This is a genomic window from Dactylosporangium darangshiense, from assembly GCF_039537565.1.
Classification (GTDB): Bacteria; Actinomycetota; Actinomycetes; order Mycobacteriales; family Micromonosporaceae; genus Dactylosporangium; species Dactylosporangium darangshiense.
The window spans coordinates 1-227,030 of record NZ_BAABAT010000011.1; the positions used below are offsets into that span (position 1 = coordinate 1).

The following is a 227,030-nucleotide window of genomic DNA, read 5'->3' on the forward strand; positions in this document are numbered from 1 at the left end:
CATCTGGCGCTGCTGGCAAGACAACGTCCCCTACAACCCAGCCGCCCACGGCGCCCTCCAAACCCTCCTCAACCAAGACCAACCAACGGCCGCCCGACCCAGGGGTTGACACAGGGCAACTCAAGCCTGCCCCGATCTTGCCGAACGCCGAGTGCAACAGTGCCATGGCTGCTGCTGCTGTACTTTGCTGCTGTACGGGGCTTGGAACGTCGAAGCCGGCGCCCGGGGCACCGGCTCTGACCTTGGAACACTGTGGGCCGGAGGCATCACCATGCGAACCCGGCGCACGTCGTGGTCGGTGATCCCCTACCGGTACTTCTGTCCAGGTCACGTGCTGGTCTTGATGCCCGATGACCCAGAAACCGCGTGCTGTAGGAGCGGCCGTCGCGCGATTCGGCCAGCGCGGCCGGTCTGCTCGTCAGGCCGGTGGTCACCGGCGCTTCGGCCCGGGCGGGATCGTCGCGGCCGGCACCCACGCCGAATTCCCGCGCTAGGAAGGTCGTTACGCAGATTTCTGGGCGTTTGCCGGTCTCGTCCGGCGGGGCACACGGCGGGCGACACTGGTGGTAGAACACATTCATGATCTCCGACTTCGCCCGTGGTGTAGCCCGCGGGGCGTTGACAATGGCGTTGACGGCCGGCGCGGTCGTCGGCGCCGCGTCCGCGGCCCAGGCCGCGGATGCCACGGCCGGCAAGCTGTCGATCTCCGCTCTGTCGTTCGCGCAGCCGACCGTGAACTCCACCGCCGGAGCCGTCGCCGACGACCTGACCTTCACCGTCAAGAACCAGAACCGGCACGCGACGACGGTCGTAGGGCACGTGACCATCCGCATGCACGATGTCGCCCAGAATGCGTACATCGGGCACGAGCAGGTGGTCCAGTTCTCCTACGGCAACACCTGCTGCGGCCCGGTCCAGTACGTCTCCGGCACCCCGCAGGAGTCCACCTACACCTACACGTTCGTGGTGCCGCAGTATGCCAGCTCCTCCGCGGTGACCTGGGACGTCACGAAGATCACGCTGGACGACGGCATCGGCGACACAGCCACGTTCGGTGCGGCCAAGCTGCAGCCCTTCGGCGCCTCGATCGCGACGACCGCCCTGCCGGACACGAGCGGCCCGTCCCTGCAGTCGGTCTCGCTCTACCAGAACGGCGCCCCGATGCGGCCCTTCGTCTACGTGGGTGCGGGCAGCGCCGACGTGGTGTACAGCTTCGACGTCCAGGACTGGCAGTCGGGCTTCTGGAAGGGCACGATCAAGCTCGCCGGGCCCGCCGGTCAGAGCGTCACCACCCAGTTCGAATACACGACAAGCGACTGGAGCACGGGCGCCTCCTGCGGCATTTTCAGCGGCGGCAGCACCCCGTACCAGTTCGAATGCGGCATCGTCTCGACGCTGCCGGCCGGCGCGGCCGCGGGCAACTGGCGGGTCGCGCAGATCACCCTGTTCAGCAACTCGGGCGCACAGTCGACCTACAAGAACCCGCAGTCCCAGTCGGTCACGGTGACGTCGGACACAGCGCTCAGCGCGAGCGGCTTCAGCGTCAGCCCCAACCCGGTCGACAACTGGCGCAACGACGTCACGACCAACCTGACCTTTACGGTCACCGGGGCGACGAAGGGCATCTCCGCGGTATACGTCGACACCGACAACGGGTGCCCCCAGTGGGGCAATGCCTCGGTCGCACCCGACGGCACCGTCTCCGTGCCGCTGCGGATGTACACCTCCAGCGACGGCTGCACCATCACCGGCATCGCCATCGTGGACGGGGCGGCGAACGCGGCGGTCTACGGCAGCCGCTACCTCAACGCGCCGGACCCGGGCCTGAGCATCTCCCGGATTCCGGACACGACCCCGCCGCACGCGACCAGCGCCACGCTCAGCCAGACCTCGGTCCCGTTCAGCCAGCTGAGCTCGACTTATGTGCAGCTGACCATTCACGCCGACATCCTGACCGCCCCGATCAACGGGGTCGGCTACTACATGTACGACGCGAACGGCAACGTCGTCAGCCAGGCCTTCGGCGGCACCGGTCAGCTCGCCGACGGCAGCGTCACCATCTCGCTGTGGCTGCCCTACTGGCAGCTCACCCCGGGCGTCTACACCATCGGCTTCGACCTCACCGACGCCGGCGGCCTGCGCAGCTTCTACGGCGAGATCGGCGACCCCCGCAGCCAGCCCGTCCCGGGCGGCCCCCTGGTGTTCACCATCACCGACGACTCCGCCGCCGCCTGACCCGACCGACGAGCCCGGCCGCGTCCCTCTGCGGGACGCGGCCGGTCCCGTTTCACGGCCGAACCCGCCGGACCGCGAGAGCAGCCGGGCGGGCACGCGCCGCCATCGACGGCCAGGGCGAACTCGCCGCCGTCGCGACTCAGATCGCCAACGCCGAGGCGGCGATCAGCATGCACCACACCGCGTTCGAGCACTGCGCTTGCCGAGAATGTCATCCGGGCAGGTCAGGCGGCATGTTCGTATTCGTGGAGGATGCCGCCGAGGTGATCGCGTCTTCGTATGTTGAGGCGGGCGAGCTGCTCCGGATCGGCGATCGGTGCGGGCAAGGGGTGCAGCGGGCGGACGTTGGCGATGCCCTGGTGTGGCCTGTGTTCGTTGTAGAAGCGTTCGTACTCGTGCAGGGCGTGCAGCAGGTGCCGCTGGTTCCAGATCAAACTTCGGTCCAGCAACTCACGACGGCAGGTCTGTACCCAGCGTTCCATGATCGCGTTCATGCGCGGCATCCGGACGCCGCTGAGCACGACGTCGATGCCCGCGTCCTTCAGGATGGCGTCGAACAACGCAGGGAACTTGCTGTCCCGGTCGCGGATCAGGTACCTGGCCCGGCAACCGGCGTCTTCGAGGTCCATGACGAGGTTTTTCACCGCTTGCGTCACCCACGTGGCGGTCGGGTGCGCGGTCGCGCCCAGGACCCGGACCCGGCGGTTGGCGTGCTCGATCACCGCGAACACGTACAACCGCGTTCCGGTCAGGGTGACGGTCTCGAAGAAGTCGCAGGCCAGCAGGGCATCGGCCTGCGAGCGCAGGAAGTCGGCCCAGGTGCTGCGGGAGCGCTCGGGCGCCGGGTCGATCCCGGCCTCTCGCAAGATCTCCCACATGGTCGACGCGGCCACCGTGATGCCAAGAACGAGCAGTTCGCCATGCATGCGGCGATATCCCCAGTCGGGATTCTCCCGCGCCAGCCGCAGCACCAGGGCACGAATCGAGTGCACGGTCCGCGGCCGGCCCGGGCGCTTGGATCGGGACCGGGCCGCGTGGCGGCGTGCGATCAGGTCCCGGTGCCAGCGCAGGACGGTGTCCGGGCGCACTAGCAGCCGCAACCGACGCAGCACATCGAGCGGGAGCCGGTGCAGCAGCGCCGCCAGGAATGCCCGATCGCTCGGGTCGAACCGGGGCCTGTCGTTGCCGAGTTGCCGCTCCAACACGGTGATCTGATGGCGCAGGGCAAGGACTTCCACATCCTTGTCTCGGTCGCTCATTGGCAGTAGGCGCAGCATGGCGAACGCGTTCGTCACGGCCAGATAGGCCAGTCGCAGCAGCACGGTCGATCATCATGCCGCGGCGATCGCCAGCCGCTTGAGCGGCCGACTCGAGCGACCGCTGCCGACAGCCAGGACCTCCCGTGCGCCTGCTCCTGCCAGGGCGGATGGGGTTTTCGGTAAGGGCAACGCCAAACGCGCCAGCCTCTACCGTGCCGGCCTCGTCCTGATCGCCGCCATCATGTGGCTCCCATGATCGACAGGACGCGCCCTAGGCTGGCGGACTGCGGCCTCGGGGCTGCTGGCAGGTCTTCTTCTTCAAGCCGCGATCAGCAGCGTCGCGAAGCTCCAGCGGCGCAAGGGCGAGGCGATACCGATGGGGCCTGTACTTGTCGCCGGCTGGCTCGTTGCGGTCATGTTCGCCGCATGACACGAACGACGCCCCGCGTCGGTCTTGCTCGGGTCAGGGCTTCTGATCAACTTGGGTCGCATGGCATCCGACCTTCGGCTAGTGGCGACCCCGGTCGGATATTGCCAATTCGCGTAAGGACCTCGTCCGTCGGCTGAGGAGTATTGAGGATCCGTTCTACCTCGGCGATCACCTCCCGCCACACGGCGTGCGACTCGTATACAACTACGGGCACATCCTCGAACCCGGTCACGACGAGCATGCCAGTACCGGTTCCGGCGTTGTAGACCTCCCCGAGAACAACCTCGCGCTCAGTCTTGCCGGGTATCTCAGTTGTGGAACGCCGGAAGTCCTCGTACCGCCCTTGGTAGAGGTCACCCATCCGCTGAGCTCGGGCCAGGAAATCGCGAACTGACTCCTCATCGTTGCCCAGTTCGCGGTACACAATGGCGGCGGTAAGCGCGATCTGACAGCAGATCGCGTAGGCGGTGTTGACCCGGGACCTGTGCGTCATCCGATAGAAGCGGGCCCGCCAGGTGTCGACCATCGTGATCCGAGCGTAGGCGGTGTACGCCTCCTCCAGCGCGTGCCGGGCGGTCTCAAGCTTAGCCCGAGTCGCTTCACCGTCCCGTGTCCTCGCCTCCCGCAGAGCGCGGGCCGCCGTCGCCGAGTGATTGTCACCGATCGCCACGAGCGCCTCGTTGAGGCGGGCATCACCGAGGACCTCGATGATCCTCTTTGTGCCTGTGACACCCTGAACGGCCTGCTTGAGCACCAGCCACTGCACAGCCATAGTTCATCATGACCGAACAACACAACCAACAACAATGTGAACCGCGATGTTTCGTCCATTATGTGGGGACAGGGCCGCGCGGATCCGGAGGACCACGGATCCGCATGATCAGGTGCGCGCTCATGCTTGATCCGCATACTGCGACAATCGCTGAGTGAACAGCGGTGATCACGGTTCACCCGGCGATCGGTTGGCGCGGGCGGGTGGCGTGTTCGAGGACGACGCGCTCATCGACCAGTTGAATCGGGCGCTGTGGAGCATGTGGTCACGTCTGGAGCGGCTTCCCCGGAGTGACGTGTTCTGGTCCCACACCAACCATCGCACGACGTGGTGCAAGGTCGAGGACTTCGCCCGCAGATGCGTGGACCGGAATCCGTCGGACGAGACGGCCAGGTGGGCTCTGGTTGGGCTGTCGATGCACGCCGGCTCGTTCGGCGGGCTGCAGCTCTTCGCCGAGGACGCCGCGGCGCGTGACGAGGCAGTGCACGACCTGATTGCGGTGGCAGAGTGGGTGTGGCTGGAGGTCGGTGTCGACCCGGGAACATGTCTCGAACAGGCGCTCCTGCGGGTCGGTCCGCCGGCGCTACGGTTGTTGACGCAGTCCGTCGGGCGGGCCGCGATCGCCGCCTCTGGCTTTCTCGCCGGGAAGTCGTTCGCTGAGGCGATCGGCCGCCGCCAGTGGGACCTGTTCGTGCATGCCTTGGTGGTACCGACGCCGGAACAGCGTGCTTCGTCGGTCGTGAGTGAGGCGTTGCTCGTGGCTGGAGAGCAACGGCTTGCCGCTGCGCGGGAGTGCCTGAACTACGACGCTTCGGCCGTCGTCGACCTGTTGGATGCAGCGCAGTGGTGGGCCGCGAACCGTGGCACCGACGTCATGTGCCGACTTCGTGAACTGCTTGAAGTCGTATCCCGAGACTCGCTTGAACGGCTCGTCGGTGATCAAGGCGACGAGGTGTCCGCACCATTGCGAACCGCTCTCCTGGTCCTTGATGGCCATGGACTTCCGTTGCGTCGAGAGCTGTAAGGACGACCGACTGTCCAACCGCACGCCCGTATTGCCGACGTCCACCGCAAGCGAGGCGATGATGTGCGATGCGGGTGGTGGGTTGGGTGCCGTGACGTGGCTGTAGGTTCGTGGTCGTGTTCGTGGTCGACGCGCTGCAGTTCGCCACGCTGTTCCATCCCTGCGGTCGGGCTGTCGATACTCCTGGACACCTGGTGGCGCTGGCCGACGGCGGAGCGGAGAGTAGGCGCGAGGCGCTGCGGCACCTGCGGGGCGAGGTGCTGCACCAAGGGACACCGTTGACGGCGACGCCACCAGCTGCCGTCGCGGTGGCGGCGCTGATCGGCGATCCGCGGCTGGCCGGTGCCGCCAATGCCGACCTGCGGGCCGGCCTGCTGAGCTTTCTGGCTGCCGTGGCCGAAGCCGGTCGCTCGTACACCGACGCGGAACTTGACGACTTGGCCGTTTCGGCCGGCTTCGAGGTGGACGCCGCGCTGGCCACGGTGTTGGAGTCCAGCGGCGACTATGCGGAGGTGTACGCCGGCGTGCCGTTGGCCAACGCGCTGTTCCGGCGGGCGGTGCTGGGTTGCCGCGAGGTCGTTCCGGTTCTGCTCGCCGCGGCTGCGGCGGCGCTGTCCGATCCGGCATCGTCGGTGCGCGCGGCGGCGGCGCATGCGGTAGGCGCCTGCTGCGTGGGAGCACGCCCAACTCCTCGCTGGTAGGGTGCCGGAACTCGAGGGTTCGTTCTGAGCAGGGACTTTTGTCTCGCGGCGATGATCAGCGACGTGATCGACGAGAAGGTGTTCAACAGTTGCTGCCGCGCGATGCCGAGTAGTTGCAGTAGCTGCTCCCGTACCGGCGAGTAGGTGGAGTCGGCCTCGCCGTCACATTTCGGATTCGAGTCCGTGCTGGCTCGTCGGAGGGCGGGAGTACGTGGGCGGAGGGGGAGCAGATTGGGAGCAGCGGGTCGCTCCCAACGGCGCTGAACCGCAGTCAGCATGGCCGAGCTGCTCGGATCGTCTCATCGTGACCTGCGGTGCTTGGTGTTCGTGCTGGTCACGGGCGCGCGGACCGTTCGTTGACACGGAAGAGGTCACTGGTTCAAACCCAGTATCGCCCACCACAGCTCAAGGGCCGTTTCCGCCAGTCGGAAACGGCCCTTGATCCGTTCAGGGGGTCTACGGCAGCGGCGACCCCTCGCTGCTTCCGGCTGGGACGGTGCCGCCGGACGACGGCCCCCTCCCAACTCGTTGACGGCTTTCCGAGCCGATCGCGGGTCATGGATAGGCTCGCTGCTATGCATCGCAGTCGACTCGTTGGAATCCTCATCGACACGCCTGCCTCGCAGGTCGGCGCGGAAGTGGACTTCTGGTCCGCGGCGCTGGGTGTCCCGACCTATCCCGCACCGGGCGAGGAGCAGTTCACCGTCCTTATCGACGCTGTCCCCAACCTCTTCACCGTCATCCAGGCGGTCGACGATGCGCCTCGCTATCACGTCGACATCGAGACCGATGACTTGGAGGCGGAGGTTGCCCGCCTGACGGCACTGGGCGCGGAGCAGGTGACCCGCTGGAAAGACGCCTTCACGATGCGCACACCAGGTGGCCACCTGCTCTGTGTCGTGCCCGTGCACAGCGATCCGGAGACGTTTGCCAGCTCGGCTCGAACCTGGCCATGACGCTGCGCGCGTCCTTGGGCGGTGCGGCGTCGGCCGCACCGCCCAAAGGGGGTCACCGAGGCGAACAGCCACGTACGTCAGCGAATACTTGCGAACCTAGAACCCTTACCCAGCAACAGGTTTCGGCAGGTCCGGCCCGGACATCATGGCATTGACACGGAAGAGGTCACTGGTTCAAACCCAGTATCGCCCACCACCGAGGGTGGAGCCTGCTCAAGAGGCTCCGCCCCTTTTCCGCGTTCTCGGTGGTGGATGTTCCTGCACGCCTCGCTCGCGGCGGGGGGCTGCGCCACCCGCGCCCCCGATGCCTCGCTTCGCATCGGGCGCGTAGGAGCCGCGGCGTGCGGGGTGGCGTCGACAGCGCCCGCCCGTGCGGCAGCGTCGCGGAGGTTATCGAGACGGCCGATGCGACGGACGGAAGGACGGTGCCGGTCCGGGGCAACCTTCCGCAGCCGGAAGAGCACCTCGTTGCCGACGTCGGCGTAATCTCGGCTGAAATCCGCGCCGCTCAACACTGAACGAGATCATCACCGACGCATGGAGTGCGTGGGCGTAGGTGTCCCTGCTGTCCCCGGTGTCCCTCAACCGCCATTGAACTGCACGTGTGCTGGGACACCTTGATCACGTTTGTCCTCAAACGCTCGATGATCAAGAAGCGGCTGGAACAGAGGGGGATCGGCCGCTCTGTTCCAGCCTGCTTGCACGCTCTGGTATGTGTTCGGGCGGCCTTGGTGGCATGGGGGTTGTGATGGTGGACGGCGCGGCTTCGGTGTTTGAGCGTGAGTTGTTGTTGGCGGTTTTGGTGGGGTGGTCGGAGGTGCCGGCTGGTGGGGTGCGGCGGTTGGTGGGGTTGGCTGCGGCGGCAGGCCGGTTGGGGGAGCTGGTCGCGGCTCCGGGGTTGTTGTCCGGTGTGGAGCCCGCGGTGTTGCTGTTTGCGTTGCACAGCGCTGGTGAGCAGGGTCGGGTGTGGGCGGCGGTGCTGTCAGCTGCGGGGCTGCCAGCTGCGTGGGTGACGGTTGCGGGCCAGGGTGATCGGTTGCGGATGGCGATGTCGGGGTTCGCGGCGGTTGGTGCTGGGGGACGGGTGGCCGGTTGGGGCGGCGGGTCGGTGGTGGAGCCGGTATGGAGCACCGCGCCGCCGGCATTGGGCACGCCGCTGACCGGCACAAGCCAAGTTCGAGCGGTGGCGGCGGTACCGTTGCCGGACGGGTCGACGCTGCTGGCCTCCGGCAGCGACAACGGCACGGTGCGGTTGTGGGACCCCATCACCGGTGAGCCGGCCGGTGCGCCGCTGACCGTCCACACCGACGAGGTCCGGGCGGTGGCGGCGGTGCTGCTGCCGGGTGGGCGGACACTGCTGGCTTCCGGCGGCAACGACGGCACGGTGCGGTTGTGGGACCCCATCACCGGTGAGCCGGTAGGCAAACCGCTGACCGGCCACACCAACGGGGTCCAGGCGTTGACGGCGGTGCCACTGCCGGGCGGATCGACGCTGCTGGCCTCCGGCAACTTCAACGGCACGGTGCGGTTGTGGGACCCGACCACCGGTGAGCCGGTAGGTAAGCCGCTGACCGGCCACACCCGCTGGGTCCAGGCAGTGGCGGCGGTGCCGTTGCCGGATGGGCGGACGCTGCTGGCCTCCGGCAGCTTCGACGGCACGGTGCGGTTGTGGGACCCCACGACGGGTGAGCGGGTGGGCCACTTTGAGACGCCAGAAATGGTGCATGCGATATCGCTGCTACCAGATGGCCAACTCGCCGTAGGCTACGGCAACCACGTCGCCGTCACGCGCCTCAACGCTGATCTTCCAAAAAGACACGCGACAAGCCGATCGGCCGGGGCAGAACGCTAGGCCGGCCGCTCCTGCGGAAGCTTGCCTTGCTCCCACAGGCGATCCAGCGTCTTCAGCATCTTTTCCATGTTCGCGTCGAGCGCCAGAAGATCCTGCGGATCCATCGACGCAAGCGGATCATTGAGAACCTTACGGCCCCGTGGCGGGCCGGAAGAACCACTGAACGCGTGGCAGACCGGGCACCAGAGGTACGTGATGAACCGATCTCCGTTCACGCTGTGGTACATGTGGTAGTAGACCCGCATACCGACATGGCCACAGGACGGGCAGACCCGCTGGGCATGCGGGAGCTCCCATTGAGCAGCCAGCCGCTGAGCCTCCTCGGCGGTGAAATTCTTCGCCATCCGCGGTCCTCCCTTCCGATGTCGCATTCTGATCGTCAGCTCAGATGAAATCACGGAACCGGTGCCCGTATCGCGCCCACATCCGGTCCGCGTACGCGTCGCCAAGGAAAACCGCGCGAGCCAGAGCTGACCGCGCAGTGGGTTAATTTTCCGAGACTGCGGGCTGCTCAAAGTTCCCGGAGCGTTAGCACCCCTCTGTTCCAGCCCTTCGGGGGGTCACGGGGGTGAACATCGGCGTACGGCCATGAACGCTGGCGGACCTACAACCCGTACGGCGCAATAGGTTTCAGCACGTGGGGCGCGACCGGCACGGCGTTGACACGGAAGAGGTCACTGGTTCAAACCCAGTTTGTGCGGCTTGAGCGCATGCGACTGGGTTTGGGTCCGGTCTCAGCGAAGAGCCGCGACGATTGGATGGCACATGCGCGGCCGACTCGACCGAGTTGCTCCAGGTGTGCGAAGACGCTGGCTCCGACCAGCGCTCATGACTCCGGCCAAGCCCGGTTTACGGTGACGCCGTTCGGCTCGGTGAGCGGGAGCTCCGCTCTCAGGGTGGTCCCCGCGCCGCGCGGGCTGGTGAGGAAGATCTGGCCGCTGAGAGCCTCGACGCGATCTCCGAGGCCGACCAGACCGGTACCGCGGGCGTAGCCGGCGCCGCCGACGCCGTCGTCGCGCACCGAGATGCGCAGGACGTCGTCGGCGGTCTCGACGGTGACGGTGACCGTCGAGGCGCGCGCATGCTTGGCCGCGTTCGTCAGCGCCTCGGAGACGACGTAGTACGCGGTGACCTCGACCCGCTCGGGCAGCCGCCCTTCGGTGCGCACCTGGAGGTCGACAGGGATCGGCGAGCGGCGGGCGAGCGTCCGCAACGCGGGGGCGAGACCGGCCTGGGCCAGGATCGCGGGATGGATGCCGCGGGCAAGCTCGCGCAGCTCATCCAGCGCACTGGTCAGCCCGACGGCAACGCGGTCGAGTTCGGCTGCGAGGTCGTCGAGCTCTGGCGGCACCGTGGCCTGCGCCCCGCGCAGCTGCAGCGCCAGCGAGACCAGTCGTTGCTGGGCGCCGTCGTGCAGATCACGCTCGATCCGCCGGCGCGTCTCGTCCGCGGTGGAGACGACTCGTGCGCGCGCCTCGGTCAGCTCGGTATGCGCCTGGGCGTTCGCAATCACGATCGCGATCAGCTCCGCAAGGTCTGTCATCCGCTGCTCGGCGCCTGGAGGAAGCGGTCCGCCCCGAGACGCGACACCGATCGCGCCCCAGCGACGGCCCTCGACGACGATCGGCGCACTGACCGCGGAGCGGACTCCCCCCGCCCGGAGGTCCTCGGGCAGGCTCGGCGACGTCGGATCGTCCGCATCGAGCCGGGCGGCGCGGCCCGTTTCCCGAACCAAGGCGAGGGCCAAGTTGGGGTCCAGCTTGACGGCCGGTCCCGATCCGTCGCGCGCCAACCAGCCGCGGCCGGCCAGGAATGTCGCCTCTCCATCCGGCTCGAACCGCACGATCCCCGAGTAATCGGCGTTGAACAGCGCGCCGACCTCCTCGGCCACCGCGGCGAACACGAGCGACGGCTTGACCCCGCGGATGACCAGCATCGCCAACTGCCGCAACGCGGCCTGCTCGTCGCCGATCCGACGCAACTCCTCGCGAGCTTTCGCGTTCGCGATGTTCGCCCGTCGACCTGCGGCTCGGTAGCCTCGTCGCGAGACGCCGGTTCCCCTCAGTGCGCCCACCCGTACGACGCTATCTCGACGACCCGCTAGAGGCCCTCGTCACGCAGGGACCGGCGCGCGCCGCTCGCCTGACCCGTACGAGAGGAGGGTCGTGGGCAGCACGACGGTCTCAATCGGCCGGTCCCGATCCGCGAGCCGGGCCAGGGCCAGCCGGCCCGCCTGCCGCCCCATCTCCTCGGGATCGTCGGCCACGACCGTCACGCCGAGCACTCTGGCCCATTCGACGTTGTCGAAGCCGATGACGGCCGGTAGCGGGTCCGGGGCGCGGTGGACCAGTTCCTCGACGACGCCGAGCAGCGCCCTGTTGTTGCCCGCGAAGAAGGCCGTCGGTGGGTCCTGGGTGTCGAGGAGCTCGGCTGCGCGCGCCCGGGCGGCGGCCACGTCGTGCGCGCCGGTACGCAGCCACCGACGCCAGTCCGTCACCCCGGCCGCCTCGAGTGCGCCGGCCATTCCGGCGAGGCGGTCGCGGTGCGTCGGCAGCCAGTCGTAGTCACCGATGAAGGCGATGCGTCGGTGCCCCGCGGAGAGCAGGTGCACAGCGGCGGCACGTCCGCCACCGACATTGTCGAACACCACGGCGTCGGCATCGAGTTGCTGCGCCGGGCGGTCGACGAAGATCACCGGCATGCCGCGATCCTGGAGCTCCCGGTAGACCGTGTGGTCAGGCATCGCCGACGCGACGATCAGCGCCTTCGTCTGGCGGTCCGCGAGATTGCGCGCCAGCGACCACTCGACCTCGGGCGACTCGTTAGAGTTGGCCACCGTGAGCAGCAGGTTGCCGGTGCGCAGCTCGTCTTCGAGACCCTTCGCCAGGGCGGGGTAGAACGGGTTGGCCAGGTCGCTGGTGATCAGACCGACGGCGTCGAACAACTGCCCGCGGGCCAGCAGGCTCGCCGCGGCGTTGCGCTGGTAGCCGAGCAGCTGGGCCGCGGCGAATACCCGCTCGCGCTTGGCAGCGCTGACGTAGGGCTCACCTCCCAACACCCGGGAGGCGGTCTTCAGACTGACCCCCGCGAGCTCAGCGACGTGCGCGAGCGTCGGGCGTCGGGTCGCGTCCGCCCGTCCAGCAGGTTGGTTCGTCACACCACTCATTGTCCTCAGACGGGCCCACTACATGGGCGAGCGCCGGCGCTGCTCAGCCAGGCGCTCTGGGCACCGAGCCGGCAAGGGTGCCTGTTGATCAGGGGGAGGCGAGTTCCGGCATAGGCGTTTGTCACTCAAACACAACCCATGCCATGAACTCCGCTTGGCCGATCAGATTGCCATAACCCGTACGGTGACGGAAGCCGCCGGTCGGGTTCGTGTCGGCTCGTCCCGTTCGAGATGGCCGGGGAGGCCCTGCTGTGACCCGCCGCGTCCAGTGGCGGGTACGGGCTCCTGCCGGCCGGGGTGGTGGGCCCCGGCCGAGCCGACTCCCAGCGCGTTTTGCGAGCTCTGACGTCGTGCGGACGGCCACCGGGACGTTCTACCCCTTGACGGCATAGGCGCGGCCTGCAAAGCTTCCAAGCCATATGACAGCGCTGTCATGAGTAAGAAGACAGTCCTCAAGATGTGCGTGCGCCTCAGGGCGGGTCGGGCCGACCGGCCGTGTGCGACCCAGTCGCCTCCGACCAGGCCCAGTCCCTGGTCAACGCGGCCAACCAGATGGGTTCCTTCCCCCGGTGGATGGTCGCCAACAGTTCGACCAACCAGATGAACGGGGACAGCGTCGCACCCCTGCTGGCGTTCACATGGCAGTTCGGCGCACGCGACTGGGATGTCAACCGCGCGATCGACATCATGCTCGAGAACACGATCGGCAGTACGGCCGGCAAGTTCACCGGTGGCACCAACACCGGCGCCGGCGGCACCAACGGAATGACCAACACCCGCTGGCCCATCATGGAGCGGCCCGGGGCCGACTACTACAACGAGTACGGTTACGCCCCGCAGCTGCGGCCTTTCCAGGCGGACCACATGGTCACGGGCGCGTCGTACACGCTCGAGTACGCGATCGCCGACTTCTCCCTCGCCACGCTCGCCGACGCCAAGGGGCGCAACGGCACCGCCAAGCAGTTCTACGAGCGGGCCCAGTGGTGGCAGAACCTGTGGAACCCGACGGCGGACGGCATCCAGCCGCGCGACGTCAACGGGCGCTACCCCGAGTCCGACCCGCGCCAGCAGTACCCGGCCTCGTTCGGTTACCGCGGCAACGTCTACGACCTCGGCCAGCAGGGCTTCGAGGAGGGCAACGCCGAGCAGTACCTGTGGATGGTGCCGCACAACCTCGCCGGCCTGATCACCGCCATGGGCGGTAAGGAGGCCGCGACCCAGCGGCTCGATACGTTCCTGTCGACCGGCCTGGTGCGCGGTGCCAGCGCCAACGTGCCCTACATGAACCTCGACAACGAGCCGAACTTCGGCGTGCCGTGGGTCTACAACTACCTGGGCCGTCCGGACCGGACGTCCGAAGTGGTCGATCAGATCACCGGGACCCTGCTCGGCTACCAGCCGGCGGGCTCCGAGCCCGGCAACGACGATCTCGGTGCCCTCGCCAACCTCTACGTCTGGGCGGCGCTGGGTATGTACCCCGAGAGCTCCGGCGCGTCGGCCGTGACCTTCAACACCCCGATTTTCGACAAGTCGGTCGTCACGCTCGGCAACGGTCGCACGCTGACCATCAACGCCCCCGGCGCCCAGTCGGGCAAGCGGTACATCAACAACGTTGAAGATCAACGGTGCAACGTCGAGCAAGTCCTGGTTCGACTGGAAGACCGTGGCCAAGGACACCACGATCGACTTCACCGTCGGGTCCACGCCCAACGGGTGGGGCACCGGCAACTCCGACCTCCCGCCGTCGCGGCAGGACGGATCCAAGCCCGTCGCGCTCAACGTCAGCACCGTCGGCTCGCCGACGTTCGGTGCCGTAGAGCTCCAGCCCGGCGCATCGGGCAGCGCCCAGGTCGACGTTCAGCGCATCGCCTCGAAGGCCCAGGCGTTCCACGTCGCCGTCACCACCTCGAATCCGGGCATCGCCGTCGCGTCGGTTCCCACCCAGCACTTCGACGCCCAGGGCCGCGCCCGCGTGCCGCTGTCCTTCACGGTCGCTCCCTACGTGGCCTCGGGCTACTACCAGGCGACCGTGACCGTCACCTCGAACGGATCGTCGACCTCTGAGAAGGCCATTCTCCGGGTCACCAAGCCAGGGACGCTCGAGGCCGGCAAGACGGTCACGGGCACCGCCCTCTACGACGCCCTCAAGGGCTCGTTCGACGGCGGCAGCGGCATCACCTGGTCCGGTAGCAACGGCACCAACATGGGGAACAACACCACCACCAACACCTACGACCGCCAGCAGCTCGCCGCCGTGGGTCTCGCCCCCGGCGCGGTCAAGCACTTCACCGCCAGTGGTGTGCCCCTGACCGTCGTGTGGCCGAACGCGCCCGTCGGGTACGCCGAGGCCTACCAGCCGGCCGCGAACCAGACCATCCAGCTCGAGCGTCCCACCTCGACGTTCTCGCTCGTCGGCGCGGCCTACACCGGGAACACGACCGTCCAGGCGACGCTGCAGATCACGGACGGCACCAATGTCGCCGAGGCCACCTACCCCGTGGCCTTCTCGAACTGGGTCCTGCCGTCGACGACCGGCGACGTTCGCGACGGGACGCTGCAGCCGCAGTACGACAACAGCGTCGTCGCGTGGATGCCGCACCGCCTCGCCCCCGAGACGGCCAACGACGCGGGCGCGTACCTCTTCGCAACCAAGCCGTACGTCGCTCCGGCGGGCTGGAAGGTCACCTCGATCACGTTCCCGACGGACGGCACCGGCCAGCGGATCTTCGCGGTCGCGGGCGACGCCCCGGCCGTGCAGCTGGCGGCCAACGAGGCCAACGCCGGTGACGTGGTCGCCGTGACCGGGTCCGGCTTCGCCCCCGGCGAGCCGGTGACCGTCTCGCTCGACAAGGCGAACGTCGTGCTCGTGGCGAATGCGTCCGGCGCCATCTCGGGCAACATCACGGTTCCTCGGTCGCTGCGTTCGGGGACCTATCAGGTGTCGGCTTCGGTGGCTTCACTGCCGGATGGGGCTGTTCAGTCCCCGGCTCTCGTCGTGCGCAAGTAGGCAAGGCGTATGACGACCAGAAGGGGTGGACGCGTGGTCAGCTGCCTGGTGATCCCGAGGGTCCCCGGAAGCTGATCGGATAGCCGCCCCGGCGGGGTGGTTCGTCCTACGGGACGAGCCACCCCGAGACGGCACGCTGCGACAGCGTCGAAACGCGCGGAAAGCACTGCCAGCGCCTTTGTAGTCCTCCCAGCTTGACCACGAAGCGGCTCGTGATGGCGATCGCCAGGACTGTCCTGAGCGTCCTGGTGAGGGCCAGGTCGACCGAATCCGAACACCGCCCGGCATGCATAGCGGCGGGTCGCGCGGGTATCTGCGCGAGCGCCGAGGCCGGGAGCACATGCGAGGGGGACGGCGATGGGGGAACCGGGGCGGGCGGCGACACCGCAGGCGGTGCTCAGCCCGCTGACGCGGGCCGCCCTGTTCCTGGTGGCCGACGATCGACCCCGGCGGCGAGCCGGCCGTGCGGGCGCTGCTGCCCGACCTCGCGGGCCTGCAGCGCGCGTTCGGCTTCCGGGCGCCGCAGGGCCGGCTGAGCTGCGTCACCGGGATCGGGTCACACGCGTGGGACCGGCTGTTCGCCGGCCCGCGCCCGGCGCAGCTCCACCCGTTCCGTGAGCTGTCCGGCCCCGTCCATCGGGCCGTGGCGACGCCGGGTGACCTGCTGTTTCACGTGCGGGCGCAGCGGCCGGACCTGTGCTTCGCGCTCGCCGCGGCGATCATGGACCGGCTCCGGGGCGCGGTGACGGTCCGCGACGAGGTGCACGGGTTCAAGTACTTCGACGTGCGCGACCTGCTGGGCTTCGTCGACGGCACCGAGAACCCCACGGGCGCCGACGCCAACGCCGCCGTGCTGATCGGCGACGAGGACGAGCCGTTCGCCGGCGGCAGCTACGTCATCGTGCAGAAGTACCTGCACGACCTTCGTGCCTGGAACGCCCTGACCGTCGAGGCACAGGAACGGGTGATCGGCCGGGAGAAACTCTCCGACATCGAACTGGACGACGCGGTCAAGCCCGCCGACTCGCACGTCGCCCTGACCACAATCACCGAGGCCGACGGTACGCAGCGGCAGATCCTGCGCGACAACATGCCCTTCGGCACGGTGGGCGGTGAGGAGTTCGGCACCTACTTCATCGGCTACGCCAGCACACCCGAGGTGACGGAGCTGATGCTGGAGCGCATGTTCCTCGGCGCCCCACCGGCCCGCCACGACCGCATCCTGGACTTCTCCACCGCCGTCACCGGCACGCTGTTCTTCGTCCCGGGCGCCGACTTCCTCGACGACCCGCCCAAACCACCCGGCCCGTCCGATGCGCACGGGAACATCGCCGGCGGCGGGCCGTCCGGGCCGGACACCACGCTCGGGATCGGCGACCTGAGAGGGAGCGAGCACTGATGGACAACCTGCACCGGGAACTGGCGCCCTTCTCCGCCGCGGCGTGGGCCGACCTGGAGGACGAGGCACGGCGCACGTTCCGCCGGCACATCGGCGGCCGCCGTGTCGTCGACGTCGTCGGGCCGGGCGGCTCTGGGACGTCGGCGGTGGGCCTCGGCCACCTGCGCGACATCGAACCGCAGGCCGAGGGCGTCCGCGCCCGGCTGCGCACCGCGCAGCCCATCGTCGAGCTGCGGGTGCCGTTCACGGTCGAGCGGCAACAGGTCGACGACGTGGAACGCGGCGCCAAGGACGCCGACTGGCAGCCCGTGAAGGACGCGGCCCGGGGGCTCGCCCTCGCCGAGGACCGCGCCGTCTTCGACGGCTACCCGGCGGCCGGCATCGCCGGGCTGCGGGCAAGCGCCTCCAACGGGCCGATCCCGCTGCCGGAGCAGGTGCGCAACTACCCGGACGCGGTGAGCCAGGCGCTGACCACGTTGCGGCTTGCCGGCGTCAACGGCCCCTACACCCTCGCACTCGGCGCCGAGGCCTACACCGCTGTCAACGAGACCGCCGATCACGGCTACCCGGTCCGCGACCACCTCACGGCCCTGCTCGACGGCGAACCGGTCTGGACACCCGGCATCGACGGCGCGTTCCTGCTCTCCACCCGCGGCGGCGACTTCGAGCTGCACCTGGGCCAGGACGTGTCGATCGGCTACAGCGCGCACGACGCGACGAGCGTGCAGCTGTACTTCCAGGAGACGATGACGTTCCTGGTGTACACCACCGAGGCCGCGGTAGTCCTGCCCGCCCCGGCCGCGGGTTGACACGGAAGAGGTCACTGGTTCAAATCCGGTATGGCCCACCACTGAGGGGGCTTCGGCCCCGGCGCCCGGGGTGGACTATTCGGCGAGGATCTCGTTGATCACGCGCTGGGTGGCGGCGGCTCGTTCTGGATTGGTGTCGATGGTTTCGGCCAGGACGAGTAGTGCCTTCCACAAGGCCCAGCCGCGGGCTCGTGCCCAGGTGGCTTCGTCATGGTCTACGGAGTCGCGGAAGGCCTGTCGGCTGGCGCCGGTGAACATTGTCCATGCGATCACCAGGTCGCAGGCCGGGTCGCCGATGCCCGAGGTGCCGAAATCCAGGACCGCCGTGAGCTGTCCGTCCGCGACCAACAGGTTGCCCGAGGCGATGTCGCCGTGAAACCACACGGGCGCGCCGTACCACTCGGCGTTCAGGGCGGCGTCCCAGATGGCCGTGGACCGTGGCACGTCCACGCGGTCGGCCAGCGCGGTCAGGCACCGGCGTGTCTCCTGGTCGTAGTGGGCCGGCGACGTCCCGCGGTAGAAACTGTGTTCACCGGCGGGCGGGGCGCCTGCCGTGTCGCACTGCTGGAGGGCGCGGATGAAGCCGGCCACCGAGACCGCGAACTGTGACATGTCGTCGATGCGGCCCCGATCGGCCGTCTCGCCGTGCAACCAGCCGCGCACGGACCACGGGAAGGGGTATCCCTCGCCCGGCGCGCCCATGCCCAGAATCGGCGGCACCGCGACCGGCAGCGCCGGCGCCAGCCGCGGCAGCCATTCGTTCTCCTTGGCCACGGCGGGGACATAACCGGCGGCCGTGGGCAGGCGCACGGTCATGTCCTCGCCCAGTCGGTACGTCCGGTTGTCCCAGCCGTCGATCTCCACCGGGGTCACGGGCAGGCCGCTCCACTGCGGGAACTGCGTGGCGATCAGGCGGCGCACCAGCATGGCGTCGATGCCTGCACGGCCGTCGGCGGGGGGTTCAGCCATTCCGCGATCATGGCTTCCGGGCAGCGCTCACGCCACGGATTAACGCAGCGTCCAGGAATTCCCGGTACTCCCAGAGAGGGCTGACGATGCATGATGAGCCGTCCGTTGCGGGCGAGCTGCGCGAGATGGGCGAACGCCTGTGCGCGGTGGCGACCGGCGGCGAGGCCGAGATCCACGGCGCGCTCGGCATCCCGGCGGACCCACCGCCGTTGGGCGCGAGCGAATGCCTGGTCACGGCCGGCGAGCTCTCGCGCGCGAGCGTCGAGCTGCGGTTCCCGGCCGGCGCGCTGACCCGGAGCGAGCTCGACGAGACGTTCGGAGCGGCAGATGTGCTGCCACGCACCGGCGCGTTCGCGTCGCACACGCTCGGTTACCAGCTGCGGGTCTCCGGCGCGCCGGCTCGCATCAGCCTGTACGCGCGCTTCGCGGCGACGCCCGAGCCCGAAACCAGCGTGAACAGCGTGCTGTTGCGGATCGATCCGGCGTGAGTGGCTGACCGGGCGAGCCTGCCTCCGGGCGGATCGACAGGCGGCGGGATAGCGTCGGCGGTACCCGACGAAGCGGTACCCAACGAACAGGAGGTGGCGATGGCCTGGAGAGCGGCTCGCTCCCTGCTCGTCCTCCACCAGCAGTTGCAGGCCGGGGCGCCGCGGGCGCGGCCGCCGGCTACCGGGGTGGACGAGTGGGGGCTGATCGGGGACGCGGCGCACGATCCGACGTCCGACCATACCCCGCACGACTTCCCGGGCTGGGGCCGCGACATCGTGACCGCTGCCGACTTCCCGAACCGGCCCGACCTGGGGCTCGACGCGCATCGGGTGCTCGATGACATCAGGCGCTCGCGGGACGGGCGGGTGAAGTACGGGATCTCCAACGGGCAGATGTTCTCGAGCTACGGGGTGCGTGGGTACGACGCGTGGACGTGGCGGCCGTACAGCCCCAAGAACGGTGACAAGCACTTCACCCACGGCCACCTCTCCGTGGTCGGGGACGCGCGGGCGGACGGCACGCAACCCTGGCAGACGATCGGGGCGGGAGTCGTCGCCGACGAGGAGGAGGACGAGATGGGCGCTTCGTTCGGACCGATCAACATCGAGCTCGAGGGGTTCACCTCGCTCACCATCCCGCCCGTGAACGGTGGCGCTGCGGACCCGCGGCCGGCCTGGCTCAACTTCTGCAACGACACCGGGTCTCAGATCTATGGGCTGCGGATCTGGTACACGCGCGGCGACGGGAGCTGGTCGCCGCTGCCGTTCACCGATGCCAACGGGCTCATCGCGATCCGGTCGGGGCAGCGGGTGACGATCGGGCTGCCCGATGGGACCGGTGGGCTGTCGATCTCGCGCAAGGCGATCGACGCCGACGGGCGGGTCGTCGACCCGACGGACGAGCTCAAGGCCTATGGCGGGCATCTCACCTGCGCGATCGAGCGGGGTCCGGTCTCCCGGTAGGCGAAACGGGCGGCAGAATTGATCCGGTGAACTTCCGGTCGATCTACGCACACGGTTTCGCCCGCGTCGCCGCCTGCACCGGGCGGACCGCCATCGCCGATCCGCCCGCCAACGCCGCCGCGATCCTTGCGCAGGCGCGCGAGTGCTCGGCGGACGGGGTGGCGTTGGCGATCTTCCCGGAGCTGGGCCTCACCGGGTACAGCATCGAGGATCTCCTGTTGCAGGACCCGGTCCTGGACGGCGTCGAGGACGCGCTCGGCACCCTCGTCGCCGGGTCGGCGGACCTGCTGACCGCGATTGTCGTCGGCGCGCCGCTGCGCCACCGCGGGCGGGTGTACAACTGCGCGGTCGTGGTGCACCGCGGGCGCATCCTCGGCGTCGCTCCCAAGTCCTACCTGCCCAACTATCGCGAGTTCTACGAGGCCCGCCAGCTCACCGCGGGTGACGACGTGCGCGGGCAGACGATCTCGGTGAACGACGACGAGGTGCCGTTCGGGACCGACCTGCTGTTCGCGGCCGAGGACCTGCCGGGGTTCGTGCTGCATGTCGAGGTCTGCGAGGACATGTGGGTGCCGGTGCCGCCGAGCGCGGAGGCGGCGCTGGCGGGGGCGACGGTGCTGGCCAACCTGTCGGGCAGCCCGATCACCGTCGGGCGGGCGGAGGACCGGCGGCTGCTGTGCCGCTCGGCGTCGTCGCGCTGCCTGGCCGCCTACGTGTACGCCGCCGCGGGGATCGGGGAGTCCACGACCGACCTGTCGTGGGACGGGCAGACGATGATCTACGAGAACGGCTCGCTGCTGGCGGAGACCGAGCGGTTCCCCGACGGCGAGCGGCGCTCGGTGGCCGACGTCGACCTGGACCTGCTGCGCCAGGAGCGGCAGCGGATGGGCACGTTCGAGGACAACCGGCGCACCCACGCGGAGCGGACCGACGGCTTCCGGACGGTGCCGTTCACGCTCGGGGCGCCCGACGGGGACCTGGGGCTGCGGCGGACCGTGGAGCGGTTCCCGTTCGTGCCCGCCGACGTGCAGCGGCTCGAGCTGGACTGCTACGAGGCGTACAACATCCAGGTCGCCGGGCTGCGCCAGCGCCTCGCCGCGATCGGAGAGCCGAAGGTGGTCATCGGCGTCTCCGGCGGGCTCGACTCCACCCAGGCGCTCATCGTGGCCGCGCGCGCGATGGACCGGGCCGGCCGGCCGCGCTCCGACATCCTGGCCTACACGATGCCGGGGTTTGCCACGTCCAGCGGTACCAAGGACAACGCCCATGCCCTGATGCGCGCCCTGGGCGTGAGCGTGCACGAGCTGGACATCACCCCGACCGCGCGGCTCATGCTGGCCGAGCTGGACCACCCGTTCGCCAAGGGCGAGCCGGTCTACGACGTGACGTTCGAGAATGTGCAGGCCGGGCTGCGCTACGACTACCTGTTCCGCATCGCCAACTACCGCGGCGGGATCGTGCTGGGCACCGGCGACCTCTCCGAGCTGGCGCTGGGCTGGTCCACGTACGGCGTCGGCGACCACATGAGCCACTACAACGTCAACGGCGGCGTGCCCAAGACGCTGATCCAGCACCTGATCCGCTGGGTCGCCGGCACCGGCGAGTTCTCCGACGAGGTCGGCAAGATCCTCTATGCGATCCTCGACCAGGAGATCAGCCCGGAGCTGGTGCCCGGCGAGGAGCTGCAGTCGTCGGAGTCGAAGGTCGGGCCGTACGCGCTGCAGGACTTCACGCTGTTCCACGTGCTGCGCTTCGGCATGCGCCCCTCGAAGATCGCGTTCCTGGCCTGGCACGCGTGGCGCGACGCCGAAGCGGGTGCGTGGCCGGCGAACTTCCCCGAGTCCAAGCGCGTCGCCTACGACCTTGCGCAGATCCGGCACTGGCTCGAGGTCTTCTGCCGCCGCTTCTTCGGGTTCGCGCAGTTCAAGCGCTCGGCCCTGCCCAACAGCCCGAAGGTCTCGGCCGGCGGCTCGCTCTCGCCGCGCGGCGACTGGCGCGCCCCGTCGGACGGCAACGCCAACGCGTGGCTGCGCGACCTCGAGCGGTGGGACCTGTCGTGAACTGCCTGTCCTGCACCAACAACGAGCTGATCGACGAGTTGCCGCCCCGGGAGCTCGTCGGGGCGGACGAGCTCTGGCGCGCCTCGCACGCCTACGACACGGCGCTGCCGGGCTGGCTGATCCTCGTGCCGCGCCGGCACGTCACCGCGATCCACGACCTGACCGACGAGGAGGCGGCGGCGCTCGGCTCGTGGCAGGTCCGGCTCTCCCGCGCGCTGCGCGAGGTGACCGGATGCGCGAAGACCTACATCGTGCAGTTCGCCGAGCAGGAGGGCTTCGCGCATGTGCATTTCCATGTGGTACCGCGGATGCCCGATCAGCCGGACGACCTGCGCAGCTATCGGATCTTCGGCCTGCTGGGCGCGCCGCCCGAGCGCGCGGTGAGCGAGGCGGACCGCGACGCCCTCGCCTTGGCGCTGCGGGAGCGGCTGGGCTGAGGGCGCGCGGTCCGCGGTCCGGTCAGAGGCCGGCGAGGGCGACTGTGGCGTCGCCGCGGCCGTAGGCCAGGGCCGTGCCGTCCGGCGAGAACGCGATCGGCAGGCGCACCGTCGGCCCCCAGCCGGTCTCGCGGTCGAAGGTCGCCCGCAGCGCGCCGGTCGCGGCGTCCCACACGCGGATCGTGTGCGTGAAGCCGGACGACGTGGCGAGCGTCGTGCCGCCGGGCGCGAACGCCACGCCCTGCACGAACGCGTCCGCGTCGCTTCGCGGACCTACGATGAGCGCGTGACCGGGTTCGTCGGGCGGGAACGGGAGCGGGCGCTGCTGACCGAGCGCCTGCGCGGTGCCCGCGACGGCGCGGGCCGGGTCGTGCTCATCGGCGGCGAGCCCGGCGTCGGCAAGACGCGCCTGGCGCAGGAGGCGGCCGGCGTCGCGACCGGCCTCGGCATGTTCTGCGCGGCCGGGCGGGCCGCGGACGACGACGGCAGCCCGCCGCTGCACGCGGTGCGGCAGGTGCTGCAGGCGATCGGGGCGGCCGGCGAGATCGACGCGGGCGGCCGCGCGCCCGACGAGCCGTTCCGGCGCAACGCCGCCGTCGTCGAGGCGATCGCGGCGGCCGGCGCGGCCCGGGGCGGGCTGTTCGTGCTCCTCGACGACGTGCAGTGGGCCGACCCGGGATCGCTGCGGCTGCTGGTGCACCTGGCGCGCAACATCGCCCGGGAGCCGGTGGCGGTCGTGGCCACCTACCGCGACAGCGAGCCGGCGCCGGCGCTGCGCGACGCCTTGGCCGCGCTCGCCCGCGAGCCGATCGTGGACCGGATCGCGCTGGAGGGGCTCAGCGAGGACGAGGTCGGCGTCCAGCTCAACGCCGTCGCCGGGTTCGCCGTGCCGGCCTGCGTGGCCGCCGCGGTGCACCGGCGTACCCGAGGCAACCCGTTCTTCGTCGGCGAGCTCGGCGCGCAGCTGGCCCGGCGGGAGGTCACCGACGCCGACGGGTTGCCGGCCGGTGTCCGCGACGCCGTCCGCGCCCGGCTCAACCGGCTCGGCGGCGACGCCCGCGCGGTCGCACACGCGGCCGCGGTCGTCGGCGCGGCCGCCGAGCCCGCGCTGCTGGCCGCCGTGACCGGACTGCCGCTGGCGGGCGTGCTCGCCGCCGTCGACGAGGCGCGGGCCGCGCGCATCCTCGACGGGCGGGGGTTCACGCACGACCTGATCCGGGAGGCGGCCGCGGCCGAGGTACCGACGACGCAGCGGCTGTCGCTGCACGCCGCCGCGGCCGAGACCCTCCTGCCGGGTGGCGACGCCGCCCGGATCGCGCACCACCTGCTGGAGTCCCTGCCGCTGGGCGACGCCGCGAGCGCCGCGGCCTGGGCGCGGCGGGCCGGCGACCTTGCCGTCGAAAAACACATCTGGGAAGAGGCGGCGCAGTGGTACGGCCGCGCCGCCGACGCCGGCATCCCCGAACGCGTCGACGTGCTGCTCGCCCGGGCCCGCGCGCAGATGCGCGCCTACGACATCGACGGCGCGCGCACGTCGCTGCTGGCCGCGGCGGACCTGGCCCGGGCCGAGGGCAACGGGGAGGCCCTGGCCGAGGCGGTGCTCGTCATGGAGGGCGTCTCGGACTTCCTGTGGGACCCGATCGGGCACTCCCTGACCAACGAAGCCCTGGCCGCGCTGCCCGACGGCGACAGCGGGCTGCGGGCCCGGCTGCTGGCCGGCCTGGTCGTCATGGACGTGTGGCGGGTGCCGGGCGACGCCGGCCGGCGCAGCCTCGACGCGCTGGGGATGGCCGAGCGGGTCGGCGACCGGCGCGCCCTCGTCGAGGCGCTGCGGGCCCGGCAGTTCGCCTGCAGCGGCCCCGACGGCGCCGAGGAGCGGCTCGCACTCGGCGACCGGCTGCTGGCCATGGGCGCCGCCGACGACGACGCCGCGATGTGGGGCCGGCTGTGGCGCTTCGACGCGTTCGCCCAGATGGGCCAGATGCACGCGGTGGCCGGCGAGGCGGCCGCCCTCGCGGCGCTGGCGGAGCAGACGCGCAGCCCGCTGTGCCGGTGGCACACGCTGCGCTGCCGTGCGGCGATCGCACACGCCCGCGGCCGCTACCGGGAGGCAATCGCCCTGGGAGAGGAGGCGATCGAGCTCAATCGCCGCTCCGGGCACGTGGGGTCGATGCTGCCCTCGGTCGGGTTCCTCATGGGCGTGCAGGCCACGATCGGCGACTTCGAGCGCGAGCCGGAGCAGATCGTGTTGCAGTACCTGCACGAAGCGCCCTCCTGGGGCATGCGCGGCATGCTGGCCAACTGGCTGCTGAGCGCCGGCCGGGAGCAGGAGGCCCGCGACTGGTACACCGGCCTGCCCGACGTCGAGCAGGTCCCCGCCTTCGTCCGGCTGCCCGCCGCGTCCGGCCTGATCGGCCTGGCCGTGGCCTTCGGCGACACCGAGCGGATCGAGCGGCTCTACGACGCGATGCTGCCCCACGCCGACCGGTTCGTCTGCGGCGGCGCCGGCGTCGTCGTGATCGAAGGCCCGACCCGGCTCCCGCTCGGCATCGGCGCGAGCGCCCTGGGCCGCCACGCGGAGGCCGAGGCGCACCTGCGGGCCGCCATCGCCGAGGCCGAGCGGGCCGGCATGCCCGGTGCCGCCGCGACCGCCCGCTACCGGCTCGCCCACGCCCTGCTCGCCGCGGGCGGCGGCGAGGCCGAGGCGGCCGTGCTGGCCCGGGCGGCCGAGAGCGCCGCCGGCGCGCTCGGGATGCGCCCGCTCGAGGCCGCGGCCGCGAGCCTGGTCGCCGAACGGCCCCGCAGCGCCCTGACCCGGCGCGAGGAGGAGATCGCGGGCCTGGTCGCGCAGGGCCTGACCAGCCGCGCGATCGCCGCGCGCCTGCACCTGTCCGAGCGGACCGTGGAGACCCACGTCCAGCACATCCTGACCAAGCTCGGGCTGGCCAACCGGACGCAGCTCGCGACCTGGTTCACCGGATTACGTACCGCAGATGCGTAGTTCCGCGGAGGCGTGAGCGCCCGTCCCGGCGCGATGGTGACGGCATGAAGGTTCTCACAGCGGCACGCATGTTCAACGGCACGACGACCGCCGATCCCGTGATCGTCATCGACGGCGAGCGCATCGCCGCGGTCGGCGGGCCGATCCCGCCGGGCGCCGAGGTCGTCGACCTGGGCGACGCCACCCTGCTGCCGGGCCTGGTCGACGCGCACGTCCACCTCGCCTTCGACGCTTCCGTCGACCCGGTCGCGTCCCTCGCCCGTCGCGACGCCGCCGAGACCTTCGCCGCCATGTGCGCCGCGGGCCGGCGGGCGGTGCTCGGCGGCGTCACCACCGTGCGGGACCTGGGCGACGTCGGCTACCTCGGCCTGGGCGTGCGCGACGCGGCCCGCAACGACCCGACGTTGCCGCACATCGTGGCGGCCGGGGTGCCGGTGACCACGCCGGGCGGGCACTGCCACTTCCTCGGCGAGGGGGTCGGCGGCGTCGCCGGGCTGCGCGCCGCCGTCCGCGCCCGCCACGAGCGCGGCGTCGACGTGATCAAGGTGATGGCCAGCGGCGGCAACATGACGCCGGGCAGCCGGCCGGAGCTGCCGCAGTACACCTTGGAGGAGCTTCGCGCCCTCGTCGAGGAGGCGCACGGGCTGGGCCTGCCGGTGGCCGCGCACGCGCACGGCACACAGGCGGTGCTCGACGTGGTCGCGGCCGGCGTCGACAGCATCGAGCACGCGTCGTTCATGACCGCGGACTCCGTCGACGACATCCCCGGCGGGTTCCTGGACGACGTCGTGGCCCGCGGCATCGTCCTGAGCCTCACCCTCGGCATGCGCCCGGGCCCGGGCCTCGCGCCGCCGCCACCGCAGATGCTGTCCCGGCTGCCGCGGCTGATCGCCAACGCCGCCCGGATGGCGGCCTCGGGCGCCGCGATCGTGGTCGGCTCCGACGCCGGCATTGCCCCGATCAAGCCGCACGACGTGCTGCGCGACTCGCCCGCCCACCTCGCCCAGATCGGGCTCACCCCGGCCGAGGCGCTGCGGGCGATCACGTCGCGGGCCGCGGCCGCGATCGGGCTGGGCGGGCGCAAGGGGTGCCTCGCGCCGGGCTACGACGCGGACGTGCTCGTCGTGGACGGCGACCCGCTGACCGACCCGGGCGCGCTCGGGCGCGTCCTGGCGGTCTACGTGCGCGGCTCGGAGGTCGCGGGTGCGGCCTTGAACTCGTCACGCAGCACCGAGTAGAGGTGGATTGAGCGCCACCGGCCCTCGCGGAACTGGGCCGCGCGGATCGTGCCCTCGTGTGTGAACCCGGCCCGCTCCAGGGCGCGGCGCTCGGCCACGTTCTCCACGTCCGTGTACGCCTCGATGCGCTCCACCGGCGTCGTGTCGAACAGGTAGGCGGCGAGCAGCTGCTGCGCGGCCGCGCCGTGGCCCTGGCCGCGGTGCTCCGGCAGCAGCGCGATGCCGATGTTCCAGCAGCTCCAGGTGGGCATGCCGTAGGCGACCCGGCACCAGCTGACGGTGCCGATGGCCCCCTGCGGCAGGTGCACGACGAGGCAGCCGCCGTCGGGGCCGAGCAGCCGGTTCTCCTCGAAGCGGCGGCGGGTCGCGGCGATGTCGCGGTAGCCGGACCAGTTGAACAGGCCGCCGGCCTCGGGCTCGTCGGCCTGCCGTTCGAGCACCCAGAGATCCGCGGCGGTGACCGGCCGCAGGACCGGCGTCGGTTGCGTCACCGCCGCAGAGTACCCGGACCGCTACACCGCATGCGCGTTCTTGGTTCGCCGTTTGCCCGATGTGTCGATTACCCGTCGCCGACCGGGCCGAACCCGCGCCCATCGACCATGATGGGCGCGGGCAGAGGTTGGAGAACGGCAATGTCGTCCGCTTCCGGCGCTCCGGAGTGCGTCGAGACTGACTTCGAAGGTGACAACGACCTGGTCGCGGGCGTGCGAGCGCTGCACGCCGACGGCGACCTGAGCACCGCCCGGCGGTGCTTCGACGCCGCCTACGCGCGGGCCGAGGCCGGCGGGGACGCGCCCGCCATGGCCGAGGCCGCCCTGGGCTTCGCGGGCGTCTGGGTGCACGAGCACCGCACGGGTTCGGCCGCTGCCGTGCTCGAGCAGCGGCTGGGCCGGCTGCTGGGCCTGCTGGGCCGCACCGAACCGGACGGCGCGCTCGCCGTGCGCATCCGGGCCCGGCTGGGCGCCGAGCGCGACTACCGCGACGGGCGGGCCGACGCCGTGCTGGCCGCGCTGGAGGAGGCGCGGGCGAGCGGCGACCCGGTGGCGCACGCCGAGGCGCTGAGCCTGGCGCACCACTGCCTGCTCGGCCCCGAGCAGCGGCTCCTGCGCCGGGAGATCGCCGTCGAGCTGCTCGCCGTGAGCTCCCGCACCGGTCGCCGCGGCGACATGGTCATGGGCCTGCTGTGGTGGGCCGTCGACCTGCTCCTCGACGGCGACCGGCACGCCGAGCGGCGCCTCGCGGAGCTGCGCGGCCTGCTGGAGCGCCGCGACCACCTCGCGGCCGGGTACGTCGCCGACGCGATCGACGTCATGCGCGAGATCCGGGCCGGGCGCTTCGCCGAGGCCGAGCGGCGGGCGGGGGAGTGCTTCGAGCGCGGGCGCCGGGCCGGCGACGCCGACGCCGAGGGGTGGTACGGGGCGCACCTGGTGACCATCCGCTGGTACCAGGGGCGCCTGCAGGAGCTGCGGCCGATGCTGGACCGGCTCGTGCACGCGCCGACGCTCTCGGCGGTCGACAACGCGTACTTCGCCGTCCACGCCGTCGCCGCGGCCGAGGCCGGCGACCTGCGCACCGCCGCCGGCGCCCTGGCCCGGCTGCGCGGCCCGTCGCTCAAGGAGCTGCCGCACTCGGGCAGCTGGCTGGTGACCATGCACGGCATCGTCGAGGCCGCCCGGCTGCTCGGCGACGCGGACCTCGCCGCCGAGGCCTACGAGCTGCTGCTGCCGCACGCCGAGCTGCCCGCCATGGTCAGCCTCGGCGTCGCGTGCTTCGGCTCCGTGCACCACGCGCTCGGCGTCGCCGCGCACGCGTCGGGCCGGCGCGACCTCGCCGCCGAGCACCTCACGCGGGCCGTCGAGCACAACCGGGCGCTCGGGCACTGGCCGGCCGCCGAGGAGTCCCGCCGCGCGCTGGAGCGCATCGCCCCGCCGCAGCCGGAGCGGGCCAGCTGCGTGCGGGAGCGCCAGCACTGGCGCCTCGGGTGGGGCGAGCGCTCGGTGCTCATCGAGAACAGCGTCGGGATGCTGCATCTGGCGGTACTGCTGGCCAACTCCGGCACCGAGATCCCCGCCGTCGAGCTGGCGATGGGCGTCACGGGGCTGGCGCAGGCGGCGGGCGCCCGCTCGGCGCCGCAGGCGGTCCTCGACCAGGAGGCGATGCGGCGCTACCGCCACCGCGTCGCCGAGCTGCGCCGCGAGATGGAGTCCACCTCCGACGGCCGCCGCGCCGCCGCCGCGCGCCGCGAGTCGGAGGCGCTCATGGCGGAGCTGGCCGGCAGCGTCGGCATCGGCGGGCGCAGCCGCCGGTTCGTCGACAACGCCGAGCGGGCCCGGGTCGCGGTCGGCAAGGCGATCCGGCGCGCGATCGCCCGCGTCGAGGAGGCCGACGCCCAGCTGGGCCGGCACCTGCGCGAGACCGTGCACACGGGGCGGCAGTGCTCCTACCGCCCCGTGTGATCAGGGCTTCCAGGGCAGCGCGTCGCCGAAGCGGACGAGCTCGCCGTAGTGCTCCGCCCGGACCTCGCCCAGCGCGAGGTCCAGCAGGGCCCCGGCGGCCTCGTCCGGCGAGGGCGCGCCGCTGACGTCCCACCACAGCCCCGACGTCGGGGTGTTGATCATGCCGGGGCAGGCGGCCGCGATGAGGATGCCCCGGCGCCGGTCATCGTCGCGGCGCTCGGCGGCCAGTGCGCGTACCGCGGCGACCTGGGCGATCTTCGAGGGAATGTTCACGAAGCCGGGCCACGCGCCGGCCCTGGCCCGGCCGTCCCGCACCTCGTCGCGCCAGCGGGCCACCGCCGCGTCAACGGCGTCGAGGCCGCCCACGGCGTCGAAGCGCGGGTGCAGCACCGGCGCCAGGTGGTGCAGGGTGCCGAAGCTGCTCGCGACCACGATCAGCCGGCCCCCGTCGGGCAGCCGGGGCGCGAACGCGCGCAGCAGCCGGGTCGTGCCGAAGTTGTTGACCTCGGCGTACTCGTCGATGATCGCGGCCGGGTCGTCGCCCGGCCCGACGCGCATGACGGCGTTGCCGAACACGATGTCGACGGCGCCGAGCTTCTCGGCGAGGCGCTCGGCGGCGCCGGGGTCGGCGACGTCGAACACCTCGCCGCGGACCTGCGCGGGCGCCGGCGGCAGGCCCGCGACGGCGGCGGCGACCCGGTCCGGGTTGCGGCCGGTGAGGTACACGGTGTCCTGTGGGCCGAGCCGCCGGGCCAGGCCCGCGACGAGCGCGAGCCCGAGCCCCTGGTTGGCCCCGGTGACGAGAGCGATGGTCATGGACCCAGCGTGTCCCGGCCGCGGCCATGCGGCCAACGAGAGATGCGCACGTCTGGTATGCGTAGTCGGCATGGCCTTCGCCGACGCCTCGCTCACCGCACTGCGGGTCTTCCGGGAGGTGGCCGCCCGCGGCACGCTCACGGCGGCCGCCGCCGCGCTCGGGTACACCCAGTCCGCCGCCTCGCGCCAGATCGCCGCGCTGGAGCGGGCGGCCGGCGCCCGGCTGCTGGAGCGCCGCCACGACGGCGTGCACCTGACCGCCGCCGGCCGCATCGTCCTGCGCCGCGCCGCCGCCATGCTCGACGAGGCCGACGCCGCCGCGCGCGAGCTCGCCGGACGGGCGGGCGAGGGCGGCACGGTGCGGCTGGGCTGGTTCGCGAGCGCGGGAGGCGCCCTGCTCCCGCGGGCGCTGACCCTCCTGCGCGAGACACACCCGGAGATCACGGTGCTCACCCGGGAGGCCACGACGCCGTCGCTCGTGCGCGCGCTGCGAGCCGGCACGGTCGACGTGGCGCTGCTGTCCTCGGCGCCGCCGTTCCGCCCGCCGGACGCCGAGGACCCGCCGCTCGCACTGGAGATCCTCACCGAGCGCCCGCTGCGGGTGGCCGTGCCCGCCGCGCACCCGCTCGCCGCGCGCGACTTCGTCGACGTGGCGGACCTGCGCGGCCAGGCCTGGATCGCCGGGCAGTCCACCGGGGACGAGCAGCTCATGGGGGTCTGGCCCGGGCTGGGCGAGCGGCCGTTCGTCGCGCACACCGCCCGCGACTGGCTGGCGAAGCTGCACCTCGTCGCGGCCGGGCTGGGCATGACGACGATCCCGCCTTCGCTGGCCTCGGCGGCCCCGCCCGGCGTGCGGCTGCTGGAGGTGCGGGGCGGCCCGCTCGAACTGCGCCGGCTCCTCCTCGCTCGCCTGAGCGAGCCGTCGCCCGCCGCGGCACACCTGATCGTGGCCCTGCGGGCCGCGGTGTCCGCCTTGGGCGGTTTTCCTTAGGTTGTCCATCGGTCGGACGATGCGCTCGATGTGCGAGTTCGTGCGGGGCTCGACCCGGTCGCGCGGGTCCCGCCGACACCGGTAATCTCAGCGGTTTGAGGGAGCATGCAGCGGCCATGGCCGACCATCGACGCTCGGCGGCCCGGCGCGGCGCCGAGGTCGACGGCGTGCGCCGCCGCCTCAACTTCCGGCCCCGCGTCTCGACCGGCATCGTGGTCGCCTCCCTGCTCGCCCAGCCGGTCGGTGTCTGATGGCGATCAGAGTTCGCCCGGTTGCGGGTGGCGTTGCGAGGTGCTTTCGTGATCGGCTTGGCGGCGTTGCCGTTTTGACGGCGATGTGGGTCTGACGGCGGTGGAGGTTTTGATGGCGAACATCCGCGCGGGCGCGGCGACCGATGTCGGCAAGGTCCGGCGCCGTAACGAGGACAGCGCGCTCGCCGGCCGGGGCGTCTTCGCCGTCGCCGACGGCATGGGCGGCCACGCCGCGGGCGACGTCGCCAGCCGCATCGCCGTCGAGGCGCTGCATCGCCTCGACGAGTCGTCCGGCGCCACCGGCGTCGGCCCGCTCGACGTGCGCGACGTGATCGTGCAGGCCAACGCCGACATTCTCGCCGCGGCCGCCGCCGACCCGGCGCAGGGCGGCATGGGCACCACCGCCGCCGGCCTGTGCCTGGGCATCGTGGACGGCGACGAGTGCTGGATCGTGTTCAACGTCGGGGACTCGCGCGTGTACCGCTTCGCCGGTGGCGCGCTCGAGCAGCTGACCGTGGACCACGTCGCGCCCGAGGCGGTCACCATGCGCCGGGGCGTGATCACCCGCGCGCTGGGCACCGACCCCGGCCCCCGCCCCGACCTGTGGGTGCGCACCGCGGTGGCCGGCGAGCGGTACCTCGTCTGCTCCGACGGCCTCCCGCTCGAGGTCACCGACGAGGAGGTCACAGCCGTGCTGGCCGCCTGCGAGGACCCGGCCCAGGCGGCGGAGGAGCTGGTCCGCCGGGCGGTGCTGGCCGGCGGCCGCGACAACGTGACCGTCGTCGTGGTGGACCACCTGGCCTAACCCGCCGGCCAGCGCATGACGGTGCCGGTGGCGGGATGCACCTCCTCGTCCTCGCCGATGCGCACGACCAGCACGGGAACGCCGTCGGCCAGCCCCAGCTCGTCGCGCTCCCACGGCGTCGGCATGCGGGCCCGCACCACACCGTGCGGCGGCACGTCCACGACCGTGTCCGCCGTGGCGGCCGCTCTCGGCGCATCGCCCACCCTGACGATGTTGTCGCGCCCCAGGACGAGCAGCCCTTCGCGGCGCAGCAGCTTGAGCGCCTTGAGGGTGGTGTCGCGCCCCGTGTCGTACTCGTGCGCGAGCCGATCGGCGCTGGGCACCGCGTCACCGGGCGGCATCTCTCCGGCGGCGATCCGCTCGCGCAGCGCGTCGGCGACCTCGTGGTAGCGGGCCATCCGGTCAATGTAGCCAAGTGGCCACACGGACGCTAGGGGCAAGAGCGCGTCAGGCGGTCGGCGTCGGTGTCCGCCGGTACGCCAGGACGCCGACGACCAGGCCGGTCAGGCCCAGGACCAGGCCGGCGATGCCCAGGCCGATCGCGGTGCCGTCGTTCGAGGAGCCCGACGAGTCGGCCGTGGCCGTCGGGCCGGCGGCCGCGGACGCCGCCGCGGTGGTATCGGCCTTCTTCGTCAGCTTCAGGACCGGGGCGGGGTGCTCGGCCTCGGCGCCGGCCGCCGGCTCGTCGATCCAGCGGACGATCTCGCCGCTGGAGTACGTCTGCAGCGCCTTGAAGACGATCTGGTCGGTCTGGGGCAGCGGGCCCAGCGAGACGTCGAACTCCTGGAACTGGTGCGGCTTGATCGCGGCGTTCGGGTCCGTCGCGGTCCAGGTGATCTTCGAGACGGCCTCGGTGAGCTCGTCGCCGTCGTTGGTCTTGATCGGGGTGGCGAGCTTCGACGTCTCCGTCGTGGCCGTCCAGCCCTGCACCGGCTTGATCGAGACCGACGGGATCGGCTTGTCGGTCGGGATCGCGACCTCGAGCTTCGTGGTGCTGGCGTCGTCGCGCTCGGTCGGGACGCGGAAGGTGACCTTCGTGTAGCCGCCCTGCACCGCGGTGTTGGGGTTCACGGTGACGTGCGCGGAGGCCATTGCGGGGAAGAGCAGCGCCGCGGTGACGGCCGCGGCGGTGGCCACTGCTCCGCGGACCACGTGGGTCAGGCGCATGACGGGAGTTCCTCTCGGGGTGCCAGGGATGTGTCGCGCGGATAGTCGCCACACATCCCCGCAAAGTTCCCGAAATCCTCCCCGCCGCGGCTACAGGTCGCCCGGATCGGCGTACGCCGTCCCGATGGCCGTCAGGGCGAAGAGCGCGACCGCCAGGACGTGCACCGCGGTGCACCACAGGCAGATGGCGTCCAGCGTGAACAGCTCGGAGAACACCAGGTAGAAGACGAAGAGCACGCCGATCGCGGCCATGGCCAGGCGGCCGTAGCGGATCGCCGGATGTTTGTTGCGCCACAGGATCGGCAGCGACGCGACGAGCATGACCACGAAGTACACCGGGCCGAGCATCGCCACCGGGATGCCCAGCACCGCCGACTGCTCCGACGTGGTGACCTTCAGGCAGTTCAGCGCGCCGGTTTCGGGGCAGGCGAGCGTGGTGGAGGCGGTGAAGTGCTCGATCGTGAGGTACACCGAGACGCCCAGGCCGAGCACCGAGAGCACGAGCGAGGTGAGCGGCACCCACGGCTGGACCAGGCTGCGGTCGAGCTCGACGTCACTGGCCGACATTGGTGAACTCCCCCTGGAAGGCCTTCACGGCGGTGCTGGAACACACGTCGGCGGGCTGCGCGCCGGTCATCCTGCAGATCAGCGCGGTGAGCGCGTTCGCGTTGCCGTTGATGGCGCGGCCGAGCTGGCTGTTCGGGTCCTTGATCGCGGCGACCACCTCGGCATGGGTGTGCGACGCGAGCAGCTCGGGGCTGTAGGTCGCGCCGGCCAGCACGGCCTTGTTGGCGAAGTCCATGAAGGGGATCGAGCCGGCCGACTCCTGCGGGACGTACGGCGGCGCATTGTATTTCTGCAGTATCTGCGCCTGCGCGTCGGTGAGCTTGTCCAGCGGCTGGTACTGGCCGTTCTTGCGCACGTTCGTGGTCGTCTCCACGCCCTGGAAGGCGATGTACTGGCTGGTGTACGACGAGCCGTGGAACGACAGGGTCGGCGTGTTCGGGTAGGTGTCGTCGGCCGCGGACGTGGTCAGGCCGAGGTTGGTGAAGGTGCCGAAGCGCGACAGCGCGACGACCACCGGCCAGCGCTGTGCGGCGCAGAACGGGCAGTACTCGGCGCCGACGTACAGGATCAAGGGCTTGCCGCCGTCGGTGAGCGCGGCCTGGCCGGTGATCGGCGACGGCAGCACCTGTGCGCCGCCCTTGCCGACGGCGTCCAGCGTGGCCGCCGGCACCGTGGTGACGCCCTGGATGATCTCGGCCGCCGCGGCACCGGTGGGCAGCGCGCTGGGTGCCTTGGCACCGCCGCCGGCGCCGCTGCCGAGCTTGACCACGATCATCACGGCGAAGACCAGGAGCACCGCGCCGATCGCGGAGTACGCGACCCGTAAACGCCCGCGCCGGGCCGTCGCCCGCTCCTGGATCAGTTTCATCCGTCGCGCGTATTCACGCGAGTCGCGTTGCCGTTTGGACACGCGCGCCACCCTCCGGTCGGCTTGTCGGCTACCTCCATTAGTCGCACATATTCCTGCAGAGGTTCCCGGAACGGCGAAGGATCTTGCGGCGTGTCGGGCGCCGGGGCAGAGTCGGGGCGAAACATCGTCGTGCACGGATGCGAAGGGGCGATTCGAACACAATGCAGAGACGACACCTGCTCGCGGCCGCCGGCGGCGCGGTCGCCGGCGCCGCCGGGCTCGCCGGCTCGGCCTCGGCGGGCTCCGCCGGCGGCGACGCGCTGCGCCCGGGCAAGACCCGCCTGATCAGCCTTTCCCACGTCAACGACCCCGCCAAGACCAACATCTATCCCGGCGATCCCGAGTTCACCCTCGAGACCATCGCCACGATCGAGAACGAGGGGTACTACCTGCAGTACGTTCGGGAGGGCGAGGCGACCGGCACGCACTGGGGCGCGCCGGGGCACTTCAACGCCGGCGAGCCGCTCGCCGACGATCTCGACCCGAACGACCTGTTCCTGCCCGCGGTGAAGATCGACGTGCGGGACAAGTGCGCGCGCAACGCCGACTACGCGCTGACCGTGGACGACGTCAAGCAGTGGGAGCGCCGGCACGGCCGCATCCCCGACGAGTCCATGATCATCATGTGGACCGGCTGGGAGTACAAGTGGGGGACGCCGGCCTTCCCCAACCTCGACGCCGATGGCGTGCTGCACCAGCCCGGGTTCGCGCCCGAGACGGTGCAGTGGTTCATCGACACCGGCCGGATCGGCCGCAACGGCGGCACCGGCATCGACACGTTCGGGCCCGACCTCGGGACGGACCCGGAGTTCCTCGCGTCGCTGCTGGTGTACCAGCGGCACCGCGTCAGCCTGGAGATCCTCGCCGGGCTGGCTCAGATGCCCACGACCGGCGCCTCGGTGCTGTGCGGCGGGTTCATCAACTACAAGGGGTCCGGATCGACGGCCCTCATCTACGGGGTGATTCCGCCCGGCGTGCATGTGTGAATGAACACGGGCCGGTGCCTCCGGGTGCCGGCCCGATTGACGTAAGGACCGGCCGACTCCTAGTGTCTGACGTGTGACGGTGTGAGGGAAGCTGGTGCAAATCCGGCACGGTCGCGCCACTGTGAGCCGCCTCGGCGGCGAGTCAGGGTACTCCTCCGTTACGCAGCCCCATCCATACGAGGGACGCACGATCCCTGAAGGAGGCAATCGATGAGCTCCATCTCTGGCGCCGAGTCGCCCCAGGCCGCGACCACCCCGCTGGTCCTGCCGATCTCCCGTTCGCTGTTCTGGCTCGGCGGCACCGCGCTGCTCGCCCTGCTGGTGTACTACTTCATCGGCATCGACCAGGGCGCCGTGTCGATCTTCGGCAGCGACGCGCACGTGCACGAGTTCGTGCACGACGGCCGGCATTTCCTCGGCTTCCCCTGCCACTGAGCCGAAGCCGACACCACAATGGAAAAGCGACTCATCCTGCGCGGCCTGCTGGCCGGCGCAGTCGGGGGCGTGCTCGCGTTCGTCTTCGCCCGGATTCTCGCCGAGCCCCTGATTCAGCAGGCCATCGACTACGAGGACGGCCGTTCGCACGCCCTCGGCGAGGGCCACGAGCACGAGGTGTTCAGCCGCGCCATCCAGGAGAACGTCGGCATCGGCGCGGCCCTGATCCTCTTCGGCGTCGCGATGGGCGCGCTCTACGCCGTCGCCTACGCGATCTGCGTCGGCCGGGTCGGGCGCGTCAAGGCCCGCCCGCTCGCCCTGCTGCTGGCCGCGGCGGCGTTCACCGGGTTCTTCCTCGTGCCGTTCCTGAAGTACCCCACGAACCCGCCCGCGGTCGGCAACGGGGAGACGATCGGGCTGCGCAGCTCGCTGTACCTCATCCTGACCGGCGCCTCCGTGGTGCTCATGATCCTGGCGACCTGGCTCGGCCGCCGGCTGCAGCCGCGCTTCGGCACGTGGAACGCCGCGCTGCTCGCGGTCGGCGCCTACGTGCTCGCGATCGCGGTCCTGTTCGCGCTGCTGCCCAACCTGGGCGACCTGGCGGCCAACAAGGAGCTGCACCAGTCGACCGAGACGCCGAAGCCGCTGACGGACGCCGACGGGAAGATCCTCTTCCCCGGATTCCCGGCCGACCTGCTGTACCAGTTCCGGCTCTACGCGGTCGGCGCCCAGCTGCTGCTGTGGGGCGCGATCGGCCTGGTCTTCGGTCCCTTGGCCGAGCGCCTGCTCGAGGCCCCGCGGGTCGCCGAGCGCCCGGCGGTCCCGGTCAGGGCTTCCTGAGCACGCAGTCGCCGCAGGTGCCCCCACCCGGGATGCGGTAGTAGAGGCAGCAGTTGCGCCGGCGCAGCGAGCGCCGGCCGACGATCGCCGTGCCGGCCAGTGGCGGCCTGTCCAGCAGGCCCGCCACGGCCGGCCAGGCGCCCTCGCCGAGCTGCCCGGCCGCCCCGCCCAGCGCGGAGGCGACGTTGCCCCACAGCACGTGCGGCGACAGGCGGAACCGCGCCCGGAACACCTCCAGCAGCGGCGCCACCAGCCCCAGCACGGCCACGTCGAAGAGGTCGCCGGCCGGCCGCGCGCCGACCGGCGACACGGCCATGGGCAGCGGCCCGCCGGGCACCGGCCTCCACCACAGGTCGCCCGGCCCGGCCGCGCGCACCTCGCCGCGCAGGGCGTCCGCGAGCGGCGGGGAGAGCAGCCGCGAGGCGTAGCCGAGGAAGAGCACCGACGCGACCACGCGCTCCGGCACCGCGGCCTCGTCGAGCCCGAACATCGCCACGAGCCCCTGCCGCGACACCGCGACCCGCTCCGCCACCACGTCCGCCTCGAGCAGCTGCGCGAACGGCCGCCACCCGGCGCCTTCGGTGAAGGGTTCCCAGACGAAGTACGGGTTCACGCCGGAAGCCTATCGGGGCCGCAGTTGCGGCAAATGTCACAGCACGAGCGGGGAGTGGTTGAACCCTGAACGGTCTCGTGGTGTAGACCGGTGGGAAGGCCGTCGAGAGGGGCTGTGCGTGACGCGCGACGAGGAGCTCATGACCGCGCTGTACACCGAGCATTACGGTGTGTTGCTCGCCTTCGTCTCGCGGTACGAGCGGGACCGCCACCGCGCCGAGGACCTCGTGCAGGACACGCTTCTGCGCGCGTGGCGGCACATCGAGCGCATCGACGTCACCCGGGACACGACCCGGGCCTACCTGCTGACCATCGCCCGCAACGTGGTCAGCAACGCGTGGCGGGCCGAGCAGCGCCGCCCCAAGCTGGTCTCCGACCCCGACGCGGTGGCGGCCGTCGCCGACTCCGACAACGTCGACGAGATGGTCGAGGGCTGGCTCATCCGGGCCGCGCTCGACCGGCTCTCGGCCGAGCATCGCGAGGTGATCCGGTCCGTCTACTACGACGGGCGCACCGTGGCCGACACCGCGCGCCGGCTTTCGGTACCGGAGGGTACCGTCAAGTCGCGCGCGTACTACGCGGTGCGCGCGCTGCGTGCGGTGTTCGAGGAGATGGGAGTCTTACGGTGACCGCCGGGCACGACGCGGCTCGCCGGCTGCTCGGGGCCTACGTCCTGGGCGGGCTCGACGACGCCGACCAGACGACCGTCGACGCGCACCTGAGCGGGTGCGCCGAGTGCCGTGCCGAGGTCGGGCGCCTCGCCGCGGTGCCGGAGCTGCTGCAACGCCTGTCGTCCGACGCCGCCGCGCCGCTGGAGCCGCCCTCGCGCGCCGGCCTGGACGCGTTCCTGCGCCGGGCCCGCCCGCGCCGGCTGCCGGTCGTGGTGCTGGCCGCCGCCTGCGTGGTGCTGGCGATCCTCACCGGCGTGCTGGCGCTGCGCCCGCCGCGCTCGGTCGCGCCCGGCCAGGCGCAGGCCCAGCCGTCGGCGACCGCCTCGGCCGGAACCATCGTGCAGTTCGTCGCGGCCGAGGGCAGCGACCTGACCGGGCGCGCCACGCTGACGCCGCGGCAGTGGGGCGTCTCGGTGGCTCTGGAGCTGGCCGGACTGCCCGGCGAGGGGCCGTTCGTGATGCGCGTGCTGGGCCGCAGCGGCCAGACCGAGCAGGCGGCCTGCTGGGGGCGCACGAGCACGGCACAGGCGCGGGTGACCGGCGCGAGCTCCATTCAGCTCGCCAACGTCGACTCGATCCAGGTCGCCGATTACGACGGCAACCTGCTCGGATCAGCGCATATCGGATAGTTCCGAATTCCCCGGCGTCGCGCGAGTCGTAGCGCCTTTCCGACAGCGCGCGGGGCAACCACCGGACTCATTCGATCTCCGGCCGCGGTTAGCGTCCTCGCGAGGCTCGCCGTCGGTAAGGAGAGGACAGGGCAGTGACCGGTTTCCGCCATGACCTGGCGCAGCTGTTGAAGGCCAGGTTCCCGGTCCTGTACGTGGAGTCCTACGAGGAGCACCGCGTCCTGGCGGAGCTCGCCGCCGTCGCCTCCGACGCCGCCATGGTGCGCACGCCCCGTCCGGTGTGGACGTGGTCGGCCACGACCGGCCTCCTGCAGCCCGACGGGATCGCCCAGCAGTACACCACCGAGCCCGACAACGCCCTCGAGGCAGTGCTGCGCATCCAGCAGCCGGGCCTGTTCGTGTTCCGGGACCTGCACAACTCGCTCGGCGGGGACGTGCCGGTGCTGCCCACCGTCGTGCGGCGGCTGCGCGACATCGCGGCCGCGTTCAAGGCCGGCGCCGCGCCCCGCACGCTCGTCATCGTCGCGCCCGTGCTGCGCATCCCGCCGGACCTCGAGAAGGACGTGACGATCGTCGACTTCCCGCTGCCGACCGAGGGCGAGATCCGCGGCGTGCTGGAGGCGATGATCGCGGGCAACGCCGCCGGCGGGCGGATCCGCATCGAGCTCGACCCGATCGGCCGCGAGAAGTTCGCCAAGGCCGCGGCGGGGCTGACGCTGAGCGAGGCGGAGAACGCCTTCGCCCGGGCGATGGTCAACGACGGCGTGCTCGACCTGCGCGACCTCGGCGTCGTGCACGAGGAGAAGCGGCAGGCGGTGCGCAAGTCCGGCGTGCTCGAGTACGTCGACGCCGACGTGCGCCTGGAGCAGGTCGGCGGGCTGGAGAACCTCAAGCGGTGGCTCGCCAAGCGGGACAACTCGTGGCTGGCCGCGGCCGCGGAGTACGGGCTGCCGGCGCCCAAGGGCGTGCTCATCACCGGCGTGCCGGGCTGCGGCAAGTCGCTGACCGCCAAGGCCGTCGCCGCCGCCTGGGGGCTGCCCCTGCTGCGGCTGGACATCGGGCGGGTCTTCTCCGGGCTGATCGGCTCCAGCGAGCAGAACATGCGCGCCGCGCTGCGCACCGCCGAGGCCAACGCCCCGTGCGTGCTGTGGGTCGACGAGATCGAGAAGGGCTTCTCCAGCTCCGGGAGCCTCGACGGGGGTACCACGAACCGGGTCTTCGGCACGTTCCTGACCTGGATGCAGGAGAAGACCGGCGCGGTCTTCGTCATCGCGACCGCCAACGACATCGAGCGGCTGCCGCCGGAGCTGCTGCGCAAGGGCCGCTTCGACGAGATCTTCTTCGTCGACCTGCCCAGCCGGGCCGAGCGGGCCTCGATCTGGGGCGTGCACCTGCGCCGGCGGCTCGAGCGGCCCGCGGTACAGGGGCAGCTGCTGCTCGACGAGGGCCTGCTGCGCGAGCTGTGCACGCTGTCCACGGGGTACAGCGGCGCCGAGATCGAGCAGGCCGTCGTCGCCGCGCTGTTCGACGCGTTCTCCGAGCGCCGCCCGCTGCGCCGCGACGACCTGCTGCGCTCGGTCGGCGGGATGGTGCCGCTGAGCGTCACGCAGGCCGAGAAGCTCGACGCGGTCCGGCAGTGGGCCAGGACCCGCGCGGTCGCGGCGACGGCGGCCGAGGACTGGGACACGGGCGAGGACCCGCCGACGGCGCCGATGCCGATGATCGGTGTAACGCCGTTGAGTCAGCCCGGCCGGACGATCGAGGTCTGACGATGAGCGTCGCATTGTTGCTGGTACCGCTGGCCATCGCCGCCGCCGCGGCGCACGCCAAGCTGACGGAGAAGGACTCGGCGGCCACGGTCTGCCGCGTACAGACCCGGATGCGCGACGCCGATCTGCTCGCCGCCGCCCTGCGCGAGACCCGCGCGGAGGTGACGCGCGCGGGCGCGGACCTCGTGGCCGACTGGGCGGGCGTGCGGGCCCGCTTCGGCCGCGACGCGCAGCAGATCTGGTCCGCGCACTTCACGGGGGCGGTCGACGAGCCCCGGGCGATCGACATCGTCCGGGCCGTCGACGCCGCCTACGGCCGGCAGGTCCAGCGGGCGGTGCTGGACCGCCTGACCCAGCGCGCGCCCGCCGCCGGCCTGCGCCTGGAGTCCCGCTCGGTCACGCCGGACCAGGCCGTGCGGCTCGTCTTCGCGGTGGAGCGGGCATGAAGCGCATCGTGGTCACCGTCGCCGCCGACGGCACCGTGAACGCCGAGACGCTCGGCATCACGGGCTCGAAGTGCCTCGACTACGTCGCGCTGCTCGAGGACCTCCTCGCCGCGCAGACGGTGCACAGCCAGTACACCGCGGACTACGCCGCCGTCGAGAACCGGGTCGCCGGCCGGAACAGGCAGGAGCAGCGCGATGAAGCCTGACGAGCCGAGCTTCGGCTGGAAGCTGCTCAACAGCTGGTGGGTGCTGCTCACGGTGCTCGGCCTGGGCTGCCTCAGCGGGGCCGGCTTCCTCTACGCCGGCTTCCGCGCGAAGCGGCCGGCCTGGTGGGGCGCCGGCATCGCGTACTTCGTGCTGTCCTGGGCGGGCGTGGCCGGCATCGCCTACTACCCCCACAACTCGACGGGCCTGCACAACGTCGGCATGGCCTACTACGCCGTGTGGTTCGCCAGTATCGTGCACGCGCTGATCATCAACCCCACGTACCTGCGCCGGCTGGCCGCCCAGCGGCCCGCGCCTGCGGTTCTGGCGCCGCCGCCGGTGTTCCGGCAGGCGGTGGACGTCAACAGCGCTACTGCCCAGCAGCTCTGCGCCTACATCGATCCGGCGCGGGCAGAGCGGGTGGTCGCCGACCGGGAGGCGCGCGGCGGGTTCCAGAACGTGGAGGAGTTCGCGGCCGCGGCAGGGTTGATGCCGCACGAGTTCGCCCGGATTCGCGCCTTGCTGACGTGCACACCGCGTCCGCGTGCGCCGCAGCCCGGGGGCGGGCGTGTTCTCGACTTCTGATCCGGCCGCCGTCCGCGTCGGGCGGTTCGTCGAGCGGACCGTCGCCGAAGGGCCGGGCGAGCGGACGGCGATCTGGGTCCAGGGCTGCTCGATCCGCTGCGAGGGCTGCTTCAACCCGCACCTGTGGGCGTTCCGCGGCGGCACCGTGGTGCCGACCGCAGCGGTGATCGCCCGGGTGCTTGCCGCCGGCACCGAGGGGCTGACCCTGCTCGGCGGCGAGCCGTTCGACCACGCCGCGCCGCTCGCGGCGGTCGCCCGGGCCGCGGGCGGCGCCGGGATGTCGGTGATGACCTTCTCCGGGTACACCACGGCGCAGCTCAACCGGGCCGTGCACGCCGGGCGCGCCGACGTGGCCGCGCTGCTGGACGCCACCGACCTGCTCGTCGCCGGGCCCTTCGTGGCCGCGCTCGTCGACCGCGACCGCCCGTGGGTCGGCTCCACCAACCAGGAGCTCGTCCAGCGCGGCGGCCGCTTCCCGGGCCTGCTCGCCGCGGCGGCGAGGACCCCGGACCGGCTGGAGGTCACGGTCGCCGCCGACGGCGTGCTGTCGGTGAACGGCTGGGCCGACGACGAGACCCTGGACGCGCTGCTGCACGACCTGGGGCGGCTACCGAACCAGCAGTACCACGAGCGTGCGCGGGCCATGGACGCCCTCGACGCGGTTCAGCTCGATGTCGCTGGTCGCCGAGGGGCCGCTGATCAGCGTGAGCGGGCGGGTCGGCTCGAGCCGGGCCAGCAGTTCGGGGACCCCCGGCACGACCTGGTCGGCGCGGACCACGCAGTAGTGCCGGTCGGGCACTAGCGTGATCGCCCGCCGGCCCTGGTCCGGCGAGCCGTCCAGCGCGATCGTGCCGGTCTCGGCGACCGCCGCGGCGCAGCACGTGACCACCCCGGCGAAGCCGTCCAGGGCGGGCGCGTCGAGGGTGCCGTCGTCGACGGTCGCGCCGGGCACCTCGAACGGCAGCCCCGGCGGCACGACCAGCGGGCCGACGCCGTCGAGGACCTTCGCCAGGTCGGCGGCCAGGCCCTCGGCGGTGGTGTGCACGACGGTCGCCTTGTAGTCCTCGAGCCGGTCGGTCAGCAGCGCGAGGTCGCCCTGCTGCTGCGGATCGGCGCGGCGGTACTCCCGGGGCACCTCCGGAACCGCGGGCGATCCGCCGAGCGCCGAGCGGATGCGGGCCAGGACCTCGTCACGGGCGGTCATGTCCGGTTTCGCCACCAATCGCGGAACGTCTGAGCCGGTGGGCGGGGCAGGTCGCGGCTGGCCGTCCAGCCGCGCAGCAGCCTGGTGCGGCGGCTCACCAGCCGGCCGAGGCCCAGGAGCCGCTCGGCGCCGCGGAACCGCCCGGGCCGCGACATCACCCACGACATGGCGGCCATCGAGATCGCCTCGGGCGAGGGGCCCTTCTTCTCCTCGACCCTGCGGGCCCGCAGGTGGACGAGCATGGAGGGGATGTCGATGCGCACCGGGCAGGCGTCGAAGCACGCGCCGCACAGGCTGGAGGCGTAGGGGAGCGAGGCATTGTCCTTTATGCCGGTCAGCTGCGGGCTGAGCACCGCGCCGATCGGGCCCGGGTAGACCGACCCGTAGGCGTGGCCGCCGGTGCGCTCGTAGACCGGGCAGACGTTGAGGCACGCGCTGCAGCGGATGCAGTGCAGCGCGGAGCGCCCGGCCTCGTCGGCCAGCACCGCCGTGCGCCCGTTGTCCAGCAGGACCAGGTGGAACTCCTGGGGGCCGTCGCCGGGCGTGACGCCGGTCCACAGCGACGTGTAGGGGTTCATCCGCTCGCCGGTGGAGGAGCGCGGCAGCAGCTGCAGGAACACCTCCAGGTCGGTCCACGCCGGCACGACCTTCTCGATGCCCATGACGGTGATCAGCGTCCGCGGCAGGGTCAGGCACATGCGCCCGTTGCCCTCGGACTCGACCACGGCCAGCGTGCCGGTCTCGGCCACCGCGAAGTTGGCGCCGGAGACGGCCACCTTCGCCGAGAGGAACTTGCGCCGCAGGTGCTCGCGGGCGGCCATGGCCAGCTGACGCGGCTCGTCGGTGAGGTCGGCCGGCACGGAGGGCATCTCGCGCAGGAAGATGTCGCGGATCTCGGTGCGGTTGCGGTGGATCGCGGGCACGAGGATGTGCGAGGGCTTGTCGTGGCCGAGCTGGACGATGAGCTCGGCGAGGTCGGTCTCCCAGGCGGCGATGCCCTCGGCCTCGAGGGCCTCGTTGAGCCCGATCTCCTGCGTCGCCATCGACTTGACCTTGACGACCTCGTCGGCGCCGGCTTTCTTCACCAGGTCGGCAACGATGCGGTTGGCCTCGTTGGCGTCGCGCGCCCAGTGCACCGTCCCGCCGCGCTCGGTGACCCGCTCCTCGAGCTGGGTGAGCAGCTCGGGCAGGCGCGCCATGGTCGAGGCCTTCAGCGCCTCGCCGGCGAGCCGCAGCTGCTCCCAGTCGGGCACCTCACCGACGACCGCGGCCCGCTTGGCCCGGATCGTCCGGGTCGCATGGCCGAGGTTGCGCCGCAGCTGCTCGTTGGCCAAAGCCGTGCGGGCCGCCTTGGGGAAGCTCTCGTCGCCGCGCAGCTGCCCGACCCCGCGCGGGGCCACCACCGGCATCCCCAGGAATGTGCTGCTCATGCCCGCACCTCCGCTTCGCTCCGGCGCCCGCATGAGTTGAAGAGTCCATGATGAGCAGCCACTCCGCTTCGCTCCGTACTGCTCATGTCGCCGCCAGAATCTGCGCGAGGTGTACGGGCTTCGTGTCGACCGACAGGCGGGACAACCCGCCGCCCATGTGCATCAGGCAGGACGAGTCGCCGGCGCAGACCGCGTCGGCCGACGTCGACAGCACGTTGCGCAGCTTGTCGGCGAGCATCGCGGCCGACGTGTCGGCGTTCTTGAGCGCGAACGTGCCGCCGAAGCCGCAGCACTGCTCGGCGTCGGGCAGCTCGACCAGGTCGATGCCGCGCACCGCGCGCAGCAGCTGCAGCGGCCGGTCGCCGACGCGCAGCATGCGCAGCGAGTGGCAGGTCGGGTGGTAGGTGACCCGGTGCGGGTAGTGCGCGCCGACGTCGGTCACGCCGAGCACGTCGACCAGGAACTCCGACAGCTCGTAGGTGCGCTTGGCCACCTCGCCGGCCCGCGCCGCGAGCTGGCCCTTGCCGGCCCGCTCGGCGACGGCCGCGTGCTGGTGGCGCACCGATCCGACGCAGGAGCCCGACGGCGCCACGATCGCGTCATAGGGCTCGAACGTGCGCATGTGGTGCTCGACGAGCTTCAGGGCCTGTCTCTGGTACCCCGTGTTGACATGCATCTGCCCGCAACACGTCTGTGCCTCTGGGAACACCACCTCGTGTCCCAGCCGCTCCAGCAGTGTCACGGTGGCCTTGCCGACGTCGGGGAACATCGCATCGGCGAGGCACGTGACGAACAACGCGACGCGCATCGGTCACCGCCAGCTCTTTCAGCCTGTCCGTCGCCCGGCGGCCCGTCGGCCGCGTGGGCGGCCGCTGGACTCGCGGACGATCAGCTCGGGTTGGAAGACGACGTGCCGATGTTCGTGCCGGCCGTCGTCCTCGATCTCTTCGAGCAGCAGGGCTGCCGCCGTGCGGCCGAGCTGTTCGCGGGGTTGACGCACGGAGGATAGCGGTACCGCGGCGGCCGCGGCGAACTCGATGTCGTCGTATCCCACGATCGCCACATCCTGGGGCACCCGGACGCCACGCTGGGTCATCTCCTGCAGCACGCCCAGTGCGAGCAGGTCGTTCGCGCAGAACACGGCGGTCGGCCGCTCCTCGGCCGGCTGTGCGGCGATCCGCGTGGCCGCCGCCCGCCCGGAGGCCACCGTGAGGTTCGGGGTGGCCACCACCGACAGCTCGGCCCGCCCGTCGACCGCCGCGGCGATACCGGCGTGCCGGTCGTGCACCTGGGCGATCGACATCGGCCCGCCGACGAACGCGATGTGCCGGTGCCCCTGCTCGACGAGGTGCTCGCCGGCCAGGCGCCCGCCGAGCACGTCGTCGACGGCGACCGAGCACCGGCTGTGCCGCCCCGAGCCGCGGTCGACCAGCACCACCGGCGTGCCGCGCTGGATGAGCTGCTCCAGCCGGGAGTGCGGCGACTCGTCCACCGGCGTGATGAGCACGCCGCGCACCCGCTGCTCCTCCAGCAGCTCCAGGTGGCGCTGCTCCCGGCCGGCGTCCTCGCCGCTGTTGCACACCACGACCATCACGCCGTGCTCCTCGGCGGCGGCCTCCGCGCCCCGGACCACGTCGGTGAAGAACGGGTTGGTGACGTCGAGGACCACCAGCGCGATCTGCCGGCTCTGCCCGGCCCGCAGCTGCCGAGCCGAGTCGTTGCGCACGTAGCCGAGCTCGGCGATGGCGTCGAGCACGCGCTGGCGGGTGGTCATGGCGACGAGCTCGGGGCGGTTGAGGACGTTGCTCACGGTACCGATGGAGACGCCGGCCCGTCGTGCGACCTCTTTGATGCCGGTTGTGGTGGACATCGATCTCCTGAAACGTGTCAAGCCTGAAGTCGCGGCGGCGCGCCGCAACCGGTGTATCAAATCGGTAACGCGATCGAAACCCTTGACGCGATCTCGGCTTTGCTTCTAACGTCACTTTAACCACGCGATGAAACGTTTCACAAGGAGGGCCGCGGGTGCTCGTTCTGGAGGGCGTCAGCAAGTCGTTCGGCGCCGTCGCCGCGCTGCGCGACGTGCGCCTGGAGCTGCGCGCCGGCGAGGCACACGCGCTCGTCGGCGAGAACGGCGCCGGCAAGTCCACGCTGGTGAAGATCCTCGCCGGCGCGCACGCGCCGGACGCCGGCACGATCACCATGAACGGTGAGCCGCTGGTGCTGCACAACCCGGCCGACGCCCGGGCGGCCGGCATCGCGGTCATCTACCAGGAGCCGACGCTCTTCCCCGACCTGTCCGTCGCCGAGAACATCTTCATGGGCCGCCAGCCGCTGCGCGGGATGCGCCGCATCGACGCCGGTGAGATGCGCCGCCGGGCGGCGGAGCTCTTCGACCGTCTCGGCGTGCAGCTGGACCCCGACCGGCCGGCGCGCGGGCTGTCCATCGCCGACCAGCAGCTCGTCGAGATCGCCAAGGCATTGTCGTTCGACGCCCGGGTGCTCGTCATGGACGAGCCGACCGCCGCGCTGTCCGGCGTCGAGGTCGAGCGCCTCTTCGCCGTCGCCCGCTCCCTGCGCGACGCCGGCGCCGCGGTGCTGTTCATCTCGCACCGCTTCGACGAGGTCTTCGCGCTGTGCGAGCGCATCACCGTCATGCGCGACGGGCAGTGGGTCTCCACCGACGCCGCCGCCGACCTCACCGTCGCCGACGTCGTGCGCCGCATGGTCGGTCGGGAGGTCGGCACGCTCTTCCCGAAGGAGGAGGCGGCGATCGGCGACGCCCGGCTCGAGGTGCGCGGCCTGACCCGGCAGGGGTACTTCACCGACGTCAGCTTCACCGTCCACAGTGGAGAGATCGTGGCCCTGGCCGGCCTCGTCGGCGCCGGGCGCTCCGAGGTCATCCGGGCCGTGTTCGGCGTCGACCGCTACGACTCCGGCGAGGTCCTCGTCGACGGCAGGCCGCTGCACCGCGGCAGCGCCTCGGCCGCGATCGGCGCCGGCCTCGCCCTCGTGCCCGAGGACCGCCGCCAGCAGGGCCTGATCATGGAGCTGTCCGTCGAGCGCAACGCCACCCTGCCGCGGCGCTGGTCGCTTTCCAGCCTCGGGCTGCTCTTCGGCGGCTCCGAGCGCCGCGCCGCCCGCGACTGGTCGCAGCGCCTGCAGGTCAAGGCGGCCCGGCTCGGCGACCCGGTCTCCACGCTCTCCGGCGGCAACCAGCAGAAGGTCGTCCTCGCCAAGTGGCTGGCCACCCAGCCGCGGGTGCTCATCGTCGACGAGCCGACCCGCGGCATCGACGTGGGCACCAAGGCCGAGGTGCACCGGCTGCTGAGCACGCTCGCCGGCGAGGGCGTCGCGGTGCTCATGGTCTCCAGCGAGCTGCCCGAGGTGCTCGGCATGGCCGACCGGGTGCTCGTGATGCACGAAGGGCGGCTCGCCGCCGACATTCCCCGCCACCAAGCCGACGAGGAGTCCGTGATGCTGGCCGCCACCGGGCAGGGCGATCGATGACCGCCGTCGACACCGCGGCACCGCCGCGCACGGCCCGCGCCACCCGGCTCACCCACCGGGTGTTCCTGGTCCGCGAGCTGGGCATCGTCGCCGCCCTGGTGCTGCTCATCGGCGCGACCGCGATCAGCAACCACCGGTTCCTGTCCGCGCAGAGCGTCAAGGACCTGCTGCTCGGCGCGACGATCCTCGCGATCCTGGCCACTGGCCAGGCGATCGTCGTCATCACGCGCAACGTCGACCTGTCGGTCGGCTCGGTGCTCGGCCTGTCGGCGTTCGCGACGGGCACGCTCTTCCTCGACCACCCCGGCATCCCGATCCCGGTGGTGCTGGTGGCGGGCGCGGCGCTCGGCGCGGTGTGCGGCGCGGTCAACGGCGCCCTCATCGCCGCCGCCCGGGTGCCGGCGCTCGTCGTCACGCTCGGCACGCTGTACGTCTTCCGCGGCATCGACTACCGGTGGGCCACCGGCAAGCAGATCAACGCCGCCGACATCCCGCGGTCGTTCCTGCACATGGGCACCAACACCGTGCTGGGTGTGCCCATCCTGACGCTCTTCGCCCTCGTCGTCGTGCTCTGCGCCGGCTTCTACCTGCGCTCCTACCGCAGCGGCCGCGAGCTCTACGCCATCGGCTCCGACCCGGCCGCCGCGCGGCTGTCCGGCATCGCGGTCGGCCGCCGGGTGTTCTTCGCCTTCGTCACCTGCGGCGCGCTCGCCGGGCTGGCCGGCGTGCTCTACGTCGCCCGCTTCGGCACGCTGGACGCCAACGCCGGCCTCGGCCAGGAGCTCAACGTCGTCGCCGCGGTCGTCGTCGGCGGCGTGGCCATCTTCGGCGGCAGCGGCTCCGTCTACGGCGCGGCGCTGGGCGCGATGCTGCTCACCACCATCGGCAGCGCCCTGCCGGTGCTCGGCGTCACCCCGTTCTGGCAGCGCGCCGCCGTCGGTGCGCTGATCCTGGCGGCGATCGGCCTGGACCGCGCGCTGTCGGTGCGAGTCACGAAGAGCCTGCAACGAGGGGTACACCAGTGAACATCCTGCGGAAACTGGGCTCCTGGGACGTCGTCGTCCTCGTCGCCCTCGCCCTGGTCGTGATCGTCGGCGAGGCCACGATCAAGGGCGTCGGCACCCCGGTGTTCTGGCGCTTCGTGACGCTCGAGGTCATCCCGATCGCCATCATCGCGCTGCCCCTGACCCTGATCGTCATCACCGGCGAGATCGACCTGTCCGTCGCCAGCGTCATGGGGCTGACGTGCTCGGTCATGGGCTCCCTCTGGGCGCACGGCGTGACGTCGCTGCCGCTGCTGATCGCGCTGTGCCTGCTGCTCGGCGCCGTGCTGGGCGCGTTCAACGGCCTGTTCGTCACCGTCTTCGGCCTGCCCTCGCTCGCCGTGACGATCGGGACCCTGGCGCTGTACCGCGGCCTGGCCTACGTCGTTCTCGGCGACAAGGCGGTCTCCAACTACCCGGTCTCGTGGACCAGCAACGCGATCAGCCCGATTCCGGGCCTGACCATCCCGTGGTTCGTCATCATCGTCGGCGTCCTCGCGGTGCTCTTCGCCGTGGTCCTGCACGCCACGCCGATCGGCCGCGGCCTCTACGCCATGGGCAACAACGCCGAGGCGGCCCGCTTCGCCGGCGTCGCCGTCGCCCGCACCAAGTTCTGGCTGTTCGTCGCCACCGGCACCATGTCCTCGCTCGCGGGGGTGTTCTGGACCTTCCGCTTCGCCAGCGCCCGCGCGGACAACGCCAACGGCCTTGAGCTCGCCGTCGTCGCGGCCGTGCTCCTCGGCGGCGTCTCCATCTTCGGCGGCCGCGGCGGCCTGCTCGGCGTCATCGGCGCGGTCGTGCTGCTCAGCACGCTGCGCAACGCGCTGCAGCTGGCATCCGTGCCGCCGAACACCCTCACCATCGTCACCGGAACGCTGCTCATCGCCTCGGTCGTCGGACCGAACGTCGTCGGCATGGCGCGGGAACGCCTGCGTCGCCGGCGGCCGGCTTAACGGTTCACCCCCAACACCCCTTTCCCGTTGCACCCCACTGAAAGGATTCAACCGATGAGAGCCAAGGTCATCGCGGCCGCGATCGCCACCGCGCTCGCGTTCTCCATGGCGGCCTGCGCCGAGGACACCAACACACCGTCCTCCGACACCAGCGCAGGCGCGGGCGGCAGCGGCACCATCAAGAGCGGCCTGAAGGTCGCCTTCCTGCCCAAGCAGGTCAACAACCCGTACTTCGACACCTCCGACAACAAGGGCGGCAAGGTCGCCGTCGAGGAGTTCAAGGGGGTGTACAGCGAGACCGGCCCGTCCGAGACGAGCCCGTCGGCGCAGGTCAGCTACATCAACACGCTCTCGCAGCAGGGCACCAACGTCATCGCCGTGTCCGCCAACGACAAGGACGCCATCTGCGGCGCCCTCAACGAGGCCCGCCAGGCCGGCGCGAAGGTCGTCACCTACGACTCCGACACCAAGCCCGAGTGCCGCGACCTGTTCATCAACCAGGCCACCTCGGAGGGCATCGCCAAGGTCCAGATCAAGCTCATCTCCGACGCGATCGGCCCCGACGGCGGCGAGATCGCGATCCTCTCGGCCACGGCGAACGCCACGAACCAGAACGCCTGGATCGAGATGATGAAGACGGAGCTGGCCAAGCCCGAGTACAGCAAGCTCAAGCTCGTCGACACCGTCTACGGCGACGACGACGACCAGAAGTCGTTCCAGGAGGCGCAGGGCCTGCTGGCCAAGCACCCCAACCTCAAGGGCATCATCTCGCCGACCACGGTCGGCATCGCCGCGGCCGGCCGCTACCTGTCGGGCTCGAGCTACAAGAGCAAGGTCCAGCTGACGGGCCTGGGCACCCCGAACCAGATGAAGGCGTACGTCAAGGACGGCACCGTCAAGGCCTTCGCGCTGTGGAACCCGGCCGACCTGGGCTACCTGGCCGCCTACGCGGGCGCGGCGCTGGCCTCGGGGATCATCAAGGGCAAGGAAGGCGACAAGTTCACCGCCGGCAAGCTCGGCGAGTTCACGGTCGGCAAGGACGGCACGGTCCTGCTCGGCGACCCGTACACCTTCAAGGCCGACAACATCGACCAGTTCAACTTCTAGTCCGGTGGCGCGGGCTTCGGCGGGTCCGGCGCTCCACGGCGGACCCGTCGAAGGCCCCTCGGTGAGCCTTTCGATGGCCGGGCGCTGGCGGTTTCTCGATAAGTCGGGCGCTGGCGCGCCACGACTTATCGGACATATCACGATAAGGAGGTATGGCATGCGCCGAGTCTGCTTCACGCTGCAGGTCAAGCCGGACATGCTCGAGGAGTACCGGCGCCGCCATGCCCAGGTCTGGCCGGACATGCTCGTCGCGCTGCGCGACGCCGGCTGGCACGAGTACCAACTCTTCCTTCGCGATGACGGCCTGCTCGTCGGCACGCTCCTCACCGAGGACCTCGCCGCCGCGCAGGCCGCCATGGACGCCACCGAGGTGTCGGCGCGCTGGGAGGCGCAGATGGCGGAGTTCTTCATCCACGGGCGGCATCTGGTCGTCCTCGACGAGGTGTTCAACCTGGAGCACCAGCTTGGAGCATTGCAATGACTGAGCTCGCCCCGGAGACGCGGGCGCGTGTCGCGGCGCGGCTGCGCGACCAGCGGATCGAGACGGCGTCCTGGGCGTACGGCAACTCGGGCACGCGGTTCAAGGTGTTCCCGCAGGAGGGCGTGCCCCGGGATCCGTACGAGAAGCTCGCCGACGCCGCCGTCGTGCACCGCTACACAGGCGTGGCGCCCACCGTGGCGCTGCACATCCCCTGGGACCTCGTCGAGGACTACGCCGACCTGGCCCGCCACGCGACCGAGCTGGGCGTCCGGGTCGGCACCATCAACTCCAACGTGTTCCAGGACAACGACTACAAGCTCGGCAGCGTCACCAACCCCGACGCCGGCGTGCGGCGCAAGGCGATCGGGCACCTGCTCGAGTGCATCGACGTGATGGACCGCACCGGGTCGCGGGACCTGAAGCTGTGGTTCTCCGACGGCACCAACTACCCCGGGCAGGACGACGTGCGCACGCGCCAGGACCGCCTGGCCGTGGCCCTGGCCGAGACCTACGCGCGGCTCGGGGACGAGCAGCGGATGCTACTGGAGTACAAGCTGTTCGAGCCCGCGTTCTACATGACGGACGTGCCGGACTGGGGTACCGCATACGCCCATTGCATCGCCCTCGGCGAGCGCGCCCAGGTGGTCATCGACACCGGCCACCACGCGCCCGGCACCAACATCGAGTTCATCGTGGCGGTGCTGCTGCGGGCCGGCAAGCTCGGCGGCTTCGACTTCAACTCCCGCTTCTACGCCGACGACGACCTCATGGTCGGCGCCGCCGACCCGTTCCAGCTCTTCCGCATCCTGCACGAGATCGTCCTCGCGGACGCCCTGTCCGGGCGGGGGATCGCGTTCATGTTGGACCAGTGCCACAACATCGAACCGAAGATCCAGGCGGTGATCCGCTCCGTGCTCAACGTGCAGGAGGCGACGGCCAAGGCGCTGCTCGTCGACCACGCCGCGCTCAAGGCGGCGCAGGACGACGGCGACGTGCTCGGCGCCAACGAGGTACTCATGGACGCCTACCACACCGACGTGCGCCCGCTGCTTCGCTCGGTGCGCGAGGACATGGGCCTCGACCCGGATCCCATCGGGGCGTACAAGCGCTCGGGCTACCTCGAGAAGGTCCGCGCCGAGCGGGTCGGCGGCACGCAGGCGGGCTGGGGCGCATGATCGAGGACCTGGTCGCGCGCTCCAACCGCCTCGGCTCGGACCCGCGCAACACCAACTACGCCGGCGGCAACACCTCGGCGAAGGGCACCGCGGTCGACCCCGTCACCGGCGGCGACGTCGGCCTCGTCTGGGTCAAGGGCTCCGGCGGCGATCTCGGCACCCTCACCCCGTCGGGCCTCGCCGTGCTACGGCTGGACCGGCTGCGGGCGCTCGTCGACGTGTACCCGGGCGTCGAGCGCGAGGACGAGATGGTCGCCGCGTTCGACTACTGCCTGCACGGCCGCGGCGGCGCGGCACCGTCGATCGACACCGCCATGCACGGGCTCGTCGAGGCCCCGCACGTCGACCACCTGCACCCCGACGCCGGGATCGCGCTGGCCACCGCCGCGGACGGGCCCGCGCTGACGAAGGAGTGCTTCGGCGACCGGGTGCTGTGGGTGCCCTGGCGCCGCCCCGGTTTCCAGCTCGGTCTGGACATCGCGGCGGTACAGCGGGCAAACCCCCAGGCCATCGGCGTGATCCTCGGCGGTCATGGCATCACGGCATGGGGCTCCACCTCCGACGAGTGCGAACGGAACTCGCTCGAGATCATCGCCACCGCCACCGCCTTTCTCTCCTCGCGTGGTCGTCCGGACCCGTTCGGGCCGGTGCTGCACGAGCCGCTCCCGGACCGCAGGGCGCGTGCGGCGGAGCTGATGCCGCTGCTGCGCGGCCTCGCCTCGACCGACCGGGCGCAGGTCGGCCACTACACCGATACGGACGTCGTGCTGGACTTCGTGGGGAGCCAGCGAATGTCCGAACTGGCCGCGTTGGGCACGTCGTGCCCCGATCATTTCCTGCGTACCAAGGTGCGTCCGATGGTACTGGACCCGGGCGGCGGGACCGAGGAACGCATTCGCGAGTTGCACGCGCAGTACCGGGAAGACTACGCGGCGTACTATGCCCGGCACGCCACCGCGGACTCGCCGCCGATGCGCGGCGCGGACCCGGCGATCGTGCTCGTCCCCGGCGTCGGCATGTTCTCCTTCGGCGCGAACAAGCAGACCGCCCGGGTCGCGGGCGAGTTCTACGTCAACGCGATCAACGTGATGCGCGGCGCCGAGTCGGTGTCCACGTATGCGCCGATCGACGAGGCGGAGAAGTTCCGCATCGAGTACTGGGCGCTCGAAGAGGCCAAGCTGCAGCGCATGCCCAAGCCCAAGCCCCTCGCGACGCGGATCGCGCTGGTCACCGGCGGCGGGTCGGGCATCGGGCGGGCCATCGCGCTGCGGCTTGCCGCCGAGGGCGCCTGCGTGGTCGTGGCCGACCGCGACGGTGACGCGGCTGCGAAGGTCGCCGGCGAGATCGGCGGTGCGGATGTCGCGGTACCGGTGACCGCCGACGTCACCGACGAGGAGGCGGTGCGGGCCGCGATCGACGCCGCGGTGCTCGCCTTCGGCGGGGTCGATCTCGTCGTGAACAACGCCGGCCTGTCGGTGTCGAAGCCGCTGCTGGAGACGACGGTCGCGGACTGGGACCTGCAGCACGACGTCATGGCCCGCGGCTCGTTCCTCGTCGCCCGCGAGGCCGCCCGCGCCATGATCCGCCAGGGGATGGGCGGCGACATCGTGTACATCGCGAGCAAGAACGCGGTGTTCGCCGGGCCGAACAACGTCGCGTACGGCGCAACCAAGGCCGACCAGGCGCACCAGGTGCGGCTGCTCGCCGCCGAGCTGGGCGAGCACGGCATCCGCGTCAACGGCGTCAACCCCGACGGCGTCGTGCGCGGCTCGGGCATCTTCGCCTCGGGCTGGGGCGCCCAGCGCGCCGCCGTCTACGGGGTGCCGGAGTCCGAGCTCGGCGCGTTCTACGCCCAGCGCACGCTGCTCAAGCGTGAGGTACTGCCGGAGCACGTGGCCAACGCGGTGTTCGCGCTCGCGGGCGGCGACCTGTCGCACACCACCGGCCTGCACGTCCCCGTCGACGCAGGCGTCGCGGCGGCGTTCCTGCGATGAGAATCGCGGCCGTCGACCTGGGCGCCTCGAGCGGGCGGGTGATCGTCGCCGACGTCTCGTCCGGGGTGATCACCTTCTCGGAGGTGGCCCGCTTCCCGAACGAGCCGGTGCGTGTCGGCGGCACGTTGCACTGGGACGTCCTGGCCCTGTACCGGGGGGTGCTGGACGGACTGGCGGCGGCCGGTCCCGTCGACTCGGTCGGCATCGACTCGTGGGCCGTCGACTACGGCCTGCTCGACGCGGACGGGGTGTTGCTCGGCAACCCGGTGCACTATCGCGACTCGCGCACGGACGGCGTCAGCGACCGATTTTCCGGGCATTCCGTTTTTTCCGGGTATTCCGTCTATGAGGCCTCGGGGATCGCGCTGCAGCCCTTCAACACGATCTTCCAGCTGGTCGCGGCGGCGGGCTCGGCGCAGCTCGCCGCGGCCCGGTCGCTGCTGCTGATTCCCGATCTGATCTCGTACTGGCTCACCGGCGTCGCCGGGACGGAGGTCACGAACGCCTCGACCACCGGCCTGCTCGCGGCCGGCGGGAAGTCCTGGTCGCCGCAGATGCTGTCGCTGGCCGGCGTGCCGGAGTCGCTCTTCCCGCCGCTGCGCGCCCCCGGCTCGCCGGCCGGCGTCATCGCCCCGGCGGCCGGCGCGGCCGCCGGCACCCCCGTCACCGTCGTCGCGTCGCACGACACCGCGTCGGCGGTGGCCGGGGTGCCCGGCGCCGGGAACTTCGCCTACATCTCGTGCGGGACGTGGTCGCTGGTCGGCGTCGAGCTGCCCGCGCCGGTGGTGTCCGTCGAGTCGTACGAGGCCGGGTTCACCAACGAGATCGGCGTCGACGGGACGGTGCGGTACCTGCGCAACGTCATGGGCCTGTGGCTGCTGCAGGAGTGCCAGCGCTCGTGGGGCCTGCCGCTCGAGCCGCTGCTGGCCGGGGCGGCGTCGGCGCCCGCCGGCCGGAGCGTCATCGACGCCACGGACCCCGTCTTCCTCGCGCCGGGGGACATGCCCGCACGGATCGAGGCGGCGTGCCGGTCCGCCGGCCAGCCGGTCCCGTCGACGCCGGTGGAGATGACGCGGTGCATCCTGGACTCGCTCGCGCTGGCGTACCGGCGGGCGATCGACGACGCTCGGCGGCTGGCCGGGGTGAGCGTCGACGTGGTGCACATCGTCGGCGGCGGCGCGCAGAATGAGCTGCTGTGCCAGCTCACCGCGGACGCCTGCGGCCTGCCGGTGCTGGCCGGGCCGGTCGAGGCGGGCGCGCTGGGCAACATCCTGATCCAGGCTCGGGCGTTGGGCCTGGTCGACCCCGATTTGTCCTCGATGCGGGCCTTGCTGCGGGAGACGCAGCGTTTGGTGTTGTACGAGCCGCGCGCCTGACCGCTTTTTGTCGCACCCCTGCGGTACGGTACCCCCATGGTTAGAACTGATGTTCTAGATCATGGTTTCGTCTTCTTCGGTTGTTGTTCTTTTCATGGATGCCGCGGCGCGGGCCTGGAAGGCAAGGCGGTCGTCGGCGCCGCCGGCGATGGCGGTCAGGATGTCGTCGAGTCGCATGTAGACGGCCCAGACCGCCTCGCCGGTGGCGGCGGCGATGATCTCCGCGACCTTCTGCTCCAGGCCGGCCTCGCGCCGCCCCTTCCACACCTTGTCGGCGAGCGTGACGAGCAGCTCGTCGATCGTGGCGTCGTCCCGCTCCCACCGCCCGTGCAGCGCGGCGAAGCGGGCGAGCCGCGCCTCGACGCCGCGGGAGCGCAGGAGCGCCTCGCCGGCCGGCTCGTGCTCTGCGCCGGCCCCGGTCAGCTCACCGGGGAAGAGGACCTTGCCGATGTCGTGCGTGGCCGCCCCGAAGAGCACGGCAGCGCGATCCACGTCGACGGCTTCCCCGAGCCGGTCGAGGAGCTCTACGGCGACGTGGTGCACGGCCCGCAGATGGGCACCGAGCCGCGGCGGCGCCCCAAGATCCCGCAGCAGCGCAACGACGTCACTCGGCAGCGGCCGTAGCCCGGGCTCGCTGAACGCTCTCTCCAGCGCGGGGTCGCTGTCCGCTCCACGCCTTGGTCGCCTTGGGCCCACGCCGCTCTCGCTCCTGACGTCCTCGCCGGCCGCGTCACTGTCCGCGGCGTTCTCGCTTGAGATGTCCTCGCCGGTTGCGTTCCTGTTCGCGCCGTTCTCGTTCGCGCCGTTCTCGTTCGCGGCGTTCTTGTTTGTGGTGGTCTCGTGGGTTGTGTCGTTGTTCGCAGCGTTTTCGGTTTCGCTGCTTTGGTTGGCGGTGTTCATGGGGTGAGGTCGCTTGCCGTGATGTAGCCGGCGCTGCGGACGAGGTCCGGCGCCACGTGGAAGCGGCCGCGGAACACGGACGGTGCGCCGGGGGAGTCCGCGAGCCGCTTGGGCTCGATCCGCGCCTCGAACTCGCCGGCCTCCGGGTCGATCGTCAGCCTGGCGTCGAGGAAGTCGAGCCAGGTCCCGACGATCGGCGACCACAGCTTGTAGACGACCTCCTTGGCGGAGAAGTGCACCGCCGGCCACCAGTCCTCGTCACGCCGTTGTTCGAACCAGGCGATCTCCTCCGGCAGGCAGATCATGCGATGCAGGTTGGCCGGCAGCACGGTACGCCGCTCGGCGTCGATCCCCACCGCCCGCACGTCGGACCGGCGCGCCACGGCCGCCGCGCAGTAGCCGGCCGTGTGCGTGATGCTGCCGGTCGTACCGTGGGGCCAGACCGGCGCCCGGTTCCCGCCGGTCGGCACCGCCCGCCCACGGACCCCGAGCCGTTCGAGCGCACGCCGGGCGCAGGTTCGCCCCGCCGTGTACTCCCGCCGCCGGCTCTCCACGGTCCGATCGGTGAGCGCCACCGCCTCTTCGGGCAGGAGCGCCGCGGTGTAGTCGTCGTGCGCGGCAACCTCCACCGCCACCCATTTCGGCAACAGGTCATCCACGCTCGCGACTGTATCCGCTCCGCGCCGCCGCCCACCGTCTCGCCGATCGCGTCTCGATGGGGCCTTGGCTCGGGCCTCGATACGGCCCGTGCATCGCCGCTCGCTGGCCGGGTTCGTGTCGACGCGGCCCTCGGTTCGGCTCTTGTACGTCGTCCGCCCGCGCGCCGGTTCCGGCCGTTGTGTGCTGCGTGTCCGCCCTGGTCAGTCGCGCGCCGGTTGCGGTCGTTGTGCGGCTGCGTCTCGGCCTTGGTCAGTCGCGCGCCGGTTGCGTCGTTGTGTGGCTGCGTGTCTGCGTGTCTGCGCTGGTCAGTCGCGCGCCGGTCTCGTTCGCGGCAGGAACAGGCCTCCGAGCACGGCGCCGGCGAGGGCGGTCAGCACGACGACGCCGCTCCAGAGCTCCAGCGACCACGCGATCCCGAGCGAGAGCTCGACCCCGATGAGGTGCGTCGGCCAGATCAGCAGCGGCACGAGGACCCCGGCGGCGAGCGGTACCAGGTCGCCGCGCCGCGCCGCCACCGCCTGCACCGCGAGGTCCGCGATCACGGCTCCGGCGAGCGGCCAGAGCTGCGCCGGCAGGTTCTCGAAGTCCCCGAACACGCCGTTGGGCACCGAGGCGGCCGCGACCACGAGCGTGATCAGCCCGAGCGGCATTCGTCCGAGCCGCGTCCAGACGAGGAGGACCGCGGCGAGGATCAGCACCGTGTACGTCATGTAGTCCGCCACCCCGAGCACCTCCCGGTCGCCGTTGGCGCTCATCGCGGCCGGCGCATCGGTGAACGGTGAGAGGTAGTCGAGGAAGAACGCCGCCACCCCCGTCGCGGTGGTGGCGCTGATGAGCACCGGTACGTCCGGGCCCGATGCCCACGCGAGCGCACCGCCCGTCGCCGGCGTCGCGATCTCCCCGTCGCGTTCGTCGTCGCCCGCGGCCGCCGGCTTTCCGCCGTTCGCCGCGAGGTTGCGCTTGGCCGCGGCGGCGCGGATCGGGGTCGCGATCATGAGAGTGCCGGCGGTCAGCAGCAGCAGGTGCGGCGGGCTGAGCAGCGCCTCCAGGTCCACCTCGATCCCGAACACGATGTGCCACGTCATGTCGAACGCCCCACCGGCGGCGAAGAGCACCGCCCCGAGCAACCCCAGCCCGTAGCCGGCGGGCACCCAGTCGCGCACGGGGCCTTCGGGCCGCCCTCGCCACAGCCTTGCCGGCACGAGGCTGATCGCCAGCGCGGCGTACCCGCTGTACAACACCCCGTGCCAGGGCGTGAAGAACGTCTCGAGCGTGGGCACGTGCGAGTGCGCCCACCCGTCCATGAACAGCCCGCCGGCCAGCCACACGGTGGCTAGAGCCACAACAAGATCACGCCGTCCGGACGAAACCGCCCGGCGATCCCTGGACCGCTGCACAAGGGTGCTCGCCATCCATCGATCCTGACGCATCAGCCCGCCGAGCACAGCCCCCTCGCAGCCAGTCCTCCCGGCGCCGCCGCCCGACCTCCGCTGCCCGGGTCGACGGTCGGGGGTCAGCCGTCGAGGCGGCGGAGCAGGTGTGTGCGGGCCTCGGCGTCCATGGGGCCGTTGCGGGCGGCCAGGTGCGCGGCGAGATCGTGGCGGTGCTCGGAGGTGCGGTTGCCGCCGTACTTGAACTTGCCCGCGACCGCGGTGATTGTCAGCTCGATGCCGCGGATGCCGGGCAGCTGGCGGTCGTCGAGGGCGACCGGCTCGCGGTCCGTCGTGGGCTGGAACTGGGCCAGCTGGCGGTTGAGGATCGCGGTTTTCTCGGCCGGGTCGTCGACGATCCGCACGTCGCACGAGAGTTGGACCGAGGCGTAGTAGGAGGTCGGCACGCCGACGCGGGGGTCGGTGCCGGGCTTGGCGTTCCAGTCCGACGGTACGAAGACGTAGTCGCCGATCACCGTGAGCAGTGCGCGCGAGTGCTCCTCCAACGCTGCCCACGCCGGGTTGGGGCGGGCCAGGTGCAGCCATACGCGGGCGTCGCCGTCGAACGAGAAGTGGGTCGGGACCACCACGGGCAGGTCGCGCGCCCGGCCGGGGGCGATGAGCTGGCCGAAGTCGTGGCCGGAGAGCCAGTTCCGCCACTCGGACTCGTCGATGGGTGCGTCCCACGGGTGTACCAGCACGTGCCCCAGGGTGCGGCACATGGTGTACCGAATGAAAGGACCAATCTAGGTCGGGAGGCTTGCGCCCTGGGCCCGCAGGACTCGCTGGACGTGTGCGGCGGGGACCTCGCGCGGCGCCTTGCCGATCCGCGCCGCCAGTGCGGCGCAGACTCCGGCCGCCTGGCCGGTCGCCACGGAGATGGGCATGATGCGGTACGAGCTGTGGGCCACATGGTCGCCCGAGATGCACCGGCCCGCCACCAGCAGGCCGTCGACATCGCGGGGGAGCAGCGTGCGCAGCGGGATGTCGTAGGAGCTGCCCTGCGGCAACCGGCGCAGGATCGTGCCGGGGCCGTTCGGGTTGTGGATGTCGACCGGGTAGGCGCCGCGGGCGATCACGTCGTCGAAGGAGCGGGCGCTCAGCACGTCCTCGCCCGTCAGCTGATAGTCGCCGAGCACGCGGCGCGTCTCGCGGACGCCGACCTGCACGCCGCTCTGGATCACGTAGGACTCGGCGAAGCCCGGCACCCGGTCGTGCAGGAACCGCGAGATCTGCTCCAGCTGGCGGTGCGTGGCCAGCTCCGCCCGGGTCAGGTCCCACACGCTGATGCCGAGGCCGCCGATGCGCGTCGAGTTGACCGAGACCTCGTCGTGGTGGGGCGTTGCGAAGAACAGGATGTCCTCGCGCGGCAGGTCGAGCTCGCCCGCGTCGCGCGCCTGGCGGATGAGGTCCCACAGTCCGTGTACTCCTTTCCACTGGTCGGGGTGGTCGTGGACATAGTCGAGGAAGCCCTGCCGATCGACGTTGCCGACGCGGAACATCAGCGTTATCGGCTGGGTCAGGCCGTCGCCGGGGCGGCCGACCTCGTAGGGCGCGCCGGCCGCCGCCGCGAGATCGCCATCGCCTGTGCAGTCGACGACGACGTCGGCGTCCAGCACGACGGGGCCGGACTTGGTCTCGAACACACAACGCGACCCGCCCTCGGGCAGCGGCATGAGATCCGAGGCGAAGGCGTGCAGCAGGAGGCGAACACCGCAGCCGGAAAGCATGTCGTAGGTGACGAGCTTGAACAGCTCAGGATCGAATGGCACCGTGTAACCGGTGCTCGGGTCCGGCGGGGTGGCGCCCCCGGAGCGGACCAGGCGATCGAGCAGGGTCCATAGTACACCGGCGACGACCGGCTCGCCTTCCCCGTGATCGGTCGGCAACAGTCGGTTGTCGTCGCCGCCCACGGCCTGCTTGATCTCGTTGTGGAAACTCATCAGCGGCATCACGAGCGCGGCCGTTGCGTTGCCGCCGAGGAACCCGTACCGCTCGACGAGCACCACCTCGGCGCCCGCTGCCGCCGCCCCCATCGCTGCGCCGAAGCCGGCCGGGCCGCCGCCGACCACCAGGACCTCGGTGCGCCCGCCGTGCGTCGCCGAACGCGGCGGCAGCTGAACGGCCGGCAGCCCGATCGGCCGCTCCAGCGCCGTCATGCGCTGACCACCGGCTGCCGCTCGGGCAGCGGTGCGATGCGATCCAGCTGGGCGCTCAGGCGGCGGCCAGTCTCGGTGGCGCGCTGGCGCATCCCGGCGACGCGCGCGGCGACCTCCTCCTGCCGCTGCGGCCGTTCGTCCCACAGCCGGTCGACCTGCGCGATCAGCGGCCCGGCCGCCTCCCGGACCACTCCGAGCGGCACGGGCGCGCCGATGCGCTGCGCGAAGTCGAAGACCTTGCCCGCGTATGGCAGTGCCAGCAGGGGTACACCTGACAGGGCCGCGAAAATCAGGAAGTGCAGTCGCATGCCGACCGCGAGGTCCAGGTGGCGCATCAGATCGAGGATCTGTCCCGGCCGGTACTGCCCGTGCAGGACACGGCACTGCTCGGCGGCCGTCATGCGCGAGAGCACGGCGTGCGAGTGGCGGATGTCGGAGCGCTCCATCGGCACGAACAGCACCGACGCGTCGAGCCGGTGCACGACGAAGTCCGCGACGTGTGCGAGCAGCTGGTGGTACTCGTCGGCGGCGAGGTGCTGCGCGGCGCGGCCGGGCTCGCGCACGCTCATGCCGACCACGCGGCGCCCGGGCGGCAGCGAGTCATGCAGCACGCCGGCGTCGAACTCCTCCGGCTGCAGCAGCAGGGCGGGGTCCGCGGTCACGGTAACCTGCGCGGTAACGCCGGCCTCCTCGAGCGCGACCTTCGACTCGTCGTCGCGGACCGTCACCTCCGTCGCCGCGCCGAGCACGTCGCGCGCCATCGCGCAGTCGAGGTCCTCGGTGAGCGGGCCGGCGCCGATCGCGTACGTGAACACGGGCACGCGCTGCTCCTGTGCCGTGCGGACCACACGCAGGTAGCGGCGGGCCTCGGTGTCGTACAGGATCCCGCCGCCGCCGACGACGAGCAGGTCGAGGCGGGACAGGACGTCCGCGGTACGGTCGCGGCTGACGCCCTCCCAGGGTGCCACCGTCACGCCCGGGTGCTCCTTCGCGGTGTGCTCCAGATCGCGGGACAGGACCAGCACCTCGGCGTCCGGGCGTCGCGCTCGCAGGTCGGACAGGATGCTGGCGAGGATCGCTTCGTCGCCGAGGTTGTAGCCGCCGTAGGAACCGAGGACGCCCACCCTGGGGCCGTGTTCGGACATCACGCGCCTCCCGATCGCCGGAGGCCCCGAGATACCCACGGGAGAAGTTGTCACACCCGACCCTTATGGTGGATTTCGTGATCCACCTTCCGGCTGTACCGCGGGGGCCGCTGCGAGCCATCAGCTCCCGCCTCGGCCTTGCCGTGGCGCTGATCGTCGTGATCGTGTTCGTCATCTACATCGATCGCAATGGCTACCGCGACGTCAACAACGACGGCCTGTCGCTGCTCGACTGCTTCTATTACGCGGTCGTGACGCTGTCGACCACGGGCTACGGCGACATCACTCCGGTGTCGGAGTCGGCCCGGCTGATCAACATCGTGGTCATCACTCCGGCCCGGGTGCTGTTCCTGATCATTCTGGTCGGCACCACCCTCGAAGTCCTGACCGATCAGTACCGCACCAACCTCAGGTTGCAGGGGTGGAGGAAGCGCGTGAAGAACCACGTCATCGTCTGCGGCTACGGCACGAAGGGCCGTGCAGCCGTCAGCACCCTGCTGGAGAACGGATTCGACAAGTCGCACGTGGTGGTCGTGGAGAGCGACCGCACCGCGCTGCGCCAGGCCACATCCGACGGCCTGGTCGCCGTCGAGGGCTCGGCCACCCGGTCGGGCGTGCTGATGGAGGCGCGGGTCCAGGAGGCCAAGGCCGTCATCATCGCCACCGACAGCGACGACGCGTCGGTGCTGGTCACCCTCACCGTCCGCCAGCTCACCGCCGGCAAGGTGTCGATCATCGCGGCGGCCCGCGAGGCCGAGAATGCGCCGCTGCTGCGCCAGTCCGGCGCGCACCACGTCATCGTCTCCTCGGCCACCGCCGGGCGCCTGCTGGGCCTGTCGACGACCGCACCGCCGCTGATCGAGGTCGTCGAGGACCTGCTCACGCCGGGCCAGGGCATGGCGCTCGCGATGCGCTCGGCCCGCCGCGACGAGGTCGGCTCCTCGCCGCGCGAGCTCAACGAGCTCGTCATCGCGCTGTTCCGGCGCGGCAAGGTGCTCTCCCTCGCCGACCCCGAGGGCACCAACATCCAGACCGGCGACATGATCGTCTATGTCCGCGACGACCGTCCGGAGTCGATCCCCGCCATGCCGTAGGGTGCGACGCGTGGCGGCGCGCATCGGCACCTTCATCGCGACCGTCGTGCTTCTGCTGCTGGTGGCCACCCCGGCGCAGGCGCACGGCGGTGCATCGGTGACCATCCACTCCGACGGCCACGGCTCCGTCTGGATCACCGCTCAGTGGCAGGACGGCCACCCCATCAACGAGCCGACCACGGTCACCATGACCGCGACCACCTCCGCCGGCGCCTCGGCTGCCCCGGCGGTACTGCGCCAGACCGGCGACGAGCGCGGCACCCAGACGTACAGCGGCACCCTCGACCCCGGCTCGTGGCGCGTGGCGATCGACCTGGGCGCGCCGGTCAACGGCCACTGCCAGGCCCTGATCCAGGTCGCGCCGTCCTCCGCGACGCCGCAGCCGACGGAGGTGGCCTGCCTGATCCCCGCGACCGCGCCGTCGGTCGCCGCCGAACTCCCGGTGTCGACCTCCGGCAGCCTGACGCCGCTGTGGATCACGCTGGCCGCCCTGGCCGTCGCGGGCGCGGCGGTCGTCGCGTTCCTGGCCCGCCGCCGATCCTGACTTCGCCGTACCGCCCACTGCGGTCCCGGTTTTTGTCGTACTCCTGTTCTAAGTTGTCGGTATGGATGGCGTACTGACAGCGATCGACCCGGCGGAATGGCGCAGCCGACTGGACTCGATGCTCGACGAGCGCCGTCGCCGGCAGGCCCGGCGGGCAGCGACGAGGACCGACTTCGCGGCGGCTCGCAGGCTGGGTCTCGAGCGGCGCCAGGCGGAACGCCTGGCCCGGTTGGACCGCGAGGCTCGCACGGCCGAGGTGACCGCACATTGGGCGGAGCAGGACGCCCGCGCCGCTCGACGGCGCGCCGCCTCCTCGCCGCCTCCACCCGTTCCGAGCCGCCTTGCCCCCGCTCGCACCGCGGGGCCCGTTGGTCCCGCTCGTGCTCCCACTCCGGCCCCGGCTCGTGCTTCGGCCTCGGCTCCTGCTCGTGCGTCGGCCTCCGGTTCGGCTCGTGCTCCAGCTCCCGATCCGGCTTCCGCTCCCGCTCCCGCTCGGGTGCCTGCTTCTGTTCCGCCGCCGAGTGCCGCTTCCGTTCCGCTCGGGTCGGATTCGCAGGTGCACACGCCGGAGGTCGTGCCCGCTGCGTCCGTTCGTCCTGCCGCTGCCCGTCGTGGTGTTAACCGGGCCAGCGCGGCTACTCCTGCCGCGTCGGCAGCGGCCGCTTCGTCCGCTGCGGCCTCGGCAGGACTCGCCGCCGCCCGTCCTGCACGTGTTCCTTCTGTTCCTGTACCTTTCGCGCCGCGCTCGCGGCTGTCGGGTCGTGGGTCGGACGACGTTGGCGGGGCGCAGGTGGCTAGGTGCCGATCTGGTGCACGGGCCGGAGGGCGTTCTCCTCCCGAGCGGGCGGCGTATGTCGTCACCCGAGTGCCCGCGGTGTTCGTCGCGCGGGGCGGGTTGTCGGTTCCCGGCCGGGTACGCGGTGGGGGTTACACCCTGGTGAGGCGAAGGGAGGATTGTCAGGACGGGGCGCTAGGCTCGCTGCCGTGACTGGTGAGGCCGACGGCGAGGTGGATGCGGCAACCGCGGCGCTGCTGGCCGCGCGGACGGGCGACGAGCGCTCCGCTGCCGCGTTCGTGCGGGCCACGCAGGCGGAGGTCTGGCGGTTCGTTGCGGCGCTGGTGGGCGTGGCGCACGCCGACGACGTGACCCAGGACACGTACTTGCGGGCCTTCCGGGCGCTGCCCGAGTTCGCGGGGCGGTCGTCGGCGCGGACGTGGGTGCTGGCCATCGCGCGGCGGGCGTGTGCCGACCAGGTCCGGGCGGCGGTGCGCGCGCGGCGGCTGGAGGCGCGGGTCGTGGCCGAGCCCACGGTGCTGGCGGAAGGCGACCACGCCGGGCTGCACGCCACGAATGCCCTCGTTGCCGCCCTGCCCGCCGAGCGACGGGTCGCGTTCGTCCTGACGCAGGTGCTCGGCGTCTCGTACGCGGAGGCCGCCGAGATCGAGGACGTCCCGGTCGGCACGATTCGCTCCCGTGTGGCGCGGGCGCGTGCGGACCTTGTTGCCGCGATTGCGGCCGCTCGGGCCGGATGAGCCTGCGCCGCGCGTGCGAGTTCACCATGGCGAGGCCGCTGAGGTCTGCCGCGAAGCGCCGTTTGCCTGCCGGGCTGTGTTACGAGGGCCGTTCGCCTGCCGGGCCGTGTTACGAGGGCCGTTTGCCTGCCGGGCTGGTTACGAGGGCCGTTCGCCTGCCGGGCTCTGTTACGAGGGCCGTTCGCCTGCCGCGTGTCGCCATGAGGGACGTTCGGCCGGTGAGTGCGTTGTCTGGCGAGTTTCGCTGCGGGGAACGTTCGTGCTCTCAGGCTCGCGTCCGAGCGGTGCTGGGGGCAGGCGTTGCTGGGCGCGTTTGTGTCGCTGGGGGTGCGGTGAAGGTGGACCTCGCAGACGACCTGCGCGCCCTCGCCGCTGGGGGCCGGCACATGGTCGGGGTGGCGTGCGTTGGCGGGTGCGCGAACGGGGTGGCTGGCGTGTGTGTGGGGAGGCGTCTTGAGCGAGTGGCGTGACCTAGGGGCCGTTGGGCGGGTGCTCCTTGCCGGGCTCGTCGGAGGGATCCTCGCGCTGCTGTACGGGCAGCCGGCCTCGGCGCACGGGGCCGATGCGCCGGTTGCCGTTGGGTACGTGGTGCGGGTTGAGTCCGTGTCTGTGCCTGGGGTTCAAGTCCGGGCCGTTGAAGGTGGGGCGCGGCTCGAGCTCGTCAATCGGTCCGGGCGCGAAGTTGTCGTGCTCGGGCTGCAAGGGGAGGAGTTTCTCCGGGTCACCAGCCGTGGGGTTGAGGAGAATCGCAAGGCGCCCACCTGGTTTGCCAGTCGGTCGATCAGTGGGAGCGGAGCCGGCGGGGACGCTGCGGCGCCGGCCGAGTGGCATCGGGTCGCCGATGAGCCTCGGGTGCGGTGGCATGACGAGAGGGCGCGGGAACTGCCGGCCCGGAGTTGGAGTGTGCCGCTGCTGGTTGATGGGCGGGAAGCGGGGATTGTGCGCGGTACCGTCGCCGCGGCCCCTGCGCCGCAGACCGGGTGGTGGTGGGCCGGAGGGGTGCTGGGGGCCGTTGTCGTCGGGCTGTTGTGGCGGTGGCGGGGCGCGCTCGCGGTGGTTGCCGTAGCGGCGGGTGGCGTCGTGGCGGTCTGGGTTGTGCAGTCCGCAGGGCTGGCCGCCTCGCCAGCCGAGGGGGTTGGGGTGCAGGTGCTGGCGCGGCTGTGGCCGTTGTTGACCGGGGTGGGAGTTGCTGCCGCGGGGGTTGTGGTGGCGTTTCGGAAAGTGGACGTACTGCTGGGGATCCTCGGGGCCTGCCTTGCGGTGATGGTGGGGGTGGGGGATTCCGCCGTGTTCCGGTACGGGACCCTCGCCGGGCCCGAGTGGGGGAGGTGGGCGGTGGCGGTGGCGCTGGCCGCCGGCATCGGGCTCACCGTTGCGGGGGGAGTGCGGTGGTACCAGGCGACCGGGACCGCCGAAAGCGCCCAGAACCACGAAGCCGCCGAGAGCGACGTGGCAACCAACGCCTAACAGCACCGCCGAAAGCGCCGAGAGCGACGTGGCAACCAACGCCTAACAGCACCGCCGAAAGCGCCGAGAGCGATGCGGCAGCCAACACCTAACAGCACACGAGGCGGGCGTAAAGTAAACAAGAATCAACGAGTTCTTTCACGAACGACCGTTTTTCTGCATAATCGGGCTTCGATGTTCCCCGCCAGGAGCAAAGGAGTTGGGTTGTGGATCGTAGGTCGTTCGTTGCGCGTGGGGCCGTAGTTACCGGAGGGGCCCTTGCGCTCAGTACTGGCGTTGCGGGGACTGCCGCCGCGGCCGTGCGTACCGCCAAGACCGTCACCGCCGCAGCGCGTGGCGGGCAGTACACGCCCAACCTTGCGCCGCTCAAGGTCACGCCGTTTCTGAAGCTTCCGCCGGGGGCCGTGCAGCCGCGGGGGTGGATCCGCAACCAGCTCAACATCGAGGCCGACGGGCTGTGCGGGCGCATGACCGAGGTGTCCGACTACCTCGTGTACAACAACTGCGGCTGGGTCGACAAGACCAAAGGGGCGTGGGAGGAGCTGCCCTACTGGCTGCGCGGGTTCGGGGACCTCGGCTACGTCACCGGGAACACGCGCATCCTGACGCTCGCCAAACAATGGATCGACGGGATCATCGCCAACCAGGCCGCCGACGGGTTCTTCGGGCCCAACAGCCTGCGCACGAGCCTGGAGAACGGGCCCGACTTCTGGCCGCACATGCCGCTGCTGGACGCGCTGCGTTCGTACGCGGAGTACAGCGGAGACGCGCGCATCGTGCCGTTCATGCGCAAGTACTTCCAGTTCCAGAACGCGCAGCCGGCCGCGGTGTTCAACCGGAGCTGGGCGGCCCTGCGGTGGGGCGACAACATCGACAGCGTCTACTGGCTGTACAACCGCACGGGGGAGAGCTGGCTGCTCGACCTGGTGCGCAAGATCCACGCCGGGTCGGCCGACTACACCAACGGCATCCCGAACTGGCACAACGTCAACCTGGCGCAGGGCTTCCGGGAGCCGGCGCAGTACGGGCTGCTCGACCTCGACCCGAAGTTCCCGCAGGCGACCTACAACGACTACAACACCGTCATGGCGATGTTCGGCAACTTCCCCGGCGGCGGGTTCGCCGGCGACGAGAACTGCCGCACCGGGTACACCGACCCCCGCCAAGGCTTCGAGACCTGCGGCATCGTCGAGTTCATGCACTCGCACCAGATGCTGGCCCGCATGACCGGCGACTCGGTGTGGCTGGACCGCTGCGAGGACCTCGCGTTCAACTCGCTGCCCGCCGCGCTCGACCCCGCGCAGCAGGGCATCCACTACATCACGTGCGCCAACAGCATCGGGCTGACCAACGCCACGCTCTCGCAGGGGCAGTTCCAGAACGGGTTCCCGATGCTCGCCTACATGCTGGGCATCCACAACTATCGCTGCTGCCCGCACAACTACGGCATGGGCTGGCCGTACTTCGCCCAGGAGCTGTGGTTCGGCACGTGGGACAACGGGCTGTGCGCGGCGATGTACGGCGCCTCGCAGGTGACCGCCAAAGTCGGGGCGAGCGGCACCACCGTCACCATCGCCGAGGACACCGACTACCCGTTCAGCGACACGATCACGCTGACGCTGAGCACTCCGGGTGCCGTTTCCTTCCCGCTGTACCTCAGGATCCCCGGCTGGTCCAACGGCGCACAGGTGCGGGTCAACGGCGCGCTGGTCACCGGCACGCTGCAGTCCGGCTCGTTCGTCATCCTCGACCAGACCTTCAACAACGGCGACAAGGTCACGGTGACGCTGCCGATGCGCACCACCGTGCGGACCTGGGCGAAGAACGGCAACGCGATCAGCGTCGACAACGGGCCGCTGAGCTTCTCCCTGTCGATCGCCGAGCGCTGGTCGCGCATCGGCGGCACGGACGCGTGGCCGACCAACGAGGTGTTCGCCGACTCGCCGTGGAACTACGGGCTGCTGCTCGACCCGAACAACCCGAGCGCCACGGTCACCCGCAAGCCGGGGCCGCTCGCCGCCAACCCGTTCACCCGCGACGGCGCGCCGGTCTCGCTCTCGGTCACCGGCCGGAAGATCCCGAACTGGCAGGCCGACGCCGAGGGGATCGTGCGCACGCTGCAGCAGAGCCCGGCCCGCTCGACCCAGCCGAACGAGTCGCTGACACTGCTGCCGATGGGCGCGCAGCGGGTGCGGATCACCACGTTCCCGCGCGTCAGCGACGGCGCCGACGCCGTCGAGTGGTCGATCCCGGCCACCGCGTCGGCGTCGTGGTGCTGGGGCGGCGACAGCGTCGGCGCGATCAACGACGGCAAGGTGCCCGGCAGTTCCGGCGACCAGAGCATCCCGCGGCTGACCTGGTGGGACCACCTCGGCACCAGCGAATGGGCGCAGCTGAGCTACGCCACGCCGATCAACACCGGCGCGGTGTCGGTGTACTGGTTCGACGACACCGGCGCCGGGCAGTGCCGGGTGCCGCAGTCATGGCAGCTGCAGTACCTCAACGCCGCCGGCCAGTGGACCGCGGTGAGCGGCGCGTCGGCGTACGGCACGGCGCTGAACACCTTCAACCGCGTCACGTTCAACGCCGTCACGACGTCGGCGCTGCGCGTGGTCGTCCAGCTCAAGGCCGGCGTCTCCGGCGGCATCCTGGAGTGGCGGGTCGAGGGCACCACGGCGCCGATCTCCTGGCGGCGCGTCCAGAACAAGAACAGCCTCAAGGTGCTCGGCGTGTCGGGCATGTCGACGGCGAACAGCGCCAACGTCGTGCAGTTCGACGACAACGGCACGGCCGATCACAACTGGCGCCTGATCGACGCGGGCTCCGGGTGGTACAAGATCCAGAACCAGAACAGCGGCAAGCTCCTCGCCGTGCAGAACATGTCGCAGGCCGACGGCGCCCTCGTGCAGCAGTTCGAGGACAACGGCAGCGCCGATCATCTCTGGCGGCTCGTCGACAACGGCGACGGGTGGTACCGCGTCCAGGTCCAGCACAGCATGAAGGTGCTCGGGGTGTCGGGCATGTCGACGGCCAACAGCGCGCAGGTCGTGCAGTTCACCGACAACGGCACCGCCGACCACCTCTGGCGCCTGCTTTAGCCCCGTCGGTACCGCGGACGCGGCATCAGCCGGGTGGTGGGCAGGCCGGGAGCCGGCAGCGGCTCCTCACCACCCGGCACGATGCCGAAGCGGTCCGTGCCATCCCCTTTTGGCCGAGCCATCCAGTCCTCGCGCGCCTCGACGATCTCCTCGTGCGAGCGGGCGACGAAGTTCCACCACATGACGAGATCCTCGGTGAATGGCACCCCGCCGAGCAGGAACAGCCGCGAGCGCTCGTCGGTCTCCAGGCGCAGCCGGTCGCGCTCCTCCCCGAGGTACAGCAGCGAGCCCGGCGACACGTCGACCCCCTCGACGCGGGCCGTGCCCTCGGTGACCACGACGGCGTGCTCGAAGTCGGGCCGCACGGCCAGCTCGGTGCGCGCCCCCGCGTCCAGCGCGACGTCCGCGCCGAGCAGCTCGCTGTGCACGGTGGCCGGCGAGACGGCCCCTTCGAGCGCACCCACCGCAACTGTCACATGAAATGATTTATCCGAAATGACCGGCAAATCGGACAAGTGCTGGAAAGCCGGCGGCATCCCCCGAACGGCATCCGGCAGGGCGACCCACAGCTGCAGGCCGTGCAGCAGCGGAGGCTTGGACGTGGGCGAGTTCTCCGAATGCGCGATACCGCGACCCGAGGTCATGATGTTCAGCTGGCCCGGGTAGATGACCTGGTCGGAGCCGACGCTGTCGCGATGCCGGACCTCGCCGCCGAGCAGCCAGCTCACCGTCTGCAGCCCGATGTGCGGATGCGGCGGCACCCGCATTCCGGGCTTGCCGGTCACGTCCTCGGGCCCGAAGTGGTCGAGGAAGCACCAGGCCCCGACGGTGCGCCGGGTCTTGTTCGGCAGGCTGCGGCGGACCACCGTGTATCGGCCGAGAGGCACGTCGCGCCCCTCGAGCAGGTCGAGCTCGTCCGGCCGGCGTCCCAGGATGCTCACCGCACCGATTCTGACACCGCGCCCGCGGATCGCCCAGGCTGGAGTAACTTTCAGGCGATGACCGTGCCGGCCGCGGCGATGGCGGCCCCACGGGCGCCGGCCATGTCGCGCTCCGGGACGAGGGCGAACCGCGCCACCTTCACCTGCTCCTCGCGCAGCAGGGTGTGCACGCGGACCCGCTCCAGGAACCAGTCCCGGAAGTGCGGCGCCGCCTCGACCACGCCGCCGCCGACGAAGTAGCAGTCCGGGTCGGTGAAGTTGGCCGAGATGGTGAACAGCCGGCCGAGGCCCATCGCCTGCTGCTCGAAGATGTGCAGCGCCAGCTCGTCGTTCTGCTCGGCGAACGAGCGCACCTGCTTGGCCGCGGCCCTCAGCGACTCGGCCTTGTGCAACGGGTGGTCCGGGAAGCGCGTCAGCCAGTAGGGCAGCAGGTTGCGCACGATCCCGGTCAGCGACGACACGCTCTCCACGTCGCCGAGGAACCCGCACCCGCAGCTGGGCAGCGGCTGGCCCTCCTCGAGCAGCCCGTGCATCGGGATGTGCACATGGCCGAGCTCGCCGGCCATGCCGGCCGCGCCGCGGATCACCTTGCCCTGCTCGATGACGCCGCCGCCGAGCCCGGTGCCGACGATCGCGGAGACCGAGGACTTCTCGTGCGCCTCGGCGCCGAAGTACACGTGGTGTGCGTAGAGCGCGGCCGCGTTGCCGTCGTTGTTGTACACGACCGGCAGCCCGAGGCGCGCCTCGAGCGCGCCGCGGAAGTCGAAGCCCCACCAGGCCGGCTGCGAGAAGTTCGTCGCGCCCTTGGAGGAGATCACCCCGTCGGCGCTGGCCGGGCCGGGCGTGTCGAGCCCGACCGCGACGACCCGGGAGTGGTCGACCTTGGTGACCGCCAGGATGTTCTCGAACGCCCCGGCGAGGGACTCGACGGCCGCCTCGGGGCCGTCGAGCACCCGGCTGGGCACCTCCACGAGCCCGTCCACCAGGAACGTGCCCTCGTGATCGAGCACCGTGGCGTTGTTCGCGGTGCCGCCGTTGTCGAGCCCGACAACGACCCAGTCCTTTACGTTCACCATCGTCCGACTCCCTGAGTACATCAGCGCGGCATGCACGCTACCGCATTTCCATTTGACCTCAACTGCGCTTGAGGTCGCAGAGTTGGTAGCCATGAGAGCTGCCGCGTTCGCCGAGCCGGGCCCGCCCGACGTCCTCACCCTGCACGAGCTGCCCGAACCGCAGGCCGGGCCCGGCCAGGTGCGGGTGCGGGTCCGCACGGCCGGTGTCCAGCCCTTCGATGCCGGGTTGCGGCGGGGATGGGTCCCGCCCTATGCGGCCGTGACCCTGCCGCAGATCCCCGGCAACGAGTTCGCCGGCGTGGTCGACCAGGGCACGCCCGAGGTGCCGGTCGGCACCGAGGTGCTGGGTTTCAGCGTGTTCAACGCCTACGCGGAGTACATCGTCGTCCCGGCCGACCAGGTCACCCCGAAGCCGCCGGAGGTGCCCTGGGAGGTCGCCGGGGGCTTCACCGCCGGCTGGCAGACCGCCCGCCTGGCGCTGTCGGCGATCGGCGTCGGCCCCGGCGACACCGTGCTCATCAACGCCGCCGCGGGCGCGACCGGCACCGCCGGCGTCCAGCTCGCCGGGCTCCTGGGTGCATCGGTCATCGGTACCGCGAGCGAAGCCAACCAGGACTATGTGCGCTCGCTCGGCGCGATTCCCGTGGTGTACGGCGAGGGCCTGGCCGGCCGCGTGCGAGCCCTCGCGCCGCAGGGCATCACCGCCGCCATCGACGGCGCCGGGGGCGACGCCCTGGCCGCCTCGCTCGAGCTGGTCGAGGACCGCAAGCGCATTATCACGCTCGTCGCGCACGACCGCATCGAGGAGCTGGGGCTCGGCAGCATCCAGGGCCGGCGCAGCGCCGAGGCCCTGGCCGAGCTCATCGGGCTCTACGCGGCCGGGCGCACCTCGTGGCACGTGCGGCGCGTGTACCCGCTCGCCGAGGCCGCCGAGGCCCACCGCGAGATCGAGACGGGACATGGGCGGGGGAAGATCGTCCTGAACGTCGACTGACCCGCTGGACCAGATCCTTTAATGTGCGGGCATGCGCCTCGGGGTCGACTTCGGCACCTCCACCACGGTCGCGATGCTGCAGCGCGCGGACGGCTCCGTGACGCCGCTGCTGTTCGACGCGTCGCCGCTGCTGCCGTCGGGGGTGTTCGCCGGGCCGGACGCGCTGCTGACCGGCGCCGACGCGGACCGGGCGGCGGTGGCGCATCCGGCCCGCTACGAGCCCAACCCGAAGCGGCGCATCGACGACGGCACCGCCTGGCTCGACGAGCGGGAGCTGCCGATCGCCGAGCTCGTCGCGGCGGTGCTGACCCGCGTCGCCGAGGAGGCCCGGCGGGTGGCCGGCCGGGTGCCCGACACGCTCGTGCTGACCCACCCGGCGACGTGGAGCCGGCCGCGCCTGGCGGTGCTGGCCGACGCCGCTCGCCGCATCGGCTTCGGCGCCGTCGACTTCGTCGCCGAGCCGGTCGCGGCGGCTGCGTACTTCGCCACCGTGCTCGGCCGGGAGCTGCCGCCCGGGCGCTGCCTCGTCGTCTACGACCTCGGCGCCGGCACGTTCGACGTCACCGTGGTGCGCCGGTCCGAGGCCGGCGGGGCGGGCGGGTTCGAGGTCGTGGCCGCCGACGGGCTCGCCGACGTCGGCGGGCTCGACCTCGACGCCGCCGTGGTCCAGCACGCCCGCTCGCTGACCGCCGACGGTGCGGCTGCGGAGGCCTGGGGCAGGCTCGACTGGCCCGAGACCCCGGCCGACCAGCGGGCCCGCCGGGTCCTGTGGCAGGGCGCCCGCGCGGCCAAGGAGCAACTGTCCCGGCACGTCGCCGCGGACCTGCACGTGCCGCTGGCCGAGGCCGAGCTGCACATGACCCGCGAGGAGTTCGAGAAGGCGGCCCGGCCGCACCTGGACCGCACCGTCGCGCTCACGGTCGGCATCCTGCGCGCGTCCGGGGTGCCCGGCGAGCGCATCGGCGGCGTGTTCCTCGTCGGCGGCTCCAGCCGCGTCCCGCTCGCGGCGACGCTGCTGCACCGGACCCTGCGCATCGCGCCCACCACGATCGACCAGCCCGAGCTGGTGGTGGCAATGGGAAGCCTCTACACCGGGTCCGCCCCGTCATCGCCGCCGATTGTGGAGACCCCTCCGCCGCCGCGGGTGGTGGCGCGGGCGGCGGTGCCGGCCGCGCCCGAGCCGGTCACCCTGGCCGGGGTCGCGCTGAACGACCCCGTCGCCGTCCGGGCGCTGCGGGTGCTGTCCTGCTACGGCCTCGCCCCGCTGCCCGTCGACGTGCTGGCACCGCTCGCGCCGGCCGCCGCCGTCGACGCCGCCGTGCGCCTGCTGGTCTCCAACGGCCTGGTCACCCGCGCCCTCGACACGGTGATCATCCGCCCGCCGGTGCGGGCCTCGATCATGGAGCAGCTCTCATCCGGCACCGCGCAGGCCGGCCTCGCCGACGTCCTGCGCACCGCCACCGGCCTGCTGCGGCGGGCCGCGCCGCCGGGCGAGCCGCGGCGGGTCGTCTCCGGCTGGCCGCGGTGGGCGGCGCTGCGCCCGCACATCACCGCCCTGGCCGCCGTCTGCCCCGACGCGGTCGGCGGCGCCGACCTGGCCTGGCTGCTCGACCAGGCCGGGCAGTACGAGATGGTCCACGGCCGTAACCGGCAGGCGCTCGCCGACCACCGGCGGGCCCTGGAGGTCACCGAGGCGGTGCTCGGCCCCGACCACGCGGACGCGGCGCCCCGGGCCGACCACCTCGCCGGCGCGATGCGGGCGGTCGGGCAGTACGCCGAGGTCGAGGCCCTGAGCCGGCGGGCCCTGTCGATCTCGGAGGCGACGCTGGGCCCGGCACACGCCGAGACCGCGCGCCGGATGGCCGGCGTGGCCCTGGCGCTGCGGACACTGGGCCGCGCGGCCGAGGCCGAGCCGCTGCAGCGGCGGGCGCTGGCCATCTCCGAGGCGGCGCTGGGCCCCCACGATCCCGACGTCGCCAACCGGCTGGTGGGCCTGGCGTTCACCCTGCGCCTGCTGGGCCGCGAGGCGGAGGCCGAGCCGATCGCCCGCCGTGCGCTCGCCATCGACGAGGCAGCGCTCGGCCCCGACCACCAAGGCGTGGCGGAGGATCTGGGCACGCTCGCCGACATCCTGCGCGGGCTCAACCGGCCCACGGAGGCGGAGCCGCTGATCCGGCGTGCGCTGGCGATCGACGAGGCGGTCTTCGGCAACGAGGACCACCAGCTGTCGTTCCGCTACGGCGGCCTGGCCGCGACGGTGTGGCAGCGGGGCCGGCCGGAGGACGCCGAGCCGCTGTACCGCCGGGCGATCGAGCTCGCCGATTCGGCAGTCGGCGCACCGGGCCCCGACATCGGCGCCTGGCTGGCCAGCCTCGCCCAGCTGCTGACGGTGCTCGGCCGGCCGGCGGAGGCCGAGCCGTTCGCGCGGCGGGCGCTGGCGTTCGAGGAGAAGCTGCGCGGCGACCCCGACCACCCCGACGTGGGCGACCGGCTCGCCGCCCTCGCCGACACGCTGCGGGGGCTGGGGCGCGACCGGGAGGCGCTGCCGCTCTTCCAGCGGGCGCTGGCCATCACCGAGCGGTCGTACCGCAAGGACCACCCGGACCTCGCGGCCCGGCTCGCCGGGCTCGCCGGCGCGCTGCGGGCGGTGGACCTGCCCGAGGCCGCCGAGCCGCTGTTCGCCCGGGCCGCGGCCGTCGCCGAGCGGGCGTTCGGCGCGGAGCACGCCGACGTCGGCGTCTGGCTGAGCGAGCAGGCCGGGTGCCTGCGCGAGCTCGGCCGGGCCGCCGAGGCGGAGCCGGTGCACCGGCGGGCCCTGGCGATCTTCGAGGGCGCGCTCGGCCGCGACCACCCCGACACCGCCGCCCACCTGCACAACCTTGCGGTCACGCTGCGCGTGCTCGGGCAGCACAGGGAGGCCGGGGAGCTGCAGCGCCGCGCGCTGGCGATCGCCGTGTCCGGGCTCGGGTTCGACCACCCCACCACGAACATGATCCGCGAGGGTCTCGCGGAGCACTCGAACTAGCCGGTCAGGCGCCGTTCTGCAGGTAGGCGAGCACCGCCAGGACGCGGCGGTTGTCGTCGTCGGAGACGGGGAGGTTCAGCTTGCCGAAGATGCTCGCGATGTGCTTGCCGACCGCGCTCTCGCTGAGGTACAGCTGCTTGCCGATCGCCGCGTTGGAGCGCCCCTCGGCCATCAGGGTGAGCACCTCGCGCTCGCGCGGCGTCAGGGTGCCCGACGAGGGGGTCGGGCGGGCGACCAGCTTCGCGATCACCGAGGGGTCCATGACGGTGCCGCCAGAGGCCACCCGGCGTACCGCATCGATGAACTGGTCGGCGTTGAACACACGGTCCTTGAGCAGGTAACCGACCGCGCCGGTGCCGTCGGCCAGCAGCTCCCGGGCGTAGAGCTGCTCCACGTGCTGCGAGAGCACCAGCACCGGCAGGCCCGGCACCTCGCGGCGGGCGGCGAGCGCGGCCTGCAGGCCCTCGTCGGTGAAGCTCGGCGGCAGCCGCACGTCGACCACGGCCACGTCGGGGCGGTGCTCGAGCAGGGCCGCGAGCAGCGTCGGGCCGGTGTCGACGGCCGCCACGATCTCGAAGCCGTGGCTCTGCAGCAGCAGGACCAGGCCGTCCCTCAGGAGGTAGAGGTCTTCGGCGAGGACAACGCGCACGGCAGCTCCAGCGTCGCGACGGTCGGGCCGCCCGCGGGGCTGTGCAGGGCGAGCGTTCCGTCGAAGGTACCCAACCGCCGCTCGATGCCGCGCAGGCCCGTGCCCCGCGACGGGTCGGCGCCGCCCTCGCCGTCGTCGGTGACCGTGATGCGCAGCAGGGCGTCGCGGTGGCGGATGTCGACGGTGACGTGCTCGGCGCCGCCGTGCCGCACGGCGTTGGCGAGCAGTTCGCTGACCGCGAAGTACGCCGCCGACTCGACCGGCGCGGCCAGCCGCCCCGCCAGCCGGCCGTGGACGGTGACCTCGGCCGAGGTGTCCAGTGCGAGCGCGCGGACCGCATCGGGCAGGCCGCGCTCGGACAGCACCGGCGGGAGAATGCCGCGGACCAGGTCGCGCAGCTCGGACAGGGCCGTCTGCGACGTCTCCCGCGCCTGCGCCACCAGCCTGCGGGCGGCCTCCGGGTCGGTGTCCATGAGTCGCTCGATCGCGCCGAGGGTCAGCCCGACCGAGATGAGCCGCGCCTGCGCGCCGTCGTGCAGGTCCCGCTCGATGCGGCGCACCTCGGCGGCCTGCGCGTCCACGGCGTCGGCGCGGGTCTGCGTGAGCCGCTCGACCCGCCGGCGCAGCTGCTCCTTCGCCGTCGGGCGCAGCAGCAGCGCGGACCAGCGCGACACCGGCGGCAGCACCTTCGGCGGCAGCCAGAAGCCCACCGCCACGAGCAGCACGCCGGCGACGAGCCCGGCGAGCCGGTTGCCGGCCACCGCGCCGTACCAGGTGTCCCAGTCGGCCCCGAACGCCTGCGTCCAGATCCACGGCAGCACCAGGCCGAAGGCGCCGTACACCGCGGCCACCACCGGCACGCCGGCCAGCACGCCGGTGACGAACGGGTCGGCGCCCAGCCACAACAGGTCGCGCCACGTCGCCGGGTCGTGCCACACCCAGACCCAGCGGGCGTTGAAGTCCGCCCAGGTCTCGGTCTTGTACAGCGAGTTGCGCACCCGGTAGAGCCCGTCGCCGCGCAGCTGCGGGCGCACCATCGGCTGGTAGGGCCGCTCGATGCGCTCGCCGCCGCCCCACCCGCTGACCTGCCGGCGCAGGTTGGCGAGCCACCGGTAGTGCGTGATCCCGGTCGGGATCAGGAACACGATGCCCAGCCCGAAGCCGAGCAGGAAGCACGCGAGCGTCACCGCGAGCAGCGCCACCTGCACCGCGGCGCTCAGCAGCAGGGCGGCGCATTGGGCCCAGGCCAGCAGCACCGCGTCGGTGCGCCGCCGGCGCTCCTTCGCGCCCGGGCGCGGCCGCCACATCCAGGCGCTCCAGGCCGCCACGGCCCGCACGGCCAGCGGCGCGACCGGCAGCCCGATCGGCACGACGAGCAGCACCACGAGCGGGAACCACAGCTGCCAGGCCATGTCCCGGTGGGTCGCCGGGTCGTCGGCCGCCCACTGCACGCGCTGGAAGTACGCCGGGAACCGGGGCCCGTGGTACAGCTGGCTGTCGTGGCGGTAGAAGCCCTCCTCGTCCGGCTGCGGCGGGCCGGGCTCGGGCCGGTAGGAGACCGAGAGGTCGCGCCCGAGCCACCGGCCGAACAGCGCCCGGCAGTAGGCCGTCAGCGGACGCACCCACAGCAGGCCGAAGACCATGCCGCCGGCGGCGAGCATCAGCACCGTGACCAGGAACGCGCAGAAGACGAGCACGGCCAGGCCGAGCAGCTGGGCGCTGCGGGCGAGCCCCCTCAGGTACGTCATGCCACCCAGCCTCGCTTCCCCCGCCCGTGCAAACATCGGCCCTGGCTACCGGCCGCGGGTGTAGCTAGCCCCACCCCCGCACGGCGTCCAGCGTCATTCTGCCGTGCGCCGCGGATCGGCAGAGTTCTCGGCATGACAGTCATCGAAGTCCAGCGGCTGGAGAAGCGCTACGGCGACCGCGTCGCGGTGCGGGACGTGTCCTTCACGGTGGAGCGCGGCGAGATCTTCGGCATCATCGGGCGCAACGGCGCCGGCAAGACCACGACCGTCGAGATCGTCGAAGGGCTGCGCAAGGCCGACGGCGGCGTCGTGCGGGTGCTCGGGACGGACCCGGGCGACCCGGCGGTGCGCCAGCGCCTCGGCGTGCAGCTGCAGGAGTCGCAGCTGCCGGACCGCATCCGGGTCGACGAGGCCATGGAGCTGTTCGCCTCCTTCTACGAGCGGCCCGCCGACACCGCGGCGCTGCTGGCGCAGCTGGGGCTGGCCGAGCACGCGAAGCAGCAGTACAAGCGGCTCTCCGGCGGCCAGAAGCAGCGCCTGTCGATCGCGCTGTCGCTGGTCGGCTCGCCCGAGATCGCGGTGCTCGACGAGCTGACCACCGGCCTGGACCCGCAGGCCCGCCGGGAGACCTGGGAGCTCATCTCCGACATCCGCGACCGCGGCGTGACCGTGCTGCTCGTCACACACTTCATGGACGAGGCCGAGCGGCTGTGCGACCGGATCGCGGTCATCGACGCCGGCCGCACGGTCGCCATCGACACCCCGGCCGGGCTGATCCGGCGGGTGGCGTCCGGCCTGACGGTGACGTTCCGGCCCTCCGCAGAACTGCCCGCCGACGCCCTCGCCGGTGTTCCGGGTGTCGCGACGGTCGACGTGCAGGGCGGCGAGTTCACCATCACCGGCACCGGCAACCTCGCCCATGAGATCTCCTCCGCGCTGGCCGCGCGGTCCGTCGTCCCGCTGAACCTCAACATCGTCCAGGCCGACCTCGAGTCCGCGTTCGTCGCGTTGACCGGTAAGGAGAACTGAGATGCGCGCCCTGACCCGTCTCACCGCCATCGAGACCAGGCTCATGCTCCGCGAGGTGGGTGGCCCGATGTTCACGGTCCTGCTGCCGGTCGCCCTGCTGGTCGCCTTCGGCCTGCCCGGCAGCGTGCACAAGGCCGACCCGGCCCTCGGCGGGCACCGCGGCATCGACACCTACATCCCGTCGATGTCCGTCATGGTGTCGATGGCGATGGTGGCGTTCTTCATGCTGCCGGTCGTGCTGTCCAACTACCGGGAGCGGGGCGTGCTGCGCCGCTTCGCCACCACCCCGGTGAAGCCGGTCGCCATGCTCGGCGCCCAGCTGGTCATGAACGCCGGCGTCGTGCTCTTCTCGACGCTGCTCACGATCGTCATCGGCGTCGCCGCGCTGGGCATGCACATGCCCAACCTGCTGCTGGTGGTGCCCACGTTCCTGCTGGGGCTGCTGGGGCTGTTCCCGATCGGCCTGCTCGTCGCCGCGGTGGCCGGCACGACGAAGGCGGCGAGCGGCTACGCCCTGGCGATGTGGTTCCCGTCGGCGTTTTTCGCCGGGCTGTACGTGCCGGTGGAGTACATGCCGCGCGTCCTGCGCCGCATCGGCGACTTCACCCCGCTGGGCGCCTTCCGCCAGGCGATCCAGGCCGCCTGGACGGGGCAGGCGCCGCACCCGGTGCACCTGCTGGTGCTGGGCGCGAGCTTCCTCGTCGCGGGCGGCCTGGCGGTCCGCTATTACAAGGCGGCCTAGATTCCAGGGCGGCCTTGGATTCCAGGGCGGGCTAGAACTGCGACGCGAAGTTCTCCGCGGTCATCGGGGTCGAGAACATGGGGAAGTCGTACTTCAACGCGTTCTCGTGCTCCTCCTGCGAGGTGGCCGCGACGCAGTCCTGCAGGGTGATCACCTGGTAGCCGTGCTCGTAGCCGGTGCGCATCGTCGACTCGACACAGCAGTTGGTCAGGAAGCCGCCGATGGCGATGGTGGTGATGCCCTTGCTGCGCAGGATGAAGTCGAGGTTGGTGCTGGCGAAGGTGTCCAGCCCGCGCTTGCCCTCAACCACGATGTCACCGGCTTGGGGCGACAGATCGTCGACGATCTGGGCGCCCCACTCGCCTTTCACGAACGCGTTGCCGTCCACGACGCCCTTGAGGATGCCGTAGGGGTGCGAGGTGATTTCGTTGTATCCGGGCGCGAAGGTGATCGGCGCGTGGATGATCGTCACCCCGGCGGCGCGCGCGGCGGCGACGAGCCGGCGGGTGTTGGCCATCATGTCGGTCTTCTCCATGACGCCCTGCACGGCGCCGTGGAACGCGCCTCCTTCGGAGACGAAGTCGTTCTGGTACTCGATGAGGACGATGGCGGTCTTCGCGGGATCGATGGGCATCGGACCTCCTCCGACGACGGAGTCGTGACGCTGCTCACCCTACGCCCGACCACTAGGCTGAGCCCCGTGGAACTTCTGCATTCGGGCAAGGTCCGGGACGTCTACGCCGACGGCGACGATCTCATCCTGGTCGCCTCCGACCGCATCTCCGTCTACGACGTGGTCCTGCCGACGCCGATCCCGGACAAGGGCGCCGTGCTCACCCGGCTCTCGCTGTGGTGGTTCGAGCAGCTCGCCGACATCGTGCCCAACCACGTGATCTCGGCGACGGACGTGCCCGCGCAGTTCGCCGGGCGGGCCATCCGGTGCCGGCGGCTGGAGATGCTGCCGGTCGAGTGCATCGCGCGCGGCTATCTCGCCGGGCTCGGGCTCGCGGAGTACAACTCCCGCGGAGAAGTCTCCGGAGTGCCGCTGCCGGCCGGGCTGGTCGAGGGCTCGCGCCTGCCGGAGCCGGTCTTCACCCCGACGACCAAGGCGCCCGTCGGCGAGCACGACGAGTTCGTGACGCTGGACGAGGTGCGCGGCCAGATCGGCAAGGACCTCGCGGACGAGCTGCGCGAGCTCACCCTGCGGGTGTACTCCCGCGGCGCCGCCCTGGCCGCCGAGCGCGGGATCGTGGTCGCCGACACGAAGCTGGAGTTCGGCCGCACGCCGGACGGCACCGTGGTGCTGGCCGACGAGGTGCTCACCCCGGACTCGTCCCGCTTCTGGCCGCTGGACCAGTGGGAGCCGGGCCGCACCCAGTTCTCCTTCGACAAGCAGCTCGTGCGCGACTGGTCGCTGGCCAGCGGCTGGGACAAGACCGCGCCCGGGCCCGAGGTTCCCGACGACGTCGTCGCTCTGACCCGGGCCCGTTACGTCGAGGTGTACGAGCGGCTGACCGGAACTTCCTGGTAGCAACTCTCCTGGTAGCTCAGCCGAGCGGCGGTTCGTCGCCGCGCGTGTGCTCGGTTTCCTGGTGGCTCAGCCGAGCGGCGGTTCGTCGCCGCGCGTGTGCTCGGCGAGGAAGCGCTCGAGCTCGGCGCCGATCTCGTCCGCGGTCGGCAGCGGTGCGGGCGAGTCGGCCAGTAGGTTGTTGTTGCCGGCGCGGCCGCGGGTGAAGGCGTCGTACTGCTCCTCGAGCGCCCGCACCAGCGAGGCGGCCTCGTCCGCCTGCGCGATCTGCACGTCGATCTCGGCGCGCACCGTGTCGGCCGCGGCGTGCAGCTCGTCCAGCGGCACGCGCAGGCCGGTCGCGTCGGCCAGGCACGCCAGCAGCTTCTCCGCCGCCGCCGGGAACTCGGCCTGCGCCACGTAGTGCGGCACGTGCACCGCGAAGCCGAACGCATCGCGGTCCTGCTGGCCGATGCGGTACTCCAGCAGGTTGCCGACGCTGCCGGGGACCTGGACGCGCTGCAGCCACGGCTCGAAGCCGGCGATGAGGTCGCGGCTGGTGCCGTGCGCGGTCACCCCCGTCGGCCGGGTGTGCGGCACGGCCATCGGGATCGCGGTGAGCCCGACGGTGGCGCGCACGTCGAAGCGCTCGATGAGCTCGAGGACCGCGGCGGTGAAGCGCTCCCACTGCAGGTCCGGCTCGGGCCCGTCGAGGAGCAGGAACTCGGTGCCGGTGGCGTCGCGCAGCGCGCGCAGCAGCAGCTGCGGCTGCTCGTAGTGCTCCCAGTGGTCCTCGACGAACAGCATCGCCGGGCGCCGGCTGCGGTAGTCGTAGATCTGGTCGATGTCGAACGTCGCGATCGTGCGCGGCGAGCCGACGGCGAGCAGGTGCTCGCGGGCGAGGCGGCTGGCGTTACCGGCGTCGACGAAGCCCGCCAGCGCGTGCACGAGCACCGGCCGGTCCACCGCCGGCACGTCGTCCGTGAGCTCGTAAAGTTCGCTGGGGTTCAGCACCGCAACGGGTCCTTCCTCTGTTTAGTCCTGCAACCCTTCGGTACGTCCGATCATTCCATCCGAGGCCGACCAGGGGTTCGTGAGGATTGCGTAGACCAACTCGTCAACGGCGGGCGTCAGCGAGGTGAACGACGGCCCGGCGCCGGTGTACGGGTCGGAGACCTGCAACATCATCTCGTGCACGCCGCCGACCAGCGCGATCGCGAGCAGCGGCGACAGCGGCGGGATGGCCGGATCGGCCGCGCGCGCCTCCTCCACCACCTCGACGAGCGCGTCGGCGAAGCGGCGCTGCGTCTGCTGGCGCAGCCGGAACGCCTTCGGCCCGGCCGCCTGGATCTCCACGAGCAGCGTGCGGGTCACCGCGGGCATGCTCTCCAGGGCGTTGAGGTAGGCGGTGACCCCGTTGTTGATCATTTCCTTCCACGGCCGGCCGCCCCCGCCGGCGGCGCTGCGCACCACCGCCAGCAACTGCTCGCAGCCCTGTGCGTACAGGGCCATGAGGCAGGCCTCCTTGTCCGCGAAGTGCTCGTAGAACGTGCGCTTGGACACCCGCGCGTGCATGACGATGTCGGCGATCGTGGTTGCCGCATAGCCTTTGCCGGCGATCGCCTCGGCCAGCCCGCCCGTGAGGTCCTGCCGCAGCTCCTCGGCGGTCCTGGTGCTCGTCATGCGGTTGCCTCGACCTTTCGCGACAATGTCTCCGGGTGTTAGTTTGCCTGGTACTGAACGGTACCGCCGATGGGAGGAGCTCGGTGAAGCGCAGCTTGTCCGGCCAGGTGGTGCTCGTCACGGGTGCGGCACGCGGCATCGGCGAACAGACCGCCCGTCAGGCCGCCGCCCGCGGTGCGCGGCTCGCCCTGGTCGGCCTGGAGCCCGACCGCCTGCGCGGCCTCGCCGGCGAGATCGGCGCCGTGTGGTTCGCCGCCGACGTGACCGACCAGGCCAGTATGGCGGCCGCAGTCGAGGGCGCGGTGGCGCACTACGGCCGCATCGATGCCGTCGTGGCCAACGCGGGCGTCGCCAGCCGCGGCACGATGGCCACCGGCGACGTCGAGGCACTGGTGCGCACGGTCGAGGTGAACCTCGTCGGCGTCATGCGCACCGCCGCCGCGTGCCTGCCGCACCTCATCGCCGCCCGCGGGTACCTGCTCATCGTCGCGTCGGCCGCCTCCTTCGCGGCGCTGCCGGGCATGGCGCCGTACTGCGCCTCGAAGGCCGGCGTCGAGCACTTCGGCAACGCCGTGCGCCTGGAGGTCGCGCACCACGGCGTCGCCGTCGGCACCGCGCACCCCTCGTGGATCGACACCGACCTGGTCCGCGACGCGCAGGACGACCTGCCCGCCTTCAAGGACTCGCTGCGCCGCCTGCCGCCCCCGCTGGGCTCGACGACCTCGGTCGAGCGCTGCGCGGCGGCCGTCGTCGACGCCCTGGAGCGCCGCCGCCGCAAGGTCTTCGTGCCGCGCGGCGTGATGCTCGTGTACTGGCTGAGGACGTTCCTCAACAGCCGCCTGGCCGAAAAGGTCGTCGAGTCGCAGGCCCGCCGCAGCGTGCCGCTCATGGAGGAGCAGGTGCGCTCCCTCGGCCGCGGCTTCGGTGCGAACACCGCGCCGCCGCTGCCCCGCCCGGCCGACGCGCCCTCGCCCGGGTTCATCGCCGACCGCTACCACCGATGAGCGCCGGGGTGCGGCAGACTACTGGGGTGCCGACGGATGCGCCTCGCTCGCCGATCTGGGCGCGCCCCGAGCCGAGCTCGCGGGCGCCCCGGTTCAGCCGCGAGCGCATCGCGGCCGCGGCGCTGGAGATCGCCGACGCGGAAGGCATCGAGGCCGTCTCCATGCGCAACGTCGCCGCGCGGCTCGGCGCCGGGACGATGACGCTGTACAACTACGTCGAGACCAAGGACGAGCTGTTCGCCCTCATGGATGACGCACTCATGGCCGAGGCCGTCGTCCCCGACGGCGAGCTGCCCGCCGACTGGCGCGAGGCGACGGCGACCATCGCCCGGCGGACCTGGGCGGTGCTGGCCCGCCACCCGTGGGCGATCACCCTGCGGCAGGGACCGGCGCTCGGCCCGAATGCGATGTACCACTTCGAACAGAGCCTGGCTGCGCTCTCCGACACCGGCCTGGGCCTCGCCGCCCGCTTCGACGTGCTCGCGACCGTCGACGCCTACGTCTTCGGCAGCGCCCTGAAGGCGGCCGAGATGCGCGGCAGCGCCGAGACCCACCGCGCCGACGTCGAGGCGATCATCGCCTACGGCATGCAGCAGCTGGCCACCGGCCGCTTCCCGCACACCTCGGCCCTGCTGGGCGGCCGCGACCCGCGCGACGCCGACGTCGGCGGCCCGCCGACCGACCCGGCCGGCATCGAGGCCCAGTTCGAGCGCGGCCTGCAGGCGGTCCTCGACGGCGTGGCCGGCTGGATCTGAATCACGCCTGGCGCGACTCGTGGACGAGGATCGCCACCTGCACACGGTTGGTACACCCGAGCTTGGCCAAGATCCGCGAGACGTAGGTCTTCACCGTGGCCACGCTCATGTGTACCGCCGCGCTGATCTCGGCGTTGGAGCGCCCCTCGGCGACGGCGTCGGCGACGTCGCGCTCCCGCGGGGTCAGCGTCGCGAGCGCGCGCCGGGCCGCCTCACCGCGGTCCTCGCCCGCGACGTGCGAGATGAGCTGGCGCACCACCGACGGCGAGAGCGTCTGCTCGCCGGTTGCGACACGGCGTACCGCATCCAGGATCGCCAGCGGCGGCGTGTCCTTCAGCAGAAACCCGTGCGCGCCGAGGCGCAGCGCCCGCAGCACGTGCTCGTCGGTGTCGAACGTCGTGAGCACGATCACCCGCGCGTTGTCCGGCTGCAGCTGCTCGAGCGCGGCCAGCCCGTCCATCCGCGGCATGCGGATGTCCATGAGCACCACGTCGGGCCGCTCGGCCCGCACCACGCGCACCGCCTGCGCGCCGTCGGCCGCCTCGCCCACGACCTCGATGCCGGGATCGCCGCCGAGCACCATGCTCAGCCCCGACCGCACCAGCGCGTCGTCGTCGGCGACGACCACGCGGATCACCGTTCCCACGCTCGTCTTGTCGCTGTTCTTGTCACCGTTCCCACGGCAGCCAGGCCTCCAGGTCGAACGTCGGTCTGTCGGGGCCCCGTCGCGGGCCGTGCCGCATTCTTCCGCCGGCCAGCGCCACCCGTTCGGCGAGGCCGACCAGCCCCGAGCGCGAGCCCGGCAGCCCCGGCGGCACCGGCCCGGACGGCAGCGGGTTGCGCAGCCGCACGTAGAGCCGGTCGGGCTCGGCCGCACTGCGTTCCATCAGCACGGACACCTCCTCGCCGGGCGCGTGCTTGCGCGCGTTGGTGAGCCCCTCCTGCACCAGCCGGAACGCCGTGCGGTTCACCGCCGGCGCCAGCGCCGCCGGGTCGGCGACCCGGTTGTCCAGCTCCACCGCCATGCCCGCACCGCGCGCCTCCCCGACGAGTTCGTCGAGGTCGGCCAGGTCCTGCCGGGGGCGCAGGTCGTCGTCCGCGCTCGTGCGCAGCACCCCCAGGATCTCGCGCAGCTCCTCCATGGCCTGGTGCGCGCTGGCCCGGATCGTCGCGCCCGCCTCGGCCACCTGCGCGCGGCTGAGGTCCCCGCGGATCTCCAGTGCCCCCGCGTGCAGGCTGATCAGCGAGATCCGATGGGCGAGCACGTCGTGCATCTCCCGGGCGATCCGCTCGCGCTCCAGCCCGCGCAGCGTCTCCGCGCGCTGCTCCGCCTCCGCCTCGGCCCGGCTGGCCCGCTCCCGCAGCGTCGCGATCAGCTCCCGCCTGGTGCGCACCGCGCTGCCCCACGCCACCACGATCGCGATGATCGCCAGCCCGACCCCGTTGGCGCCGACGGCCTGCAGGTCGGGGTCCGGGTACCGGATGCTGAGCGGAATCGGCGCCACGAAGTGCGCCGCCGCCACCCACAGCGCCGTGCGCAACGGCCGGTGCACCGCGACGGTGAACACGGCGATCATCGCCGCCCCGCCCGCCATGTCGGTGATCGCCGCCGGCACGAGCAGCAGCAGCGCCACGCCCACGGGATGCTTGCGCCGCCACCACAACAACACGATCGCCGGCACCGTGACCGCCAGCGACACCAGCAGCCGCTCGTCGGACAACGCCCCGCTGTCGAGCCCCGCGGCCGCCGCGGTCAGCGCCACCAGCACGGAGATGACCGTGCACGCGACGTCGACCGTGAGGTTGCGGACCCGGCTCACGGCTTCACCAGCGGCCGCCAGTGCTGCACCTTGTCGGCGTCGCGCACCGTGTACCCGAGCTTCTGCACCTCGTCACGCAGCTCGGCAGTGTCCTGCGCGCTCCCCGCCTCGAGCGCTTTGGCCCGCGCCGCGAGCACCGCATTCACCGACGCCGGCAGGTCGGGCAGGTCCGGCACCCACCGCCGGAACAGCGCCTCGTACGGATCGCCGTCGACCCACGCGTACCCATGCTCGCGGAACGCCCGCTCGACGCGCGGACTGTCGGCATTCTCGAGCCGGTCGCGCACCACCTGCCGCGACTCCCGGTCGAGCACGACGAGCTGCCTTCCATCCACGAAGACGGCGTCCACGTCCCCTTTCGCCACGGTACGCCGGGCATCCCCCTTCTCCACGACAAGCCCGTCGTCCCCGACCGTGACCCGCAGCGACTCGTGCACCGCCATGACCCCGACCACGGCCCCGAGCAGCACACCGGCCGCTACCGCGCCCGCGCGCCCCCACCCCCCGTCGAGGTGCTCGACGAGCCGCAGCGGCCCTTCGAACGGCACCCACGGCAGCCTGAGCAGCCACCGCGTGACGATGGGCAGCGCCCACCCGACGATCCCCCCGACGACGGGAAACCCGCCCAGGACAACCACCCGGTCCGAGCGCGAGAGCCCCAGCACGTGATCCGCCATGCCTTTCACGCTAGGCACCACGCCCCACCGCCGGACAGTCGCCAAAAGTCGTCGCTTCGGCCCGCTCAGGAATCGCCGCCGAGGTCGGGCCGGCCCCCACGCGTCGGTCGTCCTGGTGACGACGCACCCAGCCGGACGCGTCGGCGCCATCGATTTGCGCGACCGCGGCCCTCAACCGACTACGGCCTCGGGCTGCCCGCATCCGGCGGGGCGAACCAGGCCGGGGCGGTCAGCGGGACGGGGTAGGGCGCGTCGGTGTGTCGGTGATGTGGATGGCCTCGATCCAGGACGGTGGGGCCGGCGGCCGCTCGCCCACCAGCCCGGCGATCAGCCGGCACCCGGTCGGCTCGTCCGGCCACGGGGTTTCGCCGTCGGTGAGCACCACGATGATGTTCGGCGGGTCCGGCACCGCCCGCGCCCGGTTGATGCCGACCCGCATGTCGGTGCCGCCGCCCCCGGCCAGCTGCACCTGGTCGGCCGTCGTCACGCGGGTCACGGCGTGCACGTCGGCGTCGCAGGCCAGCACCGTCACGCGGTTGCCGCGGATGCCGACCGCGCGCAGCACCCCGGTCACCTCGGCCAGCGCGGCGCCCAGGTCGTCCGGGCCCATCGAGCCCGAGGTGTCGATGACGATCGCCACGCGCGGCAGCGGCCGTTGCATGCTTGGCAGCACTACGCGGGGGAGGGCGGCGCTGCGGCGCCCCGGCCGCGCGTACGTGTAGTCGACCGCCCCGCTCGCCCACGCCACCGCCTGCCGCAGCGCGCCGGTCAGCAGCCGGCGCCAGTCGACGACCGGCTCGGCGATCTGGTCCGCCCAGCGCTTCCACCCCGACGGCACGTCGCCCCGCGACCGCGCGTGCGCCCGGATCGCGTCCGCCGTCTGCCGCCGGATCGCATCCGCCTCGACCGGCCGGACCGCCGGCGCCCCGTCGCCGGCGAGCTCGCCCGCCACGAGCCCGCCGTGCGCCCCCGACCCGCACTGCACGTGCACGACGAGCGACGGCGGAATGTCCGGCAGGTACTGCTCGAACAGCCGCCCCGACGGCAACCCGAACGTCGCCGGCTCGACCCGGTCGGCCGGCAGCGCGAGGCCGTCCTCGATCAGGTCGTCGTTGATCTCACAGTCCTGCGCGATGTTGACCCGCCGATGGTCGCCGCGGTCGGCGTGCGTCAGCCGGTCCGCCCGCCCGTGGTGGTCCCGCAGCAGGTGCGCGACCTCGTGGATCCACACGCCGGCCAGCTCGTCGACGGGATGGGCCGCGACGAAGTCCGGGTTGACGTAGAGCCGCCAGTGCCGGTCGACGCCCATCGTTGCGAGGTGCCAGGACGGCACGACGGACAGCGCATAGAGCGCCGACGCCAGATACGGCCGCACCTTCGCCGCCTGATACCTCGCCGCAAGCAGCCGCGTCCGGTCCAGCACACTCCCAGCGGCTGGCAACCGAACCACCGCGTCCGCGTCCGCGCCCGGGTCCGCGCCCGCGCCCGCGCCCGGGCCCGCGTCCGCGCCCGGGTCCGCGTCTGCACGGCCGGCCTCAGGAGGCGCGCCGTCCGCTGGCAGTCCGTCGACCACGGGCGCAGAAGCCGCGTGCGGAGGTGAGCCGGTCGAGGGCTGCGGCGAATCCACGCGCGCCGCAGTGACCGCGTCCGGCCGAGCGGCCGTGCGCACCGCGGCGTCCCCGGGCGGCGAGAGGCCCGCGCCCGCTGAACGGTCCGCGCCCGGCGGCGACGCCGAGTCCGGAGTGGGCATCACAGGGCGCCCGACAGTCGCAGGATGTCGACGAAGGCGTCGATCGTCGGTGGCACCGGCCACGACCGCTCCCGCATGATCGCCAGGTCCGTAGCCGCCCGCGCCGCCACGTCCGGGACGCCCGCGTCGACCGCCTTGGCCAGGACCGTCCACGCGGCCTCCCAGCGCGACCGGCTCGTGTCCGACTGGACGGCCGAGACGATCGCGGTCAGGAAGGCGAGCTGGCGGTCGCCGCGGTCCGGCAGGGCGAACGCGTCCGGGTTGGCCAGGACGCGGTTGGGGTCGGGGAGGTCGAGCTCGTCGAGGTAGTTGATGAGCTCCAGGCCGGCGCCGTCGCCGATCGCGCCGACGAGGGCGGTCGAGAGGGCCTCGCGGGAGGCGTCGCTGGCGAGGGCGAACGTGAGCAGGCGCAGGGCCATCTCCCAGGTGCGCGGGGAGGGCCAGGCGCCGCCGCGGGCCTCGGCGTCGGCGGGGAGGTGGTGTGTCAGGCCGGGGCGGGCGGTGAGGAAGCCGGACAGGGTGCCGCGGGCGCGCGCCAGTGCGGAGCCGGAGCGGCGCGGGTCGATGCGCGGGATGTCCGCCGTGGGCCAGGTGCCGGCAAGGCCGCGGGCCACGATGGCCGGGTCGTGGGTCCAGTGCAGATGGACGAAGCGGTTGGCCAGCGGCGGGCTCAGGTGCCAGCCGTCGGCGGCGCTCGCCGGCGGGTTGGCGGCGGCGACGACGCGGACGCCGGGCGGCAGCTCCAGGCTGCCCACGCGCCGCTCGAGCACGACCCGCAGCAGCGCGGCCTGCACGGCCGGGGGAGCGGAGGACAGCTCGTCGAAGAAGATGAGGCCGACGCCCTGGCGCTTGAGGCGGATCGCCCAGTCCGGCGGGGCCATCGGCACGCCCTGGGTGGCCGGGTCGTCGCCGACGACCGGCAGGCCCGCGAAGTCGGAGGGCTCGTGGATGCTCGCGATGACGGTCTCCATCGGCACCTCGAGGCGGTCGGCCAGCTGTTGCAGCGCCGCCGACTTGCCGATGCCGGGCTCGCCCCACAGCAGCACCGGCAGGTTGGCCGACACGGCCAGCGCGAGGGCCTCCAGCTGCACGTTGTCGCGCCGCTCCACCCGGGTCGCGCGGGTCGCCGCCAGCAGTTCGTCGGCCGCCGCCAGCAAGGTCAATGCCTCCGTCATGCCGCCGAGGGTAGCCGGAGGGTCTGACATTTCCGGAGGCATTCCTAGGACAGCAGGGGTTCGAGGAACGCGAGGTCCTCGATTCGGTGCTGGCGGTACACGTCGGCCAGCCGGTTGCCGAATCCGTCCTCGACGTCCGGGTGCGCGCCGGCGTCGATCAGCGCCCGCACCAGCTCCGGCGAGCCGCCGCCGTGCACGGCGGCGAAGAGCGGGGTGCGCCCGAGCCGGTCCCGGTCGTTCACGTCGATCCCGGCGGCCAGCAGCCGCGTGATCAGCGCGTGCGCGGCGTCGGCCCGTTGCTCCAGCGCGGACAGCAGGTGCAGCAGCGTGCGCCCGTGCGGGTCGCGGGCCCGCGGGTCGATCCCGGCGTCGAGGCGGGCCAGGACGCCGCCGAGGTCGCCGTGCTGGGCCCGCAGCATGAGGTCGCGGCGCTGGGCCGCGAGCCGCCGGGGCAGCCGCGTCGCGCGGTCCTGCCACCCGTGCTCGGCGGCGAAGCAGCCCTGCAACTCGCCGCCGAGGGCCACCAGCGTGTGCTCCCGCCGCCGCTCCTCGTCGGAGTGTGGCATCCGCAGCCGCCCGTCCGCCCAGCCGACCTCGTGCCAGTTGCCGTTGCAGCGCACCCGCACCGGGCCGGACCAGGGATCCTCCGCGGCGGCCGGGGACGCGCCGTTCCAGTACGCCGCGAGGTGCGGCCCGACCAGCGGGTGCAGCTGGTCCGGGGAGAGATAGCCGAAGCGCAGCAGGTGCAGGTCGATCGGCCGGCGGTACTCCGCCACCGACACCCGATCCACCGGCCGCGAGCCGTTCCAGCCGACCGGCTGCACCCATTCGGCGATCGGCCGGTCGGTCTGCAGGTCGTGCAGGCGCAGCTCGCCGTACCCGGACACGTCGAACGACGCCGTCGGCCCGCCCCGCGCCCGCGCGGCGGCCAGCAGGCATGCCGGGTCGACGTCGAGGGCGGTGAAGTCGGACATCAGCTGCCGGGCCCGCCAGTCCCCGTGTGCGCCCGGGTCGGGCGGCGGCACGTCGACGCCGACCGCGGCCCAGGCGTCGACGGCGCGCCCGGCCTCCTGCAGCTCCAGCAGCTCGAGGGCGCGCGGGCCGCACACGTGGGCGGGCAGCTCGCCGGCGCGGCGCGCGTCCCAGAGGTACCGCATGTTGCCCCAGTCCACGACCTGGATCTTGCCGTTCCCGTCGAGATCGTCGGTGACCGTCATCGTGAGGTGCTGTGCGGCGTTGCCGATCCGCGGCAGGTGCACCACCAGCGCCGTGCCGCCCCGCCGGACCAGCGCGAGCAGGTACCGCGGCGCGAGGGTCGTGTCGCCGCGCCCGACCGAACGGGGCGCGTGCCAGCGCACCAGGTCGGGCGCGAGGTGGGCGAGGTCGTCCGCGAACGGGCGCAGCTGCTCGGGGCTCGCCGCCACGCGCACGTCGGCCGCGGCACAGGCGGCCCGCCAGTCGCCGGCCTCCCGGGCGCGCGCGGCGGCCTCGATCATGGCCGGCGGCACGGCGTACCGGCGAATTCGCCGCCATTCGCCCAGCGTGGCGGCCGGAACGAGCGCACTCACCGGTACACGCTCACGATCTCGCTGGCCAGCGGTGGCTCGCCGCCGGGCAGCAGCTCGGTGAGCGCCCGCTTGACCCGGCGGGGCACGTCCGGGCCGAGCGTGAGCCGCCGCAGCGCCGTGCGGCCGGTCTGCACGGCGGCGAGCAGGAGCCGCGCGCCGCGGCCGCGCACGCCGGTGTGGCGCAGGTCGAGGCGGCGCAGCGGGCTGCCGGGCAGCGCCTCGGCCAGCCGCGCCGCGCCCGGGTCGCCGATCGTGTTGTCCGTGGCGCCGAGCACGCGCAGCGAGAGCGGCCGGCTCAGGTCGAGCCCCTCCAGCAGGCCGAGGCGCTGCGCGACCGGTCCGGCGTCGGTCATGGCGTTGCCGCCCAGGCCCAGGGTGGTACCACCGTGGGAAAGATCGGACAGCAGCCGGGCGATGCCCTCGTCGCCGAGCCGGTTGGCCGCCAGGAAGAGGCCGGTCACGCCGCAGTCGGCCAGCAGCCGGCCCAGCAGCGGCGCGGCGGACGGGCCGAGGCCGTTGCCGCCGAGGAAGACCCGCGTGACCGGCTGCGAGCGCTCGGCCAGCGCGGCGACGAGCAGCTCCAGGCCGGCCTCGGTGAGCCCGGTGTTGACCAGGTCGAGCGTGGTGATGGAGGCGTTCGTGCGCAGCATCGCGGCCAGCGACGCGACGCCGGCGTCGCCCAGCGGGTTGCGCTTGAGCCACAGGGCCTTCACCGTCGAGTCGTCGGCGAGGCGCTCGAACAGCGGCTCCGCGCCGCCCGCGTCGATCGCGTTGCACCCCAGATAGAGGGTCTCGACGCCATGGCCGGGGGCCAGCGACGCGGCCAGGGCCGCGGCCCCGGTTGCGCCGAGGGAGTTGGTTCCGAGCAGCAGGTGTACCGCATGAGGCGAGCCGACCACCCGGTCCAGCACCCGGGTCACGCCGTCGGCGCCGAGCCCCTGCTTGCACAGGTCCAACCGCCCGTCGGGCTGCAGCGTGCCCAGCGGGAACCGCTCGGTGCCGGCCACGCCGGCGGGGTCGTCCAACCGCGCCAGGAGCGGCTCGAGGAGCGTCAGATCGGCCGGCGGTACCACGGGAGCCGCCAGCACCGGACACGCGATCTCTACCACTGCACCACCCGGTAGTCCTTGAGGAACACGCCGTGCATCCGATCGCCGTGCACGCCGCGCACGATCGGGTCGTAGACGCGCGCGGCGCCGTCGACGACGTCGAGGGGCACCCGGAAGCCCCGCTCGCGCAGCCCGTCGCGGGCCGGCTGCGGCCGCTCGTCGGTGACCCAGCCGGTGTCGACGCTGGTCACGTGGATGCCCTCGGCCGCGTACTCCTCGCCGATGGTCCGCGTCAGCATGTTCAACCCGGCCTTGGCCATGTTGGTGTGCGGATGGTTGGCGGTCTTGCGCTCGCGGCTGAAGCTGCCCTCCATCGCCGAGACGTTGACCACGTACCGGTCGGCGAACGGCGAGGCGCGCAGCAGCGGCCGCAGCCGCGCGATCAGCAGGAACGGCACGAAGGCGTTGATGACCTGCACCTCCATCCACTCCCGCGGCGTCACGTCGTGCAGCTTGAGCATCCAGCTGTTGACGGGGCGCAGGTCCAGCGGCTCGCCGGTCTCGTCGAGGGCGCCGGCCGGGAAGAACAGCTCGGCCGCCGCGGAGGGGAGCGCGGGGCGGCCCTCGGCGGCGCTGAGCTCGCGGTAGTACGACGGCGGGCGCTGGATCGTCTGCGCGGCGTTGTTGATCAGGATGTCGAGGTGGCCCCAGCGCCCAGCGACCGCGTCGACGAGGCCGACCACGCCGGGCAGGTCGAGGAAGTCCACGCCGTGCACGTGCAGCCGGTCGCGCCAGTCGGCGGCGTCGGGCACGAGCGCGAAGCGGCGGTGCGCGTCGCGCGGGAAGCGGGTGGTGACCACGACCTCGGCGCCGTCGCGCAGCAGCTTCAGCGCCGTCTCGAAGCCGATCTTGATGCGGCCGCCGGTGACCAGCGCCCGCCGTCCGGACAGGTCGCAGCGGGCGGTGCGCCGGGCGCCGTTGCCGGTCGCGCACTCCGCGCACATCTGGGGGTAGTCCTGAGGCACGGCGCGGTACGGCGACTTGCAGACGTAGCAGCGTCTTGCTCGTACCAGATGAGGATCACCGGCGGCGGGCGCAGTCAGGAGCCGGCGGTCGTGCTCGGCGGTCGCCGCGCGCCGCGTGCCCCGGCGCCGTTTCTTTTCCGTCTTGTACGCCATGTCGACCGCGGCCCGCACCGCGCTCGCCTGCTCATCGGCGGGGTCCGCGTCGCCGACGGCGGCGAGCACGCGAAGGCACGCCTCGACGTCGGCGGGGTCCAGCGGCACCGCAGTATGGTAACCACGCCGTCGAAGGGGCGGACCGGCCGGAATCGAACCGGCGTCCTCGCGGATTATGAGTCCGCGCGCGACGACCTCTGCGCTACGGCCCGCCGGTTGCGCAGCCTAGCGCGGGCCGGCTCGCCCGATGGCCGGGGGCGAGGCCGGCCGGAATCGAACCGACGTCCTCCAGCCTGATGAGCCGGCGCGACGACCTCTGCGCTACGACCTCGCCGGCGCGAAGCTTACCGGCCGCACTCGGTGCCGGTAGAGCTGGTGCAGCACGTCCCTACACCTGCACCCATTCAGTGCGCAGCGGCACGAATGCACCTTCGACCAGCGGCTCGCAACGCAGCCGGACGGGCCCGGCCGCGATCCCCTCGACCCGGAAGCGCCCCTCGCTGTCGGCCGCCGTCTCGTGCGACCCGCCCGGCGACTCGATCACGACCTTGGCCGCGACGACCGGCGCGAGCTCGCCGACGACGTCGACGCCGCCGCCCCGCGCGGTCACCTGGACGTCGATCGTCATCGCACCGCCGAGGAACGTCAGCACCCGTGGTGTGCCACCGCGCACGGCGATGAGCCGATCCAGCGAGTCGCGGACCAGCTCGGCGAGGGCCGCGTCCGGGTCGCGCCAGGCGAGACTCGCCCGCGCGGCGGCCAGGACGGCGGGTGGCACCGGATCGTGCCGGCCGGCGATCTCACGCAATGAGCTCAGCACCTCTTCCTCCCCGATCATCGGGTCGGCCCTGCCCAGCAGCAGCGGGTCATATCGAAGCCGCCAATCGTCGGCGCAGCGTGCCCAGGCAGCGCTTGCGAGTCGGTCCGATGCTGCCGATCGGCACGTCGAGCGCGGCCGAGACCTCGGCGTAGCTCGGCGGCGGATCGGCGATGAGCACCCGCAGCAGCTGCTGGCACTGGCCGGACAGCGCGCGGAACTCCTGCCAGAGCACGGCGTCGCGCTCGTCGCGCAGCACGCCGGCGTCGGGCTCGTCCTCGACCGGGTCGAGGCCGATCTGCACCCCGAGGTGGCCGACGAAGTCGCCGGCCGATCCCGCGGGGACGTCGCGTCCGCCCTTGCGCAGCAGCGCGATGGCCTCGCGCCGGGCGGTGGTGGCGAGCCAGGAGCCGAGCTTGTCGGCCTCGCGAACGTCGGCGATGTGCTCGACGAGCCGCAGCCAGGTCGCCTGGCTCACGTCGGCGGCGTCGGACTGGCCGAGCTGGAAGCTGCGCGCCACCGACCAGACGAGGTTGGCGTATCTGTCCACAATGGACTCCCACGCCTGCTGGTCGCCGGCCGCGGCCGCCCGCAGAAGTGCGGCGTTTGCGTGCTCACCGGTACTTTCGGGGTCGGCCATGGCTCCGAAGGGTAGCATCGCGGCGCCGAGGCGCCGGGGCGCGGCGACCAGCGCGCCGCACCCCGTCACCCCCCTCCCCCTGGTGTGATGCATGGCCTACGCCACCCCCGCGTATCGGCCGAAGCGCCGGTCCGACCCGGCGACGACCGCCTCGGCCGCGAGCCGGGCGGACCCGGCCTCCGGCAGCGCGTCGGCGATCGCCGCGGCGACGAACGGGGCGGCGAACGATGTGCCGCTCCAGCGCGCCCAGCCGTCCGGAAAGTCCTCGTGGTGCACGAACGTGCTGACCACGTCGGCGCCCGGGGCGGCCAGCGTGATCCACGTCCCGGTGTTGCTCCACTCACAGATGCGGCGGCCGTCGTGTGCGGCGACCGCGACCACGCGCCGCCGCCACGGCGCGCTCGTCCCGGCATACGCGGCCGGCCAGAAGGGCCGGTCGTGCTGTCCGTCGTTACCGGCCGCCGCCACGACCACCCGGTCACCGCTGCCGAGCAGGCCCGCGAGGGCCGCCGTGAGCAGGACCGGCGGCCGGTCGTCGAGCGTGTATCCCCCCAGCGAGAGGTTGATGATCGGCTCATCGCCCGCCTGCCGGAGCGCAGCGACCAGGTCGCTCTCCCGGCAGACCCCGAACGGGCCGACGACCCGCACCATCCTCGGCTGCACACGCCGCGACCGGCCCAGCATCACCCCGGCGACGAAGTTCGCGTGACCGACATCCCCGTCGCGCACCCCGTCGTCGCCGACGTCGGACTCGAAGTCCTCCGTGACGTAGCGGTCCTTCGGCAGCGGGCTGTTGAGCCACATGCCGGTGTCGAGCACCAGCACGCCCACGCCGCCGGACCCGTCCGCACCGCTCAGCGCGCCGGGCGGCGCCGGGCGTGGCGGCCCGTACGCACCGGCGTGCTCCAACGGCGTCGAGACGAACACGTGGTTGGGTCCGGCGGCCACCCTCGGATCGCCGGCCGCCTCCGCCTGGACCCGCACCCGCCGAGCGGCGCGCGCGACGTCGAGGCCGGACAGCCTGACCCGCCGGAACCCGTCCGGGACATCCCCCTCCTCCACGATGTCCCGGTCGGAGAAGCCCTGCTCCGCGAAGGCCTGCCGCGCGGTGGCGAAGTGCTCGTCGAGCACCAGCAGCTCGTCGGCGACGAACCGCACCGGCGTGCCGTCCGTGCGGTCCTCGCGGCGCATCCACGCCAGGCCGGCCAGTCGCCGGGCACGGCGGGAGCGCCACTCGTCCGAACGGGCGTCCGCGGTCATGGGTCTCCTCCCTCACGTCGTCTCGACACACAAGAGGACCGAGGTCGGGTTCCTGATACATGGACCCCGCTGTTTCTTGGACCCCAGCTGTTTCTTGCCGTACCTGCACGGCATGATGAGCCCCGTGGCGAGCATCGATCAGCAGACGGTGACCCGAGAGCTCACCGTGCTCGAGGTGACCAGCGGCGACAACAAGGCCGTCGTGCGGCCCGACGACACGGTGACCATCGGCCGCGACGCCGCGAACGACCTCGTGGTAGAGGGCAACCTGATCTCCCGGCGGCACGCCGAGGTGATCTGGAACGACGACGGCTGGTTCCTGCGCGACCTCGACAGCCGCAACGGCACGTTCGTCGCGGGGGAGAAGGCGGCGTTCGTCGCCGCGACCGACGGCGGCGAGATCCACCTGGGCGCCGCCGACGGCCCGGCCGTGCACTTCAAGGTGGTCACGATCACCGAGACCGTCCCGGTGCAGCCCGCGCCGCCGCAGCGGGAGGCGACCCAGCACGAGTTCGGCGCCGGGCGCATCCGCATCGGCCGCGGCACCGACAACGACATCGTCCTGACCGACCTGCGCAGCTCGCGCAACCACGCCGAGCTGCGCCGCAAGGCCGCCGGCGGCTTCGAGGTCGTCGACCTGGGCAGCCGCAACGGCACCTTCCACAACGGCAAACAGGTCGCCCGCCAGGACATGGCGGCCGGCGACCTGATCTCGGTCGGCCGGCACGAGTTCATCTTCGACGGCGCCCGCCTGCACGAGTTCGAGGACGCGGGCCCCTCCTCGCTCATCGCCGACGACCTCACCGTCCGTATCAAGGACGCGATCCTGCTCGACGACGTGAGCTTCGCCCTGGCCGAGGGCAGCCTGCTCGCCGTCATCGGCCCTTCCGGCTGCGGCAAGTCCACCCTGGTCAAGGCGGTCGCCGGCCTGCGGCCCGCCACCCAGGGCGCGGTGCGCTACGACGGCCGCGACCTCTACGCCGACTACGCCGAGCTGCGCTACCGCATCGGCATGGTCCCGCAGGACGACGTGCTGCACCGCCAGCTCACCGTGCGCCGCGCCCTGCGCTTCGCCGCGGCCCTGCGCTTCGCCGACGACGTGCCGCGCAAGGAGCGCCGGGCCCGCGTCGCCGAGGTCCTCAAGACGCTCAACCTCACCGAACGGGCCAAGCAGCGCATCGACAGCCTCTCCGGCGGCCAGCGCAAGCGCGTCTCGGTCGCGCTGGAGCTGCTCACCGAGCCGTCCCTGCTCTTCCTCGACGAGCCCACCTCCGGCCTCGACCCGGCGCTGGACAAGGAGGTCATGGAGGAGCTGCGCGAGCTCGCCGACCGGGGCCGCACGGTCGCCGTCGTCACGCACAACGTGATGCACCTGGACCTCACCGACCGCGTGCTCGTGCTCACCGTGGGCGGCCGGATGGGCTACTTCGGCCCGCCCGGCGACCTGCTGGAGTTCTTCGGCGCCGAGGACTACGCGGAGGTGTTCCGCGAGGTCACCAACAACGCCGAGCACTGGGTGCGGCACTATCGCTCGTCCGAGCACTACACGCGCTACGTCACCGACCAGATCGCGGAGGCGCCGCCGCCGAAGCCCGAGGCGGTCGAGCGGGTCACCGCGTCGGTCCCGGCGCCGCGCAGCGCTCCCGCCGCGTCCTCTCCTTCCGCCCCGGCTGCCGCGGCTGCTACTTCTGTTCTGGCTTCATCTGCCGCTGGCCCTCCCGCGTCGGCTTCTTCTGCCGCGGCTGCCCCTTCCGTCCCGGTTTCTCCCTCCACGTCGGGAGAGGCGACGGCGGAGCAGGAGATGCCGGAGCGGCCTGTGCCGGCGACGGTCGACCTGCCCGCGTCGGGATCGGGCGGCGCACCGCAGTCCAGGCCCTCGGCCGCCGGTCAGCGCGGCTCAGCGGCCGGCCCGCGCGGCTCGGCGGCCGGTCAGGGCGGCTCGGCGGTCGGGCGGGCCCGCGTCAGGCTCGGCGGGGCGTCGCTGCGCAGCCGCGCGCTGCACCCGGCGGCGCCGATCCGGCAGTTCCTCACGCTGTGCCTGCGCATGCTCTGGGTGATCGGCGCCGACCGCGGCCTCAGCGTCTTCATGATCGGCCTGCCCCTGGCCTTGGCCCTGCTCACCCGCACGGTGCCCGGCGACAACGGCCTGGCGCCGGGCTCGCTGACGAAGTACAGCCTGGAGGCCCAGCGCCTGCTCGTCGTCCTCGCGGTCGGCGCCGCGTTCCTGGGCACGGCCGCCGCCATCCGCGAGATCGTGAACGAGTCGACGATCTACAAGCGCGAGCGCGCCGTCGGCCTGTCCACCGGCGCCTACCTGGCGTCCAAGGTCTTCGTCTTCTCCGTGATCATCATCGCCCAGACGGCCTTGTTCACCTGGCTGGCCCTCCTGGGCAAGAAACCGCCGAAGGACCCGCTGATCTTCGACAAGCACTGGCTCGTCGAGATCATGATCCCCGTCGCGCTGGTCGCCTTGGCGTCGATGGCGTTCGGCCTGCTGGTCAGCTCCCTGGTCAAGACCACCGAGCAGACCACCCCGGTCCTGGTCGTCGCCGTGATGGCCCAGCTGGTCCTGTCGGGCGGCCTGTTCGAGCTCGGCGGCCAGAAGGTCCTCGAGCAGATCTCGTGGATCTTCCCGACCCGCTGGGGCCTGGCCGCGGGCGCGTCGACGGTCGACCTGCAGTCGATGATCCCGTTCCAGGACTCCCTGTGGGAGCACACGACCGGCGCCTGGTGGCGCTCCGTGCTGATCCTGGTCCTGCAGATCGGCCTGCTGATCGGCCTGGCCCGCCTGGCCCTGCGCCGCTCGGAGCCCGGCCGCCAGTAACCCGCCCCTTCTCACCCCGGACCGGACTGCGCCGCCACTCGCGCTGCAGTCCGGTCCGCGCTGTTACCCGCCCGCGCCGCACTCCGCCCCGTCCCGCCCCGCCCCGTCCCGCCCGTCCCGCTGTGCCGCGCTGCACCTCGGCCCGCCGCGCCTCGCTCTGCCCGTCCCGCCGTGCCGCGCCTCGCCCTGGCCCGCCCCCGCGTCGCCGCGCCCCGGCCCGCCGCGCCCTAGCCCCGGGCCAGCCGTCTCGCCCGCTCCGGCCAGGGCTCGCCGGCCGCGGGCGGCTGGCGCGGTGTGGGTGGCGTCGGCGCGGGTAGCGCTGATCTGTGCGCTGCCGGTCCGGCGGACACCTGTCGAGGCGATGACGGCCGCGCGGGGCTGTGCGTCGGCGTGGTGCGGTCGGTGTCGCGCTGGGTGACGGGTTCCACCGGATTGCGGGTGGCTGGGCGTCCTGCCCGTGTGTCGCCTGGGTGGTTGGCCGCCGCGTGAACCATTTCCGGGGCCCGGGGATATTGTTCGCTTGGCTAAGAAAAATCTGCCGAGGATGTACGGAGTAGACATGTCAGACGCGATCCGGGCCGAGACGGTGTTCATCGGCGAGGAGAAGATCGAGGCGTACCAGGCGCGGCCGCTCGATCCCGGGCCGTTCCCGGGGGTGGTGGTCATTCATCACCTGCCCGGGTACGACGCGGCGACCAAGGAGATGGTGCGCAAGTTCGCCGCGAACGGCTTCTCGGCGATCTGCCCGAACCTGTTCTGGCGCGAGGCGCCCAACGCCTCGCCCGACGACGCCTCGGCGTTCGTGCGCGGGCAGGGCGGCATTGCCGACGAGCAGATCATCCGCGACGTCGCCACCGCGGCCGCGGCGCTGCGGGCGCTCGACAACGCCAACGGCAAGGTCGGCGTGATCGGGCACTGCTCCGGTGGGCGGCAGTCGCTGCTCGTCTCCACCACCGTGGACCTCGACGCGGCGGTGGACTGCTACGGGGCGTTCGCGCTCGAGCCGCCGCCGACCGGCTCGGGGCTCAACGCCGTGCCGATCAAGGACCGGCTGCCCGACGTGCGCTGCCCGGTGCTGGGGTTGTTCGGCGACGACGACAAGTACCCGGCGCCGGAGGAGGTCGCGCGGCTCGCCTCGCTGATGGCCGAGCACGGCAAGAGCTTCGAGCACCACAGCTACGAGGGTGCCGGGCACGGCTTCTTCGCGGTGGACCGCCCGTCGTACCGGCCGCAGTCCGCCGTCGACGGCTGGCAGCGCGTCTTCGCGTTCTTCGGCAAGCACCTGGGGGCCTGACATGTGCACGTACGAAACCGAGACCGTCGACATCGAGGGCGCCGGCAAGGGCGCCGCCGGCTGGTTCGACGTCACGCGGGCGGCGGTCTACGTCGACCACCCACAGCACGCGCAGTTCGGGCACACGGTGAACATCGACTTCGCCAACCCGGCGCAGGGGCCTTCGGCCCGGGTGGCGGTCGAGCTGACGGAGGAGGCGGCGCTGGCGCTGGTCGCCGCGATCCAGCGCGCCCTGTCCAACGCCCCGGCGGGCCTGGCCAGCGCCAACGCCCCGGTCTGAATCGTCTTTATCCGATAAGTCCGGCGCTGCCGCGCCGGACTTATCGGATATTTCGGATTTGTTCGGGTGGCTGCGATCGTCCGCGGACCGTGAACGTGTGCGGGAGGGGCGGCTCTCGACGTACACCCGTCACCGGATGAGCGCAGAGCACCTCTTCGTGGCCGCGAGCACACCCCGCAGATCTTGAGGGGGTGTGGGTGGAGCGAAGCTCCCCCACCGCGAGCGGAGCGAGCTGACAAAACAGTCTTTCGCTGGGCGGGCCTCGCGGAGCAGGATCTGAGGATGGGCGCCTACCGCGACACGTACCGGCAGAGTCTCGAGGATCCCGAATGGTTCTGGCGCGACGCGGCCTCCGGCGTGGACTGGGCGAGGATGCCGATCCGGGTCCTGGACGAGGACCGGCCGCCGTTCTACCGGTGGTTTCCCGACGCCGAGCTCAACACCTGCCACAACGCGCTCGACCGGCACGTCGACGCGGGGCGCGGGGACGCGGTCGCCCTGGTGTACGACAGCCCGGTGACCGGGAGCGTCCGGCGGTACACCTTCCGGGAACTGCGTGACGAGGTCGCCTGCTTCGCGGGGGCGCTGCGCGGGCTCGGGGTCGGGCGGGGCGACCGCGTGGTCATCTACATGGCCATGGTGCCCGAGGCCGTCGTGGCCATGCTCGCCTGCGCGCGGCTCGGTGCGGTGCACTCGGTGGTGTTCGGCGGGTTCGGGCCGAAGGAGCTCGCCGCCCGGATCGACGACGCCCGGCCCAAGGTGATCGTCGCGACGTCGTGCGGGATCGAGCCGAGCCGCGTGGTGGAGTACAAGCCGCTGCTGGACGCGGCGCTGGACGAGGCCGCGCACCGGCCCGACGCGTGCGTCATCCTGCAGCGCGAGCAGGCGCCCGCGCGGCTGCGGGACGGGGACGTCACGTGGGCGGACGTCGTGGCGCGGGCCGAGCCGGTGGGGTGCGTGCCGGTGGCGGCGACCGACCCGCTGTACATCCTCTACACCTCCGGCACGACCGGGCGGCCCAAGGGGATCGTGCGCGACAACGGCGGGCACGCGGTGGCGCTGACCTGGTCGATGGCGAACATCTTCGACTGCGGCTCGGGCGACGTGTTCTGGGCTGCCTCCGACGTCGGGTGGGTCGTCGGGCACTCCTACATCGTGTACGCGCCGCTGCTGGCCGGCTCGACCACCGTGCTGTACGAGGGCAAGCCCGTCGGCACCCCGGACGCCGGCGCGTTCTGGCGGGTGGTCGAGGACCACGGGGTCAACGTGCTCTTCGCGGCGCCCACGGCGATCCGGGCGATCCGCAAGGAGGACCCGGACGGCGCGCGCATCGACCGGGCGCGCACGAAGTCGCTGCGCACGCTGTTCATGGCCGGCGAGCGGCTGGACCCGCAGACGTACGAGTGGGCCGGCGAGAAGCTCGGGGTGCCGGTGGTCGACAACTGGTGGCAGACCGAGACCGGGTGGCCGATCGCGGCGAGCCCGCGCGGGCTGGAGGCGCTGGCGACCAAGCCGGGTTCCCCGTCGGTACCCGTGCCCGGCTTCGACGTGCGCGTCGTGCAGCCGGACGGCCAGGACGCGCCGGCGGGCACCGACGGGTCGATCGTCATCCGGCTGCCGATGCCGCCGGGCTGCCTGCCGACGCTGTGGAACGACGACGAGCGGTTCGTCGCGTCGTACCTCAGCGCCTTCCCGGGCTGCTACCTGACCGGCGACGGCGGGCGGTTCGACGAGGACGGGTACCTCTACGTGATGGGCCGCACCGACGACGTCATCAACGTCGCCGGGCACCGGCTGTCCACCGGCGCTATGGAGGAGGTCCTCGCCGGTCACCCCGCCGTGGCCGAGTGCGCGGTCATCGGCGTCGAGGACGAACTCAAGGGGCAGGTCCCGCGCGGGTTCGTGGTGCTCAAGGCCGGGGTCACCACGGCGCACGACGAGGTCGCCGCGCAGCTGGTGCAGTTGGTGCGCGACCGGATCGGCGCGGTGGCGAGCCTGCGCCGGGTGCAGGTCGTGGCGGCGCTGCCGAAGACGCGCTCGGGCAAGATCCTGCGCCGGACCATGCGGGGCATCGCCGACGGCCGGGAGGAGCCCGTCCCATCGACGATCGAGGACCCGGCGGTGCTGGACCAGCTGCGCCCGGTGCTGCGGGAACGCTGAGAGCGAACACGCTCAGGGCGAACGGGGGGTCACAACACGCGTGCCCGGCCATACGGTCGAGGCATGGCCGACCTTGACATCCCGTTCGACAGCGCCGTGTTCGACCGCCTGCTGAGCAAGCGCATCATCGTGCTCGGCACCGAGGTCAACGACGAGAGCGCCAACCGCATCTGCGGGCAGCTCATCCTGCTCGCGGCCGAGGACTCCGACAAGGACATCAGCTTCTGGATCAACTCGCCCGGCGGGGCCGTGCACGCCGGGCTCGCCATCTACGACACGATGAAGTTCATCCGCAACGACGTGTCGACCGTGGTCATGGGCATGGCCGCGTCGATGGGGCAGTTCCTGCTCAGCGCCGGCACGCCCGGCAAGCGCTACGCCCTGCCGCACTCCCGCGTCATGATGCACCAGCCCTCGGGCGGCATCGGGGGCACGGCGGCGGACATCGCCATCCAGGCCGAGCAGATGATCTTCACGAAGAAGACGATCCAGCACCTCATCGCCGAGCACACCGGACAGACGGACGAGCAGATCGAGGCCGACTCCGACCGCGACCGCTGGTTCACCGCGCCCGAGGCGCTCGAGTACGGGTTCGTCGACAGGGTGGTGGCGGGGGCCGATCAGCTCGCCGTTTCGTAGGAAACGATCTACAGTCCCCGGTTGTGAGCATCGACCGCGAAGTGGCGCCAGAGCAGGCCGGTTTCGACAAGCGGCGGCTGGCCCGCCTGGACGCCCACTTCGCGCGGTACGTCGAGGACGGCCGCCTGGCCGGCTGGCAGCTGGCGATCGCGCGCGACGGCCGCGTGGTGCACAGCAGCGTGCACGGCCACCGCGACGCGGAGGCCGGCCTGCCGGTCGAGCCGGACACGCTCTGGCGGCTGTACTCGATGACCAAGCCGGTCACCTCCGTCGCGGCGATGATGCTGTGGGAGGAGGGCCGCTTCGAGCTCACCGACCCGATCGCCGAATGGCTGCCCGAGTTCCGGGACATGCGGGTGTACGACAAGGGCTCGGCGAACGCGCCCTACACCGTGCCCGCAGCCGAGCCGATCCGGGTGTGGCACCTGCTGACGCACACCTCGGGCCTGACGTACGGCTTCCTGCAAACCTCCGTCGTCGACGCGCTGTACCGCAAGGCGGGCTACGACCTGACCATGAAGCCGGGCGCCGACCTCGCCGAGGCCTGCCGCGACTTCGCCGCGCTGCCGCTGCTGTTCCAGCCGGGCACCGCCTGGGGCTACGGGGTCAGCACCGACGTGCTCGGCCGGCTCGTCGAGGTCGTCGCCGGCGTGCCGCTGCCCGAGTTCGTGCGCACCCGCATCCTCGAGCCGCTCGGCATGCGCGACACCTCCTGGTCGGTGCCGCGGGACGAGCAGCGCCTGGCCGCGCTCTACGTTCCGGGCCCCGGCGGGCGCCGCCTGCGCTACGACCTGCTCGGCGACAACGCGTTCGAGGAGCCCAAGGCGCCCGCGGGCGGCGGCGGGCTGATCTCCACCGCCGCGGACTACCAGCGGTTCATGACGATGCTGCTGAACCGCGGCGCGATCGACGGCGGCGAGCGCCTGCTGGCCCCGCGCACCGTGGGCTTCATGACCCGCAACCACCTGCCCGGCGGCGCCGACCTGGACACCCTGCAGACCGGCGGCTTCGCCGAGACCACGTTCGAGGGCATCGGCTTCGGCCTGGGCTTTGCCGTGGTCCGCGACCCGGTGCCGGCCCGCGTGTTCAGCTCGCCGGGCACGTTCTACTGGGGCGGTGCGGCGAGCACCGCCTTCTGGGTGGACCCGGTCGAGCGCCTCACCGTCGGCTTCTACACGCAGCTGGTGCCGTCGAGCACGTACCCGATCCGGCCCCAGCTGCGCCAGCTGATCTACAGCGCGATGACCGACTAGACGAAGGACAGGTTCCCGCCGCCGGTGTCGACGTGCAGCTTGTGCACCGAGCTCTTGTCGTTCTTCACCGAGCCGCTCTGCTTGCCGCCGCCGAGGTCGGCCTCCAGCGCGTAGCCGTCCGAGGTCAGCCGCAGGTTGACGTTGCCGCCCTCGCTGTCGATGTCGATGCGGTTCGGCGCCTGGGTGATCTTCAGGTCGACCGGGCCGCCGCCGGTGCGGGCGTTGAGCTCCGGCGGGGCGAGGCTCTCGCCGGCCAGCGCGCCGCCGTCGGACTGCACGTCGATGAGGCCGGTCAGCCCGGACAGCGAGACCCGGCCGCCGGAGCTGTCCAGCCGGATGCTGAGCGTCGAGGGCATCTCGATCTCGTACGAGATCGAGCAGTCGTTGCCCGGGCAGCCGCCCGAGCCGAGGATGAGCTCGCCGCCGTCGAGGCTCTGCTTGCGATCCGGCTTCTGGCTCTTGTACCGCAGGGTCTCCGTCACCTTGATCGTCGCGCCGCCGCCGGCCTTGATCGTGATCCCGCCGCCCTCGCTGTCGACCTCCACGACGCTGACGTCGTCCTTGATCTCGAACGAGTTGGTGGCGGTCTGCTCCGACGCGTCCCGCCCGGACGCGGCCGGCCCGGGCTTAGGGCTACCGCATGCGCCGAGAGCGAGCAGGGCGACGGCGGCGGGGGTGAGCACCCGCAGAGGCAGTGACTTCACGGGGCACAGCTTTGCACGCGGAGCGCAACGATCTTCGGTAGGGTCGCCGCCGTGAACCTTGTCGATTCCGCGTATGCGCGGGCCGCCGAGGGCGGCTTCGAACTGTCCGTGGAGGCGCCCGTCGGGCGGCTCCTGTCAACGCTCGCGGCCGCGCTGCCGCCCGGCGCGCGGGTGCTCGAGCTCGGCACCGGCGTCGGCGTCGGCACCGCGTGGCTGGTCAGCGGCCTGCTGCCGCGCACCGACGTCAGCATCGTGTCGATCGAGCTCGACCCCGCCACCGCGGCGCTGGCCGCGCAGGGGGAGTGGCCCGACTTCGTCGAGCTGCGCGTCGGCGACGCGCTGGAGCTGCTGTCGCAAGCCGCGGCGGAGGGCGGCTTCGATCTCATCTTCGCCGATGCGGCCGGCGGCAAGAGCGTCGGGCTCGAGCACACGCTGGCCCGGCTCAACCCGCGGGGCACCCTCGTCGTCGACGACATGCGCGAGGTCGAGGGTTGGCCCGAGGACTTCAAGGTCCGCCAGAACGGCGTCCGGCGTACCATCCTGGACCACCCCGACCTGGTCAGCGTCGAGCTCGACCACGGCTCGGGCGTGATCATCGGCGTCCGTCGACCCCCGGCGGGCTGAACGGACCCGCGGGGGATCGGCCGCCCGGCCGCTGACGCCCGGCGGGCTCGGTCGGTACCGTCAGCAACGATGAGTGCGGTCGTGCTGGCCCTGCACGGGCTGCTGGTGGACGGAACGGTGGCGACGATCGAGCCGGTCCTCGCCGGGCTGCTGGTCGCCGACGAGCCCAGCCTTGTGCTGGACGTGTCGCAGGTCACCGTCTGCGACACGACGGGCGCGGCGCTGCTGGTCAGCGTCGCCGGCCGGGCCCGCGACCGCGGCGGCGAACTGCGGCTGGCCGCGCCGTCGCCCGCGATCCGCTCCTGGCTCACGGTCGCACCCGGCATGAGCGGCATCGCCGCGTTCTCCACCGTCGAGGGCGCCCTGGAGGCCGACCCGCGCGACCTGCTCGGCGAGCACCGCGACCGGCCGGCCGAGTGCGTCGACGAGCCGGCGCAGCCGCCCGCGCGCACCTTCCCGCACGGGCGCCCGCGCTGGCGGGTCAACCCTTCGGGCCGCGCACGATCACGCCGAGGTCCCGCATCACCGCGTCGGTGAGCCCGGGCAGCTGCGCCGGCTCGATCGTCACGCCGCGCAGGCTGCTCATGCCGCTGACCTCGGACAGCTGGTTGCCGCGCAGGTCGGCGCCGCGCAGGTCGCAGCTCTCGAAGGACATCTGCCGCAGCCGGCAGCCCTGCATCGCCGCGTAGGGCAGCACGCAGTCGCGCAGGTTGGTGTTGACCAGCACGCAGCCGACGAACCCGGTCGGGCCGGCGGTGCTCACGTCGTCGAGGGAGGCGCCGTCGAGCCGGCAGCCCTCGAAGAGCACGTCCGACAGGCGCGACTCGGCGAGGTTGGCCCACGTCAGCTTGCAGTTGACGAAATGCACCCGCTCGAGGGTCAGCCCGGTCAGCCGCGCGGCGGTGAAGTCGACCTTCTCGAAGCGGCAGCCGCTGATCGTCACGTCCTCCCAGATGACCCCGTTGAGGTCGAGGTTCTCCAGGTGGGAGCGGCGCAGCCGGGCGTCGATCAGGGTGGTGCGGATGGCGCGGCCGGTCTGCACGTGCGCCTCGTTGAGGTTGCCGCCCCAGGGCGCGCTGACCGGCTCGAGCTCGCCCGGATCGAACACGGGTAGCTCGATGTCGATGTCGTGCACGGTGCGCACTGCCACGTCCCTCACCGTAGAGGGTCAGCCACCCTCGTGGCACGGTGGTGGCACGTAGGCTGTTCGCTCATGAGCGATGCTGGCGTGCGGCAGCGGGTGGACGGGCGGACCTTACGGGCCGAGCGGACCCGGCAGGCCATCACGGATGCGCACTTCGCGCTGCTGGAGGAGGGGGAGCTGCGCCCGACCGCCGAGCGGATCGCCGAGCGGGCCGGGGTGTCCCTTCGTGCACTGTGGACCAATTTCAAGGACATGGAGGGCCTGTTCGCGGCGGCCGGCGAGCGGCTCATGGAGCGCCAGCGCGCCGAGTTCCGCCCGGTGCCGACGGAGCTGCCGCTGCCGGAGCGCATCGAGCGGTACTGCGCACAGCGCGCCCGCCTGCTCGAGCTCATCGCACCGGCCGCCCGCGCCGCCCGCATCCGCGAGCCGTTCTCGGCTCAGCTTCGCAAGAACCGGGCATGGTACCTCGAGATCGCCCGCGAGGAGATCGAGACGCTGTTCGCACCCGAGCTCGCGTCGGCCGGCCAGGCCCGCCGCGAGGTGCTGGACGCGCTGACCGTCGCCGCGACCTTCGCCGGCTGGTCGATGTGGCGCGACGAGCTGCACCTGGATGTGGCGGGCGCCACGGCCGTGCTGCGCCGGATGGTCACCGCGCTGCTGCCCGCTGGGGCAACGGCATAATTTTGGCTTAGACAGCCGTTAAGTTGGCTTCCGTGACCGTTTTTCGTGTCTATAGCCTTCTAATGTTCGTTGCGGCTGCGACGGACCGTGATCATGGAGGCTCGGGTGTCAACGTTCGGTGATGGCGACGCCGACCGGTACGACCCTTATGCCGGGTCCCCCCGCGACGCATACGACCGGCCGCCCGCCTACGGGGGCTTCGATGAGCACACGCCCCAGCACCGGCGCGGCTCGCCCATGCTCGTCGTCGCGCTCATCGGCACGCTCGCGCTGATCGTCGTCGGCGCCGTCGCGTTCGCGGGATCCCTGCTCATGGCCCGCACGTCGTCCCCCTCGCCGGCCAACGCGGCCGCCGCGGCCTCGAGCGACGCCGGCGACCCGAGCGGTTCGGCCAACCCCCTCGCCGGCGCCTCCGGCGACCCGAGCGGGAGTGCCACCGCCTCGGCGGCGCCGACCACGCCGGGCGCGCCGACCACCACGAAGCCGGCCTCGCCGAAGCCGAAGACCACGGTCGGCGGCAACAGCTCGCTCGAGCTGCAGGTGATCAACCTCGTCAACGTCGAGCGGCGCAAGAAGGCGAACTGCCCCGACGTCAAGAACAACGACAAGCTGCACGCCGCCGCGTACAAGCACTCCGCCGACATGGCCAAGCGCGACTACTTCTCGCACACGACGCCCGAGGGAGTCGACTTCGCCACCCGGATCAAGGCGGAGAACTACAGCTGGTCGGGCGCGGGGGAGAACATCGCCGCCGGGCAGGACAGCGCCGAGGCGGTCATGCGGGACTGGATGAACAGCAAGGGCCACCGCGACAACATCCTGAACTGCAGCTTCGTCGACCTGGGCGTCGGCCTCGCCTACCAGATCAAGAACAATCGCAAGTACCCCTATTGGACCCAGGACTTCGGGACCCCCGCGAAACGCTGACGTATTGATCGGTACCGACGGGTAATTTGCCTCGTCCGTCCGGCGGTTGTGCCGCAGCGCAGCGTTGGGCAGCGTACACATGGCGCGATGCTCCCTGCCCAGCAAGGGTGGCGCGTTGCTCACTGACGTGCCAGACTCACCGCGATCAGTGCTTACGGTGCCCGCGTGAACTACTCATGTCCGACCCCCGCGGGTGCGTACTACCCGCACACAACAATCGCTGTACTCCAACAGCAGGGGGTACGAAACGTGTTCGCTGCCAACCAGCGGCGACGGCTCGGAGCGCTGGCCGCCGCGGCCCTGGTGGGCCTGGGTTTGACGATGGTGGAGGCGTCGCCGGCACAGGCGGCCGGCGTCGGCTACGTCCGCCTGGCGCATCTCTCGCCCGACACGCCCGCGGTCGACGTCTATCTCAGCTCCGTGAGCGGGGCGATCCCGCAGCAGAAGTTCGACGCGGTCGGCTACGGCACCGTGTCCAAGTACCTGCCGCTGCCGCCCGGGACCTACGCGGTGGCGATGCGCAAGAAGGGCGACCCGGCCTCCGCCGCGCCGGTGCTGAGCACCCAGGCGACGGTCGAGGAGGGCAAGGCCTACACGGTCGCCGGCACCGGCAAGTTCGCCGACCTGGGCCTGCGCGTCATCCAGGACGACCTCGGCCTGCCCGAGTCCGGCAAGGCGAAGGTGCGCGTCATCCAGGCGTCGGTGAAGCAGCCGGTGCTCGACGTGTCGGGCGCCAGCGGCAAGAAGATCGCCGACGGCGTGCAGTTCGCGACGACCACCAGCTATCAGACCGTCGATGCCGGCAAGTGGACGCTGCGGCTGGCCCAGCCGAGCTCGACGGGCAAGGCGACCACCGTGACCGTCACGTGCAAGCCCGGCGCGGTGTACTCGCTGATCGTCCTGGACGGCACCAACGGACTTACCGCGCAACTGCGCATGGACGCCGCCAGCGACGGCGTGCCGGCGGGCGGCGTCGACACCGGTGGCGGCGGCACGGCCGGCTCGCAGTCGGGGATGAGCCCGCTGCTGCCGATCGGCGGCGGCGTCGCGCTGGTGCTGGCCGCGGTGGCCGGCGGCCTGTTCTGGCGCCGGTCGCGGCTGCGCGTTTCGGCGGCCTGATCGGGAAGCACCGCACATGGGCAAGACGGGCAGGGTGGTCAGGCACCGGGCGCTGCGACAGCGCCTGGCCCTGACCGCCACCCGGCGGCGGACGCTGATGCTCATCGGGTGCGTGCTCGCGCTGGCCGCGCCCATGATCATCGGCGCCGCCGTCCTCGTCGGGCGCCGTGTCGACATCGATGCGGGCCGCTCGACGTGGATCGTCCCGCACCAGATCGACCTGGCCACGGCGGCCGCGCCCGCGGATGCGGCCCCTACCCGGCTGCGCATCCCGGCGCTGGGCGTCGACTCGCCGCTGGAGAGCCTGCTCCAGGACGCCGCCGGCGTGCTGGAGAGCCCGAAGGCGTACGGCGAGGCGGGCTGGTTCGCCGGCGGCACGTTCCCGGGCGATCCGGGCCCCGCGGTGGTGGCCGGCCACGTCGACTCCAAGACCGGCCCGGCCGTGTTCTACCGCCTGCACGAGCTCAAGCCCGGCGACACCGTGGACGTCCAGCGCGGCGACGGCTGGCTCACGTTCCGGGTGACGGCGAGCGAGCACTACGCCAAGGCCCAGTTCCCGAGCACGAAGGTCTACGGCCCGACGCCGGTGCCGGAGCTGCGCCTGATCACGTGTGGCGGCGAGTTCGACCAGTCGCGCCATTCGTACCGCGACAACCTGGTCGTCTATGCGGTATTGCAGTAGGAAGTTTTAGGGTCGGTGTGCCAGGTCGCCTCGCGGCGATAGGCGCGACACGGCTCCAGCCGAACGGTATTCCGTGAAGGCAGTGTGGTGAGGCCCGGGGACACACAGCACACCGACTCCATGAACAGTAGCGCGCCGGCCACGCATCGTCCCGTGATCCCGGAATGGGAGAGATCACAGGTTTAGATGAGCGCGGCGGCTCGCCAAAGCCGTCGCGCGGGCCCCTCGACCAGCCCGAGCTCCTGCAGGTAGGTCGTGACCCGGCTCCCGGCCCACCGCAGCGTCTCGCGGAAGTTCGGGTTGCTCCAGGCGACCGCGCCGGCCCGAGCCGGGTCCAGTCCCACCGCGGCGTAGACCTGCGGGTTGATGAGGGTGTGGGTGACCGTGTAGGCGGCGCGGCCGACGATGACCTGGCAGTACCACTTCCGGGGCTTCCAGCTCCTGGCGACCTGCCGGGCCAGCTCCTCGCGGGCAAACCTGATGTGCCGGGCCTCCTCGACCACGTGGATCCTCGAGACCATGCGCACCAGCGGCTGCAGGCTCTCGTCGGCCATGGCCTCGCGCTGGAGCGCGTCGAGGATCTCCTCGGCGATCAGCGCGGCGGCGAACGTCTGGATGCCCCCCGCGGTCGCGCCGAGGTAGCGCCCGAGCGCGCGGTGGATCGCGGCGGGCCGGTAGGCGGGCGCCCCGAAGGCGTCGATCATCCGCGCGAACATGATGGAGTGCCGGCACTCGTCGCCGATCTCGGTCAGCGCGTACTGCACGTGCCCGGAGCGCGGGTCCTGCCCGGTGACGTGCCGCAGCAGCATCCGCATGAGCAACACTTCGAACCAGATGCCGATGCTCGCGATGCTGGCGACTTCGTGCTTGGACAGCTCGATGCGCTGCTCGGTGGTGAGCTCGTCCCACAGCGCCGTCCCGTAGAGCGACAGCCTCTGCTCGGGCGCATACATGCGATCGCCCGGCTGCGGCGCCTCCCAGTCGATGTCGACCTCGGGGTCGTACGAGTTCCCGGCGGAAATCTTGAGCAGACGCGCGGCCGTGGCCTCACGCTGCGCGGCGACGTCCTGCATGGCGGCTCCTTGACGTTACCGGCCGGTAGTTGGTACTTGTCAGTACCATGCCCGAGGATTCACCGGCGGTCAAGGCCTCCCTCGTCGACGGCGACCGCACGTACCCGGTCGAGCTGCGCCTTTCCGGCCAGTTCCAGCCCATCGACGGCCGTTACCATTGGGGCGGGCGGATGTCCGCGGGCCCGGAGGTCGTGGCCCTGTTGCGGTCCGGCCGCCGCGACGTCTTCCTCGCCGGCACTCCGGGAGCCGCCCCCGTCCCCGTCCGCCTGACGGAGTTCGACCCGTGGGGCGGCATCCGCGTGACGGGCGTGGGCGCCCCACCCTTCGACCTGGGCTCGTAACCGTGCGCGGCTGAGCCCGGGGCGGTGCCCAGGTTATGCGGGAGCCTTTTGCGGCCCTTTTTTGCGCGTCCTTGGGCTTTTACGACATGTCGGGCGCTCCGCGCCACGACATGTCGGATTTATACCCCGTCGGGTGAAAAATCAACTACAAGGGCGCTGACCAGGGTATTTGTTGAATGCGGGCGACGGAGACGCATCGGGCGCCACGCCGGCCCGTTCCCCGGCGGCTGGCGGTCGGCCGGAGGAGGGCCGGGCGTGGCGCCCGGTTTCGCCGTCATTGGGTGCGCTTCGGCGGGTAGTGCCGCTCCGCGCTGGTGGAGGCCGGGTGAGGCCGGCCTCGCGATGGTTCGGCTCGGCGCTGTTCGGTTCGCGGTGCGCGGGGTCCGTCAGCGCCCGGCGAGCAGCCGGTTTACGGCGTTGTCGACGTCGAGGTGGTCGGTCTCGTGGCCGCGTGGCACGACGCTGTACGTGCGGCGCAGGAACCGCACCAGCACGCTGCGCGGCACCTCGAACAACGCGTTGCCGTCCGGTGAGGACAGTGCCAGGGCGACGAAGTCGCCGCGCGGCCCGTTCCACGGCCAGACCCGCACGTCGCCGATGCCCGCCGGCTCGTCAAGCCCGGTGAACAGCAGCTCGCGGGCGAACGACCAGCTCACCGGCTCGCCCCCGGCCGACTCGGCGTGGAAGAGGACGTGGACCGCGTACGGGTCGTTCGGGTCGTAGCGCAGGCTGGCTCGCACCGGCAGTGCGGTCGCGTCGGGCGCGACGAGTCGTAGTGATGTCTCAACCTCGACGGTCGATGGTCGGATAGCGCTCATGTCGTACTCCCCCCGGCACCGCTGCGGAGCATGCTGTGCCCCGCCTCTCCTATGTTGAGGCGATTCCCAGTATTACGCATAGTGATTCGACGATCTCACTCTGTAGTGTATCTGGGCCCGATTTGCCGTCAACCGAACATCCTGCGTGCGATGTCCAGTTTTCTGGGCGCGGTCGGGGTCCTTGACGTGACGTGTGGGCCGTACGTCAATTCATTCCGGTAACGTCCAGTGGTCCATGGGAGTGACGGGTTATCGAGTGAGTGGAACGAGAATTGCGCGGCAATGAGGTGGACGCGTCGGGCGTTACGCCTGATTCCGGGCGCACTGCCGCGCGCGAGGGTGACTTCCGGCGTGTCGCTACGTGCGCCGCGAGCCCCGTTCCCTCCGCCATCCTGGGTGAATCGCCGGTTTCTTCCCTCTCTTCTCCTATCTCTAGCTATTCGTCCGTTTTGGCTGACGACCGGACCGCCGCGGATGATTCCGTTGTGACGCCACGCCCCGAGCCCGGTCCCGAGACCCGCCCCGAAGCCAGCCTCGAGCCCGGTCTCCGGCACGGCCCCGACTCGCACGACGACCTTGCCCGCGGCCTCGACTCGCGTGACGGCACCGTCCGCGAGCTGCGGGCCGGGCCCGGCGCCGAGTCCGGTCGTGAGCCCGCGGCCGAGTCCGATCCCCGGCCCGCCCCGGAGTCCCTTCGTGAGCCCGATGCCGAGGCCGGTCCGTGGCGTCACCGATTGCGGCGGCTGCGTGCCGCCGTTCTTCGCGCGCGGGCGCGCGCCTACGCGACCCCGCTCGGCCGTATCGGCGTGAAAATCACCGTCGCCGTGCTCGGCACGCTGGTCATCGCCGTGGGCGTTGTGCTTCTGCCGTTGCCCGGCCCCGGTTGGGTGATCATCCTGGGTGGCCTGGCATTGCTGGCGATGGAGTTCCAATGGGCGAAGCGATTGCTGCGGTTCACGCGTGAGCAGTTGCTGCGCTGGACCCGCCTCGTGCGAGAGGGTTCCTGGCTGGTGCGGATCGTGTCCGTCGGCGGCCTGCTCCTGGTGGTCGGTGGGGCGCTGGTGTTGTCGCTCGCGATGCTCGCCTGACTCCACATCTGCGATCTTCTGGATCGTGAGGGTGAGTTCTCCCCATCCTGGCGGGGTGGCTCTCTCGCCTCACACGCTCTGACCCTCGCTTGACCCGATCTGCACCCGCGTGATCCGGCCAATATCCCGGTTCCGGCTTTACCGATCGTGTGCGTTTCGTGTTGTATGCGTTTCGTGACGTGCCGATTTCGGTACGGGGCGCGCGAAAGGGCTACGGTGGAGGTAATCTCGCCGAGTCCCCCGCGTAGCATGTCGCCAAGTAACTTGTTTGTGTCCGAATGATACGGCCGGTGCGCTCAGTGCCGAGGTCCGGATCGGTTGCCGTACACATCGGTTCTGTACACCTGGGTACCACCGAGGAAAGGCCACTCATGGCAAAACGCGTCATCCACGAGCTGATCGATGACATCGACGGCAAGCCCGCCGCCGAGAGCATCGTGTTCGCACTCGACGGCGTGCAGTACGAGATCGACCTGTCCGCGTCCAACGCCGCCAAGCTTCGCGATGCGGTTGCCCCCTTCGTGGCCGCCGCGACGAAGATCGGCCGTGGTGGTGTGGTCGCGACCTCTCGCGGCCGCGAGGTTCGTGGCCGCAGCGTGACTCGCGGCGATCGCGACCAGAACCGCGCGATTCGCGAGTGGGCGCAGGCCAAGGGCATCGATGTATCCGACCGGGGCCGCATCAAGCAGGACATCGTCGACCGCTACCACGCGGAGGCCGGTCGCTGATCCTCCGCGCCGCCACCACGGTGTCGTAGCTGCAGCAACGCCGGCGGGCCGGGCACACGATTCACGTCGTGCGCCCGGCCCGCCGGCGTTTTTCCGTATCTGCAAGCCCGCTTTGCCACGCGCACGCTGCACAGGCAATCCCCGCTTTGTTGAGGCCACACGTCCGATTTGCTGCCGCAATGCGCTCCGGATTCCACCGTTTGCCCGCGCGACCTTTGTCGCACGGCAAGGGCTCGTCCAGCGGTCGCTTAGCCGCCCGCCGAGTGCGCATTGACCACCGATCCGGTCGGCTTTGCCCGCACCGGCCCCCGACGCCTTTGCCGCGACCGCGCCGATCGCCTTTGCCGCCGGCCCTCGGGTCGCCTTTGCCGCGCGGACGCCGGTCACCTTTGCCGCGGACGCCGATCGCCTTTGCCGCAGGGACGCCGGTCGTCATTGCCGTACGCCGGTGGCCATTGCCGCCGGCCCTCGGGTCGCTTTGCCGCCCGGCGGCGTTCGCCGATTGGTCCTCGCTCGGGTCGCCATTGGTCCGTCAGCGGGTCTGCATTGGTCGCGGCCGCGGTCTCCTTTGCCCGTCGCCGCGGGGACGCGTTTGCGTGTCGCGTGGCCGCCTTTGCCTGCGGGGGCTAGCGTTTGCGAGCAGCATGGTCGCTTTTGCCGGACGCACGGCGGCGCGTTTGCGCGTCGCATGGTCGCCTTTGCGCGTGGTGTGGGGGTCGCGTTTGGGTCTTCGCGAGCGCCGTCATTGCTCGCCGGCGGTACCGGCTTAGCCCTGGATTGGTCGGTCACCGCGCGCTTAGCGGCGCGGCCGTCGGGACTCCTGCCGCTGCGCGTTCGGCATTTCGCCATGGGGCCAATTAGGTCGGGGGATTACCGCGGGCGAACTGAAAATAACACCGCGTGGCGATGGCGATCGATTCGGAATGTGCACGGAAACGCAACCGCCGCGATCCGGGTGCGGACGCGGCTCGTTGGTGGCGTGCGGGTGATCCGAGGCGTACGCCCGGCCCAGCGTTCCGGGTCCGGGTAAGGCCAGGCCGGTCGGGCCCGGGCTCGGACCCGTCGCGCACGTCGTGCGCTTGCGGAGCGCCGAGTTGACGTCCGGAACGTGGGGGTTCCGAGCGCGGGCGTGGCCGGAGCGCGGGGTGGCCCGGAGCGTGGGGGTTCTAGGCGCGGGCGTGGCCAGAGCGTCGGGTGGCCCGGAATGTGGGGAGTCGTAAGCGCGGGTGTGGCCGGAGCGTGAGGGTTCCGAGCGTGGAGTGGCCGGAAAAGCGGCGCGCCCGGCCCTTGCCGGGCCGGGCGCGCCGATCGGTTGCTCGGATGGTGTTGCGTGAGATCAGGCGGTGGCGAGCTCGCGCTGCGTGGTGCCGATCTCGATCTTGCGGGGGCGGGCCTTCTCGGCGACCGGGATGCGCAGGGTCAGCACGCCGGCGTCGTAGGTGGCCTCGAGGCGGTCGGTGTCCAGGGCGTCGCCGAGGACCAGGCGCCGGGTGACGGTGCCGGTCGGGCGCTCGGTGATGACGCGGCGGACGCCCTCGCGCTGGGTGCGGGTCCGCTCGGCCCGCACGGTGAGGACGTTGCCGTCGACGGTGGCGTCGATCGAGGCCGGGTCCACGCCCGGCAGGTCGATCTCGACGAAGAACGCGTCGCCGTCGCGGTACGCGTCGAGAGGCGCACCCGCGGCGCGCACACCGGCGCCGGCGAAGAACTGGTCGAACGCGTCGAAGCCCCGGAACGGTGCGGTACGCAGCAACATGATGGTGAGTCCCTCCAAGATTGAGCCCGTGTCACTCAAGTCTTACAACGGGGGAGTTGCCCACCCTCTTCCGACCGAGAACGTGACTTGAGTCACCACGACTCAACTTTGTCGCCAGCATGAGGCCGTGAGGCCCTAAGTGGCGCAATGGAGCGGCGAGAGCGGTGGCGGTGGAGAGCGGCGGGCGCGGTGGCGGCGGCGCGGTGGCGGCGGAGAGCGGTGAGCGGCGGTGTGCGGTGGCGGTGGTGTGCGGTGGCGGTGGAGAGCGCAGGGAGCGGTGGCGGCAGAGAGCGGTGAGCGGCGGTGTGCGGTGGCGGCGGTGAGCGGTGGCAGCGGCGAGGGGCAGAGAGCGGCGGCAGTGGCGAGCGGCGGAGAGCGGTGGTGGCGGAGAGCGGCGAAGGGTCAGAGCCAGCCCTTGGACTGGGCGACGCCGACGGCCTCGATGCGGTTGCGGGTGCCGGTCTTCGTGATGGCGGCGGACAGATAGTTGCGGACCGTGCTCTCCGACAGGTGCAGGCGCGCGGCGATGTCGGCGACCGTCGAGCCGTCGGCGGCCTCGCGCAGTACGTCGCGCTCGCGGTCGGTCAGGGGGTCGGGGCCGGCGGCCAGCGCGGCGGCGGCGAGGGCGGGGTCGACCACGCGCTCGCCGGCCAGGACGCGGCGCATGGCCGCGGCCAGGGACTCGACCGGGCCGTCCTTCACCAGGAAGCCGCTCGCGCCGGCCTCCATCGCGCGGCGCAAGTACCCAGGGCGGCCGAACGTCGTCAGGATCAGCACCCGGCAGCCGGGCAGGCGGCGGCGCAGTTCGGCCGTGGCGGTGATGCCGTCGCCGCCGGGCATCTCGATGTCGAGCAGGGCGATGTCCGGGCGTACCTCGAGGGCGGTCGGCACCACCGCGTCGCCGCTCGACACCTGCGCGACGATCTCGAGGTCGGGCTCGAGGCCGAGCAGCAGCGCCAGAGCGCCGCGCATCATGCCCTGGTCCTCGGCCAGCAGCACTCGAATGGTCACCCGTGTCCCTCCGTCATACCAAGATCCGGCTCGAGGCCAGAGCGTAGCCAAACTGAGAACCGTGCTTGCCCGCCGCGTCCCCGACCTGGGCCGCAAGGAAGCCAGTCATAGGGAAAGCCTTGCGGTGAGGACGAAGCCGTCCAGCCGCCGGCGAGCGCCCGGTGGTCGTGGGGAGCCGTGTGGTGGGGCTGGGCAGAGGCCGCCCGTCGGGCGGACGGTGGAGGCCCAAGCACCGCAGCGCACCGCCGGCCCGCTTCCGCGCGGTGGTCGCGGGGAGCGGTACGGGGGCAAGCGGGGTGGTCATAGGGGGAGCCTTGCGGTCAGGGAGAAGCCGCCGGTCGGGCGGGCGGCGGTGGCCAGGGAGCCGCCGGCGGACTCCAGGCGCTCGGTCAGGCCGCGCAGGCCGTTGCCGGGGTGCGGGGTGGCGGTGGCGGGGAAGTCGCCGTCGTCGGCGACCGTGAGCTGGGCGGCGCCGTCGGTGATCGTCACCGAGATATCGCAGTGTGCGGCGTTGCTGTGGCGGACCACGTTGGTCGTGGCCTCGCGCACGACCCAGGCCAGCAGGCGGTCGGCGGCGTCGGGGAGTGGGTCGGCCGTGCGCAGCACGTCGGCGGCGATGCCCGCCGTGGACAGGGTGCCCTTCGCGCGGGTCAGCTCGGCGGTCAGGCCCGTCTCGCGATAGCCGGTGACGGCCTCGCGGATCTCCACCAGTGCCTGGCGGCCGACCTGCTCGATGTCGGCGGCCTGCGCCGCGGCCGCGGCCGGGTCGCGCTCGGCGAGGCGGCGCACCACCTCGGCCTTGACGACGATGACCGACAGTGTGTGGCCGAGCAGGTCGTGCAGGTCGCGGGAGAACCGCAGGCGCTCCTCCGCGACTGCGGCGTCGGCGAGGGCCTCGCGGGTGCGTTGCAGCTCCGCGATGAGGCGGCCCATCTGGCGCACGGCGCCGACGAGCATCGACGAGAGGATCGTGCCGAGGAACGTGGCGCCGATGGTCCCCCAGCTGGCCCGGTGCGCGACGCCGATCAGGAGCTGGGCGGCGAGGGCGGCCAGGCACAGCGCGAACGCGGTCACCGGGCGCGGGGCGCCGCCGTAGACGGCTATCCCGCAGCAGGAGACGAACAGGAGCAGGATGAGCCAGTGCTCGCCGTAGGCAATCGCGAGCGTCGTGCCGAGGGTCGCGACGATGGCGTAGAAGACGGTGCGCTGCCGCGGGGAGCCGCCGGCCTCGAAACCGAGCGCGGCGCCGTAGACGTAGGCGAGCTCGAAGGCGAGCAGGCCGGCGGCGGCGAGCGTGGTGCCGGCCTGGGTCAGCGGGTCGATGAGCGGGAACGTCCACACGGCGACCCAGACCATGCCGCCGATCGAGGGGCGTCGAGCGATCTTCACGTCGTCCACCTTTTCACGACCCCACTGTGTCCATGGTTCGTGGCTCCTCCGCTTCGCTCCGGACCGCTCACAGCGACGCGATGCTGCGCACCGAGCGGCGATACCCGAGCACGGCCAGGCCGGCGAAGGCCGCCAGCCACACGGCCAGCGTCAGCACGTCGCTCGCGCTGGGGGCGCCGCCGAACGCGACCCGCCACGACATGTCCGCGTAGGCATGGGTGGGCAGCAGCCGCCCGACCGCGGCGACCCAGCTCGGCAGCGCGTCCAGCGGCAGCCACAGCCCGCCGAGGATGGACAGCCCGAGATACACCAGCAGGTTGAGCGGCTGCGCGGTCTGGCTCGTGGCGAGATATCCCAGCGCGATCCCGAGCAGCGCGAAGGGCAGCGCGCCCAGCCACAGCAGCGGCAGGATCGCCAGCCACTGCCCGGCGCCCAGGTGCACGCCGTTGATCAGCACAGCGGCGCCGCACAGCGCGAGCACCGGCAGCAGCGCGGCGCCCATCGCAGCAACGCCCTTGCCCAGCACCACCTTCAGCGGCGGCAGCGGGGTCAGCCGCAGCTGGCGCAGCCAGCCGATGGAGCGGTCGATCACCAGGCCGGAGGCGTAGTTGAGCAGCGCCCCGATCGCGCCGTAGCCGGCCATCGACACCATCGTGTAGGTCGCCGCGACGTCCTTGTCCTGGCCGGTGATCGTGTTGATGTTGGTGAACAGCAGATAGCTCATGAGCGGCATGAGCACGGTGAAGATGAGCAGGCCGGGCGTGCGCGCGAGGCGGCGCAGCTCGAGCCGGACATAAGCCCGCATGATCAGACCTCCAGCCTGGTGAGCGCGAGATAGGCGTCCTCGAGACCGGCGCCGGCGACCTCGAGGTCGCGCAGCAGGCCCGCCTCGGCGAGGGCCAGCACGGTGGCGTCGGAGTCGGTGCTGGTCAGCACCGCCCGGCCGTCCTTGACGGCGAACGCGACGACACCGGGAAGCACCGAATAGTCCTGGTCTTGGTGTTGCACGCTCACGGTGCGGACCGTCACCCGCCGCTTGACCTCGGCGGCGGTGCCGTCGGCGAGCACGCGGCCGCGGTCGAGCACCACGATGCGGTCGGCGTTGGCGTCGGCCTCCTCCAGGTAGTGCGTGGAGAACAGCACGGTGCGGCCCTGGCTGGCGTAGTGGCGGATCGCCGTCCAGAACGCGCGGCGGGCCTCGACGTCCAGTGCCGCGGTCGGCTCGTCGAGCACGAGCAGGTCGGGGCGGCCGATGACGGCCATCGCGAAACGCAGCCGCTGCGCCTGGCCGCCGGAGAGGCGCTCGACCGTCCGTCCGGCGAGGCCGGTGAGATCGGCGAGGTCCAGCGCCTCGGCGACGGGCATCGGCTTGGGATACACCTTGTGGAGAAACGTCAGCAGATCACCCACCGTCGAGCGGGGGAGCAGCCCGCCCGCCTGCGGCATCGCGCCGACCTGCCCCGCCGCCGCGGCCGCCTGCGGTGTGCGGCCGAACAGCCGGACCCGCCCGGTGCGCGCCGGCAGGAGCCCGAGCAGCATGAGCAGGGTCGTGGACTTGCCGGCGCCGTTGGGCCCGAGGACCGCGACGACCTCGCCGGCCGGGACGGTGAGCGTGATGTCATCCACGGCCCGGACGTTGCCATAGGTGTACGACAGGTTTTCGAGGTCGACGGCGTTCATGCACGCAACGTTACGAAGACCTCGACGGGCGGTGCAGATGCGTCGATCTCGATCCCGCGGTGACAAATGTCCTACGAATCTTGGGCGGATACGATCGCGCGATGGCACCGACTCCTCAGCCGGGCATCTTCGCCGCGGCCCTGGCCGAACACGCGTACATGGAGTTCGACCGCCGCGACGGCACGAGCGTGCGGGAGCTGCTGGAGGCGCTGACCGCGGTCGGGGAGCCGATGCCGGCCACGGGCGCGATCAACGTCGTGATCGGCATCCGGCCGTCGCTGTGGAGCCCCGTGCTCGCCGAGGACTTCGCGCAGCCGGTCAAGGGCCCGGACGGGTTCACGATGCCGGCGACGCAGCACGACGCGTGGCTGTGGCTGTCCGGCGCCGACCGCACCGCGCTGTTCGACTACACGCGCGAGGCGCTTGCCCGCCTCGAGCCGATCGCGGACTGCGCGTCGGAGGTCTCCGGCTGGGTGTACCACCAAAACCGGGACCTGACCGGGTTCATCGACGGCACCGAGAACCCGCCCCGCAGCCTCGCGCCGACCGTCGCCGCGGCCGCCGACGGCCCGGGCGCGGGCTGCAGCGTGGCGCTCGTGCAGCAGTGGCGGCACGACTCGGCCGCCTTCGAGGCGCTGACCGTGGCCGAGCAGGAGCTGGTGATCGGGCGCACGAAGGCGGACTCGATCGAGTTCGACGACGAGCACAAGCCGCCGACGTCGCACGTGGCGCGCACCGTCGTGGAGGAGGACGGCAAGGAGCTGAAGATCTTCCGCCGCAACACCGCCTACGGCACGGTGCGCGAGCACGGCACGATGTTCGTCGGCTTCTGCGCGGTGCAGCACCCGCTCGCCGAGATGCTGCGCCGCATGGCCGGCGTCGGCGACGGCGTCCGCGACGCGCTGACCCGCTACACCACGCCGCTGACCGGCGCGTACTACGTGATCCCGTCCGTCGAGGCGCTGCAGCCCTACGCGCCGGTGGACGACGACGAATAGGACAGCAGCGCCGCCGGGGTGATCGGCAGTGAGCGCACGCGGATGCCGGTGGCGTGGTACACGGCGTTGGCCACCGCCGCCGCGGTGCCGACGATGCCGAGCTCGCCGATGCCCTTGGAGCCCATCGGGTTGAGGTGCGGGTCGTCCTCGGGCACGAACTCGATGTCGATGCGCGGGACGTCGGCGTTCACCGCGACGTGGTACGACGCCAGGTCCGACGTCACGAAGTCGCCCGTGCGCGGGTCGAGGATCGTCTGCTCCGTCAGGGCCATGCCGACGCCCATCGTCATCCCGCCGATCAGCTGGGAGCGGGCCGTGGTCGGGTTGATGATCTGGCCAGCGGCGAACACGCCGAGCAGGCGGTCGATGCGGACCTCGCCGGTGCGCGGGTCGGCCCGCAGCGCGCAGAACTGGGCGCCGAAGGCGTGCCGGGAGTAGTCGCCGCGGGCGGCGATGTCGGCGGTGGTGTCCGCGCCGACCGAGATCCCCTCCGGCGGCACGCGGCCGCCGTGCTCGCGGTCGATGCGCTCCCGCAGCGCCAGGCAGGCCTTGGTGACGGCCCAGCCCCACGAGGACGTGCCCATCGAGCCGCCGGCGACCGGTGCCTGGCCGATGGCGCTGTCGCCGACCGTGATCTCGACGCAGTGCGTGGGCACGCCGAGCGCGTCGGCGGCGATCTGGCGCATGACGGTGCGGGCGCCGGTGCCGATGTCGGCGGCGTTGACCGCCACGTGGAAGTGCTCGTCGGCGGTGGCGCGCGCGGTCGCGGTCGACGGCCAGGTGATCGCCGGGAACGTCGAGGAGGCCACGCCGGTGCCGAGCAGCCAGCGCCCCTCGCGCCGGCTGCCGATCCGCGGGTCGCGCCCGGACCAGCCGAACGCCTCGGCGCCGCGGCGCAGGCACTCGACGAGGTGGCGGCTGCTGAACGGCAGGCCCTCGGCGTCGCGGTCGGTGTCGTTGTCGATGCGCAGCTGCACCGGGTCCCAGTTGCCGGCCGTGGCCAGCTCGTCCATCGCCGACTCGAGCGCGAACGAGCCCGGGCACTCGCCGGGGGCGCGCATCACCGTGGGCGTCGGCACGTCGAGCCGCACGACGTGATGGCGGCTGGTGTGGTTCGGCGCGCCGTAGAGTACGCGGCTGATGACGGCGGACTGTTCGGTGAACTCCGTGAGCCGCGACGTCTGGGCGAACGCCTCGTGCCCGATCGCGAGCAGGCGTCCCTTCGCATCGGCGCCGAGCCGGACGCGCTGGATGGTGGGCGTGCGGTACCCCACCATCGCGAACAGCATCGTCCGGCTCAGCGCCAGCTTGACCGGCCGGCCGACCAGGCGCGCGGCCATGGCGGCCAGCACGGCGGTGGGCTTCGGGAAGCCCTTGCCGCCGAAGCCGCCGCCCACGTGCTCGTTGTGCACCCGCACGAGCTGCGGCGGGAGCTCGAAGAGGGCGGCAAGGGTGTCGCGCATCGTGGTCGAGGACTGCGTGGCGTCGTACACGACGAGCCGCCCCCGCTCCCAGAACGCGGTCGCGGCGTGCGGCTCCATCGCGTTGTGGTGCTCGATCGGCGTGCGGTAGGTGGCGTCGATGCGCACGTCGGCGACCCCGAACCCGGCCTCGAAGTCGCCCGTCTCCAGCCGGCCAGGGTATCCGGCGTTGACGGTCTCGGGCTCGTACAGGTCCGGGTGGTCGGCGCGCAGCACGGTGTCGGCCGGCTGCACCTCGGCGCGCACCACCACCGCGTCCGCGCCCTCCTGCGCGCTCTCCAGGGTCGTGGCCACCACCAGGGCCACCACCTGCCCGTAGTACGCCACCTCGGGCGACTGCAGCACGAGCATCTGCGGGTCGTCGCCGGGCTCCAGGCGAGGCGCGTTGCCGTGCCACAGCACGGCGAGCACCCCGTCGATGCCCAGCGCCGCCTCGGTCTGCACGGCGGCGACCCGCCCGTGCGCGAACGCCGCCTGCACCGGCCACGCGTACACCGCGCCCGGCATCGGCCGGTCCACCGCGTACATCGCGTGCCCGGTCACCTTCTCCCGCGCCTCCAGGCGGGGCGAGGCGGCGCCGATGCTCGTGGGGTGCAGCGTCGTCATGAGGTCATCTCCAGCAGCACCTCGACGGTCAGGTTGCGCAGCAGCGGCTCCTTCCAGCCGTTGTCGCGCAGCGGGCGCGCGCCGGAGAGCTCGGCGTCTGCGGCCCGCGCGAAGTTCTCGGCGGTGGCGGGCGCGCCGCGCAGCAGCCGTTCGGCGGCCCATGCCCGCCACGGCAGGTGCGCGACCGCGCCCCACGCGATCCGGGCGTCCTGCACGACGCCGTCGCGCACGTCGATCGCGGCGGCGATCGAGCCGGCCGCGAAGGCGAACGAGGCGCGGTCGCGGACCTTGCGGTACACCGACGTCGCCGCGATCGGCAGCTCCGGCAGCATCACGCCGGTGATCAGCGCGCCGCGCGGCAGGCTGTTGTCCCGGTCCGGCCGGTCGCCCGGTCGCCGGAAGAAGTCGTGCACGCTGATCGCGGCGGCGCCGTGCGGCCCGATGTAGTGCACGGTCGCGTCCATGATGGACAGTGCCACGGCGAGGTCGGACGGGTTGGTGGCGATGCACTGCGGCGAGGCGCCCAGGATCGCCAGCTCCCGGTGGTCGCCGTCGCGCGCGTCGCAACCGGAGCCCGGCGACCGCTTGTTGCAAGCCTTGTCGACGTCCTGGAAGTAGAGGCAGCGGGTGCGCTGCATCAGGTTGCCGGCCACGGTCGCGCGGTTGCGCAGCTGCCCGGACGCGCCGGCGAGCAGCGCCTGCGACACTGCCGGGTACGCAGCGCGCACCGCGGCGTGCATCGCCAGGTCGCTGTTGGGCACCAGCGCGCCGACGTGCAGGCCGCCGGGCACCTCCTCGACGTCGTGGAACGGCAGGGCGTTGATGTCGACGAGCATGTCCGGCACCGTGACGCCCAGCTTCATGAGGTCGACCAGGTTCGTTCCACCGGCCAGGTACACCACGCCGGGCCGGACCATCGTCGCGACCGCGCCCGCCGGATCGTCCGGTCGTTCGTACACGAACGGTTTCATGACGCCGCCGCCACCTCGTAGACGGCGGCGGCGATGTTCACGTATGCACCACAGCGGCACAGGTTGCCGCTCATCGCCTCCCGGATATCGGCCAGGGAGCCGGTCTCCTCCGGGGTGAGCCCGACCGCCGAGCAGATCTGCCCGGGCGTGCAGTAGCCGCACTGCAGCGCGTCGAACTCGACGAACGCCTCCTGGATGGGGTGCAGGCCGTGCCCGGCGCTGAGCCCCTCGACCGTGGTCACGTCCGAGCCGTCCGCGGTGACGGCGAGGATGAGGCAGCTGACCACCCGGCGACCGTCCAGCAGGACCGTGCAGGCGCCGCACTGGCCGTGGTCGCAGCCCTTCTTGGCGCCGGGCAGGTCCAGCTGCTCGCGCAGGACGTCCAGCAGCGTCGCCCGGTTGTCCAGGCGCAGCTGGTGCTCCTGCCCGTTGACGTGCAGCGTCACGTCGCTCGAGGTTCGTGTGTCAACCACGGCGCGAGTGCTGCCCCCGCCGGCCGCCTTTAACCGCCGGTTGACCTGAACCGCGCTTGAGGTTGCAGGGTGGTTTTCATGCGTGCAATCGAAGTGGCCCGCTTCGGCGGGCCGGAGGTTCTCACCCCGGTCGACGCGCCCGACCCGGCGCCCGGGCCCGGCCAGGTCGTCATCGACGTGGCGGTCGCCGACACGTTGTGGCTGGAGACGCGGGTGCGCTCCGGCAACGGCGCGCCGTACTTCGCCGTCGACCTGCCCTACCGCCCCGGCGTCGGCGTCGCCGGCACGGTGTTCACGGTGGGCAGCGGTATCGCTCCACAGTGGATCGGCAAGCGGGTCGTCGCCCGCACCGGCCACGCCGGCGGCGGATACGCCACCCGTGTCCTGGCCGGCGCCGACGGCCTCGTCGTCGTGCCCGACGGCGTCGAGGCGGCCGACGCCGCCGCGGTGCTGCACGACGGCGTCACGGCGCTGGCGCTGCTCGACATCGTGCCGATCAACCCCGGCGACCGGGTGCTGGTGACCGCGGCCGGCGGCGGCATGGGCGCGATCCTCGTCCAGCTCGCCAAGGCCGAGGGCGCGACGGTGGTGGCCGCGGCGCGGGGGGCGGCCAAGCTCGAGCGCCTCCGGCAGCTCGGCGCCGACCAGGTCGTCGACTACTCGGAGCCGGGCTGGACCGCCGCGGTCGAGCCCGTCGACGCCGTGCTCGACGGCGCCGGCGGCGAGTACGGCCGCGCCGCGTTCGACCTGGTCAAGCGCGGCGGCCGGTTCTCCGGCCACGGCACCCCCGCCGGCGGCTTCGCCGTCGCCGACCCCGAGCTCGCTCGGGCGCGCGACGTCACCGCGACCGGGATCGAGCAGGTGCAGTTGAGCCCGCAGACGTACCGCGGCTACCTGGGAAGTGCCCTGGCCGCGCTCGAGACCAAGCGCTTCGTACCGCTCATCGGCCAGGTGTACGCGCTGGACGACGCCGCCGAGGCGCACCGGGCGATCGAGGAGCGCACCGCGGTCGGCAAGACGCTCCTAACAGTCGCATGACACGGCCCAGCGCGGCGCCGTGAGCTCGTCGGCGGGCCGGCTCTCCCGGCCCGCCGAGGTCTCGAACTCCAGGCCCTCGCGCACCCAGTACTCGTAGCCGCCGAGCATCTCGCGTACCCGGTAGCCGAGCTTCGCGAACTCCAGCGCCGCGCGGGTGGCGCCGTTGCAGCCCGGGCCCCAGCAGTACGTGACGACCTCGGAACCGGCCGGGATCGTCTCGGCGGCGCGCACGGCGATGTCGGCCGTCGGCAGGTGCACGGCGCCCGGGATGCGCCCCTGCGCCCACGCCTGCGCACCGCGCGAGTCGACGACGACGAGGTTCGGGGTCCCGGCGGTCATGGCCGCGTGCACGTCGCTGACGTCGGTCTCGAAGGTGAGGCGGGCGGTGAAGTGCTCGATGGCGTTCGTCATGCGGTCCAGCATGATTCCGCAGTGGTACCGCGGGACAGTGGCGAAAACGACGCTGTCCGCTAACATTTCGCCATGCGTGTGCACGTCGGCGGCCCCACCGTGTCGGTCCTCGCGTTCCCGGGCATGTCGCTCTTCGAGACCGGGATCGTCACCGAGGTCTTCGGGCTGCCGCGCCCGGAGTTCGACATTCCCTGGTACCGGCTGCGCATCTGCACCCCGACCGCGGCACCGGTCCCCGTCGTCGGCGGCGCCACGCTGCACGCCGACGGCGGCCTCGCGGACCTCGCGGCCGCGGACACGGTCATCGTCCCCGGCGTCGCGGACGTGCACGCCGGCCCCGAGCCCGAGGTGCTCGACGCGCTGCGCGCCGCACGCTCCCGCGGCGCGCGGATCGTCTCCATCTGCTCGGGCGCCTTCGCGCTCGCGGCCGCGGGCCTGCTTGACGGCCGCCGCGCCACCACGCACTGGCGCTACGCCGACGCCTTCCGCCTGCGCTTCCCGCAGGTCACCCTCGACCCCGATGTTCTCTATCTCGCCGACGGCGACGTGTGGACCAGCGCCGGCAGTGCGGCCGGCCTCGACCTGTGCCTGCACGTCGTGCGCACCGACCACGGCGCCGCGATCGCCAACGCGGTCGCGCGCCGCCTGGTCGTGCAGCCGCACCGCGACGGCGGCCAGGCCCAGTTCATCGAGGCCCCGATGCCCGCGGACGCGGAGGACGACCGGATCGCCGCGAGCCTGACCTGGGCCATGGCGCGCCTTGCCGAGCCGCTCACCCTGCCCGAACTGGCGCGTCAGGCGCACATGTCCCCGCGCACGTACCTGCGGCATTTCACACGCGCGACCGGCACCAGCCCGATCCGCTGGCTGCTGCGCCAGCGGATCCAGGCGAGCCTGGCCCTGCTCGAAACGACGGATTCGTCGATCGAGCAGATCGCGTCCGCGGTCGGCTTCGAGACGCCGGTGACGTACCGCCACCATTTCGCCCAGGCGATGCGCACGTCTCCATCGGCCTATCGCCAGGCGTTTCGCGCTCGGTCTTCTTGACGCTCTGTCGCGAAAAATCCAGATCGCTGGCGCGATCCGGATTTTTCGGACATTTCATGATTTAACGGTGCGTGGTGGTTTGTTCAGCGGGCGAGCCAGCCGCCGTCCACGACCAGGATGTGGCCGTTCACGTAGTCGGCGGCCTGCGAGCTCAGGAACACGACCGCGCCGGCCAGGTCCCGCGGCGTGCCCCAGCGTCCGGCCGGGATGCGGTCGCTGATCGCGCGGTACCGCTCCGGGTCCTCGCGCAGCGCCTGCGTGTTGTCGGTCTCGATGTAGCCGGGCGCGATCGCGTTGACCTGCACGCCCCGCGGCGCCAGCTCGTTGGCCATCGCGCGGGTCAGGCCGGCCACGGCGTGCTTGGCCGCCGTGTACGACGCCACGCGCAGCCCACCCTGGAACGACAGCAGGCTCGCCACGTTGACGATCTTCCCGGCGCCGCGGGCAGCCATGGGCGCGGCGAGGAGGCGGCTGAGCTCGAAGACCGCGTTGAGGTTCACGTCCAGCACGCGGTCCCATGCCTCGGGGGTCGCGTCCAGCACGCTCGCGCGGTCGATCACCCCGGCGTTGTTGACCAGGATGTCCACGCCGCCGGCCGCGGCCAGCTCGGAGCCGGCCGCGCGGGTGGCCTCACGGTCGGCGAGGTCGACGTCGACGATCGACGCCTTGCGGCCGAGGGCGGTTATCTCGTCCCGGGTGCCCGCCTGCGACGCGGCGCGGCCGACCAGGATCAGGTCGGCGCCCGCCTCCGCGAGGGCAAGGGCGATGCCGCGGCCGATGCCCCGGCCGGCGCCGGTGACCGCGGCGGTGCGCCCGGCGAGGTCGAACAGGCCGCTCACAGCGCCTCCATCGGCACGCCCTGCAGGTCGCCGTAGTCGGTGTTCTCGCCGGACATGGCCCAGACGAACGCGTAGGGCGCGGTGCCGGCGCCGGAGTGCACCGACCATGCGGGCGCGATGACGGCCTGGCGGTCGCGGACGATCAGGTGCCGGGTCGCGCCGGGCCGGCCCAGCAGGTGCACGACTCGGGCGTCGGCGGGGAGGCCGGTGTAGAGGTACACCTCGGTGCGCCGATCGTGCAGGTGCGCCGGCATCGTGTTCCATACCGAGCCGGCGTCCACAACCGTGACGCCGAACTGCAGCCGGCAGCTCGGGTGGCCGCCGCCCCATACATAGCGGTACAGCGACCGCGCGCTCGCCGTCGCCGGGTCTCCGATGCGCACCGGCTCGATCGTGTCCCGGCCGAACGTGACCGTCGGGTGGGTGGCGTCGGCGGGCGCGGAGACCAGGTAGAAGCACGCGCCGGCGCCGGACAGCGTGATCGTCGAGCCGCGGCCGGCGTAGAGCCCGTCGAGCGTGCCGAGCTTGTGCGCGGTCCCGTCGACGACCACCTCGCCGGCGTCGCCGAGGTTGATCACGCCCAGCTCGCGGCGCTCGAGCGGGTGCTCGGTGCCGAGGGCGTCCCAGGCGGGCAGCGCGAGCGGGGCCCCGTCGGGCACGGCGCCGGCGACGACCATGCGGTCCTCGTGGGTGTACACGGCGCGCACCTCGCCGGGCGCGAACAGGTCTTCGATGAGGTATCGGGAGCGGAGCTGGGCGGTCGTGGCGGTCTCGACGGACCCCGGATCGGTGGCGTGCCGCACCTCAATGTTCATGATGCTGGATCGTATCGGCGGACTTGGCCGCTTATCAAGTATGTGGACAGCGTCTTAGTATGAGCGCACTGTCTAGCGGGAAACCTGGGAGGACCGATGCCGAACATCACCGTGGAGTTGCTGCGCGGGCGCAGCCTGGAGCAGCGCCGGCGGTTCGTCGAGGCGGTGACCGACGACGCCGTGGAGATCCTCGGCGCCCGCCGCCAGGACGTGCGGATCGTCTTCACCGAGATCGGCGGGCACGACGTGGCCAACGGGGGCGTGCTGGCCGCTGATGACGCGTCCCGCGCCGAGGTCCTGGCCCGCCACGGCGCAGCGTGAACGACGACGGCGGCCCGGGCGCATCGTCGCGCCCGGGCCGCCGTCCTGTTCCTTATAACTGGGGCCTGTTCCGCATCACTAGGGCGTGACCGGGATGTTGGTCAGGCCCTTGGTAGCGTTCGTCACCGTGTTGGACGCATAGACCACGTTCGGCCGCGCCGAGCACTTGGACTGCGAGGTGACGTTCACGGCGTACTGCCCGACGCCCCCGAGATCCGAGCGGTTGTTGCGCCACACGTTGCCGCACCCGTTGTCGAACGACGGCGTTGTGGACGGGTTGTGGGTCTCGTACCCGTTAGCGAACGTCCCCGGGCTGCTGAACGTCCCGGTGTTGTTCTCGATGCGGTAGTCCATCCCCTTGACGTCGACCCAGGAGTCGGCAGAGTTCTCCCCGCTGACACCCTGCCCGTTGAACGTGTTGCCGCTGATCAGCCCGCCGGTGGTGCCCTCCTTCACGTCGATCGCCTCGGCGGCGATGTTCGGGCCGAGCCGGTTGCCGATGACCTGCACGCGGTCGCTGCGGTCGACGCCGCCGGTGTTGCCGTGGCAACCCCAGTTCGAGCCGGCCGAGCCGATGTAGACGCCCTCGCCGTAGCCGGGCTGGACGAGGCCGGTCCGCTCGATGCGCGAGTTGCGCACGATGCCGTCGGCCGAGGAGCGCCGGAAGTGCAGCCCCTCCTCCTCAACGTCGTGGATGTACACGCCGTCGACGGTCAGGTGCTGCGAGTTGTCGGCGACGATGCCCTTCTTGGACTCGGCGACCGTGAAGCCGGTCAGGTTCCAGTAGGGCGCGTTGTACAGCCACAGCCCGTAGCCGGAGTCCCAGCCCGCGGTCGGCGCGGGGCAGCTCGGCGCCTCGCCCGACGGCCCGTCGTTGACGAGCACGGCGCCGGCCGGCCCGGTGAGCGTGATCGGCTGCGACGCGGTTCCGGCGGTCGTTGCGACGAACGACCCGTGGTACGTGCCCGCTGCCACCCGGATCGTCTGCCCCGGCCGGACCGCGGCCAGCGCCGACTGCAGCTGGGCCGAGGTCGAGACGTCGATGGTCGGCCCACTGGTGACCGGCGGCGTCGACGGCGTCGGTGACGGCGACGAGGGAGAAGGCGACGGCGACGACGACGGTGACGACGAGGTGCGCGAGGGTGACGGCGTTGTCGTGCCTCCGGCGCAGGCGTGCCCGTCGATGGTGCAGTTGAGTGGGGTACCGAGGCCGGAGACGTTGAACCCGAAGGACTCGGTAGCGCCTGGCGCGATGTCACCGTTGTAGCTGGCGTTCACGAATGTGTAGTGCTGTCCGTTGGTGGTGCGGACGGAGCTCCAGGAGCTCGACACGATCGACCCGGCCGGCAGGTCGAACTCGACCCGCCACGCGGTGGACGCAGCGTCGCCGGCGTTGCGGATCGTGTACTGCGCGCCGTAGCCGCTGCTCCACACAGAGGTCTGCGCGAACGCAGCGGTGAGCTGTGGCGCGGCGGCGTGTGCGACCGCGGCGAAACCGACCGCGGTGGCGAGCGCGACGGCCGGCACGCCGATGGCGGTGGCGAGGGTTGAGCGTCGCAAGGTTGACTCTCCTTCAGGAGGGTGGCGGCACGGTACGGTCGTGCCGATCGTCCAGATCTGTGGACCGCATCCGGCGGGCGGTGGCGGATGCGTCGTTGTGACTGAACACGCCGACCTATCGACTGCCGGCGGTGGCGGATGTGTCGTTGTGACTGCGTGCGCCGACCCGTCGACTGCTGGCGGCGGCCGACGTGTCGTTGTGACTGCGTGCGCCGAGCCGTCGACTGCCGGCGGCGGCGGATGCGTCGTTGTGGCTGAGCGGGCCGAGCCGCTGACTGCCGGCGGTGGCCGTGGCAGTCGCATCCGTGTGGTTCAGCATGCCGAACCGTTGACTCGGCAGCCGGTCGGCGAGGCGCTGCCCTTGGCGTTGAAGCCGAAGCTCTCGGCAGCACCTGGCGCGATGTCACCGTTGTAGCTGGCGTTTACGAATGTGTAGTGCTGTCCGTTGCTGGTACGGACGGAGCTCCACGAGCTCGACACGGTGGTGCCGGCCGGCAGGTCGAACTCGACAGTCCAGGTGGTGATGGCCGTCGGGCAGTTGTTGGTGATCGTGTACTGCGCGCCGTAGCCGCCGTTCCAGGTCGACGTCTTCGCGAAGGCTGCGCGCACGCAGCCGGCGGGCGCGGACGGCGACGCGGACGTGGATGCTGACGCCGATCGGGACGGTGACGTGGATGTGGATGCCGATCGGGATGGCGACGCGGATGTGGAGGCCGACGGGGACGTGGACGGTGACCGGGATGAGGACGGTGACACGGTTGGGGATGCGGACGGGGACGTGGGCACCGTCTTGAGGAACAGGGACTGCGCGGCGTCCGTGCGCGACGCGTCGACGCCGTGGCCGCCGGTGTAGTCGCGCTGCTCGTTCGACGCCCAGTCGGCGATCGGGGTGCCGCCCGCGTCGAGGTGGTGCCAGGCGGTGCCGGTCCAGCCGAACTGGTACACCGTGTGGCGGTCGGGGTAGTACGGGGTGTAGGCGGCGCCCGCCGTGACCTGCTTGCTCATCGCGTTGTCGAAGAAGACGTTGCGGGGGCCGGACGAGCCCGACCACTTCACCGCCTTCTTGCCCGCCGCCCACCAGATCGGGAACCACGTCGAGGAATCGGGGGCGCCGCCGCCCTCCTCGCCGCAGTTCGCCCGGCAGTTGGCGGACCGGTGCTCGAACGGCACGGTGACGGTGTTGAGCTCGAACAGGTTGTTGCGCTCCCAGCCGCCGTGCAGGTTGAGGTCGGAGTCGAAGTCGTTGCCGATGACCACGTTGCCCGATGCGGACCACTGGAACGTGAAATGGCGCAGGTTGCGGGAGGTGTTGCCGGCGTACAGCGAGTCCCACACGCGGGAGCCGCGGAAGTACCCGTTGCCGCCCTTGCCCTTGTTCCACGCGCCGTCCAGCTCGTTGTCCACGATCTGCAGGTGGTACGCCTCCTCGGTGACGATCGGGTGCGAGCCGGTCATCTCCGTGTGCACGCCGCGGACCCACGAGTCGGCGGCCCACTTGAAGACGATGCCGTGCATCTCGGCGTCCGGCGCCATGTTGCCGTAGTTGTGGACGGCGTCCGACCGGCTGAGTCCCGGCATGTCCTGGGTGAACGACAGGTTCTCGAACCCGACGCCGACCACCGGGTCGACGAGCGGCGAGACCTTCGAGGCGTAGACGGTGCCGTCGATGGCGGGCGAACCGTCCGATGTGGAGTCGACCGGCACGTCGTACTCCAGGGGCTTGTCCAGCGTCACCGTCCGGTTGGTGGAGTCGACGGCGGTCACGGTGAAGATCTGCTGGCGCATGTGCTGGTTGAGCAGCGTGCCGTCGGCGGGCACGACGTTCTGCTGAGCGTAGAAGTTCACCGAGTTGGCGGCGCGCACGTTGACCAGGCCGCCGACCGTGAGGTTCGAAAGGGAGCCGGAGCTGGCGAGGTACACCGTGCGGTCCCCGGTCCGCGCCGCGAACCCGGTGTCGCCCGGCTTGGCCCGCAACGCCACGCCGACCTTCCAGTGCACGTTGACCGTGCCCTCGAAGATGTCCTTGCGGTTGGCGGGCGCGGCGGCGTAGTCGCTCGCGTACGAGGAGTGCACGCCGCGCGACTGGACCCGGAACAGCCCGCGGCCGGGCCACAGCCAGCCGCCCTTGCCCTGTCCGGACGTCATGCCGTCCTCGTCCCAGTCCGACCCGTCCGAGGTCAGGGTGTCGTACCGCGTGTTCGCGTCCGGCCGGTAGACCAGCCGCGTGCCGCCGGTCCCCGCGCCCGCGCCCCGGATGATGAGGTAGTCGGCGTCGACGTGGATCTCGTGCGTGACGTCCAGCGTGCCGGCGGGCAGGGAGAGCAGGCTCAGCTTCGTGTACGACGCCGACGGGCTGCAGCCCGACTTCACCGCGTCGATCGCGGCCTGGATGCCGGCCGTGTCGTCCGCGTTGTCGTCCGGGTGGACGTTGTACTGCGAGGCGAGCTCCGCCGGCGTCACCTGACAGGCGGCCGAGGGGTTGACCTGCCCGTCGCCGGGCAGGTCGGCGCCGCCGCGGTAGCCCGCGTGCGACCAGTCGTAGAGCCCGGCGATCGGCGCGCGCCGGTTGCCCGCCGACGTGTCGAGCCCGGTCAGCGCGCCGGCGCCGGCCTGTGCGCTGGAGGAGTGGCCGAGCGCGACGACCGCGCCGGCGGCGATCGTGGCGGCCGCGGCGACGAGCGCGACCGATCTTCGGTTCACGCCCCGCAGCGAGCGCCTGGATACTCGCGAGGACATCGAGCGCCTCCGATGGTGTAGGGGTTTGGTAATCAGCTAGTAAAGTGAACGGCGTCCAGCGGGTCAATAAGCGTTCGTAGATTTGTTTGCCGTCCACATATGTGGATGCCCCGAGCTCCGGTCGAGATAGGCCAGAATCGGGTCGTTGAGCAGCATTCGGAGGTGTCATGAAGCGCATTCTGATCACGGGCGGGGCGGGCAAGGTGGCCGCGTTGCTGCGCACGAGATTGGCGGGACCCGGTCGCACGTTGCGCCTGTTCGACCTACACGAGCCGGCGCCGTTGGACAGGGTCGGCGGGCTGAGGGAAGCCGGTGGGCTGGGGACGGCCGGCGGGCTGGGCGACGCCGGCGGGCTGGCGAGGGCCAGCGGGCTGAACGACGCCGGCGGGCTGAGGAGGGTCGGCGGGCTGAGCGACGCCGGCGGGCTGGCGAGGGTCGGTGAGCTGGGGGAGGCCGGCGATGAGGAGGTGGTGATCGGGTCGGTCGACGATGCCGAGGCGGTCGCGCGGGCGTGCGAAGGCGTCGACGGCGTCGTGCATCTCGGCGGGCTCGCCAAGGAGGCGACGGCCGAGGATGCGTTGCGGGTCAACGCGTACGGCAGCTGGTGCGTGCTCGAAGGAGCGCGCCGTGCCGGTGCCCGCGTCGTGCTCGCCTCGTCGACGCATGCTGCGGGGTTCACCGATGCGCGCGAGGCGCCGCCCGGGGGCGTGCCGGCCGATACGCCGGCGCGGCCCGACACGATGTACGGCTGGAGCAAGGTTGCGGCCGAGGCGGCCGGGCGGCTGTACGCGGACCGGTTCGGCATGGACGTCGTGTGCCTGCGCATCGGCATGTGGGTCGCCGAACCGCCGGGGCTGCGCGGGCTGTCCATGTGGCTGTCGCCCGACGACGGGGCTCGGCTCGTCGAGGCGGCGTTGACGGTGCCGGCGCCCGGGTACCGCATCGTGTGGGGCGTCAGCCGCAACACCCGCGGCATCTGTTCGCTCGCCGAGGGAGAGGCGATCGGCTACTTTCCGCGCGACGACGCCGAGGTGTTCGCGGCGCAGCGGATCGCCGCGTTCGGGGAGCCCGATTTTCCGGGGACGCCGGAGTTGTACCGCATGGGCGGCGCCTGGTGCGAAATCCCGCTCGGCGTGCCACCGGCGCCGCGCTGAAACCAACCGCGCTGAAACCAACCGCGCTGAAACCAACCGCGCTGGAGGCGAGCCGCGCCGGAGACGAGCCGCGCTAGCGACGAGCCGCACTGGAGACGAGCCGCGCTAGCGACGAGCCGCGCTGGAGACGAGCCGCGCTAGGGACGAGCCGCGCTAGGAACAGGCGCGCTGGAGGCGAGCCGCGCTGGAGGTACGCGGGCCGGCCGGTTAGCGGATGCCCTCGCGGCGCAGTGTGGCGGCCAGGTTCGCGGTGTGTTCCTTCAGGGCGTAGGCGACTCGGCGTACCTCGTCGAAGTTGGACTTCTTGGCCGGCATCGAGCAGCTGATCGCGTCCGTCGCGGGGATGCGGTAGTCGACCGCGACCGCGACGCACGCGACGCCCTCGGTGCCCTGCTCCTGCTCGTGCGCCCAGCCGCGGCCGCGCACGTCCTCGAGCTCGGCGAGCAGCTCCTTCAGGTCGGTGATGGTGTTGGGGGTCAGGGAGACCAGCTCGGCCGGCAGTACGGCGGTGATCTCCTCGTCGGTGAGGGCCGACAGCAGGACCTGGCCCAGTGCGGTCACGTGGGCGGGCAGGCGGCGGCCGACCCGTGGCACGACGCCGCTGCGGGACTCGCGGCTGGCCAGGTACAGCACGTCGGCGTCGACCCGCCGGGCGTAGTGGGTGGTGTAGCCGAGCTCGGCGCGCAGGTCCTCGAGCGTCTCGTAGGCGAAGGGGAGCGCGGCGTCGCGGTCGAGGTAGGCGGTGCCGGAGAGCAGGGCGTGCGGGCCGACGCCGAACGCCGAGCCCGTCGGGTCGGCCTCGACCCACTTCATCTCGCGCAGCGTGCGGATGAGCGCGTGCAGGCTCGAGCGCGGGTAGCCCATGCGTTCCTGCAGCTCTGAGAGGGTCAGGCGGGTCGGCGACTCGGCCAGCGCCTCCAGGATGCGCACGGTGCGCTGGGCCGACTTGACCGGGTTGACCTCGGCGGCGCCGCCCGCGCCGACCTCGCCGGACTCGTCCTCGTCCCGCCTGCGCGCCATGCCTGCCACCCTCGCTGAACCGTGTTTCCCAACGTGTTGACGGTCATCATACCGGACGCTAACTTGTGTCTGCACGACGTCACATGTACGGATGGTGTCCACATATGTAGACAGGAGGCAAGGCAGTGTCTGGACGGCGCCCCACGATCAGACTGCTCGCCAAGCACACGGCGCTGCGCGCCAATCCCGCCAAGCGCAAAGCGCTGCTTGCCATGCACGCGGCGGTGCTCGTCGCCGCCGGGCTGGTGCTCGGCGCGTGCGGCGGCGGGTCCGCGTCCAACGCACCGCAGGACGCGGCCGCACCCCTGGAGATCTGGGTGCGCAAGCCACCGGGTGGTACCGCCGAGAAGACCACCAAACAGCTGGCCACCGCCTTCACGGCCAAGACCGGCATCAAGGCCAACGTCACCGCGCTCTTCGACGACTTCGAGACCAAGCTCCAGCAGGCCGCCGCCCAGAAACACCTGCCGGACATCGTCATCAACGACACCGCCCAGCTCGGCAGCATGCTCAAGCAGGGCATCGTGCGCGAGGTGAAGCAGGCCGACGTGCCCGGGTCCGACAAGCTCACGCCCGTGTCGTGGGACGCCGCGAAGGGGCCCGACGGCAAGTACTACGGCGTGCCGAACAGCGCGCAGTCCTTCGCGCTGTTCATCCGCAAGGACTGGCGCGAGAAGCTCGGCCTGGCCGTGCCGAAGAGCTGGGCCGACCTCGACGCGCTCGCCGTCGCCTTCACCACCAAGGACCCCGACGGCAACGGCAAGGCGGACACCTACGGGTACGACGTGCCGGGCTCGACGAAGCGCGGCTACATGTCCTGGTACTTCACGAGCTTCCTCTGGTCCGGCGGCGGCGACTACTTCACCGAGCAGAACGGCAAGTTCGCCCCGGCGATCGCCAGCGCCGCGTCCGTCGCGTCGGTGGACTGGTTCAAGGCCCAGTTCTGCCAGGCGAAGACGGTCGCGCCGGGCGCGGTGACGATGGAGACGACGCAGGCGCACCCGGTGTTCGAGAGCGGCAAGGCCGGCATCTACTTCACCGGGCCGTACAACATGGCGCGCTTCGACGGCAACCTCGGCAAGGACAAGTACGAGACCGTGCCCGCGCCGCCCGGGCCGTCCGGCAAGTCGGTGTCGCTGGCCGAGGGCGAGAACACGTATCTGATGGCGGGGTCGAAGAACCAGGCCGGGCAGAACAAGTTCGCCGAGTTCGCGATCTCGGTCGAGGGACAGACCATCGGCATGGCCGGCGACACCGACGGCAACATCGTGCGGCTGCCGGTGAACTCGACCGTCACGCTGTCCTCGGTGCGCAAGGACACCCGCTGGCAGGTGTTCGACGAGATCTACAAGCAGTCGGGCCGCTACACCCCGGCCGTGCCCGACTGGACGCCGTTCCGCCAGACGTCCGCGGACACCATCAACGCGATCGTCGCCAACTGCGGGTCTGACACGAAGGCCGAGCTGACCAAGCTCAGCCAGGCCTTCCAGGCCGAGCTCGCCAAGCAGGGGGTCGCGGCCTGATGACGATGACGCAGGTGCGGGCCGGGGCGCGGCGTGCCCCGGCCCCGCCGGCCCGGCGCCGCCGGCGGCGACCGGACCTGCTGCCGTGGGCCTTCCTCGCGCCCGCACTGATCCTCTTCGCGCTGTTCAAGTTCGTGCCGATGGGCCGGGCCATCCAGATGAGCCTCTACGAGGTCCGGCCCTACCTCGGCGACCGCTGGGTCGGCACGGACAACTTCACCGCCGTCGGCGGTGACCCGGTGTTCCTGCGCGCGGTCTGGCAGACCGTCGTGCTCGCCGTCGGGCAGACCGCCGGGTCGCTCGTCATCGGCCTGGTGCTCGCGCTGCTGCTGGAGGGGCAGGCGAAGAGCCTCTGGTTCGTGCGCACCGCGGTGTTCCTGCCGACCGTCGCCGCCATGGCGGTCGTGGCCGAGGTGTGGCGCATCCTGTACTACCCGGCGCCCGACGGCGCGATCAACACGATCCTGGGCTGGCTCGGGATGGGCCCGTCGCAGTTCCTCAACTCGCAGGACACCGCGCTGTGGTCGGTGATGGGCGTGGGCATCTGGCGCGGCGCGCCGTACGACATGATGATCTTCCTGGCCGGGCTCGCCGGCGTCGACCGCAGCCTCTACGAGGCCGTCGAGGTCGACGGCGCCAACCGCTGGCGGCGGCTGTGGCACGTCACGTTCCCGCAGCTGCGCCCGGTGTTCGCGATCCTGTTCACCCTCGCCGCGATCCGCGGCCTGCGCGTGTTCACCGAGATCTACCTGCTCACCAACGGCGGGCCCAACGGCTCGACGGAGGTGCTCATGACGCTGATCTACAAGCTCGGCCTGGAGCGCAACGAGCTCGGCGTGGCGGCGGCGGGCTCCGTCATCCTGCTGCTGGCCACCGTCGTGCTGACCGTGGCGGTCCAGCGGGCCCGGGCGGGGAGGGCACGATGAGACACGACACCGCGCTGGGCCTCGACGCCCTTCGAGGTCGTCCGGCAAAATTCGGGCGATTCCTGGTGTACACCATGCTGGTCCTGGTCTTCGCCGGTCCGCTGCTCGCCTTGCTCGTCAGCGCGTTCGCCCCCGCGCAGGACCCGACCAGCCTGACTCTGATCCCGCGGTCGCTCACGCTGGAGAACTTCCGCGCCGCGATCCGCCGCGACGTGCTGCACTATCTGTTCAACTCGTTCGTGGTGGTCGGCTTCGGCCTGCTGCTGCAGATCGCGGTCAGCGTGTCGGCCGCATACGCCCTGGCCCGCAAGCGCTTTCCCGGGCTGCGCCTGGTGTTCCTGCTCATCCTGTCGACGATGATGCTGCCCGAGGAGATCCTCGCAATACCGCTTTCACTGGTACTCGCGGATGTCCCGCTGGTGCACATCAACCTGATCGGCACGCTCGCCGGCATGATCGTGCCGGTCGGTGCCTGGGCGTTCTCGATCCTCGTCATGACCGAGTTCATGCGCGACATCCCGGTCGAGCTCGAGGAGGCGGCCCGCCTCGACGGCGCCGGCGACCTGCGCATCTTCTGGTCCGTCATCCTGCCGCTGTGCAAGCCGGCGCTCGGCGTGATCGGGATCTTCGGGTTCACGATGATCTGGGACCAGTACATGCTGCCGCTGCTCGTCGCGCAGGATTCCGGGCACTTCACGCTGCCGCTGGCCCTGCGCACGCTGCGCAGCGACGAGCAGGTCGGCATCGGCGTGCTGCTGGCCGCCTCGCTGCTGGCCCTGCTGCCGTCGGTCGTCGCGTTCGTGGCCATGCAGCGGCAGTTCATGCGCGGGCTCACCTCCGGCGCCGTCAAAGGCTGACCCAATCACCACCATCGATAGGAGCACATGATGCGTCTGCACGGCCTGCTGTCGTTCCCGCTGACCCCGTTCACGACCGACGGCAAGGTGAACCTCGCCGTCCTGGCCGACCACGTCGAGCAGCAGCTGGCCGCCGGACCCTCCGGACTGTTCGTCGCCTGCGGCACCGGCGAGTTCACGAGCCTCTCGCTGCAGGAGTACCGCGAGGTCGTCGGCATCGCCGTGCAGGTCGCCGCCGGGCGCGCGCCCGTCTTCGCCGGCGCCGGCGGCGGGCCCGCGATGGCCCGCGACTTCGCGATCGCCGCGCTCGAGGCGGGCGCCGACGGGCTGCTGCTCCTGCCGCCGTACCTCGTGCACTCCACGCCGGCCGGGCTCGTCGAGCACGTCCGGTACGTCGCCGAGGCGACCCCGCTGCCGATCACCGTCTACCAGCGGGCCAACGCGGTGCTCGACCCCGACGCCGCCGTCGCGCTGCTCGACGTGCCGACCGTCGTGGGCATCAAGGACGGCAAGGGCGACGTGAGCGCGATGCTGCGCCTCGTCACCGCGATCCGCACCAGCGGCCACCCGCGGGCCGACGAGTTCGGCTTCCTCAACGGCCTGCCCACCGCCGAGCTGTCTGTGCAGGCGTACCGCTCGATCGGCGTCGAGAGCTACTCCTCGGCGGTGCTGTGCTTCGTGCCCGACATCGCCACGGCGTTCTACCGCGCCGTCACGACCGGCGACGCCGCCACCGTGCAGCGCCTGCTCGCCGCCTTCTACCTGCCCTTCGTCGCGCTGCGCGACCTCGTGCCCGGCTACGCCGTCGCCCTGGTCAAGGCCGGCGCCCGGCTCGGGGGCCTCGACGTCGGCTCGGTCCGCCCGCCGCTGGTGGACGCGACCGACGAGCATGTCGAGCGGCTCGCCGCCATCATCGCGGCCGGGCGGCGGGCGCTGTGAAGGTTGTGGAGGCGCGGGTGACCCCGGTCGCCTTTCCGGACCCGCCGCTGCTCAACTCGGCCGGCGTCCACGAGCCGTGGGCGCTGCGCACGATCGTCGAGCTCGACGGCGGCGACGGCCTGGTCGGGCTGGGCGAGACCTACGGCGACGCGGCGCACCTGGCCGCGGTCCGCCGGGCCGCCGAGCGGCTGGTCGGCCTCGACCCGTTCGATCTTTCCGCCATCGGTACCGCAACACGACGCAGCCTCGGCGCCGGCGACCACGCGCTCAAGGTGTTCGCCCCGTTCGAGGTCGCCGCGCTGGACCTGCAGGCGCGCTCGATCGGCCGGCCGGTGTACCAGCTGCTCGGCGGGCGGGTGCGCGACCGCGTCGCGTTCTCGGCCTACCTGTTCTACAAGTGGGCGCAGCACCCGGGCCGCCCGGCCGACGAGTGGGGCGCCGCCCTCGACCCGGCCGGCGTGGTCGAGCAGGCCCGCGCGCTCGTGCAGCAGTTCGGCTTCGGCTCCATCAAGCTCAAGGGCGGCGTGTTCCCGCCGGTCGAGGAGATCGACGCGATCCGGGAACTGCGCCGGGCCTTCCCCTCCCACCCGTTGCGCATCGACCCGAACTGCGCCTGGACGGTGCAGACGGCGAAGCAGGTCGCGGCGGAGACGACGGGGCTGCTGGAGTACCTCGAGGACCCCACGCCCGGCATCGACGGCATGGCCGAGGTCGCCTCCGCCGCGCCGATGCCCCTGGCCACCAACATGTGCGTCGTCTCGCCCGCCGACCTGCGCCCCGCCTTCGAGCGCGGCGCGGTCGGCGTCGTGCTCGCCGACCACCACTACTGGGGCGGGCTGCGCGCCTGCGCCGAGCTGGCCCGCACCTGCGCGGCATGGGGCGTCGGCGTCTCCATGCACTCCAACAGCCACCTCGGCATCAGCCTCGCCGCGATGGTCCAGCTCGGCGCGGCGACGCCGGAGCTGACGTACGCCGCGGACACTCACACCCCGTGGCAGGGCGGCGTCGACGTGGTCACCGCCCCGCTGCCCATCGTGGACGGCGCGGTCGCCGTGCCCGACGCTCCCGGCCTCGGCGTCGAGCTCGACCGCGACGCGCTGGCCCGCCTGCACGAGCAGTACCGCCGCTGCGGCGTGCGCTCCCGCGACGACACCGCCTACATGCGCACCGTGCGCCCGGACTTCGTGAAGCGCCGGCCCCGATGGTGACCCTCACCGGCCACGCGTACTGCTGGGACGTCCTCGGCGACCCCGCGTTCCCGGACCGCGTGGCCGAGCTGGGCCTGTCCTCGGTGACGCTGGCCGCCGCCTACCACGGCGTGCGAGCCGCGACCCCGATGCACCCGCGCCACCAGATCGTCGACGCCAGCCACGGCGCCCTCTACCGCCCCGTGCGCCCGGAGGCGTGGCGCGGCCACCGCCTGCGCCCCCTCACGCCCGGCTGGATGACGGCCGCGGACCCCTTCGCCGAGGCGGCCGCGACCCTGCGTGCCGCCGGCCTCGCCGTGACCGCCTGGGTGGTGCTCGCCCACAACTCCCGCCTCGGCGAGGCAAACCCGGACCTGACCGTCGTCAACTGCTACGGCGAGCGGTACCCGTACGCACTGTGCCCGTCGTGGCCCGACGTGCGCGAGTACGCCGCGACCCTCGCCGCCGAGGCGGTCCGCGACGCGCCCGTGGACGCGGTCTCGCTCGAGTCGTGCGGCCAGATGGGCCTCGCGCACACCGGCCACCACGATCGCACCGCCGACGCCTGGCCGCCGCCGGCCCAGCGCTGGCTCTCCGTCTGCTGCTGCGCCGCGTGCCGTACCTCGTGGGCCGAGCGCGGCCTCGATCCGGCCCGCGTGGTGTCCGCCCTGGCCGCCGACGTCCGCGGCGAGGCCACCGTGGACTTCGCGGAGGCGATCCTGGATGCCCGCCACGAGGCGGCGCGCCTCATGCGTGAGCGCGTGCTCGCCGCCGTCGCCGGCCTTCCGGTGATCCTGCACGGCAACCCCGACCCCTGGGCCGCCGGCCCGTCGCCCGGGCTGCCCGCGGGCGAGCCGCTCGACGTGCATGCGGTGCTCGTGCCGGCCTGGCCGGCGGGGGAGGACTCGGCGCGCGCGGTCGCGTCGGCCGTCGCCGCCGGGCACCGCGTCCACGCCTACGTGACCGCGCTGCCGCCCATGCCTGTCGACCGGGTGCCCGGCCACGCCGCCGCCCTGGTCGCCGCGGGCGCGAGCGGGATACACCTGTACCACCTGGGCCTCGCATCCGCGCCGCGGCTGGCGGCGCTGCGGCGCACCGTCGAGCGACTGGAGTCGTCGTGAACCCACTCACCGGACTGTCCACGTGGGACGGTGCCCGGCGTTGCGAGCTGCTGTACGGCATCGCCGAGGCCATGGAGGCCCGGCGGCGCGAGATCGTGGCCGTCGCCGCCGAGGAGACCGGCCTGGCGCTGGCGCGGCTCGAGGCCGAGTTCGACCGGACCACCGGCCAGCTGCGTCTGCTCGGCGAGTTCGCCGCCGCGGGCCGCGACCGCGCCGTCGTCGCCTCGCGGGGCGCGGCCCCGGGCGGCGCCGACGTCGTGCTCGTGCGGGTCCCGATCGGCCCGGTCGCCGTCTTCGCCGCCTCGAACTTCCCCCTCGCGTTCGGCGTCCTCGGCGGCGATACCGCGGCGGCGCTGGCGGCCGGCTGCCCGGTCGTGGTGAAGGCGCACCCCGCGCAGCCGCGCACCGCCGAGTTGCTCGCCGCCTGCGCACCCGCCGAGGTTCTGACCCTGCGCCACGGCGGCCCGGACGCCTCCCTGGAGCTCGTCCGCGACCCGTCGATCCGCGCGGTCGCGTTCACCGGCTCGCCGGCCGGCGGCCGCGCACTCATGGACGCCGCGGCCGCGCGACCGGAGCCGATTCCGGTGTACGCCGAAATGGGCTCCCTCAACCCGGTCTTCGTGCTGCCGTCGGCCCTCGCACCCGACGCGGACTGGCCGGCGGTCCTGGCCGCGGCGGTCACCGGTTCGTCGGGCCAGCTGTGCACCAAGCCCGGCCTCGTGATCGCCCCCGACGACGAGGCCGGCCGCGCGTTCGGCGACCGCCTGGCGCAGGCCGTGTCCGCCGCTCCCTTGCTGCCGCGAATGCTGACGCCGGCGATCGAGGCCGCACATCGGGCCTGGTCGCAGCGGGCGGGGGCGGTGGCCTTCGCCGAGCCCGACTCGCTCGGCAGCGACCTGCTGGAGGAGCATTTCGGCCCGTCCGTGGTCGTGTGCTTCGCGCCGGTCGCCGACTACGCCGCCGTCGCGTCCCGGCTCCACGGCTCGCTGACCGCAACGGTGCTGGCCGCCCCCGACGACCCGGCGCTCGACGCCCTGCTCCCTTCGCTGATCGCCACCGCGGGCCGGATCGTGTTCAACGGCGTCCCGACCGGCGTCGCCGTCTGCGACGCCATGCACCACGGCGGCCCGTGGCCATCGACATCGAACCCGCTCTACACGTCCGTCGGCACGGCCGCGGTCGCCCGCTTCCTGCGCCCCGTCGCCCTGCAGGGATTACCCGCCCGCTTCGTTCCCTGACCCGTGCCAGGATGAGGCCCATGGCCTTTCCCGACTTCCGTGCGGCGGACGCCACCGCCGTGCGCAACAGCGTCCAGCTGCTGGACGGCCCGCTCGACCTCACCCTCCCGACCCCGTGCGCCGGCTGGACCCTGTCCGACCTCCTGTCCCACATGACCATCCAGCACCTGGGCTTCGCCGCGGCGGCCCGCGGCGAGCCCTGGCCTCTGTCACAGTGGACCCCGCGCCCCTTGTCGTCCGACCCGTTCGCCGAGTACGCAGCCGCGTCGGAGGAGGTCATCGCCGCGTTCGCCGCGGTGGAGGCGCTGGACGCCCCGATGCCCCTGCCGGAGATCTCCCCGACCCCGATCCCCACGTGGCGCGGCATCGGCGCGCACACGATCGACTACGTCGTACACGGCTGGGACGTGGCCCGCACGCTGGGCGCCCCGTTCACCCTCCCCGAGGACCTCCTCGCCGAGGTTCTCCCCATCGCCGAGTCGGTCCCCGACGGCCCGAACCGCGACCGCGAGGGCACCGCTTTCGCCCACGCCCTGCCAATCCCCGCCCCCGCAACAACTCTGGACCGGATCCTCCTACTGCTCGGCCGCAGGCCATGAGACATATGGCCCATAACTAGTTGCTCTTGGCTACGATGTGGGGCAAGATGGTTACAGCGGCTCGCGTAACACGGGAGGAACGACGCGATGACCACAACAATCCCAACCCCACGCCCGCCATCGATCGATGCGGACGACTCCGACGAGTACCTGATCTGGTACGACGACAAGGCCGAACTCGCCGCCGAGATCGAGGCGGCCATGGTTCGGGAGGGCCTGACTCGCGCGGAACTCGCGCGACAGGCCGCCGAGGGCGAGTTCGAGGATTATCGGGCCCGCCACATCTGGCGCATGATCGAGGCCTTCGGTGTCTAGATCAAGACTTGGGCGCGCAAGCGCCACCTTCGCCGAAAGCATCACAACGCTGCTGAACTCGACAGTCGCCGACGGTGCGAGCGTCCGAACGGCGGCCTCAGCCGGCGCCTACTCGTTGGTTGCTACGGACGCCCGACGGAATGCGCCCAACGGTGGTCCAATTCACCTTCGCTCGGCTGGCAGGGCCAGCCTGTGGATCGACCTCAAGGCCTTCCTTTTCGAGGACGAGGCCGGCTACCTGACTATTCAGAAGTCGACGTGGTCGGTGCTGAGCGGTCCGGGGAAGCACGACGTGATCCTGCACTACGACTACGAGCGCGGTAAGGAGGGTTACCCGGAGGCACATCTGCAGTTGTTCTGTGAGCAGCCGGACCTGCAGGCTTACCTCGAGGCGGTGGGGCGTAAGCGTTCGCGGATGCAGCACCTGCACCTGCCGGTTGGTGGGCGGCGGTTCCGGCCGGCGCTCGAGGATCTCATCGAGTTCCTGATCGACGAGCGGCTGGTCGAAGCGAAGCCGAACAGCAAACAGACCCTCGAGCGGTCGCGTGCGGCCTACCAGGACATCCAACTGCTCGCGGCCGTGCGCCGCCGGCCGGACAAGGCGGCTCAAGGGCTGCTCGACCTCGGGTACAAGCTCGAGGAACCGGCGGCGAGCCGGGTCGGCTGAAGATCGTGCGCACCGCCGAGGGTCCTGGCGGTGCGCACCCTTAGTTGCGCTCCGAGAAAGGGCGGCCGTCCCAGCGCCAGTCCTTGCGCGGGGGGTGGCCCGGCAGGTCGGCGCGGCCGGTGGCCCACAGGAGGACCTGCCATGGGTCGGGGTGGGACGGCAGGTCGGTGAAGAGGCGGTCCAGCACCGCCTGGCAGAGGTCGCGCGGCGGGTCCCAGGCGCGGTCCACGGTGTCGGCGATGTCCCAGGCGTGCACCAGGACCTCGACCACGCCCATCGCGGCGAAGCCACAGGCGTCGCTCGTGCCGTACGGGTGCCAGCCGCGGTGGGTCGGTGGGGCCGCGTCGACCACGCCGGCGAGCATGGCGGCGCAGGCCTCCAGAGTGCGGAGCAGGCCCAGGGTGCCGGCCTCGCGCTCGACGAAAATGGTGCTCGAAGGGCCGCCCTCGCGCTGCGTGTGCCAGGCGAACGGGAGGTACGTGTCCTGGGGCGGGTCGGCGGGGGCGATCTGGCCGGCGTAGGCGAACAGGTCGTCGGCCATGTGCTCGACCGTCTCCCAGCACGACCAGGACAGAGTGCCGGCGGGGCGGTCCCAGGCGTCGTCGGGGACGTCGGCGAAAGCGTTGCGCACCAGCGAAGTCGCCGCGCGTACGTCGGTGCCGTTCATGGTCACGACGCCGAAAATAACAGACTAGGCGGAGTACAGCTGGCGGATGACGCCCTCGATGTCGGGCTCCTCGATCGTCAGGTCGTGCAGCTGGGCGCGCTCGGTCACCGCGGACAGGATCGCGGCGACCGTGGTGGTGCCGGGTGCGAACGACAGTCGCTGGCGCAGGCCGCCCGCTTCGACGCCGACCAGGCGGGTGCCGGGGATCTCCGACAGCGGCCGGGCGGGCTCGGCCAGGTCGAGCACCAGGATGCGCTCCGCGCCGACCTGGCGGGCCAGGCCGTCCAGGGTGCCGTCGAAGGCCAGGCGGCCGTGGTCGACGAGCAGGACGCGCTCGGTCAGGCGGCGCACGTCGCCCATGTCGTGCGTGGCCAGCAGGAGGCTGGTGCCGAAGGCGGTGCGCTGCTCGGCCAGGAACGCGCGCAGGCGCTCCTTGCTCAGCACATCCAGGCCGATCGTCGGCTCGTCGAGTATCAACAACTCGGGGGAGTGCAGCAACGCGGCGGCCACCTCGCCGCGGATGCGCTGGCCGAGCGAGAGCTGGCGTACCGGAGTGTCCAAAAAGGACGCCAGGTCCAGGCGCTCGGCGAGCTCGGCCAGACGCGGGCGGTGGTCGAGGCGGTGGATGGCGCCCAAGGCGCGGTAGGAGTCGCGCAGCGGCAGGTCCCACCACAGCTGGCTGCGCTGGCCGAAGACGACGCCGATGCGGCGGGCCAGCCGGCGGCGCTGGCGCAACGGCTCCAGGCCGCAGGTGAGCACCGTGCCGGCGCTCGGGCGCAGGATGCCGGTCAGCATCTTGATCGTCGTGGACTTGCCGGCGCCGTTCGCGCCGATGTAGCCGACGGCGGAGCCGCGCTCGATGGCGAACGTCAGGCCGTCGACGGCGACGACCTTCTTGAACAGCCGGCGCAGGCCGGACACCTCGATGATCATGAACCCGTCCCCGTGTAGTGGCGCAGACCGGCGCGCCAGCCGAGCAGCGCGACCGTCCACGCGCCGGCGGCGGCCAGCGGCGTGCACCAGCCGATCCACTGTGGAACGCCGGGCGCCGGGATGCCCAGCAGCGTCAGCGCGGGCAGGTAGGCCACGAACGCGGACGGGACGACGAACGTGAACAGCACCCGCAGCGGTGCCGCGTAGATGCTCGCCGGGAACTGCGCCGCGTACTGTCCACCGTAGACGAAGGACGCCGTCACCTCGGCGCCGTCCAGCAGCCAGAACTGTACCGCCGCCGCGGCCGTGAAGAGCGCCGCGAAGATCGCCGCGCCGCTGAGCACCGTGAGCGCCACGAGCCCCACGCCCGCCGGGGTCCAGCGGATCCCGATCCTGGCCAGGACCGCCGCGGCAACGATCGATCCGGAGATGGTACGACCAAGCCTGCGCAACGACAGCTCGGCGCTGATCAGCTGGGGCAGCACCGGCAGCGGGCGCAGCAGGAACGCGTCGAACGTGCCCGTGCGCAGGTAGCCGGGCAGCGTGTCGAGATGCCCGACGACCAGGTCGGCGAGGCTGAAGGAGACGTGCCCGAGCGCGAAGACGAGCAGGGCGGCCCGCAGCGTCAGCCCGCCCAGCGTCGGCACGTTGGCGAACACGACGTACAGCTCGCAGATCCCGGTGATCGTCGCGCCGACGCTCGCGACGATCTCGATGGCGAACGAGCCGCGGTAGGCGGTCTGGGCGCGTACGTGCAGGCCGGCGAGGACCGCGTACGGGCGCAGCGGGCTGTCAGCCACCCTGGATCACCAGCCGTCGCGCGCCGAGGGCGAACCCGGCCCGGCCCGCCGCGAGCAGCCCGGCGAGCCACAGCGCCTGCACCGCAAGGGTCTGCCAGCCCGACCGTCCCATGAGGACGTCGATCGGGGCCTGGAGCATCGACGGGAAGGGCGTCGCAGCGGCGATCGCGGCCAGCCAGCCCGGGAACCAGTGCACCGGCACGACGAGGCCGCACAGGACGTTGGACAGCACGAGGTACAACGTCATCGGGCCCCGCAGGTCCAGCAGCCAGAACGCGCTCAGGTTGACCAGCCAGCGGCAGGCGAACGACACCGCGGTGGCCAGCGCCACGCTCGCCAGGCCCAGCGCGTAGGGCGCGGCTGTGCGGGGCAGCGCCACGCCGGTGACCAGCGCCCCGATCGCCAGCTGCGGCAGGCCGCGGGGCAGCAGCGTGAACGCGGCCCGGCCGAGGTCGGCGGCGAGGTAGGACAGCATCGGGTCGGCCGGGCGGGCCAGGTCGACGGCGATGTCGCCGGTGCGGATCCGCCGGGCGAGCTCGTCCCAGGTGAACAGGTTGACCGAGGCGACGAGCGCCTGGCCCAGCCACACGTAGGTCGCGGCGGTGAGTCGGTCGTAGCCGGCGAGGGCCCCGCCGGCGGTGCCGACGACCGCGATGAGCACGGCGGAGCGGATGAGCCCGAAGACGCAGTTGGTGATCGCGCCGGCGATCGCCGCCGTCCGGTACGCCGAGAACCGGCGGAAGCCCAGGACGAACAGGGTGGCGTACACGGTCTGCTCCGTCGGGTCGGCGCCGCCTCGGACCGGCCACCCTACCCGTTCGCGCCCGCGCACCGGCACCGGTTTTTCTCGCGTCGCGCCACGATCGGGGTAGGTCAGCTCGCGAGGGGCAGCGCCGCCGGGGCGGGTGCGGTCTCGCGCCAGTGGCGCAGCATCGGGGTGATCGGCCAGTGCAGCTCGCGTTCGCGGTACGCGGCATCGGCGCAGCGGGCCGCCCAGCTGCGCGCGGCGCGGTGCAGCGGTACCTCGTCGCCGAGGAGCTCCTCGCGCAGCGTGTACAGGACGGCGGCGGCGTGCTCGAAGGCCGGGACCTCGCGCTCGCGCTCGTCGAGGCCGGCCATCCAGTCGAGGTCACGGCCCTCGCAGACGGGGCAGTCGCAGGCCCACAGCCGGGGGTCGGGATGGCCGCGCTTGCCGCGCTGGATCGCGCTGATTCTGCGGTACGACATCGTGGGTTTGAAGATCGTCGACGGAGGGCGAGGGCCCGGCGGCGGGTGGCCACCCACGGCTTCGCGGGGCGCGAGGTGCCGCAGCGCGCCGACCGTGCCGACGGCCGCCGCGACCGCGCCGTGGCACAGCGCGCCGAGCGAGGAGAGGTCGGAGCGCAGCAGCAGCGTCGGCACGCCGCAGCCGAGCACCTCCAGCAGCCCGGGCACGCAGCCGGGCAGGCCGAACGGGTCGTGGCGCGCCTCGAGCACCAGCGCGACGGGCACGCCGGCGTCGCGGACGTGGCCCGTCAGCGCGGTGAGGTGCAGTCGGTCGCGCAGCCACGCCGGGTGCAGCGGCAGCACCGCAATCGCGCCGGGCACCGCCATCGTGCGGTGCAGGATGCTGATCAGGCCGGCCTCGTCGCCGGAGTCGACGTAGCCGGAGTCGGTGAGCACCGGCAGGCCGAGCTCGCGCTGCCGGCGCAGCCAGCGCGGGTTGAACGGGGCGCTGGCCGGCAGGCGGTTGGCGCCCGCGTACCGCGCGGCGTCCAGCAGCAGTGGAGCGTCGAAGCCGCGCTGGCGCAGCAGGAACGCGGCGGTGGCCAGCAGCCCGCTCTCGTTGTGACGGTACGGCGAGATCACCAGCCCGGCGTGCGCCCGCCGCGCGATCGGGGCGCAGCGCAGGGCCTGGTTCGCCGAGCAGTGCACGAGCAGGCTGCGTCCGGTGAGCATGGCCGATCGATCCCGTCACGGTTGGTACATCGATGGTAACCAATCGTGCGTGATTCACGAACATTCATCTGCCGCAGTCGACGTCCACGATGGTCTGTGCGGTCGCCGCGCTGGGCGCCTGCACGGCGATGCGGACCTGGTGCTCGCCGCGGTTCGGGGTGACGTACACCTTCGTGGTCTCGCTGAACGAGGTGCCCGTGGCCGTTCTGCGCACGGTCATCGTCTCGTTGATGCTGTACCGCACGGTGAGCCCCGGCCCGCTCAGCGTCATCCGCACCGTGATCCGCGTCGACAGCGTCCCGCGGCAGCTGGTGAACTGGGCCGGATCGGCGGTCACGGTCACCGACAGCACCCGCGGCCCGCCGGTCGCGCTCGGCGACTCCGACGGCCGCGCCGACGACTTCGACGCCGATGGGCGCGGCGACGCGCTCGAACGGGTCGCGCTCGGCGCCGCCGTCGACGGCGAGTCGGTGCTGACGGGGATGACGGGCGCGGGCGTCTCGGGCGCCGCCGTGCTCCGCCGCGGCGCGTCGTCGCCGGTGCTCAGCGCGCCGACCAGCAGTGCGGCGATCGCCACGATCGCGAGGCCGCCGCCGGCCAGCAGCGCGATCGCCCGCCGCGAGCCGCCCTCGGTCGGCGGCTGCGGCATCGACGGCGTGTCGCCGAATGACAGCCCGCCGGGTAAGCCGGGCGGCTCCTCGGTCATCAGTGGCTCGGCCGCGGCTTGACGGTGAACGTCGGCTTCGGCGGGCCGGGGCGCGTCGTCGGGTTGCCGGGCTTGGCGGTGTTGGTCGGCTTGCCCGTTGTCGGCTCCGCCTGGTGGCCGATGTCCGTCGCGAGCGGCCAGGACTTCGTCGGCTCCGGCGAGTCGGTCGACGCCGGCGCAACGCTCGCGGACGGGGTCGCAGACTCCTGGTTGGCCGCGGCCGGCGTATCCTCCGCGCCGCCGGTGGTCAGCGCCGCGATCACGAGGCCGATGATGAGCAGCAGGGCGAGGCCGCCGCTGCCGAGCAGGATGATCGTCTGCCGGTCCATCTTGGCCGGCGCCTCGTCGTCCTCCTCGGGCTCGGGGCGGGCGGGCAGCGGCATTTCGCCCGTGTACTCCCCGTAGATGAACCGGGGCAGCCCGTCGCGCGTGACATCGTCGTCGTTCATGCTCACCCCTTGACGCTCATGCGGTCGATCGTGAACGGGTGCCGCGGCGCGGTCACGTGGCCGGCCGCGCCCGTCACAGCGGGCTCGTCGCCGTCGCGGGCCGCGCCGCCCGTGACGGGGCATGCGCAGAGGGTGATGATGCCGTCCACGCGCCGGGCGTGGTCCATCACGGTTCGCCCGTCGCTCGGCACGCAGGCATCGTAGTCGAACACGAAGGGTTTTCTAGGACTTGGTGCAGTCGTCGGTGACGGTTGTCGCGTCGCTCACCGTCGACGGGCTGGTCACGTTGAGCTGGAGCGAGACGACGTTCTTGCGGGTGTTGTCGATGTGGACACGGTACGTCGTGGTGTATGTGCTGCCGGTCGTCGTCACCGTGCGGGTGCCGCGCCCGGTCGCCGTGAAGGTCACCTTCGTGCCCGGCTGGTTCGTCGTGATCGTGACAGTGACCTCGATCTCCAGGCCGGTGCTCGTGCACGCGCCGTTGTACTGGTCCGGGTCCGCCGCGATCTTCGCCGACACGACGGCGGCCTTCGGCGCGGGCGTGGACTTGGTCTTCGTCGGCTTGGTGGACGCCGAAGGCGACGTGACCGGCGGCGCGGCATCGGCGGCGGCCGGTGTGGGGGACGGCTGGTCGGCGGATTGGCTCGCGGAGGCGGCGGGGGCGCCCTGCGCGGCCTCGGAGGCGGCGTTGGTGCCGCGGCTCAGGGTGCCGATGCCGATGAGGAAGGCGAGGATCCCGACGCCGACGAGGGCGGCGGTCTTGGCCTCGGACCAGCGTTTCTTCGGTGGCGCCGCGGTTGGCGTTCGGTCCGGTTCGGTGCTGGCGTCGTCCGGAATGACGAGTTCCTGCGGCTCCGGCTCCGCTGCCGGCTGTTCCTGTACCGGCAGTTCGGACTCTGCTGGTGGCGATTTGTACGGGTTTGCGGCTTCCTGCGGCTTCGGCCCGTCGTCTGGCTTCCGGCTGTCGTCCGGCTTCCGGCTTTCGGCTGGCTCTGGGCTGTCGTCCGGCTTCCGGCTTTCGGCTGGCTTTCGGCTGTCGTCCGGCTTCCGGATGTCGCCTGGCTCTGGACTGTCGCCTGGTTTCAGGCCGTCGCGTGGCTCTGGGCTGTCGCCTGGCTCTAGGGTGTCGTCGCCGGCGTGCTCCTCGGGCTCGCGGCCCGCTGCGATGAGCAGTGCGTTGCGGGCGTCGCGTGCCGATGGGCGGGCGTGCGGGTCGCCGCTCATGAGCGCCCTGATCGCGCCGTCGAGCGGCCCGTCGCCCTCCGCGTCCACCGGGTCGCGCCCCGTGGCCGCGAAGGCGAGCGTCGCTCCGAGCGAGAAGAGGTCGGCGGCCGGCCCGCCCTCGCCGCTGCGGCGCCGCTCGGGCGCGATGTAGGCGGGCTCGCCCAGCGGTACACCGTCACCGAGCGTGGCGGCGAGCGCGAAGTCCGTGAGCCGCGGGTTGCCGTCGGCATCGATGAGCACGTTGGCCGGCTTCACGTCGCCGTGCACTATGCCCGCCGCGTGCGCGGCGCGCAGGGCCTCGAGCATTGCCAGCCCGAGCCCGGCCGTCTCGGCGGGGGAGAGCGGGCCACCGGAACGAACGCGTTCGTCCAGCGAACGCCCCTCGACGAGGTCCATGACGATCCATGGGTGGCCCTCATGGAGTACCACTTCATGGACGGCAACCACTCCCGGATGCCGCAGCTGCGCGGCGGCGCCGGCCTCGCGCGCGGCCCGGTCGCCCAGCGCGGTGCGCTCGGCGTCGGCGAGCGCGTCCGGCAGGCGTACCTCCTTGATCGCGACCATGCACTGCCGCCGCAGGTCGCGGGCCCGCCACACGATGCCAAGGCCACCCGCACCGATCGCGTAGTCCAGCCGGTACCGGTCCACCAGCGTCTTCAAGATCAGACCCCGCCCACTGCCCGTGAAAAGGACATCCCAGCATGCCCACGGCTGGTCTGGTGGTCGGTAAAACGGACGATTCACTCTGCCGTATGGGCCTCAAATGGTCGAAGCCCGTCGATGTGGATCGTGCCCGGCCGGGCGCCGCGGTGTTCGTGGTCCCCGCGGCGCCTGGTCCGGTGGGTGGCGTCGCCCCCGTTTTGACGCGGTCGGTCGTGCTCGGGTCATTGGTCAGCGGTGCTTGGGTCAGCGCTCAGTCGCGCTTTGGTTGGTGCTCGGTTGTGCTCGGGCCGGTGGTAGGTCGTGTTCGGTCAGTGCAGCGAGGGGAACCCGCCGAGCGGCTGCTGCGACGCCTCCGTGCGCACCTGGTCGGCCGCCAACTGCACCGAGCCGGCCGCCGCGGCCCGCTCGACCAGTGCCGCCACGACCCGGGGCGTCGCGAACGAGGTGCCGCTCCACGCCGCCCAGCCCGAGGCGAAGCTCGGGTGGTTGATGAAGGTGCTGACGATGTCCTCGCCCGGCGCTACGAGCGTGACCCACGGGCCGCGGTTGCTCCATTCGCACACGTTGGTGCCGTTGTGCGCCGCCACCGCGAGGACCTGCGGCGACCACGCGGACCCACCGGCCGCGAACGCCGCCGGCCAGAACGGCCGCTCGCTGATGCCGTCGTTGCCCGCGGCGGCCACGATGACCCGGCCGGTGCCCGACAGGAACGTCTCGAGGGCCGCGGCCAGCACCGCCGGCGGCTGGTCGCCGACCGAGAAGCCGCCGAGGGACAGGTTGAGCACGTCGACGTCGGTGAGCGTCGAGATCGCCGCGGCGAGCTGGGCCTCGGTGCACAGGCCGAAGCTGTCGAGGACCTTGACGATGCGGATGTGTGCGGCGTCGGTGCCCTGGACGACCACGCCGGCGATGAAGTTGGCGTGGCCGACGTCGGAGTCCAGCTCGCCGTTGTTGTCGCCGTCGAGGACGGTCTCGTGGTTCTCGGCGGTGGCGGTGTAGCAGCCGGTCGGCAGGGGGCTGTCGACCCACACGCCGGTGTCCAGGACGACCACCCGGACGGAGGACTCGCCCGAGGCCGTCGGCAGGGACTTGTCGGGCGGCGCGTCGGACGGCATCGGCGGGCCGAACGGGCCGCCGTGCTCGTGCGGGGTCGACATGAACACGTGGTTCGGCCCGACGACGGCGCCCGGCAGCTGCCCGCGCAGCTGGCGTACGGCGGCGGCGACGTCCAGGCCCCGGGTCTTGAGCCGGCGCAGGCCACGGTGCGGCTCGTCCTCGGCGATCTCGCTCGCGCGGTGCCCGAGCCCGTTCAGCGTCCGGTGCGCTGCGGCGACCCCTTGGTCGGCGACCAGGATCTCGTCGGCGACGTAGCGTACCGGCCGGCCGGACTGTACTTCGGTGCGCAACCACGGCAGTGTGGACAGGCGCGCGGTGCGGGTCTGCTCCCAGCGCCGAAGACGATCGTTTGGTACGGACATGAGTGCTCCCCAAAACGGATCAACAATGAGGCCGGTGACATGAGTCGCGTTCCGGACCCCGTGATACACATCCGAGCTTTTGGCAGGATGCAACCATGACGGCAGCGTCCGTGCTCCCCACGGCCGACGACGCACTGGCGCAGCGGCTGCTACCGATTGTCATGGCCGACCCAGGCAAGGCCAAGAACCTCGCCGAGACGGCGTTGCGCGAGGCGCGTCGCGACGGCGACCCGGCCCGCGAGGCGGTGGCCCTGCGCGCGCTCGGCCTGGTCGCCCGCGCCCGCCACGACGCGGCCGCCGCCGCGCAGCACCTGCGCGCCTCCATGAACCTCGCCCGCCGGCACGGCCTGCGGGTGCACGAGGCCGAGGCTCGGATGAGCCACGCGCTGATCCTCGACGACCTCGGCCGGCCAAGCGCCGCGCTGAAGGAGATCGACCGCGCCGTCGCCGAGCTGCACGGCCACCGCCGCGTCCGGGCGACGATGCAGCGGGCGCTGATCCTGCGCCGGCTCGGCTTCGACCACCAGGCGATGGAGCTGTACCGCGGCGCGCTGCGGGCGTTCCGTACCTCCGGCGACCAGGTGTGGGAGGCGCGGACCCTGACCAATCGGGGCGTCCTGCACGGGTACCGCGGAAACCTGAAACAGGCCGAGAACGACCTGCGCGCCGCACAGGCCCTCTACAACCGCCTCGGCATGGCGACTGCCGCCGCGCAGGTGGAGCACAACCTCGGCTTCGTCGCTGCGCAGGCCGGCGACGTGCCGACGGCGCTGGCCCGCTACGACCGGGCGCACGACCGGCTCTGGAGCACCGGCGTCGACGCGGTGAGCCTGCTCGACCGGGCCGACCTGCTGCTGTCGGTGCGGCTGCTGCCCGAGGCGGAGGTCGCGATCCGCGCCGCGATCGACGCCTGCACCGACGGCCACCTCGACTCGGTGCTCGGGCAGGCCCACCTGATGCTCGCCCGGCACGGCCTGGCCGCCGGCGCGCCGGAGGAGTCGAAGGCCGCGGCCGCTGCGGCCCGGCGCGTGTTCCAGCGGCAGGGGCGCACCGTGTGGAGCGCCCGCGCCCGGGTTGCCGAGATCGCCGCCGTGGTCGCGCTCGGCAAGCCCAACCGGGGCACCCTGCGCGAGCTGCGCTCGGTCGCCGCGCACCTGCTCGAGGCCGGCTGGCTCCAGCCCGGCTGGGACGCCCTGCTCGACGCGGCCCAGCTCGCCGTCGACCTCGGCGAGCTCTACACCGCCCGCGAGCTGCTCACCGAGGCAGGAGCGGCGGCCAAGCTCGGCCCTGCGCCGGTGCGGGTGCGCTGGTGGCACATCCGCGCCCGGGTGGAGCTGGCCTCCGGCGCGGTCAACGAGTCGATCCGAGCCGCCAGCTCCGGCCTGCGCCAGGCCGACGCCTACCGGGCCAGCCTCGGCGCGACCGAGCTGCGAGTGCGCGGCAGCGCCGAGACCGCGGCGCTGGCAGGGCTGCGGCTGCGGCTCGCCCTCCAGCACGGCGGCCCCGCAACGGCACTCGCGTGGGCGCAGCGGTGCCGCGCAGCCGCCCTGTCGCTGCCGCCCACGCATCCGTCGACCGACCCGGTCGTGGCCCGGCACCTGACCGAGCTGCGGCGTATCAACGGGGAGTTGGCCGCGGCGCCCACCGGTCCTCAGCGCACCAGCCGGCTGTTGCGCCGGCAGCGCGTGCTGGAGGCCGAGATTCGCCGCCGGTCTTGGCGGGCGCCTGGCTCTTCTCCTCACACTGTGGAGTTGTCGGTCCCGGCGCTCGCCTCGGCGCTTGGGGAGCGGGTGCTCGTCGAACTGCTGGACATCGACGGGCTCCTGCACGCCCTCGTGGTGCGCGGGCGCAGGGTCACGCATCGCATCGTCGGCGAGATCGGTGCGGTGCGAGCCGAGCTGGAGTCGCTGAGGTTTGCCCTGCACAGCCAGGTGCTCGGGCACGCCGCAGGTGGCGAGCGACTCGGGCGACGCGCCGAGGTGCTGGACCGGCTGCTGCTGAGCCCGCTCGCCGACCTGCTCGGCGACGGGCCGTTGGTCCTGGTTCCGACCGGTGCCCTCCACGCGTTGCCGTGGGGGATGCTACCGCGGTTGCGCGGGCGGTCGCTGACCGTCGCTCCCTCGGCCACGATTTGGTTGCGCTGTGTCGATGTCCCGACCGCGGACGGCAACCTCGTGCTGGTCGGGGCGGATTCGGCGGAGCAGGCGGCCGACGAGGTGCGCGAGATCGCCGAGGACCGCCCGGGCGCCGTCGTCCTGGTCGGCGAACAGGCGCGCGTGGCGCCGGCGCTGGCGGCGCTGGACGGCGCGGCGATCGGGCACATCGCGTCGCACGGCGAGTTCCGCGTCGACAACCCGCTCTTCTCGTTCCTCATGCTCGCCGACGGGCAGCTCACGGTGTACGACCTGACGGCCCTTCGCCGGCCGCCGGCGCTGCTGGTGCTGTCGGGCTGCGACACCGGGCTCGCCGCCGTGCACCCGGGCGACGAGCTGATGGGGCTGGTCGCGGCGCTGCTGAACATGGGCACGTCGACCGTGATCGCCTCGACCGGGCCGGTCGACGACGGCGCCACCCGGCACCTGATGCGGGCGTTCTACGGGCATCTCGCGAAGGGGCTCGGCCCGGCGGCGGCACTGGCGGCGGCGCAGGCCAGCGCCGATCCGCGCGACCGGGCGAGCACGGACAGCTTCGTCTGCTTCGGCGCTGGGTGATCACCCTTTCACGGAGCGTTCGCGGCGGCTGAACACTCTCGGAATTGTCGGATCCCGGCCCTACGATGTCGCCCGTGACCCGACGCCGTGCACACCTCCCGCTCGCCATTCTCGTGGCGCTGCTGGTGGTGGGCGCGCTCGTGGCGCTGGGCGTCGGGCAGGCGCTGGGCCTGCGGTTCACCCACGCCTCGATCCCCGTCGAGCGCTCCTCGGTCGCCGATGTCGCCGCATCGGCGCCGTTCGCCCTGGGCTCGATCGCGGTGCCGCCTTCGCCCCGGCTCAACCTCGCCGCGACGGCCGTCGCCGACGCGGCGATGGACCGCGGCGCACCGCGTCCGGTCGTCGGCACCGAGGCCCCGGCCGACCTGATGGTGCGGCTCGACCCGACCGTCCCCGCCGCCTCCTACCGCCTGGACGCACCGCTCGTGCTGACCGCCGGCGACGAGGCCGGCGCCGCGTCCGGGCTCTATGCGCTCGCCGACCGAATCCGATCCGGCGAGCCCCTCGTCCCCGACGAGCTGCGCGGCACGGTCGTCGCGCCCCGCCTCGGGCTGCGGCTCACCGACGCCGGCTCCGTGGGCCGCGAGCCCGACGTGGCCACGTTCGCCGCCGGCACCGACTACTCGCTCAACACCGAACTCGTCGGCAGCGCCCTGCTGCCCGAGGCGCCGTGGGTCGACCCCACCGCCGTCGAGCGCATCTCGCGCGAGTTCCACCAGTTCGTCGACCACTCCCTCGCGCAGGGCTACAACGGCGTCGTCGTGCCCGGCTTCCTCGAATACGTGACGTTCTCCGGCGTCGGCGGCGGACACGCGATCTACCCGGCCGGCGACTCGCACATCGCCCGCGCCGAGGCGCTCACCGCGGCCTTCGGGCCCGTGTTCCGCTACGCCGCCGACATGGGCATGCGGGTCTACCTGCTGACCGACATGCTTTCGCTGTCCCCGCCCCTGGAGCGCTACCTCGAGCGCACCTACGGCGGCCTCGAGGTCTCCGATGCGCGGTTCTGGCAGGTGTACTCCCTGGGCCTGGCCGAGCTCTTCCAGAGCATGCCGTTCGTCAGCGGCCTGATGGTGCGCGTCGGCGAGGGCGGCGACGTCTACAAGCAGGCCGGCTGGGACTACTCGTCGCGCATCGCGGTCACCACGCCGGCCGCCGTGCGGGCGATGCTGACGGCGCTGCTGAAGACCGCGGGCGAGTCGGACCGCGACATCATCTTCCGCACGTGGACCGTCGGCGTCGGCGCGGTCGGTGACCTGCACACCGACCCCGACGCCTACCGCGAGGTCCTCGGCGGCCTCGACGACCCGCACCTGATCGTCTCCACGAAGTACTCGCTCGGCGACTTCTACAGCCATCTGCCGTTCAACTCCACGCTCGAGGTCGGCGACCAGCGGCGGATCGTGGAGTTCCAGTCCCGCCGTGAGTTCGAGGCGTTCGGCTCGCTGCCCAACGACCTCACCGGCCTGCACCAGCAGGCGCTGCAGCGCTTCCTCGCCGCCAACCCGCACGTCGAGGGCGTGTGGACCTGGACGCAGGACGGCGGTCCGCTGCGCGCCGGGCCGATGACACTTTTACTGCGCTCCGGCTTCTGGCAGCTCTACGACCTCAACTCCTACGCGCTGGCCCGCCTCGCCTGGGACCCGTCCACGCCCGCGGCGCGCATCACCGCCGACTGGGCCCGCCAGACGTTCTCCGACGACCCCGTCACCGTCACCGCGATCTGCAGAATGCTGGCGATGTCCCGCGAGGCGATCACGAAGGGCCTCTACCTCGGGCCGTATGCCGACGACAAGGTCGAGGCGCTCGGCCTCGAGCCGCCGCCGATGATGTGGATCTTCGAGTGGGACATCGTCACCGGCGACTCCGCCGCCCTCGACAGCATCTACGCGGTGAGCCGCGACCGCATCGAGGAGACCATCGCCGAGGGCGACCGCGCGGTGGCCCTGGCCGCCTCGATGCAGGAGACCATCGCCAACACCGAGCCGGCGACCTGGCGCGACGCGACGCTGCGGGCGCGGCTGGTCGACACCCTCGCCTACGAGACGGACCTGTTCCGCACCCTCGGGGCGTATCGCACGATGGTCCTGCGCCACGCACAGTGGCTCGACACCGGCTCGCCGACCGCACGCACGGCGTGGCAGGAGGCCGAGGCGCGCTACCGTTCGGCCCGCGACGCCCACGTCACGCGGTATGGCGGCGACGTGGATCTGCCGGCTTACAACTTCACCGCCGCCGACATCGGCGCCGCCCGCGCCGACCGGGACCCGCGGATGGCCCTGTTCGCCCGCGTCCTGCTCGGCCTGATCCTGTTCCTGCTGCTGCTCGGCGCCGTCGGCCGCTCGACCGGCCTGCGCGCCCTGTGGATCGGCGCCACCCGGCCGTGGCGCCTGGCCGACCTCGCCCCCGTGCCCGGCATCCTCGACCGCATCCTCGTCGTCGCCCTGCCGGCCGCGGCGCTCGTGCTGTCCCGGCTGGTGTACACCTGGTTCGCCGCCCCCGCCCACCTCGTGGTCTCGCTCGGCGGCTGGCTGCTGTTCGCGCTGACCGCCCGCGCACTCGCCGGCCGCCGCGACTCGTTCCACCTGTGGGCCGCGATCGGCGGTGTCGCCCTGTTGCGCACCGTGATCCTGCTCGCCGCCCTGGCCACCCGCGGCCCCGGCGGCTACTGGTTCGCCTTCTGGACCGATCCGGTGCGCCGCTCGGCGTACATCTGCGTGGCCTTCGCCGCGTTCGCCTGGCTCTTCGTCGCCGTGGCCCTGGTCCTGCGCGACCGCTACTCCCTGCCCCGCCGCCGCACCGCGGCCGTGCTCCTCACCGCGGTCGGCGTCCCGCTGGCCCTGCTCGGCGGCCTGGTCGCCGCGGTCGGCCTGGAGCGCGCCCTGACCGTGTGGAACGACCAGATGGCGCTGCTGCCCTGGGGCCTGTCGCGGATCCTGGGCATCACCGTGTATCTGGGCATCCCGACCTACCTGCCCACGGCCGCCGCCCTGTTCGGCGTCGCCCTGACCGCCCTGGCCGCCCTGCTGTCGCTGCGCCGCCGCCCTCGTTCGCGCCGCTCACTGGGTTCCCCGCGCGCTTCGCTTCCCGCCGGCCCTTCGTCGCCTGCCTCGTCCGCATCCTCGGCGAGCGCCCGGTCACGTTTCTTCGGCGCGACCGCGGCACTGCCTGCGGGTGCGGACCGCTCATCACCACCCGCCGATTCGTAGCTCAGCGCTTCTCGCGCGCTTGAGCGGCCGGTCGTCGGAAGCGGCTGTGTCGGCCCCGCATGGACCGCTCCCACCGCGCTTCGCACCTGCGGAGTGCGGCGGCGCATCGTCGGGGTGCGCTCCGGGCCGGCGGCGGCGCATCGTCGGGGTGCGCTCCGGGCCCGCGGCGGCGTTGTTCTCTCCGGGATCATGCGTTTTCGACCCTGCTAGGCAGTGTCTTCAAAGGGTCATAGCCATTGCAGGAGGGCGGCGATGGTGACGGTGGCCTGGAACGACGTTGCGGTCTTGTCGTAGCGGGTGGCCACGGACCGGCACTGCTTGAGCCGGTTGAAGCAGCGTTCCACGACGTTGCGCTGCTTGTAGCGCTGCGGGTCGAAGCCGGGTGGCCGCCCTCCGCGGCTGCCCCGACGGCGCCGGTTGGCCTGCTGGTCGACGCGTTGCGGGATGGTGTGTCCGATCCCGCGGCGACGCAGGTAATGCCGGATGGCGTTGGTGCTGTAGCCCTTGTCGGCGATGACGTGGTCCGGGCGGACCCGGGCCCGGCCGGGTCCGCGGCGGGCGACATGGATGGTCTCAAGGACCTGGGTGAAGCGGGTGCAGTCGTTGACGTTGCCGCCGGACAGCACGAACCCCAGCGGCCGGCCTGCACCGTCACAGGCCAGGTGGATCTTTGTGGTCAGTCCACCTCGGGATCGTCCGATGGCGTGAGCCGGTTCCGCCGCAGCGACGGCCGACCCGGTGTCCGGTTCGCCGGGTTCCCGCCGCCCCCTTTGCCGCCGCCGGCGGCGTGCTGGTGCGCCCGCACGATCGACGAGTCCACCGACACCAGCCACTCGACGTCTCCGGCCGCGTCGGCATCGGCCTGCACGCCGGCCAGCATCCGCGCGAATGTGCCGTCCAGGGCCCACCGCCGGAACCGGGTGTAGACCGACTGCCAGGACCCGTACCGGTCCGGCACATCCCGCCACGGCGCACCGGAGCGCACCTTCCACACGATCCCGTTGAGCACCCGCCGGTCGTCCTGCCGCGGCCGGCCGCCGGTCACCGCCGACGGCAGATACCGCGACAGCATCTCCCACTCGACATCAGAGAGCTCATATCGACGGATCACAGGTCAGATCATGCCCGACTCATGATCCTTTGAAGACACTGCCTAGGGCCCGGATTTTCATGATCGCGGAACAAGGCTTTGGTTCCGCGCTGATGAGAGCGGGCCGGAAGAGTGCCGTTCGAGGTGGCCGCGCACTGCTTGCGGCCCGCCTCGCGTTGCCGCGCTCTCATGGTGTGGCGTCGTGTGTGGTCCGGGCTTCCGGGCGGTGGACGCGAGACGCGGTGCGGTTGGAGTGGTTCGGGCGCGGGTATGCGTTCGGCATGAGGCATCAGGGCGTCCGACAGGTTGTTGTCCTCACCGGGGCCAGCGGGGGGATCGGGCGGGCCACCGCTCGGCTCTTTGCGGGGCGCGGGGCCGCCGTGGCGCTGCTCGCTCGCGGGGAGGCCGGGCTCAAGGCCGCCGCCAAGGAGGTCGAGGAGCTCGGCGGCACCGCGCTGCCGATCGAGGTCGACATGGCCGACGAGCGCGAGGTGGACGCGGCGGCGACCCGGGTCGAGAACGAGCTCGGGGCGATCGACGTGTGGGTCAACGACGCCTTCACGTCGGTGTTCGCGCCATTCATGCAGATCGAGCCGGAGGAGTTCCGCCGGGTCACCGAGGTGTCCTACCTGGGCTTCGTGTTCGGCACCCGCGCGGCGCTCGCCCGGATGCTGCCGCGCGACCGCGGCGCGATCGTGCAGGTCGGATCGGCGTTGGCGTACCGGGGGATTCCGCTGCAGAGCGCCTACTGCGGAGCGAAGCACGCGATCCAGGGCTTCAACGAGTCGTTGCGCGCCGAACTGCTGCACGACAGGCGCAACGTGCACGTGACCATGGTGCAGATGCCGGCCGTCAACACACCGCAGTTCGGCTGGGTGCTGTCCCGCCTCGGCCGCCGCGCGCAGCCGGTGCCGCCGATCTACCAGCCGGAGATCGCGGCCCGCGCCGTCGTGTACGCCGCCGACCACCCCAAGCGCCGCGAGTACTGGGTCGGCGCCTCCACGGTCGGCACCCTGATCGCGGACAAGTTCGCGCCCGCCCTGCTGGACCGGTACCTCGCCCGCACCGGCTACGACTCCCAGCAGACGCCCCAGCCGCGCGACCCCCGCCAGCCGCGCAACCTGTGGCAGCCGGCCGACGAGCACGCCGACTTCGGCGCGCACGGCGACTTCGACGAGCGCTCGACCCGTCGCTCGCCGCAGCTGTGGGCGTCCCAGCACCACGGCCTGATCGCAGCGGTCGCCGGCGCCGGCCTGGCCGTCGCCGCCGCGGGCGCCGCTGTCCTAGCCCGCGGCCGCTGACCGCCGCCCCAGCCCAGGCCCGCTGACCGCCGAGTCAGCCCGCGGCCGCTGACCGTTGACCGCCGTCCTCGCCTGCCGTCGCTCGCCTTAGCCGCCAGCACCAAGGTCCGGCAGGCCGTCCTGCGCCGCGTCGTTATTCATGTCGCTATGTTCCGTGCCGTGCTGCTCCGTGCCGCGTCGTTGTTTGTGTCGCGGCGCTGTTGAGCGTCGCGTTGTTGTTCCGTGGTGCTGTTGCCCGTCGCGTCGTTGTTCCGTGGCGTGATGCTGGGCCGTGCCATGGTGTTGGCCGGTGTCACAGAGCTGGCTCGCGGCAGGATGCTGGGCGGTGTCGGTGGGCCGAACGGGGTCACAACGTTGGCCGTGGTCGACGCGTTGGACGGTGACCGCTGATTGGACAGGGGGCAGCGGGCTGGGACCGGCCAAGGGGCGAGCCGGTTGCAGTGGGCCGATGGAATGACGTCAATCGGACAGGGTTGAACCGCGGCCCGGCGCGGTGCGTGACCTCGGTATGCGCATTCTCTTCAGCGCGTGCCCTATACCCGGACATATCACCACCATCCTTCCGCTCGTGTTGGCGGCACGGGAGGTTGGGCACGAGGTGGTCGTGGCCACGGGGGCGGGTGTCGTGCCGCAAGTGCAGCGCCAGGGGGTCGAGGCCTGGGAGGTCGGGCCGGAGGTCGCAGGGCTGGCCGGTGGGGGGACCGCGGCGCAGCGGGCCGCGTTCTTTGCGGCCTCGGCGGCGCGGCGAAGTGAGGATCTTGTGCCGCTGGCCGCGCGCTGGGGGCCCGACTTCGTCGTGTCCGAGACCAGCGAAGTTGCCGGTGCTGTTGCCGCCGCCGTCGCGGGGGCGCGGCATGTGGTGCACGGGCTGGGGGCCATGCCGGGGATCGGGGTCTGGGACGCGTACGCCATGCATGTCGACTCGTTGTTCGCGCGCTGGGGTGTCAGCGGGACGGCCGAGTCCGTCCGGGAGTCGGTCTACCTCGACGTCTGTCCGCCGGCGCTGCGCAGCGGTGGGGAGCGGATCTGGGGCGACACGCTGGACCTGCGGCCTACCGCGGTGCCCGAAGGCGGGGCGCCGGCGAGCGTCGACGACCTGCCGTACCGGGACACGATTCTCGTCCGGCCGGGCTCGCCGGGCGACGGGGACGCAATCCTGGCGGGGTTGCGCGGGCTGCCGGTCAACGTCGTGATGCACGCCGAGCCGGGGCGCTACGCGGCGCAGCCTGGTCACGTGCTGATCTCGCCCAGCCTTCCCATCGCATCGGTGCTCCCACGCTGCCGCGCCGTCGTCTCGCCCGGCGGGCCGGGGATTGCGCTCGGCGCGCTCGCCTACGGGTTGCCGCAGCTGGTGCTGTCGCAGGAGACGGGAACCGGCGGCGGGCCCGAGGACGGTGCGGTGACGCACGCCGGGGCGGCGCTCACGGCGACCGCGCTCGGGACGGCGGCGGTGGAGCGGGCGGTACGGCAGTGCGTGCCGCGGCTGCTCGAAGACCCGACGTTCGCCGCCTCGGCCGCGTGGGTGCAGGTGGAGATCGCGGCGATGTCCACGCCCGACGCCGTGGTGCGGGCCCTCACCGCCGAGGGCGTACCCGCGCTGCGTTGATCGCTCTCGATCGGCGCCCTCGCCGCCGAGGGCGCCGCGAGCCTGCGCTGACCGCGAAGCGAGGAGCAGGAGTCGAAGCCCGGCGCAGGAGAGCGCTCTCCGGATAGATTCGGTTCACTCCCTTGACAGTAAGGCGCCTCTGGGGGAACTCTGCAGAGAGCGCTCTCTCACCCGAAGAGCGCGTGTCCTCTCCGCCAAGAGGTCTTCATGTTCGCTGCCCTGAAACGACGGCGCCGCGTTCGGACGCTCGTGCCGCTCACCGTCGCCGCGCTGGTTGCCGGCTATCTCGTCGTCACCACGCTGACCGCTTCCGCTGCCACGCAGCTGCTTTCGCAAGGGAAGACCGCGACGTCCTCGTCGACCGAGAATGCGGGGACGCCGGCGTCCAGCGCGGTGGACGGGAACGCGGGGACGCGCTGGTCCAGCGCGTTCTCCGACCCGCAGTGGATTCAGGTCGATCTCGGCGGGTCCGCCACGATCAGCCAGGTGGTGCTGCAGTGGGAGGCGGCGTACGCCACGGCGTTCCAGATCCAGGTGTCCAGTGACGGGGCCGCCTGGACCAACGTGTACAGCACCACGACGGGCACGGGCGGCACCCAGACGCTCGCGGTCAGCGGCACCGGGCGCTACGTGCGCATGTACGGCACGGCGCGGGCGACGGCGTACGGGTACTCGCTGTGGGAGTTCCAGGTCTTCGGCGAGATGGGGGCCGGCACCTGCGGTACCACCAATGCCGCACTGAACCGGAGCGCCACGGCGTCCTCGACGGAGAACGCGGGGACGCCGGTGGCGAGCGCGGTCGACGGCGACGCGGGGACGCGCTGGTCGAGCGCGTTCAGCGATCCGCAGTGGATCCAGGTCGACCTGGGCGGGACGGCGCAGGTGTGCCAGGTCGTGCTGCAGTGGGAGACGGCGTACGCCACCGCGTTCCAGGTCCAGCTGTCGACGAACGGCACGAGCTGGACGAACGCGTACTCGACGACCAGCGGCACCGGCGGCACGCAGACGATCAACGTGAGCGGCAGCGCGCGGTACGTGCGGATGAACGGCACGGCGCGGGCGACGGCGTACGGGTACTCGCTGTGGGAGCTGCAGGTGCACGTGATCGGCACGCCGCCGACGACGGGCACGACGACGACCTCGCCGCCGGCGGGCTGCCCATGGGTCGGCTCGACGGCGCCGGTCGCCACCCGCGTGAGCCAGCTGCTGAGCCGGATGACGACGGACCAGAAGATCTCGATCCTGCACGGCAACGGGGCCTCCTCGCCGTACATCGGCAACCTGACCGGCATTGCCTCGCTGTGCATCCCCGACATGGGCTTTCAGGACGGGCCCGGCGGCGTCGGCGACGGCATGGGCGGCGTGACGCAGATGCCCTCCGCGGTGACCTCGGCGGCGACGTTCGACCCGGCGCTGGAGCTGGAGTACGGCGCGGCCATCGGAGCCGAGTTCGCCGGCAAGGGCGCCAACGTCGCGCTCGGGCCGACGCTGAACATCGTGCGGGACCCGCGCTGGGGGCGGGCGTTCGAGACGTTCAGCGAGGACCCCTACCTGACGAGCCAGATGACGGTCGCGGACGTCCGCGGCATCCAGAGCCAGGGCGTGATGGCCCAGGCCAAGCATGCGGCCGTGTACAACCAGGAGACCAACCGCAACGGGCCGGCGGACAACGCCATCGTGGACACCCGCACGCTGCAGGAGATTTACCTGCCCGGGTTCCAGGCGGCGGTCACGCAGGGGGCGACCGCCAGCATCATGTGCGGCTACTCAACCGTGAACGGCGTCTACGACTGTGACCACCCCTACCTGCTGAACACGGCGCTGTACCAGCAGGCCGGCTTCGGCGGGTTCGTCACCTCGGATTGGGGCGCGGCGCACTCCACCGTCCCGGCGGCGAACAGCGGCATGACGATGGAGATGCCCGGCGGCTACTTCTACGCCGACTTCCTGCGCCAGGCCGTCGCCAACGGCCAGGTCAGCGCGGCCCAGCTCGACCTCATGGTGACCCGCGTGCTCACCCCGATGTTCGCGTTCGGCCTGTTCGACAAGCCCAGGACCGGCTCGACGGCGGCGAACGTCAGCACCGCCGCGCACATCGACGTCGCCCGCCGCGGCGCCGAGGAGGGCACCGTCCTGCTGAAGAACAACGGCATCCTGCCGCTGTCCACATCCACGACGCATTCCATCGCCGTGCTGGGCGTCGACGGGGGAGCGGGCGTCCAGAGCGTCGGCGGCGGCAGCGCCACCGCCACAAGCTCGGGCACCGTCTGGCCGCTGACCGGAATCCAGAACCGTGTACAGGGGACAGGGACGACGGTGACGTACAACGACGGGACGAACGTCGCCAACGCGGTCGCCCTCGCCCGCAGCTCCGACGTCGCGATCGTGTTCGCCAGCAACAACTACGGCAACGAAGGCTCCGACCAGACCACGATCGACCTGCCGGGCACCTACAACTCGCTGATCAGCCAGGTCGCGGCGGCCAACCCCCGCACGATCGTCGTGCTGCACACCAACTCGGCGACCACGATGCCGTGGCTGGACCAGGTGGCGGGCGTCTTCGAGGGCTTCTACGCCGGCCAGCAGGTCGGCACGGCGACCGCGGCGCTGCTCTTCGGCGACGCCAACCCGTCGGGCAAGCTGCCGGTCAGCTTCCCGAAGAGCCTCGCCGACGTGCCGGCGCACACGACGGCGCAGTGGCCCGGCGCGAACAACCAGGTGCAGTACTCCGAGGCCCTGAAGGTCGGCTACCGCTGGTACGACAGCCAGAACATCGCGCCGCTGTTCCCGTTCGGCTACGGCCTGTCGTACACCACGTTCGGCTTCTCCAACCTGCAGGTCGGAGCGCTGAACAACGGCAAGGCCACGGTGAGCGCGACGGTCACCAACACCGGCAGCCGGGCCGGCACCGAGGTCGTGCAGCTGTACGTCGGGGCGCCGGCCGCAGTGGGCGAGCCGCCGCGCTCGCTCAAGGGCTTCCAGCGGGTCACGCTCAACGCGGGCGCGTCGACGACCGTGAGCTTCACGGTGACGCAGAAGGACCTGGCGTACTGGAACACGACCAGCAACGCGTGGACGACCGCGGCCGGGACGTACCAGATATCGATCGGCAACTCGTCGCGCAACCTGCCGTTGACCGGGAACCTGGCCGTGACCGCCGTGACCGTCCCGTCGAACCTGCTGCCCAACCCGTACGGGATGAGCAGCCCGGTCGGCAAGGCGGTGTCGTGGGCGTTCGGCGCGGCCGGGGCCACCTACACGGCGACCGGTCTGCCGGCCGGCCTGTCGATCAGCTCGGCGGGCGTCATCTCGGGCACGGCCACCGCGGCCGGCACGAGCACCGTGACCGTCACCGCCAGCACCGGGGCGAGCACCACCTTCGTGTGGACGACCACCCCATAACCCATGGACCCCCTGAGGGCGGGGGAGGCGGGCCGCGCACACCAGTTGGCGGAGTGCGCGGCCCGCTCTATGTCACTGGCCCGGGTACTGCGTGTACCCCTGCTGCTGCGGCGGGTACTGCTGCTGCTGCGGCTGGTACCCGGCCGGCTGCTGCTGGTACTGCACCGGCTGCTGCGGTGCGGCGCCGTAGCCCCACTGGCCCTGCTGCGGCACGGCCGGCTGCCCGCCGCCCTGCAGCGCCCGGGCGAAGCGCTCGTCGCCCTTGGTGATGTCGACGAAGGCGCCGTCCTGCGACACGAACGCGCTGGAGATGACCTGCGGGTTGGCCCGCAGCGCGATGATCAGGCCGATCAGGAAGGCGAGGAAGCCGAAGAGGAACAGTGCGGCGCCGTTCTCGCCCATGGCCGCGCCGATGACGAACAGCAGCACGCCGAGGCCGAGCACGCCGAGGCCGATGCCGAGGTTGCGCGAGCGCGCCGCCTTGCACTGCTCGCACCACGGCCACGCCGGCGCCAGGACCTTCTTGCGCAGCGCCGAGACCACGATGACGTACACGATGACGGCCAGGAGGATCAGCACGATCGCCCAGCCCGGAGGCTTCGAGATCAGCCGGACCTTCTTCATCTCGATCGCCTGCTCGCCGTGGCGCGGGCAGATGTGCGGCAGCTGGCCCGCCGCGACCTGGCCGGCCGGGACCCTGATGAGCATGTGGCTACTCCCCGTAGTGCGAAGAAAGCATGACGGAGGAGACTAAAACGCCCTGTGGCCGGACAGCGTCGGTCGTTCGGGCAGACATCGGCGCCCGCCGGTCCCTCCTGCTCAGCGCAGCTGGGCGCGGTCGGCGGCCTCCCGGCCGGACTCCCAGCCCTCCCGGCTGTCGACCCGGCTTCCGCGGCCGCGCACCGTGCGCGGGAACACGCGCAGCATCGTCTCGCGCACCTGCTCGTCGCGGGAGCGCAGCACGGGCAGCAGGTCGGCCGCCTCCGGCGCCGCTTCCAGGGCGGCCTCGGCGGCGCGCGCCAGCCGCTCGCCGATGCGCACCCCGTAGGCGACGAGGAACGACTGGCGGAACGCCTTCAGCCGCGCCCGCCCGGCCTTGCCGCCGGGGGGCTCGGCCCGCGCCATCGCGCGGTTCGCCTGCACGAGCAGTGAGGTGTACAGCAGGTCGACCGCGTCGATGTCCGCATCGAACCCGAAGATCGTGGTGAACCCGAGGTCCGGCGACCACACCGTGTGGCAGTGGTTCGCGGCCGCGACGGCGCTGAGCAGCGATGCCTTCTCGCCCTCGTATGGGTGGTCCACGCCGATGCGCCGCGCGAACGGCACGACCTTCGCATCGGTGCCGTCGCGGCCGGCCAGGAGCGCCTCGTCGATCGAGTGCCGGGCGATGAGCTCCTGCGCCTTGGCGGTGTAGGTCTCGGCCTCGGCCGGGTATCCCGTCGACTCCGCCTTCGCCAGCAGCGCCCGCACGCGGTCCAGGAGCCGATCGTCGACCCGGGGGCCGGAGCTCCTGCGGCGCGGCGCCGTGCCCGGCGGCGGGACCAGCACCTCGATCGCCGGCAGCTCGGCGAGCACGACGAGCAGCCCGAGCAGGTCGTCCAGCGCGGAGACCCGGTCGAGGCGGCGGCGTGCGGCGAGCTCGGTCACGTACGCGGTGTCGGCGCTCCACCACGCGGCCGCGCCGAGCTCGTCGGCCTGTGCCAGCCAACGCTCGTCGACCTCCCGGCGCTTGAACCCGCGCAGGTGCGCCGCGACGGCGTCGACGACCGCGTGGCCGAGCACCGGCCGGTCGGTGCCGCCGCGGCGGACCACGGCGCGGTGCAGCTCGGCCGGCTGCCAGCCGCCCTTCCACAGCCGGGCGGCGGTCTCGGTCACGGCGGCGAACAGCGCCGGGTCGACCTCGGCGGTGGGTGCGACGGCGAGCGCGTCGAGACCGTCCTCGTACGCCACCGCGCCCCGGACGATCGCGTCGATCTGCCGCCGGCGCTCGCTGTTCACCGCGCCTAGGCTACTTGGCGAGTTTCGCGGGCTCGTATGAGTACAACCACGTCGTCGCCTTCTCATAGAACATCGGCACGAAGATCCGCATCATCGCCGCCTGCAGCCGCCGCCTGACCGGACCGGCCTTCTTGGCACCGCGGTTGTCCTCAGCGGTGCCGAGCACCTTCGTGATCCGCGGGCGCCGGTCCGCCTCATAAAGAGGCAGCGCATCCGGTACCGCGGGTACCTCCTGCAGCGCCGCGGCCAGCGCGAGCGCGTCCTCGATCGCCATCGAGGCGCCCTGCCCGGCCCCGACCGGGTGCGCGGCGTCGCCGATGAGCACGACCCGGCCGCTGCGCCAGGTCGGCACCGGGTCGACGACGTGCATGAGCACGGTCGGGTGCAGGCGGGTGGTGGCCGAGATCACCGCGGACGGGACGGCCTCCTCGCGGTACAGCTCGGCGGTGCGCGCCAGCCACTCGGCCTCGGCGACGCCGTCGCGCGCGGGCTCGACCGGCGCGGCGATCTGCGCCGACCACCACACCTCGCCGCCGGCGGCCAGGTGGATGAAGGCGCCGTTGCGCGCGAACGTCATGTTGAACACGCCGGGCTCGACGCCGTCCATCCGCGACACGCCCGAGACGCAGTAGAGGCCGGCGTACTGCGGGACGGGCGCCGCCGGGTCGAGCAGGGCACGCACCGTCGACCAGATCCCGTCCGCGGCCACGACCACGTCGGCCGCGTCGGTGCCGCCGTCGTCGAGCCGCACGGTCACGCCGTCGGCCGTCTCGTCGAGGCCGGTGAGCCGGGCGCCGGTCACGATCCGCGCGCCGGCACCGACGGCCGCGGCCCGCAGAGCCGCGACGAGCCGTCCGCGCAGCAGCGTGACGCTGCGCAGCTCGTCGCTCTCCCGGCGGCCGCGGGCGACGTCGCCGAGCAGCGTGCCGCCGGTCGACCACATCCGCTGCCGGGCGATTTCCACGTCGGCGGCGCGCACCTCGGCCAGCGCGCCGAGCTCGTCGACGGCCCGCAGCCCGTTGGCCGCCAGGCTCACGAACGCGCCGACGTCGCCCGCCGGGTCCTCGTACGCCTCGTACACCGTCACGTCCGCGCCGATGCGCCGCAGCGCCAGCGCCGCCGTCGCCCCGCCGCCGATCACGATCGCCCGCATGGCCCTCGCCTTCCTGAATCGCGATTCACTGAATTCATTTTCAGTGAAAGTATGTTCGGTAGGCTGTCGGGCGTCAACCCGCGACGTTGGAAGGGGTGCCCGCATGGCCCGTGGCAAGGAGGAGGGTGTGCGCAAGGTGAGGGCCGCGCAGACCCGCGCGGCGCTGCTGGACGCCGCCCGCAGGCTGTTCGGCGAGCGGGGGTACCTCAACACGAAGGTCACCGACATCACGTCCGCGGCCGGCCGCGCGACCGGCTCGTTCTACGAGCACTTCGCGGACAAGCAGGAGCTGCTGCAGGCGCTGCTGGGCGACCTGGAGGACGCCGCCGACGAGCGCCTCGCGGCGGTGGAGCACCCGAAGGACCACGACCTGACGGATCGCGCGCAGCTGCGCGAGCACCTCGCCATCGCCTGGTCCGTCATGCGCGAGCACCGCGCGATCCAGGTGGCGCTGTTCCAGTCGATGGTCGCCGACGACCCGGCGTCGGGCCGCGCCTGGCGGGACATGACCGGCCAGACCGGCACGCTGCGCGAGCACCTCGAATGGCTGCGCGAGCAGGGCCGCCCGCTGCCGGGCGAGCCGGAGCTGATCGCCGCCGGAATGGGCGCGATGCTGGCCCTGACCAGCTATTCGCTGCCCCCCGGCGGCCCGTACACCGACGAGCAGGTCGTCGACGCCTTCACCGACCTGCTCCTGAAGGGGCTAGCCGGCTAGCGTCGCCAGGTCCTGCGGGCTCAGCCGCAGGGCGCCGGCCGCGACGTTCTCCTCCAGGTGTACCGGATCGCCGGTGCCCGGGATGGCGAGCACGTGCTCGCCCTGATGCAGCGTCCAGGCCAGCCGCACCTGCGCCTCGCTCGCACCGTGCGCCGCCGCGACGGCCCGCACCCCGGCGTCGTCGGCCTCCGCGGTGCGCCGCCCGCCCTGGCTGCCCGGGCCCGCGATCGAGTAGAACGGCACGAACGCGATGCCCAGCTCGCCGCACTCGCGCAGCATCGCGTGCTGCTCCGGCGGTGCGCCGATGGCGTACCGGTTCTGCACGCACACCACCGGCGCGATCGCCCGCGCCTCGGCGAGCTGGCCGGAGGTCACGTTCGACACGCCGAGGTGCCGGATCAGCCCGGCCGCGCGCAGGTCCGCGAGGGCGCCGAAGCGCTCGGCGATCGAGCCCGGGCCGGAGACGCGCAGGTTCACCACGTCGATCTCGTCCAGGCCGAGCTGGCGCAGGTTCTCCTCGACCTGCCCGCGCAGCTGCGCCGGGGTCACGCCGCCGGGCACCCAGTGCCCCTCGGCGTCGCGGGCCGGGCCGACCTTGGTAGCGATGACGAGGTCGGCGGGGTACGGCGAGAGCGCGGTGTTGATCAACTCGTTCGCCGAGCGCAGCGGCGAGAAGTAGAAGGCTGCCGTGTCGACGTGGTTCACGCCGAGGTCCACCGCCAGGCGCAGCACGGCGACCGCCTGGTCGCGGTCGCGCGGCACGGCGGCCGGGTCCAGCGCCCTGCCGGTCTGCGGCAGGCGCATCGCACCGAAGCCGAGGCGGCGCACGGTCCGGTCGCCGAGCCGCCAGGAGCCCGCGGCGTTCGCGGTGATCGTGTTGTCGGTCATGCCGGGGAGCATGCTGTTCGCGGTACCGTGGCGGCCATTGATTTGTGCATGTGCGAATCCACGGGGGGATCGGCCTGGCTGAGCTGACACTCTCGGCGCGCGACCTGGCGCAGGTGCGCTTCGCCGTGTCCCCGATGTGGCAGGTGCTCAGCAGCTTCCGGCTGCTGCGCCGCGACGACGCCGACGCGGCCGTGCACGGGCCGTGGCTCGCGCAGGTCCGCCCGCGCCTGGCCGCCGCCGGGCTCGACCGCGGGTGGCTCGCCGAGCTCATCCCCGCCGCGGGCTTCTGGCCCTACTTCCTCAACCCCGCCCCCGACGGCCCCGCGCCCGCCCTGTCCGCCGAGCTCGCCGCGATCCGGTCCACGCCGGCCGAACGCGTTCGCCGGGATCTGGAGCATCTGCGGTACCACGAAGGCTCCCTCGGCCCGCGACTGCGCGCGCTGCACGCGGACCCGGCGGCCCGCCTGGCTCGCGTCACGCAGGAGATCCAGGTGTACTTCGACCAGGCGCTCGCACCGTATTGGGCCCGCATCCGAGCGGTCCTCGACACCGACGTGCTGCACCGCGCCCGTCAGGTCGCCGAGCACGGCGCCGGGCACGCGTTCAACGACCTGCACGCCTCCCTGCGGTGGGACGGCGACGCCCTGCACCTGCTGCGCCGCACCCGCCCCATGCCGCGCGACGGCTCCGGGCCGGGCCTGGTGCTCGCACCGACCGCGTTCGGCGGCCCGCGGCTGGCCAGCCGGGTCGCGCCGCCGGACCCGCCACAGCTGGCGTACCCGGCCCGCGGCGCCGGCACGCTCTGGGAGCGCGGCGAGCGCACCGACACCGGCGCGCTCGCGGGCGTGCTCGGCCGCTCCCGCGCCCGGCTGCTCGCCGACCTGGACACGCCGGCCTCCACCACCCAGCTCGCCGCCCGGACCGGGCTGTCGACGCCGGCCGTGTCGCAGTGCCTCGCCGCGATGCGGGCCGCGGGCCTGGTCAGCGCGCACCGGGTCGGCCGCAGCGTGCTCTACGCGCGAACCGACGCCGGGGAGTCGCTCTTGTCGGCCGGACATGGTTGAATGCCGCCGCCGGGCTATGTGTTTCGGCTTGGTTGCTCCTTTGGCCGGGCCATACCTGGCGAGATTCGCGTACTGGTAGAAAAGCGGCGTGAAGATCGTGCTGGCCGGGGGCGCCGGATCGCTCGGGCGCCGGATCGCGGCCGATCTGGCCGCGCGCGATCACGAGATCCTGATCCTGACCCGCCGCGTCCGCGCCGATCTGCCGTATCGCCAGATCGAGTGGGACGGCGCCACCGTCGAGGACTGGGCCGACGAGCTGGCGGGCGCCGCCGTGATCAACCTGGCCGGCGAGCTCGTCGACCGCCGCCCGACCCGCGCCAACGTCGAGCTGCTGCGCCTGTCCCGGGTGCGCCCGACGTACGCCCTGGTCGAGGCCGCCGCCGTGCTGGCCGAGCCGCCGCGGGTCTGGCTGCAGGCGAGCACCCTGGCCATCTACGGCGACGGCGGCGAGGCCGAGATCGACGAGTCGTCCCCGGTCGCCGACGGCCCGCCGCAGATGGCCGGCGTCGCGCGCGCCTGGGAGGCCGCGGCGTCGCTGGCCGAGGCGGCGACGTTCCAGCGCGCGATCGTCGAGGACACCCGCCAGGTCGTGCTGCGCATGGGCATCGTGCTCGACCGCGGCTCACCGGCGCTGCGCCGCCTCGCGGGCCTGACCAGATGGGGCCTCGGCGGGCGGATCGGCACCGGCCGGCAGTGGGTGAGCTGGATTCACGTCGACGACGTGCTGGCCGCGGTGCGCCGCGCGCTGGACGATTCGTCGCTTGCCGGTGTGGTACACCTGACCGGCCCCAACCCCGTCCGCAACGCCGAGCTCATGGCGGCCCTGCGGGCTGTCCTGCGGCGCCCGGCGCTGCTCTCGCCGCCGGAGCCCCTCGTCCGGTTCGGCGCCGTGCTGCTGCGCACGGATCCCGCCCTGGCCCTGACCGGTCGCCGCTGCGTCCCGTCGCGGCTGCTGGACGCCGGCTTCGAGTTCGAGCACCCGGACCTTCTGCCCGCCCTGCGTGACGTGCTCTCCTAGGTTGCTCACCCGTCTGGGATGGGGTGGGCTGAGGCCCTTGTGAAATCCACCTTTCCCCGGCGCGGACTCACCCCGCCGCGTGTTCCGATCGGGCGGTCCGAACGCAGACGCAGGCGGCGGCCGCCGGGTCGTTCGCCGCGACCGCACCGCCCGGAGGGGTCGATGTCGTTGTCTCGCAGGCTCGTCGTGCCGCTGGCCGTTGTCGGGGCGCTCGTTGCGGTACCGCTCACCGCCTGGGCGACCTCCGACGCGGAGGCGGCGACGGACACGCTGCTGTCGCGCGGCCGCCCGGTCTCCGCGTCCTCGATCGAGGTCCCGGACCTCGCCGCCGACCGCGCGGTGGACGGCAACGGCCGCACGCGGTGGGGCAGCGAGGAGGGCGTCGACCCGCAGTGGATCGCGATCGACCTGGGCTCCGCGCGGAGCATCTCGCGCGTGCGTCTGCGATGGGAGACGGCGTTCGGCCGGTCGTACCGCGTCCAGATCTCGAACGACGCCACAACCTGGAACACCGTCTACGAGACCGCCACCGGCGACGGCGGCATCGACGACCTCACTGCGCTGTCCGCCACCGGCCGCTACGTTCGCATGTACGGCACCGTCCGCGGTACGAAGTGGGGGTATTCGTTGTACGAGTTCGAGGTGTACGGCACCGGTTCGGGCCGGGCCTCGGCCTCCGGCTCGGGCGCCGGCTCGAGCAGGGGCTCTGGCGGGGGCTCCGGCTCGGGCAGGGGCTCCGGCTCTGGCTGGGGCTCCGGCTCCGGCCTCGGCGATTCGCCCGGCACGCGGCGTCCCGGCCGCGCGTCGCAGGCCGCGCCGCCGGTCGCGTCCGACACCCCTCGCCCGTCGCGCCCGGCGGCGACGGACACCCCTCGCCCGTCGAGCCCGGCGGCGACGCCCACTCCTCGCCCGTCGAGTCCGGCGGCGACGCCCACTTCGACCGGGGCACCCGGGGCCGGCCTGGCCGACCCGCGCAAGAAGGAGATCGCGATGCAGCTGGTCTCCTCGGCGGAGAACTCAACGCTGGACTGGCGGTCGCAGTACGGGTACATCGAGGACATCGGCGACGGCCGCGGCTACACCGCCGGGATCATCGGCTTCTGCTCGGGCACCGGCGACATGCTGGACCTCGTCGAGGAGTACACGCGGCGGGTGCCCGGCAACGCGCTGGCCAAGTACCTGCCGGCGCTGCGCCGCGTGAACGGCACCGCCTCCCACGCGGGCCTGGACCCCGGCTTCACCGCCGACTGGCGCGCCGCCGCGGCCGATCCGCAGTTCACGAGGGCCCAGGACGACGAGCGTGACCGGGTGTACTTCAACCCCGCGGTGGCCCAGGCCAAGTCCGACGGCCTCGGCACCCTGGGCCAGTTCATCTACTACGACGCGATGGTGATGCACGGCCCCGGCTCGGACGCCGAAAGCTTCGGCGGCATCCGCCGCGCCGCCCTGTCCAAGGCGAAGCCCCCGTCCCAGGGAGGAGACGAGTCCACATACCTGAACGCGTTCCTGGACGTGCGCGTCGCCGCCATGCGGGCAGAGTCCGCCCACAGCGACACGAGCCGGGTCGACACCGCCCAGCGCGAGTTCCTGAGGGCCGGCAACCTGGCCCTGAACACACCGCTCACCTGGAAGGTCTACGGCGACAGCTTCCACATTGCCTGACCCGCCGCATTGCCCGACCCGGCAGCGTCCACGGCCGACACCGTGTCGAACCCACCTGTGCCACGGCTCCCGCAGAGCCTGGTACTTCGCCGCCGCCGCATGCGCCGCCCCTGGCCGCCCGGTCGTTCGGTCCCAAACGCACCCGCCTCGCGCCTCCCACCCAGCCTGACCGTCCCGCCGCGCACCTCCCGCCGCGCCTGATGATTCTCAGGCGGGGCTTTGCGCGAGTGCGTACGATCGGCGGCGTGGCGCTGGCGATCTTCGATCTCGACAACACGCTCATCGACCGGGCGGGGGCGTTCCGGCGGTGGGCGGAGGGCTTCGCCGCGGGGTGTGAGCTGGGGGCCGGCGAGGTCGACTGGCTGGAGCGGGCCGACGGCGACGGCTACACGCCGCGCGAGCGCCTGGTGGCCGCGATCCTCGAGCGGTACGGGGTCCGGGTGCCGGTCGAGCGGCTGCGGGCCGAGCTCGTGGAGTGTGTCGAGGTCGATCCCGTCGTACCGCGGAGGCTTGACGAGCTGCGCGCCGCCGGATGGAAGGTCGCGGTGGCGACCAACGGCGCGACCGCGCAGCAGTGGGCCAAGCTGCGGCGCACCGGGCTGGACGCGCACGTCGACGCGGTCGCCGTCTCCGAGGAGGTCGGGGCGGGCAAGCCGGACCTGCGCATGTTCGTCGCCGCGGCCGAGCGGTGCGGGGAGCGGCTCACCGCCGAGACCTGGATGACCGGCGACTGCCCGGTGCGCGACGTCGGCGGCGCGCGCTCGGCGGGGTTGCGCACCGTCTGGCTGCACCGCGGTCGGCGGTGGGAGCACGGCGAGCCGGGGCCGGACGAGGTCGCCGGGGACATCGCCGCCGCGTTCGACTCGCTGTGCCGCCTTGCCGGTGGGGTGTCGACGCCATGAACGCTGAGGCCAGGAACGAGGAGTCGCCGCTCGAGATGTGTGTCGAGGCGCTGGCCACCGCGCGGGTGCGCGGGCTGAGCGCCGAGGCGCCGATCCATGCGCTCATGGCCACGCTCGGGGCACAGTACGGCGAGCACGTAGGCGGCGACGGAATGTACCGCGACTTCGGGACCGTCGAGTGCCACTACGAACGGCTGGGGCCCGACGAGCCCTGGCTGGGGCGGTTCCTGGTGGTGCGGGCGGACCGGCTCGTGGAGAAGGTGCGCCTCGACGAGCTGCACGAGGAGCTGCGGCGGGTGGGCCAGAGCCTGGTACCGCTGCCGGTCGGGCGCCACGGCGTGCCCGACACCACGCTGCGGTCGCCGGTCAGCGGGGCGACCGTCACCGCCGAGGGCGGGCTGGCGGTGGCGATCGCGGCGCCGGTGTGGCCGACGCCCGAGCTGCGCGCGCTGCCCGAGGCCCAGTGGCGCGCCGTGTGCGCGAGCCTGCAGGACCTGCTGCCGTTGACGCGTACCGAGCGGGGGGAGTGGCTCGCCGCCCGGGTGCCGGACAGCGCCGAGGCCGCCGAGTGGTGGGTCTCGCTGCTGCATCCGTTGCCGGCCCTGCGGTTCCGGGAGCCGCTGCGGGCGGCGGAGTGGGCGGGGCTGGAGATCTGGCTGCTGGACCGGGCGGCCGACGCCGCCGTGTGGCCGCGCGAGGAGTGGGTCTGGCGCTGGATGTGGTTCGTGCGCAGCCTGACGCAGCGGGCCGCCGCCGTGCATGCCGCCGACCTGACCCGGCTGAGCCTCGCGGCGATGCCGATGACCGTGGCGCAGCTGCACGCGCTGTCCGCGGACTGGCGCTCCCTGAGCGTTCCGGACCTGCGGCGGGCGCGGACGGCCAGGGCGCTGATGTCGGTCGCCACCGCGTACGGCGCCCGCGTGATGGGCTGAGCCACCCACCGGCGCGCCGTTCGCGGGGGCGCGTCAGCGGGAGGCTTTGCGGTACCGCCAAATGGAGAGCGGCACGAAGACCAGCAGCAGGGCGATGGACCACGCGACCGAGGTGGGGATCGGGTGCTGCAAGGGCCAGGCGGCGTGCGCGGGGGTCGGTGACGGGTTGCCGAACAGGGCGCGTACCGCCGCCACCGTTGCGCTCATCGGGTTCCAGTCCGCGACCGGGCGCAGCCAGGACGGCAGGCCCTGCGTCGGGACGAAGGTGTTCGCCAGGAACGTCATCGGGAACAGCCAGCCGAACGTGGCCTGGTCGGCGACCGTCGGGTTGCTCACCGACAGGCCGATGAAGGTGCCGACCCAGATCATGGCCAGGCCGAAGGCGGCCAGCAGAACGAAGGCGGCGGTCGTCGACGCCACGCCGCGGTGCGGGGACCAGTCGGTCAGGGCCAGGGCGCACAGGACCATGCCGGCCAGGCCCAGCAGGCGCAGCGCGATCTCGGCCAGGTTGGTGCCGGTGAGGACCGCGGCGCGGGCGATGGGCATCGAGCGGAAGCGGTCGATGATGCCCTGGGTCATGTCGGTGTTGGTGCGGGTCGCGGCCTGTACCGCGGTCAGCGCCATCGTCTGCATGAAGATGCCGGGCATGAGGAACGCGCCGTAGTTGCCGCCGCCGGGCAGGGAGATCGCGCTGCCGAAGACGTAGGCGAACAGCACGATCATGATGATCGGGAAGAGCAGGAAGCCGACCAGCTGGCCGGGCTCGCGGCGCAGGTGGGCGAAGCTGCGGCGGGCGATGATCATCGTGTCCGTGACGGCGGTCATGCGGCGGCACCGCCCGTGAGGTGCAGGAAGACCTCGTCCAAGGTCGGGCGGCGCAGCGCGATGTCGTCGACCTCGATGCCGGCGGCGGCCAGCTGCGTGGCGATGCGGATGAGCTCGTCCGAGGCGACCGACAGCCGGGCCCCGTCCACGCTGACGTCACGGGCCACGGTGACGTCACGGGCCACGGTGACGTCACGGGCCACGATGACGTCACGGGCCACGGTGACGTCACGGGCCACGATGGCGGAGCCGTCCACAATGGCGGAGCCATCCAGGATGACGGAGCCGTCCACGTGGGCGGAGCCAGCCACGCTGGTGGAACTGGCCACAGTGGCGGAGCTGGCCACAGTGGCGGAGCCGGCCACAATGGCGGAGCCGGCCATGATGGCGGCGGCCTCCGCGGCCCGGGTGCGGTCGTGCAGCACCACGTCCACCCGTGCGCCGCCCAGCGACTTCTTCAGGGCCAGGGGCGTGCCGGCGGCGGCGACCCGGCCGTGGTCGAGGACCACGATCTGGTCGGCCAGGCGGTCGGCCTCGTCGAGGTACTGCGTGGTGAGCAGCACCGTCGTTCCCTCGCGCACCAGCTCGCCGATCATGTCCCAGATCTCGAGCCGGGCGCCGGGGTCGATGCCCGTGGTCGGCTCATCCAGGAAGAGGACCGACGGCGCGGCGATGAGGCTCGCGGCCAGGTCCAGGCGGCGGCGCATGCCGCCGGAGTAGGTGCGGACCGGGCGCGACGCCGCGTCGGTGAGGCGGAACCGCTCGAGCAGCTCGTCGGCGCGCTCGCGGGCCCGCCGCGGCGGCAGGTGGTACAGCCGGCCGAACATGATCAGGTTGGCGCGGCCCGGCAGGATCTCGTCGACCGCCGCGTACTGCCCGGCGAGGCCCAGCCGCAGCCGCGCCCGCCGCGCGTCGTGCACCACGTCGTGGCCGGCCACCCGGGCGCTGCCGCCGTCGGGGCGCAACAGCGTGGCGAGGATGCGCACGACCGTCGTCTTCCCGGCGCCGTTGGGGCCGAGCAGGCCGCACACCGTGCCCGCCGGCACGTCCAGGTCCACCCCGTCGACGGCAGTGTTGCGCCGGAAACGCTTGGTCAGCGCGCGTGCCTCGATCATGATCCACCTCCTTAACGGTGTTAAGGCCTTAACGCCGTTAAGCGTGCCTGAACACTGTTAAGGTGTCAACTGTGGCGCTCGACCGGGAACAGGTGATCAAGGCGGCCATCGAGCTCATGAACGAGGCCGGGCTCGACGGGCTGTCGCTGCGGCGGCTCGCCACGCGGCTCGGCGTGCAGGCGCCGGCGCTCTACTGGCACTTCAAGAACAAGCAGGAGCTGCTCGACCAGATGGCCGAGACGATCCTGGCCCGCTCGCTCGCCGCCGAGCCGCCCGAGCGCCCCGAGGAGTGGGACGAGTGGGTCGCCGCGCGGGCCCGGGAGCTGCGGGAGAGCCTGAACCGGTACCGCGACGGCGCCATGCTCGCCGCCTCCACCCGGCCGCAGGGGGTGCAGCTGGAGACGATCGAGCGGTACCTGCGTGTGCTGTGCGCCGTCGGGCTGTCGCCGGCCGAGTCGATGTGGGCGATGATCGCCGTCGGCAACTACGTGTCGGGGTTCACGCTCGACGAGCAGGCCGACCGGCTGCGCGGCGGCGACGAGTCCGGCCCGCAGGACCGCGACTCGCTGCTGCGGCTCTTGGAGGAGTACCCCCTGATGGCGGCCAGCGTCCTGGAGATCGGCGACCCGCAGAGCAGCGACAACTTCGAGCGCGGCCTGCAGGTCGTGCTCGACGGCATCCGCGCGCGGGTGGCCCGCGCCGCCTCGTCGGGCTGAGCCGCGAGGTAGGCGGCGGTCAGCACGAGCACCACGGCGATCGTGGCGAGCAGGACGCGGTAGCCGGCGAGGGGGATGAGCGCGGCGCCGAGCGCGATCGAGACGGTCTGCGGCACGGTGACGATGGTGGCCGCGGTGGCGAACACGCGGCCCTGCAGCCGGTCGGGCGTGGCGCGCTGCAGGCGGGTGGTGAAGCCGACCGCGATCCACGGCAGGCTGACGCCGAACAGGGCGGCGCCGGGCAGCACCCCGGCGGCGCTCGGCGCGGCCTGCAGCAGCGCCCCGGCCGCGCCGGCCAGCATGCCCGCGGCCATCAGCCGGGCCTCGCCGAGGCGGCGGGTCAGCGGCGCCGCGGTCGGGCCGCCCAGCAGTGCGCCCGCGCCCTGCACCGCGGCCAGCACGCCGACGAACGCGGGAGAGCGGTGCAGGCCCTGCCCGACGACGGCGAAGACCGTGGTCTCGCTGAACCCGAAGACGCACAGCGCGCACGCGGCGCCGAGCACCACCGCGCGCAGCCGGGGCGTGCGCGCGATGAACCGCAGGCCGCCGCCCTCGCCGGCGACCCGGACCGGGCGCGCCTCGTCGACGCGCATCTGCAGCAGGCAGGCGATCGGCGCGGCGAAGCTGGCCGCGTCCAGCGCCACGGCCGCGTGCGGGCCGGCGAGCACGAACAGCCCGGCGCCGAGCAGCGGGCCGACGAGGCGCAGCGTCTCCTGGGCGGTGCGCAGCAGCCCGTTGGCATCGGCGAGCAGTTCGCCCGGCACGATCGCGACCAGCAGGGCCGACTGGGCCGGTGCGAGCAGCGTGTACGCGGCGCCGCAGAGCAGCATCGAGAGGTACACCAGCCAGATGCGTCCGGGACCGTCGACCGCGAGCAGCGGCAGCACGGCCAGGGCGGCGCCGGCGTTGGCCGCGATGAGCAGCGGGCGCCGCCGGAAGCGGTCGACCAGCGCGCCGGCGAGCGGCCCGAGCAGCGCCGGGGCGGTGAAACAGAAGAACACCAGCCCCGCCGCCGTGTTGCTGCCGGTCAGCGTCTTGACCCAGATTCCGGTGGCCAGCCACAGCGTCGAGTCGCCGAGCAGCGACACGGACTGGCCGAGCAGGTAGGTGCGGGCCGCCGGCACGCCGAGCAGCGCACGCACCATCTCCCGAGGGTCAGTCTTCGAGAGACTTCTGTCAATGTCAGCCCAGCGCGCGCACGTCCCACATCGTCAGGCCGCCGGCCGCCTTGCCCGGGCCGTACAGGGCGGCGACGGTCTCGCGCTCGGAGGCCCACCGCGGGTCGTCCGGCACGAGGATGAGCGACACCTTCCAGTACTGCACGTCGGCCCTGGCCTGCGCACGGTCGGCGTCGGTGACCGGCGGGACCTTGTCCTGGTACATCGCCGTCGCGAACAGCTTGTCCGTCGGGCGTGGCACCGGCCCGACGAAGGCGTGGTGGCCGTCGACGCCGTCGGCCGGGCCCAGGAAGTACCCGTGCGAAATCGGCATCCGGGCGCCGGTCTCCGCCGACCAGTACAGGCCGGTCTCGAAGTCCCACTGGGGCAGCGGCACCACGAGGACGCTCTGCCCGGGCCCGACGTAGTCGCGCCACGCGCCGGAGGTGACGAACGCCGGCACCGCCGGGCGGGTCTCGACCTTGACCGGCATGGGCGCGGCCGGCACCAGCGCGGCGCCGAGCAGGCCGAGCATCAGGATGCGGCGGGTGCGCGCGGGCACGCCCTGCAGCTCGACCAGCCGCTGCACGCCGAGCGCCAGCAGCGGCGCCGCCGCCCAGTTGCTGACCTCGCCGAGCCGCGTCGGCAGCAGGGTGTCGAACAGCGGCAGGTGCTCCAGCAGCGCGAACGGCCCCGGGATGCCGGTGTCGCGGCCCTTGAACTGCAGCGGGTTGCCCCAGGCCAGCGCCGCGAACACGCCGCCGGTGATCGCCAGGCAGCGCACCAGCAGGTCCTGCCACTGCCACACGATCAGCGCGACGAGCAGCAGCGTCAGCGACCAGCCGAAGAAGCCGTGCTCCTCGGCGCCGAAGGGCAGGGAGCTCGTGCCGAAGCGGCGCAGGCGCTCGGCCACGCTGTTGCTGCCGTACGACGTGAGGCCGGTGACGTCCATGCGGAAGCCGGTCATGTACGACTCGCCGCCGTTGTAGCTGCCCGGGCCGGCGAATTGGTAGTACAGCGGGTAGGCCAGCGCGACGAGCGAGGCGCCGGTGGTCACGCCGAGGCCGGCCGCGAGCGGCCCGATCGCCGAACGCACCCGGTCGCGCCGCTGCACCGCGCAGAGCAGCATCAACAGCCCGATCCCGAGCGCGGCGAGGAACAGCATCTCCTCGTTGATGAACGCCTGCGCGACGACGAGAGCGGCCAGCAGCAGCCCGTTGCGCACCGCACGGCCCTGCTCCAGGAGCTTGAAAGAGCGCCAAGCCAGCAGCGGTACCAAGAACTGCGCGACGAGGTTCGGGTGGTACGTGGCATGGGAGGTCACCGTCGGCGCGAACCCGCCGACGAGGCCGCCGATCCATGCGGCGGTGCGGCTGCTCACGACGTGGCGGGACAGCACCCAGTACCAGGCGGCGGCGGTGCCGGCCAGCCCGATGACGATCAGGACGTCGAAGCTGACCTTGGCGCCGAACAGCAGCGTGATCGGCGACATCGGCAGGCTCAGCGCCAGCATCGACGTGTTGGCCATCGCGTTGACGCCGAACGGCGCATTCAGCTGCCCGATGTGGAACGGGTTGCCGCCGTGCGTGACGAAGTACGCGGCGTGTGCGAGGAAGACCTCCGCCTGGGCCCGGTCGCCGGGCTTGTTCGGCACGCGCCGGCCGTAGTCGGCCAGCAACGGGGAGATCACGAACAGCGCGCCCAGCAGGTAGCTGCCGAACGCGAGCAGGTCCGCCCGGCGCCGCGGGCGCGCCGCGAGGTCGCTGTCGCTGTCGCCGGCGATGCCGTCCGTTTCCTCGTCAGTCTGCCCCGCGTCGCCGCCGCGACGCTGCGCAACGAGCCGCCCCGTGGTGGCTGACGCGGTCGCGTCGCCGGGGTCGGCCGTACCCGTCAACATCGGGTGACAATATCCGCCGGGCCGGCCCTGTACCTGCCGTTCGGCGCGAAGAGGCGCGGACAAGCACGCGTCGCGGCCGGGCGGTCGCCCTGCGTGGACCAGGGGGCCATACCCAGCGCCGATCGGCGGGCGCGGAGCGAAGTTGAGCAATGCCGAGTGACGCGGATCGCCAAGAACCGGACAACACTCCGCTCCAGAAGGGATTATGCTCCCGGGGGTTTTCCGCGTGCCGAGGAGCTTTCATGTCTGACCCGTACGCACCACCCCCATACGACCCTTACGGCCAGCAGCCGCAGCAGTACGGCCAGCAGCCTCCACAGTACGGGCAGCAGCCGCCCCAGTACGGGCAGCCGTCGTACAACGACCCCGGTTACGGGCAGCCGTCCTACGGCAACAACCCGGGCTACGGCCAGGACCAGGGCTACGGCCAGCAGCCCGGCTACGGGCAGGACCCCGGCTACGGCCAGCAGCCCGGTTACGGGCAGCAGCCCGGCTACGGCCAGGACCCGGGCTACGGCCAGCCGGCCTACGGCGCGCCGACCTCGGGCATGCCGTCCTCCGGCCCCGGCTACGGCCAGCCCACCTCCGCGATGCCCGCGTCCGGCGGCGGCTACGGCCAGCCGGCCTACGGCGCGCAGCAGCCCGCCTGGGGCGCACCGCCGCCGCCTCCGCCGAAGAAGCGCACCGGCCTGGTGCTGAGCCTCGTGTTCGGCGGGCTTGCCCTGCTGCTGTGCGGTGGCATCGGCGCGGCCGTGTACGTGGCCGGCAACGACGACGACACGCCCGAGGCCTCCACGACCACCGGCCCCACGTCGCGAGCCTCCGGCGCCGCCTCCAAGGCCGCCAGCGGCGGGACCAACAACGGCCCGAAGGTGACGTTGACCGCCCCGGCGACGATCAGCACCTGGAAGAAGGCGTCCAACCAGGACGAGGCCAAGTCGATGAGCGACCAGCTGGCCAGCTCGGGGATCAAGAACCCGTTCGCCGCGCAGTACCAGGACACCGCCAAGAGCGGCCGGACGGCCGTCGTGTGGGGCGGCACCGGCTCCATCTTCAGCGTGGGCAGCCCGCAGACCCAGCTCGACGCGTTCTTCAAGAGCGCGCTGGCCGGGCTCGGCAGCGCCAGCGGCAGCCCGGTGAACGTCGACGCCGGCAAGCTCGGCGGCAAGGCCCAGTGCCAGAAGACCGACGGCACCAGCGGCGTCTCGTTCGCCGTCTGCGCCTGGGTCGGCAACGACGCGCTGGTCGCGTTCATGTTCAACTCGATCGATGCGTCCGCCGCGGCGACCCAGGTGAAGCTGATGCTGCCGGCCATCGCGGTGGCCGCCTGATCCGACGCGTTACCGGCCGGGGATCGACGAGGTCCCCGGCCGCAGCGCCGCCTCGACGATGTGCAGCGCCTCCGCCGCGTCGATGCCGGCGGCGAGGGCGACGGCGGCGTAGCCTTCGGCGGCCCGCCGCACCCGCTCCCGGGCCTGCTCCCCGGCGGCGGAGACGAACGAGCCGGCCCGGCCCCGGGTCTCGATCAGGCCGGCGTCCTCCAGCTCGCGGTAGGCTCGCGCGACCGTGTTCACCGCGAGCCCGAGCTCGGCGGCCAGGCTGCGGATGGTCGGCAGCCGCTCGCCCACCGCGAGCGTCCGGTCCGCGATCCGCCCGGCGAAGTAGGCCCGCAGCTGCTCATACGGCGGCACCGCCGAGGCCGCGTCGACGACGATCATCCACGCAATGTACCAAGGCTTGTACTGTCGCGCCCAGCCGCGGTCATCCGGTCCCTGGCGGCGACACTTCGATGACACACCACCATCACCCGCGTGACGAACCTCCTGCTTTCCGGCATGCGCACCTCGAAAAATGCGTTGCCGGCCGCATTGGACCTTTCGTATCGTCATTCGTGAACGACCTGGACGAAGCGATTTCCCGAGGAGCTCCCCATGCATGCCAATCACGCGCACCGGTGGCCCGGGTAGCCTCGTTCGAGCTGTCCAGGCCGCCCGTCCGCGAGGATCCGGGCGGCTTTTCGTTTCTCATTCCCTCGTAGCTCAATTCGGCGGAGCAGGCGACTGTTAATCGCAAGGTTGCTGGTTCGAGTCCAGCCGGGGGAGCGGTGGTCATGGTGTACGGGTCTGTGCACGTCAGATTGTGGCTCTGAAGGTCCGGGTTCGACTCCCGGTGATCACCCTCGTACTTTTCCCGCGCCCGAAGCACTCGCCGGCGCCTCGGTCAAACATTGACCGAGACCGACGCCATATCGGTTGGTTGCAGCCGGTTGGCGCGGCGCAGCGGGTGGTCGTGACGCAGCGGCTGGTGGCGGTGCAGCGGCTGGGCGGCCGTCTCACCCCCGGGGCGGGCGGCAGTGGGTGGTCATCCGGCAAGGCGTGGGCGGTTGTCGCGTACCGGGCAGGGATCACCATGTTGGACGGGCGCACATTCGTGGAAGGCTGCCAAGAGTGTGGCGCGCGGCCAGCATCAGGGCGGGGGCTGGGGCTGGGGCTGGGATCGATGGCGGTGGAGACGGTCTTGCTCGCTTCCATCGAGGGCTATAAACTTTCGCAAACAGTTAAGAGTGTTAACTGATTGAGGGAGTGCTCTCGGTACAGGAGGAAAACGAGATGCGCAGACCCAGAAGACTCGCCGTCGGTATTGCGGCGACGATCCTCGCGGCCGCCACCGCTTGGACCGGCGTCGCCCTGAACAGCGTCTCCGCGCAGGCCGCCACCACCAGTGGGGGAGTGAAGTTCGCCTACTTCACCCAGTGGGGCATCTACGCCAACGGGTTCTACCCGAAGAACCTCGACACGAGCGGCATGGCCGGGAAGATCGACTTCCTGGTGTACGCCTTCGAGAACATCCACCCGACCAACCTGACGTGCTTCGAGAACGACTCCGCGGCCTCGCAGGACGAGAACAACCCCAACGCGGGCGACAACGCGGGTGACTCGTTCGCCGACTACGGCAAGTCCTACGGCGCCGACATCAGCGTCGACGGCGTGGCCGACGTCTACAACCAGCCCATCGTCGGCAACTTCAACCAGCTCAAGAAGCTCAAGGCGAAGTACCCGAACATGAAGATCCTGCTGTCGATCGGCGGCTGGACCTACTCCAAGTACTTCTCCGACGCCGCCGCCACGGACGCTTCGCGCAAGAAGCTGGTCAGCTCCTGCATCGACATGTTCATCAAGGGCAACCTGCCGGCCCGCAACGGCTACGGCGGCGCCGGCACGGGTGCGGGGATCTTCGACGGCATCGACATCGACTGGGAGTACCCGGGCGCGCCGGGGCACACCGGCAACCACTATGCCGCCGCGGACATGCAGAACTACACGCTGCTGATGGCCGAGTTCCGCGCGCAGCTCGACGCGCTCGGCACCGGCAAGAAGTACCTGACCGCGGCCGTCCCGGCCGGGCAGGACAAGATCATGCACGTCGAGACGAACAAGCTCGGCAGCTACCTCGACTACGCCAACATCATGACGTACGACATGCACGGCGGCTGGGAGGCGACCGGGCCGACGAACCATCAGGCCCCGCTGTACACGTCGCCGAGCGACCCGAGCGCGACAATCCCGCCGGGCAACGGGAAGTACACGATCGACTCCGCGGTGAAGGCGTGGACCACGGGCGACTCCGGCTACAGCATCGCGGGCGGGTTCCCGGCCGCGAAGCTCACGCTCGGCTATCCGTTCTACTACCGCGGCTGGACCGGCGTGCCCGCCGGCGCCAACCACGGCCTGTACCAGACGGCGACCGGCCCGGCCACGGGCCATGCGATGTCGGGCAACGTCCCAGGCGTGTCCTTCTACAAGGAACTGACGGGCTTCGTGAACAACCCGTCGTACACGTACCTGGACCCCGTCACGAAGGGCGCCTACTTCTACGACGGCACCACGTTCTGGAGCGGCGACTCCCCGGCGTCGATCCAGGCCAAGGCCGACTACCAGCACTGCAACGGGCTGGGCGGCGCGATGATGTACTCCCTGGAGGCGCTCGACCCCGCCGCGACCCTGTTCAACGCGGTCGTCAACGCCACCAACGGCGCCACGGCCGGCTGCTCCACGGCCAGCCCCACGGCCTCGCCGACCCGTAGCGCCTCGGCCTCGGCCTCGCCGTCGCCGTCGCGCAGCACGTCGCCGTCGCCGTCGACGAGCCCGACCGGCGGCACGTGCTCGGCGCCGGCGTGGAACGCCGCCACCGCGTACACAGGCGGCCAGCAGGTCTCCTACAACGGCCACACCTGGACCGCCAAGTGGTGGACCCAGGGCGACATCCCCGGCAACAACGGCCAGGGCGTGTGGACCGACAACGGCGCCTGTGGCGGCACGTCGCCGACCCCGACCGGCGGCACGGGCAACTGCGCCGGCCTGTCCCCGTGGAGCTCCACGGTCGCCTACGTCGGCGGGCAGTCCGTGACGTACGGCGGGCACAAGTGGACCGCGAAGTGGTGGACGCAGGGCGACATCCCCGGCAACAACAGCCAGGCGGTCTGGACCGACAACGGCGCCTGCTGAACCGATCCCGCCCGGCGGCCCGGGTCCATCGACCCGGGTCGCCGTGGCGGGTCCCTGCCGTGGCGGGTTCCTGCCAGCGTGAGGGCGTTCCGCGCCGGCGATCCGCGACGGTAGACACCGTCCATGTCAATCGACGCCCGCCGACGGCTAGCGCTGCGCGCCGCCGTCGCCTCGCTCGTCGCGGCCGCGCTGCTGACCGGACCGGTCGCGCCCGCCGCCGACGCTGCGCCCCCAGCCACGCACCGCGACGCCATCGGCAAGGCGGCCACCGTCACCCTCATCACCGGCGACGTCGTCCGGCTCTTCGACGCCGGCGGCGCCAAGCAGGCCGCCGACGTGCGCCGGCCCGGGCACGCGCCCGGCGGAGTGCGGACCGAGACGATCGGCGGCGACCTCTACGTGTGGCCGGACGAGGCCCTGCCGCTCGTCGCCGCGGACCGCATCGACCGCCGGCTGTTCAACGTCTCCCTGCTGGTGCGCAGCGGCTACGACGACGCCAGGCGGGCCGAGATCCCGCTCATCGCCACCGGCGGGGCCGCCCGCGCGGCCGTCGCGCCGCCGCACACGGCGAAGGTGCGGGACCTGCCGAGCGTGCACGGCTCGGCGCTGCGGGCGGCCAAGCGCGGCATCCGCGACACGTGGGACGCCGTGGCCGCCGGGAACGGGCCGGCCAAGCTCTGGCTCGACGGTACCGTCAAGGCGGACCTGGCCGAGAGCACCGCCCAGATCGGGGCACCGTCCGCGTGGGCCGCCGGGCTGCACGGCGAGGGCGTGAAGGTCGCGGTCCTCGACACCGGCGTCGACCTGTCCCACCCCGACCTGGCCGGTCGGGTCAGCGCCACGGCGAGCTTCGTGCCCGGCGAGAGCGTCGACGACGGCAACGGCCACGGCACCCACACGATCTCGACGGTCGGCGGCAGCGGCGCGGCCTCCGGCGGCGCCGAGCGGGGCGTCGCGCCGGGCGCCGACCTCATCGCCGGCAAGGTCCTGTCCGACGAGGGCACCGGCGCGGACTCGTGGGTGATCGCCGGCATGGAGTGGGCGGTCGCGCAGCACGCCAAGGTCGTCAGCATGAGCCTGGGCGACTCGGTGCCCAGCGACGGTACCGACCCCGTCAGCCTCTCTCTGAACAGCCTGAGCCAGCAGAGCGGCACCCTGTTCGTCGTGGCCGCCGGCAACACCGGGGCCGAGGCGGCGATGGGCGCGCCCGGCGTCGCCGACGCGGCGCTGACCGTCGCGGCCGTCGACCGCGACGACCAGCTCGCCTACTTCTCCAGCCGCGGGCCCCGCTACGGCGACTACGGCCTCAAGCCGGACATCGCCGCGCCCGGCGTGGACATCCTCGCCGCGAAGGCGACGCGGACCGGCGGGAACGACGCCGACGGGTGGTACACCACGATGTCCGGCACCTCGATGGCCACGCCGCACGTCGCGGGCGCCGCCGCCATCCTCGCCCAGCAGCACCCGGACTGGCCGGCCGCGCGGCTCAAGGACGCGCTGATGAGCACCAGCAAGGCGCTGCCCGGCCTGGACGCCTACGCGGTCGGCGCGGGCCGGGTCGACGTCCCGGCGAGCCTCGCCGCGCCGGTGACCGCCACCGGCTCGGCCTGGTTCGGCTTCTTCGGCTGGCCGCACACCGACCCGGCGCCGGTCGCCCGGACCGTCACCTACAGCAACGCCGGCGCCGCCCCGGTGACCCTCGACCTCGCCGAGAGCGCCGCGATCGCCGGCGGCCCGTACGACGTCGACCCCACGGCCGACGCCGGCACCCCCGCACCGGACGGCATGTTCGCGCTGTCCGCCGACCGCGTCACCGTCCCGGCGCACGGCACCGCGAGCGTCACCGTCACCGCCAGGCCCTCGATGGCGATGACGGCGCGCCGGTACCTCGGCCAGGTCACCGCCACCGCGCCCGGCCTCGCGCTGCGCACCCAGTTCGGCCTGTTCACCGAGGACGAGCGGCACAACCTGCACGTGTCGGTGCGCGACCGCTCCGGCAAGCCGGTGCAGGGGTACCTGGAGCTGCAGGCGTTCGGCCAGCCGGACCCGTACCTGTTCGCCTTCGACGGCGACCTGGACCTGCGGCTGCTCAAGGGCACCTACAGCGCTCTGACGCTCATCCCGGTCGCCGGCGACCACGGGCCGGACTCGCAGGCCATGGCGCTGCTCGGCGACCCCGAGATCGTGCTGGACCGCGACCGCAGCATCACCCTGGACGCCCGCAAGGCCAAGGAGGTCGCCGCGCGGGTGCCCGGGGCGCCGCGGACGGAGGACCGGGTCCTGCAGCTCAACTGGTACCGCAGCGACGGCGCGACCTCGACGATCGACGAACAGCTGCTGCTCGGCCCCCAGTACGACGAGGCGTTCGTGCTGCCCACCGGGAAGGTCACCGCCGGCGCGTTCGAGTACGAGACCCGCTGGCGCAAGGCGTACCCGCTGCTCACCATCGGCGACAACGTGCCGTTCCTCGGCCAGCCCGGCTCCAGCCTGTACGCCGGCCGCGACGAGCTCGACGTCGTGCGGGTCGGCGCCGGCGCCGCCGCCGACTACGCCGGCAAGCGGGTGCGCGGGAAGATCGCCGTGGCCACCCGCTCGGACGCGGTGAGCCCGGGTGAGCGGGCCGCCAACGCCGCCGCGGCCGGCGCACGGCTGCTCATCGTCGTCAACGACGGCCCCGGCAAGCTGCTGGAGTGGGTCGGCGCCGACGACGGCACGACGAGCCCGATCCCGGTCGTCTCGGTGACGGCGCGGGCCGGCGCGGCGCTGCCCGGGCGCCTGCGGGTGGAGGGGGTGCCGGACTCGCCGTACGTGTACGACCTCGTCGACCAGCACGCCGGGCGGATCCCCGACGACCTCACGTACCGGCCGCGCGCCGAGGACCTCGCCCGCGTCGACATGCGCTTCTACGGCGACACCGCGACGCCGGGCGGGGAGTACCGCTGGGCCTTCCGCCCGTACCGCCCGTTCGCCGTCGGCTTCCTGCAGTCGGCCACCATGCCCGGCACGCGCACCGACTATGTGTCCGCGCCGGCCGGCACGAGCTGGGCCGAGGACGCGATGACCGGGCCCGGGCTCGCCGTCGAGTCGCGCTCCGGCCTGCACGCGTACCGCGCCGGCAGCAGGCAGGTCAGCGACTGGTTCGCCCCGGTGGCGCACCCGCGCAACGGCTCCGGGTTCTGGTGGTCGGCGCGGCAGGCCGGCTACGCCGAGTTCAACGTGCAGCCGTGGACCGACAGCGGCGCGGACCACGGCGGGTACATGCAGGACGGCACCGACCAGCGCACGTTCCGCGTCTGGGAGGACGGCACCCTGCTGGCCACGTCGGAGTGGCCGGCCGCGTACGTCACCCCGACGACGGAGGGCCCGACCACGTTCGCGCTCGACCTGCGCGCGTCGCGGGACCCCGCGCTGTACCGGCTCACGATCGCCTCGCACACCGCGTGGACGGTCAAGGCCCGCCCGGTCAGCGACCCGCTCGCCGTCGACGTCCTGCCGCTGCTGCAGCTGGACTACGCCGTCGACACCGACCTGTCCGGCACCGCGCGGCCGGGCCGCAACGCCGTCGGCGTCCGGGCGGCGCACCTGCCCGGCGCGGTCGGCGCCGGCGCCGTCACCGCCGTCACGCTCGCCGTCTCCTTCGACGACGGCGCGCACTGGCAGCGGGTGGCGCTCGACGGCGGCGTGGCCCGCTTCAACCCGCCGCGCGACGCCGGCTACGTGTCGCTGCGCGCCACCGCGCGCGACGACCGCGGCAACACGATCGAGCAGGAGGTGATCCGGGCGTACGCCCTGCCGGACCGCCGCCACCGGGACTGACCCGGCCGCGGCCCCTACTGCGGGCGGCGGTACGGCCCTACGATCGTCGGATGCTCGGCGCCCTTGGCCTCGACCCCGACGAGGAGCGGCTGTACCGCTGCCTGGTCGCGGGAGCCGGCACGCCCGCCGAGCTGTCCGCCCGCGGCGCCGGCCCGCGCACGGCAGAGCTGCTCGCCGCGCTCGTGGCGCGCGGGCTCGCGGTCGCCGGGCCGCACGGAACGTACGAGGCCGCGCCGCCGTCCATCGCGCTCGGCGCGCTCCTTCGCCAGCAGCGCGACCGCCTGCACGCCGCCGAGCTCGCCCTGCTCGCCCTCGCCGACGAGCACCGCCGCACCGAGGCCGGCCGCGGCACCGGCGTCGTCGAGGTCATCACCGACGTCGAGGCGGTGCGCCACCGCTTCGCCCAGATGCAGCACGCCGCCCGGCACGACGTGCGCTCGCTCGTCGTGCCGGGCTTGGCCGTCGTGCCGCACCGCGACAACGCCGCCGGCGACGACGGCCTGCGCCGCGGCGTCGCCTACCGGGTCGTCGTCGACCGCGAGTCCCTGGCCGAGCCCGGCCTGGTGCAGCTGGCCGCGGCGAGCATCGCCGAGGGCGAGGAGATCCGCGTCGTCGAGAAGACCCCGATCAAGATGATCATCGTGGACAGCCAGGTCGCGATGCTGCCGTTGCTGTCTGGGCAACACACCGCCCCCGCGTCGGTACTCGTACACGCCAGCGGCCTGCTCGACGCCCTCATCGCGCTCTTCGAGGAGCTGTGGGCGCACGCCTATCCACTGTGGACGGACGGCCCCGAGGTCCGCGAGGCCGGCGAGCTCGGCCTGGAGCCGCTGGATCGCCGCATCCTCACGCTGCTGCTGGCCGGCCTGACCGACCAGGCGATCGCCGGGCAGCTCGACACCAGCCTGCGCACCGTCCAGCGCCGCATACACGCGATGATGCAGCGCGCGGGCGCCGACACCCGCATCCAGCTCGGCTGGCACGCCGCGCGCAAGGGCTGGGCCTGAAAAATCCGCGCGTTAAATGCGTTGCCGTTCACCGCCACCGATCCGTATCGTCATTTACGAACACGACGCAGCAAGCCCGAAACGAGGAGCCCGAGATGACGACCTGGACCGCCACCGAGAACCGGCCGATGCCGGTGTCCGGTGCTGCGTGGCCCATGGTCGGCGAGCCGCGACCGGCCGCCCAGGCCGGCAAGCAGATGGGACGCCCTTCGGGACGGTGGCGCGGGTAAGCGAGACGCTTTCCCGAAGCCGCCCGCCCCGTCGAGGGACCGGGCGGTTTTTTCATAGGGGCGTAGCTCAACTGGCTGAGCGTCGGTCTCCAAAACCGAAGGTTGCAGGTTCGAGTCCTGTCGCCCCTGCGCGTCCTGCCGCGGTACCACCGAGGCATTTGTGATTTGAAAACTCCACAGTGGATGGCATTTCTTTCGGGAACGACCGGCGCGGTGACCGGACCTGGCCTGGGACCAGGAAGTGCGGGGTTCGACTCCCCGGTTCCCGACGATGGGCTGCACGTCACCGGTGTGCGGCGCTGCTCGGCATGCAGCGCGTGAGGGGTTCGACCCCCCTGCGGTCCACGAGTGCCCTTGGGGGGAGGGCACGCTTTGGCGGGTTCGGCTAGCGGTCAGGCCGCCGCGTTCTCAGCGCGGAGACAGGGGTTCGACTCCCCTACTCGCTACTTTGCCGTCGGGGTGTGCACGGTGACATGCCTGTCTTCCAAACAGGAGTAACGGGTTCGACTCCCGTCGACGGTTCTCGTTCCGAGATGGTCTAACCGGCAGTGACGCCGCGCTCTGGACGCGGAGGTTGGGGTTCGAATCCCTGTCTCGGAGCTCTTTTCTCGCGCCGTTAGCTCAGCCCGGTAGAGCGGCCGCCTCTTAAGCGGATGGTTCGCAGGTTCGAATCCTGCACGGCGCACGCAATGCTCGCGTAGCTCAGCCCGGTATGAGCGCCGCTTTCACACAGCGGAGGTCGCAGGTTCGAAGCCTGCCGCGAGCACGAGATGCCATCCACTGTGGACCGACGTGGGCGGAGCGCTGGCTGCTCGGCCGCCGCTCATAACGGCGGAGTGCTCGGATCGACACCGAGGCCCACGACTTGGAGGTGCCCGCTGCGTAGGCGTCAGGCCGTCCTTGTGTCAAGGCGCCGCCGCCGTGCCCGGCCGAGCCGCCACCAGAGCAACAGTGCCCCGCCGAGCAGGACCGCCGCCGGTATCCGCAGCATCCACGGCCACGGCCCGCGGTCCGGCGATCCGGCGTGGCGCACGGCCAGGTCGGGCAGCAGCCCGCCGGCCAGCTGCAGGTCGTACACCTCGCAGTGCTGCATACCCAGCTCGCACGACTTGCCGGTGTCGAACCGCGACAGCACCCGCCGCTGCCCGGAGCCCAGGTCGATCTCGCTCAGCGACAGCCGCCCGCCGGGGGAGTCGACCGTGGCCGCGACGACGCGCCCGGCGTCGCGCCACCCCAGCAACCGCACCACGTCCTGGACCGCCCCCGGCGGCGTGGCCTGTGGCGCCACGGGAACGAACTGGACGTCCCCGCCGTCGGTGAGGAAGTACCCGTGCTCGGATCCGCCGGTCCACGGCGCGGTGGCCAGGAACCGCCCGTCCGGCGACCAGCCGACCCCGGCGACGAGCCCGCGCCCGCTGTCGAGGGCCACGACACCGTCCTCGTGTCCGTTCAGATCCAGCAGGTGTACCTGTGCGGCCACCTGAACCGCGACCCGCGCACCGTCCGGTGCGAACGCCGCCGTCCACACCCCGGACAGCGACCCGAGCTCGACGCTGCGCCCGCTCGCGACGTCGAGCAGCCGCAGCGTCCCGTGCCGCAGCACCTCGGACTCGACGAAGTCGATGGACCCGTCGGACTCCCCGATCGGCGCCGCGCTGTAGGCGACGTACCGCCCGTCCGGCGACCAGGCCAGCAGCCGCACCCCGACCGGCGCGCCGAGCGCGATCGTGCGCCGCCGCCCGCTGGTGAGCTCGACGAGCACCAGGTCGCCGGTGGCGCCGCGATCGTCGCCGACGAGCACCCGGGTCCCGTCCGGCGACAGCAGGCCCAGCGCGCCGCCGCGCTCCTCCATCGCGCCCACGCGCCGGTACGTGTCCGCGTCCGCACCCACGACGAGCGGCTGGAACATGTTGAACGTCTCGCCGTTGCCGTATCCGTAGATCGCGATCGCCCGCCCCGGCGCCGAGCGTTCCACGCTGCTGGTCAGCAACGAGTAGCCGGCGAAGCGGTCGGGCAACGACGGGTGGCGCGCGGGGGCGGCCGGTCGGGCGTCCAGCGGTACCGTCGGCATCACGAGAGCGGCGAGCGCGAGCAACACGACCGCCCAAACCCCGGCGTTCGCGAGCCGGCGACGCCGCACCGACCGCCGACCGCGCACGAGCACCTCGTCGAGGTATCCGTCGGCCAGCGGCGGCGCGGGATCATCCGGCAGCGCCGCGAACAGCTCCTTCACCACGCGTCCCCACCTCCCGGCGTGTAGTTCGGCAGCAGCCGGCGCAGCGCCGCGATGGCGTACGCCGTCTGGCTTTTGACCGTCCCGGCGGAACACCCCAGCGCCGCCGCGGTCTGCGCGACGTCGAGGTCCTCCCAGTACCGCAGCACGAGCACCGCCCGCTGCCCCCGCGTGAGCCGCGCGAGCGCCGCCCGCACGTCGACGCGGCTCTCGATCCCCGGGCCGCTCACGGCGCCGTCCTCGAGATCGGCGGCCGGCTGGACCCGCCGCGCCCACGGCCGCCTGCGCTCCGCGAGGTACGCGTGCACGAGGATGGCCCGCACGTACGCGTCGAGCGACTCGGCCGCGGCCGCCTTGCGCCAGTGCCGGTACAGCGCCACGAGGCACTCCTGCACCAGGTCGTCGGCGCCCGCCCACTCACCGCACAGCCGGTAGGCAAGGCGCCGCAGCCAGGGCATGCGCGCCCGCACGTACTCGACGAACTCCCGCTCATCCCGCACCCGGACCTCCCGCCCAAGTAAGAGTGGACCGGCCACCGGTTCGGTTGTGCACCATTTGACAGCACGCGCGGCGGTTGACCACCCTGGGCGGGCGCCACCAGTTGTTTGTTCAAGGAGTCACCGCGAGATGTCGTACCGTCACTGGCTGCCCGTCGCCGCCGCGCTGGCCGTCGCCGCGCTCGCCACCGGCCTGCTGTGGCTCGCGCCGCGCGGTTCGGCCAGCGGCAGCGGTGTCGGCCGCGCGATCGGCGGCGTCGCGCTCGTCAACGACGCCACCCGGCGGCCCGTCCTGGGCCTGACGCCCGTCACCGACGGCACCGTGGTCGACCTCACACGGCTGGCCGGCGCTCGGCTCAGCCTGCGGGCCGATCCGGCCGGCGACGCGAAGCCGTCGAGTGTCAGGTTTACGATGACCGGCGCGAACGGCGGCACCTACACTCACACCGACTCGCGGGCGCCGTACTTCCTTTGCGACGACTACGTGGACTGCCCGTTGCTGGCCAGGCCGGACGACTACACCCTGACCGTCCAGGCCTACTCGGACGACATCGAGCTGGGCGCCCCGTTCACGGTCCGCTTCTCGGTGGCCGCCGGCGCGCCGGCGCGCCCCGTCGACGTGCTGTTCGTCGGCAACAGCCTGCTCGGCACCGTCAACAAGACCTCCGGCGAGGACACGCCGGCGCTGGTGCGGCACCTGGCCGCCGCGGCCGGCCGGGAGATCAACGTGACCAAGGTCATCCATTCCGGGTACACGCTGCGGCAGACCTGGGACGACGGCCTGGTCGCGACGGCCCTCGGCGGCGCGAAGCGATACGACTTCATCGTGCTGCAGGAGTACAGCACGCTGGTCGCCACCGACCCGTCGGCGGCGACGAACACCCTGCTCAACACGTACGCACCCACGTTCGCCCGCGCCCTGAAGCCGGGCGGGCGGGTGGTGCTGTTCAAGAACTGGGCGCTGGTCGACCCGGCGCCGTTCCCGTCCCGGGCCGCCGCGACGACGGCGATCGACACCAACTACGCGGCCCTGTCGGCCGCGTTGGTCACGCCGAACCTGCTGGCCCCGATCGGCGACGAGTTCGAGACGATCATCGCCGCACAGGGCGCCGCGCACCTGATCGAGCCCGACGGCAAGCACCCGAACGACACCGCGGTCTACCTGGACGCGGCGACGCTGTACGGCATCCTGTCCGGCGAGTCACCGCGGACCTTGGCGGACCTCTACCTGCCCGGACCGGTCGCCTCGCCGCTGCGTGAGACGGCCGCCACCGCGATCGGCTACTGACCGGGCCGGCTGGCGCGGCATCGCTACCCTCGCGTCGGCGGCACGGAGCCGCCCAACGGGAGGATTACGGATGAAGTCCGGCAGAAGCGCGCTGACCGCTCTGGTACTGACCGGCGCACTCACCGTCACCGCGGCCTGCGGCGACAAGACCGACAACGGCAGCGCCGCACCCGCGGCCGCCGCATCGTCCAGCGCGGCGGCGTCCCCGACGCCCGACGCGCGCACAGAGCTCACCAACGCCTTCAACAAGCTCAACGGCGTCACCATCACCTACACGACGACGACCGAGACCGGCACCGTGGCCAGCACGAAGCTGACGGGCTCCAGCGACCCCGCCAAGAAGGCCAACAGCGGCTCGATGACCATTACCGCGGCGGGCCAGAACATCAAAGCCGACGTCATCATCCTGGGCACGGACGTGTACCTGAAGCTGGGCCTGCCGATTCCGGGAATCGACCCGAAGAAGTGGATGTACGTCGACGGGTCCAAGACCTCGCTGAGCAAGCTGGGCCTCGGCGACCCCGACGACCCGGCCAACGTCAAGGGCCTCGCCGACGCCCTCGTGACGGTCGAGCGGACCGGCGCGGGCTCGTTCAAGGGCACGATCGACCTGACCAAGCGCAACATGCCGTCCACCAGTGCCGCCCTGCTCCAGCAGATGGGCGACGCCGCGAAGTCGGTGCCGTTCGAGGCGACCGTCGGCGCCGACGGCTACGTCACCTCGGTCAGCATGGACATGCCCGCCGCCGGCCAGGTCCCGGCGACGAAGTCGAAGTCGACGTTCAGCGACTTCGGCAAGCCGGTCACGATCGCCAAGCCGGCGGACGCCGAGATCCAGCCCGCCCCCGCGGCGCTGCTGGCCCAGTTCGCCTGATCATCCGGTACATCAGGCCCGCTGCCGCACCCGCGGCAGCGGGCCTTCTAGACAGACCTGTCTGCTAGGGTGGAACGGTGACCGTCGCCGCGCGCCCCCGCTCCGCCCGCGAGCGCCTCATGTCGGTGGCCACGGCGCTGTTCTACGCCGAGGGCATCCACGCGGTCGGCATCGACCGCATCATCGCCGAGGCCGCGGTGGCGAAGGCGACCTTCTACCACCACTTCCCGAGCAAGGACGATCTCGTCCGCGCCTACCTGATCGAGGAGTACCAGCGCCAGCGCGACGCCCTGGAGGCGGTGCGGCAGGCGACGCCCGACCCGCGCGCGGCCCTGCTGGGCATGTTCGACCTGTTGCTCGACAACGCCGTGCGCCCCCGGTTCCGGGGCTGCCCGTTCACGAACGCCGCGGTGGAGTACCCGGACCCGGCCCACCCGGTCCGCCGGACCATCGCCGACTACCGCCGCTGGAACCGGGAGCTGTACCGCACCCTGCTGGCGTCCGCCGCCCACCCCGACCCGGACGGCACCGCGACGGTCCTCATGGCCATCCGCGACGGCATCGTCGCGGGCGGCTCGCTGGACGACCCGGCGGTGCTGGAGCCGTACGTGCGCTCGACCGTCACCCGCCTTCTCGACGCGTCGTAATTCGATTGCCGTCGACGGCCCGGACTCGTACCGTTGCAGACATGACGACGTGGACCGCCACCGCAACCCGGCACCTGCCGGCGTTCGGCGCTGCGCTGTCCACGATCACGCGACGCTGCTTCACGGGACGGCGGCAACGGTAAGCCCAGGAAGCTTGCCGAGCCGCCCGCCCCGCCAGGGACCGGGCGGTTTTTCGTTACCGGGTTCTTGACAACTCCACAGTGGACACAGCATGCCCTGCAAGCTCAGAAGGCAGAGCGCCGGTGTGAAGAACCGGAGGTTGCCCGTTCGATCCGGGCGCGGGGCACTGCTTGCCGTCGTAGCTCAGTCAGGAAGAGCGCGCCCCTGGTACGGGCGAGGTCCGTGGGTTCGACTCCCCGCGATGGCTCTCAGGCCGGTGCAGCACGACGGGTGGTGCACGCGCCTCGTAAGCGCGAGGTAGGGAGTTCGAGCCTCCCCACCGGCCCTGTTCATTTCATGCCCTCATGGCGCAGCTGGATAGCGCGCGACGCTACGAACGTCGAGGCCGCAGGTTCGAATCCTGCTGAGGGCACGCAACATCGGGTTCAGTGATCCGCGGCCTCCGCGAACACCTCGGCGGCGATCTGGTAGCCCTCGAACGCGCGGGCCACGCCGGCGTACACCGCGACCTGGAGGAAGACCTCGGCGATCGCCTCCTTGGTCACGCCGGCGTTCAGCGCGATGCGCAGCTGGCCGCGCAGCGGCTCGTGGACGCCGAGGGCCGCCGCAATGGCCACGGACGCCACCGCCCGCGCCAGCGTGTCCAGGTGCTCGGTGCGCGGCCAAACGTCGCCGAACGCGTGCACCGTCGCGATGCGCTTGAAGTCCGCGGCGTTGGCGGGCTCGCTCGGCGCGGTACCGAGGAAGCGTTCCAGGCGGAATCCCAGCAGGCGCTCGGCGGTGTCCAGCGCGGCGGCGTACCGCGCGTCCGGCGCCGCCGACGCCGGACCGTCAGTCGTCACCGCTCGACGCTATCGGCCGCGGCGCCGTGCGGGCGCCGCAACGTCGGGTGATTTCAGGTCGGCACGACGTCAATGATGCTGCCGCGCACCCTGCAGGGCCCAGGTGCAGGCGCAGGCGAGGAGAAATGCAGTTCTGCGCACGGCTGGGCGAAGGGGAGGATGCAGCGGTGGATACGCAGTACCGGGTGGTCGTCACCGATGAGGACGGGCGGCTGCTGGTGAGCCGGGTGCGGCCGGAGGACCCGTGGCGGCCGCCCGGCCAGGCGGCGTTCGGGATGCCGCCGACGCATTGCGTGGAGTTCTCGGGGTGGCGGGGCGCGCGGCTGCGGCTGGTCAGCCTTGGGGTCCGGCCAATGTACCTGTTCGCGTGCGACTCGTGGGGGGTGCCGGAACGCCTGTCGGGGGAGCGGAAGTGGGTACCACAGGAGCGCCTGCGAATGCCCGAGTCGCTGACGCCGCGGGAGGGCTGGGTGCGGTGCACCGGTGTCGCGCCCGGCACCACGCTGGCCGAGCTCATTGCCGCCGGCGACGACGCGCGGTGCGAGGCCGGGTTCGAGATTGCGCGCGAGCTCGGCCTGGTGACCGCGCGGAGCGACCGCGGCCAGATTGCGCGGTTCCTCCGCGGCGACTTCCGGCCCGGGGAGTCGGTGCACCCGCGGATCCTCGAGGCGCTGCAGACGCCCGGCGCTGACCTCGACGGCGCGGCGGGCTGGGCGCCGGAGGACCCGGCCTTGGTCGAGGCGGCGGCGTTCGCCGACCGGCCGCGCCCGGGGGAGCGCACCACCGAGGTGCGGGACCACCTCGCCGGGCTCGGGGTGGAACTGCCGGAGCCGTTCCTCGCCGAGCTCCTCAGCGGGCATGAGGTGTTCGGGTTCGCCGTGCCGGGTGCGGCCCAGGACGGGCTTTGGGAGCGGCTGCGGGAGCTGTACCCGGTGACCGGCTGGTGGCCGTTCCTGAGCGGCGAGAGCCCGGCCGAGCTGGCCCAGGGCGATCCGGCGCGGTGGCGCGACCGGCTCGCGCCGGTGGCGGACCCCGAGGCACTCATGGCCGAGCTCGTCGCGACCCAGCGCGCCGAGGACCACGGGCTGGCCGCGGTCGATCTGCCGGCCCTCGTCGCGGCGCTGGCGGCCGACCCGCCGGCCCCGCCGCCGGGCGGCGCGGCCGAGCCGGCGCGGGGGCGGTCGACCGAGGCCCGCTGGCTGTGCCTGACCGCCACGCCGGAGGGCGGGTGGCAGCTGCCGTACCTGCTGGGCAACCCCCACGCGACGAACTGGATGACGTCCCGTCATCCGCAGCTCGACCCGGTGCACCACACGGCGTTCCTGGGCTCGTGGCATCGCCGGTTCGACGCGTGCGTGCGCGGGCTGCACATGTACTGGCTCGACCTCGTCGTCGGCGCTCCGCCCACCGAGCCGGCCGAGATCGCGGCGGTGGCGGTGGAGCAGTACGCGTACTGCGACGACCTGAACCAGACCGTCGGCCTACCCGCCCAAGTAGCGCGCGAACAGGTGGCCGCCGATCAGTGGTACTTCTGGTGGGACTGACCGCGACGAACGCCAGATGGGTGGCGCACCGGGCTCGCCGTTGAGCCCGGTGCGCCGTATTCGGCCTCGCTCTTGTGGCCAGTGATCACACGACGCGGGTCAGGGTGCCGGCAGCGGCGTGGTGTTGGCCGAGTTGAACGCCTGCACGCCGGCCTCGCCGTCGCCGTCGAACGGTGTCACCGGGCTGTTGGGGCCGAGGCAGAAGTCGTCGCCCGCCGGGTCGGCGAACCAGGCGCCGACCTGGTTGAGGTCGACGCGCGTCCGTTGCCCGTTCACGAGCGTGGATGAGAAGGCCTCCTGGACGATCAGCTTGAAGCTGTTCAGCGCGCGGCCGCGCCAGTCGGATGTGAAGTCGCCGATGTATTCGGCGGCCCCGAACGGCGGGCCTGCCTGTTGCAGCAGGAAGACCGTGAACGTCGTGTTCGGCGGCAGATTGAAGGCGTTGACCGTGAAGGTGTCGAATCCCAGCCGTTCGGTGGTCAGCTGGACGTCGACGTTGACTCGGACATTGGGCATGCAGGCGGCAAGTTGCGGTGTCGACGGCGTGAGCTTGAGATGTACCTGTTCGGGGAACCAGTTCTTGTTGGACGCTGAGGCCGTGGCACTCCTGGCCACAGCTCCGCCGGCTACGACCGCCCCGAGGACGAGCGCACTGGCGATCAGTCGAGTCATGCGACGCATTCGTTTCTCCAATCACGTAGTTGTGCTGCTGTTGCTGATGGGCGCGGCGACTCGCCTCCCGGGCGTCGACCGGTAGGCATGCTGAGGAAGGTTCGCCGCACCGCGGTAAGGGCGGGTGCGAACTAGGGCGTCCCGGTACGCAGGCGGGAAGGGCCGCCTGCGCGCGAGGCGGTTTGCTCAGACAATTGGTGGGCGGATCGTCGTGAACGAACCCACGAGGTGGCTCTCCACGGTGCGGTCAACCTGGGAACCGCTCGGACATCCGGCGTTTTCTGACCGAGGCCGAGAGTAATCGGCGAGGCACCTGGCGAGGCGGAGAACCTGCAAACCTCACACCTGCATTCGGCGATGCGGCTGATCATGCCGCCTCATCCGGCCGGCTGGGCGGTGTCCACGACGGACTCCGCGAGGCCCAGCGGATGCACAAGGAGACCCGCCGTCACGACCGTGCCGGCGACGCCGAAGCCGGCGCCCGCCACGCCGCCGGCGACCAGCCGTCGTTCGGCGCCAACATCTGCTTGCAGACGGGAACGACCTACGTGGCCACCGTGTACTGGACGGTGAACATCGTGCCGCACACCGTGGTCAAGGGATTCCAGTTGTACGACAGCCGGGGCAACGTGAGAAACGTGCCGTCGCTCTGGTCGATCAAGCGGCGCAGCTCATCAGTTCATCGACTGCGATGCGCGCGGATGACGGGCAGCCCTTGGTAAAACCGTAGAAGGGGCCGAAGTCGCGGGTGGAGGCGAAGCCGATCACGTAGAGACCCGCCAGTGATGTTTCGAAGCCCTCGGTCAGGTCGGGGAAACCATCTGTCGTCCCCACCTGGTGCGAGACGCTGCGCAGGTAGGGGATGCGAGACAGGTCTACCTTGTAGCCGCATGCGAAGATCACATGGTCCGCGATCAGCGTTGTCTGATCGGAGAGCTGAAGCCGCACATCTTGATCACCGGGCGTCACATCGATGACCGCGCAGTGGGGATGGCTGGTGACAACCTCTGTGGCGAGGCGTGGGACGAGCCAGGGCTCGAGGGTGAAGCGGCCGGCTCGCCAGAATTCGCCGGCGATCCTCTGTTGTTCCCCCGCGGAGAGTCGGCGCCACCATCCTCGCTGTGCCAGCGTTTGATCGATGTATGGGTCCGCGAAGGCCCAGCTGACCTTGGCAAACTCCGGCACGGGATGGCGATGCACTACGTGCACCTGCTCGGCGCGCCGGTCGCACAGCAGCGCTGCCCACTCGTAGGCGCTCTGCCGCCCTCCGACAATGGCGACACGGGCGGCGGCGAGATCCTCGAAGGTGACAAGCTCGCTGGTATGTGATCGGAGTGTCCGCGGTACGTCCTCGTGCCAGTGCGGGAGGTTGGCGAAGTAACGCATGCCCGGGACGGCAATAACCTTCTCCGCTGTGATCGTCGAGCCGTCGTCCAGGTTTGCGAGAAAAGTCCCGTTCAATTTGGTCAGGTCGGTGACCATCCGTTCGTCGACTTCGAGCGACGTGCGCTGACGGAACCACTCCGCGTAGTCGATGAAGATGGCGATCGGAATAGGGTCGAAGTCCTCGGGTCGCATCCCTCGGTCCTCGAAGAAAGCCTTGAAGGTGTAGTTGCCGCCTGCGTCGAGGTGCCAGTCAGGACCCGAGCGCAAGAACATGTCAGCCGGCATCTGCTCACGCCAGAAGGCCATCGAATGGCCGACGATGTGAGTGTCGATTCCGTTCTCACGAGCAAAGGCGGCGGCCGAGTACGCGTACGGCCCCGCTCCGATCACCAGGAGTTCTGTCCGCTTCGGCATGGTTCCTCCCGAAGGAACGGAGACTTCTACGCTACCTCGGGCCCGCCATCACGCCCGCGGCTCGAGCCTCGGCGACGCAGAGGTACTCGTGCGGCTCCTCGGCTTCGGTGATCTCGCGCGACCTCCCCCTTCCTGCCACGAACGCCTCCTACCCAGGGAGGAGACACCGCTCCGACCGCCGGCCGCAACCGGGGCCCGTGGTTGGGCGCATTCCGGGGAGCGGCTCACCAGCATCTACAGGTATGACTACTGCGCTGCGCGGGGCGGCAAACTGGCACCGCCCACTGATGATTTTCGTCGCGACGATGGCGGTGCTCGCCGTCATCTGTGCGGTCGGCGTCTTCGCCGACCCGCGCGTCCTCACCGGCGCGCCGATCTGGCTCAAACCGTTCAAGTTCTCGGTGTCCTTCGTGCTGTACGGCGTCACCCTCGCCTGGATGCTGTCCCTGCTGCCGCGGCGCAGCCGGGTCGCGGAGTGGGCGGGCACGGTCATCGTCGCGATGTCGTTGATCGAGATGGTGGTGATCGTCGGGCAGGTGATGCGCGGCACGACCAGCCACTTCAACGGCACCACCCCGCTGAACGCCGCCCTCTTCTCGGCGATGGGTGCGTCGATCATGGTGCTGTTCGTCGCGCACTTCGTCATCGGGATCGTGATGCTGCAACGGCGGATCGCGGACCGGGTCGCCGCCCGCGCGGTCGGGTGGGGGCTCGGTCTTTCCCTGCTGGGCATGCTGGCGGCGGTGCCGATGGTGCTGCCGATGCAGGAGCCGGGGATCGAGGGGATCAGCGGGGCGCACAGCGTGGGCGTACTCGACGGCGGACCGGGGCTGCCGCTGGTTGGCTGGAGCACCACCGGCGGTGATCTGCGGATCGGGCACTTCGTGGGGCTGCACGCCCTACAGGCGCTGCCAATCCTCGCGATCCTGCTGAGCCGCTTCTTCGGGACCCGGCTGGACGAGCACACTCGGGCCCGGCTGCTGGTCGTCGCCGGCGCGGCGTACGGCGTACTCACGGTGTTGTTGACCTGGCAGGCCCTGCGCGGACAGCCGCTGCTGCGTCCGGACGCGCTCACGCTGGCCGCCGTCGCGGCCCTGGTGGTCGCGACCGCGACCGCCACCGGCCTGGTGGTGGCTCGCCGGCGCAGCCCGGAACTGGTGCTGGCGGCATGACCGCGACGCTGTTCACCCTGACGTTCGCGCTGGCCGCGCCGTTCTGGGCGCTGATGATCCTCCTGCCGCGCTGGTCCTGGACCGCCCGGATCATCGGGTCGCCGTTGATCGTGCTGCCGGTACTGGCGATCTATGCGATCCTGGTGCTCGCGGCCGCCGGAGACGTGCTGCCGGCCGTGCTGTCGCCGACCCTGAGCGGCGTGCGCGACCTGCTCGGCACCGCGGACGGCGCGGCGGCGGCCTGGGCACACATGATCGCGTTCGACCTGTTCGTCGGCCGGTGGGCCTGGCTCGACAGCCGCGAGCGGGGGGTGCCCGCGCTGGTCATGGCTCCGGTCCTGGTGCTGACCATTCTGCTCGGGCCGCTCGGCCTGGCCGCCTACCTCGGGGTCCGGACCGGGTGGCGGCGACCGGCGGTCGTTCGTCTCCCCGAGCCGCAGCACCTAGGCTGACCCCGTGGGGTGGGCGCGACGACTGATCGACATGCGGGACACGCTCGCGCGGATGGTGCTGCTCGACCTCAGCGGGGTGGGCTACCTGGTCTTCGGCACCCAGGCGCGCCCCGCGCCGACGGACACGCAGTGGATCCTCGCGGTGCTCGCGTTCGCAGTGGCACTGGTGTTCCACCGTCGGCCGCTGGTCAACCTGGTGATGCAGGCCGCGCTGCTCGCGGTCGCGATCACGCTCATCGACGACCTCACGATCAACCAGGTGGGCGCCAGCTGGGCGTTGCTCGAGGTGACCATGCGGGCGCCTCGAGCCCGCACCATCTGGCTGGCCACCGGGCTGCTGATCGTGGTCGATCTGACCGACTCGATCGGTGACCCGGTCGACCGGGTCGTCTCCGGTGTCTTCGGGCTGATCCTGGAGGTCGGCGTACCGGTGCTGCTCGGTCTGGTCATCCGGACCAACCGGGAGCTCGGTCGGCAGGCCCTGGAGCGGGCCGCGGCGGAGCAGCGCCGGCACGAGTCGGAGACCCGCGCCGCGCGCGCCGACGAACGCAGCGCCATCGCCCGCGAGCTGCACGACGTGGTCGCGCATCACGTGGCGTCGATGGTGCTGCGGGTCGGCGTAGCCCGGCACGTACTTCACGACCTGGATCCGCGGGTAGGCGAGGTGTTCGACGACGTGCACGGCACCGGGACCGCCGCCTTGGCGGATCTGCGTCAGCTGGTCGCGGTGCTGCGCAACCCCGATGGGGTGCGCGGTGACGCGGCGCTGACCGCGATCGAGCCGTCGGCGCTTCCGGCGGCACTCGGCGCGGCGGTCGATCGGGCCCGCCAAGCCGGTGTCACGGTGGAGGCCGACATCGACCCGGGAGTCGGTTCGCTCGACGCGGTTCGGGGCCTGGCGGTGTTGCGACTGACCCAGGAGGCGCTGACCAACGTGGCCAAGCATGCCGGGCCGTCCGCGCTGGCACGCCTCTCGGTTTCCGTGGACGACGGGGCCGTCCATTGGGAGGTCTCGGACAACGGGCGCGGATGGGTGCCGGCGGCGGTGCCGCCCGGTGGCGGCCACGGCATCACCGGCATGCGCGAGCGGGTCGAGGTCCTTCACGGTCAGCTGGAGGCAGGTCCGACCGGCGCGGGTTGGCGAGTCCGCACCGTCCTCCCGGCCCCGGTCCCCGCGCCCGCCTCCTCGCCGACGGCTTCTTCCGCCTCGCCCGCCGTCACGCCGGCCTCGTCGGCGCCCCGCGGCCCCAGGGCCTCGGCCGGGCCGCACGCGCCGGAGCCGGCATGATCCGCGTCCTGCTGGTCGACGACCAGCACCTCATCCGCGCGGGCCTGCGCATGCTGTGCGACGCCCAGCCTGACATCGAGGTCGTCGGCGAGGCCGCCGACGGCCGCGAAGCGATCTCCCTCGCGGCCCGGCTCACCCCCGACGTCGTCGTCATGGACCTGCGCATGCCCGGCGTCGACGGGATCACCGCGACCAGCCGCATCCTCGCCGACCGCCCCGCCACCCGGATCCTGGTGCTGACCACGTTCGGCGACGACGACCACCTCTATCCGGCCCTGACCGCCGGCGCCTGCGGGTTCCTGCTCAAGGACGCGCCGCCCGCCGATCTGCTGGACGGCGTCCGCCGGGCCGCCGCGGGCGACAGCCCGTTCAGTCAGGAGGTGCTGCAGCGCCTGGTTCAGCGCGCGGTACACGCCCGCGCCGAGGCGCCGCGGCCGGCCCAAGGACTGACCGCGCGCGAACGGGACGTGCTGAACCTGGTCGCCGCGGGCCTGTCCAACACGGAGATCGCCGATCGGCTTCACATCGGCGTCACCACGGTCAAGACCCACATCACCAGCCTGATGACCAAGACCGACAGCCCCAACCGGGTACGCCTGGCCCTGTTCGCCCGCGGCGCCTGAGCGCCCCGCCCGCGCTCGCCAGCGGATCACCACCGATGGCTTGGAGCCTGTCTCGCATTCATCCCAGTCCGCGCCCGTACGTGACGAACAAAGCCACCGCCCGACAGCGCAGCTGACGAAACCCGCCTCACCACGCAATTCCCGACGACTCATAGGCTGCGTTTCGCGGCGGCCCATGCTCGGGTACCAGCAGGCACATGAGTACCAGCCAACCTGTCGCGGCCGGTCAACCGCGGGCACCCCACATGCCCAGCGATGTCACGCCCCAGCTGTCGTTCTTCGACAAATTCGCCACCCATGCTGCGGAGTTCGTCTCACGGGCCTGGTTCTTCGCCGCCTGCCTCCTGCTGGTGCTGATCTGGGCGCCGTCGATCCTGGTGATCCGGGACGTCGACACCTGGCAGCTCATCATCAACACCGCGACCACCATCGTCACCTTCCTGCTGGTGGCACTCCTGCAGAACACTCAGACCCGCAACGACCAGTCGACCCAGGACAAGCTCAACGCCTTGGCCGAGGCGGTCGCGGTACTGATGACCCATACCGCCGACGTCCACGATCGCCGAGGACTACACGACGCGGTAACCGAGCTACGCGACGCGGTCGGACTGGAGGACCGCGAGAGCTCCTGAACCCAACGGGCCAAAACGCTATATGCGCGTCCCGCCGGGCATCCGCCCGAATAGCTCCGACAACGTTGGGTTCACGACCTTCGCATCCGCTCATCGGGGCGTCGTGTCCTCACGGCGGCGGGACAATGTCCGGCCTTCTGGCTTCGGCCGCGGCACCGATTCCACCCCGCGATGGGCGCGCAGCTGGACGCTGCTTGCCAAGGTCACCGTCGCGCAAAAGATCATCGGAGACGAGGGGGACGACGTGGGACTGTTGGACAAGATAAAAGGCGAGTTCGTCGACATCATCGAGTGGCTCGACGACAGTCGGGACACGATCGTCTGGCGCTTCCCGCGGTATCAGAACGAGATCAAGATGGGCGCCAAGCTGGTCGTGCGCGAGTCGCAGACCGCCGTGTTCGTCAACGAGGGGCAGATCGCCGACGTGTTCGTCCCGGGGACGTACACGCTGCAGACGCAGAACCTGCCGATCCTGTCGACGCTGAAGGGCTGGAAGTACGGGTTCGACTCGCCGTGGAAGGCGGAGGTCTACTACGTCAACACGCGGCAGTTCACCGACTTCAAGTGGGGCACGCAGAACCCGGTCATGATGCGCGACGCCGAGTTCGGCATGGTGCGGCTGCGCGCGTTCGGCGCATTCTCGATGCGGGTCGCGGACCCGGAGAAACTGCTGCGCGAGCTGGTCGGCACCGACCCGCAGTTCCGCACCGAGGAGGTGCAGGAGTTCCTGCGCCAGCTCATCGTCGGGCACCTGGGCCCCGCCCTGGCCGCTGCGCAGGTGCCGGTGCTCGACCTCGTCGCCCAGCAGCTCCTCATCGGCCAGAAGCTCGCCGGGGTGCTGAGCGAGGAGCTGTCCGCCTACGGGGTGCAGATCCCGAAGTTCATCATCGAGAACATCTCCCTGCCGCCGGAGGTCGAGGAGGCGCTCGACAAGCGAACGTCGATGGGCGTGCTGGGCAACCTGGGCCAGTACACCAAGTTCCAGGCCGCCAACGCGATGGAGGACGCCGCGAACAACTCCGGCGGCGCCGGCGAGGGCCTCGGCCTGGGCCTGGGCATGGCCGCCGGGCAGCGGATGGCCAACGCCATCAACCAGCCGGCCGCCGCACCCCCCGCGTCGGCGCCACCGGCCGGGCCGCCACCGCTGCCGCAGCAGGACCAGTGGTTCGCCGGCGTCAGCGGCCAGCAGGGCGGCCCGTTCGATCTCAATGCCCTCGGCGCGCAGGTGCAGGGCGGCGCGGTCACCCGCACGACGCTGGTCTGGAAGAACGGCATGGCCCAGTGGACCCCGGCGGGCCAGGTGCCCGAGCTGGGAAGCCTGTTCGCCGCCGTCCCGCCGCCGTTCCCGCCGCAGGGCTGATCCGATGAGCACCCACGTGGCACAGCAGCAGTACCCGTGCGCCGGGTGCGGCGCCAACGTCGAGTTCGCGCCAGGCACCAACGTGCTGCAATGCCCGTACTGCGGGCACCAGACCGCCCTTCAGGCGACCGGCCAGCAGGTCCGGGAGCGCGACTGGGCGCAGTTCACCGGGCTGCCCCGCAAGCCCGTAGCGCAGCTGGCCAAGCACGTCTTCAGGTGCCAGAACTGCGGTGCGCAGACCGAGTCCGACGCGATCTCGGACCGCTGCCGCTTCTGCGGCGCCGCGGTCGTCGCGCAGCTCGACGCCGCCGACCAGGTGGTGCCCGAGGCGGTGCTGCCGTTCACGCTCGACAAGCGGCAGCTGCGCGAGGCACTGGGCAAATGGGCGTCGTCGCGCTGGTTCGCCCCGTCCGGGCTCAAGAAGGTCAGCGAGGCGGAGTCGGCGAAGAGCACGTACCTGCCGCACTGGACGTACGACACCCGGACCGTCTCGCACTACCAGGGCCGGCGCGCCGAGCACTATTACGTCACCGAGACCTACACGGAGAACGGCGAGACGAAGACGAGGCAGGTGCAGAAGACACGGTGGTACCCCGCGAGCGGTACCGTCGGCCGCGACTTCGACGACGTGCTCGTCGCCGGCACCACGAAGGTCACCGCCGAGCACCTCGATGCGCTGGAGCCCTGGCCGCTGACCGACGCGCAGCCGTACCGCCCCGAGTACCTCGCCGGGCACGAGACCCTGCGCTACGACGTCGAGCCGGAAGCCGGCCTCGACACCGCGAAACGCAAGATCGCCCCGGTCATCGAGCAGGACTGCCGCCAGGACATCGGCGGCGACGAGCAGCGCGTCGACCGCGTCGACACCCAGTATCACGACGTCACCTTCAAGCTGATGCTGCTGCCGGTGTGGATCGCCTGCTACCTCTACGCCGGCAGGGCCTACAACATTCAGGTCAACGGCCGCACCGGCGAAGTTGCCGGCGAACGCCCCTACAGCGCGGGCAAGATCGCGGCAGCCATCATCGGTGCCGTCCTGCTCATCGCTGCGATCGTCTTCTTCGTCGTGTACACGAGGGGTCGTTGACCGGCAGCCACTGACTCGGCCGCCGCGCACACATGTCCTTGACCATGAAACCGTGGCGTGTTGAAGTCACCCTGGGCTTCCTGGACTCGCATGCCACAGGCGGCGGGGGGCCTGCGACCCGGCAGGAATGATCGGCCGGGCCGAAGTCGGCGCCTCCAAGATCCGGCGCACTGCCTCCGAGCCGCCGTCGCGCCGCGCGCGCGACAATGCCGTGAGGTCCCAGCAGGCCAAGCCGACCACTGAGACTGCCCGGCCGCCGCGGCGGCTCACCGTCCCTCGCACGAGCAGCAGCCAGGCATCGAACACGGTCCGGGCATGGTCGTGTTGGCTGTCGGGGAAAAAGGCACAGTCGATCACACCCGTCGAGTCGTCCAGCGTGGTGAAGATGACGCGGCGTCCGGAGCGGATGGGCGGGGTCTGTATGGCCGCTTTCACGCCGGCGACCAGGACGGTTGCGCCGTCGGCCTGGTCGGTGAGGCGGCTGGCGGGCAGTGCACGCAGTTCGTCCAGGAGTGGGCGGTACTCGGTCATGAGGTGGCGGCAGGCGTCCATGCGCAGGAGGCGGAGCTCGGCGTGGAGCTTCTCGCGGTCGGTCAGGTCGGGCAGCGAGCTGACGGTGCGGGGTCCGGTGTCGGTGCCGGGAACGGTGAGTTGGGCGGCGTGGACGCGCGGGCGGTGGTCGAGCCGTGCGATGTGCTGGAGCGTGTCGCGGCGGGTGAGCCCCGGGGTGAGCGGGTCCAGGGCGCCGAGTTGGGCGAGGCGTTCGACGGTCGGTCGGCTGGGGCGGGCGCGCTGCCACAGGTCGGTCAGTGAGGTGAAGGGTTGGCCGGCGGTGATCCGGGCGATCTCGGAGGCATGGATGCCGTAGAGGTCCGCGAGGGCGAGTCTCAGGCCGTATCCGTGGTCGGGGTGGTGGGGGTCGAGGGGTTCGATGCGGTAGTCGGCGCAGGAGCGGTTGATGTCCAGGGGCAGGATGGTGATGCCGTGGCGTCGGGCGTCGGCCAGCAGCAGCCGTTTGGGGTACATGCCGGGGTCGTGGGTGAGGATGCCGGCGTAGAACGCGGCGGGGTGGTGGGCCTTGAGCCAGGCGGACTGGTAGGTGGGCACGGCGAAGGCGACGGCGTGGGCCTTGCAGAAGCCGTAGGCACCGAACGCCTCAAGGACCCGCCAAGTCTGCTGGATGACCGCCTGCCGGTAGCCGCGAGTGCGGGCCTGGGTGGTGAACCACTCGCGTACCTGGGCCTGGTGCGCGGCGTCGGCGAGGGCGCGGCGGGCCTCGTCGGCCATGGCCCGGTCGCAGCCGGTCAGCTGGGCGATGATTCGGATGACCTGTTCATGCCAGACGACGACGCCGTAGGTCTCCTTCAGGACGGGCACCAGGTCCGGGTGAGGGTAGTGGGGCCGGCGTAGGCCGTGGCGGGCGGTGATGAAGGGGCGGACCATGTCGGCGGCGACCGGGCCGGGCCGGAACAGGGAGATGTCGACGACGAGGTCGTGCAGGGTGGTGGGCTGGAAGCGGCCGATGAGGTCGCGTTGGCCGGGGCTTTCGATCTGGAAGCAGCCCAGGGTACGGGTGGAGCGGATCAGTTCGAGGGCGGCGGAGTCTTCGGGCATAACCTGGCGGGGGTCGTCGAGGTCGACGAGGCGGCCGGTGGTGCGGTGGATCTCGGCGACGGCGTGGGCCATGGCCGACTGCATCCGCACGCCGAGGACGTCGAGCTTGAGCAGGCCGAGGTCCTCGACGTCGTCCTTGTCGAACTGCGCCATCGCCAGGTGCTCGCCGCTGCTGGGCACCACCGGGGTGCGGTCCATGAGTGTGTGGTCGGACAGCAGCACGCCGCAAGGGTGCATGGCGATCGAACGGGGGAGTCCGTCCAGGGCCTCGACGAGGTCCCACAGCCTGGTGTGGCGGGCGTAGCGGGCCGCGACGGTGCGCAGTTCGGGCAGTTCGGCGAGGGCGGTGCGGGCGTCCTTGGCGCGGATGTGGGGGAACGCCTTCGCCAGGCGGCCGGTCTCGGCCGGGTCGAGGCCGAGCGCGGTGGCGGTGTCGCGGATGGCATTGCGGATGCGGTACGTCTCGGGCATGGCGACCGTGGCCACCCGCTCGGGGCCGAAGCGGTCGAAGATGGCGCGGTAGACCTCCAGGCGCCGGGCGGACTCCACGTCGATGTCGATGTCGGGCAGCGTGGTGCGGCGCGGGGAGAGGAAGCGCTCCATGAGCAGGCCGTGCTGGACGGGGTTGGCGGTGGCGATGCCGAGCAGGTGTACGACCAGGGATCCGGCGGCGGAGCCGCGGGCGGCGACCCGGATGCCCAGGCGCCGGGTGTCGTCCACGATCTGGGCGACGGTCAGGAAGTACGCGGGGTAGCCGAAGTGCTCGATGACGGCGAGCTCCTCCTCCAGGCGCCGGAGCATGGCCGGGTCGTGGTCGTAGCCACGGGCGGCCATGGCCGCCCGGCAGCGGGTCGCCAGCATGCGGGCCGCGGTGGCCGGGCTCGCGCCGACCAGCTGCGGTTCGGGGAAGTGGACCTGGCCGATACCCAGGTCGCCTTCGGGGTCCAGGCGCAGCTGTTCGGCGCAGCGGCCGGTGGCGGCCAGCAGGTGCGACGCATCCTGGCCGGCAGCTCGGGCGATGTGCTCGGCGACGGCGGCCATGGCGGAGGGAGGTTTGAGCCAGCGCTCACCGCGGTCGGTGTGTCGGGGGTCGATGCGGGTCAGGCGGCGGGCGGAGTCCAGGACGTCGGCGACGGGGGCCTGGTCGGGCTCGGCGTAGCGGACGGCACCGGCCAGGACCGCCTCGATGCCCTGGTCGGCGGCCAGGTTGAGGGTGCGGGCGGCCAGGGGCAGTGAGCCGGGCCCGGTGCCCCGCGGGTCGTAGTACGCCGCCTCGAGGCGCAGACGGGGGCCGAAGATCTCGCGCCAGGGTGCCAGCAGGGCCACCGCCTGGTCCGGGTGGCCGGCGCCGAGTGCCTGGATGGGTTCGGAGGCGGGCCCGAGGAGGGCGGTCAGGCCGGTGGCGTGGCGCTCAAGGTCGGCCCAGGCGAGCAGGGGCGGGCTGTCGGGGTGGGCGTGGGCGGCGCTGATCAGATGGCACAGTGCGGCCCAGGCGGCGCGGTTTTCGGCGAGCAGGACCACGCGGGGGGAACGGTCGGCGGCGATCGCCCGCTCGCGCGCCGTGTGCCAGGTGGCGGGCCGGTGGTGTGGCGCGGCGTAGGGGGCGTGGGCGAGATCGGCGCCGAACAATGGGCGCACCCCGGCGGCGGCGCAGGCCTTGGCGAAGCGGATGCTGCCGGCCAGGGTGTCCCGGTCGGTCAGCGCCAGCGCGGTGATGCCACGCTCGGCGGCGCGCTCCGCCAGGCGCCCGGGCAGAGCGGCGCCGTAGCGCAGCGAGTACCCCGAGGCGACGTGCAGGTGCGCAAAATCGGACACCGCGTCCTCCTCGCGAGGGACCTGCTACCAGCCTCTCTCAAGTCGGCAGCCGGGAGAAACGGCCGCTGATGCCGCTCACGCCCGCGTGCAGCCGCAGGCCTCCGCGTGCGGACGTCGTCGGAAGGGCCGCAGCCCCATCCGGTCCAGCAGCGGGCCAGGCAGGCCGGGCCGCCGCCAGGTTGGCGTCGAGGATCCACCAACGCCGGGCGTCCCCCGCGCCGAGCTCCTGCAGCTGGTTGCGGCCGAGGCCCTCCCGGACCTTCGGGTACCACTCGTCCTCTTCCTCCTGGACGTGGCGGGTGACGTTCTCGATGAGCACGGTGACCCTCGCGTCGAGGTGCGCGTCGTGGGGTCCATTGTGGACATCTCCGTACACAGCACGTCGGCGGCGTGATGTTCCTCGTGGGACTCCAGCACGTCCTGTTCGAGATCGGGCAGGAGGCGAACCTCGGGTACCGTGAGCTGCGCAAACGCGAAATCATCCCGGCCCGGTGAGGGCCCGACCCCACGGCACGTCCCGGGCTTGGAGTACGGACCGGTGGGTAGCAACACAACATGACAGCTAGCGCGATCGAGGTCCAGCGGTACCTCGGCGACGTGGACTATCCGACGAACAAACAGCACCTTGTCGAGCAGGCTCGCGAGCACGGTGCCGGCGACAATGTCATGCGGACCTTGCAGGACCTTCCCCGTGACCGGTTCGCCTCGCCGAACGATGTCAGCCAGGCCATCGGGGAGCCGTCGACGCAGCAGCGTGACATCGTAGAGATCCTGCTCGCCCGGCACACTGAGATCAAGCAGATGTTTACGCGCGTCAGTTCCGCTCAGGCAGCGCAGAAAGAGGAACTGTTCCACGAGCTCGTCAGGATGCTGGCCGTGCACGAGAACGCCGAGGAGGTGGTCGTGCATCCGGCGGCGCGTGACCTGATTCCCAACGGCGACACGGTGGTCGGCGAACGGCTGCAAGAGGAGTCCGAGGCCAAGCGGGCGCTCGCCGACGTCTACGACCTGGGGATCGATCATCCGGAGTTCGACCGGCACCTGGGCGTCCTGGCCGAATCGGTGCTGGCCCATGCGGCGCAAGAGGAGCGACTGGAGTTCGCGCAGCTACGCCAGCACGCCGACATTGACCGGCTGCGCCGTATGGCGACCACGTTCCAGGCAGCCGAGGCGGTTGTGCCGACGCGCCCGCATCCGGCGGTTGGGGAGTCCGCGGCCGTCAACCTGATGGTCGGAGCGCCGACCGCGGTGTTCGACAAGATCCGCGACGCGATGCGCGACTGGCGTAAGCGCATGGGCGAGGAATGAACCATTCAGCCTGACGTCCCGCGGCGCGGCCACCACGACCGGCGTCGCCGCCGTGGCGCCGCGCCGCCCGAGCCGATCACCCTGTCGTGGCGAAGAATCCCAGCCGGGGCGTAATCGCCGCCACGCCGGCCCCGGCTACACGTTGGTGCCGGAGGACGTGCGACGCAGGGCGAGCATGGCGATGTCGTCCCTCGGCGCGTCATGATCGAGCATCGCCGTCATGGCCTCCGTGCACAGCTGTTCGGCGCTGTGCCCGGCGCTGAGGGCACCCGCGAGCCGTTGCATCTCGGCCACGAGCGAACGGCCTCGGCGCTCCACCAGGCCGTCGGTGTAGAAGAGCACGCTATGCCCGACCGGCAGCGGCACCGCGGTCGTGTGCCGCGCAATGCGCAGGTCGGCGCCGAGCGGCAGGTCCGGCTTGACGACCGTCAGGTGACCGGCGCCGCCGGGTTCCAGCCCGACCGGCGGCAGATGCCCGGCGTTGGACAGCGTCAACGTCGCCAGATCGGGGGCGATCACCGCGTAGATCGCGGTGGCCATCGCATCGGGCTCGAACCGCTGGACCTTGCGATCCAGACGGGTCAGGACCTCCGCGGGGTCATCGGTCTCCATCGCGTACGCGCGCAGCGCCGAGCGGATCCGGCCCATCACCACCGCGGCCCGCAGCCCGTTGCCGGCCACGTCCCCGACGGCGATGCCGATGTGCCCGGATGGCAGATCGAACACGTCGTACCAGTCACCGCCGACCCCGCTCTCCGCGCCGGGCACGTAACGCACCGCAAGGTCCAGTCCGGGCAGCTGCGGCGGATGGGTCGGCAGCAGGCTGCGCTGCAGCACGTGGGCGGCCGCCTGGTCCAGACTGTGCTGGCGCGCCACCGTCGCGTGCGCGGCCCGATCGGCGACCAGCTGGAGCAGCTCGATCTCCTGGCCGGTGAACCGCCGCGGCGTGCCGGTGCCGATGTACAACACCCCGATCACCCGGCCGTCGCTGATCATCGGCACGCCGAGCGCCGCGGCGAGCTGCACGCTGAGCAGTACAGGATCGGCCGTGTCGGCGTGGTTGACGTGCTCGATCGCGACGGGCTCGCCGCGGGCGGCGACGGTGCCGGCGAATCCGCGGCCGAACGGCACCCGCACTCCCAGGTACACCTCGCGCTCCAGGCCGCTGGCCGCGGTCGCGACCAGTTCGCTGCCGATGGGGTCGAGCAGCATCACCGCAGCGGTGTCGGCGTGCAGGAGATCCTTGGTCCGTTCCAGCAGTTCCCGCAGCAGATCCTCCACGCCCAGGCGGGACAGTGCGGCGTCGGTGACTGCCTGCAGCCGCCGCAGCTGTTCGGCACTGCCGACCGCGCCGGTGCCTGCCACGGACGTCACGCCGCCTCCCCGGACAGCAGCGGCCAGATCCCGGTCAGCTGCAACACCTCCAGGACCAGGCCCTCCGCGCCGGCCACCCGGAACTCCCGGCCGGCGGCGAGCGCGCTGCGGCGCCCGCGCAACAGGACGCTGATCCCGGCCGAGTCGATGAACCGCAGCCCGGCCAGGTCCACGACCACCGACATGTCAGGCTCGGCATCGGCGACCGCGGTGACGATGGCGTCACGCAGCTGCGCGGCGGTCGCGAGATCGATCTCCCCCCGGACTGCGACCGTCACCTCTGTGGACCCATCATGCCGGGCAACCGTCAGCATCCCGGACCGCTTGTTCCCTACCATCGTGCTTCTTGTACCCGCCGCGAATCGTGGTATCCGATGCGCGCAATTGCCAGCAACCGACTGTAGCCCAACGGCGGCCCCGAGGCACCGCCGCAGCGACCTCACGCGCAACGCCGGCGTTCGTGTGTGATCCGGCGCCGTTTCGCGTTCAACACCCGACCTGTTTCCGCACCCGGCCGACAGGTCAAAGAGTGTTGCGGTGAGGCTGGTGGTAGCCCTCCGTGGGTGAGGTTACGTTTATGCCGTCGTGCAGCTGGGCAGGCGATTGATGTTCTGTCGAAAGGAGGTTCGGTCATGCCGGCGCGCGAGGACATGCCCGCGACACTCAAGCGGTCGCCGCGCAAGGCGCAGGAGACCAGAAGGCCAATGCCCGCAGTACGCGGAAGGCCCGCAACGACTAGGGCACCTGCGGCGTCGCCGCAGGTGCTGCGCGAGTACGCGTTCCTGGGCGACGGCCGCCGGGGTGCGCTCGTGGGGCCGCGCGGCGAGGTGGCGTTACTGTGGACCGAGCGGTGACCGGCATTACCCGCGCCGGCCGTGGCGTTACACCACGGCCGGCGCGGGTCATCTGTGCTGACTGGACGTCGGTCAGGCCTTGGGCACCTTGGTCACGAACTCGGTCGTGTACCCCTTGTCGACGTTGATCTGAGCCTTGTTGCTCGCGACATCTGGGTTACCGGCGGCGAGGACCTCGACGACGTTGCGGGCGCCGTCGGCGTCGATCACGCCGTCGGCGGTGAACCCGGCCTTGGTCTCCTTGATCGACGCGACATACAGCTGCTGGTTGCCGCCGGCGTAGTCTGCCGGCATCTTGGCGGCGATGTCCTCCGCGGAGTGGCCGGCGATGTACTGCAGCGTCTTGACGAACGCGTTGGCCAGCTTCTGGGACTCCCGCGGGTGAGCCTTCACCCACTCGCAGGGCATGTAGAGCGAGCTTGCCGGGTAGAGGCCGCCGAGCGCCTGCTTCGTGCTGTCCACCGTGGACAGATCGACCAGCGTGGTCGCGGTTTTCTTGTCCAGCAGTGTGGTCGACGTTGGCGGCGTCGTGATGCCGGCGGTGATGCCGCCGTTCTCGATCGAGGCGATGAACGTGGAGCCCGCGCCGGCCGCGACGCCGGTGAACTCGCTCTCCTTGACACCGGCCTTCGCCATCAGGGAGTTGATCAGGGCGTTGGTGGAGGAGCCCTTGCTGGTGAACCCGACCTTCTTGCCCTTCAGGTCCGCCATCGTCTTTACCGTCGACGCCTCTTTCGACGACAGCATGACCTTCTCCAGCGGCGTGTTGGCGAACTGCACGACGCTCTGGACGCACTTGCCCTTGAGCTGCAGGGTGTAGGCGTGGTCCATGAACCCGACCACCCCCTCGAGGTGGCCGGCGAGCATCTCGTTCTCCTGGTTGACGCCGTTCTGCTCGTCGGAGAGCTCGACCTCCAGCCCCTCGGCCTTGAAGTAGTCCAGCCTCTCGGTGAGCATGGCCGGCATGTAGATCACTTTGTTGATGCCGCCGACGCCGATCCGGACCTTCGACAGCGGACCTTCGGTGTTCGGGGCGGCCGGCGGCTTGGCCGTGGCGCAGGCGGTCAGACCGGCCGCCATACCGACGGCGAGGAACGCCTTCAAGACGCGTCGCATTGTCAGCTCTCTCCTTTGTGGGGGGGTGTCAGATTTGAACGGCTTCGCTGGCCGAGGGGGGACGCCAGCGCAGCAGGCGCTTCTCCAGCGCGGTGAGGAGCCACTCCGCGCCGAGTGCGATCACCGTGATGATGATCATTCCGGCGTAGATGCCGGCCGCGTCGAATGTGCCCTGGGAATGGGCGATCAGCAGGCCGAGGCCGCGCTTGGCGCCGATGACCTCGCCGACGACGGCCCCGATCAGCGCGAAGCCGAAGGCGACGTGCAACGAGGCGAGGATCCAGGACGTGGCGCTCGGGATGACGATGGAGGTGAGGACCTTGAGCCGGCTCGCCCCGAGAATGCGGGCATTGTTGACCAGGTTGCGGTCCACCTCGCGGGCGCCCTGGAAGGCGTTGAAGAAGACCGCGAAGAAGACCAGCACCACGGCGGTGGCGATCTTCGAGCTCAGACCGAGTCCGAACCAGATCACGAACAGCGACGCCAGCACGATCCGCGGGATGGCGTTCGCCGCCTTGATGAAGGGCGCGAGCACCTCGGCGACGAAGCGGGCCCGCCCCAGCAGGACGCCGAGCACCACCCCGCCGAGCGAGCCGATGACGAAGCCCGACGCCGCCTCCCACAGGGTGACCCCGATGTGTTCCCAGATCGGGCCGCTGCTCGGCCCGGTGGTGAACCAGTCGTACAGGCGCTGCCAGATCTGCGAGGGCTGGGAGTAGAAGAACTGGTCGATGCCCCAGCGCTGGGCGTGTTCCTTCCAGTCCAGCGGCTTGCTGAAGTGAGTGTTCCCGTCGAAGTCGACCCAGTATCGGGCGGCGAACTCCCACGCCGACAGGCCGACCACGACGAGCAGGGTCCGCACACCCCAGACCAGCGCGCGGCGGCGACGTTGTGCACTGGCCGCCACCCGGATCGCCGCGCGGTCGGCGTCGGCAAGCTGCGCCTGCTTCGGGCGCTGCTGTGTTTCGGTGTCAGGCAGCACTGAGGGTCGCCCCCTTCCTGGCGCGGGCCACCTCTTCGCGCAGGGAGTCCCAGATTTCGCGATAGATGTCGAGGAATGCCGTGGTGAGGCGGATCTCCTCGACGTCGCGGGGACGGGGCAGGTTGATCGTGAAGTCGGCCTTCACCGTGGCCGGCACGGCGGTCAGCACGATCACCCGGTCGGCGAGCGCGATCGCCTCCTCCAGGTCGTGGGTAACGAAGATCACGGCGGCGGTGCCGGCCCATAGCCGCAGCAGCTCGTCCTGCATCAACGCGCGCGTCTGCACGTCCAGGGCGCTGAACGGCTCGTCCATCAAGATGATCTTCGGTTCGTTGACGAGGGTCTGCGCGAGCGCCACCCGTTTGCGCATGCCGCCGGAGAGCTGGTGCGGGTAATACGCCTCGAAACCGGCAAGGCCGACCCGCTCGACCCAGGTCGCCGCGTCGGCCCGCGCGCGGGCCTTGGGCACGCCGCGGAAGCGCGGCCCGGCGGCGACGTTGTCCAGTACGTTCTTCCACGGCAGGATCGCGTCCTGCTGGAACATGTAGCCGACGCCGGCCGGGATGCCCCTCACCGGCGCGCCGTCCACCAGAACCTCGCCCGAGGACGGGGGTTCCAGGCCGGACACCAGCGACAGGGTGGTGGACTTGCCGCAACCGGTCGGGCCGACCACCGCCACGAACTCACCTGGGCGGATACTGATGGTGAGGTCGTGGACGGCCGTCATGATGCCGGACGAGCCGCGAAAGCGCTTGGTCGCGCCCCGCAGCTCGATCACGGGTTGGGTCACGTCTCCTCCTCATGTTGCCGGGCCATTTCGGGACGGTTATCGCCCGGTGTTGCGAGGACGGTAGGGCAACCTCCGGGGGGCTCCTAGCCTTGAAGTCGTTGTGCGCGCAAGTGACGTTCTGGAGGTTCTGCGCGTTTTGCTCGCGACGGATCGTGACGTCAGCGGCGCGGCGTCGTACCGTCATGCCATGCTTCGCCCGCGCATGAGCTTCACCCGTCAGGCACTCGTCCTGCAGAGCATCGTGATCACGATCGTGGTCTGCATCGGACTGTTGCTGTTCGGCTGGCTGCTCGATCGCGAGCTGATCACGCAGTACGGCGAGCGGGCCCGCGGCGTCGCCCGGTCGGTCGCGGCCGACCCGGCCATCGTCGCGGCCGCGACGCGGTACGACCCCAGCACCGGCTCGTACGACCCGGACGGGGTGGTCCAGGCAAGAGCGGAGGCCGTGCGCCAAAGCACCGGCGTGCTCTTCGTCGTCGTCACTGACCGTGATGGCGTGCGCCTGTCGCACCCGAACCCCGCCGAGCTCGGGCACCCGGTCAGTACCGACCCGTCCGAGGCGCTGGCCGGGCGGGAGGTGGTGATCGTCCAGCACGGCACCCTCGGCGACTCGGCCCGGGCCAAGGTTCCGCTGCGCGACCTGGCCGGTCACGTCGTCGGCATCGTCAGCGTGGGCATCAGCCTGGACGACATCCACACGCGCTGGCGGGGGATGGTGGGTGTGGCGGCCCTGTTCGCCGGCGGCGCGCTCATCCTCGGCGTGGCCGGGACGGCCTTGCTGACCCGGCGGCTGCGGCGGCTGACTCTGGGCCTGGAGCCGCACGAGCTGGCCGAGCTCGTGCAGGAGCGGGAGGCGGTACTGCACGGCATCAGCGAGGGCGTGCTCGCCGTGGACGCCGCCGACCGGATCTCCGTCTACAACGGAGAAGCCATCCGGCTGCTGGGCAACGAACCGGCGGTCGGGGCTCCGCTTGACGAGATCGACCTGCCCGCGGGTGTGCGGTCGGCGCTGTCCGGCTCCGGCGACGCCGACAACCTCGTCACCGTTGCCGGTGACCGGGTGCTGATCGCCAACCGCCGGCAGGTGCGCCGCGACGGGCGCAACCTCGGTCGCGTGCTCACCCTGCGGGACCGCACGGATCTCGAGGTGTTGACCAACGAACTCGATGCGGTCCGTGCGCTGACTGAGAGCCTGCGAGCCCAGCGGCACGAGTTCTCCAACCGGCTGCACTTGATCGCCGGGCTGCTCGAAACGGGGCACCACGCCGAGGCGATGGAGTACCTGCACATGTTGTCGGCTCCGTCAGCCGCCGCGACCGATACCGACCACGACGCCATCCGCGACCCGTACCTGCGGGCGTTCCTGGCGGCGAAGATGGCCATCGCCACGGAGAAAGGTGTCCGCTTGGACATCGGTGAGGAGAGCTGGGTGGACGCACGCGTGACCGCCCCGGTCGACGTGATCACCATCGTGGGAAACCTGCTGGACAACGCGATCGACGCCGCCCGGCTCGGGGCGGCGCGGCCCGCGTCGGTGGAGATCGTGCTCGCCGCGGAACGGGACACGCTGTACCTGAGTGTGGCGGACACCGGCGACGGTGTCGCCGCGTCGTTGGTGGACCGCCTCTTCGTGCAGGGCGTCTCAACCCGAGCCGGCGACAGCCGAGGGCTCGGCCTGGCCCTCTCCCAGCAGGCGGCTCGCAGTCTCGGCGGCGAGGTGTGGCTGGCTCAGCCCGGCGGCGACGGCCACGGCGCCGTCTTCGCCGCACGCCTGCCCGCCGTGCTGGCCGTCGCCGCGGCGGGGGCCGACAAATGATCCGCGTACTGGTCGTGGAGGACGACTTCCGGGTCGCCAAGGTCCACGTCGCCTTCACCCGCCGCATACCCGGCTTCCAGGTCGTCGGGACCGCCCTGACCGCGGCCGACGCGCGCCGGATGCTCACCGACGAGCAGCCCGACCTGATGCTGCTCGACACCTACCTGCCCGACGACTCGGGACTCGCGGTACTCGCCGAGACCGACGTGGACACGATCATGCTCACGGCAGCATCCGATGCAGCCGCGGTGCGCGCAGCCCTCGCGCACGGAGCGCTCAACTACCTTCTGAAGCCCTTCACAGCGGAGCAGTTCGTGGATCGCCTCACCGCGTACAGCCGCTATCGCACCGCGCTCGCCACGGCGGCCGGCAGCCAGCTCAGCCAGGAAGACATCGATCGTGCCGTGCGCCAGCTGCGCGCCGGCGACCGCCCAACCGCGCCCAAAGGCCAGTCGGGCGTCACTGCACGGCTCGTGGCAGAACGGCTCGCCGCCCTGCCACGGACAGCACGCACCGCCGCCGAGATCGCGGCGGAACTCGGCATCGCACGCGCCACCGCACAGCGCTACCTCGCCGCGCTCGAACAGGAGGGCGCCGCGACCGTGAGCCTGCGCTACGGGACCAACGGCCGGCCCGAGCACTTGTACCGCTGGAAGGGCCCAGCCGACACCAACAGGGACTCGGGCACCGACACCGGCTTGCCGGGAGGCTGAGTACCTCTCGACCCTCGTGCTCCATGCCGCAGCGAGTGCCCAATATCAACAGGTTGCCCGGTCCTGCCTGCCCTGGCTCGCGCGAAGCGCGGAAGCGGGCCGTGGTTCCACAGCTTCGCGCTGGCCGCCGGACGGCGCACCGTCAGGCGTTGCCATGGGAATCGGGGTCCGGGAGGGCGGTCAGTGTGTACCGACTGGCCAGGTTGGGCAGGATCGTTCGTAACGCGGTGACAGTCTGTGGCCCGGCGCCGTCATGCAGGAGCACGATTGAGCCTGGCCGGGTGTTTGTCAGCACGTTGGTGATGATCGACTGAACCCCGGGGCCGCGCCAGTCCTGCGGATCGACGCTCCAGTAAATCGAGGTCATCCCCATGCCGGCCGCGGTGCTCACGAGCTGCGGCGAGAAGTTGCCTCCGGGGGCACGGAAATAGCCGATTGCCGCGCCGGGTACGACCGCGTGGATCGCGTCGTTGGTGCGTTGCAGCTCAGCGTTGATCCGATCGGCGGGGCGGGTACGCAGCATCTCGTCGTGGCTCCACGTGTGGTTGCACAGCGTGTGTCCCTCGGCCACCATCCGCCGTACCAGCGCGGCGTGCGCCGCGACCTGCCTGCCGATCATGCAGAACGTCGCCTTGATGTGGTACTGGGCCAGCAGGTCCAGCACCGCGGGGGTGTCGTCCCATGGGCCGTCGTCGAAGGTCAACGCGACCGCGGCTGACCCAGTGGTGCGCAGCGATCCGGCCGGGCCGGTGCCGGCAGTGACGGCAGGTGCAGGGACGGAAGCCGAGGGGGCGGGGCTCGGCGTCGTCGGAGGTGTTGTCGGCGCGGGATGCCGCACCGCCAGCAGCACCGGACTGACCGGCGCGGTCGGATGCGAGGGCGGGCTGTTACTGCCACCAAGCGTCAGTATCAGGACGGTCAACCCGAGTACGGCTGTGCGGCGCCAGGGCACGGATGAACTCCAGTTGGGGGTGTCGCGCGGAATACCCCTGGCCGGTGATAGCACCGGGGTGTTGCCACGGCCTAGGGACCGCCTGAATACGCGGTGAGCATGGCCGGGCGCGTGTGGTGGTGTCAAGCTGTCGAGCAGCTCTGGTCGCCGGGAGGGCCGGCTGGTGTGGGTGCCGGGGACGCCAGGGCTTGTACCGTTGACAAACGGCCCCGCCACCGCATCTCGCTGACCTTGAAGGTCACCTTTTGCGGAGGACGTGGAACCGATTGATCGAAGCCTGCGAATCAAGCACACTCAGCGTCCGCTCATACCGCGATCCGCGCGTGCAAGGTCAGTTCAAAGAGTTGTAGGACCAGACGACGGTCACGTCCGGCTTCATCCGTAACCACAGCGTCGAGGCTGGCGAGTTATCCGGAAAGTCCACACGTAGCAGCTCGCGGCCATGGATGCGCTCGACCCCGACGCTGCGCACGCCCCGAAGATCGAGGTCGAGTAGCTCGGCGCCGGATGCGGCATGCAGCCGCAGCCGGACGAGCTCGTACCCCGGCTCGATGTCCATCTCGATGTCATGGCCACCCCGCGTGGTCCTGAACGTGACCGACGTATATGGCCACAGTTCCCGCCAGTCGAGCTCATAGCCCGTCGCGCGCTCGTCCTCGGCGTACCGGTAGACCGGCTCGGCCTCGAACAACCAGATCAAGTCCTCGTAGCTGGGCACCGGCTCCATGACCATCAACAAATGGTCCCACGCGCCGAAGGTGTCCCAGCGGCATCCGCTTCTGCCGCCGTTGGTGCGCGGCGGTGGGCGAATGGCCGTCACAGCGGGTAACGAGCTCAGCAAAGGTCGACGGCTTCCGGTCCTGCCGATGAGTGTGAACGTGATCATGGACCACCTTGGTGATGTGAGGATTCGACCGTCTTGTTAGACGCATTACGGCGATTTCGTCGCCTGTGAAGATCCCGGCAGTGGTCGTTCGTGACGGGCAGGACGCCGAGATCCTTACGCGTTGCGCTCGCCGACACGTGGACCGGCGCGCTTGCGACCCGCCAAGGGGTTCGGGCACCGGCGGATCGTGAAGGACTCGGAGGTGGTGGGCGACATGGTGGCCTTCATCCGCGACGAGGACCGGCCCACGATCGCCTCGAAATCCGGTGCAACCCGCCGGCCCGTTGCCTACGTGAGTATTGGCGTCAGGGACGAGGGAGGTCACATGGGATCGGGCACGAGCCGCGATCAGGAGTTCGGCGACTACTACGCCGCCCGAGGCGCGGCGGTCCGGGCGACCGCCTACCTGTTGTGCGGCGACTGGCACTTGGCGCACGACCTCACCCAGACTGCATTCACTAAGCTCTATCTGGCGTGGCCCCGGATCCAACGCAAGGAGCCGGTCGACCGCTACGTGCGGCGCACCCTCGTGCGGGTCTTCCTCGACGAGCGCCGCAGGCCGTGGCGCCGGGAGCGGCCGACGGCCGAGTTTGTCGACCTCGACCCGGGTGCTCCGGCCGGGACCGACCGGGTCGACGACCGCCTGATCCTGCGCCGCGCCCTGGCGGCCGTTCCCACGCGCCAGCGCGCCGTACTGGTGCTGCGGTTCTGGGAGGACCTGTCGGTCGAGGAGACCGCGGAGCTGCTCGGGATCTCGGCCGGCACGGTCAAGAGCCAGGCCGCCCGCGGGCTAGAAACCTTGCGCCGCCGCCTCGGCGTGCCCGACACCGCTTCCACAGGTAAGGAGTGACGATGCACGACAACGACGTGCGGGACCTGCTCGTGCGGGTGCTCGGCGAGGCCGGGCCGCGGCCGGCGAGCCGGGAGGAGATGGTGGCGGCCGGGCGGCGGGCCAGAAACCACCGGCGCCGGTGGTGGGCCGGCGGAGTCACGCTGGCCGCGGTCGCCGCGGTGGCGGCCACGATCCAGGTGGTACCGGTACCTGGCGCGTCAGGCACCGTCAGCGCGCCAGGCACGCCCAGCGCGCCAGGCACCTCCAGCGCACGCAGCCCGGGGGTGGCCAAGTCGCCCACCGGTCGTGCGGTGTCGAAGATCCCGGACGCTCAACAGCAGCGCGCCGACCAGATGCTGGCCGCGCTTATTGCGGCGATACCGGCCGGATACACCGTTCCGGCGGCGGGCGCCACTCCGGCGCCGGGCTACCCGCTCATCCGTTACGCACTTGTGGAGGGCTGGCAGCAGACTGGCTGGCGCTACTCGATCAGTACCGAGGTCTACCGCGACGGCAAGGCCGGTATGGTGCGGGTCTTGTCGTTCACCGACTATGGCCCGCCCGGCACCAACGATCCGTGCGCCGCCGCCTACCAGGCCGCCGGCTCGTACGACGGTTGTACGGTACTGACCGCGGTCACCGGTACCCCCGTCGCGGTGTCCTGGCGGGGCGGCAGCGGCAAGGTGCCGCGTGAGG

The 227,030-nt window shown here is 71.9% G+C and carries 205 protein-coding genes, 15 tRNA genes, 2 pseudogenes and 1 riboswitch (1 of these 223 running past the window's edge); of the genes and pseudogenes, 125 read left to right on the forward strand and 97 right to left on the reverse strand.

Annotated elements, in window-relative coordinates; genetic code table 11:
- Window positions 1–579: 579 nt before the first annotated feature.
- Entirely contained in the window at window positions 580–2,235 is a 1,656-nt protein-coding gene (locus tag ABD901_RS21295; RefSeq protein ID WP_345128862.1) for a hypothetical protein, read from the forward strand.
- 224 nt (window positions 2,236–2,459) lie between these two features.
- Here the strand turns inward: ABD901_RS21295 and ABD901_RS21300 are convergent, their stop codons facing one another.
- Together ABD901_RS21300 and ABD901_RS21305 are read right to left on the reverse strand one after the other, a co-directional pair.
- Complete coding sequence (locus ABD901_RS21300) at window positions 2,460–3,557, reverse strand: integrase core domain-containing protein (protein ID WP_345128863.1); 1,098 nt, start codon at window positions 3,555–3,557, stop codon at window positions 2,460–2,462.
- A 413-nt stretch (window positions 3,558–3,970) separates the two neighbouring features.
- Window positions 3,971–4,690, reverse strand: a complete 720-nt coding sequence (locus ABD901_RS21305) for a hypothetical protein (protein WP_345128864.1) — start codon at window positions 4,688–4,690, stop codon at window positions 3,971–3,973.
- A gap of 160 nt (window positions 4,691–4,850) precedes the next feature.
- On the opposite strand from ABD901_RS21305, the gene ABD901_RS21310 reads away from it, so the two are divergent.
- From ABD901_RS21310 to ABD901_RS21325, 4 genes are all read left to right on the forward strand, one after another.
- Complete coding sequence (locus tag ABD901_RS21310; RefSeq protein ID WP_345128865.1) at window positions 4,851–5,720, forward strand: hypothetical protein; 870 nt, start codon at window positions 4,851–4,853, stop codon at window positions 5,718–5,720.
- A 116-nt stretch (window positions 5,721–5,836) separates the two neighbouring features.
- Window positions 5,837–6,421 (forward strand): hypothetical protein, encoded by a 585-nt coding sequence (locus ABD901_RS21315; RefSeq protein ID WP_345128866.1) that lies wholly within the window; start codon window positions 5,837–5,839, stop codon window positions 6,419–6,421.
- Between the two features lie 575 nt (window positions 6,422–6,996).
- The gene (locus tag ABD901_RS21320; protein WP_345128867.1) at window positions 6,997–7,377 is read left to right on the forward strand and encodes a VOC family protein; all 381 of its coding nucleotides are present in this window, start codon (window positions 6,997–6,999) and stop codon (window positions 7,375–7,377) included.
- Window positions 7,378–8,113: 736 nt separating this feature from the next.
- Window positions 8,114–9,229, forward strand: coding sequence for a WD40 repeat domain-containing protein (locus ABD901_RS21325; RefSeq protein WP_345128868.1), 1,116 nt, complete (start codon window positions 8,114–8,116; stop codon window positions 9,227–9,229).
- On the opposite strand, the gene ABD901_RS21330 is transcribed toward ABD901_RS21325, so the two are convergent.
- The 3 genes from ABD901_RS21330 to ABD901_RS21340 all read right to left on the reverse strand — a co-directional run bounded on the left by ABD901_RS21330 (window position 9,226) and on the right by ABD901_RS21340 (window position 12,386).
- A complete protein-coding gene (locus tag ABD901_RS21330) occupies window positions 9,226–9,573 on the reverse strand; it encodes a hypothetical protein (RefSeq protein WP_345128869.1) in 348 nt (115 codons plus the stop codon). The genes ABD901_RS21325 and ABD901_RS21330 overlap by 4 nt on opposite strands.
- 482 nt (window positions 9,574–10,055) lie before the next feature.
- On the reverse strand, window positions 10,056–11,303 hold the full coding sequence (locus tag ABD901_RS21335) for a GAF domain-containing sensor histidine kinase (protein WP_345128870.1): 1,248 nt from the start codon (window positions 11,301–11,303) through the stop codon (window positions 10,056–10,058).
- Between the two features lie 39 nt (window positions 11,304–11,342).
- A complete protein-coding gene (locus tag ABD901_RS21340) occupies window positions 11,343–12,386 on the reverse strand; it encodes a LacI family DNA-binding transcriptional regulator (RefSeq protein WP_345128871.1) in 1,044 nt (347 codons plus the stop codon).
- A 504-nt stretch (window positions 12,387–12,890) separates the two neighbouring features.
- On the opposite strand from ABD901_RS21340, the gene ABD901_RS21345 reads away from it, so the two are divergent.
- The 4 genes from ABD901_RS21345 to ABD901_RS21360 all read left to right on the forward strand — a co-directional run bounded on the left by ABD901_RS21345 (window position 12,891) and on the right by ABD901_RS21360 (window position 17,610).
- Window positions 12,891–14,459 carry a glycoside hydrolase domain-containing protein gene (locus tag ABD901_RS21345; protein ID WP_345128872.1) on the forward strand — a complete coding sequence of 523 codons (1,569 nt, stop codon included), beginning with the start codon at window positions 12,891–12,893 and terminating at the stop codon, window positions 14,457–14,459.
- Window positions 14,425–15,402 carry a hypothetical protein gene (locus ABD901_RS21350; protein WP_345128873.1) on the forward strand — a complete coding sequence of 326 codons (978 nt, stop codon included), beginning with the start codon at window positions 14,425–14,427 and terminating at the stop codon, window positions 15,400–15,402. The genes ABD901_RS21345 and ABD901_RS21350 overlap by 35 nt, the downstream gene beginning before the upstream one ends.
- A 463-nt stretch (window positions 15,403–15,865) precedes the next feature.
- Window positions 15,866–16,801, forward strand: coding sequence for a Dyp-type peroxidase (locus ABD901_RS21355; RefSeq protein WP_345128874.1), 936 nt, complete (start codon window positions 15,866–15,868; stop codon window positions 16,799–16,801).
- A complete protein-coding gene (locus ABD901_RS21360) occupies window positions 16,801–17,610 on the forward strand; it encodes a family 1 encapsulin nanocompartment shell protein (protein ID WP_345128875.1) in 810 nt (269 codons plus the stop codon). The genes ABD901_RS21355 and ABD901_RS21360 overlap by 1 nt, the downstream gene beginning before the upstream one ends.
- Window positions 17,611–17,685: 75 nt before the next feature.
- Here the strand turns inward: ABD901_RS21360 and ABD901_RS21365 are convergent, their stop codons facing one another.
- A complete protein-coding gene (locus ABD901_RS21365) occupies window positions 17,686–18,483 on the reverse strand; it encodes an aminoglycoside phosphotransferase family protein (protein ID WP_345128876.1) in 798 nt (265 codons plus the stop codon).
- A 182-nt stretch (window positions 18,484–18,665) separates the two neighbouring features.
- On the opposite strand from ABD901_RS21365, the gene ABD901_RS21370 reads away from it, so the two are divergent.
- The 4 genes from ABD901_RS21370 to ABD901_RS21385 all read left to right on the forward strand — a co-directional run bounded on the left by ABD901_RS21370 (window position 18,666) and on the right by ABD901_RS21385 (window position 22,527).
- Window positions 18,666–19,067, forward strand: a complete 402-nt coding sequence (locus tag ABD901_RS21370; RefSeq protein WP_345128877.1) for a hypothetical protein — start codon at window positions 18,666–18,668, stop codon at window positions 19,065–19,067.
- A gap of 99 nt (window positions 19,068–19,166) precedes the next feature.
- Window positions 19,167–20,030 carry a hypothetical protein gene (locus ABD901_RS21375; RefSeq protein ID WP_345128878.1) on the forward strand — a complete coding sequence of 288 codons (864 nt, stop codon included), beginning with the start codon at window positions 19,167–19,169 and terminating at the stop codon, window positions 20,028–20,030.
- 26 nt (window positions 20,031–20,056) lie between these two features.
- Window positions 20,057–22,090: an NAD(+) synthase gene (locus ABD901_RS21380; protein ID WP_345128879.1), complete on the forward strand. Its 2,034-nt coding sequence runs from the start codon at window positions 20,057–20,059 to the stop codon at window positions 22,088–22,090.
- Window positions 22,075–22,527 carry an HIT family protein gene (locus ABD901_RS21385; protein WP_345128880.1) on the forward strand — a complete coding sequence of 151 codons (453 nt, stop codon included), beginning with the start codon at window positions 22,075–22,077 and terminating at the stop codon, window positions 22,525–22,527. The genes ABD901_RS21380 and ABD901_RS21385 overlap by 16 nt, the downstream gene beginning before the upstream one ends.
- Window positions 22,528–22,549: 22 nt before the next feature.
- Here the strand turns inward: ABD901_RS21385 and ABD901_RS21390 are convergent, their stop codons facing one another.
- On the reverse strand, window positions 22,550–22,774 hold the full coding sequence (locus tag ABD901_RS21390) for a WD40 repeat domain-containing protein (protein ID WP_345128881.1): 225 nt from the start codon (window positions 22,772–22,774) through the stop codon (window positions 22,550–22,552).
- 39 nt (window positions 22,775–22,813) lie between these two features.
- On the opposite strand from ABD901_RS21390, the gene ABD901_RS21395 reads away from it, so the two are divergent.
- A complete protein-coding gene (locus ABD901_RS21395; protein WP_345128882.1) occupies window positions 22,814–25,528 on the forward strand; it encodes an ATP-binding protein in 2,715 nt (904 codons plus the stop codon).
- Between the two features lie 44 nt (window positions 25,529–25,572).
- The gene (locus tag ABD901_RS21400) at window positions 25,573–26,766 is read left to right on the forward strand and encodes an amidohydrolase family protein (RefSeq protein WP_345128883.1); all 1,194 of its coding nucleotides are present in this window, start codon (window positions 25,573–25,575) and stop codon (window positions 26,764–26,766) included.
- Here the strand turns inward: ABD901_RS21400 and ABD901_RS21405 are convergent.
- Window positions 26,706–27,257 (reverse strand): GNAT family N-acetyltransferase, encoded by a 552-nt coding sequence (locus tag ABD901_RS21405; RefSeq protein ID WP_345128884.1) that lies wholly within the window; start codon window positions 27,255–27,257, stop codon window positions 26,706–26,708. The two genes, ABD901_RS21400 and ABD901_RS21405, sit on opposite strands and share 61 nt — an antisense overlap.
- A 141-nt stretch (window positions 27,258–27,398) precedes the next feature.
- Here ABD901_RS21405 and ABD901_RS21410 point away from each other — a divergent pair, with 141 nt between their 5' ends.
- Window positions 27,399–29,222, forward strand: a complete 1,824-nt coding sequence (locus tag ABD901_RS21410) for a hypothetical protein (RefSeq protein ID WP_345128885.1) — start codon at window positions 27,399–27,401, stop codon at window positions 29,220–29,222.
- Here ABD901_RS21410 and ABD901_RS21415 read toward each other — a convergent pair whose 3' ends face one another.
- On the reverse strand, window positions 29,223–30,038 hold the full coding sequence (locus ABD901_RS21415) for an SDR family NAD(P)-dependent oxidoreductase (RefSeq protein ID WP_345128886.1): 816 nt from the start codon (window positions 30,036–30,038) through the stop codon (window positions 29,223–29,225).
- A gap of 70 nt (window positions 30,039–30,108) precedes the next feature.
- Between ABD901_RS21415 and ABD901_RS21420 the strand changes: the two genes are divergently transcribed.
- The 3 genes from ABD901_RS21420 to ABD901_RS21430 all read left to right on the forward strand — a co-directional run bounded on the left by ABD901_RS21420 (window position 30,109) and on the right by ABD901_RS21430 (window position 32,085).
- The gene (locus tag ABD901_RS21420; protein WP_345128887.1) at window positions 30,109–31,029 is read left to right on the forward strand and encodes a LysR substrate-binding domain-containing protein; all 921 of its coding nucleotides are present in this window, start codon (window positions 30,109–30,111) and stop codon (window positions 31,027–31,029) included.
- A 116-nt stretch (window positions 31,030–31,145) separates the two neighbouring features.
- Window positions 31,146–31,280, forward strand: a complete 135-nt coding sequence (locus ABD901_RS21425; RefSeq protein ID WP_345128888.1) for a hypothetical protein — start codon at window positions 31,146–31,148, stop codon at window positions 31,278–31,280.
- A 112-nt stretch (window positions 31,281–31,392) separates the two neighbouring features.
- Window positions 31,393–32,085, forward strand: coding sequence for a PP2C family protein-serine/threonine phosphatase (locus ABD901_RS21430; RefSeq protein ID WP_345128889.1), 693 nt, complete (start codon window positions 31,393–31,395; stop codon window positions 32,083–32,085).
- Here ABD901_RS21430 and ABD901_RS21435 read toward each other — a convergent pair.
- The 4 genes from ABD901_RS21435 to ABD901_RS21450 all read right to left on the reverse strand — a co-directional run bounded on the left by ABD901_RS21435 (window position 32,082) and on the right by ABD901_RS21450 (window position 34,687).
- Window positions 32,082–32,483, reverse strand: coding sequence for a GntR family transcriptional regulator (locus ABD901_RS21435; RefSeq protein WP_345128890.1), 402 nt, complete (start codon window positions 32,481–32,483; stop codon window positions 32,082–32,084). The two genes, ABD901_RS21430 and ABD901_RS21435, sit on opposite strands and share 4 nt — an antisense overlap.
- Window positions 32,484–32,532: 49 nt before the next feature.
- The gene (locus ABD901_RS21440) at window positions 32,533–33,252 is read right to left on the reverse strand and encodes a YcnI family protein (RefSeq protein ID WP_345128891.1); all 720 of its coding nucleotides are present in this window, start codon (window positions 33,250–33,252) and stop codon (window positions 32,533–32,535) included.
- A 90-nt stretch (window positions 33,253–33,342) separates the two neighbouring features.
- Window positions 33,343–33,819 (reverse strand): vitamin K epoxide reductase family protein, encoded by a 477-nt coding sequence (locus ABD901_RS21445; RefSeq protein WP_345128892.1) that lies wholly within the window; start codon window positions 33,817–33,819, stop codon window positions 33,343–33,345.
- Window positions 33,806–34,687, reverse strand: coding sequence for a DUF929 family protein (locus ABD901_RS21450; RefSeq protein ID WP_345128893.1), 882 nt, complete (start codon window positions 34,685–34,687; stop codon window positions 33,806–33,808). Before ABD901_RS21450 ends, ABD901_RS21445 begins: the two co-directional genes overlap by 14 nt.
- Before the next feature lie 203 nt (window positions 34,688–34,890).
- Here ABD901_RS21450 and ABD901_RS21455 point away from each other — a divergent pair, with 203 nt between their 5' ends.
- The 3 genes from ABD901_RS21455 (at window position 34,891) to ABD901_RS21465 (ending at window position 36,990) form a co-directional block, all read left to right on the forward strand.
- Entirely contained in the window at window positions 34,891–35,715 is an 825-nt protein-coding gene (locus ABD901_RS21455; RefSeq protein ID WP_345128894.1) for a cyclase family protein, read from the forward strand.
- Between the two features lie 60 nt (window positions 35,716–35,775).
- Window positions 35,776–35,889: riboswitch (cobalamin riboswitch) on the forward strand.
- Window positions 35,890–35,925: 36 nt separating this feature from the next.
- The gene (locus ABD901_RS21460; RefSeq protein ID WP_345128895.1) at window positions 35,926–36,150 is read left to right on the forward strand and encodes a CbtB domain-containing protein; all 225 of its coding nucleotides are present in this window, start codon (window positions 35,926–35,928) and stop codon (window positions 36,148–36,150) included.
- Window positions 36,151–36,168: 18 nt separating this feature from the next.
- Window positions 36,169–36,990 (forward strand): CbtA family protein, encoded by an 822-nt coding sequence (locus ABD901_RS21465; protein ID WP_345128896.1) that lies wholly within the window; start codon window positions 36,169–36,171, stop codon window positions 36,988–36,990.
- Here ABD901_RS21465 and ABD901_RS21470 read toward each other — a convergent pair.
- Window positions 36,977–37,603 (reverse strand): (2Fe-2S)-binding protein, encoded by a 627-nt coding sequence (locus ABD901_RS21470; protein WP_345128897.1) that lies wholly within the window; start codon window positions 37,601–37,603, stop codon window positions 36,977–36,979. The genes ABD901_RS21465 and ABD901_RS21470 overlap by 14 nt on opposite strands.
- 118 nt (window positions 37,604–37,721) lie before the next feature.
- Between ABD901_RS21470 and ABD901_RS21475 the strand changes: the two genes are divergently transcribed.
- The 7 genes and pseudogenes from ABD901_RS21475 to ABD901_RS21505 all read left to right on the forward strand — a co-directional run.
- Complete coding sequence (locus tag ABD901_RS21475) at window positions 37,722–38,231, forward strand: sigma-70 family RNA polymerase sigma factor (RefSeq protein WP_345128898.1); 510 nt, start codon at window positions 37,722–37,724, stop codon at window positions 38,229–38,231.
- Entirely contained in the window at window positions 38,228–38,902 is a 675-nt protein-coding gene (locus ABD901_RS21480) for a zf-HC2 domain-containing protein (protein WP_345128899.1), read from the forward strand. Before ABD901_RS21475 ends, ABD901_RS21480 begins: the two co-directional genes overlap by 4 nt.
- A gap of 134 nt (window positions 38,903–39,036) precedes the next feature.
- On the forward strand, window positions 39,037–40,671 hold the full coding sequence (locus tag ABD901_RS21485) for an AAA family ATPase (protein ID WP_345128900.1): 1,635 nt from the start codon (window positions 39,037–39,039) through the stop codon (window positions 40,669–40,671).
- A 2-nt stretch (window positions 40,672–40,673) separates the two neighbouring features.
- Window positions 40,674–41,117, forward strand: a complete 444-nt coding sequence (locus tag ABD901_RS21490; RefSeq protein ID WP_345128901.1) for a hypothetical protein — start codon at window positions 40,674–40,676, stop codon at window positions 41,115–41,117.
- Window positions 41,114–41,323, forward strand: coding sequence for a DUF2997 domain-containing protein (locus ABD901_RS21495; protein ID WP_345128902.1), 210 nt, complete (start codon window positions 41,114–41,116; stop codon window positions 41,321–41,323). Before ABD901_RS21490 ends, ABD901_RS21495 begins: the two co-directional genes overlap by 4 nt.
- The gene (locus tag ABD901_RS21500; RefSeq protein ID WP_345128903.1) at window positions 41,313–41,906 is read left to right on the forward strand and encodes a ComEA family DNA-binding protein; all 594 of its coding nucleotides are present in this window, start codon (window positions 41,313–41,315) and stop codon (window positions 41,904–41,906) included. Before ABD901_RS21495 ends, ABD901_RS21500 begins: the two co-directional genes overlap by 11 nt.
- Window positions 41,890–42,348: pseudogene (locus ABD901_RS21505) on the forward strand (4Fe-4S single cluster domain-containing protein); the annotation flags it as partial. The gene ABD901_RS21500 and the pseudogene ABD901_RS21505, both read left to right, overlap by 17 nt.
- Before the next feature lie 165 nt (window positions 42,349–42,513).
- Here ABD901_RS21505 and ABD901_RS21510 read toward each other — a convergent pair.
- The 4 genes from ABD901_RS21510 to ABD901_RS21525 form a co-directional block, all read right to left on the reverse strand.
- Window positions 42,514–43,110, reverse strand: coding sequence for a LutC/YkgG family protein (locus ABD901_RS21510; RefSeq protein ID WP_345128904.1), 597 nt, complete (start codon window positions 43,108–43,110; stop codon window positions 42,514–42,516).
- Window positions 43,107–44,540, reverse strand: a complete 1,434-nt coding sequence (locus ABD901_RS21515) for a LutB/LldF family L-lactate oxidation iron-sulfur protein (protein ID WP_345128905.1) — start codon at window positions 44,538–44,540, stop codon at window positions 43,107–43,109. The genes ABD901_RS21510 and ABD901_RS21515 overlap by 4 nt, the downstream gene beginning before the upstream one ends.
- Before the next feature lie 82 nt (window positions 44,541–44,622).
- Entirely contained in the window at window positions 44,623–45,348 is a 726-nt protein-coding gene (locus ABD901_RS21520) for a (Fe-S)-binding protein (protein WP_345128906.1), read from the reverse strand.
- Window positions 45,349–45,366: 18 nt separating this feature from the next.
- A complete protein-coding gene (locus ABD901_RS21525; RefSeq protein WP_345128907.1) occupies window positions 45,367–46,410 on the reverse strand; it encodes a LacI family DNA-binding transcriptional regulator in 1,044 nt (347 codons plus the stop codon).
- A gap of 155 nt (window positions 46,411–46,565) precedes the next feature.
- Between ABD901_RS21525 and ABD901_RS21530 the strand changes: the two genes are divergently transcribed.
- The 8 genes from ABD901_RS21530 to ABD901_RS21565 all read left to right on the forward strand — a co-directional run bounded on the left by ABD901_RS21530 (window position 46,566) and on the right by ABD901_RS21565 (window position 56,179).
- Window positions 46,566–48,050, forward strand: coding sequence for a sugar ABC transporter ATP-binding protein (locus tag ABD901_RS21530; protein ID WP_345128908.1), 1,485 nt, complete (start codon window positions 46,566–46,568; stop codon window positions 48,048–48,050).
- Window positions 48,047–49,075 (forward strand): ABC transporter permease, encoded by a 1,029-nt coding sequence (locus ABD901_RS21535; protein ID WP_345128909.1) that lies wholly within the window; start codon window positions 48,047–48,049, stop codon window positions 49,073–49,075. Before ABD901_RS21530 ends, ABD901_RS21535 begins: the two co-directional genes overlap by 4 nt.
- A complete protein-coding gene (locus ABD901_RS21540) occupies window positions 49,072–50,046 on the forward strand; it encodes an ABC transporter permease (protein WP_345128910.1) in 975 nt (324 codons plus the stop codon). The genes ABD901_RS21535 and ABD901_RS21540 overlap by 4 nt, the downstream gene beginning before the upstream one ends.
- Window positions 50,047–50,100: 54 nt before the next feature.
- The gene (rhaS, locus tag ABD901_RS21545; RefSeq protein ID WP_345128911.1) at window positions 50,101–51,153 is read left to right on the forward strand and encodes a rhamnose ABC transporter substrate-binding protein; all 1,053 of its coding nucleotides are present in this window, start codon (window positions 50,101–50,103) and stop codon (window positions 51,151–51,153) included.
- Between the two features lie 157 nt (window positions 51,154–51,310).
- Window positions 51,311–51,634, forward strand: coding sequence for an L-rhamnose mutarotase (locus tag ABD901_RS21550; RefSeq protein ID WP_345128912.1), 324 nt, complete (start codon window positions 51,311–51,313; stop codon window positions 51,632–51,634).
- The gene (gene rhaI, locus ABD901_RS21555) at window positions 51,631–52,809 is read left to right on the forward strand and encodes an L-rhamnose isomerase (protein ID WP_345128913.1); all 1,179 of its coding nucleotides are present in this window, start codon (window positions 51,631–51,633) and stop codon (window positions 52,807–52,809) included. Before ABD901_RS21550 ends, rhaI begins: the two co-directional genes overlap by 4 nt.
- Entirely contained in the window at window positions 52,806–54,803 is a 1,998-nt protein-coding gene (locus tag ABD901_RS21560) for a bifunctional aldolase/short-chain dehydrogenase (RefSeq protein ID WP_345128914.1), read from the forward strand. The genes rhaI and ABD901_RS21560 overlap by 4 nt, the downstream gene beginning before the upstream one ends.
- Window positions 54,800–56,179 carry a rhamnulokinase gene (locus ABD901_RS21565; RefSeq protein ID WP_345128915.1) on the forward strand — a complete coding sequence of 460 codons (1,380 nt, stop codon included), beginning with the start codon at window positions 54,800–54,802 and terminating at the stop codon, window positions 56,177–56,179. Before ABD901_RS21560 ends, ABD901_RS21565 begins: the two co-directional genes overlap by 4 nt.
- A 54-nt stretch (window positions 56,180–56,233) precedes the next feature.
- Here ABD901_RS21565 and ABD901_RS21570 read toward each other — a convergent pair whose 3' ends face one another.
- From ABD901_RS21570 to ABD901_RS21595, 6 genes are all read right to left on the reverse strand, one after another.
- Window positions 56,234–57,079 (reverse strand): HD domain-containing protein, encoded by an 846-nt coding sequence (locus ABD901_RS21570; RefSeq protein WP_345128916.1) that lies wholly within the window; start codon window positions 57,077–57,079, stop codon window positions 56,234–56,236.
- On the reverse strand, window positions 57,076–57,738 hold the full coding sequence (locus tag ABD901_RS21575) for a 4'-phosphopantetheinyl transferase family protein (protein ID WP_345128917.1): 663 nt from the start codon (window positions 57,736–57,738) through the stop codon (window positions 57,076–57,078). The genes ABD901_RS21570 and ABD901_RS21575 overlap by 4 nt, the downstream gene beginning before the upstream one ends.
- A gap of 306 nt (window positions 57,739–58,044) precedes the next feature.
- Window positions 58,045–59,082, reverse strand: coding sequence for a hypothetical protein (locus ABD901_RS21580; protein WP_345128918.1), 1,038 nt, complete (start codon window positions 59,080–59,082; stop codon window positions 58,045–58,047).
- A gap of 170 nt (window positions 59,083–59,252) precedes the next feature.
- Window positions 59,253–59,891, reverse strand: a complete 639-nt coding sequence (locus ABD901_RS21585) for an FMN-binding negative transcriptional regulator (RefSeq protein WP_345128919.1) — start codon at window positions 59,889–59,891, stop codon at window positions 59,253–59,255.
- A gap of 24 nt (window positions 59,892–59,915) precedes the next feature.
- Window positions 59,916–61,328 carry an FAD-dependent oxidoreductase gene (locus tag ABD901_RS21590; RefSeq protein ID WP_345128920.1) on the reverse strand — a complete coding sequence of 471 codons (1,413 nt, stop codon included), beginning with the start codon at window positions 61,326–61,328 and terminating at the stop codon, window positions 59,916–59,918.
- Complete coding sequence (locus ABD901_RS21595) at window positions 61,325–62,473, reverse strand: polysaccharide pyruvyl transferase family protein (protein WP_345128921.1); 1,149 nt, start codon at window positions 62,471–62,473, stop codon at window positions 61,325–61,327. Before ABD901_RS21595 ends, ABD901_RS21590 begins: the two co-directional genes overlap by 4 nt.
- Before the next feature lie 77 nt (window positions 62,474–62,550).
- Here ABD901_RS21595 and ABD901_RS21600 point away from each other — a divergent pair, with 77 nt between their 5' ends.
- The 3 genes from ABD901_RS21600 (at window position 62,551) to ABD901_RS21610 (ending at window position 65,644) form a co-directional block, all read left to right on the forward strand.
- Window positions 62,551–63,567, forward strand: a complete 1,017-nt coding sequence (locus tag ABD901_RS21600) for a potassium channel family protein (protein ID WP_345128922.1) — start codon at window positions 62,551–62,553, stop codon at window positions 63,565–63,567.
- Between the two features lie 10 nt (window positions 63,568–63,577).
- Entirely contained in the window at window positions 63,578–64,111 is a 534-nt protein-coding gene (locus ABD901_RS21605; protein ID WP_345128923.1) for a hypothetical protein, read from the forward strand.
- A gap of 984 nt (window positions 64,112–65,095) precedes the next feature.
- Window positions 65,096–65,644, forward strand: coding sequence for a sigma-70 family RNA polymerase sigma factor (locus ABD901_RS21610; RefSeq protein WP_345128924.1), 549 nt, complete (start codon window positions 65,096–65,098; stop codon window positions 65,642–65,644).
- A gap of 471 nt (window positions 65,645–66,115) precedes the next feature.
- Here the strand turns inward: ABD901_RS21610 and ABD901_RS21615 are convergent, their stop codons facing one another.
- On the reverse strand, window positions 66,116–66,346 hold the full coding sequence (locus tag ABD901_RS21615) for a hypothetical protein (protein ID WP_345128925.1): 231 nt from the start codon (window positions 66,344–66,346) through the stop codon (window positions 66,116–66,118).
- A gap of 237 nt (window positions 66,347–66,583) precedes the next feature.
- Between ABD901_RS21615 and ABD901_RS21620 the strand changes: the two genes are divergently transcribed.
- Window positions 66,584–67,111 carry a hypothetical protein gene (locus ABD901_RS21620; RefSeq protein WP_345128926.1) on the forward strand — a complete coding sequence of 176 codons (528 nt, stop codon included), beginning with the start codon at window positions 66,584–66,586 and terminating at the stop codon, window positions 67,109–67,111.
- 299 nt (window positions 67,112–67,410) lie between these two features.
- The gene (locus tag ABD901_RS21625) at window positions 67,411–70,209 is read left to right on the forward strand and encodes an RICIN domain-containing protein (RefSeq protein WP_345128927.1); all 2,799 of its coding nucleotides are present in this window, start codon (window positions 67,411–67,413) and stop codon (window positions 70,207–70,209) included.
- Here the strand turns inward: ABD901_RS21625 and ABD901_RS21630 are convergent.
- Together ABD901_RS21630 and ABD901_RS21635 are read right to left on the reverse strand one after the other, a co-directional pair.
- Window positions 70,206–71,150 carry a pirin family protein gene (locus tag ABD901_RS21630; RefSeq protein WP_345128928.1) on the reverse strand — a complete coding sequence of 315 codons (945 nt, stop codon included), beginning with the start codon at window positions 71,148–71,150 and terminating at the stop codon, window positions 70,206–70,208. The genes ABD901_RS21625 and ABD901_RS21630 overlap by 4 nt on opposite strands.
- 50 nt (window positions 71,151–71,200) lie before the next feature.
- On the reverse strand, window positions 71,201–72,226 hold the full coding sequence (locus ABD901_RS21635; protein WP_345128929.1) for an ROK family protein: 1,026 nt from the start codon (window positions 72,224–72,226) through the stop codon (window positions 71,201–71,203).
- A 91-nt stretch (window positions 72,227–72,317) separates the two neighbouring features.
- On the opposite strand from ABD901_RS21635, the gene ABD901_RS21640 reads away from it, so the two are divergent.
- Complete coding sequence (locus ABD901_RS21640; RefSeq protein WP_345128930.1) at window positions 72,318–73,220, forward strand: NADP-dependent oxidoreductase; 903 nt, start codon at window positions 72,318–72,320, stop codon at window positions 73,218–73,220.
- Between the two features lie 31 nt (window positions 73,221–73,251).
- A complete protein-coding gene (locus ABD901_RS21645; RefSeq protein ID WP_345128931.1) occupies window positions 73,252–76,245 on the forward strand; it encodes a tetratricopeptide repeat protein in 2,994 nt (997 codons plus the stop codon).
- Between the two features lie 4 nt (window positions 76,246–76,249).
- On the opposite strand, the gene ABD901_RS21650 is transcribed toward ABD901_RS21645, so the two are convergent.
- Both ABD901_RS21650 and ABD901_RS21655 read right to left on the reverse strand, forming a co-directional pair.
- On the reverse strand, window positions 76,250–76,894 hold the full coding sequence (locus tag ABD901_RS21650; protein WP_345128932.1) for a response regulator: 645 nt from the start codon (window positions 76,892–76,894) through the stop codon (window positions 76,250–76,252).
- Window positions 76,858–78,642 (reverse strand): sensor histidine kinase, encoded by a 1,785-nt coding sequence (locus tag ABD901_RS21655; RefSeq protein ID WP_345128933.1) that lies wholly within the window; start codon window positions 78,640–78,642, stop codon window positions 76,858–76,860. The genes ABD901_RS21650 and ABD901_RS21655 overlap by 37 nt, the downstream gene beginning before the upstream one ends.
- A gap of 132 nt (window positions 78,643–78,774) precedes the next feature.
- Between ABD901_RS21655 and ABD901_RS21660 the strand changes: the two genes are divergently transcribed.
- Together ABD901_RS21660 and ABD901_RS21665 are read left to right on the forward strand one after the other, a co-directional pair.
- Window positions 78,775–79,671, forward strand: a complete 897-nt coding sequence (locus tag ABD901_RS21660) for an ABC transporter ATP-binding protein (RefSeq protein WP_345128934.1) — start codon at window positions 78,775–78,777, stop codon at window positions 79,669–79,671.
- Window position 79,672: 1 nt separating this feature from the next.
- Window positions 79,673–80,413, forward strand: coding sequence for an ABC transporter permease (locus tag ABD901_RS21665; protein WP_345128935.1), 741 nt, complete (start codon window positions 79,673–79,675; stop codon window positions 80,411–80,413).
- A 31-nt stretch (window positions 80,414–80,444) separates the two neighbouring features.
- Here the strand turns inward: ABD901_RS21665 and ABD901_RS21670 are convergent, their stop codons facing one another.
- On the reverse strand, window positions 80,445–81,047 hold the full coding sequence (locus ABD901_RS21670) for a cysteine hydrolase family protein (protein WP_345128936.1): 603 nt from the start codon (window positions 81,045–81,047) through the stop codon (window positions 80,445–80,447).
- Window positions 81,048–81,104: 57 nt separating this feature from the next.
- Between ABD901_RS21670 and ABD901_RS21675 the strand changes: the two genes are divergently transcribed.
- On the forward strand, window positions 81,105–81,944 hold the full coding sequence (locus ABD901_RS21675) for a phosphoribosylaminoimidazolesuccinocarboxamide synthase (RefSeq protein ID WP_345129113.1): 840 nt from the start codon (window positions 81,105–81,107) through the stop codon (window positions 81,942–81,944).
- Window positions 81,945–82,010: 66 nt separating this feature from the next.
- Here the strand turns inward: ABD901_RS21675 and ABD901_RS21680 are convergent, their stop codons facing one another.
- Window positions 82,011–82,934: a proteasome assembly chaperone family protein gene (locus ABD901_RS21680; protein WP_345128937.1), complete on the reverse strand. Its 924-nt coding sequence runs from the start codon at window positions 82,932–82,934 to the stop codon at window positions 82,011–82,013.
- A 21-nt stretch (window positions 82,935–82,955) separates the two neighbouring features.
- Window positions 82,956–83,603 (reverse strand): TetR/AcrR family transcriptional regulator, encoded by a 648-nt coding sequence (locus ABD901_RS21685; RefSeq protein WP_345128938.1) that lies wholly within the window; start codon window positions 83,601–83,603, stop codon window positions 82,956–82,958.
- 83 nt (window positions 83,604–83,686) lie between these two features.
- On the opposite strand from ABD901_RS21685, the gene ABD901_RS21690 reads away from it, so the two are divergent.
- Together ABD901_RS21690 and ABD901_RS21695 are read left to right on the forward strand one after the other, a co-directional pair.
- On the forward strand, window positions 83,687–84,607 hold the full coding sequence (locus tag ABD901_RS21690) for an SDR family oxidoreductase (RefSeq protein ID WP_345128939.1): 921 nt from the start codon (window positions 83,687–83,689) through the stop codon (window positions 84,605–84,607).
- Between the two features lie 26 nt (window positions 84,608–84,633).
- Window positions 84,634–85,362, forward strand: a complete 729-nt coding sequence (locus ABD901_RS21695) for a TetR/AcrR family transcriptional regulator C-terminal domain-containing protein (RefSeq protein ID WP_345128940.1) — start codon at window positions 84,634–84,636, stop codon at window positions 85,360–85,362.
- A 1-nt stretch (window position 85,363) separates the two neighbouring features.
- Here the strand turns inward: ABD901_RS21695 and ABD901_RS21700 are convergent, their stop codons facing one another.
- From ABD901_RS21700 to ABD901_RS21760, 13 genes are all read right to left on the reverse strand, one after another.
- Entirely contained in the window at window positions 85,364–86,008 is a 645-nt protein-coding gene (locus ABD901_RS21700; protein ID WP_345128941.1) for a response regulator, read from the reverse strand.
- Between the two features lie 22 nt (window positions 86,009–86,030).
- A complete protein-coding gene (locus tag ABD901_RS21705; RefSeq protein WP_345128943.1) occupies window positions 86,031–87,182 on the reverse strand; it encodes a sensor histidine kinase in 1,152 nt (383 codons plus the stop codon).
- The gene (locus ABD901_RS21710) at window positions 87,179–87,859 is read right to left on the reverse strand and encodes a YqeB family protein (protein WP_345128944.1); all 681 of its coding nucleotides are present in this window, start codon (window positions 87,857–87,859) and stop codon (window positions 87,179–87,181) included. The genes ABD901_RS21705 and ABD901_RS21710 overlap by 4 nt, the downstream gene beginning before the upstream one ends.
- A gap of 229 nt (window positions 87,860–88,088) precedes the next feature.
- Complete coding sequence (locus ABD901_RS21715; RefSeq protein ID WP_345128945.1) at window positions 88,089–89,282, reverse strand: vWA domain-containing protein; 1,194 nt, start codon at window positions 89,280–89,282, stop codon at window positions 88,089–88,091.
- A gap of 326 nt (window positions 89,283–89,608) precedes the next feature.
- The gene (locus ABD901_RS21720) at window positions 89,609–90,784 is read right to left on the reverse strand and encodes an AAA family ATPase (protein WP_345128946.1); all 1,176 of its coding nucleotides are present in this window, start codon (window positions 90,782–90,784) and stop codon (window positions 89,609–89,611) included.
- A 44-nt stretch (window positions 90,785–90,828) separates the two neighbouring features.
- A complete protein-coding gene (locus tag ABD901_RS21725) occupies window positions 90,829–92,352 on the reverse strand; it encodes an ankyrin repeat domain-containing protein (RefSeq protein ID WP_345128947.1) in 1,524 nt (507 codons plus the stop codon).
- Window positions 92,349–93,461: a leucine-rich repeat domain-containing protein gene (locus tag ABD901_RS21730; RefSeq protein WP_345128948.1), complete on the reverse strand. Its 1,113-nt coding sequence runs from the start codon at window positions 93,459–93,461 to the stop codon at window positions 92,349–92,351. Before ABD901_RS21730 ends, ABD901_RS21725 begins: the two co-directional genes overlap by 4 nt.
- Window positions 93,455–94,687 carry an SDR family NAD(P)-dependent oxidoreductase gene (locus ABD901_RS21735; RefSeq protein WP_345128949.1) on the reverse strand — a complete coding sequence of 411 codons (1,233 nt, stop codon included), beginning with the start codon at window positions 94,685–94,687 and terminating at the stop codon, window positions 93,455–93,457. The genes ABD901_RS21730 and ABD901_RS21735 overlap by 7 nt, the downstream gene beginning before the upstream one ends.
- 29 nt (window positions 94,688–94,716) lie before the next feature.
- Window positions 94,717–94,791, reverse strand: a tRNA-Met gene (locus ABD901_RS21740).
- Between the two features lie 46 nt (window positions 94,792–94,837).
- Window positions 94,838–94,910 (reverse strand) — tRNA-Asp (locus ABD901_RS21745).
- A 57-nt stretch (window positions 94,911–94,967) separates the two neighbouring features.
- Complete coding sequence (locus tag ABD901_RS21750) at window positions 94,968–95,417, reverse strand: hypothetical protein (protein ID WP_345128950.1); 450 nt, start codon at window positions 95,415–95,417, stop codon at window positions 94,968–94,970.
- Window positions 95,418–95,445: 28 nt separating this feature from the next.
- On the reverse strand, window positions 95,446–96,036 hold the full coding sequence (locus ABD901_RS21755; RefSeq protein WP_345128951.1) for an RNA polymerase sigma factor: 591 nt from the start codon (window positions 96,034–96,036) through the stop codon (window positions 95,446–95,448).
- Window positions 96,037–96,132: 96 nt separating this feature from the next.
- Window positions 96,133–97,296, reverse strand: a complete 1,164-nt coding sequence (locus tag ABD901_RS21760; protein ID WP_345128952.1) for a S8 family peptidase — start codon at window positions 97,294–97,296, stop codon at window positions 96,133–96,135.
- A gap of 124 nt (window positions 97,297–97,420) precedes the next feature.
- Here ABD901_RS21760 and ABD901_RS21765 point away from each other — a divergent pair, with 124 nt between their 5' ends.
- From ABD901_RS21765 to ABD901_RS21790, 6 genes are all read left to right on the forward strand, one after another.
- Window positions 97,421–100,120: an ATP-binding cassette domain-containing protein gene (locus tag ABD901_RS21765; RefSeq protein ID WP_345128953.1), complete on the forward strand. Its 2,700-nt coding sequence runs from the start codon at window positions 97,421–97,423 to the stop codon at window positions 100,118–100,120.
- Window positions 100,121–100,679: 559 nt separating this feature from the next.
- Entirely contained in the window at window positions 100,680–101,414 is a 735-nt protein-coding gene (locus ABD901_RS21770) for a dienelactone hydrolase family protein (protein ID WP_345128954.1), read from the forward strand.
- 1 nt (window position 101,415) lies between these two features.
- A complete protein-coding gene (locus tag ABD901_RS21775) occupies window positions 101,416–101,694 on the forward strand; it encodes a DUF6295 family protein (RefSeq protein ID WP_345128955.1) in 279 nt (92 codons plus the stop codon).
- A 282-nt stretch (window positions 101,695–101,976) separates the two neighbouring features.
- Complete coding sequence (locus ABD901_RS21780; protein WP_345128956.1) at window positions 101,977–103,854, forward strand: propionyl-CoA synthetase; 1,878 nt, start codon at window positions 101,977–101,979, stop codon at window positions 103,852–103,854.
- 63 nt (window positions 103,855–103,917) lie between these two features.
- On the forward strand, window positions 103,918–104,493 hold the full coding sequence (locus ABD901_RS21785) for an ATP-dependent Clp protease proteolytic subunit (RefSeq protein ID WP_345128957.1): 576 nt from the start codon (window positions 103,918–103,920) through the stop codon (window positions 104,491–104,493).
- A 23-nt stretch (window positions 104,494–104,516) separates the two neighbouring features.
- The gene (locus ABD901_RS21790) at window positions 104,517–105,746 is read left to right on the forward strand and encodes a serine hydrolase domain-containing protein (RefSeq protein WP_345128958.1); all 1,230 of its coding nucleotides are present in this window, start codon (window positions 104,517–104,519) and stop codon (window positions 105,744–105,746) included.
- Here the strand turns inward: ABD901_RS21790 and ABD901_RS21795 are convergent.
- The gene (locus tag ABD901_RS21795) at window positions 105,743–106,450 is read right to left on the reverse strand and encodes a DUF4097 family beta strand repeat-containing protein (RefSeq protein ID WP_345128959.1); all 708 of its coding nucleotides are present in this window, start codon (window positions 106,448–106,450) and stop codon (window positions 105,743–105,745) included. The genes ABD901_RS21790 and ABD901_RS21795 overlap by 4 nt on opposite strands.
- 51 nt (window positions 106,451–106,501) lie before the next feature.
- On the opposite strand from ABD901_RS21795, the gene ABD901_RS21800 reads away from it, so the two are divergent.
- Both ABD901_RS21800 and ABD901_RS21805 read left to right on the forward strand, forming a co-directional pair.
- Window positions 106,502–107,074 carry an O-methyltransferase gene (locus ABD901_RS21800; RefSeq protein ID WP_345128960.1) on the forward strand — a complete coding sequence of 191 codons (573 nt, stop codon included), beginning with the start codon at window positions 106,502–106,504 and terminating at the stop codon, window positions 107,072–107,074.
- A gap of 69 nt (window positions 107,075–107,143) precedes the next feature.
- On the forward strand, window positions 107,144–107,611 hold the full coding sequence (locus tag ABD901_RS21805; protein WP_345128961.1) for an STAS domain-containing protein: 468 nt from the start codon (window positions 107,144–107,146) through the stop codon (window positions 107,609–107,611).
- Here the strand turns inward: ABD901_RS21805 and ABD901_RS21810 are convergent.
- On the reverse strand, window positions 107,556–108,224 hold the full coding sequence (locus tag ABD901_RS21810; RefSeq protein WP_345128962.1) for a pentapeptide repeat-containing protein: 669 nt from the start codon (window positions 108,222–108,224) through the stop codon (window positions 107,556–107,558). The genes ABD901_RS21805 and ABD901_RS21810 overlap by 56 nt on opposite strands.
- A gap of 63 nt (window positions 108,225–108,287) precedes the next feature.
- Here ABD901_RS21810 and ABD901_RS21815 point away from each other — a divergent pair, with 63 nt between their 5' ends.
- The 4 genes from ABD901_RS21815 (at window position 108,288) to ABD901_RS21830 (ending at window position 111,627) form a co-directional block, all read left to right on the forward strand.
- On the forward strand, window positions 108,288–108,899 hold the full coding sequence (locus tag ABD901_RS21815; RefSeq protein ID WP_345128963.1) for a TetR/AcrR family transcriptional regulator: 612 nt from the start codon (window positions 108,288–108,290) through the stop codon (window positions 108,897–108,899).
- A 105-nt stretch (window positions 108,900–109,004) separates the two neighbouring features.
- Window positions 109,005–109,826, forward strand: a complete 822-nt coding sequence (locus ABD901_RS21820; protein WP_345128964.1) for a CAP domain-containing protein — start codon at window positions 109,005–109,007, stop codon at window positions 109,824–109,826.
- 249 nt (window positions 109,827–110,075) lie between these two features.
- Entirely contained in the window at window positions 110,076–110,945 is an 870-nt protein-coding gene (locus ABD901_RS21825) for a DUF4397 domain-containing protein (RefSeq protein ID WP_345128965.1), read from the forward strand.
- 16 nt (window positions 110,946–110,961) lie between these two features.
- Window positions 110,962–111,627, forward strand: coding sequence for a class F sortase (locus ABD901_RS21830; protein ID WP_345128966.1), 666 nt, complete (start codon window positions 110,962–110,964; stop codon window positions 111,625–111,627).
- A gap of 182 nt (window positions 111,628–111,809) precedes the next feature.
- Here ABD901_RS21830 and ABD901_RS21835 read toward each other — a convergent pair whose 3' ends face one another.
- Window positions 111,810–112,700 (reverse strand): AurF N-oxygenase family protein, encoded by an 891-nt coding sequence (locus ABD901_RS21835; protein WP_345128967.1) that lies wholly within the window; start codon window positions 112,698–112,700, stop codon window positions 111,810–111,812.
- 47 nt (window positions 112,701–112,747) lie between these two features.
- Between ABD901_RS21835 and ABD901_RS21840 the strand changes: the two genes are divergently transcribed.
- Window positions 112,748–113,041 (forward strand): DUF4873 domain-containing protein, encoded by a 294-nt coding sequence (locus ABD901_RS21840; protein WP_345128968.1) that lies wholly within the window; start codon window positions 112,748–112,750, stop codon window positions 113,039–113,041.
- Window positions 113,042–113,427: 386 nt separating this feature from the next.
- Here ABD901_RS21840 and ABD901_RS21845 read toward each other — a convergent pair whose 3' ends face one another.
- A complete protein-coding gene (locus ABD901_RS21845) occupies window positions 113,428–113,859 on the reverse strand; it encodes an SsgA family sporulation/cell division regulator (protein ID WP_033356715.1) in 432 nt (143 codons plus the stop codon).
- Between the two features lie 260 nt (window positions 113,860–114,119).
- Between ABD901_RS21845 and ABD901_RS21850 the strand changes: the two genes are divergently transcribed.
- Entirely contained in the window at window positions 114,120–114,947 is an 828-nt protein-coding gene (locus ABD901_RS21850) for a TIGR02611 family protein (protein WP_345128969.1), read from the forward strand.
- Window positions 114,948–115,318: 371 nt separating this feature from the next.
- A complete protein-coding gene (locus ABD901_RS21855) occupies window positions 115,319–115,675 on the forward strand; it encodes a histone-like nucleoid-structuring protein Lsr2 (RefSeq protein WP_345129114.1) in 357 nt (118 codons plus the stop codon).
- 1,336 nt (window positions 115,676–117,011) lie between these two features.
- On the opposite strand, the gene ABD901_RS21860 is transcribed toward ABD901_RS21855, so the two are convergent.
- From ABD901_RS21860 to ABD901_RS21880, 5 genes are all read right to left on the reverse strand, one after another.
- Window positions 117,012–117,431, reverse strand: coding sequence for an Hsp20/alpha crystallin family protein (locus ABD901_RS21860; RefSeq protein ID WP_345128970.1), 420 nt, complete (start codon window positions 117,429–117,431; stop codon window positions 117,012–117,014).
- 402 nt (window positions 117,432–117,833) lie between these two features.
- A complete protein-coding gene (locus ABD901_RS21865; RefSeq protein ID WP_345128971.1) occupies window positions 117,834–118,442 on the reverse strand; it encodes a response regulator transcription factor in 609 nt (202 codons plus the stop codon).
- 300 nt (window positions 118,443–118,742) lie between these two features.
- On the reverse strand, window positions 118,743–119,831 hold the full coding sequence (locus ABD901_RS21870; protein ID WP_345128972.1) for a sensor histidine kinase: 1,089 nt from the start codon (window positions 119,829–119,831) through the stop codon (window positions 118,743–118,745).
- Between the two features lie 67 nt (window positions 119,832–119,898).
- Window positions 119,899–120,636, reverse strand: a complete 738-nt coding sequence (locus tag ABD901_RS21875; RefSeq protein WP_345128973.1) for an ABC transporter permease — start codon at window positions 120,634–120,636, stop codon at window positions 119,899–119,901.
- 2 nt (window positions 120,637–120,638) lie between these two features.
- The gene (locus tag ABD901_RS21880; RefSeq protein ID WP_345128974.1) at window positions 120,639–121,511 is read right to left on the reverse strand and encodes an ABC transporter ATP-binding protein; all 873 of its coding nucleotides are present in this window, start codon (window positions 121,509–121,511) and stop codon (window positions 120,639–120,641) included.
- Between the two features lie 101 nt (window positions 121,512–121,612).
- Here ABD901_RS21880 and ABD901_RS21885 point away from each other — a divergent pair, with 101 nt between their 5' ends.
- On the forward strand, window positions 121,613–122,509 hold the full coding sequence (locus tag ABD901_RS21885) for a Dyp-type peroxidase (protein WP_345128975.1): 897 nt from the start codon (window positions 121,613–121,615) through the stop codon (window positions 122,507–122,509).
- On the opposite strand, the gene ABD901_RS21890 is transcribed toward ABD901_RS21885, so the two are convergent.
- The 3 genes from ABD901_RS21890 to ABD901_RS21900 are packed head-to-tail and all read right to left on the reverse strand — an operon-like array spanning window position 122,482 to window position 126,040.
- A complete protein-coding gene (locus tag ABD901_RS21890) occupies window positions 122,482–124,596 on the reverse strand; it encodes a xanthine dehydrogenase family protein molybdopterin-binding subunit (protein WP_345128976.1) in 2,115 nt (704 codons plus the stop codon). The genes ABD901_RS21885 and ABD901_RS21890 overlap by 28 nt on opposite strands.
- Window positions 124,593–125,567 carry an FAD binding domain-containing protein gene (locus tag ABD901_RS21895; RefSeq protein WP_345128977.1) on the reverse strand — a complete coding sequence of 325 codons (975 nt, stop codon included), beginning with the start codon at window positions 125,565–125,567 and terminating at the stop codon, window positions 124,593–124,595. The genes ABD901_RS21890 and ABD901_RS21895 overlap by 4 nt, the downstream gene beginning before the upstream one ends.
- A complete protein-coding gene (locus ABD901_RS21900; protein ID WP_345128978.1) occupies window positions 125,564–126,040 on the reverse strand; it encodes a (2Fe-2S)-binding protein in 477 nt (158 codons plus the stop codon). Before ABD901_RS21900 ends, ABD901_RS21895 begins: the two co-directional genes overlap by 4 nt.
- A 78-nt stretch (window positions 126,041–126,118) precedes the next feature.
- Between ABD901_RS21900 and ABD901_RS21905 the strand changes: the two genes are divergently transcribed.
- On the forward strand, window positions 126,119–127,078 hold the full coding sequence (locus tag ABD901_RS21905) for a zinc-binding dehydrogenase (RefSeq protein WP_345128979.1): 960 nt from the start codon (window positions 126,119–126,121) through the stop codon (window positions 127,076–127,078).
- On the opposite strand, the gene ABD901_RS21910 is transcribed toward ABD901_RS21905, so the two are convergent.
- Entirely contained in the window at window positions 127,064–127,489 is a 426-nt protein-coding gene (locus ABD901_RS21910) for a rhodanese-like domain-containing protein (protein WP_345128980.1), read from the reverse strand. The two genes, ABD901_RS21905 and ABD901_RS21910, sit on opposite strands and share 15 nt — an antisense overlap.
- 72 nt (window positions 127,490–127,561) lie before the next feature.
- Here ABD901_RS21910 and ABD901_RS21915 point away from each other — a divergent pair, with 72 nt between their 5' ends.
- On the forward strand, window positions 127,562–128,536 hold the full coding sequence (locus ABD901_RS21915) for a helix-turn-helix domain-containing protein (RefSeq protein ID WP_345128981.1): 975 nt from the start codon (window positions 127,562–127,564) through the stop codon (window positions 128,534–128,536).
- Window positions 128,537–128,619: 83 nt separating this feature from the next.
- Here ABD901_RS21915 and ABD901_RS21920 read toward each other — a convergent pair whose 3' ends face one another.
- Window positions 128,620–129,375, reverse strand: coding sequence for a glucose 1-dehydrogenase (locus ABD901_RS21920; RefSeq protein ID WP_345128982.1), 756 nt, complete (start codon window positions 129,373–129,375; stop codon window positions 128,620–128,622).
- Window positions 129,372–130,190: a 5-dehydro-4-deoxy-D-glucuronate isomerase gene (gene kduI, locus ABD901_RS21925; protein WP_345128983.1), complete on the reverse strand. Its 819-nt coding sequence runs from the start codon at window positions 130,188–130,190 to the stop codon at window positions 129,372–129,374. Before kduI ends, ABD901_RS21920 begins: the two co-directional genes overlap by 4 nt.
- 96 nt (window positions 130,191–130,286) lie before the next feature.
- Between kduI and ABD901_RS21930 the strand changes: the two genes are divergently transcribed.
- Window positions 130,287–130,511 (forward strand): tautomerase family protein, encoded by a 225-nt coding sequence (locus ABD901_RS21930; protein WP_345128984.1) that lies wholly within the window; start codon window positions 130,287–130,289, stop codon window positions 130,509–130,511.
- Between the two features lie 78 nt (window positions 130,512–130,589).
- On the opposite strand, the gene ABD901_RS21935 is transcribed toward ABD901_RS21930, so the two are convergent.
- Together ABD901_RS21935 and ABD901_RS21940 are read right to left on the reverse strand one after the other, a co-directional pair.
- Window positions 130,590–132,071, reverse strand: coding sequence for a cellulose binding domain-containing protein (locus ABD901_RS21935; protein WP_345128985.1), 1,482 nt, complete (start codon window positions 132,069–132,071; stop codon window positions 130,590–130,592).
- Window positions 132,072–132,383: 312 nt separating this feature from the next.
- Window positions 132,384–134,771: a cellulose binding domain-containing protein gene (locus ABD901_RS21940; RefSeq protein ID WP_345128986.1), complete on the reverse strand. Its 2,388-nt coding sequence runs from the start codon at window positions 134,769–134,771 to the stop codon at window positions 132,384–132,386.
- A 203-nt stretch (window positions 134,772–134,974) separates the two neighbouring features.
- On the opposite strand from ABD901_RS21940, the gene ABD901_RS21945 reads away from it, so the two are divergent.
- Complete coding sequence (locus ABD901_RS21945) at window positions 134,975–135,961, forward strand: NAD-dependent epimerase/dehydratase family protein (protein WP_345128987.1); 987 nt, start codon at window positions 134,975–134,977, stop codon at window positions 135,959–135,961.
- A 207-nt stretch (window positions 135,962–136,168) separates the two neighbouring features.
- Here ABD901_RS21945 and ABD901_RS21950 read toward each other — a convergent pair whose 3' ends face one another.
- Window positions 136,169–136,981, reverse strand: coding sequence for an IclR family transcriptional regulator (locus ABD901_RS21950; protein ID WP_345128988.1), 813 nt, complete (start codon window positions 136,979–136,981; stop codon window positions 136,169–136,171).
- 125 nt (window positions 136,982–137,106) lie between these two features.
- Here ABD901_RS21950 and ABD901_RS21955 point away from each other — a divergent pair, with 125 nt between their 5' ends.
- The 10 genes from ABD901_RS21955 to ABD901_RS22000 all read left to right on the forward strand — a co-directional run bounded on the left by ABD901_RS21955 (window position 137,107) and on the right by ABD901_RS22000 (window position 146,353).
- Window positions 137,107–138,504 carry an ABC transporter substrate-binding protein gene (locus ABD901_RS21955; protein ID WP_345128989.1) on the forward strand — a complete coding sequence of 466 codons (1,398 nt, stop codon included), beginning with the start codon at window positions 137,107–137,109 and terminating at the stop codon, window positions 138,502–138,504.
- A complete protein-coding gene (locus ABD901_RS21960) occupies window positions 138,504–139,430 on the forward strand; it encodes a carbohydrate ABC transporter permease (RefSeq protein WP_345128990.1) in 927 nt (308 codons plus the stop codon). Before ABD901_RS21955 ends, ABD901_RS21960 begins: the two co-directional genes overlap by 1 nt.
- The gene (locus ABD901_RS21965) at window positions 139,427–140,287 is read left to right on the forward strand and encodes a carbohydrate ABC transporter permease (protein WP_345128991.1); all 861 of its coding nucleotides are present in this window, start codon (window positions 139,427–139,429) and stop codon (window positions 140,285–140,287) included. Before ABD901_RS21960 ends, ABD901_RS21965 begins: the two co-directional genes overlap by 4 nt.
- Before the next feature lie 27 nt (window positions 140,288–140,314).
- The gene (locus tag ABD901_RS21970) at window positions 140,315–141,226 is read left to right on the forward strand and encodes a 5-dehydro-4-deoxyglucarate dehydratase (RefSeq protein WP_345128992.1); all 912 of its coding nucleotides are present in this window, start codon (window positions 140,315–140,317) and stop codon (window positions 141,224–141,226) included.
- Between the two features lie 17 nt (window positions 141,227–141,243).
- Window positions 141,244–142,434: an enolase C-terminal domain-like protein gene (locus ABD901_RS21975; RefSeq protein ID WP_345128993.1), complete on the forward strand. Its 1,191-nt coding sequence runs from the start codon at window positions 141,244–141,246 to the stop codon at window positions 142,432–142,434.
- Window positions 142,428–143,534 (forward strand): hypothetical protein, encoded by a 1,107-nt coding sequence (locus tag ABD901_RS21980; RefSeq protein ID WP_345128994.1) that lies wholly within the window; start codon window positions 142,428–142,430, stop codon window positions 143,532–143,534. Before ABD901_RS21975 ends, ABD901_RS21980 begins: the two co-directional genes overlap by 7 nt.
- On the forward strand, window positions 143,531–144,772 hold the full coding sequence (locus ABD901_RS21985) for an aldehyde dehydrogenase family protein (protein ID WP_345128995.1): 1,242 nt from the start codon (window positions 143,531–143,533) through the stop codon (window positions 144,770–144,772). Before ABD901_RS21980 ends, ABD901_RS21985 begins: the two co-directional genes overlap by 4 nt.
- A gap of 20 nt (window positions 144,773–144,792) precedes the next feature.
- Window positions 144,793–145,371, forward strand: coding sequence for a TIGR03086 family metal-binding protein (locus ABD901_RS21990; protein WP_345128996.1), 579 nt, complete (start codon window positions 144,793–144,795; stop codon window positions 145,369–145,371).
- An 87-nt stretch (window positions 145,372–145,458) separates the two neighbouring features.
- A complete protein-coding gene (locus tag ABD901_RS21995; RefSeq protein WP_345128997.1) occupies window positions 145,459–145,686 on the forward strand; it encodes a hypothetical protein in 228 nt (75 codons plus the stop codon).
- Window positions 145,679–146,353 (forward strand): hypothetical protein, encoded by a 675-nt coding sequence (locus tag ABD901_RS22000; protein WP_345128998.1) that lies wholly within the window; start codon window positions 145,679–145,681, stop codon window positions 146,351–146,353. Before ABD901_RS21995 ends, ABD901_RS22000 begins: the two co-directional genes overlap by 8 nt.
- 40 nt (window positions 146,354–146,393) lie before the next feature.
- Here ABD901_RS22000 and ABD901_RS22005 read toward each other — a convergent pair whose 3' ends face one another.
- From ABD901_RS22005 to ABD901_RS22030, 6 genes are all read right to left on the reverse strand, one after another.
- Entirely contained in the window at window positions 146,394–147,020 is a 627-nt protein-coding gene (locus tag ABD901_RS22005) for a maleylpyruvate isomerase N-terminal domain-containing protein (protein ID WP_345129115.1), read from the reverse strand.
- A gap of 24 nt (window positions 147,021–147,044) precedes the next feature.
- Window positions 147,045–147,953, reverse strand: a complete 909-nt coding sequence (locus ABD901_RS22010) for an ABC transporter ATP-binding protein (protein WP_345128999.1) — start codon at window positions 147,951–147,953, stop codon at window positions 147,045–147,047.
- Window positions 147,950–148,753, reverse strand: a complete 804-nt coding sequence (locus tag ABD901_RS22015) for an ABC transporter permease (RefSeq protein ID WP_345129000.1) — start codon at window positions 148,751–148,753, stop codon at window positions 147,950–147,952. Before ABD901_RS22015 ends, ABD901_RS22010 begins: the two co-directional genes overlap by 4 nt.
- Window positions 148,746–149,522 carry an ABC transporter permease gene (locus tag ABD901_RS22020; protein WP_345129001.1) on the reverse strand — a complete coding sequence of 259 codons (777 nt, stop codon included), beginning with the start codon at window positions 149,520–149,522 and terminating at the stop codon, window positions 148,746–148,748. Before ABD901_RS22020 ends, ABD901_RS22015 begins: the two co-directional genes overlap by 8 nt.
- Before the next feature lie 104 nt (window positions 149,523–149,626).
- The gene (locus ABD901_RS22025) at window positions 149,627–150,691 is read right to left on the reverse strand and encodes a hypothetical protein (protein WP_345129002.1); all 1,065 of its coding nucleotides are present in this window, start codon (window positions 150,689–150,691) and stop codon (window positions 149,627–149,629) included.
- A 64-nt stretch (window positions 150,692–150,755) separates the two neighbouring features.
- Window positions 150,756–150,911 carry a hypothetical protein gene (locus ABD901_RS22030; protein ID WP_345129003.1) on the reverse strand — a complete coding sequence of 52 codons (156 nt, stop codon included), beginning with the start codon at window positions 150,909–150,911 and terminating at the stop codon, window positions 150,756–150,758.
- On the opposite strand from ABD901_RS22030, the gene ABD901_RS22035 reads away from it, so the two are divergent.
- On the forward strand, window positions 150,889–151,419 hold the full coding sequence (locus ABD901_RS22035) for a hypothetical protein (protein ID WP_345129004.1): 531 nt from the start codon (window positions 150,889–150,891) through the stop codon (window positions 151,417–151,419). The two genes, ABD901_RS22030 and ABD901_RS22035, sit on opposite strands and share 23 nt — an antisense overlap.
- Here the strand turns inward: ABD901_RS22035 and ABD901_RS22040 are convergent.
- The 4 genes from ABD901_RS22040 to ABD901_RS22055 all read right to left on the reverse strand — a co-directional run bounded on the left by ABD901_RS22040 (window position 151,397) and on the right by ABD901_RS22055 (window position 155,211).
- Window positions 151,397–151,846, reverse strand: coding sequence for a hypothetical protein (locus tag ABD901_RS22040; protein WP_345129005.1), 450 nt, complete (start codon window positions 151,844–151,846; stop codon window positions 151,397–151,399). The two genes, ABD901_RS22035 and ABD901_RS22040, sit on opposite strands and share 23 nt — an antisense overlap.
- Window positions 151,847–151,848: 2 nt before the next feature.
- A complete protein-coding gene (locus tag ABD901_RS22045; RefSeq protein ID WP_345129006.1) occupies window positions 151,849–152,058 on the reverse strand; it encodes a hypothetical protein in 210 nt (69 codons plus the stop codon).
- A 10-nt stretch (window positions 152,059–152,068) separates the two neighbouring features.
- On the reverse strand, window positions 152,069–153,730 hold the full coding sequence (locus ABD901_RS22050) for a protein kinase domain-containing protein (protein ID WP_345129007.1): 1,662 nt from the start codon (window positions 153,728–153,730) through the stop codon (window positions 152,069–152,071).
- A 311-nt stretch (window positions 153,731–154,041) separates the two neighbouring features.
- Window positions 154,042–155,211, reverse strand: a complete 1,170-nt coding sequence (locus ABD901_RS22055; protein WP_345129008.1) for a S8 family peptidase — start codon at window positions 155,209–155,211, stop codon at window positions 154,042–154,044.
- Between the two features lie 95 nt (window positions 155,212–155,306).
- Here ABD901_RS22055 and ABD901_RS22060 point away from each other — a divergent pair, with 95 nt between their 5' ends.
- A complete protein-coding gene (locus ABD901_RS22060) occupies window positions 155,307–157,922 on the forward strand; it encodes a CHAT domain-containing protein (protein WP_345129009.1) in 2,616 nt (871 codons plus the stop codon).
- Between the two features lie 74 nt (window positions 157,923–157,996).
- Window positions 157,997–161,131 (forward strand): hypothetical protein, encoded by a 3,135-nt coding sequence (locus ABD901_RS22065; RefSeq protein WP_345129010.1) that lies wholly within the window; start codon window positions 157,997–157,999, stop codon window positions 161,129–161,131.
- A gap of 227 nt (window positions 161,132–161,358) precedes the next feature.
- Here ABD901_RS22065 and ABD901_RS22070 read toward each other — a convergent pair.
- Window positions 161,359–162,239, reverse strand: a protein-coding gene (locus tag ABD901_RS22070) for an IS5 family transposase (protein WP_425556709.1) whose coding sequence is annotated in 2 segments (ribosomal slippage) — window positions 161,359–161,889 and window positions 161,892–162,239 — 879 coding nt in all. Because the reading frame shifts where the segments join, the coding sequence is not laid out codon by codon here.
- Window positions 162,240–162,502: 263 nt separating this feature from the next.
- Here ABD901_RS22070 and ABD901_RS22075 point away from each other — a divergent pair.
- The 3 genes from ABD901_RS22075 to ABD901_RS22085 all read left to right on the forward strand — a co-directional run bounded on the left by ABD901_RS22075 (window position 162,503) and on the right by ABD901_RS22085 (window position 168,530).
- A complete protein-coding gene (locus ABD901_RS22075) occupies window positions 162,503–163,522 on the forward strand; it encodes an SDR family oxidoreductase (RefSeq protein ID WP_345129011.1) in 1,020 nt (339 codons plus the stop codon).
- Window positions 163,523–164,090: 568 nt separating this feature from the next.
- A complete protein-coding gene (locus tag ABD901_RS22080) occupies window positions 164,091–165,128 on the forward strand; it encodes a glycosyltransferase (protein WP_345129012.1) in 1,038 nt (345 codons plus the stop codon).
- A 207-nt stretch (window positions 165,129–165,335) separates the two neighbouring features.
- A complete protein-coding gene (locus ABD901_RS22085; protein ID WP_345129013.1) occupies window positions 165,336–168,530 on the forward strand; it encodes a glycoside hydrolase family 3 C-terminal domain-containing protein in 3,195 nt (1,064 codons plus the stop codon).
- A gap of 72 nt (window positions 168,531–168,602) precedes the next feature.
- Here the strand turns inward: ABD901_RS22085 and ABD901_RS22090 are convergent, their stop codons facing one another.
- From ABD901_RS22090 to ABD901_RS22100, 3 genes are all read right to left on the reverse strand, one after another.
- Window positions 168,603–169,238 (reverse strand): hypothetical protein, encoded by a 636-nt coding sequence (locus ABD901_RS22090; RefSeq protein WP_345129014.1) that lies wholly within the window; start codon window positions 169,236–169,238, stop codon window positions 168,603–168,605.
- Between the two features lie 111 nt (window positions 169,239–169,349).
- Entirely contained in the window at window positions 169,350–170,528 is a 1,179-nt protein-coding gene (locus ABD901_RS22095; RefSeq protein ID WP_345129015.1) for a DUF2786 domain-containing protein, read from the reverse strand.
- Between the two features lie 10 nt (window positions 170,529–170,538).
- Window positions 170,539–171,681 (reverse strand): FAD-dependent oxidoreductase, encoded by a 1,143-nt coding sequence (locus ABD901_RS22100; protein ID WP_345129016.1) that lies wholly within the window; start codon window positions 171,679–171,681, stop codon window positions 170,539–170,541.
- A 127-nt stretch (window positions 171,682–171,808) separates the two neighbouring features.
- Here ABD901_RS22100 and ABD901_RS22105 point away from each other — a divergent pair, with 127 nt between their 5' ends.
- On the forward strand, window positions 171,809–172,396 hold the full coding sequence (locus ABD901_RS22105) for a TetR/AcrR family transcriptional regulator (RefSeq protein ID WP_345129017.1): 588 nt from the start codon (window positions 171,809–171,811) through the stop codon (window positions 172,394–172,396).
- On the opposite strand, the gene ABD901_RS22110 is transcribed toward ABD901_RS22105, so the two are convergent.
- Window positions 172,385–173,284 carry an aldo/keto reductase gene (locus ABD901_RS22110; protein WP_345129018.1) on the reverse strand — a complete coding sequence of 300 codons (900 nt, stop codon included), beginning with the start codon at window positions 173,282–173,284 and terminating at the stop codon, window positions 172,385–172,387. The two genes, ABD901_RS22105 and ABD901_RS22110, sit on opposite strands and share 12 nt — an antisense overlap.
- A gap of 50 nt (window positions 173,285–173,334) precedes the next feature.
- On the opposite strand from ABD901_RS22110, the gene ABD901_RS22115 reads away from it, so the two are divergent.
- The 5 genes from ABD901_RS22115 to ABD901_RS22135 all read left to right on the forward strand — a co-directional run bounded on the left by ABD901_RS22115 (window position 173,335) and on the right by ABD901_RS22135 (window position 178,862).
- A complete protein-coding gene (locus ABD901_RS22115; protein WP_345129019.1) occupies window positions 173,335–174,348 on the forward strand; it encodes an ArsR/SmtB family transcription factor in 1,014 nt (337 codons plus the stop codon).
- An 88-nt stretch (window positions 174,349–174,436) separates the two neighbouring features.
- A complete protein-coding gene (locus ABD901_RS22120) occupies window positions 174,437–175,366 on the forward strand; it encodes a TIGR01777 family oxidoreductase (protein WP_345129020.1) in 930 nt (309 codons plus the stop codon).
- 162 nt (window positions 175,367–175,528) lie between these two features.
- Window positions 175,529–177,028: a chitosanase gene (locus tag ABD901_RS22125; RefSeq protein WP_345129021.1), complete on the forward strand. Its 1,500-nt coding sequence runs from the start codon at window positions 175,529–175,531 to the stop codon at window positions 177,026–177,028.
- 245 nt (window positions 177,029–177,273) lie between these two features.
- Window positions 177,274–177,930, forward strand: a complete 657-nt coding sequence (locus ABD901_RS22130; protein WP_345129022.1) for an HAD family hydrolase — start codon at window positions 177,274–177,276, stop codon at window positions 177,928–177,930.
- A complete protein-coding gene (locus tag ABD901_RS22135) occupies window positions 177,927–178,862 on the forward strand; it encodes a hypothetical protein (protein ID WP_345129023.1) in 936 nt (311 codons plus the stop codon). The genes ABD901_RS22130 and ABD901_RS22135 overlap by 4 nt, the downstream gene beginning before the upstream one ends.
- 33 nt (window positions 178,863–178,895) lie before the next feature.
- On the opposite strand, the gene ABD901_RS22140 is transcribed toward ABD901_RS22135, so the two are convergent.
- On the reverse strand, window positions 178,896–179,687 hold the full coding sequence (locus tag ABD901_RS22140; protein ID WP_345129024.1) for an ABC transporter permease: 792 nt from the start codon (window positions 179,685–179,687) through the stop codon (window positions 178,896–178,898).
- Window positions 179,684–180,802 (reverse strand): ATP-binding cassette domain-containing protein, encoded by a 1,119-nt coding sequence (locus ABD901_RS22145; protein ID WP_345129025.1) that lies wholly within the window; start codon window positions 180,800–180,802, stop codon window positions 179,684–179,686. Before ABD901_RS22145 ends, ABD901_RS22140 begins: the two co-directional genes overlap by 4 nt.
- A gap of 71 nt (window positions 180,803–180,873) precedes the next feature.
- Here ABD901_RS22145 and ABD901_RS22150 point away from each other — a divergent pair, with 71 nt between their 5' ends.
- The gene (locus ABD901_RS22150; protein ID WP_345129026.1) at window positions 180,874–181,518 is read left to right on the forward strand and encodes a TetR/AcrR family transcriptional regulator C-terminal domain-containing protein; all 645 of its coding nucleotides are present in this window, start codon (window positions 180,874–180,876) and stop codon (window positions 181,516–181,518) included.
- A 14-nt stretch (window positions 181,519–181,532) separates the two neighbouring features.
- Here the strand turns inward: ABD901_RS22150 and ABD901_RS22155 are convergent.
- Both ABD901_RS22155 and ABD901_RS22160 read right to left on the reverse strand, forming a co-directional pair.
- Window positions 181,533–182,663, reverse strand: a pseudogene (locus ABD901_RS22155) (MFS transporter); the annotation flags it as partial.
- Between the two features lie 37 nt (window positions 182,664–182,700).
- Window positions 182,701–184,572, reverse strand: a complete 1,872-nt coding sequence (locus tag ABD901_RS22160; protein ID WP_345129027.1) for a DUF6311 domain-containing protein — start codon at window positions 184,570–184,572, stop codon at window positions 182,701–182,703.
- Between the two features lie 242 nt (window positions 184,573–184,814).
- Between ABD901_RS22160 and ABD901_RS22165 the strand changes: the two genes are divergently transcribed.
- On the forward strand, window positions 184,815–185,903 hold the full coding sequence (locus tag ABD901_RS22165; protein ID WP_345129028.1) for a hypothetical protein: 1,089 nt from the start codon (window positions 184,815–184,817) through the stop codon (window positions 185,901–185,903).
- 9 nt (window positions 185,904–185,912) lie between these two features.
- On the opposite strand, the gene ABD901_RS22170 is transcribed toward ABD901_RS22165, so the two are convergent.
- Window positions 185,913–186,290, reverse strand: a complete 378-nt coding sequence (locus tag ABD901_RS22170; RefSeq protein ID WP_345129029.1) for a GntR family transcriptional regulator — start codon at window positions 186,288–186,290, stop codon at window positions 185,913–185,915.
- A 310-nt stretch (window positions 186,291–186,600) separates the two neighbouring features.
- On the opposite strand from ABD901_RS22170, the gene ABD901_RS22175 reads away from it, so the two are divergent.
- The 12 genes from ABD901_RS22175 to ABD901_RS22230 all read left to right on the forward strand — a co-directional run bounded on the left by ABD901_RS22175 (window position 186,601) and on the right by ABD901_RS22230 (window position 194,896).
- Window positions 186,601–186,674: transfer RNA gene (locus ABD901_RS22175), tRNA-Asn, on the forward strand.
- Between the two features lie 2 nt (window positions 186,675–186,676).
- Window positions 186,677–186,750: transfer RNA gene (locus tag ABD901_RS22180), tRNA-His, on the forward strand.
- A 431-nt stretch (window positions 186,751–187,181) separates the two neighbouring features.
- Complete coding sequence (locus tag ABD901_RS22185; RefSeq protein ID WP_345129030.1) at window positions 187,182–189,077, forward strand: glycosyl hydrolase family 18 protein; 1,896 nt, start codon at window positions 187,182–187,184, stop codon at window positions 189,075–189,077.
- Between the two features lie 123 nt (window positions 189,078–189,200).
- The gene (locus ABD901_RS22190) at window positions 189,201–192,893 is read left to right on the forward strand and encodes a S8 family serine peptidase (protein ID WP_345129031.1); all 3,693 of its coding nucleotides are present in this window, start codon (window positions 189,201–189,203) and stop codon (window positions 192,891–192,893) included.
- Between the two features lie 50 nt (window positions 192,894–192,943).
- Window positions 192,944–193,900: a helix-turn-helix domain-containing protein gene (locus ABD901_RS22195; protein ID WP_345129032.1), complete on the forward strand. Its 957-nt coding sequence runs from the start codon at window positions 192,944–192,946 to the stop codon at window positions 193,898–193,900.
- Between the two features lie 286 nt (window positions 193,901–194,186).
- A tRNA-Trp gene (locus tag ABD901_RS22200) sits at window positions 194,187–194,259 on the forward strand.
- A 67-nt stretch (window positions 194,260–194,326) separates the two neighbouring features.
- A tRNA-Pro gene (locus tag ABD901_RS22205) sits at window positions 194,327–194,399 on the forward strand.
- Window positions 194,400–194,504: 105 nt separating this feature from the next.
- Window positions 194,505–194,576: transfer RNA gene (locus ABD901_RS22210), tRNA-Glu, on the forward strand.
- Window positions 194,577–194,580: 4 nt separating this feature from the next.
- Window positions 194,581–194,652: transfer RNA gene (locus tag ABD901_RS22215), tRNA-Gly, on the forward strand.
- A 5-nt stretch (window positions 194,653–194,657) separates the two neighbouring features.
- Window positions 194,658–194,730, forward strand: a tRNA-Gln gene (locus tag ABD901_RS22220).
- A 10-nt stretch (window positions 194,731–194,740) separates the two neighbouring features.
- Window positions 194,741–194,815, forward strand: a tRNA-Lys gene (locus ABD901_RS22225).
- 6 nt (window positions 194,816–194,821) lie between these two features.
- A tRNA-Val gene (locus tag ABD901_RS22230) sits at window positions 194,822–194,896 on the forward strand.
- Window positions 194,897–195,019: 123 nt separating this feature from the next.
- On the opposite strand, the gene ABD901_RS22235 is transcribed toward ABD901_RS22230, so the two are convergent.
- Window positions 195,020–196,366 carry a WD40 repeat domain-containing protein gene (locus tag ABD901_RS22235; RefSeq protein ID WP_345129033.1) on the reverse strand — a complete coding sequence of 449 codons (1,347 nt, stop codon included), beginning with the start codon at window positions 196,364–196,366 and terminating at the stop codon, window positions 195,020–195,022.
- Complete coding sequence (locus ABD901_RS22240) at window positions 196,360–196,863, reverse strand: SigE family RNA polymerase sigma factor (protein ID WP_345129035.1); 504 nt, start codon at window positions 196,861–196,863, stop codon at window positions 196,360–196,362. Before ABD901_RS22240 ends, ABD901_RS22235 begins: the two co-directional genes overlap by 7 nt.
- A 127-nt stretch (window positions 196,864–196,990) precedes the next feature.
- On the opposite strand from ABD901_RS22240, the gene ABD901_RS22245 reads away from it, so the two are divergent.
- The 7 genes from ABD901_RS22245 (at window position 196,991) to ABD901_RS22275 (ending at window position 200,222) form a co-directional block, all read left to right on the forward strand.
- A complete protein-coding gene (locus ABD901_RS22245; RefSeq protein ID WP_345129036.1) occupies window positions 196,991–198,148 on the forward strand; it encodes a hypothetical protein in 1,158 nt (385 codons plus the stop codon).
- Between the two features lie 70 nt (window positions 198,149–198,218).
- Entirely contained in the window at window positions 198,219–199,022 is an 804-nt protein-coding gene (locus ABD901_RS22250) for a hypothetical protein (protein ID WP_345129037.1), read from the forward strand.
- Window positions 199,023–199,099: 77 nt separating this feature from the next.
- Window positions 199,100–199,669 carry a TetR/AcrR family transcriptional regulator gene (locus tag ABD901_RS22255; protein ID WP_345129038.1) on the forward strand — a complete coding sequence of 190 codons (570 nt, stop codon included), beginning with the start codon at window positions 199,100–199,102 and terminating at the stop codon, window positions 199,667–199,669.
- Window positions 199,670–199,903: 234 nt separating this feature from the next.
- Window positions 199,904–199,976, forward strand: a tRNA-Phe gene (locus tag ABD901_RS22260).
- 6 nt (window positions 199,977–199,982) lie between these two features.
- Window positions 199,983–200,057, forward strand: a tRNA-Thr gene (locus ABD901_RS22265).
- Between the two features lie 5 nt (window positions 200,058–200,062).
- A tRNA-Thr gene (locus tag ABD901_RS22270) sits at window positions 200,063–200,135 on the forward strand.
- A gap of 13 nt (window positions 200,136–200,148) precedes the next feature.
- Window positions 200,149–200,222: transfer RNA gene (locus tag ABD901_RS22275), tRNA-Arg, on the forward strand.
- Between the two features lie 13 nt (window positions 200,223–200,235).
- Here ABD901_RS22275 and ABD901_RS22280 read toward each other — a convergent pair.
- Entirely contained in the window at window positions 200,236–200,652 is a 417-nt protein-coding gene (locus ABD901_RS22280; protein ID WP_345129039.1) for a carboxymuconolactone decarboxylase family protein, read from the reverse strand.
- A 167-nt stretch (window positions 200,653–200,819) separates the two neighbouring features.
- Here ABD901_RS22280 and ABD901_RS22285 point away from each other — a divergent pair, with 167 nt between their 5' ends.
- A complete protein-coding gene (locus ABD901_RS22285) occupies window positions 200,820–202,196 on the forward strand; it encodes a DUF4253 domain-containing protein (RefSeq protein WP_345129040.1) in 1,377 nt (458 codons plus the stop codon).
- A 99-nt stretch (window positions 202,197–202,295) separates the two neighbouring features.
- Here ABD901_RS22285 and ABD901_RS22290 read toward each other — a convergent pair whose 3' ends face one another.
- Together ABD901_RS22290 and ABD901_RS22295 are read right to left on the reverse strand one after the other, a co-directional pair.
- On the reverse strand, window positions 202,296–202,712 hold the full coding sequence (locus ABD901_RS22290) for a hypothetical protein (RefSeq protein ID WP_345129041.1): 417 nt from the start codon (window positions 202,710–202,712) through the stop codon (window positions 202,296–202,298).
- Between the two features lie 813 nt (window positions 202,713–203,525).
- Window positions 203,526–204,668: an NAD(P)-binding domain-containing protein gene (locus tag ABD901_RS22295; RefSeq protein WP_345129042.1), complete on the reverse strand. Its 1,143-nt coding sequence runs from the start codon at window positions 204,666–204,668 to the stop codon at window positions 203,526–203,528.
- A 242-nt stretch (window positions 204,669–204,910) separates the two neighbouring features.
- Between ABD901_RS22295 and ABD901_RS22300 the strand changes: the two genes are divergently transcribed.
- From ABD901_RS22300 to ABD901_RS22330, 7 genes are all read left to right on the forward strand, one after another.
- Complete coding sequence (locus ABD901_RS22300) at window positions 204,911–205,840, forward strand: hypothetical protein (protein ID WP_380138853.1); 930 nt, start codon at window positions 204,911–204,913, stop codon at window positions 205,838–205,840.
- Window positions 205,837–206,292 (forward strand): ABA4-like family protein, encoded by a 456-nt coding sequence (locus ABD901_RS22305; protein ID WP_345129044.1) that lies wholly within the window; start codon window positions 205,837–205,839, stop codon window positions 206,290–206,292. The genes ABD901_RS22300 and ABD901_RS22305 overlap by 4 nt, the downstream gene beginning before the upstream one ends.
- Before the next feature lie 4 nt (window positions 206,293–206,296).
- The gene (locus ABD901_RS22310) at window positions 206,297–207,580 is read left to right on the forward strand and encodes a sensor histidine kinase (RefSeq protein WP_345129045.1); all 1,284 of its coding nucleotides are present in this window, start codon (window positions 206,297–206,299) and stop codon (window positions 207,578–207,580) included.
- A complete protein-coding gene (locus ABD901_RS22315) occupies window positions 207,577–208,203 on the forward strand; it encodes a response regulator (RefSeq protein ID WP_345129046.1) in 627 nt (208 codons plus the stop codon). The genes ABD901_RS22310 and ABD901_RS22315 overlap by 4 nt, the downstream gene beginning before the upstream one ends.
- Before the next feature lie 245 nt (window positions 208,204–208,448).
- Entirely contained in the window at window positions 208,449–208,835 is a 387-nt protein-coding gene (locus ABD901_RS22320; protein WP_345129047.1) for a low affinity iron permease family protein, read from the forward strand.
- Between the two features lie 244 nt (window positions 208,836–209,079).
- Window positions 209,080–210,195 (forward strand): SPFH domain-containing protein, encoded by a 1,116-nt coding sequence (locus tag ABD901_RS22325; protein WP_345129048.1) that lies wholly within the window; start codon window positions 209,080–209,082, stop codon window positions 210,193–210,195.
- Window positions 210,196–210,199: 4 nt separating this feature from the next.
- Window positions 210,200–211,282, forward strand: coding sequence for a TFIIB-type zinc ribbon-containing protein (locus tag ABD901_RS22330; protein WP_345129049.1), 1,083 nt, complete (start codon window positions 210,200–210,202; stop codon window positions 211,280–211,282).
- 66 nt (window positions 211,283–211,348) lie between these two features.
- Here ABD901_RS22330 and ABD901_RS22335 read toward each other — a convergent pair whose 3' ends face one another.
- Both ABD901_RS22335 and ABD901_RS22340 read right to left on the reverse strand, forming a co-directional pair.
- Window positions 211,349–214,711, reverse strand: a complete 3,363-nt coding sequence (locus ABD901_RS22335; RefSeq protein WP_345129050.1) for a DNA polymerase III subunit alpha — start codon at window positions 214,709–214,711, stop codon at window positions 211,349–211,351.
- A 37-nt stretch (window positions 214,712–214,748) separates the two neighbouring features.
- Window positions 214,749–215,087 carry a hypothetical protein gene (locus tag ABD901_RS22340; protein WP_345129051.1) on the reverse strand — a complete coding sequence of 113 codons (339 nt, stop codon included), beginning with the start codon at window positions 215,085–215,087 and terminating at the stop codon, window positions 214,749–214,751.
- Between the two features lie 179 nt (window positions 215,088–215,266).
- Between ABD901_RS22340 and ABD901_RS22345 the strand changes: the two genes are divergently transcribed.
- Window positions 215,267–216,019 (forward strand): DUF2795 domain-containing protein, encoded by a 753-nt coding sequence (locus ABD901_RS22345; RefSeq protein ID WP_345129052.1) that lies wholly within the window; start codon window positions 215,267–215,269, stop codon window positions 216,017–216,019.
- 135 nt (window positions 216,020–216,154) lie between these two features.
- Here ABD901_RS22345 and ABD901_RS22350 read toward each other — a convergent pair whose 3' ends face one another.
- The 5 genes from ABD901_RS22350 to ABD901_RS22370 all read right to left on the reverse strand — a co-directional run bounded on the left by ABD901_RS22350 (window position 216,155) and on the right by ABD901_RS22370 (window position 221,123).
- A complete protein-coding gene (locus tag ABD901_RS22350) occupies window positions 216,155–217,393 on the reverse strand; it encodes a PP2C family protein-serine/threonine phosphatase (RefSeq protein ID WP_345129053.1) in 1,239 nt (412 codons plus the stop codon).
- Window positions 217,390–217,671, reverse strand: a complete 282-nt coding sequence (locus tag ABD901_RS22355; protein ID WP_345129054.1) for an STAS domain-containing protein — start codon at window positions 217,669–217,671, stop codon at window positions 217,390–217,392. The genes ABD901_RS22350 and ABD901_RS22355 overlap by 4 nt, the downstream gene beginning before the upstream one ends.
- A 648-nt stretch (window positions 217,672–218,319) precedes the next feature.
- The gene (locus ABD901_RS22360; protein WP_345129055.1) at window positions 218,320–219,363 is read right to left on the reverse strand and encodes an ABC transporter substrate-binding protein; all 1,044 of its coding nucleotides are present in this window, start codon (window positions 219,361–219,363) and stop codon (window positions 218,320–218,322) included.
- Between the two features lie 28 nt (window positions 219,364–219,391).
- A complete protein-coding gene (locus tag ABD901_RS22365; RefSeq protein ID WP_345129056.1) occupies window positions 219,392–220,345 on the reverse strand; it encodes an ABC transporter permease in 954 nt (317 codons plus the stop codon).
- Window positions 220,335–221,123 carry an ABC transporter ATP-binding protein gene (locus ABD901_RS22370; protein ID WP_345129057.1) on the reverse strand — a complete coding sequence of 263 codons (789 nt, stop codon included), beginning with the start codon at window positions 221,121–221,123 and terminating at the stop codon, window positions 220,335–220,337. The genes ABD901_RS22365 and ABD901_RS22370 overlap by 11 nt, the downstream gene beginning before the upstream one ends.
- Before the next feature lie 199 nt (window positions 221,124–221,322).
- Between ABD901_RS22370 and ABD901_RS22375 the strand changes: the two genes are divergently transcribed.
- Together ABD901_RS22375 and ABD901_RS22380 are read left to right on the forward strand one after the other, a co-directional pair.
- Complete coding sequence (locus tag ABD901_RS22375; RefSeq protein ID WP_345129058.1) at window positions 221,323–222,951, forward strand: sensor histidine kinase; 1,629 nt, start codon at window positions 221,323–221,325, stop codon at window positions 222,949–222,951.
- Window positions 222,948–223,664: a response regulator gene (locus ABD901_RS22380; protein ID WP_345129059.1), complete on the forward strand. Its 717-nt coding sequence runs from the start codon at window positions 222,948–222,950 to the stop codon at window positions 223,662–223,664. Before ABD901_RS22375 ends, ABD901_RS22380 begins: the two co-directional genes overlap by 4 nt.
- 142 nt (window positions 223,665–223,806) lie before the next feature.
- Here the strand turns inward: ABD901_RS22380 and ABD901_RS22385 are convergent, their stop codons facing one another.
- Both ABD901_RS22385 and ABD901_RS22390 read right to left on the reverse strand, forming a co-directional pair.
- Entirely contained in the window at window positions 223,807–224,586 is a 780-nt protein-coding gene (locus ABD901_RS22385; protein WP_345129060.1) for a polysaccharide deacetylase family protein, read from the reverse strand.
- Between the two features lie 361 nt (window positions 224,587–224,947).
- Window positions 224,948–225,502 carry a hypothetical protein gene (locus tag ABD901_RS22390; protein WP_345129061.1) on the reverse strand — a complete coding sequence of 185 codons (555 nt, stop codon included), beginning with the start codon at window positions 225,500–225,502 and terminating at the stop codon, window positions 224,948–224,950.
- A 325-nt stretch (window positions 225,503–225,827) separates the two neighbouring features.
- Here ABD901_RS22390 and ABD901_RS22395 point away from each other — a divergent pair, with 325 nt between their 5' ends.
- Both ABD901_RS22395 and ABD901_RS22400 read left to right on the forward strand, forming a co-directional pair.
- Entirely contained in the window at window positions 225,828–226,352 is a 525-nt protein-coding gene (locus ABD901_RS22395) for a SigE family RNA polymerase sigma factor (RefSeq protein ID WP_345129062.1), read from the forward strand.
- Window positions 226,353–226,354: 2 nt separating this feature from the next.
- Window positions 226,355–227,030, forward strand: partial view of a hypothetical protein gene (locus ABD901_RS22400; protein WP_345129063.1) — the 5' portion only. It continues 149 nt past the right edge of the window; 676 of the gene's 825 nt are visible here — the first part of the coding sequence; the start codon lies at window positions 226,355–226,357; its stop codon lies off the right edge, out of view.

Coding starts and splice junctions, on each gene's coding strand:
- ABD901_RS22390 (WP_345129061.1), bottom strand. CDS start 225,502: ATGATCACGTTCACACTCATCGGCAGGACCGGAAGCCGTCGACCTTTG.
- ABD901_RS22005 (WP_345129115.1), bottom strand. CDS start 147,020: ATGAACGGCACCGACGTACGCGCGGCGACTTCGCTGGTGCGCAACGCT.
- ABD901_RS22395 (WP_345129062.1), top strand. CDS start 225,828: ATGGGATCGGGCACGAGCCGCGATCAGGAGTTCGGCGACTACTACGCC.
- ABD901_RS21830 (WP_345128966.1), top strand. CDS start 110,962: ATGGGCAAGACGGGCAGGGTGGTCAGGCACCGGGCGCTGCGACAGCGC.
- ABD901_RS22090 (WP_345129014.1), bottom strand. CDS start 169,238: ATGCTCATCAGGGTCCCGGCCGGCCAGGTCGCGGCGGGCCAGCTGCCG.
- ABD901_RS21645 (WP_345128931.1), top strand. CDS start 73,252: ATGCGCCTCGGGGTCGACTTCGGCACCTCCACCACGGTCGCGATGCTG.
- ABD901_RS21845 (WP_033356715.1), bottom strand. CDS start 113,859: ATGAGCGCTATCCGACCATCGACCGTCGAGGTTGAGACATCACTACGA.
- ABD901_RS21860 (WP_345128970.1), bottom strand. CDS start 117,431: ATGTTGCTGCGTACCGCACCGTTCCGGGGCTTCGACGCGTTCGACCAG.
- ABD901_RS21635 (WP_345128929.1), bottom strand. CDS start 72,226: ATGGTGAACGTAAAGGACTGGGTCGTTGTCGGGCTCGACAACGGCGGC.
- ABD901_RS21785 (WP_345128957.1), top strand. CDS start 103,918: ATGGCCGACCTTGACATCCCGTTCGACAGCGCCGTGTTCGACCGCCTG.
- ABD901_RS21970 (WP_345128992.1), top strand. CDS start 140,315: ATGATGCGTCTGCACGGCCTGCTGTCGTTCCCGCTGACCCCGTTCACG.
- ABD901_RS21360 (WP_345128875.1), top strand. CDS start 16,801: ATGGACAACCTGCACCGGGAACTGGCGCCCTTCTCCGCCGCGGCGTGG.
- ABD901_RS21445 (WP_345128892.1), bottom strand. CDS start 33,819: ATGTCGGCCAGTGACGTCGAGCTCGACCGCAGCCTGGTCCAGCCGTGG.
- ABD901_RS21710 (WP_345128944.1), bottom strand. CDS start 87,859: ATGGCGGATCACGTGCTGGGGCTCTCGCGCTCGGACCGGGTGGTTGTC.
- ABD901_RS21670 (WP_345128936.1), bottom strand. CDS start 81,047: ATGCCCATCGATCCCGCGAAGACCGCCATCGTCCTCATCGAGTACCAG.
- rhaI (WP_345128913.1), top strand. CDS start 51,631: ATGACTGAGCTCGCCCCGGAGACGCGGGCGCGTGTCGCGGCGCGGCTG.
- ABD901_RS21590 (WP_345128920.1), bottom strand. CDS start 61,328: ATGACGGCGCTGGAGCGGCCGATCGGGCTGCCGGCCGTTCAGCTGCCG.
- ABD901_RS22135 (WP_345129023.1), top strand. CDS start 177,927: ATGAACGCTGAGGCCAGGAACGAGGAGTCGCCGCTCGAGATGTGTGTC.
- ABD901_RS21750 (WP_345128950.1), bottom strand. CDS start 95,417: ATGATCGGGGAGGAAGAGGTGCTGAGCTCATTGCGTGAGATCGCCGGC.
- ABD901_RS21950 (WP_345128988.1), bottom strand. CDS start 136,981: ATGGCGCGCAGGCGGGACGAGGACGAGTCCGGCGAGGTCGGCGCGGGC.
- ABD901_RS22300 (WP_380138853.1), top strand. CDS start 204,911: ATGACTACTGCGCTGCGCGGGGCGGCAAACTGGCACCGCCCACTGATG.
- ABD901_RS21435 (WP_345128890.1), bottom strand. CDS start 32,483: ATGGCCCGCTACCACGAGGTCGCCGACGCGCTGCGCGAGCGGATCGCC.
- ABD901_RS21510 (WP_345128904.1), bottom strand. CDS start 43,110: ATGACCGCCCGTGACGAGGTCCTGGCCCGCATCCGCTCGGCGCTCGGC.
- ABD901_RS22160 (WP_345129027.1), bottom strand. CDS start 184,572: ATGTTGACGGGTACGGCCGACCCCGGCGACGCGACCGCGTCAGCCACC.
- ABD901_RS21770 (WP_345128954.1), top strand. CDS start 100,680: ATGTCAGACGCGATCCGGGCCGAGACGGTGTTCATCGGCGAGGAGAAG.
- ABD901_RS21965 (WP_345128991.1), top strand. CDS start 139,427: ATGAGACACGACACCGCGCTGGGCCTCGACGCCCTTCGAGGTCGTCCG.
- ABD901_RS21595 (WP_345128921.1), bottom strand. CDS start 62,473: ATGTCCGAACACGGCCCCAGGGTGGGCGTCCTCGGTTCCTACGGCGGC.
- ABD901_RS22030 (WP_345129003.1), bottom strand. CDS start 150,911: ATGACCGTGCGCAGAACGGCCACGGGCACCTCGTTCAGCGAGACCACG.
- ABD901_RS22345 (WP_345129052.1), top strand. CDS start 215,267: ATGACAGCTAGCGCGATCGAGGTCCAGCGGTACCTCGGCGACGTGGAC.
- ABD901_RS21880 (WP_345128974.1), bottom strand. CDS start 121,511: ATGAACGCCGTCGACCTCGAAAACCTGTCGTACACCTATGGCAACGTC.
- ABD901_RS21450 (WP_345128893.1), bottom strand. CDS start 34,687: ATGAAACTGATCCAGGAGCGGGCGACGGCCCGGCGCGGGCGTTTACGG.
- ABD901_RS21835 (WP_345128967.1), bottom strand. CDS start 112,700: ATGCAGGACGTCGCCGCGCAGCGTGAGGCCACGGCCGCGCGTCTGCTC.
- ABD901_RS21890 (WP_345128976.1), bottom strand. CDS start 124,596: ATGACGACGCTGCACCCCACGAGCATCGGCGCCGCCTCGCCCCGCCTG.
- ABD901_RS21660 (WP_345128934.1), top strand. CDS start 78,775: ATGACAGTCATCGAAGTCCAGCGGCTGGAGAAGCGCTACGGCGACCGC.
- ABD901_RS21550 (WP_345128912.1), top strand. CDS start 51,311: ATGCGCCGAGTCTGCTTCACGCTGCAGGTCAAGCCGGACATGCTCGAG.
- ABD901_RS22190 (WP_345129031.1), top strand. CDS start 189,201: ATGTCAATCGACGCCCGCCGACGGCTAGCGCTGCGCGCCGCCGTCGCC.
- ABD901_RS21400 (WP_345128883.1), top strand. CDS start 25,573: ATGAAGGTTCTCACAGCGGCACGCATGTTCAACGGCACGACGACCGCC.
- ABD901_RS21995 (WP_345128997.1), top strand. CDS start 145,459: ATGACCACAACAATCCCAACCCCACGCCCGCCATCGATCGATGCGGAC.
- ABD901_RS21885 (WP_345128975.1), top strand. CDS start 121,613: ATGGCACCGACTCCTCAGCCGGGCATCTTCGCCGCGGCCCTGGCCGAA.
- ABD901_RS21440 (WP_345128891.1), bottom strand. CDS start 33,252: ATGCGCCTGACCCACGTGGTCCGCGGAGCAGTGGCCACCGCCGCGGCC.
- ABD901_RS21295 (WP_345128862.1), top strand. CDS start 580: ATGATCTCCGACTTCGCCCGTGGTGTAGCCCGCGGGGCGTTGACAATG.
- ABD901_RS21500 (WP_345128903.1), top strand. CDS start 41,313: ATGAAGCCTGACGAGCCGAGCTTCGGCTGGAAGCTGCTCAACAGCTGG.
- ABD901_RS21455 (WP_345128894.1), top strand. CDS start 34,891: ATGCAGAGACGACACCTGCTCGCGGCCGCCGGCGGCGCGGTCGCCGGC.
- ABD901_RS21815 (WP_345128963.1), top strand. CDS start 108,288: ATGAGCGATGCTGGCGTGCGGCAGCGGGTGGACGGGCGGACCTTACGG.
- ABD901_RS22125 (WP_345129021.1), top strand. CDS start 175,529: ATGTCGTTGTCTCGCAGGCTCGTCGTGCCGCTGGCCGTTGTCGGGGCG.
- ABD901_RS21490 (WP_345128901.1), top strand. CDS start 40,674: ATGAGCGTCGCATTGTTGCTGGTACCGCTGGCCATCGCCGCCGCCGCG.
- ABD901_RS21805 (WP_345128961.1), top strand. CDS start 107,144: ATGAGTGCGGTCGTGCTGGCCCTGCACGGGCTGCTGGTGGACGGAACG.
- ABD901_RS22025 (WP_345129002.1), bottom strand. CDS start 150,691: ATGCTCACCGGACGCAGCCTGCTCGTGCACTGCTCGGCGAACCAGGCC.
- ABD901_RS21895 (WP_345128977.1), bottom strand. CDS start 125,567: ATGAAACCGTTCGTGTACGAACGACCGGACGATCCGGCGGGCGCGGTC.
- ABD901_RS22165 (WP_345129028.1), top strand. CDS start 184,815: ATGTCTGACCCGTACGCACCACCCCCATACGACCCTTACGGCCAGCAG.
- ABD901_RS21780 (WP_345128956.1), top strand. CDS start 101,977: ATGGGCGCCTACCGCGACACGTACCGGCAGAGTCTCGAGGATCCCGAA.
- ABD901_RS22145 (WP_345129025.1), bottom strand. CDS start 180,802: ATGATCGAGGCACGCGCGCTGACCAAGCGTTTCCGGCGCAACACTGCC.
- ABD901_RS21640 (WP_345128930.1), top strand. CDS start 72,318: ATGAGAGCTGCCGCGTTCGCCGAGCCGGGCCCGCCCGACGTCCTCACC.
- ABD901_RS21570 (WP_345128916.1), bottom strand. CDS start 57,079: ATGAACACCGCCAACCAAAGCAGCGAAACCGAAAACGCTGCGAACAAC.
- ABD901_RS22170 (WP_345129029.1), bottom strand. CDS start 186,290: ATGATCGTCGTCGACGCGGCCTCGGCGGTGCCGCCGTATGAGCAGCTG.
- ABD901_RS21960 (WP_345128990.1), top strand. CDS start 138,504: ATGACGATGACGCAGGTGCGGGCCGGGGCGCGGCGTGCCCCGGCCCCG.
- ABD901_RS22315 (WP_345129046.1), top strand. CDS start 207,577: ATGATCCGCGTCCTGCTGGTCGACGACCAGCACCTCATCCGCGCGGGC.
- ABD901_RS22245 (WP_345129036.1), top strand. CDS start 196,991: ATGTCGTACCGTCACTGGCTGCCCGTCGCCGCCGCGCTGGCCGTCGCC.
- ABD901_RS21840 (WP_345128968.1), top strand. CDS start 112,748: ATGCCCGAGGATTCACCGGCGGTCAAGGCCTCCCTCGTCGACGGCGAC.
- ABD901_RS21370 (WP_345128877.1), top strand. CDS start 18,666: ATGCATGATGAGCCGTCCGTTGCGGGCGAGCTGCGCGAGATGGGCGAA.
- ABD901_RS21930 (WP_345128984.1), top strand. CDS start 130,287: ATGCCGAACATCACCGTGGAGTTGCTGCGCGGGCGCAGCCTGGAGCAG.
- ABD901_RS22375 (WP_345129058.1), top strand. CDS start 221,323: ATGCTTCGCCCGCGCATGAGCTTCACCCGTCAGGCACTCGTCCTGCAG.
- ABD901_RS22110 (WP_345129018.1), bottom strand. CDS start 173,284: ATGACCGACAACACGATCACCGCGAACGCCGCGGGCTCCTGGCGGCTC.
- ABD901_RS21655 (WP_345128933.1), bottom strand. CDS start 78,642: ATGACGTACCTGAGGGGGCTCGCCCGCAGCGCCCAGCTGCTCGGCCTG.
- ABD901_RS21565 (WP_345128915.1), top strand. CDS start 54,800: ATGAGAATCGCGGCCGTCGACCTGGGCGCCTCGAGCGGGCGGGTGATC.
- ABD901_RS22085 (WP_345129013.1), top strand. CDS start 165,336: ATGTTCGCTGCCCTGAAACGACGGCGCCGCGTTCGGACGCTCGTGCCG.
- ABD901_RS21460 (WP_345128895.1), top strand. CDS start 35,926: ATGAGCTCCATCTCTGGCGCCGAGTCGCCCCAGGCCGCGACCACCCCG.
- ABD901_RS22055 (WP_345129008.1), bottom strand. CDS start 155,211: ATGTCCGTACCAAACGATCGTCTTCGGCGCTGGGAGCAGACCCGCACC.
- ABD901_RS21685 (WP_345128938.1), bottom strand. CDS start 83,603: ATGACGAGCACCAGGACCGCCGAGGAGCTGCGGCAGGACCTCACGGGC.
- ABD901_RS21980 (WP_345128994.1), top strand. CDS start 142,428: ATGGTGACCCTCACCGGCCACGCGTACTGCTGGGACGTCCTCGGCGAC.
- ABD901_RS21760 (WP_345128952.1), bottom strand. CDS start 97,296: ATGACCGCGGACGCCCGTTCGGACGAGTGGCGCTCCCGCCGTGCCCGG.
- ABD901_RS21375 (WP_345128878.1), top strand. CDS start 19,167: ATGGCCTGGAGAGCGGCTCGCTCCCTGCTCGTCCTCCACCAGCAGTTG.
- ABD901_RS22040 (WP_345129005.1), bottom strand. CDS start 151,846: ATGAACGACGACGATGTCACGCGCGACGGGCTGCCCCGGTTCATCTAC.
- ABD901_RS22290 (WP_345129041.1), bottom strand. CDS start 202,712: ATGCCCAATGTCCGAGTCAACGTCGACGTCCAGCTGACCACCGAACGG.
- ABD901_RS22250 (WP_345129037.1), top strand. CDS start 198,219: ATGAAGTCCGGCAGAAGCGCGCTGACCGCTCTGGTACTGACCGGCGCA.
- ABD901_RS21535 (WP_345128909.1), top strand. CDS start 48,047: ATGACCGCCGTCGACACCGCGGCACCGCCGCGCACGGCCCGCGCCACC.
- ABD901_RS21945 (WP_345128987.1), top strand. CDS start 134,975: ATGAAGCGCATTCTGATCACGGGCGGGGCGGGCAAGGTGGCCGCGTTG.
- ABD901_RS21855 (WP_345129114.1), top strand. CDS start 115,319: ATGGCAAAACGCGTCATCCACGAGCTGATCGATGACATCGACGGCAAG.
- ABD901_RS21720 (WP_345128946.1), bottom strand. CDS start 90,784: ATGACGGAGGCATTGACCTTGCTGGCGGCGGCCGACGAACTGCTGGCG.
- ABD901_RS22330 (WP_345129049.1), top strand. CDS start 210,200: ATGAGCACCCACGTGGCACAGCAGCAGTACCCGTGCGCCGGGTGCGGC.
- ABD901_RS21755 (WP_345128951.1), bottom strand. CDS start 96,036: ATGGCCGACCCCGAAAGTACCGGTGAGCACGCAAACGCCGCACTTCTG.
- ABD901_RS21990 (WP_345128996.1), top strand. CDS start 144,793: ATGGCCTTTCCCGACTTCCGTGCGGCGGACGCCACCGCCGTGCGCAAC.
- ABD901_RS21325 (WP_345128868.1), top strand. CDS start 8,114: ATGGGGGTTGTGATGGTGGACGGCGCGGCTTCGGTGTTTGAGCGTGAG.
- ABD901_RS21330 (WP_345128869.1), bottom strand. CDS start 9,573: ATGGCGAAGAATTTCACCGCCGAGGAGGCTCAGCGGCTGGCTGCTCAA.
- ABD901_RS21320 (WP_345128867.1), top strand. CDS start 6,997: ATGCATCGCAGTCGACTCGTTGGAATCCTCATCGACACGCCTGCCTCG.
- ABD901_RS21520 (WP_345128906.1), bottom strand. CDS start 45,348: ATGCGCGTCGCGTTGTTCGTCACGTGCCTCGCCGATGCGATGTTCCCC.
- ABD901_RS22010 (WP_345128999.1), bottom strand. CDS start 147,953: ATGATCATCGAGGTGTCCGGCCTGCGCCGGCTGTTCAAGAAGGTCGTC.
- ABD901_RS22140 (WP_345129024.1), bottom strand. CDS start 179,687: ATGACCGCCGTCACGGACACGATGATCATCGCCCGCCGCAGCTTCGCC.
- ABD901_RS21585 (WP_345128919.1), bottom strand. CDS start 59,891: ATGTGCCGCACCCTGGGGCACGTGCTGGTACACCCGTGGGACGCACCC.
- ABD901_RS22185 (WP_345129030.1), top strand. CDS start 187,182: ATGCGCAGACCCAGAAGACTCGCCGTCGGTATTGCGGCGACGATCCTC.
- ABD901_RS21665 (WP_345128935.1), top strand. CDS start 79,673: ATGCGCGCCCTGACCCGTCTCACCGCCATCGAGACCAGGCTCATGCTC.
- ABD901_RS22075 (WP_345129011.1), top strand. CDS start 162,503: ATGAGGCATCAGGGCGTCCGACAGGTTGTTGTCCTCACCGGGGCCAGC.
- ABD901_RS21910 (WP_345128980.1), bottom strand. CDS start 127,489: ATGACGAACGCCATCGAGCACTTCACCGCCCGCCTCACCTTCGAGACC.
- ABD901_RS21560 (WP_345128914.1), top strand. CDS start 52,806: ATGATCGAGGACCTGGTCGCGCGCTCCAACCGCCTCGGCTCGGACCCG.
- ABD901_RS21415 (WP_345128886.1), bottom strand. CDS start 30,038: ATGACCATCGCTCTCGTCACCGGGGCCAACCAGGGGCTCGGGCTCGCG.
- ABD901_RS22360 (WP_345129055.1), bottom strand. CDS start 219,363: ATGCGACGCGTCTTGAAGGCGTTCCTCGCCGTCGGTATGGCGGCCGGT.
- ABD901_RS22380 (WP_345129059.1), top strand. CDS start 222,948: ATGATCCGCGTACTGGTCGTGGAGGACGACTTCCGGGTCGCCAAGGTC.
- ABD901_RS21425 (WP_345128888.1), top strand. CDS start 31,146: ATGGCCGACCATCGACGCTCGGCGGCCCGGCGCGGCGCCGAGGTCGAC.
- rhaS (WP_345128911.1), top strand. CDS start 50,101: ATGAGAGCCAAGGTCATCGCGGCCGCGATCGCCACCGCGCTCGCGTTC.
- kduI (WP_345128983.1), bottom strand. CDS start 130,190: ATGAACATTGAGGTGCGGCACGCCACCGATCCGGGGTCCGTCGAGACC.
- ABD901_RS22060 (WP_345129009.1), top strand. CDS start 155,307: ATGACGGCAGCGTCCGTGCTCCCCACGGCCGACGACGCACTGGCGCAG.
- ABD901_RS21875 (WP_345128973.1), bottom strand. CDS start 120,636: ATGCGGGCTTATGTCCGGCTCGAGCTGCGCCGCCTCGCGCGCACGCCC.
- ABD901_RS22195 (WP_345129032.1), top strand. CDS start 192,944: ATGCTCGGCGCCCTTGGCCTCGACCCCGACGAGGAGCGGCTGTACCGC.
- ABD901_RS21515 (WP_345128905.1), bottom strand. CDS start 44,540: ATGAGCAGCACATTCCTGGGGATGCCGGTGGTGGCCCCGCGCGGGGTC.
- ABD901_RS22100 (WP_345129016.1), bottom strand. CDS start 171,681: ATGCGGGCGATCGTGATCGGCGGCGGGGCGACGGCGGCGCTGGCGCTG.
- ABD901_RS21420 (WP_345128887.1), top strand. CDS start 30,109: ATGGCCTTCGCCGACGCCTCGCTCACCGCACTGCGGGTCTTCCGGGAG.
- ABD901_RS21525 (WP_345128907.1), bottom strand. CDS start 46,410: ATGTCCACCACAACCGGCATCAAAGAGGTCGCACGACGGGCCGGCGTC.
- ABD901_RS21915 (WP_345128981.1), top strand. CDS start 127,562: ATGCGTGTGCACGTCGGCGGCCCCACCGTGTCGGTCCTCGCGTTCCCG.
- ABD901_RS21430 (WP_345128889.1), top strand. CDS start 31,393: ATGGCGAACATCCGCGCGGGCGCGGCGACCGATGTCGGCAAGGTCCGG.
- ABD901_RS21465 (WP_345128896.1), top strand. CDS start 36,169: ATGGAAAAGCGACTCATCCTGCGCGGCCTGCTGGCCGGCGCAGTCGGG.
- ABD901_RS21410 (WP_345128885.1), top strand. CDS start 27,399: ATGTCGTCCGCTTCCGGCGCTCCGGAGTGCGTCGAGACTGACTTCGAA.
- ABD901_RS22295 (WP_345129042.1), bottom strand. CDS start 204,668: ATGCCGAAGCGGACAGAACTCCTGGTGATCGGAGCGGGGCCGTACGCG.
- ABD901_RS22320 (WP_345129047.1), top strand. CDS start 208,449: ATGCCCAGCGATGTCACGCCCCAGCTGTCGTTCTTCGACAAATTCGCC.
- ABD901_RS22305 (WP_345129044.1), top strand. CDS start 205,837: ATGACCGCGACGCTGTTCACCCTGACGTTCGCGCTGGCCGCGCCGTTC.
- ABD901_RS21905 (WP_345128979.1), top strand. CDS start 126,119: ATGCGTGCAATCGAAGTGGCCCGCTTCGGCGGGCCGGAGGTTCTCACC.
- ABD901_RS21775 (WP_345128955.1), top strand. CDS start 101,416: ATGTGCACGTACGAAACCGAGACCGTCGACATCGAGGGCGCCGGCAAG.
- ABD901_RS21495 (WP_345128902.1), top strand. CDS start 41,114: ATGAAGCGCATCGTGGTCACCGTCGCCGCCGACGGCACCGTGAACGCC.